Source organism: Methylobacterium sp. Leaf399 (genome assembly GCF_001424525.1).
Taxonomy (GTDB): domain Bacteria; phylum Pseudomonadota; class Alphaproteobacteria; order Rhizobiales; family Beijerinckiaceae; genus Methylobacterium.
On record NZ_LMQK01000033.1, the window covers coordinates 53,858 to 216,390 of the forward strand.

173 protein-coding genes, 1 tRNA gene and 5 pseudogenes are annotated in these 162,533 nt (G+C 69.4%); 111 read left to right on the top strand and 68 right to left on the bottom strand.

Features of this window, described 5'->3' with window-relative positions; genetic code table 11:
* Window positions 1-87: 87 nt before the first annotated feature.
* From ASG40_RS17635 to ASG40_RS17665, 7 genes are read right to left on the bottom strand one after another with little or no spacing between them, the layout of a single operon-like run.
* Window positions 88-480, bottom strand: a complete 393-nt coding sequence (locus tag ASG40_RS17635) for a helix-turn-helix domain-containing protein (protein ID WP_055888638.1) — start codon at window positions 478-480, stop codon at window positions 88-90.
* Between the two features lie 43 nt (window positions 481-523).
* Window positions 524-1,687, bottom strand: a complete 1,164-nt coding sequence (locus tag ASG40_RS17640) for an AAA family ATPase (protein ID WP_082494623.1) — start codon at window positions 1,685-1,687, stop codon at window positions 524-526.
* Window positions 1,573-2,547 carry a PD-(D/E)XK nuclease-like domain-containing protein gene (locus ASG40_RS17645; RefSeq protein ID WP_055888974.1) on the bottom strand — a complete coding sequence of 325 codons (975 nt, stop codon included), beginning with the start codon at window positions 2,545-2,547 and terminating at the stop codon, window positions 1,573-1,575. Before ASG40_RS17645 ends, ASG40_RS17640 begins: the two co-directional genes overlap by 115 nt.
* A gap of 5 nt (window positions 2,548-2,552) precedes the next feature.
* Window positions 2,553-2,855 (bottom strand): hypothetical protein, encoded by a 303-nt coding sequence (locus ASG40_RS17650; protein WP_055888641.1) that lies wholly within the window; start codon window positions 2,853-2,855, stop codon window positions 2,553-2,555.
* Window positions 2,852-3,085: a hypothetical protein gene (locus ASG40_RS17655; RefSeq protein ID WP_055888643.1), complete on the bottom strand. Its 234-nt coding sequence runs from the start codon at window positions 3,083-3,085 to the stop codon at window positions 2,852-2,854. Before ASG40_RS17655 ends, ASG40_RS17650 begins: the two co-directional genes overlap by 4 nt.
* Entirely contained in the window at window positions 3,085-3,273 is a 189-nt protein-coding gene (locus ASG40_RS17660) for a hypothetical protein (protein WP_055888645.1), read from the bottom strand. Before ASG40_RS17660 ends, ASG40_RS17655 begins: the two co-directional genes overlap by 1 nt.
* Window positions 3,273-3,638, bottom strand: coding sequence for a hypothetical protein (locus tag ASG40_RS17665; RefSeq protein WP_055888647.1), 366 nt, complete (start codon window positions 3,636-3,638; stop codon window positions 3,273-3,275). The genes ASG40_RS17660 and ASG40_RS17665 overlap by 1 nt, the downstream gene beginning before the upstream one ends.
* 196 nt (window positions 3,639-3,834) lie before the next feature.
* Here ASG40_RS17665 and ASG40_RS17670 point away from each other — a divergent pair, with 196 nt between their 5' ends.
* Window positions 3,835-4,086: a hypothetical protein gene (locus tag ASG40_RS17670; RefSeq protein ID WP_055888649.1), complete on the top strand. Its 252-nt coding sequence runs from the start codon at window positions 3,835-3,837 to the stop codon at window positions 4,084-4,086.
* On the opposite strand, the gene ASG40_RS20805 is transcribed toward ASG40_RS17670, so the two are convergent.
* Entirely contained in the window at window positions 4,081-4,860 is a 780-nt protein-coding gene (locus tag ASG40_RS20805; RefSeq protein ID WP_082494624.1) for an XRE family transcriptional regulator, read from the bottom strand. The two genes, ASG40_RS17670 and ASG40_RS20805, sit on opposite strands and share 6 nt — an antisense overlap.
* Window positions 4,861-4,922: 62 nt before the next feature.
* On the opposite strand from ASG40_RS20805, the gene ASG40_RS20810 reads away from it, so the two are divergent.
* Window positions 4,923-5,153 (top strand): transcriptional regulator, encoded by a 231-nt coding sequence (locus ASG40_RS20810; protein ID WP_082494625.1) that lies wholly within the window; start codon window positions 4,923-4,925, stop codon window positions 5,151-5,153.
* Here the strand turns inward: ASG40_RS20810 and ASG40_RS21545 are convergent.
* Window positions 5,099-5,260 (bottom strand): hypothetical protein, encoded by a 162-nt coding sequence (locus ASG40_RS21545; RefSeq protein ID WP_162240605.1) that lies wholly within the window; start codon window positions 5,258-5,260, stop codon window positions 5,099-5,101. The two genes, ASG40_RS20810 and ASG40_RS21545, sit on opposite strands and share 55 nt — an antisense overlap.
* Before the next feature lie 150 nt (window positions 5,261-5,410).
* On the opposite strand from ASG40_RS21545, the gene ASG40_RS17675 reads away from it, so the two are divergent.
* From ASG40_RS17675 to ASG40_RS20830, 25 genes are all read left to right on the top strand, one after another.
* Window positions 5,411-5,857 carry a hypothetical protein gene (locus ASG40_RS17675; protein WP_156387798.1) on the top strand — a complete coding sequence of 149 codons (447 nt, stop codon included), beginning with the start codon at window positions 5,411-5,413 and terminating at the stop codon, window positions 5,855-5,857.
* Between the two features lie 6 nt (window positions 5,858-5,863).
* Entirely contained in the window at window positions 5,864-6,157 is a 294-nt protein-coding gene (locus ASG40_RS22600; RefSeq protein WP_055888653.1) for a RusA family crossover junction endodeoxyribonuclease, read from the top strand.
* On the top strand, window positions 6,121-6,336 hold the full coding sequence (locus ASG40_RS20815) for a RusA family crossover junction endodeoxyribonuclease (RefSeq protein ID WP_082524133.1): 216 nt from the start codon (window positions 6,121-6,123) through the stop codon (window positions 6,334-6,336). Before ASG40_RS22600 ends, ASG40_RS20815 begins: the two co-directional genes overlap by 37 nt.
* Window positions 6,333-6,602, top strand: a complete 270-nt coding sequence (locus ASG40_RS17685; protein WP_055888655.1) for a hypothetical protein — start codon at window positions 6,333-6,335, stop codon at window positions 6,600-6,602. Before ASG40_RS20815 ends, ASG40_RS17685 begins: the two co-directional genes overlap by 4 nt.
* The gene (locus ASG40_RS17690; protein WP_244472442.1) at window positions 6,599-7,453 is read left to right on the top strand and encodes an MT-A70 family methyltransferase; all 855 of its coding nucleotides are present in this window, start codon (window positions 6,599-6,601) and stop codon (window positions 7,451-7,453) included. Before ASG40_RS17685 ends, ASG40_RS17690 begins: the two co-directional genes overlap by 4 nt.
* A gap of 4 nt (window positions 7,454-7,457) precedes the next feature.
* Window positions 7,458-7,769: a hypothetical protein gene (locus ASG40_RS17695; RefSeq protein ID WP_055888657.1), complete on the top strand. Its 312-nt coding sequence runs from the start codon at window positions 7,458-7,460 to the stop codon at window positions 7,767-7,769.
* Complete coding sequence (locus tag ASG40_RS17700) at window positions 7,766-8,863, top strand: ATP-dependent DNA helicase (RefSeq protein WP_055888664.1); 1,098 nt, start codon at window positions 7,766-7,768, stop codon at window positions 8,861-8,863. The genes ASG40_RS17695 and ASG40_RS17700 overlap by 4 nt, the downstream gene beginning before the upstream one ends.
* A complete protein-coding gene (locus ASG40_RS17705; protein WP_055888666.1) occupies window positions 8,860-9,441 on the top strand; it encodes a hypothetical protein in 582 nt (193 codons plus the stop codon). The genes ASG40_RS17700 and ASG40_RS17705 overlap by 4 nt, the downstream gene beginning before the upstream one ends.
* Complete coding sequence (locus tag ASG40_RS17710) at window positions 9,438-11,084, top strand: hypothetical protein (protein WP_055888668.1); 1,647 nt, start codon at window positions 9,438-9,440, stop codon at window positions 11,082-11,084. Before ASG40_RS17705 ends, ASG40_RS17710 begins: the two co-directional genes overlap by 4 nt.
* 163 nt (window positions 11,085-11,247) lie before the next feature.
* Window positions 11,248-11,703 carry a hypothetical protein gene (locus ASG40_RS17715; protein ID WP_200938242.1) on the top strand — a complete coding sequence of 152 codons (456 nt, stop codon included), beginning with the start codon at window positions 11,248-11,250 and terminating at the stop codon, window positions 11,701-11,703.
* A 16-nt stretch (window positions 11,704-11,719) separates the two neighbouring features.
* Window positions 11,720-12,406: a hypothetical protein gene (locus ASG40_RS21810; protein ID WP_055888672.1), complete on the top strand. Its 687-nt coding sequence runs from the start codon at window positions 11,720-11,722 to the stop codon at window positions 12,404-12,406.
* Between the two features lie 248 nt (window positions 12,407-12,654).
* The gene (locus tag ASG40_RS17725; protein ID WP_055888674.1) at window positions 12,655-12,837 is read left to right on the top strand and encodes a ribbon-helix-helix domain-containing protein; all 183 of its coding nucleotides are present in this window, start codon (window positions 12,655-12,657) and stop codon (window positions 12,835-12,837) included.
* A 55-nt stretch (window positions 12,838-12,892) separates the two neighbouring features.
* Window positions 12,893-14,923 carry a hybrid sensor histidine kinase/response regulator gene (locus ASG40_RS17730; protein WP_082494643.1) on the top strand — a complete coding sequence of 677 codons (2,031 nt, stop codon included), beginning with the start codon at window positions 12,893-12,895 and terminating at the stop codon, window positions 14,921-14,923.
* Between the two features lie 172 nt (window positions 14,924-15,095).
* Entirely contained in the window at window positions 15,096-15,308 is a 213-nt protein-coding gene (locus tag ASG40_RS20825) for a DUF4287 domain-containing protein (protein WP_082494627.1), read from the top strand.
* Between the two features lie 154 nt (window positions 15,309-15,462).
* Window positions 15,463-15,539: transfer RNA gene (locus ASG40_RS17735), tRNA-Arg, on the top strand.
* Window positions 15,540-15,625: 86 nt separating this feature from the next.
* On the top strand, window positions 15,626-15,910 hold the full coding sequence (locus ASG40_RS17740) for a hypothetical protein (RefSeq protein ID WP_055888675.1): 285 nt from the start codon (window positions 15,626-15,628) through the stop codon (window positions 15,908-15,910).
* A 153-nt stretch (window positions 15,911-16,063) separates the two neighbouring features.
* A complete protein-coding gene (locus ASG40_RS17745; protein WP_156387799.1) occupies window positions 16,064-17,002 on the top strand; it encodes a site-specific integrase in 939 nt (312 codons plus the stop codon).
* Window positions 17,002-17,211, top strand: coding sequence for a hypothetical protein (locus tag ASG40_RS17750; protein ID WP_055888680.1), 210 nt, complete (start codon window positions 17,002-17,004; stop codon window positions 17,209-17,211). Before ASG40_RS17745 ends, ASG40_RS17750 begins: the two co-directional genes overlap by 1 nt.
* Complete coding sequence (locus ASG40_RS21380) at window positions 17,208-17,441, top strand: hypothetical protein (protein WP_156387800.1); 234 nt, start codon at window positions 17,208-17,210, stop codon at window positions 17,439-17,441. The genes ASG40_RS17750 and ASG40_RS21380 overlap by 4 nt, the downstream gene beginning before the upstream one ends.
* Entirely contained in the window at window positions 17,441-17,653 is a 213-nt protein-coding gene (locus ASG40_RS17755; protein ID WP_055888682.1) for a hypothetical protein, read from the top strand. Before ASG40_RS21380 ends, ASG40_RS17755 begins: the two co-directional genes overlap by 1 nt.
* Before the next feature lie 17 nt (window positions 17,654-17,670).
* Window positions 17,671-17,949, top strand: coding sequence for a DUF5681 domain-containing protein (locus tag ASG40_RS17760; protein ID WP_055888684.1), 279 nt, complete (start codon window positions 17,671-17,673; stop codon window positions 17,947-17,949).
* On the top strand, window positions 17,949-19,262 hold the full coding sequence (locus ASG40_RS17765; protein WP_055888686.1) for a PBSX family phage terminase large subunit: 1,314 nt from the start codon (window positions 17,949-17,951) through the stop codon (window positions 19,260-19,262). Before ASG40_RS17760 ends, ASG40_RS17765 begins: the two co-directional genes overlap by 1 nt.
* Before the next feature lie 74 nt (window positions 19,263-19,336).
* The gene (locus ASG40_RS17770) at window positions 19,337-21,277 is read left to right on the top strand and encodes a portal protein (protein ID WP_055888688.1); all 1,941 of its coding nucleotides are present in this window, start codon (window positions 19,337-19,339) and stop codon (window positions 21,275-21,277) included.
* Between the two features lie 61 nt (window positions 21,278-21,338).
* Window positions 21,339-22,385 (top strand): hypothetical protein, encoded by a 1,047-nt coding sequence (locus ASG40_RS17775; RefSeq protein ID WP_055888690.1) that lies wholly within the window; start codon window positions 21,339-21,341, stop codon window positions 22,383-22,385.
* Between the two features lie 374 nt (window positions 22,386-22,759).
* Window positions 22,760-23,485 (top strand): sigma-70 family RNA polymerase sigma factor, encoded by a 726-nt coding sequence (locus ASG40_RS20830; RefSeq protein ID WP_082494628.1) that lies wholly within the window; start codon window positions 22,760-22,762, stop codon window positions 23,483-23,485.
* A 133-nt stretch (window positions 23,486-23,618) separates the two neighbouring features.
* On the opposite strand, the gene ASG40_RS20835 is transcribed toward ASG40_RS20830, so the two are convergent.
* The 4 genes from ASG40_RS20835 to ASG40_RS17790 all read right to left on the bottom strand — a co-directional run bounded on the left by ASG40_RS20835 (window position 23,619) and on the right by ASG40_RS17790 (window position 27,178).
* The gene (locus tag ASG40_RS20835) at window positions 23,619-24,680 is read right to left on the bottom strand and encodes an HD-GYP domain-containing protein (protein WP_082524134.1); all 1,062 of its coding nucleotides are present in this window, start codon (window positions 24,678-24,680) and stop codon (window positions 23,619-23,621) included.
* Between the two features lie 304 nt (window positions 24,681-24,984).
* Window positions 24,985-25,818 carry a Crp/Fnr family transcriptional regulator gene (locus ASG40_RS17780; RefSeq protein WP_244472443.1) on the bottom strand — a complete coding sequence of 278 codons (834 nt, stop codon included), beginning with the start codon at window positions 25,816-25,818 and terminating at the stop codon, window positions 24,985-24,987.
* A gap of 395 nt (window positions 25,819-26,213) precedes the next feature.
* Window positions 26,214-26,438 carry a hypothetical protein gene (locus ASG40_RS17785; protein ID WP_055888694.1) on the bottom strand — a complete coding sequence of 75 codons (225 nt, stop codon included), beginning with the start codon at window positions 26,436-26,438 and terminating at the stop codon, window positions 26,214-26,216.
* Window positions 26,435-27,178, bottom strand: a complete 744-nt coding sequence (locus tag ASG40_RS17790) for a Crp/Fnr family transcriptional regulator (RefSeq protein WP_055888696.1) — start codon at window positions 27,176-27,178, stop codon at window positions 26,435-26,437. The genes ASG40_RS17785 and ASG40_RS17790 overlap by 4 nt, the downstream gene beginning before the upstream one ends.
* 552 nt (window positions 27,179-27,730) lie before the next feature.
* Between ASG40_RS17790 and ASG40_RS17795 the strand changes: the two genes are divergently transcribed.
* The 10 genes from ASG40_RS17795 to ASG40_RS17840 all read left to right on the top strand — a co-directional run bounded on the left by ASG40_RS17795 (window position 27,731) and on the right by ASG40_RS17840 (window position 39,106).
* Window positions 27,731-28,828 (top strand): N4-gp56 family major capsid protein, encoded by a 1,098-nt coding sequence (locus ASG40_RS17795; protein WP_055888698.1) that lies wholly within the window; start codon window positions 27,731-27,733, stop codon window positions 28,826-28,828.
* A 138-nt stretch (window positions 28,829-28,966) separates the two neighbouring features.
* Window positions 28,967-29,305 (top strand): hypothetical protein, encoded by a 339-nt coding sequence (locus tag ASG40_RS17800; RefSeq protein ID WP_244475603.1) that lies wholly within the window; start codon window positions 28,967-28,969, stop codon window positions 29,303-29,305.
* Between the two features lie 79 nt (window positions 29,306-29,384).
* Window positions 29,385-30,026 (top strand): phage adaptor protein, encoded by a 642-nt coding sequence (locus ASG40_RS17805; RefSeq protein ID WP_055888703.1) that lies wholly within the window; start codon window positions 29,385-29,387, stop codon window positions 30,024-30,026.
* A 16-nt stretch (window positions 30,027-30,042) separates the two neighbouring features.
* Entirely contained in the window at window positions 30,043-30,711 is a 669-nt protein-coding gene (locus ASG40_RS17810; RefSeq protein ID WP_055888706.1) for a phage adaptor protein, read from the top strand.
* Between the two features lie 4 nt (window positions 30,712-30,715).
* Window positions 30,716-32,200, top strand: coding sequence for a hypothetical protein (locus ASG40_RS17815; protein WP_055888708.1), 1,485 nt, complete (start codon window positions 30,716-30,718; stop codon window positions 32,198-32,200).
* A complete protein-coding gene (locus ASG40_RS17820; RefSeq protein ID WP_055888710.1) occupies window positions 32,197-32,502 on the top strand; it encodes a hypothetical protein in 306 nt (101 codons plus the stop codon). Before ASG40_RS17815 ends, ASG40_RS17820 begins: the two co-directional genes overlap by 4 nt.
* Entirely contained in the window at window positions 32,502-32,918 is a 417-nt protein-coding gene (locus tag ASG40_RS17825) for a hypothetical protein (protein WP_055888712.1), read from the top strand. Before ASG40_RS17820 ends, ASG40_RS17825 begins: the two co-directional genes overlap by 1 nt.
* On the top strand, window positions 32,915-34,201 hold the full coding sequence (locus tag ASG40_RS17830; RefSeq protein WP_055888714.1) for a hypothetical protein: 1,287 nt from the start codon (window positions 32,915-32,917) through the stop codon (window positions 34,199-34,201). Before ASG40_RS17825 ends, ASG40_RS17830 begins: the two co-directional genes overlap by 4 nt.
* Window positions 34,202-34,217: 16 nt before the next feature.
* Window positions 34,218-35,855, top strand: coding sequence for a hypothetical protein (locus tag ASG40_RS17835; protein WP_055888716.1), 1,638 nt, complete (start codon window positions 34,218-34,220; stop codon window positions 35,853-35,855).
* Window positions 35,855-39,106 (top strand): hypothetical protein, encoded by a 3,252-nt coding sequence (locus ASG40_RS17840; RefSeq protein WP_055888724.1) that lies wholly within the window; start codon window positions 35,855-35,857, stop codon window positions 39,104-39,106. Before ASG40_RS17835 ends, ASG40_RS17840 begins: the two co-directional genes overlap by 1 nt.
* On the opposite strand, the gene ASG40_RS17845 is transcribed toward ASG40_RS17840, so the two are convergent.
* Together ASG40_RS17845 and ASG40_RS17850 are read right to left on the bottom strand one after the other, a co-directional pair.
* Complete coding sequence (locus ASG40_RS17845; protein ID WP_055888726.1) at window positions 39,089-39,322, bottom strand: hypothetical protein; 234 nt, start codon at window positions 39,320-39,322, stop codon at window positions 39,089-39,091. The two genes, ASG40_RS17840 and ASG40_RS17845, sit on opposite strands and share 18 nt — an antisense overlap.
* A gap of 194 nt (window positions 39,323-39,516) precedes the next feature.
* Window positions 39,517-40,980, bottom strand: coding sequence for a methyl-accepting chemotaxis protein (locus tag ASG40_RS17850; protein WP_082494630.1), 1,464 nt, complete (start codon window positions 40,978-40,980; stop codon window positions 39,517-39,519).
* A gap of 870 nt (window positions 40,981-41,850) precedes the next feature.
* On the opposite strand from ASG40_RS17850, the gene ASG40_RS17855 reads away from it, so the two are divergent.
* The 9 genes from ASG40_RS17855 to ASG40_RS20840 all read left to right on the top strand — a co-directional run bounded on the left by ASG40_RS17855 (window position 41,851) and on the right by ASG40_RS20840 (window position 51,257).
* Window positions 41,851-42,591, top strand: a complete 741-nt coding sequence (locus ASG40_RS17855; RefSeq protein WP_055888729.1) for a hypothetical protein — start codon at window positions 41,851-41,853, stop codon at window positions 42,589-42,591.
* 95 nt (window positions 42,592-42,686) lie between these two features.
* Entirely contained in the window at window positions 42,687-43,937 is a 1,251-nt protein-coding gene (locus ASG40_RS17860) for a phage tail protein (RefSeq protein WP_055888731.1), read from the top strand.
* Between the two features lie 45 nt (window positions 43,938-43,982).
* The gene (locus ASG40_RS17865) at window positions 43,983-46,826 is read left to right on the top strand and encodes a hypothetical protein (RefSeq protein WP_055888733.1); all 2,844 of its coding nucleotides are present in this window, start codon (window positions 43,983-43,985) and stop codon (window positions 46,824-46,826) included.
* A gap of 10 nt (window positions 46,827-46,836) precedes the next feature.
* Window positions 46,837-47,580 (top strand): hypothetical protein, encoded by a 744-nt coding sequence (locus tag ASG40_RS17870; protein WP_055888736.1) that lies wholly within the window; start codon window positions 46,837-46,839, stop codon window positions 47,578-47,580.
* Window positions 47,581-47,660: 80 nt separating this feature from the next.
* Window positions 47,661-48,527, top strand: a complete 867-nt coding sequence (locus tag ASG40_RS17875) for a glycoside hydrolase family 19 protein (protein WP_055888738.1) — start codon at window positions 47,661-47,663, stop codon at window positions 48,525-48,527.
* A gap of 3 nt (window positions 48,528-48,530) precedes the next feature.
* A complete protein-coding gene (locus tag ASG40_RS17880) occupies window positions 48,531-48,947 on the top strand; it encodes a 3TM-type holin (RefSeq protein ID WP_055888740.1) in 417 nt (138 codons plus the stop codon).
* Window positions 48,948-49,004: 57 nt separating this feature from the next.
* On the top strand, window positions 49,005-49,364 hold the full coding sequence (locus ASG40_RS17885; protein WP_055888742.1) for a hypothetical protein: 360 nt from the start codon (window positions 49,005-49,007) through the stop codon (window positions 49,362-49,364).
* Window positions 49,365-49,500: 136 nt separating this feature from the next.
* Window positions 49,501-49,653, top strand: a complete 153-nt coding sequence (locus ASG40_RS21385; protein ID WP_156387802.1) for a hypothetical protein — start codon at window positions 49,501-49,503, stop codon at window positions 49,651-49,653.
* An 80-nt stretch (window positions 49,654-49,733) separates the two neighbouring features.
* Window positions 49,734-51,257 carry a sensor domain-containing diguanylate cyclase gene (locus ASG40_RS20840; protein ID WP_082494631.1) on the top strand — a complete coding sequence of 508 codons (1,524 nt, stop codon included), beginning with the start codon at window positions 49,734-49,736 and terminating at the stop codon, window positions 51,255-51,257.
* Window positions 51,258-51,397: 140 nt separating this feature from the next.
* Here the strand turns inward: ASG40_RS20840 and ASG40_RS17890 are convergent, their stop codons facing one another.
* The gene (locus ASG40_RS17890) at window positions 51,398-51,652 is read right to left on the bottom strand and encodes a hypothetical protein (protein WP_055888744.1); all 255 of its coding nucleotides are present in this window, start codon (window positions 51,650-51,652) and stop codon (window positions 51,398-51,400) included.
* A gap of 122 nt (window positions 51,653-51,774) precedes the next feature.
* Between ASG40_RS17890 and ASG40_RS17895 the strand changes: the two genes are divergently transcribed.
* The 5 genes from ASG40_RS17895 (at window position 51,775) to ASG40_RS17915 (ending at window position 56,778) form a co-directional block, all read left to right on the top strand.
* The gene (locus ASG40_RS17895; RefSeq protein WP_055888746.1) at window positions 51,775-52,224 is read left to right on the top strand and encodes a LexA family protein; all 450 of its coding nucleotides are present in this window, start codon (window positions 51,775-51,777) and stop codon (window positions 52,222-52,224) included.
* Complete coding sequence (locus ASG40_RS17900; RefSeq protein ID WP_055888748.1) at window positions 52,221-53,513, top strand: Y-family DNA polymerase; 1,293 nt, start codon at window positions 52,221-52,223, stop codon at window positions 53,511-53,513. Before ASG40_RS17895 ends, ASG40_RS17900 begins: the two co-directional genes overlap by 4 nt.
* A gap of 455 nt (window positions 53,514-53,968) precedes the next feature.
* Window positions 53,969-55,228, top strand: coding sequence for a Hint domain-containing protein (locus ASG40_RS17905; protein ID WP_162240606.1), 1,260 nt, complete (start codon window positions 53,969-53,971; stop codon window positions 55,226-55,228).
* 607 nt (window positions 55,229-55,835) lie between these two features.
* Window positions 55,836-56,078, top strand: a complete 243-nt coding sequence (locus tag ASG40_RS17910; RefSeq protein WP_055888751.1) for a hypothetical protein — start codon at window positions 55,836-55,838, stop codon at window positions 56,076-56,078.
* Between the two features lie 334 nt (window positions 56,079-56,412).
* Entirely contained in the window at window positions 56,413-56,778 is a 366-nt protein-coding gene (locus ASG40_RS17915) for a c-type cytochrome (protein WP_055888753.1), read from the top strand.
* Between the two features lie 106 nt (window positions 56,779-56,884).
* Here ASG40_RS17915 and ASG40_RS17920 read toward each other — a convergent pair whose 3' ends face one another.
* On the bottom strand, window positions 56,885-57,079 hold the full coding sequence (locus tag ASG40_RS17920; RefSeq protein WP_244472445.1) for a hypothetical protein: 195 nt from the start codon (window positions 57,077-57,079) through the stop codon (window positions 56,885-56,887).
* A 29-nt stretch (window positions 57,080-57,108) separates the two neighbouring features.
* Complete coding sequence (locus tag ASG40_RS17925) at window positions 57,109-57,732, bottom strand: acyl-homoserine-lactone synthase (protein WP_055888756.1); 624 nt, start codon at window positions 57,730-57,732, stop codon at window positions 57,109-57,111.
* A 222-nt stretch (window positions 57,733-57,954) separates the two neighbouring features.
* Between ASG40_RS17925 and kdsA the strand changes: the two genes are divergently transcribed.
* From kdsA to ASG40_RS17955, 5 genes are all read left to right on the top strand, one after another.
* Complete coding sequence (gene kdsA, locus ASG40_RS17930; RefSeq protein ID WP_055888757.1) at window positions 57,955-58,785, top strand: 3-deoxy-8-phosphooctulonate synthase; 831 nt, start codon at window positions 57,955-57,957, stop codon at window positions 58,783-58,785.
* A gap of 432 nt (window positions 58,786-59,217) precedes the next feature.
* Window positions 59,218-59,979 carry a TerC family protein gene (locus ASG40_RS17940; protein WP_055888764.1) on the top strand — a complete coding sequence of 254 codons (762 nt, stop codon included), beginning with the start codon at window positions 59,218-59,220 and terminating at the stop codon, window positions 59,977-59,979.
* Window positions 59,980-60,208: 229 nt separating this feature from the next.
* Window positions 60,209-60,442, top strand: coding sequence for a hypothetical protein (locus tag ASG40_RS17945; protein ID WP_055888767.1), 234 nt, complete (start codon window positions 60,209-60,211; stop codon window positions 60,440-60,442).
* 148 nt (window positions 60,443-60,590) lie between these two features.
* Entirely contained in the window at window positions 60,591-60,866 is a 276-nt protein-coding gene (locus ASG40_RS17950; protein ID WP_055888769.1) for a hypothetical protein, read from the top strand.
* A 145-nt stretch (window positions 60,867-61,011) separates the two neighbouring features.
* The gene (locus tag ASG40_RS17955) at window positions 61,012-61,239 is read left to right on the top strand and encodes a hypothetical protein (RefSeq protein ID WP_055888771.1); all 228 of its coding nucleotides are present in this window, start codon (window positions 61,012-61,014) and stop codon (window positions 61,237-61,239) included.
* A 72-nt stretch (window positions 61,240-61,311) separates the two neighbouring features.
* On the opposite strand, the gene ASG40_RS17960 is transcribed toward ASG40_RS17955, so the two are convergent.
* The 7 genes from ASG40_RS17960 to ASG40_RS17990 all read right to left on the bottom strand — a co-directional run bounded on the left by ASG40_RS17960 (window position 61,312) and on the right by ASG40_RS17990 (window position 67,922).
* The gene (locus ASG40_RS17960; protein ID WP_055888773.1) at window positions 61,312-62,307 is read right to left on the bottom strand and encodes a tripartite tricarboxylate transporter substrate-binding protein; all 996 of its coding nucleotides are present in this window, start codon (window positions 62,305-62,307) and stop codon (window positions 61,312-61,314) included.
* A 146-nt stretch (window positions 62,308-62,453) separates the two neighbouring features.
* Window positions 62,454-63,959, bottom strand: a complete 1,506-nt coding sequence (locus ASG40_RS17965) for a tripartite tricarboxylate transporter permease (RefSeq protein ID WP_055888775.1) — start codon at window positions 63,957-63,959, stop codon at window positions 62,454-62,456.
* Window positions 63,960-63,967: 8 nt separating this feature from the next.
* Window positions 63,968-64,633 carry a tripartite tricarboxylate transporter TctB family protein gene (locus ASG40_RS17970; protein WP_055888985.1) on the bottom strand — a complete coding sequence of 222 codons (666 nt, stop codon included), beginning with the start codon at window positions 64,631-64,633 and terminating at the stop codon, window positions 63,968-63,970.
* A 188-nt stretch (window positions 64,634-64,821) separates the two neighbouring features.
* Window positions 64,822-65,811: a Bug family tripartite tricarboxylate transporter substrate binding protein gene (locus tag ASG40_RS17975; RefSeq protein WP_055888778.1), complete on the bottom strand. Its 990-nt coding sequence runs from the start codon at window positions 65,809-65,811 to the stop codon at window positions 64,822-64,824.
* 179 nt (window positions 65,812-65,990) lie between these two features.
* The gene (locus tag ASG40_RS17980; RefSeq protein ID WP_055888780.1) at window positions 65,991-66,305 is read right to left on the bottom strand and encodes a BrnA antitoxin family protein; all 315 of its coding nucleotides are present in this window, start codon (window positions 66,303-66,305) and stop codon (window positions 65,991-65,993) included.
* Window positions 66,292-66,591 carry a BrnT family toxin gene (locus tag ASG40_RS17985; protein ID WP_244480654.1) on the bottom strand — a complete coding sequence of 100 codons (300 nt, stop codon included), beginning with the start codon at window positions 66,589-66,591 and terminating at the stop codon, window positions 66,292-66,294. The genes ASG40_RS17980 and ASG40_RS17985 overlap by 14 nt, the downstream gene beginning before the upstream one ends.
* The gene (locus ASG40_RS17990) at window positions 66,585-67,922 is read right to left on the bottom strand and encodes an L-serine ammonia-lyase (protein ID WP_055888987.1); all 1,338 of its coding nucleotides are present in this window, start codon (window positions 67,920-67,922) and stop codon (window positions 66,585-66,587) included. The genes ASG40_RS17985 and ASG40_RS17990 overlap by 7 nt, the downstream gene beginning before the upstream one ends.
* Window positions 67,923-68,360: 438 nt before the next feature.
* Here ASG40_RS17990 and ASG40_RS17995 point away from each other — a divergent pair, with 438 nt between their 5' ends.
* Window positions 68,361-68,606: a hypothetical protein gene (locus tag ASG40_RS17995; protein WP_156387803.1), complete on the top strand. Its 246-nt coding sequence runs from the start codon at window positions 68,361-68,363 to the stop codon at window positions 68,604-68,606.
* A 66-nt stretch (window positions 68,607-68,672) separates the two neighbouring features.
* Here the strand turns inward: ASG40_RS17995 and ASG40_RS18000 are convergent, their stop codons facing one another.
* The 6 genes from ASG40_RS18000 to ASG40_RS18025 form a co-directional block, all read right to left on the bottom strand.
* Entirely contained in the window at window positions 68,673-69,560 is an 888-nt protein-coding gene (locus ASG40_RS18000; protein ID WP_055888786.1) for an ABC transporter permease, read from the bottom strand.
* A gap of 64 nt (window positions 69,561-69,624) precedes the next feature.
* A complete protein-coding gene (locus ASG40_RS18005) occupies window positions 69,625-70,566 on the bottom strand; it encodes an ABC transporter permease (protein WP_055888788.1) in 942 nt (313 codons plus the stop codon).
* A gap of 61 nt (window positions 70,567-70,627) precedes the next feature.
* Window positions 70,628-71,899, bottom strand: coding sequence for an ABC transporter substrate-binding protein (locus ASG40_RS18010; RefSeq protein ID WP_055888789.1), 1,272 nt, complete (start codon window positions 71,897-71,899; stop codon window positions 70,628-70,630).
* Between the two features lie 37 nt (window positions 71,900-71,936).
* The gene (locus ASG40_RS18015; RefSeq protein WP_055888792.1) at window positions 71,937-72,926 is read right to left on the bottom strand and encodes an ABC transporter ATP-binding protein; all 990 of its coding nucleotides are present in this window, start codon (window positions 72,924-72,926) and stop codon (window positions 71,937-71,939) included.
* Between the two features lie 85 nt (window positions 72,927-73,011).
* Complete coding sequence (gene hydA / locus ASG40_RS18020; protein WP_055888794.1) at window positions 73,012-74,436, bottom strand: dihydropyrimidinase; 1,425 nt, start codon at window positions 74,434-74,436, stop codon at window positions 73,012-73,014.
* Between the two features lie 5 nt (window positions 74,437-74,441).
* On the bottom strand, window positions 74,442-75,548 hold the full coding sequence (locus ASG40_RS18025; protein WP_055888796.1) for a ring-opening amidohydrolase: 1,107 nt from the start codon (window positions 75,546-75,548) through the stop codon (window positions 74,442-74,444).
* Between the two features lie 270 nt (window positions 75,549-75,818).
* Here ASG40_RS18025 and ASG40_RS18030 point away from each other — a divergent pair, with 270 nt between their 5' ends.
* A complete protein-coding gene (locus ASG40_RS18030) occupies window positions 75,819-77,135 on the top strand; it encodes a Zn-dependent hydrolase (protein WP_055888798.1) in 1,317 nt (438 codons plus the stop codon).
* On the opposite strand, the gene ASG40_RS18035 is transcribed toward ASG40_RS18030, so the two are convergent.
* Complete coding sequence (locus ASG40_RS18035) at window positions 77,069-77,551, bottom strand: ureidoglycolate lyase (protein WP_055888799.1); 483 nt, start codon at window positions 77,549-77,551, stop codon at window positions 77,069-77,071. The two genes, ASG40_RS18030 and ASG40_RS18035, sit on opposite strands and share 67 nt — an antisense overlap.
* Window positions 77,552-77,737: 186 nt before the next feature.
* On the opposite strand from ASG40_RS18035, the gene ASG40_RS18040 reads away from it, so the two are divergent.
* The 5 genes from ASG40_RS18040 to ASG40_RS18060 all read left to right on the top strand — a co-directional run bounded on the left by ASG40_RS18040 (window position 77,738) and on the right by ASG40_RS18060 (window position 83,464).
* Window positions 77,738-79,306 carry an ABC transporter substrate-binding protein gene (locus ASG40_RS18040; protein ID WP_055888990.1) on the top strand — a complete coding sequence of 523 codons (1,569 nt, stop codon included), beginning with the start codon at window positions 77,738-77,740 and terminating at the stop codon, window positions 79,304-79,306.
* A 198-nt stretch (window positions 79,307-79,504) separates the two neighbouring features.
* Window positions 79,505-80,458 (top strand): ABC transporter permease, encoded by a 954-nt coding sequence (locus ASG40_RS18045; RefSeq protein WP_055888800.1) that lies wholly within the window; start codon window positions 79,505-79,507, stop codon window positions 80,456-80,458.
* Window positions 80,458-81,381: an ABC transporter permease gene (locus ASG40_RS18050; protein ID WP_082524137.1), complete on the top strand. Its 924-nt coding sequence runs from the start codon at window positions 80,458-80,460 to the stop codon at window positions 81,379-81,381. The genes ASG40_RS18045 and ASG40_RS18050 overlap by 1 nt, the downstream gene beginning before the upstream one ends.
* Window positions 81,378-82,418, top strand: a complete 1,041-nt coding sequence (locus ASG40_RS18055; RefSeq protein ID WP_200944280.1) for an ABC transporter ATP-binding protein — start codon at window positions 81,378-81,380, stop codon at window positions 82,416-82,418. The genes ASG40_RS18050 and ASG40_RS18055 overlap by 4 nt, the downstream gene beginning before the upstream one ends.
* Window positions 82,415-83,464, top strand: coding sequence for an ABC transporter ATP-binding protein (locus ASG40_RS18060; RefSeq protein ID WP_055888801.1), 1,050 nt, complete (start codon window positions 82,415-82,417; stop codon window positions 83,462-83,464). The genes ASG40_RS18055 and ASG40_RS18060 overlap by 4 nt, the downstream gene beginning before the upstream one ends.
* Window positions 83,465-83,602: 138 nt before the next feature.
* On the opposite strand, the gene ASG40_RS18065 is transcribed toward ASG40_RS18060, so the two are convergent.
* Window positions 83,603-84,175, bottom strand: coding sequence for a polysaccharide biosynthesis/export family protein (locus tag ASG40_RS18065; protein ID WP_055888803.1), 573 nt, complete (start codon window positions 84,173-84,175; stop codon window positions 83,603-83,605).
* Between the two features lie 202 nt (window positions 84,176-84,377).
* On the opposite strand from ASG40_RS18065, the gene ASG40_RS21815 reads away from it, so the two are divergent.
* On the top strand, window positions 84,378-86,969 hold the full coding sequence (locus tag ASG40_RS21815; RefSeq protein ID WP_055888805.1) for an exopolysaccharide transport family protein: 2,592 nt from the start codon (window positions 84,378-84,380) through the stop codon (window positions 86,967-86,969).
* A gap of 12 nt (window positions 86,970-86,981) precedes the next feature.
* On the opposite strand, the gene ASG40_RS18075 is transcribed toward ASG40_RS21815, so the two are convergent.
* On the bottom strand, window positions 86,982-88,226 hold the full coding sequence (locus ASG40_RS18075) for a GNAT family N-acetyltransferase (RefSeq protein ID WP_055888808.1): 1,245 nt from the start codon (window positions 88,224-88,226) through the stop codon (window positions 86,982-86,984).
* Between the two features lie 263 nt (window positions 88,227-88,489).
* On the opposite strand from ASG40_RS18075, the gene ASG40_RS18080 reads away from it, so the two are divergent.
* On the top strand, window positions 88,490-89,548 hold the full coding sequence (locus ASG40_RS18080; RefSeq protein WP_055888809.1) for a polysaccharide deacetylase family protein: 1,059 nt from the start codon (window positions 88,490-88,492) through the stop codon (window positions 89,546-89,548).
* Window positions 89,549-89,558: 10 nt separating this feature from the next.
* On the opposite strand, the gene ASG40_RS18085 is transcribed toward ASG40_RS18080, so the two are convergent.
* Both ASG40_RS18085 and ASG40_RS18090 read right to left on the bottom strand, forming a co-directional pair.
* Complete coding sequence (locus ASG40_RS18085) at window positions 89,559-89,978, bottom strand: hypothetical protein (protein WP_055888812.1); 420 nt, start codon at window positions 89,976-89,978, stop codon at window positions 89,559-89,561.
* A 164-nt stretch (window positions 89,979-90,142) separates the two neighbouring features.
* Window positions 90,143-90,361 (bottom strand): DUF2842 domain-containing protein, encoded by a 219-nt coding sequence (locus tag ASG40_RS18090; RefSeq protein WP_055888814.1) that lies wholly within the window; start codon window positions 90,359-90,361, stop codon window positions 90,143-90,145.
* Between the two features lie 179 nt (window positions 90,362-90,540).
* Here ASG40_RS18090 and ASG40_RS18095 point away from each other — a divergent pair, with 179 nt between their 5' ends.
* The 3 genes from ASG40_RS18095 (at window position 90,541) to trhA (ending at window position 92,894) form a co-directional block, all read left to right on the top strand.
* A complete protein-coding gene (locus ASG40_RS18095) occupies window positions 90,541-91,662 on the top strand; it encodes a COX15/CtaA family protein (RefSeq protein ID WP_055888816.1) in 1,122 nt (373 codons plus the stop codon).
* Between the two features lie 179 nt (window positions 91,663-91,841).
* The gene (locus ASG40_RS21395; protein WP_156387804.1) at window positions 91,842-92,012 is read left to right on the top strand and encodes a hypothetical protein; all 171 of its coding nucleotides are present in this window, start codon (window positions 91,842-91,844) and stop codon (window positions 92,010-92,012) included.
* Between the two features lie 201 nt (window positions 92,013-92,213).
* Window positions 92,214-92,894, top strand: coding sequence for a PAQR family membrane homeostasis protein TrhA (gene trhA / locus ASG40_RS18100; protein ID WP_055888818.1), 681 nt, complete (start codon window positions 92,214-92,216; stop codon window positions 92,892-92,894).
* A 19-nt stretch (window positions 92,895-92,913) separates the two neighbouring features.
* Here trhA and pucL read toward each other — a convergent pair whose 3' ends face one another.
* Window positions 92,914-93,762, bottom strand: coding sequence for a factor-independent urate hydroxylase (gene pucL, locus ASG40_RS18105; protein ID WP_055888820.1), 849 nt, complete (start codon window positions 93,760-93,762; stop codon window positions 92,914-92,916).
* 47 nt (window positions 93,763-93,809) lie between these two features.
* On the opposite strand from pucL, the gene ASG40_RS22605 reads away from it, so the two are divergent.
* Window positions 93,810-94,334, top strand: coding sequence for a hypothetical protein (locus ASG40_RS22605; protein ID WP_055888822.1), 525 nt, complete (start codon window positions 93,810-93,812; stop codon window positions 94,332-94,334).
* A 160-nt stretch (window positions 94,335-94,494) separates the two neighbouring features.
* On the opposite strand, the gene ASG40_RS18115 is transcribed toward ASG40_RS22605, so the two are convergent.
* Entirely contained in the window at window positions 94,495-95,289 is a 795-nt protein-coding gene (locus ASG40_RS18115) for a calcium-binding protein (RefSeq protein WP_055888824.1), read from the bottom strand.
* Window positions 95,290-95,466: 177 nt separating this feature from the next.
* Here ASG40_RS18115 and uraD point away from each other — a divergent pair, with 177 nt between their 5' ends.
* Together uraD and ASG40_RS18125 are read left to right on the top strand one after the other, a co-directional pair.
* On the top strand, window positions 95,467-96,351 hold the full coding sequence (gene uraD, locus ASG40_RS18120; protein ID WP_055888825.1) for a 2-oxo-4-hydroxy-4-carboxy-5-ureidoimidazoline decarboxylase: 885 nt from the start codon (window positions 95,467-95,469) through the stop codon (window positions 96,349-96,351).
* Window positions 96,352-96,356: 5 nt separating this feature from the next.
* Complete coding sequence (locus tag ASG40_RS18125) at window positions 96,357-97,583, top strand: allantoate amidohydrolase (protein WP_055888827.1); 1,227 nt, start codon at window positions 96,357-96,359, stop codon at window positions 97,581-97,583.
* 147 nt (window positions 97,584-97,730) lie between these two features.
* Here ASG40_RS18125 and ASG40_RS18130 read toward each other — a convergent pair whose 3' ends face one another.
* Together ASG40_RS18130 and ASG40_RS18135 are read right to left on the bottom strand one after the other, a co-directional pair.
* Entirely contained in the window at window positions 97,731-99,095 is a 1,365-nt protein-coding gene (locus ASG40_RS18130; protein WP_055888828.1) for an 8-oxoguanine deaminase, read from the bottom strand.
* Window positions 99,096-99,151: 56 nt separating this feature from the next.
* The gene (locus tag ASG40_RS18135) at window positions 99,152-99,943 is read right to left on the bottom strand and encodes a hypothetical protein (RefSeq protein WP_244480655.1); all 792 of its coding nucleotides are present in this window, start codon (window positions 99,941-99,943) and stop codon (window positions 99,152-99,154) included.
* Window positions 99,944-100,430: 487 nt separating this feature from the next.
* On the opposite strand from ASG40_RS18135, the gene ASG40_RS18140 reads away from it, so the two are divergent.
* The 5 genes and pseudogenes from ASG40_RS18140 (at window position 100,431) to hpxZ (ending at window position 103,718) form a co-directional block, all read left to right on the top strand.
* On the top strand, window positions 100,431-101,153 hold the full coding sequence (locus tag ASG40_RS18140; RefSeq protein WP_055888832.1) for a GntR family transcriptional regulator: 723 nt from the start codon (window positions 100,431-100,433) through the stop codon (window positions 101,151-101,153).
* Between the two features lie 183 nt (window positions 101,154-101,336).
* Window positions 101,337-101,583, top strand: a pseudogene (locus ASG40_RS22290) (cysteine hydrolase); the annotation flags it as partial.
* A 91-nt stretch (window positions 101,584-101,674) separates the two neighbouring features.
* Window positions 101,675-101,866 carry a DUF4089 domain-containing protein gene (locus ASG40_RS18145; protein ID WP_055888834.1) on the top strand — a complete coding sequence of 64 codons (192 nt, stop codon included), beginning with the start codon at window positions 101,675-101,677 and terminating at the stop codon, window positions 101,864-101,866.
* Window positions 101,867-101,870: 4 nt separating this feature from the next.
* On the top strand, window positions 101,871-103,268 hold the full coding sequence (locus ASG40_RS18150; RefSeq protein ID WP_055888836.1) for an AtzE family amidohydrolase: 1,398 nt from the start codon (window positions 101,871-101,873) through the stop codon (window positions 103,266-103,268).
* A 66-nt stretch (window positions 103,269-103,334) separates the two neighbouring features.
* Complete coding sequence (hpxZ, locus tag ASG40_RS18155) at window positions 103,335-103,718, top strand: oxalurate catabolism protein HpxZ (RefSeq protein ID WP_055888838.1); 384 nt, start codon at window positions 103,335-103,337, stop codon at window positions 103,716-103,718.
* On the opposite strand, the gene ASG40_RS18160 is transcribed toward hpxZ, so the two are convergent.
* The 4 genes from ASG40_RS18160 to ASG40_RS18175 form a co-directional block, all read right to left on the bottom strand.
* Window positions 103,719-104,249, bottom strand: a complete 531-nt coding sequence (locus tag ASG40_RS18160; RefSeq protein WP_055888840.1) for a hypothetical protein — start codon at window positions 104,247-104,249, stop codon at window positions 103,719-103,721.
* Window positions 104,250-104,313: 64 nt separating this feature from the next.
* On the bottom strand, window positions 104,314-104,634 hold the full coding sequence (locus ASG40_RS18165) for a hypothetical protein (RefSeq protein ID WP_244472447.1): 321 nt from the start codon (window positions 104,632-104,634) through the stop codon (window positions 104,314-104,316).
* Window positions 104,631-104,993, bottom strand: a complete 363-nt coding sequence (locus tag ASG40_RS18170) for a helix-turn-helix domain-containing protein (RefSeq protein ID WP_055888842.1) — start codon at window positions 104,991-104,993, stop codon at window positions 104,631-104,633. The genes ASG40_RS18165 and ASG40_RS18170 overlap by 4 nt, the downstream gene beginning before the upstream one ends.
* Window positions 104,987-105,247, bottom strand: coding sequence for a BrnT family toxin (locus ASG40_RS18175; RefSeq protein WP_244480656.1), 261 nt, complete (start codon window positions 105,245-105,247; stop codon window positions 104,987-104,989). Before ASG40_RS18175 ends, ASG40_RS18170 begins: the two co-directional genes overlap by 7 nt.
* Before the next feature lie 175 nt (window positions 105,248-105,422).
* Here ASG40_RS18175 and argS point away from each other — a divergent pair, with 175 nt between their 5' ends.
* The 7 genes from argS to ASG40_RS18210 all read left to right on the top strand — a co-directional run bounded on the left by argS (window position 105,423) and on the right by ASG40_RS18210 (window position 113,381).
* Window positions 105,423-107,171 carry an arginine--tRNA ligase gene (argS, locus tag ASG40_RS18180; RefSeq protein ID WP_055889005.1) on the top strand — a complete coding sequence of 583 codons (1,749 nt, stop codon included), beginning with the start codon at window positions 105,423-105,425 and terminating at the stop codon, window positions 107,169-107,171.
* 29 nt (window positions 107,172-107,200) lie between these two features.
* Window positions 107,201-108,754 carry an SPOR domain-containing protein gene (locus ASG40_RS18185; RefSeq protein ID WP_055888844.1) on the top strand — a complete coding sequence of 518 codons (1,554 nt, stop codon included), beginning with the start codon at window positions 107,201-107,203 and terminating at the stop codon, window positions 108,752-108,754.
* A gap of 96 nt (window positions 108,755-108,850) precedes the next feature.
* Entirely contained in the window at window positions 108,851-109,855 is a 1,005-nt protein-coding gene (nagZ, locus tag ASG40_RS18190) for a beta-N-acetylhexosaminidase (RefSeq protein WP_055888845.1), read from the top strand.
* A gap of 150 nt (window positions 109,856-110,005) precedes the next feature.
* A complete protein-coding gene (locus ASG40_RS18195) occupies window positions 110,006-110,275 on the top strand; it encodes a twin-arginine translocase TatA/TatE family subunit (RefSeq protein WP_055888847.1) in 270 nt (89 codons plus the stop codon).
* Between the two features lie 108 nt (window positions 110,276-110,383).
* Complete coding sequence (gene tatB, locus ASG40_RS18200; protein WP_055888849.1) at window positions 110,384-110,866, top strand: Sec-independent protein translocase protein TatB; 483 nt, start codon at window positions 110,384-110,386, stop codon at window positions 110,864-110,866.
* Between the two features lie 2 nt (window positions 110,867-110,868).
* Window positions 110,869-111,669, top strand: coding sequence for a twin-arginine translocase subunit TatC (gene tatC / locus ASG40_RS18205; RefSeq protein ID WP_055888851.1), 801 nt, complete (start codon window positions 110,869-110,871; stop codon window positions 111,667-111,669).
* 80 nt (window positions 111,670-111,749) lie between these two features.
* Complete coding sequence (locus ASG40_RS18210) at window positions 111,750-113,381, top strand: acyl-CoA synthetase (protein ID WP_055888853.1); 1,632 nt, start codon at window positions 111,750-111,752, stop codon at window positions 113,379-113,381.
* A 640-nt stretch (window positions 113,382-114,021) separates the two neighbouring features.
* On the opposite strand, the gene ASG40_RS18220 is transcribed toward ASG40_RS18210, so the two are convergent.
* Complete coding sequence (locus ASG40_RS18220; RefSeq protein WP_055888857.1) at window positions 114,022-114,495, bottom strand: DUF2147 domain-containing protein; 474 nt, start codon at window positions 114,493-114,495, stop codon at window positions 114,022-114,024.
* Between the two features lie 236 nt (window positions 114,496-114,731).
* On the opposite strand from ASG40_RS18220, the gene ndk reads away from it, so the two are divergent.
* The 4 genes from ndk (at window position 114,732) to ASG40_RS18240 (ending at window position 117,818) form a co-directional block, all read left to right on the top strand.
* Complete coding sequence (ndk, locus tag ASG40_RS18225) at window positions 114,732-115,154, top strand: nucleoside-diphosphate kinase (RefSeq protein WP_055888859.1); 423 nt, start codon at window positions 114,732-114,734, stop codon at window positions 115,152-115,154.
* Window positions 115,155-115,273: 119 nt separating this feature from the next.
* Window positions 115,274-115,651 (top strand): hypothetical protein, encoded by a 378-nt coding sequence (locus tag ASG40_RS18230; RefSeq protein ID WP_055888863.1) that lies wholly within the window; start codon window positions 115,274-115,276, stop codon window positions 115,649-115,651.
* A 269-nt stretch (window positions 115,652-115,920) separates the two neighbouring features.
* Complete coding sequence (locus tag ASG40_RS18235; protein ID WP_055888864.1) at window positions 115,921-117,165, top strand: DUF3419 family protein; 1,245 nt, start codon at window positions 115,921-115,923, stop codon at window positions 117,163-117,165.
* Window positions 117,162-117,818, top strand: coding sequence for a class I SAM-dependent methyltransferase (locus tag ASG40_RS18240; protein WP_055888866.1), 657 nt, complete (start codon window positions 117,162-117,164; stop codon window positions 117,816-117,818). The genes ASG40_RS18235 and ASG40_RS18240 overlap by 4 nt, the downstream gene beginning before the upstream one ends.
* Window positions 117,819-117,828: 10 nt before the next feature.
* Here ASG40_RS18240 and ASG40_RS18245 read toward each other — a convergent pair whose 3' ends face one another.
* From ASG40_RS18245 to ASG40_RS18305, 13 genes are all read right to left on the bottom strand, one after another.
* Window positions 117,829-119,550, bottom strand: a complete 1,722-nt coding sequence (locus tag ASG40_RS18245; protein ID WP_055888868.1) for a patatin-like phospholipase family protein — start codon at window positions 119,548-119,550, stop codon at window positions 117,829-117,831.
* 114 nt (window positions 119,551-119,664) lie between these two features.
* Complete coding sequence (locus tag ASG40_RS18250) at window positions 119,665-120,900, bottom strand: cytochrome P450 (protein ID WP_055888870.1); 1,236 nt, start codon at window positions 120,898-120,900, stop codon at window positions 119,665-119,667.
* Entirely contained in the window at window positions 120,893-122,218 is a 1,326-nt protein-coding gene (locus tag ASG40_RS18255) for an NAD(P)/FAD-dependent oxidoreductase (protein WP_055888872.1), read from the bottom strand. The genes ASG40_RS18250 and ASG40_RS18255 overlap by 8 nt, the downstream gene beginning before the upstream one ends.
* The gene (locus ASG40_RS18260; RefSeq protein ID WP_055888874.1) at window positions 122,215-122,430 is read right to left on the bottom strand and encodes a ferredoxin; all 216 of its coding nucleotides are present in this window, start codon (window positions 122,428-122,430) and stop codon (window positions 122,215-122,217) included. The genes ASG40_RS18255 and ASG40_RS18260 overlap by 4 nt, the downstream gene beginning before the upstream one ends.
* 127 nt (window positions 122,431-122,557) lie before the next feature.
* Complete coding sequence (gene atzF / locus ASG40_RS18265; RefSeq protein ID WP_055888876.1) at window positions 122,558-124,357, bottom strand: allophanate hydrolase; 1,800 nt, start codon at window positions 124,355-124,357, stop codon at window positions 122,558-122,560.
* A gap of 5 nt (window positions 124,358-124,362) precedes the next feature.
* Window positions 124,363-127,950 (bottom strand): urea carboxylase, encoded by a 3,588-nt coding sequence (gene uca / locus ASG40_RS18270; protein WP_055888878.1) that lies wholly within the window; start codon window positions 127,948-127,950, stop codon window positions 124,363-124,365.
* Complete coding sequence (locus ASG40_RS18275) at window positions 127,950-128,585, bottom strand: urea amidolyase associated protein UAAP2 (protein ID WP_055888879.1); 636 nt, start codon at window positions 128,583-128,585, stop codon at window positions 127,950-127,952. Before ASG40_RS18275 ends, uca begins: the two co-directional genes overlap by 1 nt.
* Before the next feature lie 14 nt (window positions 128,586-128,599).
* Window positions 128,600-129,424 (bottom strand): urea amidolyase associated protein UAAP1, encoded by an 825-nt coding sequence (locus tag ASG40_RS18280; protein WP_055888881.1) that lies wholly within the window; start codon window positions 129,422-129,424, stop codon window positions 128,600-128,602.
* A 117-nt stretch (window positions 129,425-129,541) separates the two neighbouring features.
* Window positions 129,542-130,915 (bottom strand): type III glutamate--ammonia ligase, encoded by a 1,374-nt coding sequence (gene glnT, locus ASG40_RS18285; RefSeq protein ID WP_055888883.1) that lies wholly within the window; start codon window positions 130,913-130,915, stop codon window positions 129,542-129,544.
* 17 nt (window positions 130,916-130,932) lie between these two features.
* Complete coding sequence (locus tag ASG40_RS18290; RefSeq protein ID WP_055888885.1) at window positions 130,933-131,703, bottom strand: creatininase family protein; 771 nt, start codon at window positions 131,701-131,703, stop codon at window positions 130,933-130,935.
* A gap of 97 nt (window positions 131,704-131,800) precedes the next feature.
* Window positions 131,801-132,727, bottom strand: coding sequence for an ABC transporter ATP-binding protein (locus ASG40_RS18295; protein WP_055888888.1), 927 nt, complete (start codon window positions 132,725-132,727; stop codon window positions 131,801-131,803).
* A complete protein-coding gene (locus ASG40_RS18300) occupies window positions 132,724-133,761 on the bottom strand; it encodes an ABC transporter permease (protein WP_082524140.1) in 1,038 nt (345 codons plus the stop codon). The genes ASG40_RS18295 and ASG40_RS18300 overlap by 4 nt, the downstream gene beginning before the upstream one ends.
* On the bottom strand, window positions 133,758-134,756 hold the full coding sequence (locus ASG40_RS18305; RefSeq protein WP_055888889.1) for an ABC transporter substrate-binding protein: 999 nt from the start codon (window positions 134,754-134,756) through the stop codon (window positions 133,758-133,760). The genes ASG40_RS18300 and ASG40_RS18305 overlap by 4 nt, the downstream gene beginning before the upstream one ends.
* Window positions 134,757-134,866: 110 nt before the next feature.
* On the opposite strand from ASG40_RS18305, the gene nikR reads away from it, so the two are divergent.
* Entirely contained in the window at window positions 134,867-135,346 is a 480-nt protein-coding gene (nikR, locus tag ASG40_RS18310; RefSeq protein ID WP_055888891.1) for a nickel-responsive transcriptional regulator NikR, read from the top strand.
* A 105-nt stretch (window positions 135,347-135,451) separates the two neighbouring features.
* On the opposite strand, the gene ureG is transcribed toward nikR, so the two are convergent.
* The 8 genes from ureG to ASG40_RS18345 form a co-directional block, all read right to left on the bottom strand.
* Window positions 135,452-136,066, bottom strand: a complete 615-nt coding sequence (gene ureG, locus ASG40_RS18315) for an urease accessory protein UreG (RefSeq protein WP_055888893.1) — start codon at window positions 136,064-136,066, stop codon at window positions 135,452-135,454.
* Window positions 136,067-136,077: 11 nt separating this feature from the next.
* Window positions 136,078-136,752 carry an urease accessory protein UreF gene (locus ASG40_RS18320; protein ID WP_055888895.1) on the bottom strand — a complete coding sequence of 225 codons (675 nt, stop codon included), beginning with the start codon at window positions 136,750-136,752 and terminating at the stop codon, window positions 136,078-136,080.
* A 64-nt stretch (window positions 136,753-136,816) separates the two neighbouring features.
* Window positions 136,817-137,353 carry an urease accessory protein UreE gene (locus ASG40_RS18325; protein WP_055889010.1) on the bottom strand — a complete coding sequence of 179 codons (537 nt, stop codon included), beginning with the start codon at window positions 137,351-137,353 and terminating at the stop codon, window positions 136,817-136,819.
* A gap of 49 nt (window positions 137,354-137,402) precedes the next feature.
* The gene (locus tag ASG40_RS22610) at window positions 137,403-137,576 is read right to left on the bottom strand and encodes a DUF29 family protein (RefSeq protein ID WP_082524141.1); all 174 of its coding nucleotides are present in this window, start codon (window positions 137,574-137,576) and stop codon (window positions 137,403-137,405) included.
* Between the two features lie 81 nt (window positions 137,577-137,657).
* Entirely contained in the window at window positions 137,658-139,385 is a 1,728-nt protein-coding gene (ureC, locus tag ASG40_RS18330) for an urease subunit alpha (protein ID WP_055888897.1), read from the bottom strand.
* 16 nt (window positions 139,386-139,401) lie between these two features.
* Window positions 139,402-139,818 carry a PIN domain-containing protein gene (locus ASG40_RS18335; RefSeq protein WP_055888900.1) on the bottom strand — a complete coding sequence of 139 codons (417 nt, stop codon included), beginning with the start codon at window positions 139,816-139,818 and terminating at the stop codon, window positions 139,402-139,404.
* Entirely contained in the window at window positions 139,815-140,105 is a 291-nt protein-coding gene (locus ASG40_RS18340; protein WP_055888902.1) for an AbrB/MazE/SpoVT family DNA-binding domain-containing protein, read from the bottom strand. Before ASG40_RS18340 ends, ASG40_RS18335 begins: the two co-directional genes overlap by 4 nt.
* 50 nt (window positions 140,106-140,155) lie before the next feature.
* A complete protein-coding gene (locus ASG40_RS18345; RefSeq protein ID WP_082494637.1) occupies window positions 140,156-140,776 on the bottom strand; it encodes an urease subunit gamma in 621 nt (206 codons plus the stop codon).
* Between the two features lie 211 nt (window positions 140,777-140,987).
* On the opposite strand from ASG40_RS18345, the pseudogene puuE reads away from it, so the two are divergent.
* The 14 genes and pseudogenes from puuE to ASG40_RS21410 all read left to right on the top strand — a co-directional run.
* Window positions 140,988-141,878 (top strand): annotated as a pseudogene (gene puuE / locus ASG40_RS18350) (allantoinase PuuE); the annotation flags it as partial.
* A gap of 72 nt (window positions 141,879-141,950) precedes the next feature.
* Window positions 141,951-143,585 carry an HAL/PAL/TAL family ammonia-lyase gene (locus ASG40_RS18355; protein WP_055888906.1) on the top strand — a complete coding sequence of 545 codons (1,635 nt, stop codon included), beginning with the start codon at window positions 141,951-141,953 and terminating at the stop codon, window positions 143,583-143,585.
* 176 nt (window positions 143,586-143,761) lie between these two features.
* Window positions 143,762-145,564 carry a sensor histidine kinase gene (locus tag ASG40_RS18360; RefSeq protein ID WP_055888908.1) on the top strand — a complete coding sequence of 601 codons (1,803 nt, stop codon included), beginning with the start codon at window positions 143,762-143,764 and terminating at the stop codon, window positions 145,562-145,564.
* Window positions 145,565-145,679: 115 nt separating this feature from the next.
* Window positions 145,680-146,354: an HTH-type transcriptional regulator RutR gene (gene rutR / locus ASG40_RS18365; protein ID WP_443136634.1), complete on the top strand. Its 675-nt coding sequence runs from the start codon at window positions 145,680-145,682 to the stop codon at window positions 146,352-146,354.
* 336 nt (window positions 146,355-146,690) lie between these two features.
* Window positions 146,691-147,887 carry a hypothetical protein gene (locus ASG40_RS18370; protein ID WP_055888910.1) on the top strand — a complete coding sequence of 399 codons (1,197 nt, stop codon included), beginning with the start codon at window positions 146,691-146,693 and terminating at the stop codon, window positions 147,885-147,887.
* 295 nt (window positions 147,888-148,182) lie between these two features.
* On the top strand, window positions 148,183-149,283 hold the full coding sequence (gene rutA / locus ASG40_RS18375; RefSeq protein WP_055888912.1) for a pyrimidine utilization protein A: 1,101 nt from the start codon (window positions 148,183-148,185) through the stop codon (window positions 149,281-149,283).
* Entirely contained in the window at window positions 149,283-150,005 is a 723-nt protein-coding gene (rutB, locus tag ASG40_RS18380; RefSeq protein WP_055888914.1) for a pyrimidine utilization protein B, read from the top strand. The genes rutA and rutB overlap by 1 nt, the downstream gene beginning before the upstream one ends.
* A 48-nt stretch (window positions 150,006-150,053) precedes the next feature.
* Window positions 150,054-150,443, top strand: coding sequence for a pyrimidine utilization protein C (gene rutC / locus ASG40_RS18385; RefSeq protein WP_055888916.1), 390 nt, complete (start codon window positions 150,054-150,056; stop codon window positions 150,441-150,443).
* Between the two features lie 15 nt (window positions 150,444-150,458).
* Window positions 150,459-151,241: a pyrimidine utilization protein D gene (rutD, locus tag ASG40_RS18390; RefSeq protein ID WP_055888917.1), complete on the top strand. Its 783-nt coding sequence runs from the start codon at window positions 150,459-150,461 to the stop codon at window positions 151,239-151,241.
* 14 nt (window positions 151,242-151,255) lie between these two features.
* The gene (locus ASG40_RS18395; RefSeq protein ID WP_055888919.1) at window positions 151,256-151,804 is read left to right on the top strand and encodes a flavin reductase; all 549 of its coding nucleotides are present in this window, start codon (window positions 151,256-151,258) and stop codon (window positions 151,802-151,804) included.
* A gap of 79 nt (window positions 151,805-151,883) precedes the next feature.
* The gene (serS, locus tag ASG40_RS18400) at window positions 151,884-153,347 is read left to right on the top strand and encodes a serine--tRNA ligase (protein ID WP_055888921.1); all 1,464 of its coding nucleotides are present in this window, start codon (window positions 151,884-151,886) and stop codon (window positions 153,345-153,347) included.
* Window positions 153,347-154,111, top strand: a complete 765-nt coding sequence (gene surE, locus ASG40_RS18405) for a 5'/3'-nucleotidase SurE (protein WP_055888923.1) — start codon at window positions 153,347-153,349, stop codon at window positions 154,109-154,111. Before serS ends, surE begins: the two co-directional genes overlap by 1 nt.
* A gap of 19 nt (window positions 154,112-154,130) precedes the next feature.
* A complete protein-coding gene (locus ASG40_RS18410) occupies window positions 154,131-154,784 on the top strand; it encodes a protein-L-isoaspartate O-methyltransferase family protein (protein ID WP_055888925.1) in 654 nt (217 codons plus the stop codon).
* Window positions 154,785-155,058: 274 nt separating this feature from the next.
* Window positions 155,059-155,430 carry a hypothetical protein gene (locus ASG40_RS21410; RefSeq protein WP_156387806.1) on the top strand — a complete coding sequence of 124 codons (372 nt, stop codon included), beginning with the start codon at window positions 155,059-155,061 and terminating at the stop codon, window positions 155,428-155,430.
* A gap of 58 nt (window positions 155,431-155,488) precedes the next feature.
* Here ASG40_RS21410 and ASG40_RS18420 read toward each other — a convergent pair whose 3' ends face one another.
* Together ASG40_RS18420 and ASG40_RS18425 are read right to left on the bottom strand one after the other, a co-directional pair.
* Complete coding sequence (locus ASG40_RS18420; RefSeq protein WP_055888928.1) at window positions 155,489-156,301, bottom strand: hypothetical protein; 813 nt, start codon at window positions 156,299-156,301, stop codon at window positions 155,489-155,491.
* A gap of 43 nt (window positions 156,302-156,344) precedes the next feature.
* Window positions 156,345-157,751 (bottom strand): dihydroorotase, encoded by a 1,407-nt coding sequence (locus tag ASG40_RS18425; RefSeq protein WP_082524143.1) that lies wholly within the window; start codon window positions 157,749-157,751, stop codon window positions 156,345-156,347.
* An 88-nt stretch (window positions 157,752-157,839) separates the two neighbouring features.
* Between ASG40_RS18425 and ygfZ the strand changes: the two genes are divergently transcribed.
* The 9 genes and pseudogenes from ygfZ to ASG40_RS22615 form a co-directional block, all read left to right on the top strand.
* On the top strand, window positions 157,840-158,706 hold the full coding sequence (gene ygfZ / locus ASG40_RS18430; protein ID WP_055888930.1) for a CAF17-like 4Fe-4S cluster assembly/insertion protein YgfZ: 867 nt from the start codon (window positions 157,840-157,842) through the stop codon (window positions 158,704-158,706).
* A 55-nt stretch (window positions 158,707-158,761) separates the two neighbouring features.
* The gene (locus ASG40_RS18435) at window positions 158,762-159,061 is read left to right on the top strand and encodes a type II toxin-antitoxin system ParD family antitoxin (RefSeq protein WP_055888932.1); all 300 of its coding nucleotides are present in this window, start codon (window positions 158,762-158,764) and stop codon (window positions 159,059-159,061) included.
* A 5-nt stretch (window positions 159,062-159,066) separates the two neighbouring features.
* Window positions 159,067-159,375, top strand: a complete 309-nt coding sequence (locus ASG40_RS18440) for a type II toxin-antitoxin system RelE/ParE family toxin (RefSeq protein WP_055888935.1) — start codon at window positions 159,067-159,069, stop codon at window positions 159,373-159,375.
* Between the two features lie 46 nt (window positions 159,376-159,421).
* Window positions 159,422-160,036 carry a DNA-3-methyladenine glycosylase I gene (locus ASG40_RS18445; RefSeq protein WP_055888938.1) on the top strand — a complete coding sequence of 205 codons (615 nt, stop codon included), beginning with the start codon at window positions 159,422-159,424 and terminating at the stop codon, window positions 160,034-160,036.
* The gene (locus ASG40_RS18450) at window positions 160,033-160,641 is read left to right on the top strand and encodes an HD family hydrolase (protein WP_082494648.1); all 609 of its coding nucleotides are present in this window, start codon (window positions 160,033-160,035) and stop codon (window positions 160,639-160,641) included. The genes ASG40_RS18445 and ASG40_RS18450 overlap by 4 nt, the downstream gene beginning before the upstream one ends.
* Window positions 160,638-161,153: pseudogene (locus ASG40_RS18455) on the top strand (tyrosine phosphatase family protein); the annotation flags it as partial. The gene ASG40_RS18450 and the pseudogene ASG40_RS18455, both read left to right, overlap by 4 nt.
* A gap of 152 nt (window positions 161,154-161,305) precedes the next feature.
* Window positions 161,306-161,593, top strand: a complete 288-nt coding sequence (locus tag ASG40_RS18460) for an exodeoxyribonuclease VII small subunit (protein WP_055888942.1) — start codon at window positions 161,306-161,308, stop codon at window positions 161,591-161,593.
* A 266-nt stretch (window positions 161,594-161,859) separates the two neighbouring features.
* Window positions 161,860-162,275: pseudogene (locus ASG40_RS21415) on the top strand (1-deoxy-D-xylulose-5-phosphate synthase N-terminal domain-containing protein); the annotation flags it as partial.
* Between the two features lies 1 nt (window position 162,276).
* Window positions 162,277-162,533: pseudogene (locus ASG40_RS22615) on the top strand (1-deoxy-D-xylulose-5-phosphate synthase N-terminal domain-containing protein); the annotation flags it as partial.

Genomic DNA, 162,533 nt, shown 5'->3' on the forward strand with positions numbered 1-162,533 from the left:
AGAGACACCGGCCGAGCCGAGCGAGCGAGCCACCGAGGCTGTCGAACGAGCCCAGAAAGGGGAGGGATAGCGGGAGCGTCCCTTTCATCATGCGCTGATCGCTTTAGGTCCGTGCCCGAGGTGCACGGCGGTGCGGACGATGGCGAGCACGTTCCGGCGCAGGTCCACATCCTCGATCGCGGCGTAGGCCTTGAGTAGTTCGATGGCGCCTGCTTCGACCTTAAGGTCGAACATCTCGGACGTACCTTCCTCGCCGCCCTCGTCGAACAGGGCCGACACCGGCACTTCAAGGTGCTTGGCGATCTCGTGTAGGCGGCCGGCACCGACGCGGTTCAGGCCCTTCTCGTATTTCAGGACCTGCTGGAACGTCACGCTGATGGCGGCGCCCAAGGCCGATCGGCTGATGCCCTTGGCCTTGCGCAGTTTCATGATGCGCGTGCCGACGGTGCGATCGTCGTCAGTGGTGGCTCTCGCGGTCATGGGGTCGCTCCTCGTGGGGTGAGAATGGCGGCGGTGCACTGTGTCAGGCGGCCTCGCTGCGATCGCCGGGGAAGCTGTCGTTGGCGGCGTCGAAGTCGGATGCCCGACGCGTCAACTCGTCCAGGATCGGGAACAGTGCCGTATCGGCTCGGTCATCGAGGCCGCGGCGGAAGTCGGCGAGGGCCACGGCTCCTTGGTCTGCCGCCTCACGCGCGGCCACGTAGAGGCGTTCGCGGGCGGTCATCGGCGCTGCGCCGCCCTTCGCCCACGTTGCCAGGGCTCGGCCGACGCCCTCATCGATCCGCCTGTCCAAAGGCACGGCCGACCGATGCTGGTCTTGCAACTTGATCGGGATCGGCACGCCAGGGTTAGTCGGCGCCAGGACGAACGACGTCGTCAGCTCGTAGGGGAACCGCTTCTCGACGATGGGCACCCACCGCTCAGCGAGCGGCAGATCCTTGGCGGCGGTGATGACGGTCTTCTTGAAGGTCTTGCCGTTCCGGCCTTCCTCCCCGACCGTCTCCATGCGCATTTTCTCGTCGGCGCGCATGCAGATCACGAGATGCGCCCGGCATTGGATCAGGCGGGACACCAGGCGCTTGTGCCGAGTCTTGGGCTCCTTCCACGCGCCGATCGACGCCTTGTCGCGCGTCACGGCCTCGTCGAACCGCCATCCCTTCTCCTCGGCGGCCGCGCGGGACTTCACCACCGACTCGTCGACGATGACGTCGTGCATCTCCTGCAGGCCGCCGTCGCCGTCCCAGACGTGGGAGAAGCTGTCGACCAGGATCACCTCGAAGCCGGCGGCATCCGCGGCCGCGATCGCGTCGCGGTAGGCCTCGGGCGTGAACGGCGGGCGCAGGTCGCAGTGCTGAAAGCCGAAGACGGTCTCGGAAGGCTTCTCGCTCGGTGCCGGCGCGTAGTGCTTGCCGCGACCGCCCTCGGTGTCGACGAAGGCAATCTTGCTGTCGTCGCCGCCAGCGAGCCCGCGCGCGATCTTGAGGGCAGACAAGGTCTTGCCGCTGCCGGTCGGGCCAGCGAGACCGATGAGGAGGCCGACGCGATCGCGGACGGCCGGTGCAAAGGCGAAGGTCACGCCGCATCTCCATAGCCATAGGGACGGTGGGGGCTGGTGGCGGGGTCGTAATTCATGCTGGCGAGCTGCGGGTCGGAGACCTCGCGTTCGGTCCAGCGGTTGGCCGCCCACTCCGGGTATTCGACGCGGATGATCTCGGCCGGGTAGCCGGGCCAGACCTTCGTCTCGAGGCAGCCGTTCCAGGTCTGGATCGCGACGTCGACCTTGCGGGCGCCGATACCCATGCCGACCGCGTCGGCCTCGGCCACCGACAGGCCGTGCGGAACGTCGTTTTCGATGAAGGCCCACCGGAACCGCACGCGGCCGGCCAGGCGCGGGAGCAGCGTCTCCAAGGCCCGCACGTAGAAGGCGGCTTGTACCTCCATGCCCATCTGCTCGACGCGCCGGCCAAGGCCCTGCGGGGCGGCCGAGACGTTGCCGCTCTTCACGTCCCAGATCACCGCACCGTGGTCGTCGATCTCGACCTTGTCCATCATGATCCGAAGCCACGCGCCGGACCGGTCCCGCACCACCGCGACGACCTCGGCCTGCGCCTGGGCGAAGCCCTCGCAGCCGGGGATGAGCGCCATGCGGGTCTCGAAGCGGCCGGCCATGGCCTCGGCCTTGTCGATGTCCGGCTTCAGGATCGGCGCGTTGCCCGCGGCGTAGGCGGCGGCCCGGGCGGCCTTGGCGTCCTTCGTCCGGTAATCGTCGGCGTCGATGATGACGAGGTCCGCCCCCTGGCCGAGGATCAGCTTGTGGACCGCCGAACCGACCTCCATGACCCGGCTCGGGTCGACCTCGTCGTCGGGGGCCTTGCCCAGACGCGGGTGCTCGGCCCAAGCGTGCTCTGGACTGTGCGTCAGGAACAGCTTGGCGATCGACGACGACAGGCTCGGCTCGGGCGCCGGATCGGCGTGATAGACCTTGGCCGGCATCCGGTAGAGGCCCGGGCCGGGCACGCGGCCCTCGGTGTGCTCGATGATGTCCATGGTGTTCACTCCGCGGCGTCGGAGAGGGGGCCGGGCGAGGCCCGGCGGACGAAGGCGCGTGTCGTCCCGTGGACGGCGGCGAGATGGCGAGGATCGAGCGGTGCCTCGATGGGCGGCGCGGGGAAGCCGGCGGCGGCGTTGACGGCGGCGGCCATGAACTCGGCGAGCCACATGCGCACGGCCGGGTCGGCGAAGACGGGAAGCACTATGGCGACCGGGCGGCCCTGCGCGTCGACGATGACGGCCTCGGACGAGGACCGCACCACGTAGGGGCCGGGGAAGCCGGTGGCGGCGAGGAGGACGCTCACGGCCTAACCCTCCAGCCAAAGAGCATGGTAGCCGCCGCTAGCACCATGGCGGGGACGAGGGCGACGAGGCGGGCCACGTACCCGGCGATGGTGTGGAACGTCTCAACGGGGTCGGCCGGCGTGTCGGCACTGCCGACCATGCGGCTCGCGACGTCGACGAGGGCCCAGAGTGCGCCGAAGGTGAGTGGCGCGACTGAGAGAGCGAGGCAGGCGAGCTGGAGGTCAGTCATCACCGGCTGGCCTCCGCCTGGGCGAGCTTGGCGCGGCCGGTGTCGGTCAGGACGGGCTTGGATCGGGATCCATGGCCGATGACCCGGATCAGGGCGGATCGCTGGAACGCGGCATACTTCCTGGCAGGGGCTCGGCGTCCCTCCGCAATGGCGCGCAACGACGTGATCGTGTCGACATGGCCGATCATCACGCGGCCCTCGACAGTCCGATTTCGAACGCGTCAAGCCCGTGCTCGGCGTTGGAGTCGGCGACCGGCGCGTCCTTGGGGTCATACCGCTCCACGCCGTAGGCCTCACAAGCGGCCCAGAGGCAGCCGGGAAGGTCGGCGTTGTAGGCGTCGCGCCACCAATCGACGGCAGCATGAAGCGCGGCGCAGGTGACGTCGGCGATGGTGCCGGACACGAAGTCGACGCGATGGACTGATGCCAGCGGGAAGGGTGTTCCGTCGGCGACGCTGCGGACCGCCTGCGCGAAGCTCAGGCCGGCGCGGTCCTCCTGGTGGTACAGGCCGTCCGCCGCTTGGCAGGTGATGAGGTGAGAGACGAGAGGCACTGGCGGGACTCCATCACGAGCTGCGACGGAAATAAGCAAGCACAACTTAATTTTTCGAGCAAGCGCTTTCCATAAGTTTTGCTTACGTCAGTGGCCAAAAGAGAGAAAAAGGTCGCTGTTGATAACCTCGCCAGGGCTGGACTCGCGTTGGGATTGCCGCGATCAGAGGCATATTGAGAACAAAGAGTGAACATGAATGACTGGCGCGCGGCTCGACGGTATGGACGACCTCGTGGCTCTAGGCGTCGCCTGCGAGAATTGCGGCCGGAAGCGGAGGCTGGCCAAGTCGCACATCGTGCAGATGATCGGCACCGGCATTAACACCGTGGAGCAGCTTGGGCAGAAGCTTAAATGCCGGTCTTGCGCTGAGCGCGGCGTTATGAGCAAGAATATCACGATCACACCTTACTATCGGTGCGACATCGCCGCGAATGTAAAGGCTCTATGAAATTCCCAGCGCTTCTTCCCAAGGCACAACACGATGGAGTCGCACGGCCGCACGCTCGAACTCTATGTCCATCGGCGGGTTAAACTGTTCGACAATGACTTTTGTCGGGGTGCGTGACTTAAGGCGCTTCAGAAATGCCTTGCCAGGCTCGCCGCTGTCGTCAGGCAGCATCTCAACGACAACATCGTCGCCGATCTGCGGCGCTCGGTTTGGATTGATGTAGAAGGTAGCGTTGGGGCGCCAAGCCGGATACATGCTGTCGTTGCTTACCACGAGAGCGAAAAGCCCCTTGACGTTGGCGAGGCCCGGCGGGCGGATCGCGTAGTCGTTTTCCTGACCGTTCATCTGGAAATCGGCATCGTCTCCTCCGACCGCGATTCCGCGTACAGGCACGTCCCTGGCTAGACCTTGAAGGCTCGATATGGGCGGGGCCGACACGGCCTGCCGGACATTCTGCTCAGAAACGTCAAGGCCGTAAGCGTAGCGGTTCCGAAGCGTCTGTCCAGCTGCTGCGGCAACCTTCGGACCAGCAGCGCCGGACCTCTCTATCGCTTCCTTAAACGGCGGTTCGTTGAGGACGATGTCAAATACGTGAGCTACTCGAAGGAGATTTTCGGGCGACGGCGTAGTTGTTCCCGATTCCCACTGCGAGATCGCCGAGGGGCTGATGTCCAGCATCCGAGCCACACCGACCTTCTTCAGGCCTTTGGCCTCTCGCGCCTTGCGGAGTGCATCGCCTAGCTCGTTCGCCATGTGAAACTGAATAAGCGTCACTTACCAACTTTCAAGTTAATTCTCGCTTGTGCGCTATCGTAAGCCATGCTTATGATGAGAACATGAGTGAAGCAGCCCTTAAAAAAGCTATCGAGTTGGCGGGTGGCCATGCTGCTCTTGCCCGGTCGTTGGGCATCAGCTCCGCGGCAATCAGCCAGTGGCAATCGTGCCCACCTTTAAGGGTGCTGAAGGTCGAAGCTGCGTCTGGCGTTCCCCGCCACGAGCTTCGCCCCGATCTCTACCAGTCGCCCGCGTCAGGAATGGTCGGGCCCTCCGAAGTGAGCGTCGCGTAATGGCTGCTATTGCTGCCGTCACCGGCCTGCTCGCCATTGTCCTCCTCGACGGCATGCATCACGGGCTGAGTATCCGCGCTGCTGGTTGGCCTCGTCGTCATGCTCATCGGCCTCGTTGCGTTCTGCCGCTGGGCGTGGACGCTATGAGCGCCGGGCTCAGCCGGCCGATCGCCGCGACCGTACAACGACCCCTCGTTTCGACAGGCGGTTGCGGCGTCAAATCCCGAGATCACGCTCGTGGAAGGCGTCAGCCTCCGGTGCGTGAGCAAGCCGGCCGGACCCATCGCAATCTGACCCCGGCCGGCTCGTCCCTTTCCATGCGCCATCGGCTGATGCTCCCCAGCCCGCCCGATCGCGCCCTGTACCTGCGTTCCCTGCTGAACCTCCTGCATCTCCCTGCCCCCGCTGCCGTGCTCACCGTCGGGAACACCACGCGGGTTACCGAGCACGGCGTTGGCTCCGCGATCCTGGTCTTGGCCGAAGCGGGCGAGTTCTTTGGCGAGCGGTGGATCGCACGGCCGCAGCCGGACCAGACCAGCATGCTCGACAAGCAGAACGACGAAGATGGCGAGGAAGCAGGGTCCGGCGACGGTACACCCGCGCCGGTGGCGGAGGTTGATCGCGAGTTCGGCGGGGAGGGGCCGGCAGATGAGCCAGCCCCTAAGCGGCAGCGTCGCACTGCCCGCAAAACCGTAGCGGCTTGAACGGTCATGGCCTCGCCCATCATCATCCGCCTTTCGGGCCTCCCGGTCGGGAAGGGCCGACCTCGCTTCGCCAAGGCGACCGGTCACGCCTTTACCCCCGGCCGGACGCGCTCCTACGAGAGTGCGCTTCGGCTCGCAGGGCAGGATGTGATGGGCGAGGCCGCCCCGATCGACGGGCCTCTTGCCGTGTCCGTGGTCGCTGTCTTTCCCGTGCCGGTGAGCTGGCCGAAGAAGCGGCGTGCCGCAGCCCTCTCGGGTGATCTGTGGCCGACGATCATGCCGGACGCCGCAATCTGCTGAAGGTGCTCGACGCCCTGAACGAGGTCGTCTGGCGGGACGACAAGCAGATTGCCAAGGCGGCGATCGAGAAGCGGTACGGCGCCAAGCCCGAGCTGGTGATCCAGATCGAGGAGCTGGCGCCCGTCGCATCGTCGACCGTCCACTTCCCTGGCCTTGCCGCGCCTGGGATCGCAGTATGATCAGCTACACCCGCCCCTCCGACCTCCCCGAGCCTGCGCAGCGCGTGGTGGCCTGGTGCCTCGCCGGCTGGATGCTGGTGGCCGAGCCGGGCCCGCGCGGGCGCCGGTACCGCCTCGATCCGCCGCCGGCCCGCCGACCAGGCCAGGGGCCGGCGCCGCACAAGACGATCACGCCGAGCGCGGCCGAGACCGCGATTGCAAGCCGGTTCCTGGTCGGTCGCGGCGATGGGCTGTTCGGGGACGCGCAATCGTGGACCGCCGCATGAAGTCCGGCCCCGTCTTCCGACCCAGCCAGATTCACGCCATGGGCCTCGCCCTCCTCGAGAGCGAGCGCGCCGAGGCGCTGAAGCGTATGTCCGCCGGCGGCAAGGGCCGGAAAGTTTCCGGGCCTTCGGACGCCCGCGACCGCATCGCCCGGCACTTCGGGATCTCCGGACGCCAGCTCGAGAAGATCGGGGACATCTGCCGCGCCGCCACGGCCGAGCCCGAACTATTCGGACCGCTGCTCGCCGAGATGGACCGCACCGGCAAGGTTAACGGCCCGCATACCAAGCTCCTGCGTGCCAGGGACGAGGAGCGCATCCTCGGACTGCAGCCGGTCGCCGGCCGTTTCCGCACCCTCGTCGTCGACCCACCATGGGGCGAGGACAACATCTCGGACGCGGCCGGGCACGACTATGCCCTGATGCCGCTCGACGAGATCCGGGACATGCCCGTCGGCGAGTGGGCCGAGGACGACTGTCACCTGTACCTCTGGGCGACGAACAACACGCTCCAGGTCGCCTTCGGCCTCCTCGAGCCGTGGGGCTTCGCCCACAAGACGGTGCTGACCTGGACAAAGCCCGACATCGGCTTCGGCCGCTACTTTAGGAACCGGACAGAGCACGTCATCTTCGCCGTGCGCGGCACGCTGCGCACCCGGGCGCCGGCGCGCGCCACGCCTACCGATCACGATTGGCCCGTCGGCGAGAACAGCGAGAAGCCCGAAGGCTTCTACGACCTGGTTCGCGCCTGCAGCTTCCCTCCCTACGGCGAGGCCTTCCAGCGGTTCGCCCGGCCCGACTTCGTGAACCTCTACCAGCCGGCGCCCGCGCCGCTGCTCGTGGCGGCGGAGTAGCGCCATGGGCCAAGCCTCCCCCGACTGGATCGCAGACCGGCGCGCGGCCGAGCACGAGTTCCTGGAGCGGTTCGCCGACCTGGAGGCCGTGCTCCTCCGGGTCGACGGCTACATCCGCCGCGCCGACGAGGCCGCGGCCGCGCTGGCGAAACTGCCGAACGCCAACCCGGCCGACCGTCAGCGCGAGGCGGCAGACCTCCGGCAGATCGCGTCGATCACCGCCCATCATCTCGCCAATCTCGATCGCGTGCATCTCATCGAGGAGCCGTCGCGGATCGTGCGCTCGAACGGGCGGACTATGGGGGCCCGCCGATGACGTGGAGTCCGCAGCAGGACCAGGCGCTGAAGGCCGTCGAGGCCTGGCGCACGTCGGACGAGACGACGCCCTTCTACCTCGGGGGCTACGCCGGATCGGGCAAGACGACGCTCGCCAAGCGCCTGGCCGCCGGCGTCGACGGCGACGTGCTGTTCGCCGCCTTCACCGGCAAGGCGGCCCTCGTCCTGCAGTCGAAGGGCTGCGCGGACGCCTCGACGATCCACAGCCTGATCTACCGCGTCCGGAGCGGCCGGCGCGGCGGCCCGCCGACGTTCGAGCTAAACCACGACAGCCCGGTGGCGGAAGCCGACCTCGTGGTGATCGACGAGGTGTCGATGGTGGGCCCGGAGCTCGGGGCCGACCTGATGTCGTTCGGCGCCAAGGTGCTGGTGCTTGGCGATCCCGCACAGCTCCCGCCGGTCAATGGCGCCGGGTACTTCACCGGCCGCCACCCAAACTTCATGCTGACCGAGGTGCATCGGCAGGCCGCGGACAACCCGATCATCCGCATGTCGATGACGGTGCGCGAGGGCGGCCGGCTGTCGTGCGGAGCCTACGGCGAGAGCCGCGTAATCCGACGCGACGCGCTCGGCCAGTCGGCGGTGATCAAGGCCGACCAGGTCCTCGTCGGGCGCAACGCCACGCGCCAGTCCGTCAACGAGAAGGTCCGGGCGATTCAGGGGCGTGATCCGCGCGGGCCGGAGAAGGGCGACCGACTCGTCTGCCTCAAGAACAACCGGCAGCTCGGTCTCCTCAACGGCGGCCTCTGGACCGTCCGCGACGTCGTCGACCACGACCGGGACGCGATCCGGCTTACGGTGAAGCCGCAGGATGAGGCCGATGCCGAACCGCTCGGAGTCGCGGTGCGACCAGAGTTCTTCGCCGGCACTGAAGCGAGCCTCGAGGCCGACGATCGCCGCGGCTTCGACGAGTTCACTTATGGCTACGCCCTGACCGTCCACAAGGCGCAGGGATCGCAGTGGGACGACGTCGTGCTGTTCGACGAGGCCGGCGCCTTCCGCGAGCACTCCCGCCGCTGGCTCTACACCGGCCTGACCCGGGCGGCGACGCGCGTCACGGTGGTCCAGTCATGAGCCACCTGCGTCAGGTCGACCTCGACTGGTTCGTCGCGGGTGATGTCTCACCCTTCGCGCTGGCCGGCTATCTCGCCGATCCGCGCGAGACCCGGATCCCGTTCTCCGTGCCGTTCGATGCCCGCTTCACGGTCACCCGCGAGGCCGTGCGGTTCCTGCGCGGCCGGCGCTTTGTCAGGGCCGTGGACTGCCAGGGCGAGCCCGACGACCTCGTTGCCGCCTATCTGATCCCCGCCATCGAGGGCGGATGGCTCATCGACTGGATCGCCTGGCACCCGCGATCGGGCCGCCTCGCCACGCTCGAGGGGTGCGTCGGGTTGCTCGGCGGCGATGCGATCTGGCGCGCCAGCCGCGACGAGCCGCTGGTGCTCGCGGCCGACCCGCGCGCCTGGCTGGCAGGATGGCGGACCGGCGCCTGCATCGTCGACGAGACGATCGCGCGGCAGCAGCTGCTCGAAGTGCCGGCGATCCAGGCGCCGGATGTGGAGGTGGGCCGGAAGCTCAAGGCGATGCTCGAGGAGGTCCGTCTGCCCCGCATCGTGGTTCCCGTCTCGGCGATCGGCACGGTGGCAGCATGACGGACGTCATCCGGTTAGACGACGCCGAACGACAGCAGCGGCAACAGCGGCGCAGGAGCCGGCAGGAGATCGACCGCGCCTCGGACTCGAGCGAGGATCACGGCCTGCCCATCATTAAGGTGGTGGCGAGCGAGCTGCCACGCGTCGTCGACGAGGCGGAGCAGGTGCTCATCAACGCGGCCGAGCCGATCTTCTCGCGGGCGGGCAACCTCGTGCGCCCGATCACCGACGTGGTACCGACCGGCGGCGGCCGCCTGGTTCGCATCGCCCGGCTGCGGCCGCTCGGGGCCGATGCCCTCACCGACGTCCTGGCGCAGACCGCGAAGTTCCAACGGTACGACGAGCGCCGGCGCGCCTGGGGCAACATCGACCCGCCGGCGAAGGTCGCCGCGACGCTCCTGTCCCGCGAAGGCAAGTGGCGCGTGCCGCCGGTGGCCGGCATTATCACCACGCCGACGCTGCGGCCCGACGGCACCCTGCTCGACAAAGCCGGCTACGATCCGGCGACGCGTCTCTACCTGATGCTCGACGAGACGCTCGAGATGCCCGAGATCCTGGAGGCGCCGAGCCGCGAGGACGCCGTCGACGCGCTGACGCTGCTCAAGGAGCCCCTGGCGGGCTTCCCCTTCGTGAAGGCGGTCGATCAGGCCGTGGCGCTGTCGGGCATCCTCACCGCGGTGATCCGGCCCGCTCTGCCCGTAGCACCGCTGCACGGCATCCGGGCGAGCACGGCCGGGACGGGCAAGAGCTTCCTCGTCGACGTCCTGTCGACGATCGCGACCGGCCGGCCCTGCTCGGTCATGGCGGTGGGCAAAACCGAGGAGGAAACCGAGAAGCGCCTCGGGGCCCTGCTCCTCGACGGCGCGCCGGTCATCTCGATCGACAACGTCAACGGCGAGCTCGGCGGCGACATGCTCTGCCAGATGACCGAACGGCCGCTGGTGCGCGTGCGCATCCTTGGCAAAAGCGAGGTGCCGGAGATCGAGTGCCGGGCGACGGTTTTCGCCACCGGCAACAACCTCACCATGGTCGGCGACATGACGCGCCGCGCGGTGATGTGCACCCTCGACCCGCGCGTCGAGCGTCCCGAGCTGCGCCAGTTCGACTTCGATCCCATCGCCAGGATCCTCGACGACCGGGGCGCCTACATCGCGGCGGCGATCACCATCGTGCGCGCCTACCGCGCCGCCGGCTCGCCGCCGATGTGCGGGCCGATCGGCAGCTATAGGGCCTGGTCGGATTCGGTGCGGTCCGCGCTGATCTGGCTCGGCGAGGCCGACCCCGTCGCGAGCATGGACATCATGCGCGACGAGGACCCCGAGCTCGTCGTGATCAGCGAGCTGTTCGAAGCCTGGCGCGCGGCCCTCGTCGTCGGTGCGTCCTACACCTCGATCCAGATCGAGGAGGTGGCGTCCGAGCGCTTCATCGAGGGCGCGTACATGCACCCCGATTTCCGGGACATCCTCATGCGGCAGGCCAACGCCGGCCCCGTGATCTCCACCAAGCGCCTCGGCCGATGGCTCACGCGGATCAAGGGGCGCGTCGTCAACGGCTGGCGCCTGGAGATGCTTGCCGATGCCAAGCGCGGCAATCGCTACGTCCTGGTCCAGGTCGATCGCGACGTCCAGGAGACGATGCTGTGACCCCCAATCGCAGCCGCCTGACCTGGGGTTTGGGGTGTTTCAGGGGTCGTTTCCACGCGCACGCGCGAAACTCGCAACTGCATCTTTTTCCATTCCTACTGAGAACCACCCCAAAAACCATACAAACCCTCACACTAAGAGAGAGAAGGAGAGGTTTAGCCGGATGAGCACACGACAGGGTGGCGCCGATCCTCCCTTGTCTTCTCGGCGATGGACCTGCGCGGATGTCGAGCTGTGGCTGCTGGCGGCCTTCCGGGCCATGCCGACGACGGCGATCTACGCGCCGCGCGGCAACACCCTGATGGCGATCGGTCCCGACGTGCCGAGCGCCACCTTCGACATCGTCTCGTTCTCAGGCACCGTGCTCGGCGACAGATCCAACGAACGCCGGGCACTGCTGATCTGGGCGCGGTGCAAGGCGACGAAGGGCTTGGTCGGCGGATCGATCGCGCAGTTCTGCATCGAGACGGGATGGCGCCGGTCGACCTTCGAGGACCGCCGCCGCCGCGCCTGCCAGCGGATCGCCGACGCCAAGAACAGCGCGGATGCCGCAATCTCAGCCCGCGACAGCGACTTGACACCCGTAAAGTCGGCATCGGACGCCATGCTGACAGTTTGAGCACAGGGGCACCACCGTGACCGCGTCGGCCAATCCGTCGTCCAGCACCACCCGCACCGCCAAGAAGCGCATCGCCTCGGCCGCACGCCGGCAGGCACGCCTCGTCCTGCCGTTGCTGGCGCGGGACGTCGAGGTCGAGATGGGCGAAGGCCTGTTCCCGGATGCGGAACGGCCCGGCTGCTACCACTCAGCGCCGATCAACCGCCGCACCGACGTCCTGGCGGCCGAGCGCGCCTCGGGCCGCATCACGCAAGCCCAGCTCCTCGTGGGCCGGATGATCCAGGTCGTCTACGAGCGCGGCTCTGGCGCCCGCCTCGGATCGGCCGGCTGGGGGGAGGGCGGTTCGCGGGACCAGACCGTCGCGCACGAGCTGGCGATCATCCTGTCGATCGAGGACGCCCAGAAGGTCCGGAAGTTCACGGCCCGCATCGAACTTGCGATCGGCACGGTGGGGGCCCAGTTCCTGCGCCAGATCCTGGCCGAGCGCGTCACTTTCGCGGCCTACGCGGCCCAGCGCGGCAAGTCGGGCGACAAGGCCGTGGCCCAGGTCGCGGCGCACTTCCGGTTCCTGCTCGAAGGCCTGACCGAAGCCCAGCACACGGCGACAGCGCCGGCGGCGACGCTGATCCGGGACGAGTACGCGACCCAGGCTGCCGATGTCGGTGATCGCCTGAAAAGGTCGGCAGCAATGGCAGCGGCGTAGGAGGCGGAAGCCATCTAATGGTCGAAATCTGACCCTTGGTACCCACCGCCTAAGGCCCGCTTCCGACCTTTTGCGGACCCTCGGCAGGTCCGATTCGCATCAGCTTGATGGAGGATGACCTACGTCCGGGTATTTGGGAAGCGGACGTTCGGCATTGCGCCTAGACCCACAACCAGAAGCACTCAGAGCTGCGCCTGTGTATCCGTGACGTGCTTGTAAGAACAAACCTCATCAGGCATGGCTCGCCTATGTCCGTGCGCCGCACCGTTACCGTCTCGATCACTCCGGAACAGGACGCGCTCCTTCGCGCCTTCCTCGCCTCGGGCCGCTACCGCAGCATCAGCGAGGTTCTGCGCTCCGCGCTTCGCCTGCTGGAGCGGGACGAAGCGTCAACCCTCGCGGCGATTAGGAGCCCGGCTGCGCATGGCTAGGCGAACCGTGGCTAATTCGGTGGGCTGGGAGGCTGCGTTCCTAAATGGCGGTGAGATGGGCGCGCGGATGCGGGCTCATGATTGGTCCCGTTCCCCGTTAGGTCCTCTCGACGCCTGGCCTGCACCATTGCGTATGACGGCGAGCCTCATGCTGAACTCTGCATTCCCGATGTTTATCGCTTGGGGCCAGGAGCTCGGATTTATATATAATGATGCCTACGCAGAAATCCTTGGCAATAAACACCCGGCAGCGCTTGGCTGTCCATTTGAGGTAATTTGGTCTGAGATCTGGCCTGACATCAATCCGCTAATTCAGCGTGCCATGGCCGGTGAGGCCACGTTCTCAGCAGATCTACCTTTGCACATGATGCGTCGAGGGCAATATGAAGACACATGGTTCACGTTCTCCTACTCACCAATCCGCGACGAAGATGGCCGCGTAGCAGGAATGTTCTGCTGCTGCATGGAAACGACAGCAGGCGTTCAGTCACAAGCTGATCTCGCGGATCTGAATCTTGACCTCGAAAGGCAGGTGGCTGAACGATCTCGCGAACGGGATCGACTCTGGCGTAACACACAAGACATTCAGGTCATCATCAACGGTGCGGGCGTGTTTCAAGCCGTCAACCCTGCCTTTACCGCGATCCTCGGCTGGACACTTGAAGATGTGAACGGCAGGTCGGTGTTCGACTTTGTGCTTCCGGAAGATGAGGCGTTGACCAACCGTGCGCTAGAGCTTGCGCGTGTCGAGAACCTGCCGGTCGTTGAGAATCGCTACCGCCACAAAGACGGAGGCTTCCGTTGGATCTCGTGGGTTGCTGCCCCCGAGGCTGAACTGATCTACGCCAGCGGACGGCACATCACGGCGGAGAAGGAGCAGGCTGAGACCTTGAGCAGGACCGAGGAGGCCCTTCGTCAAGCGCAGAAGATGGAAGCCGTTGGGCAACTTACCGGTGGGCTGGCCCACGACTTCAACAACTTGCTCGCAGGCATCTCCGGCTCCCTGGAGCTGATGCAGACCCGGATACAGCAGGGCCGCCTTACCGATGTGGACCGCTACATGACGGCGGCTCAGGGGGCGGCGAAGCGCGCGGCTGCCCTGACGCATCGGCTGCTCGCGTTCTCGCGCCGCCAGACGCTCGACCCAAAACCGACAAATGTGAACCGGCTCGCGGCCGGCATGCAGGAGTTGATCCAGCGTACAGTTGGCCCGAACATACAGGTCGAGGTCGTTGGCGCGTCCGGGCTCTGGCCGGCTCTGGTCGATCCCTCGCAACTTGAGAACGCACTGTTGAACCTGTGCATCAATGCTCGTGACGCGTTGCCGGACGGCGGGCGCATCACCATTGAGACCGCCAACAAGTGGCTCGATGAGCAAGCGGCCATCAAGCAGGCCATTCCCGAGGGGCAGTACCTCTCGCTGTGTGTCACCGATACAGGCGTTGGGATGTCGCCCGAGGTGATCGCGCGAGCCTTCGAGCCGTTCTTCACCACCAAGCCGATCGGCGAGGGGACCGGCCTTGGGCTTTCGATGATCTACGGCTTTGCCCAGCAGTCGGGTGGGCAGGTCCGCATCTACTCGGAGGTTGGACAAGGCACCACGGTGTGCATCTACCTGCCTCGCCATTACGGAGAGGTCGCGGACGATGACGTCTCCATGAGAGCCTCCGACCTTCCGCGTTCCGAGCAGGGCGAGACGGTGCTGGTCGTGGACGATGAGCCAACTGTCCGCATGTTAGTGACCGACATCCTTGAAGACCTTGGCTACGCGGCAATCGAGGCGGGCGACAGTGCGACAGGCCTGAAGGTGCTGCAATCGGACGTGCGCATAGACCTCCTCGTGACTGATGTCGGGCTCCCCGGCGGTATGAACGGGCGGCAGATGACTGACGCCGCGCGGGTCCATCGACCCGACCTCAAGGTGCTGTTCATCACCGGCTACGCGGAGAACGCCATTCTCGGTAATGGGCAACTCGCGCCTGGCATGGCGGTGCTGACCAAGCCATTCGCCATCGACACGATGGCAGCGCGTATCCGCTCGATGATTGAGGCAGCGCGGGAGGCAGGGCTGCAACGTCGAGGCTGATGGTCCGCTATGGCTCCTAGGCGGAACGTCCGCTTCAGGCCGAAGGGTCAGGGTCCGCTTCCACCCTTAGCGAACTTCCGCTAGTCCTGGCGCACCGGCTTATGCGAACAAGTTGCAGCCTGCACTGCTTACAGCGAGGCTAACATCGTCAAACTCGCTCGAAAGGTGCCCCATGTTGACTGAGCCCACTAAGGGACCAACGTCGTACTTTCCTTCGATCGAGAAGAAGTACGGACGCCCAATTAGCGAATGGCAGCAGCTTGTCCGGGACCGACTACCCGCAAAGCACATGGATCTGGTGTCGATGCTGAAAAGTGAGCATGGGATGGGCCACGGTCATGCCAACGCCGTCGTCGCCTATGTGCTGTCTACGGGGAAGGGTTAGCTGCTTTTCTGCCGCAAAGGTGGCGCGGTCGCTTTCCACCCATCGCGAACGAGAGCCCTTCCTTGACCCGACGGGCGAACCATTGCAGAAAGACAGCGTCGCGAGACGTGGGGCCGCAGCCGAAGGGTTGACGGCCCTTCGCATGTCCGGACCTGGGGACGTAGCTCAGCTGGATAGAGTGTCTGGCTTCGAACCAGAAGGTCGCAGGTTCGACCCCTGCCGTCCCCGCCAGCTTTCAGCCAACTGCGAAACTGCTCAATCGCCAAGGCGTTGCGGCGGCTGACGCGCGCGGGCTTTTCTGCCAAGATCGGACCACGATGACGGATCGCGAGCGAGCCGAACAGGTCCACGACCTGCTCCGCCAGGCCGACCGGCTCCGGGTTCCGGGCCATCGGCATACCGTCGAGACGTTTCTCGGCGAGATCGGCGACCTGCGTCTTGGGTTGCGCCGCCTCTACCGCGATCTGACCGGCGCCGACCTTCCCCGCGAGGCGGTTCCGCGCCGTTCGGTCGCCGCATCCTTCCAGCCCGGCTCGATCCCCGGCACCCGCGCGACCGTCGCGTTCCGAGCCCGGCCGAAGGCGCTCGCCGCGCGGGCCTGATCCTCGCTCGAAACCACTCTCAACGCGGCTTTCGAGTGAGCTTCGTCGTTCGGCCCCGATCGGTCTCCGCCTACGATGAGCCTGGGCGCACGATAATCGCCCTTCTCGGGCCTCCAAACCGGGGTTTTCGGCATGTTGGAGGGCGCCCTTATCGTGCGTCCGACGACGGACGTCTCGACCTCGGCCGACGCCCTCGATGCCGCCGCCGCCGGATTTGCCGCGGCCTCGAAATCCGACGCTACCCGCCGGGCCTACGCCGCGGACTGGCGCGACTTCACCGGCTGGTGCGCCGACCAGGGCGCCGACACGCTCCCGGCTTCGGGCCGTACGGTCGGCCGCTACCTGACCCACCTCGCCGGGCTCGGCCGGTCCGTCTCGACGATCGACCGCCGGGCCGCCGCCATCGCTGCGGTCCACCGCGCCGCCGGCCACACCGCCCCGACGGCGCTCGAGGAGGTCCGGTCGATCCTGGCCGGCATCCGCAACACGCTCGGCCGCCGCCCTGTCAAGAAACAGGCGCTGACCGCCGATCTCGTCGCCAAGGTGGTGCGAAAGATCAGGCCAGACCTGGCCGGGCATCGCGACCGCGCGCTGATCCTGCTGTGCTTCGGCGCCGCGCTGCGCCGCTCCGAGCTCGTCGCGCTCGACGTCGTCGACGTGGAGACGCATCGCAAGGGACTGCTCGTCCGTATCGGACGGTCCAAGACCGACCAGCAGGGCAGGGGCCGCACGGTCGCTGTGCCCGACGGCAAGCTCAAGGTCCCGGCGGCGTTGGCCACGTGGCTCGCCGCCTCGGGCATCGCCGACGGCCCGATCTTCCGCGGCGCCGACCGCGGCCGCCTCTCGCACGACCGTCTTACGGCCGGCCAGTTCGCCCGCATCGTCAAGGCACGGTGCGCCGCCGTCGGCCTCGATCCGGAGGGCTTCAGCGGACACTCGGCCCGGCGCGGATTCGCGACGACGGCCGGGGATGTCGGCGCCGACCTCCGGCACATCGCCGGCCACATGCGGCACGCCAAGCTCGAGACCACCCTCGGCTACATCGAGGACGGCGAGCTGTTCCGCGACAACGCCGGCAAGGGGTTCCTGTGATGTCGCCCCCCGCCTTCATGCGCTGGCTCCGCGAGTTCGCGGTCCATGTCGCTGATGGTCGCCCCACCGCGGTGCAGTGGGTCCAGGTCCTGGCGACGCTGGCTAGCGTCCGCCGAAACATCGCCGACCCGCGCGACCTGCAGATCACCTTCCTTCGCGGCGGTGCGGTGCGCACCGACGAGTTCCGCCTCACAGGATGCGCGCTTTGACCGATCACGATGACGAAGCGGTCTACCGCTGCCCGGAGAGCGTTCTGCGGCCGGTCCCGGGCTCGGCGATCGTCGCCAGTCCAACGGCCAGGCGACGGATGCGCGTCAACGTCTTGGGCGGCGAGATCAGCGCCGGCGAGGACTCGCTCGGTGTCACGGGACCGGACCCCGCGAAGCTCTCGGCCGACGAGGCCCGCCGGTGCTTCGGCGTCGAACAGGGAGCTACGTGATGCAGCTCCTCGCCGTAATCCTGGTCTGTGCGTCAACGATCAGCCCGGCCGACTGCACGCGCGACACGGCGCTCGACGTCGTCATGCAGCCCGCCGCCCTGCCGATGGAATGCATCAAGGCGGGTGAGCTCGTCGGCGCCTCTGCCCTCGACGTGCGCCGCGAGGATCGCCGCTACGTCATGGTCCGCTGCGAGCGGCGCAAGCCCAGCTGAGATCAGGACCCCAAGCAATGCCTTTCCAGCCCGGCCAGAGCGGCAACCCCGGCGGCCGCCCGAAGGCCTCCGCACGCGTCCGTGACGCCGCGCGGGAGCACACCGAAGCTGCCTTGCAGGTCCTGATCGACATCGCGGTCGGCGGTACGAGCGAGGCCGCCAGGGTCTCGGCCGCCTCGGCGATCCTCGATCGTGGCTACGGCAAGCCCAGCCAGCCGGTCGACGGCGACGGCGAGGGCGGCGAGATCCCGGTCGGTCTGACCGTGAAGTTCATCCGGCCGCCCGCCATCCCCTGATGACGATCGAGTTCCCCGAGAAGCTCGCGTTCCTGTTCGAGCCGGCTCGGTACAAGATTGCCTACGGCGGCCGCGGCGGCGCCAAGTCCTGGGGCTTCGGGCGAGCCCTCCTGATCCTCGGGGCACAGCGTCCACTCCGCGTGCTGTGCGCCCGCGAGTTCCAGAACTCGATCGCGGAATCGGCTCACGCCCTCCTGGCGCAGCAGATCGACCTCCTCGGGCTCTCGCGCTTCTACGAGATCCAGGAAAAGCGCATCTACGGGACCACGGGGACCGAGTTCATCTTCAAGGGGCTCCGGCACAACGTGGCGTCGGTGAAGTCGACCGAAGGCGTCGACGTATGCTGGGTCGAGGAGGCCCGTACCGTCTCGAAATCGTCCTGGGACGTGCTGATCCCGACGATCCGCAAGCCCGGCTCGGAGATCTGGGTCAGCTTCAACACCGAGCTCGAGGGCGACGAGACCTATCAGCGGTTCGTGAAGCGCCCGCCGACTGGCGCGCAGGTCGTCAAGATCGGATGGGAGGACAATCCGTGGTTCCCGGAGGTCCTGCGTCAGGAAGCACTCGACCTGAAGGAACGCGACCCGATCGCCTACGAGACGGTCTGGGGTGGCAACTGCAAGCAGGTCCTCGACGGCGCGATCTACGCCAACGAGATCCTGGCGGCAACGCGGGTCGGGCGCTTCACGAAGGTCCATTACGACCCGTCGAAGCCCGTGCACACGTTCTGGGATCTGGGCCGGGCGGACAAGACCTCGATCTGGTTCGCCCAGATCGTCGGCTTCGAGTTCCGGCTGATCGATTACTACGAGAACCGCGGCCACGCGCTGACGCACTATCTCGACGTCCTGAAGGCTCGCTCCGAGCCGGAGGGTGAGGCTCCGGGCTACGTCTACGGGGAGCACTGGCTCCCGCACGACGCCCGGAACGAGTTGCTCGCCTCCGAGCGGACCATCGAGCAACAGATGTGGGCCGCCGGGCACAACGTCCGGATCACACCGAAGCTGCCGGTCGCCGCCGGCATCGATGCGGCGCGCCAGATCTTCGACCGCTGCTGGTTCGACGAGGACCGCTGTGCCGACGGCCTGCAGGCGCTGCGGAACTATCGCTACGAGGTTGACCCCGACACGCAGCGGTTCTCGAAGACCCCGCTCCACGATTGGGCCAGCCACGGCGCCGACGCCTTCCGCTACTTCGCGGTCGGGATCGCCGAGCCGCGCGAGGACGCCCCGCCGCCGTCCGGCCCCAACGACGTCTACGCCCGCCGCCGCCGCGAGCGCCACGAGCCGTCCGGGTCGGGATGGTCGACCTGACCCGTCTGACGGCACCCATGCACATCTCGGCCCGACCCCGTTCGGCTTTACCCCTCGCACATCACGGAACCGGCATGAACGACATCGACGACGATGCCGGCGCGCCCGGCGCCGACAAGCGCGAGGCCATGGACCGCGATGCCTTGGTCCGCAGGCTGAAGGCCTGGTACCGCATCGACCGGGACGCATCGGCGATCTGGCGCAAGGAGGCGCGCGAGGACTACGACATGGTCGCCGGTCGGCAGTGGTCGACCGAGGACGAGGCCGTGCTCAAGGAGCAGGGCCGGCCGCCGATCACGTTCAATCGCATGCTGCCGGTGATCAAGGCCGTGGCCGGCTCGGAGGTCAACAGCCGCCAGGACATCCAGTATCTGCCCCGCGAGATCGGCGACGCAGCCAAGAACGAGCTGCTGACCGAGGCCGGCCGCTACCTCGCCGACGAGGCGCAGGCCGAGGACGAGGAGAGCGACGCCTTCGTCGACTGCGCGATCACCGGGATGGGCTGGGTCGAGATGCGTCTCGACTACGAGACCAACCCGGACGGCGCCTACGTCGAGGACCGGGTCGACCCCCTCGAGATGATCTGGGACTCGAGCGCCCGCAAGCGCAACCTCGCCGACGGCCGCCGCCTGTTCCGGGCCAAGACGATGGACCGGGTCGAGGCCGAGGGGCTGTTCCCCGACGCAGAACCGACCGAGCTCGACGCGGCCTGGGCCGAGAACCGCGACGACGACGCCCACGACAAGATCGCACCGGGCGAGTCCCGCGCCGATCGCGGTCTCGATCGCGATGCCGGCTCGGGCAAGGTCACGATCGTCGAATGCCAGTGGTGGGAGCGCAAGCGCGTCGTGATGGTCATCGACCCGACGACGCGCGAGCCGACGGAGATGGACGAGGCCAAGGCCGCGACCCTGCTCTCCCGCGCCGCGACGGTCGGCATCACGATGCAGACGTACCGGGTGACCAAGCGCGTCTATCGCCGGGCCTTCATCGGCGCCACCGTCCTCGAAGTCGGGCCGGCCCCGGCCGGCGACCAGTTCTCCTACGCCTGCCTGACTGGCGACCGCGACCACAACAAGGGCACCTGGTTCGGCATCATCCGGGCCATGAAGGACCCGCAGCGGTACGCCAACAAATGGCTGTCGCAGACCCTCGACATGCTCAACCGCCAGGCCAAGGGCGGCATGATGATGGAGAAGGGTGCCGTTCCGGACCAAGCCGCGTTCGAGCGCAGCTACGCCAAGCCCGGCGGCATTTCCTGGGTCAACGACGGCGCCCTGATGGGCGGGCGCATGAAGGAAAAGCCCCTGCCGCAGCTCCCGGCCGGGCACTACCAGCTCATGGAGTTCGCGATCATGTCGATCCGCGATTCCTCGGGCGTGAACCTCGAGCTGCTCGGCCAGAAGCAGCAGGAGCAGGCCGGCGTGCTGGAGTACCAGCGCAAGCAGGCCGCGATGACGATCCTCGCCACCCTGTTCGATGCGCTCCGCCGCGCGCGCAAGCACATCGGCCGGGTCCGGCTCTACTTCATCCAGACCTACCTCTCGGACGGCCGCCTGGTGCGCATCGCCGGCGATGGCGCCAAGCGGGTTGTGCCGCTGCTGCGCGACAGCACCATGGGCGAGTACGACGTCATCATCGACGACGCGCCGGCGAGCCCGAACCAGAAGGAAGTGATCTGGTCGACGTTCACCAGCGTCTTCCCGGTCATCAAGGACATGATTACCCCGCAGGTCCTCTTCGAGATCCTGCCCTACTCGCCGTTCCCCGACAGCTTCGTCGCCAAGATGCGCGACCTGCTCTCCCAGGCCGGCGGGTCAACCCCGGAGGCGCAGGCACAGGCCGGCGTCGCGATGCAGACCGCGATGGCCAAGATCCAGGACCTGACCGCCGGCGCCAACCTGAAGAACGCCAAGGCCGCCCGTGAAGGCGCCGGGGCCGAGCGCGACGGCGTCGAGGCGGCGATCGCGCAGCTGACGATGCAGGCCGGCCCGCCGATGAGCGCGGCCGCCTGAACCCCTTCCGCCCGCCGGCGGCGCACGCCGGCATCCGTATCCTTCACGTCACGAGGACAGCATGGACGACCACGATCTCTCGTCGGGCGGCGACGCCTTCACGGCCGAAGAGCAGGCCGCCTTCGACGCCTATGCCGCCGACGATGGCGTTGACGCGGGCACAGGCGGCGTCGAGCCCCCCGCGGGCGAGGCGAGCACCGTTTCCGCCGCCCCGGCCGCTGCTGCGCCTGCTGGCGAACCTGCCGCACCGGGCGAGGTGGTAGATCCCGATGCTGCCGACGTCGACGATGCGGAGGCGAACAAGGGCCGGTTCGTACGCCATGGCGCGTTCCACCAGGAGCGCGAGCGCCGCAAGGCCGAGGCCGCCCGCGCCACCGCTGCGGAGGCCGCGCTCACCGAACTGCGCGAGAAGTTCGCGCGCGGTGACGAGCGCCTGAAGCTCCTGAGCGAGGCGATGCAGCGCCCAGCCGCGACGCCGGCCGCCGCCGAGCCGCCCAAGGTGATCGACCCGAACGAGGACATCTTCGGCGCCTACGAGCAGCTGAAGTCCGAGGTCGAGGCGCTGCGCACCAGCCAGACCCAGCTCACCGAGGCGCAGAAGGCCGAACGGGCGCAGGCGCAGGAGCGTGAAGAGCACGCCTCGGCGATGACGAGCTACGCCAGCGATGCGCAGCGCTACATGGCGACCGAGCCGGCCTTCGCGGACGCCTACAACCACCTGATCGGCTCGCGCGTCGCCGAGCTCAAGCTCTACGGCGTCGACGAAGCGACCGCGATGCGCGAGGTCGCGGCCGAGGAGGCCGGGCTGGTGAAGGCGGCGATCAAGGCGGGCAAGTCGCCGGCCGAGCACATCTACAAGATCGCCCAGGCGCGCGGCTTCATGCCGAAGGCGGCGGAACCGGCCAAGCCCGCCGCGCCCGCCGAGACCCAGGCCGAGAGGATGGCGCGCATCTCGGCCGGCCAGACCGCGGCGAAGTCGCTCTCGGCCGCCGGTGGCGCCCCGGCTAGCGAGGTCACCATGGATATGCTGGCCAGCATGAGCGAGGCCGAATTCGAGAAGTACGCGACCGCCAACCCGGCGCGGGTGCGCGCGCTGATGGGAGGCTAAACCAAGCCGCGCCAAATCCTAGGTTAAAGGCTTTGAAGCATATCTGAGGCGCGCGGAAGGGCGTCATTCGGAGCTGTGAGTGTCGGGATTTACCAGCCCAGTCGTGCTGTCGATGGCTACCTTCATGAGCAGTGAGACAACCAACGGCGGCGATACGGTTTTCCTTCGGTTGAACGCAGTCGACGGCAAAAAAGTTGTTCTGCTAATGCTTTAACACGCCAGCGTAGAATTTGCATCCTGTGCTTACAGGTTTGTTTCTGAGAACGTCGCAAACGTTTGTTAGCTCGCGTTCAGCATCTGTCCGTTTTAGGATCCCGCGCTGTTCTCCAGGCCGCTCTTAACTCAGCGGACGCGGGAGGAAGCAGGACAGGCACATGATTGAAGACAGCAGCTCCACTATGCCAGCACCTCTGCAGGCAGTAGTTCTAGCATCACTTCGCGCATTAAACTCCCAGGTTGAGCTGCCTTCAAATATCCGTGAACATCTCGGTTCTGAGATGCGAACATTTTACAACTATGTCTTGGCAGAGCGACCACCAACTCAACTGCTTGATCTCATAGCGCAGCTCGAATCCGTGTTGAGTTCGCGGGATAACTTTAGTGCTGAAACATTTCGAAATGATTTGCTGGCCGAGATTTCCGGATTACGAGCCTTTGCGATGTCGCTAGCCAACAGTTCGGCATTAGCTGACGATCTTGTACAGGAGACAATGGTTAAAGCCTGGGCGAACCAACATCGCTTTCAAGTTGGCACCAACTTTAAAGCCTGGCTTTACACGATCCTACGCAACCATTTTTATACCGAATGCCGGAAGCGCAGGCGTGAATTCGAGGACGTAGAGGGAGAGAAAGCAAACCAGATGACTGCGCTGGCAGACCAAGAGTACTGTGTCGATTTGCAGATAGTATGGAATTATATAGATAAGCTACCACCTCGTCAGCGTGAGGCCCTTGTTCTCGTGGCAGCTCAAGGCATGACTTACGAAGATGCAGCCAACCTTGTAGGCTGTCAGGTTGGTACAATGAAAAGCCGGGTCAGCCGGGCAAGAGATCTCTTGGCTCGGTCCTTAGGAATGGATGAGGAACGGCGCTCAGTATGAGCCAGCGCCTCTCGTTAAAAATACTGCCAACAGTCGACTGTATTTTGGCGAAATGGTATCGTTGGCGTGGCGGCTAAATAAGTCGCTGTTCCATTTCGCCAGGAATCATTACATAGGCAGTTCACTGGAGAGCCTAAGCTGCGGCGCACTCGGGCGAACTATGCTTCGGTAATAGAAGTGAAGCCTGCACTTGAGACCAGCGGCTCAGGAAAGCATTTACAACCGTCGGATCAAAATGTGTCCCTGCGTTAGCCACTAAATGTGCGTGAGCTCTTTCAGGCAACCAAGCCTGCTTATAGGGTCGCTCGGTCGTAAGTGCATCGAAAACGTCTGCTACAGCTACTATCCGCCCGGACAATGGTATAGCAATACCTTTTAAACCGTACGGGTATCCGTTGCCGTCCCACCGTTCGTGGTGGCTTGCAGCAATTTCGGCCGCGAGCTGCATAACAGGTGATGCACTCCCACCCAGAATGCGCTTACCTCTTTCAGCATGTTGTTCCATAAGCAGGCGCTCCTCAGGCGTAAGGGGCCCCGGTTTAAGTAGTATGGCATCTGGAAGAGCGATTTTACCAACATCATGCATAGCGGCAGACAGACTCAACAGCCGGCATTCATCAGAGGTAAAGCCTAGCGCCTGGGCAATCATCCCGGTGTACGCTGAGACCCTGGCGATATGATCGCCAGTCTCTGTATCCCGATTCTCCGCTGCACGCATCAGCGTTGAGATAATCTCACGCTCTCGCTCCTCAACCAAGGCTACAGCAGCGGCGACATCGCGAACGAGTTGAACGGCATGTTCTTGATGAACCCTAAGCGCGTTGGAAAGAGCAAGTAAATTCGTAACCCGAGCACGAATTTCGAACGGGTCCACAGGCTTGCCCAGGAAATCCGTCGCGCCTGCCTCCAGTGCTTCACGGCGTAGTCCGCGTTGATCAAATGCAGTAACCATGACAGCAGGAACGTTCGCAAGGCTGGGAATGCACCGAACCGCCTGGATGAACTCGATGCCATTCATGCCCGGCATCTCATAGTCGGTTATCACGATCCCAATATCGGCTGCATTCTCTTTTGCGAACGCGAGCGCTTCCATTGGTAAGGTAAAATCACGAGGCCAGCATTCCGCAAGTGGCTGCAAGGCCGCAACCATTAGGAGGTTATTCATTTCAGAATCGTCGAGTACCAGCGCCAACATTAGGATCTAGTTCCCGGCCTGTTCGGCCCTCATATGTGATCGGCCTCTTTAAAGGAGCCGCTCTACGTGGTCTAAAGTTATACGAGCCCTCGCTTTCTAAGCGCTGAATCTCAAATTTCTCTGAATGAATTGTAGCGATACCGCAAAATATGCCTACTGGAACTTTTGTTTAAATTTAGAGACACTTAATAATTCTTTTTTGCCGTATCCAGGCGGGAACTGTATAACCAAGCCCGGGTGGCGCTTGAGCGACGTCCAAATCCTCCTAGCAAAGCAATCAAGATCGGCGACAGAATGTGCAGGCTCACAACGCAATTCGCTTTCGCAGGTGCAGATAAGAAGCATCGAACTCTGCAGCCTGAAGAAGCTCGTCCCAGGCCTCGATGACCAGGGTGTTTTTGCGCAGGGTAATCATGCCTTTAGCGCGCATCTCCTGAATGACGCGGTTGACGTGCACATTTGACAGGCCGGTCGCATCGCCAAGGTCGAGCTGCGTGACCGGCAAGGGACAGCGATAGCTATCAGCAAGACCAACGGCTTCTTGCTTGAAGTACAGCTCGCAAAATAGGTGCGCCAAGTGATCGAAGGCCGAGCGACGGCCCATGCAGAGTATCCACTCGCGAAAGATGCCCGCCTCCACGAGGGTGTCCCGCCAGAACTTCGCTGCGATGTTGGGAAAGCGGGTCGTGAGATCGTGCATGGCCGCATGCGGGATGAAAGCGACGGTGGCGGCCGTGAGCGTGGCGAGGCTGTGATCCATGACCGGGATGTGCAAGCTCTGCAGGTCGGGGATATCGCCGGCAATGTGGAACGAAAAAATCTGGCGCTTGCCTGCGCTGATGATTTTGTATCTGCAGAGCCAGCCTTCGAGGACGAGGCAGCAGTGTGAGGGCTTGTCGCCTTCGCTTACGACGTCCTGGCGTGGCTGAAACGCCTGCATTCTAACAGGCAGGCTCTCGATGGCTGCCCGCTCCTCGTCCGAGATGGTGGTGATGCTCTCCAACTTGCGGATGAGCGGCAACAGGGGATGAGTGATGTTCGACGCCATGATGGCTTCGCCTTGTGTTGCAGGCGGAAGCGCGCGGCTCTCCCAGGCATCAGCACCTGTGACGGGACCGCTGACGATAAAAGCCGTCATAAAGCAGCTTTATGAAATATTCCTAATTTAAAATGTGATCGACCGAATATCTTTTTATATATAGCAATTATAGATTGCATCCAGCTTTTGAGTTAAGTCATTGCCGCCGCGCCTGACTCCCTTGACCCGACGGGCGAACCTCCTGCATTGACTACGCGTCGCGAGACGTGCGGGCCGGTCGGCCCCGTCCCCGCCCATCCGAGTTTTCCAGTTAGGCCGCCGGCGGTACCCCGGCTAGCGAGGTTACCCTCGATATGCTGGCCAGCATGAGCGAGGCCGAGTTCGAGCGGTACGCGACCGCCAACTCGGCGTGCGTGCTCTCATGGGAGGCTAAGACCGTGTTGGGGCCGATGATCACGGCCTAGATCGTCCACGACGCCAACGCGCCGCCAGCGCTATCCAATCTGTCCTTTGATCCAAGCCTGTGCTTCGTCAAGACTTTCGAACGTCGGTGGGTTGGGGTCGCCGACACGGCCGAAGCCCGCTTCCAGAGACCACCTTCCGGCCTCGTCTCCATGCGCGTCCGACAGGCGGACCAATACCGCAACGACACCGCCGTCGACGAACAGGATCTGGCGCTCCGTGTCGGAGAGGTGGATCGGCTGGAAATGCAGGCTCATTTCGCAATGCGCTTTCGCAGGTGTAGATAAGAAGCGTCGAATTCTGCAGCCTGGAGAAGCTCATCCCAGGCCTTGATGATCAGTGTGTTGCTTCGTAAGGTGATCATACCCATGCCGCGCATTGTCATCAGTACGCGATTGACATGTACGTTAGACAGGCCGGTTGCATCGGCGAGATCGACTTGCGTAATCGGTAAGGGGCAGCAATAGTCATCGGCAAGACCAATGGCTTCCTGCTTGAAGTACAGTTCACAGAATAGGTGCGCCAAGTGATCGAAGGCCGAGCGCCGGCCCATGCATACCAGCCACTCGCGGAAGATGGCCGCGTCCACGAGGGTGTCACGCCAGAACTTCGCAGCGATGCTTGGAAAGCGGGTCGTGAGGTCGTGCATGGCCGCGTGCGGGATGAAGGCGACGGTGGCGGCCGTCAGCGTGGCGAGGTTGTGGTCCATGACCGGGATGTGCAGGCTCTGCAGGTCAGGAATATCGCCGGCGATGTGGAACGAGAAGATCTGCCGTTTGCCTTCGCTGATGATCTTGTAGCGACAGAGCCACCCTTCGAGGATGAGGCAGCAATGAGAAGAAGCGTCGCCATCGCGCACGATGTCCCATTGTGCCCGCAGCGCTTGCACCTTGACGGGTAGACTTTCGATGGCAGCCCGCTCCTCGTCCGAGAGGGTGGTAAGGCTCTCCAACTTGCGGATGAGTGGCAGCAGGGGGTGCTCGACGTCTGATGCCATGATGGCTCCGCCTTGGATTACATGCCGAAGCGCGAGGCTCTCCCGGCAATCCGCACCTGTAACCGGAGCACTGCCGATATAATTATCGCAGATTAATTCGGCTCAGAGATCCTGCCGAAGAGAGTCTGAAGACGGGCCATTTTCCCCAGGTCATCCGAGCGGCACATTTCAAGCTTTATGCAGCTTGCGGTTCGCTTCCGAATTAAATCACTACTAGCTCGCGCTCCCCCTTGACCCGACGGGCCAACCTCCTGCATTGACTACGCGTCGCGAGACGTGCGGGCCGATCGGCCCCGTCCGCGCCCATCCCAGTCTTCCGGACCTGCTCGACACGCCATCCGCCTCCCGCGGTCCATGGCGCACCCGCGCATGTCCGTCCGCCTGATCGCCCGTCACGCGATCCGCGCAGCCGCGTCAGAGCCCTCGCCCGATCCCCGTCACGGATCCCGTCCGACCACCGTCCCCAACGGCACATGGGGCCCGGCTTCCGTCCGCCCGCGACGCACGCGGCACGAACCCTCCCCACGGAATCCCAAGCCCCAGAGGCACCCCATGTCCTACACCGCATATGGCGCCAACGATGCCATGGCCATCAAGCTGTGGTCGAAGAAGCTCGCGGTCGAAGCCAACAAATCCATCGATATCGATCCCCTGATCGGCGAGGGCGACGGCGCGATCATCCAGGAGAAGACCGAGACCAAGAAGGGCAACGGCGACCAGGTCACCTTCGGCCTGCGCATGCAGCTCGTCGGCGACGGCTTCAGCTCCTCGGATGTCGCCGAGGGCAACGGCGAGCAGCTCGGCACCAACTCCGACAAGGTCACCATCGACGAGCTCGGGCACGTCGTCGGCGTCAAGTCCGAGAACACGATCGACCAGCAGCGGGTGCCGTTCAACCTGCGCGAACAGGCCCGCGGCGGCCTCGCCGACTGGTTCCAGACCCGCAAGACGAAATCCTTCTTCGCCCACGTGTGCGGCTTCACCCCCGTGAACGCGCTCGGGACCAACGCGAAGAAGTACAGCGCCAACAACGCCGTCACCGCGCCCTCGGCCGGCCGCATCTTCCGCCCCAACGCCCGCGCCAACGACACGGCGCTGGTCACGGGCGACTTCATGACCCTGGACCTGATCGACAAGGCCGTCGAGCTGGCCAAGACCGGCGGCTCCACCGGCAAGATCATGATCCGCCCCATCGTGGTCGGCGGCCGCAAGGTCTACGTGATGTACCTGCATTCGACGCAGGTCACCTCGCTGCGCACCAACACCGCGTCCGGCCAGTGGCTCGACATCCAGAAGGCCGCCATGGCCGGCATGGAATCGAGCAAGTCCCCGATCTTCTCGGGCGCGCTCGGCGAGTACAACGGCGTCGTGCTCCGCGAGGCGCAGGACGTGACCCGGGGCGTGTCCGCCGACGGCAAGACCGCGGTGCCCAACACCCGCCGCGCCGTGCTGCTCGGTGCCCAGGCCGCGACCATCGCCTACGGCAAGGCCGGCGGCGAGACCCGCTACCGCTGGAACGAGGAGCTCCTCGACCACAAGCGCAACCTCGAGGTCTCGGCCTGGGCAATCTGGGGCCTGAAGAAGACGACCTTCAACGGCGACGACTTCGGCACGATCGTGGTGCCGACCTACGCCGCCCCGGTCGCCTGACGCGATCTGACCTGAACCTCCGCGCGGGGCCGAGCCGGTCCCGCGCTTCGTCCGTTCCTCATCCTGATCCTGAAAGGGCCCGACATGGCCACCAACGTCGCCCCCGTGCGGCCGTCGACTCGCGAAGTCCGTGAGCAGATGGCGCACACCGTCCGCCGGACCGTCACCTTCGCCGAGGGCGCCTTCGCCTTCACGGCCTCGCTCCCCGAGGGCAGTCTCATCGTCAGCACCCTGGTGCTGATCGAGACCGCCTTCTCGGCCGGCGCCACCCTGACCGTCGGCACCACGCCGGCCGGTACCGACCTCGTCGCCGCCGCGGATTCGGCTGCCACCGCCGCCGGCGCCAAGCGTCCGGATACCGCGACCCTCAAGGGCCGCCTCGCCGGCGACACCGTGCTCTACGGTAACATCACCGGCGGCCCGGTCGCCGGCGTCGCCACGATCGTCTTCCTCTACGTGCCCAATAACGACGGCTGATCCGTCGCACGACAGCGAGGGTCCGGAAACTTTCCGGGCCTTCGTCCCTGCCGATACGACGAGCCGAGGGCCCCGATCCATGCCGAACGCCCAAGGCGCGCCGACGCTCGGCGACCTCCTCAACGAGATCGAGGACGATATCGCGCGCGCCGACCTCTCGGCGCAGGTCGCGACGGCGGTCCAGCGCGCGATCCGCCATTTCGAGACCGAGCGGTTCTTCTTCAACGAGCGGATCCTGACGTTCCAGACCCTGCCGGGCGTCGACGTCTACGGGGCCGGCGACACGGCCGAGATCCCCGAGCTCATGGCGATCGACAGTGCCGTGCTCCTCGAGGGCGACCAGGTCACCACCCTCCAGCGCATCGCCGAGGCGCAGGTCGAAGCCTGGGACGATCCGGCCTCGGGCTCGCGCCCCTGCGCGTACTCCTACTTCGACCGCTCGCTGCGGCTGTGGCCGATCCCGTCCGGAGAATGGACGGTCCGCCTTTCCGCGCACATCCGCCTTCCGCCGCTGCAGGACCGCGACGCCACCAACGCCTGGGTCGACGAGGCCTCCGGGCTGATCGCGGCGCGCGCCAAGTGGCATCTCGCCCTCAACGCCCTGCGCGACCCGGCCTTCGCCACGATGCAGGCGAGCATCGTGACCGACGAGCGCAACGCGCTGCGCGGCCGGTCCAACGTCATCGCTTCCTCTGGCCAGGTCATGGCCTACACCGTCTGACCCGGAGCCCACCCCGATGGCCGACCTCGCCCCGATCACCGACTATCCCAGCCTGCTCGCCGCGCTCGAGGCCTATCTCGCCCGCGACGATCTTCAGGCTTTCGCGCCGCTGTTCGTTCAGCAGGCGGAGGGGCGGTTCAACACCGACCTCAAGGTCGTGGACATGCACGCCTCGGTCGGCCCGACCGTCCTGGACGCGAGCGGCGGCGTCGCCCTGCCGGCCGATTTCATCGACTGGATCTCGGTGCGCTGGTACCCGGTCGCTCCGTCGACCCAGCGACCGCTCTTCCTGAACTATCGCGAGCCCGATAGCCCCGAGTTCCGCCACCGCCACCGGCCGAACGGCGTCCCGTCCTTCTACACCCTGCTCGGGGGCAAGGTGCGGATCGCCGCGGCCGTGCCCGGGTCGCTCGAGGTGTTCTATTACGAGCGCATCCCGCCGCTGACGGTGGCCTCCCCGGTCAACTGGCTCATCACCAAGGCGCCGGAGGTCTACCTCTACGCCGCGCTCTGGGAGGCGATGCTCTTCCAGAAGGACGAGGTTCGGTCGGCGCAGTGGTCGGTCCTGCTGAACTCGCGTCTGGCCGCGATCTTCGGGCAGACCGATTCTCAGAAGGTCGGGACGCGCCAGGCCCGCGCGGCCAACGATGCCGCCGACATGGCCGCCGCCAAGAACATGACCTGATCCGATGGCGGCGCTGGTCAAGCTCGCTCCCTTCGCGCCCGACGTCGCGTCGGTGGACGCCTCGGTCTCGAGCGTCGCCACGAACGTGACGCCGCGCGCCGACGGCTATGGCCCGGTGCTCTCGCCTCTGCCGATCTCGCTGCCGCTCCCGGCCGACTGCCGGGGCGGCGTCCAGGTCAACAGCCCGGCGTTCGGGTTCCCGATCTACTTCGCCGCGACGCAGACCAAGCTCTACAAGTTCAACGGCGGCACCTCGGGCTGGGACGACGTGTCCAAGCCCGGCACGGTCTACTCCGTGCCGCCGGGCGACTATTGGTCGTTCGCGCTCTACGGCTCGCGCCTCGTCGCGGTCTGCCTCGGCACGCGGGCGCAGGCGATCGACGTCGATTCCGGGCGGGTATTCGCGGATCTCGGCGGCATGCCGCCCCGCGCCCGCCATTGCGGCGTGGTCGGCGAGTTCCTGGTGCTGGCCGGTCTCGCCTCCGACCCGAACGCCGTGCAGTGGTCGGACCTCGGCAACATCGATTCATGGCCGCTCGGCCTGAGCAACGGCCGCGAGGGCGACATACAGCCCTTCCCCGACGGCGGAGCGGTCACGGGCTTTGCCGGCGGCGAGTTCGGGATCGTGTTCCAGGAACGCACCATCCGGCGCATGGTCTTCGTGCCGGGTTCGGCCGAGGTCTTCGATTTCGACGTCTACGAGGAGAACCGCGGCGCGGTGGCGCCCTGGTCGCTGGCCAAGGTCGGCGCCAAGGTGTTCTTCCTCGACCGCGATGGCTTCTACGTCTTCGCCGGTGGCGGCTCGACGGCGATCGGCGCCGAGCGAGTCAACCGGTTCTTCGCCGAACGGGTCGACCCGAACGCGGTGGCCTCCGTCGTCGCGATCCGGGACGTGACCGGCCCACGGGTGATGTTCGCCTATCGCAGCAGGTCGGCTCCGACCACGGACCGAACCCTGCTCGACGAGGTCCTGCTCTACGACTGGCTCCTCGACCGGTGGTCGTTCCTGAAGCTGCCGATCCGCTTCGGTCTCGTGGCGGCGACGCCGGCGACGTCGATCGACAGCATCCCGGGCTCGCTCGACGATCCGGGCCAGATCTCGCTCGACGATCCCTCCTATGCCGGCGGCGCGCCCGCGTTCGGCCTCGTCACCGCCGACAACCGGCTGGCGCTGCTGAAGGGCCCGGCGCTCGAGGCGATCCTCGAAACGCCCGACGCCATGATCGCGCGGCCGGACAGGGCCTTCGTGCGCGGATTGCGGCTCGATACCGACGCCGACGACTGGCGCGTCGCGATCGGCGTGCGCGAGACGCTGCGCGCCGCCGACCCGGTCCGGTTCAAGCCCGAGACCGCGCCCACCGTCGAACGGTTCGCGCCCTGCCGCGCCTCGGCCCGGTATCACCGCGTCCGGGCCCGCATCCCGGCCGGTACCGCGTGGAGCTACGTGACCGGCGTCGAGCCGGATGCGACGCCGGAGGGCAGGCGATGATCGTCCCCGGCAAGAACGAGAGCAACCCGGAGAAGGTCGTCCAGGCCCTCTCCGACCTCGCCCGCGGCGGCACCAACGCACTCGGCGCCTCCCTCGTCGCCCTGGCTTCCGACGTGACCGAGACGACCGTCGCCGACTCGCTGTGCACCGAAGGCGCCCTCGTCGCGCCGATCCCGACGACCCAGAGCGCGGCCGACGCCCGCGTCTGGCTGAAGTCCACCGCGCGCGGGTCGTTCACCTGGGGGCACGACGCTTCGCCGGCGACCGACCGCCTGTTCCGCTACGAGATCCGGCGACCCTGATGCAGCTGCGCTCGATCGATCACGTCGACCTGGCTCCGGCCTGGGCGATCGCGGCCCCATGGCTCGCCCGCGCCTGCGCCCGGCCGGGCTGCGACCTCTCCCTGGCCGACCTGCGCGGCCTGGTCGACCGGGAGGAAGCCCTCCTGGTGCTGATCCTCGACGCCACCGGCGCGCCGATCGGCGCCGGCGTAACGCAGGTGCGCGAGCGCGCCGACGGCGGCCGATCCTGTTGCGTCCTGGCGGCCGGAGGGACGGGCGTTCGTCGCTGGCGAGAGATCATGCGGGAGATCGAGGCCGGCGCCGTGCGCGCAGGCTGCAGCCGCGTCGAGTTCGTCGGTCGTGTCGGCTGGGCGGCTCTGCTCCCCGACTACCGGGTCGACGCCTACTACGTGAAGCATCTTGAGGTGGCGGCATGAGCGGCGGCGGATCGAAGACGCAGACCACCACCTCGAACACCAAGACCGACCCCTACGCGCCGGCGGTTCCGGCGCTGCAGAAGATCGTTGACCGTGGAACCGCGGCCTTCGACTCCGGGGTGGGCTCGCAGGTCTACGGCGGCGATCGCGTCGCCGGGCTCGGCGACACGACGAAGGCCGGCCTCGATGCGATGAAGGCCACCGCAGGCGCCACCGCCGGCACGGCACAGGCAGGCGCGGGCTTCCTGTCGAACCTCCTCTCGAACGGTGGCTCCACCGTCGCGACGCAGGGCGCCCTCACAGGTCTCATGAAGGTCCCGGGCGTCGATACGTCCGGCGTGGCCTCGGCCGCGGCCCGTATGGGCGACCCCAACGGCGCGGCCGCCACGGTCGGCAAGGCGCTGACGGGCGGCGACTATGCCCTCGACGAGACCGGGTACCAGGGGCTGCTAGGCGACGTCGGCAGGACCACGCAGACCGAACGCTCGCTGCAGGACACCGCCGACGGCAAGTTCCTCGGCGGTTCGAATCCCTACCTCCAGGACATGATCGACCTGGCTACGGCCAAGGCGACCTCTTCGGTGGGCCAGAAGTTCGCGGCCTCGGGGCGGTACGGCTCGGGCCGGTTCGCAGGCGCGACGGCGGAGGCGGCCTCGAACGCCGAGCTCGACCTGCGCTACTCCGACTATGACGCCGAGCGCGCGCGCATCGCCAACGCGGCCACCTCCATCGATGCGGCGGGCAATGCGCTGACCGGCATCCGCTCCGGTCTCCTGGGCGAGATCAACGGCGTGCGCACCGGCAACGCGAACCAGGCCGTCACCGGCGCCGGGCTGGCCTCGGGCGCGGCTGCGGCGGCTCTCACCGGCGCGACGACGCTGGCGGGGCTCGAGGGCGACAACAACCGACAGATCCTTTCGCAGTTCGGCACCGCGCTCTCGACGGCGCAGGGCGACCGCGCCGCGGCGCAGACCGGCCTCGGCCAGATCGCCGGCGTCCAGGCCGACATCATGGCTCCGGGCCAGACCCTCGCCGGCATCGGCGCCGTCGAGGACGAGGAGCGGCAGAAAGAGATCGCGGCGGACCAGGACGTGTTCAACGAACAGCAGGCGGAGCCCTGGAACCAGGCCGGCCTCCTGGCGCAGCTCGCGCTCCCGGTCGCCGGCGCCGGCAGCACATCGACCGGCACGTCGCAGACGAAGATCCCGCAGCCCTCGCTCCTGCAGCAGCTGCTCGGCGGCGGCCTCGCCATCGCGGGGACCGCGTCGAAGTTCATGAAGTAGGCCTGAGGATCACCCGATGAGCGCAGGAATCCTGAACCGCTCCGGCGCGGTGCCGCAGGTCGACCCCAACGACCTGATGCGCCTGTTCGGCCGGATGCCCATGGGCGCGCCGCAAGGGTTCGCGGGCACGTCCGGCGCCGTCGTGGAAGCGCCGGTGGCGAGCGCCGAGCCCGTGCCGGACCCGGTCGCGCCTGCCGCGACGGCGCCGCCGGCGCCGATGAGCGTGCCGATGCCGCCGCGCCGCCCGCTCGGTCTCGGCTTGGGCGCGCCGGCCGCCGGCGCGATGCCAGCCCCGGCCATGACTCCGACACCCTCCACCGCACCGGGGGGAGGGGGCGGCGATCCGGCCGACAGCGGGTTCAACTTCGGGGATGCGTTTCAGCGCTTCACCGATCGCGGCGGCGGCGACCTCCTCGTCGGGATCGGGACCGGCCTGATGTCGACGCCGGGGTTCGGCGCCGGCCTCTCCGCCGGGCTGAAGAACGCGCAGGTCGCGGACGCCACGCGGGCGACCACGGATCTCGCCAAGACGAAGCTTGGGCTCGAGCGGGCGAAGCTCGCGAAGGAAGCGCAGGGCCAGAACGCGACGAAGGCCTGGCTCACCGGCAGGGGGCTCGACGAGAACCTGGCCACCGCTGCCATGTCGAGCCCGGCGGTCCTGCAGAGCGTCCTGAACCAGATGAAACAGGATGCGAGCCGGGTCACGATCGGCGGCAACATCTACGAGCTCAAGCCCGGAGAGAAGCCTGGGGCCGGCAACCTGCTGGGGCCGGCGAAGGACCCCAGCGAGGCGGAGCGGTACACCCTCACCGACCTGCCCGACGGCTCGAAGGCGGCGGTCAGCCGGACCGACCCGACCGACGTCAAGATCGTCGCGGCTGGTGTGCCCGTTCGTCCGGTCACTGCGCCGGAGCGGCTCGAATACGGCCTCGCCCCCAACGCGCCGGCAAAGATGACGGCCAAGGGCCCCGAGGCGATCGGCGGCGGCAACACGCAGGTCAACGTCGGCGCCCCCGAAAAGGCTCAGGACGTCGAAATTGGAAAAGCCTACGGAAAGCAATTTGTCGACTATCAGAGCGGCGGAAGAAGTGCGGGAGCGAGGCTTAATTCGCTTGCTCTGATGGAACAGGCAATGTCAGCGCCCGATTTTTACTCCGGCATTGGAGCGGAAAGCGTAAAACGCGCCAATCAATTCCTTGGTGCTCTAGGCGTCAAGGATGCAAAAGCGGCATCTGGTGCTGAAGTATTCTCGTCTCTCGGAAACCAAAATCTGCTCGATCAGCTCGGTGGATCGTTGGGTGCCGGTGTCTCGAATGCCGACTTGAGCTTCATCACCACCGTAGGTCCCGGCCTAGCGAAAAGCCCTGAGGGTAATAGGCAGCTCATCGGCATCTTTCGCTCGGCCGCCCAGCGGCAGCAGCAGATCGCGAAGATGTCTCGCGACTATGCCGCACGAAATGGCGGGCGGCTCGACGCTGGCTTTGACGATGAACTGGCGCAGTTTGCAGAGTCCAACCCATTGTTCCCTGCGGCACAGTCTGCTGCCTCGGCCTCTCCCCCGAAAGAGCCGCCGCAGGGCGCTCGGCAGGCTCCGGACGGCAACTGGTACTCGCCCGACCCCGCCCGGCCGGGCAAGTTCCTCATGGTGCGCTGATGAAGCTCGTCCCGGTCGATCACGACCCGTTCGCGGATGCTGCACCGGCCTCGGCTGGCCCGCGCCTGGTGCCCGTGGATCACGACCCGTTCGCCGATCCCGCGACGGTGAGCGATCTGCCGACGGCAGGGTTGCCCGGCGACGGCACGGCCGCGATCGGCCGCGGCATCATCAACGGCGTACCCGTCGCCGGGCCGTACCTGCTCGCCGGCGTGAACCGTGCGGCCGCCGCCGTGCGCGCGCTCAAGAACGACACGACGTTCTCGGATGAGCTGGGCAAGGTGGAGCGGTTCGGCGAGGCCACGGCCAAGGCCAACCCTTGGGCGACGACGGGCGGCGAGATCGCCGGCGGCGTGGCCGGGACGATCCCGCTCGTCATGGCCGCGCCAGCCGCGTTCGGGGCGGGCGCTGGCTCGTTGCTCGCCCGCACCGCAGCGTCGACGGCAAGCGGAGCTGTCCTCGGCGGTGCCGACGCGGCGGTGCGCAGCGATGCCGATGCCAATGCGACAGGGTGGGGGGCTGGTATGGGCGCCGGCCTGGGCGCGGCCGGCCCAGTCGCCGGTCGCCTAATCGGCAAGGCGATCACCGCGGTGCGCGGCGAGGCCCCCGGCATGGGGCTAGTGCGCGAGATGGCGCACGGCATGTCCGAGCAGGACCTCGTCTCGGCGCAGTTCCTGCGCGAGCAGGGCAGGGCGCTACCGGGCGGCGGGGCGGAGCTGTCCGTGGGCGAGGCCCTGAACGCCGCGACTGGCGGCAGGGCCACTCGCGCCTTGCAGCTCGAGCGCGTGGCCGCCAACTCGGGCGGGGAGGGCGGTCGCATCGCGGCCGAGTTCTATGCGGCGCGGCCGGCGGCGGTGGACAACGTCGCCCGCTCGGCATTCGACAGCATCGGACCGCAGAACCAGGCGCCCTCCGGCGTCGGCATTGACCTGCAGTCCGCGGCGCGCGCTGGCGTGAGGCAGACGCCCGAGGGCATCGCGCTGGCGCAGGCACGTGAGGCGGTCGGCCCGCGTCTCACGGCGGACCAGGCCGGCCGCGTGATCCAGCCCGAGATGCGCGGCGTCGCAGATGCACGCGAGGCCGCCCGCAAGGCGCAGGCCGATCCGGATTATGCGGCGGCGCGCGCGGCCCCGGAGAACATCGGGATCGAGCGCACCATCGCCGTCGAGCGCCCCGGCGAGCCGATCGTGACCCCGACGGCCTGGGAGCGTCCGCAGTTCACCCCCGACGCGCCTCGCCCCCTCGGCGGCATGAACGCGTCGGCCCCGTCCGCGGACGGTCCGGTCGAAAGCCTCGCCCGGTACATCGCGCGCAAGGGCGGTATCAACTTCGACGGCGGCGAGGCACGCGCCAACGACTTCCAGCGCTGGAACATCCCCGGCGTCGGCAATGTCGCCCGCGCGGACGGCAGGAGCATCGACAATTTCTGGCGCGAGGAGCTGATCGGCGCCGGCTACCTGAAGCCGGACATCGATGGCGGCGCGGCCCGGGACATCCGCGACGAGCTGTTGCGCAAGCTGACAAACGAACAGCGGGGCGTGCCGTCGTACCAGATCGGCAAGGAGCCCTCGGCCGCGCGGGTCCGGGCAACGCGCCAGGCCGACGAGTACCGCGGCAGCACGGAGGCGGCGGAAGGCTTCCTCGACCGCGACCTGATCAATGCCGGCATCCGGCCGGAGACCGTCCACCCCGACATTCGCTCGCGCGTCCTCGGCGAGATGATGCGCGACCCCCGCGCCGACTCGCTCGACGTCTACGAGAAGGTCGTGATGGCGATGCGCGATGCGCCGCCGCCCACGGTGAAGGGCACGACGATCCGCGAGGAGATCCCGGACGTCCGGTTCGGCCAGGTGAACCCGCAGGCGGCGCTCGACGCCATCGGCGCCCAGATGCGCACCGCCAAGGGCGACGTGAGGAATGCCCTCGCCCGGGCGCGCCGCGACCTTTACGGGCCGGACGGGCAGACCGACCTCTCCGTCGAAGGGCTGCTGCACGCCCGCGAGCGCCTGGACACCGGCATCAAGCTCGCGCTGCGGGATGGTGACGGCACCAAGGTCCGCGATCTCCAGACGGCGCGCTCGGCCCTCGATGGGCAGCTCAAGACGGTGCCGGAGGTGGCCACCGCCGACGCGAACTTCGCGGCGAACTCGCGCTCGCTGGAGCCGTTCGAGGGCAACTCTCCGCTCGCCCGCGTCGTCCAGCAAGATCCGGCCACCGGCCGCATGGCCACCCCGACCGAGCAGGTTCCGAGCCACCTGCAGGGCGCCAGCGCCGCGCGCGAGTTCCTGGCCAACGCCACCCCGGCCGCGCGGCAGGCCTACGAGGCCAACGTCGCCACCCGCATCCTCGACGCCGCCACCGACCGGCGCGGGAACGTGGATGCCGACAAGCTCAGTGCTCTCTTGCGCGAGAGCACCGACGTCCTGGAGAACATGCCGGACGTCTATCACCGGCTCGACGGCGTGGTCCGGACGCGCGACGCCCTCGCCAAGGTGGAGGCCTCCCCGCTCGGGCGAATCGCCGCCCGGCCCGACGTCGACGCCGCGATACAGGCCGTCTTCACGCCCAACCCGAAGCCCGGGAGCCACGCCGAGGTCTCGGCGGCGATGACGGCCCTGGCCCGCAACCGACCGGCGGCCGCACGTGATCTCGCCCGCATCCACCTCGAATCCGTCTTCAACGAAGCGACGCAGCAGTCGAAGGGCGTGGCGGCGCAGTACGGTGGTGCGGGGTTCGCGTCGGCGGTGCGGGGCAACAGCCAGCAGCGCCATAACCTCGAAGCCGCGATCCGGGCCCTACCGGAGGGCGACACCCTCTGGGGCGGGCTCGACCGTCTGATGACCACCCTCGAGGCGACCGGCTATCGCCCGCAGAAGGGGTCGGACACCGCCTTCAACGAGGCGATCAAAAAGCAGTTCGCGAGTGGCAGCACCCCGATCGGTCAGGCCGTCTCGGACGTCGCGACGGGCGCGGCGGCTGGGGCCACGGTCGGCGGGTTCGGCGGAGCGGCCGGCGGCGCCATCGTCGGCCTGAAGCGTGGGGCCGGGGACGCTGCGCTGCGCGTCCGCATGTTGGGCAACGGCGAGGCGATCGCGCGGTTGATGTTCGACCCGCGCGCCCTTCCGGACCTGCGAGCGCTTTCGCGCTCCCCTGCCGGGAGCAAGAACGCCGAGCTGTTCACCCGGCGCCTGCTCGCCCTGGCGAACGGTGGCGGTGGACCGGTCCGCGAGCCGTCAACGGAGCGTAGGTAGGCGCCGCATGCGGCCGGCGGCGTCGCGTGGCCAGTAGCCGAACACGGCGCAGGCCAGGATGACGGCCAGGAAGACCGCCCACGCACCGGTGCGGCCGATGCTGGCCACAGCCCAATCATGGGCGGGCGGCACGACGAGCTTCAGCACCCATCCGATCACCAGCATGACGACGGTGAAGGCGAGCCAAGCGAGGATGACGGTGGAGCGGTCGTGCATATGCGGAAGCTACATGGCGATCTGCCCCAGCGAAAGATGCGGTCGAGACACCTCCCGCAGTGGTCGTGTCTCAGTTTGAGATTTGCCGGCGGTCTGCTTCAGAAGCAGCAGTCCTTCCCGTAATCTCGCCTGCAACTTCGCGTTAATCCCGAACCTCCGAGGTCGCGGCACAACCTACCCGAAGTTGCCTTGGTCTAGGCGGCTTTCACGCCCTCCAGGAAGCGCGACACCTCCTGGGTCAGGTTCTCAGCATGGTGGGCAAGCTCCCTGGCCGCGCCAAGCACCTGTGTCGCCGCCGCGCTCGTCTGACCTGCCCCTTTACGCACATTGCTGATCGCGGACGTGACCGCGCCTGTCCCTTGCGCGGCGTGGGCCACGTTCCGCGCGATCTCCTGTGTCGTGGCGCCCTGCTCCTCCATCGCGGCTGCAATCCCGACGGACGTATTCGAGATCTCACCGATTACGCGTTCCATTTCTCGGATGTCCGAGACTGCCTGCAGCGTCGCAGCTTGGATCTCGGCGATCTGCTCACCGATCTCGCCCGTAGCCTTCGTGGTTTGACCAGCCAAGTTCTTTACCTCCGCGGCTACGATGGCAAAGCCCCGTCCAGCCTCTCCGGCCCGCGCCGCCTCGATTGTCGCGTTGAGCGCCAACAGATTGGTCTGCGACGCGATATCGGAGATCACTGATACGACTGAGCTTATGCGCTCGGCGCTGATTGCTAATTTCTGGACTGTGAGGTCCGTTTGCTTCGCCTTATCGGCGCCCTGCTGGGCGACCGCGGCTGACCGGCCGACCTGCTGGACAATCTCCTGCACGGATGCGGACATTTCCTCGCTGGCAGCGGCAACCGTTTGCACGTTGGCGGAGGTCTGGAGTGCCGAGTCCGCGGCGGTGACCGTTTGCTGTGTGGTCTCGGTAGCCGTAGCCGCCATGGTGTTCGCAGTGGCCTCCATCTTGGTGGCCGCGCCTGCGAGCCCTTGGACAAGTGCGGAGACGTTGAGCTCGAACTCCGACATCAATCCTGCCAGCGCGCCTGCCCTGTGCAATTTGAAATCGCTCTCAGCCGTCTGTTCGGCAGCAAGCTTCCGGGCGAGGTTGGCGCTACGAATGGCTTCCGCCGTCGCATCCTCGGAGGCGTTCATCGCCTTAACCAGTTGATGGGCCGCCAGCATAAGCGCACCAGCCTCGACGAGGAGGATCACGGCGTGGATCAGGACGCGGGTGTAGTCGGCACCGCCTGGGAACACAGCCGCCGGGTAGAGGACGTTCAGCGCGAGGTGGTGGACTGCGACGACGCCCGTCGCCACCAGGATCGAGGACCAGCAGCCCCAGCCCGCCACCAATGCGAGAGCGGCGAAGAAAAGCATGTGCATGTCGATCTGCAGGTCCGTGCCCGCGGCACTGAACACCACTAGGGCGACGAGGGACATGGCTGCTGCCGACGACATTTGACGCGTGATGGCAGCCGGCCCATTCACACGTGCAACCACTCCAATAATGATGATCAGAGCGCCTCCGAAAACGGCCACGCCTACAAGGTTGGCGCCTGCAGCCCACGCGGTAAGAACGGCAACAGCATACAGTAGACACAGGCTGCCGAGCAGTACGGGCATGAACGCGCGGCGCAGGTCCGAGAGGTTGCTGAGCGGTGTCATAGTTGGAGGGTCCCGGTTATGGACGGTTTGGCGGAAGCGCGGGGCAAGCAGCTACTCACTGCGTTGGCTGCAACAACCAGGGTTGCGCCCTCTTGGTAGAGCGCACGCACGAGGCCCGGCGGGGCGGAGTCGAGAATTAGGAGATGTCCCCGGGCCGACATCCACACGATCCGAGCATCGGCGTTCGCGACCGCTGTGGGCAGCAGTTCGATCGGTCTCAGTCGCAGGATCGCGACGGGCTCATCTTGCCGCGGGCTGAGCGACAGACCGACAGGGCCAAGCCCACACAAAACGATGAAGCAGAGGGCGAGGATGCGGTTCGTCGCCCGCGTCCTGAACCTTACCCCAAACAGATCAGAAATTGTAGAAGCTTCGGTCATTTCGCTCAATGAACCACCACTACAACCAAAACTTGTTTTTCTTTTATTACTGCTCTGTCATGTATCGCCACTCAGTCATGAAGGAATTCTTATGTTCTCCGGTTACGCGCATCGCAAATGAAGGAATACCACTCCCTTGGCTCGCATGCGGTATGGTGCGAGCGGCTGTGACGAAGCTGTATCGAAAGGGGGGCGTGACGGCGGTATCCGCTTTAATCGGGCGGCCATTCAGATGCAGTCCGTCACCAGTCCACCCGACGGTGCCATTCGTCTCGGCCATCCTGGCAGTCCGAAGCTGACGTTCTGAGCTTCCGCAAAGTGTCGATAACCGCCGCTTAAGCGGGGGCAGACTACAAACTGAAACACGCCTATGCCGTCTGCCGCTTGACCCGACGGGCGAACCGCCGCACAAGACCAACGTCCCGCGACGTGCGCCGGGACCTTCAGGGCCGCTCCGCAAGGGCGGCCTTTTGCATGTCCGGAGCACGCGATGACCGACGAGATGCGCGCGGCCATCCTCGCGACGGCCGGCCGGATCGGCGCCAGTCCGCTCGATCTCGGCACGACGATCTCCTACGAGACCGGCGGCACGTTCGATCCCTGGAAAAAGGGGCCGACGACGCAGTGGGGCGAGCACCGCGGCCTCATCCAATGGGGCGAGCCGCAGCGCCAGAAATACGGCGTGACCCAGGACATGCCGGTCGCGGCGCAGGTCGAGGCGGCCGGCAATTATCTCGTCGACGCCGGCTTCAAGCCCGGCATGGGGTTGATCGACCTCTACTCGGCCGTGAACGCCGGTCGGGTGGGGCGCTACAACGCCAGCGACGCGAACAACGGTGGCGCGCCCGGCACCGTGGCCGACAAGGTCAACAACCAGATGTCCGGCCATCAAGCGAAGGCCGCGGCCTTCCTCGGCGGCGAGTTCGTCGCTGCGATGCCCGACGCAGCCAAGGGCGGGATCGGGCGGGCGGGCTTCGGCCTTTCGGGGCCGGTGGCGTCCGACACGGCCATCGAGCCCTCGATGCCCGCGCTCGAGGCGGCCGCGCCGGCGCCGGAACGCCCCGATGACACGGACTATGCTGGCATCCTGAAGGGGCTGCTGGCGACGCAGGTCGGTGCCCCGGCGGCGCCGGCACAGGCCGCACCAGCACCCATCACCGCATCACCGCCGCGCCGCACCGCCTTCGACGCCTCGAAGTTCTTCGGCCTGCTGCCGACCGCCCGGCGCTGACGCCTTAACCGCACCACCATCGCCGTCGGCACGACCCGATCCGGACGCCCTGGCGTCATCGGAGCCGGAGGCCTGCGCGCTTCCGGAGCTCGCCCATGACCGGCCTGTGGGACTTCTCGATCGACGCAACCTCGAACGACCTGGCCGCGCCACCGATCAATTGGCAGGAAGGCCAGGCGGCCGGGTCCGTCAACGCCTCCGCGCGCGAGATGATGGGAGCTCTGGCGCGCTGGCATCTTGATACGGTCGGCGTCTCCGTCGCATTTCGTGGAGCGAACAACGCCTACGCGATGTCCACGTTTCAGGGCGCGACGGCCGCTTCCCTGCTCCGAGGCTTCACCCTCGCGTTCAGCGTCGACGTGCCCAACGACGGGCCCGCCACGCTCTCGATCGACGGCGTGGCCAAGCCCCTCAGGCGCCAGGGCGGCGTCGAGCTCGCGCCGGGCGATCTCGCTCCGAACATCATGTATCGGATCGCGCGCTCTCCGTACTCGGAGGCCTACTTCGTTCTCACGCCCGGTTTTGAGCCGTCGGGGCGCATCTCGCCCTTCGGGGCTTATGCCGCGATCCCGCTCGGGTGGATCATCTGCGACGGCGCGGCCCTGTCTCGCACCGCGTATGCGTCCCTGTTCGCCGTCATCGGCACGACCTACGGCGCCGGCGACGGTACGACGACGTTCAACGTCCCGAACCTCAACGGCCGGGCGATGTTCGGCCCCGGCCTTAGTGGGGCAGGCGGCCTCGGCGGCGCGGTCGGCAGCGCCGGCGGGTCGGAGACGGTCGCTCTGAGCGTGGCCCAACTGCCGAGCCATAATCACAACGGCTCCTCTACCACCGGAGCCGGCGGGCACGACCACGGCGGCGCAACACAAAGCGGCGGCGAGCACAATCACGGCGGGGCAACCCAAAACGCCGGAACGCACGACCATACCGCTTCGACGACCACCGATGGCGCGCATCCTCACACTGGAACGACCGGAGCGCCTGGGACTAGTCACGCCCACTCCGTCCCGGTTGAGGGCGTGAACTTCGCCCTTGGCAACGGGACCAATCTCACCTTCGGCGTCAGGGCCGGGGCTGGCTCCCAGTTTATCCCGACGAGCACCGACTCCCCCGCCCATGGGCATGACGTCACGATCGGAGCCTCGGGCGGACACGGTCACGGCGTACAGGTCAACAACGGCGGCGATCACGCCCACGGGATCCCCGGATCGGGCACGCATGCCCATGTAATCACGGCGGTCGGCGACCACGCGCACGGCGTGAACGTCGCCGCGGCTGGCGAGAACGCCGCCCACCCGAACATGCCCCCCGGCCTCGTCGTCGTCTTCGCGATCAAGGCCTGAGCGGCCCCGACCCCCCTTCGACAATCGAACTCTGGAGTACTGCCGATGGGTGTCCCCGGCTGGTCGCGCACGCCTGCGCAGAACGGTGCGATCGCGACCGCCATCGCGGCGTTGGACGGCGCATCCGCGCGCTCATTCCCGGGCACGACGCGCGAGGTCATGGCGGCCGTGCGCCGCCTGGCCGACGACCTGAGTGGTGTGCTCGTCACGTCGGGCACCCTTAACGCCTACGTGGTCCAGACGGGGAGCGGCCTGACGGAACTGCGCCGTGGCCTCCGCCTCATGATCCAGGTCGACCGCGACAACACCGCTGTCGCGACGCTCAACGTCGACGGGCTCGGACCGCTGCCGTGGGTCGATGCCGGCGGCGTGCCGCTCCAGCCCGGTCGGCTGATCAAGGGGCGGTACTACGACACCATCCTCGATACGCTCGCCGATGGGTCGACCGTCGCCTGGCGCGTCCAGGCCGGCGCATCGACCCTGGACGAGATCCCCGGGCTGATCGATCTGCGCCAGGATGTCGTCGAGGCCGCCGAGGTCACCCTCGACAAGACGGCCGCCGCGATCGCCGCTGCGACCTCGGCGCAGGCGCGGTCCGACGAAGCGACACTCGCCGCCGCCACGGCGACGACGAAGGCCGCGGATGCAGCCGCGCAAGCCGCCACTTCGGTGGCGCAGGCCGGGACCGCGGTTGCCGCCGCCGCCATCGCCACGACGAAAGCCGGCGATGCGACCGCGCGGGCCAACAGCGCCGCCGCGTCCGCCACGCAGGCCCAGAACGCCGTCGCGATCGGCCGAGTGACACGAGACACGCTCGTCGACGTTGACGGCGTCGTTGGCAGCGGGCTCGGCTCGTCGCTCAACTTCCCCGATGGCGCCGTCGGCGAAGTGATGTTCGGTCCGGACGCCGGATACTACGCGAAGACCGGAGCCTCGGGCGCCGGCGCGTGGGTCCTGAAGACGAAGGCGACGGTGCCGGGGCTCGACGAGCGGACAAAGGACGTCCTCCTCACCAAGTCGATCACCGACGACATCACTCGCTACATGCAGGGGATCCTCGGGCGCTTCAACGGCCTGCAGGGGTTTGTGTGGGCAGCGGCTCGGGACTCGCTCGGGCGCGTGCCGCTCGGCGTCACCAAGACCGGCGCCGTCGCGATCCGCCGCAACCTGGTCCGGGGCCTGGCCCTGTCGGATTACGTCGAGGTCTGGGGCGACCGCGCCGGCCGCATCGCACTCGGTATCAGCAAGCGGGGCGCCGTCACGATCCGCCGGAATTTCGTCCGCGGCCTCTCGATGACGAACTACATCGAGGTCTGGGGCGACCGCGCCGGCCGCGTCGCCCTCGGCATCACCAAACGCGGCGCCATCGCCTTCTCGCGCACCAACCTCCTGGTCTCGTCCCTGCTCTGGGAGCGGTACGGACTGCGCCATCTCTGGACGGTTGTCGACAAGAACGGCCGGGTCGGTCTCGCGATCAACTATCGCGGGCGCCTGCAGGCCCGCATCGACCCCCCGAGCTGGGTCGCGTCGCAGCGCGAGGCCACCCTCCCGGAGACCACCGTCATTGCCCTGGGTGCCGCCGGCACCGTTCAGGACGTGGTCAAGGACAAGGAGTTCTACCGCTACAAGTCCACGCCCGATGGCGTCACGATGCCCTACGTGATGCGGCCGGCGTACGCGGGTTCGCCGAGCCTGCTCGACACGACCTCGCGGCTGGCGATCCACATCAGCTACGGGCAGTCCTGGCGCACCGAGACCCTCACCGATGACATCCCGGCGGCCGTCGCCGATATCGGCGAGCCCCGCATGGCCATGTCGCTCGGTCGGATGGGCGGGTCGTCTCAGAAGATCGAGCCGATTCAGACCATCGGCACGGCGTTCCAGACCTCGGCAATCATCGACCTCGCTGGCCTAAGCATGTCGCGAGGGGCGAACATCGGCTATGCGGCGGCGCAGGCGCTCGCCCGGTTCCGCCGGCGCGACAACGCCCGGCAGATGCCGGTGCTGGAATACTGCCACGGCTATCCCGGCTACACCTGGGAGCAGCTCAAGCCCGGCACCGACCCCTGGGCCCAGGGCATCCTCATGCACGCGGCGGCCCGCATCCAGGCGGCCCGCTACGGCAAGACGCCGTTCTTCGAGGCTACGAGCTTCACCCACGGCGGCGCGGTCGATGGCGGCGGCGAGGACTATTTCCAGAGCCTGACCGAGATGGTCGCCGGCTACGACGCGCTCGCGCTCAACGGCGCCGGCGGCACGCCGCTGCACTTCTTCACCGATCAGACGGCGGCCAGCATCGGGCAGGGGCAGGCGCAGCTCTCCTACCTCGACCAGGTCCGGTTCGCCGTCACCAACGCGGCGCGCGTCCACCTGATCGGGCCGCGTTACCCGTACCCGTTCCGCGACAACATCCATCACACCGGGCTCGGCTACACGCGGATCGGCGAGCTCGAGGGGCTGGTCAAGCGCAAGGTGTTGGACCTCGGCGAAGCCTGGGACTGCGCCCGCATCAGCGCCATCGCGGTCGAGAACGGTGGCTTCACGCTGGCCGTGACCCGGCCGCCGGGCTTCGGTGATCTGGCCGTCGACACCGCCATGATCGAAGCCGCGCCCGACAAGGGCTTCGTGCTCAAGGTCAACGGCGTGATCGTGCCGATCGCCAGCGTCACCGTCAGCGCGAACCTCGTGCGGATCATCCCCGTCGCGATGCCGGCCTCCGGTGCGACGGTCGAGGTCTCCTACGCCTTCTACGGCCGCCTCGACATCCCGCCCGGCACCCATGCCGGCGCCTGGGGCAACATCAAGCGCGTCGGCCCGCCTTCCAGCTACTTCGCCGGCGAGACGGTCGATACTTGGCTGTGCGCTTACAAATCCACACTCGTCGTTTGAGGGTCGTCAGATGAACTACAATGAGATCGCCTTTGCTTTCGAGGACGCCGATGGCCTCGATCAGATCAAGGACTTCCAGTCCCTTCTCACGGGCCCCGAATGCGTGGGCTTCTGGCGCTTCGACAACCCGGCGGCGCTCAAGCTGACCGACGGCCGCGTCGAGGAGATCGCCAACTGGAAGGTCGGTGGCGTGCCGATGGTCCAGGCGGCGGCGGCGCGGCGCGCACCGGTCGTCTACGACGACGTGCTCAAGCGCAACGTCGGGCGCTTCGTCCGCGCCGACACGTCGTTCTACACGGCGTCGGGCTACGTCTTCAATCCGGCCGCGGTCTACTCCTGGGTGGCGGTCGTCTGGATCGACGACTTCGCCGCGTTCAACCAGGTCTGCGGTCAGTACATCAGCACGCCCAACCGCGTGCAGATGCAGACCGGCACCAACACGATGCGTCACCTCTACGGCGACGCCGCCGTCCAGGGACCGATCACCGCCGGCGCCTGGGTTCGCGTCATCGTCTCGCTGGGCGTCGACCTCAAGCCCAAGATCAGGATCGGCAACGCGGCACCCATCATCGGCGTCGCGCCGGCCAACGCGCCGGCTCCGGCGTCGATCAACCTGTTCCAGATGGGCGGCTCCGTCATCACGCTCGGGGGCAAGCTCGATCTTCTGGGCAAGTACAACATCGACCTTCTCGCAACCGGTAACGCGCCGATGCTCGCCAACCTCGACGAATATCTGACCCTGCGCAGCGTGTGATCGGATCGACCTGACGCCCGACCCGTTCGCCATCCGCGCCGCCTCCGGGCGGTTTTTTCATGCCCGCAAGGATCTCCGCCATGACCCCGTTGGACCCGGGCGCGTTCGCACGTCTCGACCGCGCCAAGTTCTTCGCCGCGATCCGCCCCCTGTTCGGCTCGCTCTCGGTGGCGCAGGTCGTCGGCATCGAGCGGCTGCTCGACGCCTTCCTCGCCTACGCCCTGCTCTTGGATCGTCGGCATCTCGCCTACATCCTGGCGACCTCGTTCCATGAGACCGGGAAGCGGATGCAGCCGGTCCGCGAAGGCTTCGCGCTCTCAGATGCCGCGGCCCGCCGCGCCGTGGCCTCGCTCTACGCCAAGGGCAGGATCAGTCGGAACTACGCGCTCCCGAACGCCCGCGGCCTGTCGTTCTACGGCCGCGGCGACGTCCAGCTCACGCACGAGGACAACTATCTGCGGATGGGCCGAATCCTCGGCATCGACCTGGCCGGCAACCCCGACCTCGCCCTCGACCCGGCGGTCTCGGGCCGCATACTCGTCGAGGGCGTGACGCGCGGCGTCTCGATCAAGGGCGACTTCACCGGCAAGGCGCTCGAGGACTATATCGCCGGAGACCGCTGCGATTACGTAGGGGCCCGCCGCACGGTGAACGGCACCGACAAGGCCGCGACCATCGCCGGCTATGCCGGGCGGTTCGAGGCCGCGCTCGTCGCCGGCGGCATGCCGCTACTCGGTGCGCGGATGCCCGGGGCGCTGGGCATGACTGCACCCGCTGATGCCCCCGTGTCAGCGGGTGATACCAAACCGCCGGTTCGTGACAATCCGCCGGCCACCAAGCCCGCCCCCACCGGCGGGCTTTCTTCTGCGCCCACGCCGGCGGCCGCGCCCGGTTTCTGGTCGCGCTTCCTCTCCACCATCCGCACCAACATGACGAAGGGAGCCTGAGCCATGGGCGCGCTGATCCCCCTCATTCCGATGCTCATGCAGTTCCTCGGCCCCGCCCTGGAGAGGGTCATTCCCGACGCCGGCCAGCGTGCGCAGGTCCAGGCCGACTTCCAGAAGGCGGTGCTCGAGAACCAGTCGGCCCTGAACCAGGCGATGGCCGAGGTCATGAAGGGCGACGCGGCCTCCGAGGGCTGGCTCACCCGCAACGCCCGGCCGATGGTCGTCGTGTGGGGCCTGTTCATGGTGACCTACGTCGGCGTGATCGCTCCGATGATCGGGCTGCAGAAAGAGGTGGTCGCCGCCCTGGCCGCGACTCCGGACAACCTCTGGAACCTGATCTCGATCGGGATCGGCGGCTTCATCCTCGCCCGCACCGTCGAGAAGGGCATCTCCGCGATTGCCCCCAAGGCCGGCCGGTAACGCTCCCCGCGCGTCTGGCCCCGCCGGCGCGCCACCATGCCCATGGGGGCTCGGATCATGGACACATCGTTTCTCGCACCTGGTCCGATCACCTGGGCAAGCCTCATCGGCTGCATGCTGGCCGTCGTGGCGATCGTGAAGGGGATCGACTGGCTCCAGGCCCGATCGAAGGCCGGCACCACGGCGGCCGTCTCGCCGCTCACCATCGACATGGCGGCGGTCAAGATCGAGGTCTCCAGCGTGAAGGACCAGCTCAACGCCTTCAAGATCGAGGTCGCGCGGACCTACGTTACCGGCGACGTGATCACGCGGCTGGAACGCCGGATCGACGAGATGATGCTGTCGGTGCGCGACGAGATGCGCGAGACCAGGGAGCAGATGCTCAAGGCGCTGATGAACCGACGGCTGGGCGACTGATCTCCGCAATCCACAGCGCACGTTGATCGCCCGGGGCTTCGGCCTCGGGCGCTTTTTTCGTTCGAGCCAGGCTCGTCAGCCACCCTGCAGACTTTCGGCACAGTCTTCCGGGATTTCGTTGAATTGGCCAAGGATCGTGACCGAACCGCTGATCAATGACCCGGATTTCTGGACACATCTTTCAAGCGTGTTCGATCTCTACTGCGTCGACCTGAAAGATCCTACTGACGGCACTTATCTTAAGCATGTGCCGGGCGGCTTCCTGCGGCCTGCTCAGGATGAGACGTAGTGTCTTGGTCGGAGCAGGGGCCTGTTAGGGATTGTCGTGGCAGTTGAAGCAAGAACAAAAGGCGCCTGTGGATAAATTCCGTGAACCTAGTAAGACGGTTTCCGCCTGTATTTCGGTCCGGCCGTACGTGGATTGGCCTAAGCATTATTGCGCCGATCGGGATGCTACTTGTCTCGACTTTCATGCTGCTAGACATGCGTCGCGATGCCTGGAATAAAGCCGAGATAACATCGCGCAACCTTTTGCAAGTAATCGAACGCGATATTGCTCGAAATGTTGAGATAATCGATCTTACACTTCAGTCTGTACAAGAGAATTTGAATGCTCCGGGGCTCGCACAGCTTGAGCCGGACATGCGCCGACTCGTCTTATTCGACCGCGTAGCTACTGCTCGCGATCTCGGTGTCATGTTCGTCCTCAATGAGAACGGTGATATTGCCGAGGATGCGGCCTCCTCCGTGCCACGCAAGGGCAATTACGTCGACCGTGACTACTATCAGGCACATAAGGCCAATCCTTACCTTGGATTGTACATCGGAAAGCCCATTATTTCGCGCCTCACCGGCGAGCGTATGGTCAACTTTAGCCGTAGGATTAACAAAGCCGACGGCTCCTTTGCTGGGTTGGTCCTGGGAAGCCTGAAGTTCTCCTACTTTGCACGCCTCTTCGACCAGATCGGGCTCGGGAGCGAGGGCGCGATAAATCTGTACCTGCGCGATGGCACGCGCATCACCCGGCATCCGTACCTGGAAGCGGACGTCGGAGTGAATATCGCTGGCTCGAAGACCTTCGAGGGCTTTGCGCGCGTAGGCACAGGCGCCTTCGTCGAGACCTCAGTCCGTGACGGAGTTAGACGACTCTACACATTTACTCGTGTCGGCGAGCTTCCATTAATAATAAATGTGGCACTTGCGGTTGATGAAATCGAGGCCGAGTGGCGTGGTAAGGCTATCGTGATCGGCACTATTGTGCTTATACTATCGGGACTGACTATCTTGTTGTTGCTCCTGTTTGGTCATGAGTTGCGTAAGCGTACTCGAATCCAGCTTGAGTTAGCCCGTCTTTCGCAAACGGACGCATTGACCGAGTTAGCGAACCGACGACAGTTCGAGGATGTTTACAAACGGACCTCCTTGGAGGCTGGCCGTTCTGGCAAGCCGCTTTCTCTTCTCGTGGTCGATGCCGATCACTTCAAGCGCTTCAACGACCGCTACGGCCACGCGGTCGGAGACGAAGTGCTGAAGGGTTTGGCGCGTTGCCTCCTGGCAAGCGTGCACCGACCATCAGACCTCGTATGCCGGGTAGGCGGCGAAGAGTTTGTTCTCCTGCTACCCGACACCGACGCGGCTGGAGCGGTCAAGGTTGCCGAGGAGGTGCATGCTCAAGTTGCGGCGTTGACGGTCGGATCGTCCGGGATCGGTGCGGGCAAGGTCACGGTGAGCATCGGGTCAGCCACAGGTATCACAGATGCCGGGGACCTCTACCAACGCGCTGATAGGGCGCTGTACGAGGCCAAGGCAGGTGGGCGGAACCAAACTCGCATCGCTTCCTCGCAGCGCGCTAATTACGTTGATAAACCTACCTTTCGAATCGTCGGTTCCTGAGCAGGAATCCCTGGAGGACTGCTCAATCCGACGCATCACCGGGCGCTCGGTGCTGGACCCGACGATGATGGCGCACGCGAGCTGCGTGGGTGAAAGGCTACGACGCGGCGGTTTTGATCAGCGCCGAGTTCTGATTTGCCTTACCCGCCCTGCAAGCTCTCGGCGAAATCCTCCGGGATCTCGCCGAAGCGGCCCAGGATCGTGACGCCTTCGAGTTCGCCGGTCTCGTCGTCGGCCATGACCTTGAGCGCTGCCGTGCCCGGCATCCGGCCCGCCATCGCCTCCGCCTTCTTCAGCGCGCCGCTCTCGGTCGGCGAGATCTCGCGGTCGCCCGGGACCAGGCGCTTGCGCTTGATTGTGAACGTCTGGACGAGGAAAGTGGTCTTGATCGTCATGGCCGGTCTCCGCTCCTGACAGCCCCGCGCTGTCCCCGTTATCCACAGGCGAGCGGGCCGCTTGACCCGGCTGGCCCCGCCTGTTTGTTCTCTTTCCGTTCTACCACGGATCGGAGCGCGATGTGGGCCTATATCGGATCGCGGACCTCGACCCGGCCGGGCTTATCCCCATCCCGATCATGGGACCTGCGCTATGCGCCGGCTTCCCTTCGCCGGCCGACGACTTCCTAGAAGGGGCATTGGAGCTGCCACGCTGGCTCGCCCCCAACCCGCCGGCCACCTTCGCCTGGAACATCTCGGGCGATTCGATGCGGGCTGCCGGCATCTTCGACCGGGACCTCGCGGTGGTGGACCGCAGCCTGAAGGCCGGCAACGGCAGCGTGGTCGTGGCGGCGATCGACGGTGAGATGTCGATCAAGCGTCTGCGCATCGAGGGGAACGTCGCGCGGCTGGCTTTCGACAACCCGGATCTCCCGGCTTTTGCGGTCCAAGAGGCGGCCGAGGGCGAAATCTGGGGGGTGGTCCGCTTCACCATCCGCTGGCACGTCGCGCGCGCTGGGCTGGTGCGATGAGCCGCGCCATCGCGCTGATCGACGGCAACAGCTTCTACTGCTCCTGCGAACGCGTATTCGACCCCAAGCTCGCCCGAGTGCCGGTGATCGTGCTGTCCAACAACGATGGCTGCGCCATCGCCCGGACGGCCGAGGCCAAGGCGCTCGGGATCAAGATGGGCGATCCGTTCTTCAAGATCCGCGAGCAGTGCCGGCGCGACGGGGTGCGCGTGTTCTCCTCGAACTACACCCTCTACGGCGACATGAGCGCCCGGACGAACGCGGTGTACCGCGACTTCGCGCCGGCGGTGGAGATCTACTCCATCGACGAGAGCTTCCTCGAGCTGTCCGACGTGCATCCCGACCGGCGCGTCGAGTTCGCCCGCGATCTGCGCGCGACCGTCCGGGCTTGGACCGGCATTCCGACGTGCGTCGGGATCGGACCGACGAAGACCCTGGCCAAGCTGGCCAACCACATCGCCAAGTCCATTCCCGACCTCGACGGCGTCTGCGACCTGTCCGACGAGGAAGAGCGCGCGGCCTGGCTCTGCCGCATCCACGTCGGCGAGGTCTGGGGCATCGGCCGGGCGTCGCTCGCCAAGCTCGAGGCCATGGGCGTCGACTCGGTGGCCGACCTACGCGACCTCGACCCCCGGCCGGTGCGCAAGGCGATGACGGTGGTGGGCGAGCGCATCATCCACGAGCTGCGCGGGCTGTCCTGCCTGCCGCTCGAACTGATGCCGGCCCAGCGAAAGGGCTGCGCGGTGACCCGCTCGTTCTCCCGCCGCGTCACCGAGCGCGCCGTGCTGGAGCAGGCGGTGGCGGCGCACGCGACCCGCCTCGGCGAGAAGCTCCGGCGCGGCGGCCTCGGCACGTCCCACGTCACCGTCTTCTACCACACCAGCACCCACGACCGCGGCGACCCGATGCGTTCCGTCTCCACCACCGTGACGCTGCCGGAGGCGACCAACGACACGCTCGCGCTGATCGCCGCGGCCCGGCACGGCGTCGATCGCACCTGGCGCGAGGCGCCGGAGGGCCGCCCCTGGCGCTACTCCAAGGCCGGCGTCGTCACCACCGACCTGATGCTACTCGACGCCAGCCCGCGGGCGCTGATCGGCCAGCTCGACCGCGAGCGCAGTGGTCCGCTGATGGCGGCCATGGACGCCTGCAATGCCCGCTTCGGCCGCGGGAGCGTCGTGCCGGCGCGGGCCGGGCTGGTGGAGAAGCGAAAGTGGTCGACGAAGTTCGAGATGCGGAGCCCGCGTTACACGACACAGGTGGCCGAATTGCCGACGGCGCATGCTTAGATCCTGTCTATAAGGCTTGGGCGATCCGTCCGTGGGTCCGGGGTGAGCGTCAGGCACCCTCCCAACACCCACGATTCTCACCGCTCACCCAATAGCTAAGCTGTTCCACCCGTTATGAAACGACGCCTCTGAGCGAGGAAAGATTTCCTGGGAAGATCACCTTAGTGATCGTCATCTTTCTTATTCATAAGTTGCATAAACACAACACTATTGGAAAAAGGCGCGGCTTGCCCCGTCCATCTGACCAAAACGCAAAGAAACGCATTTATGCTGGCCGCCACTGATTCGCGGCAATTACAGTGCTGCACCTTTAACTAATCAGAGAGGTTGAGGCGCATATGGCAGATTTTACTCGCACATATTCTCTAAGCTTCGCATCGGGTCGCCCAGGCGGAACGGGAACGGCCGATTTTACTGTTACAAGCGATGGGGACGGAGGCTCGACTGGAACCCCGGTGCTCTCGATCTCTGGCACGTATGACGGCTTGACAATCAAAAGCCTCAACCCAGACATACCAAGCACGGTTGGCTCTGGGCCCGGATTCAATAACGGTCTAGATACAAACGGCCTTTATATTATTTTATCAAACGACGAATACGTAGAAATCTATAATCGCGGTCAACCCGACGAATTTAACGTTGGCGACTCATTTACTAATACAGAAGCATCGGTGACGGATTACAGTGTTTGCTTTGTATCTGGAACGCTGATCAAAACCTCCCGCGGAAACATTTCAGTCGAGAATTTGGCAATCGCAGACCTCATCGTAACATCCTCTGGTGATCTGCGCCCCATCTGCTGGATTGGTCACCGGAAGGTGACCTGCCAGGGCCGCTCGGACCTCCTCCCAGTGCGCATCGCCGCGCATGCCTTCGGCGAGGGGCGCCCCGCCCGCGACCTCTACGTCTCGCCCGCCCATGCCATCGCCGTTGACGTGCTTGGCGAGGTACTGATCCCGGCTTGCAGGCTCATCAACGGCACTACGGTCACGCAGGTGGATCGGGAAGAGGTCACCTACTGGCATGTCGAACTCGACAGTCACGACATCCTCTTGGCCGAAGGCCTGCCGGCCGAGACCTACCTCGATTGTGGCAACCGCCGCTTCTTCGCCAACGCGGACGCCACCGACCTTGCGGCCGCGCCCGATACCCGGCCGGAAGGACCGCTACCGTTCTGCCGACCGTTCCACGAAGCCGGGCCTCTAGTCGATCTGGTGCGTGCCCGTCTGCAGGATAGGGCTGTAACGCTCGGCTGGCGCACGGTCGAGGAGACTTTCGCGGGAATGCACCTCGTCGCCGACGGAAAGATCTTCCGCCCAGACGTGGAGGGTCTCACCGCCCGCTTCGTCCTGCCGGCGGACGCCCGCGACTTGCACCTCGTGTCCGAGACGAGCGTGCCGGCCCATGTTGTGCCGGGTTCGACCGACAACCGACGGCTCGGGCTGCCTCTGGCCTCGCTGACAATCGACGACGGCCTCACTGGCGCCCGCACGGTCGCCCTGGACGATCCCCGCCTCGGCGAGGGTTTCCACGTCGTCAATCACGGCGCGCGTTGGACGGACGGCTCGGCGGTACTCCCAGCTGATTTGTGGGCAGGCTGCAAGAGTTTCTTCTTCCTGCGAGTGACGCTTGCCGGCCCGGCGCTGGCCCGGTGGATCGCACCGGGGGAGACGGCCGGCGTGGTCGATCTGGTTGAGGTCCGGCATCAGGCCTGAGCCCCCGTTTCATGACGGGTAAAACAGCTTAGCCATTGGATGAGCAGCAAGCATCGTGGGTGCTGGGAGGGTGTTTGACGCTCACCCCGCCCCCCCCGATGTGAATGCCCGCCGCCCGCGCCGAACGTGGCGAGAGCCTACTTGACGCGACCAGCCTCAGCGATGCCGAGTGGAGAGTGCTCGCGCCGCTGCTGCATGAACCGGAGTCCAGCCCCAAAATGACGAAAAGCCCTTTGCAAACTCGCTCTAAGCCATTGATTTATAATGGTCTCAAAACTTTACATTTTGCAGAATTATGCAGCAAATTCAACGAATTAGACTAGCTTGAGGTGCTAGTCCTGCAAGGGGTGGAGGTTCGAGTCCTCTTGGCCGCACCAACTCTTCTGTCCTCGACGACAGGGAGTTGGTGCAAGACGATCCGGTTGCCGGCGACCGTGGTCCGACGCCGCTCCGAACCGAGGAGCGGTCCGGTGTCCGAAGCCCGTGCCATCATCACGAGTAACCCGACGAGACGCTCCGTCGCCTGGATGGTGTACCTGGGCGCGAGCCGGTCGAACCGCGCGGCGACGGGTGGGTTGTCTTTTTGCATCCACAGCGAGGACGACCGATGATCCGCCTGTCCCATGCGGCCCTTCTGCTGATCGCGGTCGCGCTGCCGGCGAGCCTGCCGGTTCCGGCGATGGCCCAGAGTCCGGCCAAGGACTACCTGTTCCAGGAACAGCGCTTCAGCCGGGCCTGCCGGCCGCCGCTCAAATACGCGGCCGGGGCGTGCGTGCGCCGTTGTCCCGCAGGTTACGAGGACATGGGCCGCACCTGCCGGCAGCGCAGCATGAGAGGCGGCGGCTGGTAGCCGCGGCGCCCGCACCGGCCTCCGACAACGCCCGCGGAACGAGAGCCCCCGTCTCCCGGCGCAGCGTCCAGGCCGCTCGACCCTAGCCATCCCTCGTCGGCGATCCTGCTCGATCCGCTCTCGACGAACGACAGAACGGCGCCCCCTGCGGCGCCGTTTTGTCGTTCGCACGCCTGCGCGTCACACAGGGAACGGAAAACCTTCCCGCACGATGCCGATGCTATCCTTAATCCACCCAACAACTGCGGCAAGATGCCCCATATCGTGCCGGAGGACTGGGCGGCGGCGGGGAGAACCACAGGTAGAGCCGGGCCAACACGACAAGAGGAAACCCATGCGCCACCTGCTCCTCAACCTCGCCGTCCTGCTCGCGCTTCCCGTCGCCGCCCAGGCCCAGGATGCCGGAGACCCTGCCGCCGGCGAGAAGGCGTTCACCGCCTGCAAGGCCTGCCATCAGGTCGGCAAGAACGGCGTCGGTCCCAATCTCGTCGGCGTCGTCGGCCGCAAGGCCGCGAGCTACGACGGCTACACCTATTCGGCGGCGCTCAAGGCGGCCGACATCACCTGGGACGACGCCAACCTGCACGCATGGCTGAAGAACCCGAAGGCCAAGGTTCCCGGGACCAAGATGATCTTCGCGGGCTATCCCGACGACAAGAAGATCGACGACGTCATCGCCTACCTGAAGACGCTGAAGTGAGCGGCGGCCCGGACCGGGACAAGGCCGGCTCCCGGCCATAGCGACGGGAGGGGCGGGACGGATCGGCCGTCCCGCCGAGGCGCGACACGGGCCGGGCCCCGTCCGGTCACTCGCGGAGCTCGTTCACCAGCTCGAGACGGGTGCCTTTCGCCAGGGCCAGGCCGACCTCGTAGAGGAGGAGGTCGATGAGTTCGCGCATCGAGGCCGTCCCGGCCTCCTCGATCACCGCACGGGCGGCCATGCAGTGATCCGCGAGGATCTCGAGGGCGTCGTCGGACTGGATCATCTGGGTTGCGGCCATGGTGTGGAATTCCTCATCAGGGGCGGCGATCACGCCGCGAGATACTGGACGACGGGGGCGAGGACGGAGCCGGTGTCGCCGCGGACTCCGCGAAGGCGGGCCAGGGTGCGGGCGTCGAATTCGGCGGTGGCGGCCAGGATGTCCTCGCCGCTGATCCGTTGCGGCAAGCCCAGCGGACGTGCCCGGAAATGCAGCTGCACCACGTGCAGCAGGTAGAGGGTCGGCATCTGCAGCACGAGCTGGCGCACGCCGCTGGCCAGGCCCCATTCGACGATTCCCGTCAGGAGCGCGATGGAGACCGGGTTGACGGCCTTGCCCCGCGCCCGGTGCGAACGGGCGACCGCCTGCCGGGTCCACTCCCAGGTGTCGGTGCCGCAGGGGCGCTCGCCCTCGCAGAGTTGCGGCATCACGTCCGACAGGAGATGCGGCCGCGTCGTCGGCAAGAGCCGGCTATAGCCGATGACCCGTTCGTCCTCCATGGCCAGAAAATGCACGGCCTGCGGCGTATCGAACTGATCGATCTCGCGACAATCCGGCCTGGCAAGATCGGTCCACTTCTTTTCGACGACGAAGACCTCATGACGTAGACGCCATACCTGCTCCATCGCATCGGAATACTGATGTGCATTACCGGGCGTAACGATATGGATCATGTTCGAGCCTCCGCGTTCGAGGCTTGTCTCGCATGTTGCTTCAGCGGCGCGTACTACGGGAATCCGTAGGGCGGGGCCGAAGCGTGGCGGCGCGCCCCGCCCGGCTGTGCTATCCCTCGCGGCACGTTCGACTGCGCGCGTCCATACGGCTTCGAGCCCGGGCACGGGCGCGCCCCACCCCAGGTGACGCCGCCCCGCTGCGAGGCGGCACCGGAAGGCACCATGACCCAGACGAAAACCGTGATGGTCGGCGATGTCGCGATCGGGGGGCAGAGGCCCTTCGTCCTGATCAGCGGCCCCTGCCAGCTGGAGAGCCTCGAGCATGCCCGCATGATGGCCGAGGGGATCGCCGCGGCCTGCGCCCCGACGGGGACGCCCTTCATCTTCAAGGCGAGCTACGACAAGGCCAACCGGTCGTCGATCTCCACCGAGCGCGGCCTCGGCCTGGACGAGGGGCTGCGCATCCTCGACCGGATCGGCCGGGAATTCGGCTGCCCGGTCCTCACCGACGTGCACGACGCGGGACAATGCTCTGCCGCGGCCGAAGTCTGCCACGTGTTGCAGATCCCCGCCTTCCTGTGCCGGCAGACCGACCTTTTGCTCGCCGCGGGCCGGACCGGGCGCGCGGTCAACGTCAAGAAGGGGCAGTTCCTCGCGCCCTGGGACATGGGGAACGTGGCCGCCAAGATCGCCTCGACCGGCAACGAGAACATCCTCCTGTGCGAGCGGGGCACGTCGTTCGGCTACAACACCCTGGTCACCGATTTCCGGGGACTGCCGACCATGGAGCGCACCGGCTACCCGGTGGTGTTCGACGCCACCCATTCGGTGCAGCAGCCCGGCGGCCAGGGCACTACCTCCGGCGGACAGCGCGAGTTCGCTCCGGTCCTCGCCCGCGCCGCCGTGGCGGTCGGCGTCTCGGGCCTGTTCATCGAGACCCACCAGGACCCCGACAACGCCCCCAGCGACGGGCCCAACATGATTCCCCTCGACGAGATGCGAGGGTTGATCGACAGGCTGGCCGCTTACGACCGGCTGACGAAGGCCGCCTGACCGGTGGCGCCGACGGGGACGAACGGCCAAGGCCTCATGGTTTCGCCGTCTTGCAGGGGGAAGGGGAGGGGCGGCTCAGGGTCCGGGTGCCCGTCCGACACGAGGATTGCCAAGAAGGCCAAGCTTTCGGCCCGCATGACCGTCGAGCCTGGCTGAAGGAGCGCTGAATCGGCGATGCCCTCGAACAGACGCCACTTATCGAACGGACCCTGCATCATCCCGCTTGAAATACGCCGCCCGAACGGCTTTTTGGGGCTGGCGGAACCTCGCGATCTCCAGCGAGGGACCCCGACCACCCACGACGACGGGCATGCCCTCGCCGACGGCGGCATCCGCAATCCTCGCGGCCGGCATGCGCGACATTGCGTCGAGTCGCATCCGCCCTGCCGAACCTGAAGCTTTGTCGGTCCTGAAGAAGAGATTGTGCCCGCGATGGATTTCAGCAGCCCCACCTTCTACCTGTCGGTCCTCCAGATCATCTGGATCGACCTCCTGCTGTCAGGCGACAATGCGGTGGTGATCGCCCTCGCCGTGCGGGGCCTTCCGGCACACCAGCGCAAGGTCGGCATCTGGCTCGGCGCCGGGGCCGCCGTGCTTCTGCGCATGATCTTCGCCGGCCTGATCTCATACCTGCTCAACGTCCCCTTCCTGAAGGTGGTCGGCGCCCTGCTGCTTCTCTGGATCGCGATCAAGCTGGTGGTCGGCGAGGAGGAGGAGGAGACCGACATCGCGACGTCGGGCACGATGTGGAAGGCCGTCTGGACGATCGTCGTCGCCGACGCCGTCATGAGCCTTGACAACGTCATCGCCATCGCCGCCGCCGCCAAGGGGCACTACGAGCTCTTCATCTTCGGCCTGCTGCTGTCGGTTCCCCTGGTGGTGTTCGGAGCGACCCTGGTCTCGAACATCCTCAAGCGCTACCCGGCCATCGTCTGGGCCGGCGGCGCACTCCTCGGCTGGGTCGCCGGCGAGATGTTCATCGGCGACAACTTCCTGCTCACCTACCTGCAGCCGCACCTGCCGGCCTACATCGTGGCCAACCCCCATTCGGAGGGCTACCTCATGAGCATCGGCCTGCTGCACTACGGCGTCGCGGCCCTGGGCGTGCTGATCGTCCTCGCGGTCGGCCTCATCATCGTGAAGCGCAAGGGCGGGCACCATGGGTCGTCGGCCCTGTCGGAGACCGTCCGCTAAGCGGGTTCAAGCAATGTGGTGACGGGGGTTCCCGAAGAAGACCCGCGTCCGATCGTGAACCCGGGCGGACGATGTGTCGGCCTGCCAACGCGTGTCTGCCGAGGGTCCCTGGTCCGGGAGGACCGCAAAGCCCGATCGGGACTGCGGTGCGCCCCCGGCCCTTCGCGGCGACGGGGGTACGGTTTCTCAACCTCTTGCGGCCAGGATTCCAGCCGCGGAGGAGCCAGCCATGACCGAGACCTCGACCAACGATCGACCGGCACGGTCGGGCACCGGCCCGTCCCTGTCCCTGGTGGAGCCGGCCACCGTGCCGTCGGACCGCCGCGGCGCGGTGCGCCGCAAGCTCGTCATCGAGGTCTCGTCCGATCTTCACCAGCGCATCCTGTCGATCTGCGCCACGCGCCGCATCCCGGTGAACCAGGCGGTTCGCGAGGTGCTGGAGCGGTCCTTTCCAGGCAAGTGACTCCCAGGCAAGTGACGGCTAGGCAAGTGACGGTGACGGCCGGGCAAGTGACGGCCAGCGACGTGCCTGCGTCACATCCCCGTCCCCGGGAACGACGCGGATGACGGTCCGTTGACGGTCATTCTCGAGCCATGACCGGAACCGACGCATGTCCACCAAGACCTTCCTCGCCGCCGCTGCCGCCTGCGTTCTCCTCGCGGGACCCGCCCTCGCTCAGGACGTGCGGGACCGCATGCCGAACCAGACCGGGACGGTGGTGCAGCCGCTGCAGAACTCCACCGGAAACGACGGCGGCGTCGTGATCTCGCGCGGTGCGACCGGGGCCGATACGATCACCACCGATTCGGCCGCGGGCGGCAATGCCAGCCGGCCGGAGCAGGCCATCCCGAACGGCAGCGCCAACGGCGGCGGCGGCGGACGCTGACGGCTGCGAACGGACCGGAGGGCGGGAGGCAATCGACCGCGTTGCGGGAAGGCGCGCAGGCGCGCTTCTCTCGGCGCTTCCGACCGACATCGATGTCGGTGGTTTGTCATGAGCCCAGGTCGGGCCTCACCGCACACGGGGCAGCATGGCCAATATCGCGATCATGATCGGCACGCCCGGCGGCACCCGCCTCATGGCGGCGTCCTCGGAACGCAGCGCCGCCCTGATGGCCGAGGCGCTGCTCGTCACCCTCGGGCGCGACGCGCTTCCCGCGCCGCTCTGGGTGCAATGTGCCGACACCGGAATCGTCTCGCGGCTGACCGCCTATCTCGGCGATCTCCAGGCCGACATCCTCGGCGTCGAGGCGGAGTGACGGATGCGGCGGCCCGGTGCCGCCGCGTCCGTTCTTTCGATCCCGGGGCGCGCGATCCCGGGGCGCGACGGCCTACTGACCGCTGGCGTCGACGGCGGCGCGCAGGACGGGGGTCCAGCGGGCGACTTCGCTCTCCACGAGCGCCTGGAGGGCCTTGGGTCCCTGCTCGGCCGTCGACGGCACGGTGCCGCCCAGATCGAGGATGCGCTTCTTGGTGCCGGCGTCGGCCAACGCGCTGGCCAGCGCGTCCTGCAGCTTCTTGGCGACATCCTGCGGCAGGCCCTTGGGCGCGAAGACCGCGTTCCAGGCGCTGACCTCGTAGCCGGGAAGACCCGCTTCCTTGGTGGTCGGAACGTCCGGCAGCGCTGGGGACCGCTCGGCGGTGGCGATGGCGTAGGCCTTGATCGTGCCGCCGGTGATCTGCGTGGCGACGTTGACGATCTGGTCGGTCATGAAGTCGACCTGGTTGGCCATCAGGTCGTTCAGGGCCGGGCCGGTGCCGCGATAGACGACCAGGGTCGGCTTGGCGCCGATGATCGAATCGAACAGCACGCCGGTCGAGTGCGAGACCGAGCCGACGCCGGCATGGGCCTGGTTGACCTTGGGGCCGCCCGCCTTGACCGCCTCGACGAAGGCCTTGAGGTCGGCCGCCGGGAAGTCCTTCTTGGCGACGATGACGATCGGCGTACCGGCCGCCATCCCGATCGGGTCGAAGCTCTTGGCGGGGTCGTACTTGAGGCCCTTGAACAGGGCCGGCGCGGCGCCGTGGGTGCCCATGTGGCCCATCATGATGGTGTAGCCGTCGGGACTGGCCTGCGCGGCGCGGGTGATGCCGGTGGTGCCGCCGGCGCCCGACACGTTCTCGATCACCACCTGCTGGCCGAGGGAGCGCGACATCTGCTCGGCCACCAGGCGGGCGACGATGTCGGTGGGGCCGCCGGCGGCGAAGGGCACCACCATGGTGATCGGGCGCTGCGGAAAGGTCTCGGCGGCGGCCTGGCCGGCGAGGCCGACCGTGGCGGCGAGGCCGAGGGCGCCGAGCGCGCGGCGGGTGAACGTTGTCGTCATGGCGTCATCATCCCTTCGAGGTCGTGGATCCCATCCGACATCCGTCCGCTTGGCTTCGCCCTGCGGATGCCGGCTTCGCTCAGGCGCCGCGCGGGCTCGGTGATACGGTTTCCGCTCGAATCGAGCGAGAGGCGCATCCGTCGCGGTCAGGCTTCGGTGAAGACCTCGTCCCGGCTCTTTCGCAAGGCGGGCGTGAGGGCCGCCACGAGCATCACCACCGAAATCACGAGCAGCACGGCGGTGACCGGGCGCTCGAAGAACACCATCGGATCGCCCCGCGACAGGGTGAGCGACCGGCGCAGGTATTCCTCCATCAGGCGTCCGAGGACGAAGCCGAGCAGCATCGGCGCCGGCTCGAAACCGAGCTTGATCAGGCCGTAGCCGAGGAGGCCGAAGAAGGCGATCAGCATCACGTCGGTGGGCAGGGAATTGATGGAGTAGATGCCGATCGAGCAGAACATCAGGATCGCCGGGAACATCAGCCGGTAGGGGACCTTGAGCAGGCGCACCCAGAGGCCGACCAGCGGCAGGTTGATGATCAGCAGCATCAGGTTGCCGATCCACATCGAGGCGATCATGCCCCAGAACAGGTTCGGGTTCTTGGTCATCACGCCGGGGCCGGGGATGATGCCGTGGATGGTCATGGCGCCCACCATCAGCGCCATCACCGCGTTGGGCGGGATGCCCAGGGTCAGGAGCGGGATGAAGGAGGTCTGCGAGCCGGCGTTGTTGGCGCTCTCCGGCCCCGCGACACCCTCGATGGCGCCGCGGCCGAACCGGCTCGGGTCGCGGGCGATGCGCTTCTCGATGGCGTAGGAGGCGAAGGGGCCGAGCACGGCGCCGTTGCCCGGCAGGATGCCGAGGATCGAGCCGATGGCGGTCCCGCGCAGCACCGAGGGCGCGGCCTGCTTCAGGTCGGCCCGGCTGGGCAGCAGGCGGCCGATCTGCTGGCGCACCACGTCGCGGGTTTCGGTCTGGTCGAGGTTGCGCAGGATCTCGGCCACGCCGAACAGCCCCATGGCCAGCACCGAGAAGTCGACGCCGTCCGACAGGAAGGAGAGGCCGAAGGTCATCCGCTCCTGGCCGGTCTCGAGGTCGGTCCCCACCGACGCCAGCAGCACGCCCACCAGGATCATCGCCACCGCCTTGAGGACGGAGCCGCGCGCCAGCACCACGGCGAAGACGAGCCCCATCACCATCAGCGCGAAATACTCGGCCGGGCCGAACACCATGGCGAGACCCGTGAGCGGCGCGCCCAGGGCCGCGATCAGCAGCGTCGCCACCGTGCCGGCGAAGAACGAGCCCATCGCCGCGATGCCCAGCGCGATGCCGGCCCGGCCCTGGCGCGCCATCTGGTGACCGTCGAGGGTGGTCACCACCGAGGTCGCCTCGCCGGGAATGTTGACGAGGATCGCGGTGGTCGAGCCGCCGTACTGCGCCCCGTAGTAGATGCCCGCCAGCATGATCAGCGCACCCACCGGGTCGAGCCCGAAGGTGATCGGCAGCAGCATCGCGATGGTGGCGATCGGGCCGACGCCGGGCAGGACGCCGATCAGGGTGCCGACGAGGCAGCCCAGGAAGCACAGGCCGAGGTTCTGCAGGCTCAGCGCGACGCTGAAACCGAGCCCGAGATTGGCGAGGAGGTCGGTCATGATCGGGCTCAGGTCGTCAGGGAGTGGGTGGCGACGTCGACCGGCCGGCGCCGGGCGCCGCTGCGAAGCAACGCCACCATCCCGATACCGAGGAGGATCAGGACCCCGGCCGACAACCGCAGCAGGAGCCGCATGGAAATCGAGCCGGACAGGGCCTCGATGACGACGGTGGGAAACATCGGGATCGGCAGGTTCAGGAGATCGCCGAACAGCAGCATGCAACCCGCGGTGAGGAGGAGCGCCAGGCAGACGAGTTCGCCAAAGCGCGCCTCGGGGCTGGCGTAGCCGCCCACGATGATCGCGAGGGGACCGGCGACGATGAGGCCGAGGCCGGGCGTGGTGAAGGGCCCGATCGGGACCGGCCGGATCGTCACCGCGAAGGCGACGATCGCGAGCATGACGACGACGACGCCGCGCCAGGCCACGGGCGGCAGCGGCTCGCCGGTCTTCAGGAAGCCCGCCAGGACGAGGGCGACGCCGCAGGCGGCGACCCCGATGCCGAGCCAGCGCGGCATCAGGCCGGGCCCCATGGCGCCGAGCGTGCCCTGCGGCAGGTCGCTGCCCGCCCAGACCGCGAAGACGCCGAGCGCGATCAATCCGAGGCCGGCGGCGAGGCTCTGCGGCCCACGGATCGGGCCACCCGCGCGGGCGGAGCCGTCATCGGGCACGCTCATGGTCGATCCTCCGCTGTTGTCGTCGTCCGGCCTGTCCGCCTCTGCGGGCGGATCGAAATGGAGCGGCCGGAGCCAGTCCATTCCGAGCGTCTACAAGGGCCATTCGGCGGTGCCAAGCCTTGCCGGCACTGCATTTTCGATAAGACGTTCAGGATTACCAACACTAGGGCGCGCAATGACGCCGGCCGTCATTCGATCTGGACGCCGGCTTCCTTCACGACCGGGGTCCATTTGACGATCTCGGCCTTGACGTGGTCGGCCAGCTGCTCGGGCGTCGAGCTGACGACGGTGGCGCTGAAGGCCTTCATCCGCTCGATCACGGTGGGGTCGGCCAGGGCCTTGATCGCGGCGGCGTTAAGGGCGTCGATGATCGGGCGCGGGGTCTTGGGCGGGGCGAACAGGGCGTTCCAGGTGTAGGTCTCGTAGCCCGGCAGGCCGGCCTCGGCGACGGTGGGGATGTCCGGGAAGGACGGCGCGCGCTCCTTCGTGGTCACCGCCAGCCCGCGCAGGGAGCCCGCCTTGATGAACTCGGAGGCCGAGGGCAGGTTGTCGAACTGGATCGGCACCTGGCCCGCGACCACGTCGTTGAGGGCCGGACCCGAGCCGCGATAGGGGATGTGCTGCATGCTCACCCCCGCCATGCTCTTGAACAGCTCGCCCGAGAGGTGCAGCGGCGTGCCGAGGCCCGACGAGGCGTAATTGTACTTCTCCGGCGAGGCCTTGAGCAGGGCGATCAGCTCCTTCACCGAATTGGCCGGCAGCTTGGGGTTCACCACGAGGACGTTGGGGATGACCGCCAGGAGCGAGATCGGCGCGAAGTCGGTCACCGGGTCGTAGGGCTTGCGCTTGAGCATCAGCGGGTTGAGCGCATGGGTCGCCACCGTCCCCATGAGGATCGAGTAGCCGTCCGGCTCCGCCTTGGCGACGCGCGCCGCCCCGACGTTGCCGCCGGCCCCGACCACGTTCTCCACCACCACCTGCTGGCCGAGCACGTCCGACATCTTCTGGGCCACGAGGCGTCCGACCACGTCGGTGGACCCGCCCGCCGCGAAGGGCACGACGAGGGTGATCGGCCGGATCGGGTAGGGGGCCTGCGCCGAAGCGGGCAGGGACGCGGCGAGCGTGGCGGCGGCCAGGCCGAGCAGGAGCGATCGACGCGCCGGTGTCGGGAGGGTCATCGTGGCGTTTCCCTTCGTGATTGTTGGCGCCACCTTACACGGCACCGGGCACGAGGAAACGTGGTTGGAGGGTCTTGCACAGGATCGGATGGCGCGGCCCATCACGGATGCGGTGCTTCGCTTTGCAGGTTGCCGACCGCATCAGCCGTATCCCTTCGAAACTCCGTTCGTCCTTCGCCCTACCGAAGATCGGAGACCGCACGCGCCAGGACGTCGTTCATCCGTGTCTGCCAGCCAGGCCCCGTCGCCTTGAACGCGTCCACGACGTGCGGATCGAGGCGAATCGTGACCGGCACCTTGCGAAGGCTTGCCTTGGGTCGGCCACCGCGGTTGACCAAGGCGGCGAAGACCCCCGCAGGCAAACCCTCATGACCCGGCTTCAACTGCGCGATCTCGGCGTCCGTCAATTCCGGGTTGTCACAGACCTCGTCCCAATCCTCCTGGGTATAGGCTTCATTGGGCACGTAGCCGGCGGCGTGTTCACGCTTGGTCATAGGCGGCCCTTTCCGTGATGCTGGCGCGACGGACGCTGACGAGGGAGATGGCCTCGGAACCGAGCGGCGAGATGACGGCGGCAACGACGACCTCGGCCTTCCACAGCCCGATCAGCAAAAAGCGTCGACGGCCGTTTCGGCTCGGCCTGGCAGGCCGGGTCAGAAAGCGATCGATGCCGAAGGCGATCTCGAACTCGGCGAAATCAAAACCATGATTGGCGACGTTCGCTAGCCGCCTGGGTTCATCGGGCCCGGAGTCCGCAAAACCGTCGAAGACATTCAACACGCCGCGACGTTCACCGCCAATCCACCCAGCGAGGTCTCCTTGTACTTCGTCTGCATGTCGGCGCCGGTCTGGCGCATGGTCTCGATCACGGCGTCGAGGCTGACGTGGTGGATGCCGTCGCCGCGCAGCGCCAGGGAGGCGGCGACGATGGCCTTGTTGGCGCCGAAGGCGTTGCGCTCGATGCAGGGGATCTGGACGAGGCCGCCGATGGGGTCGCAGGTCATGCCGAGGTGGTGCTCCATCGCGATCTCGGCGGCGTTCTCGATCTGGAGGGTGTTGGCGCCGAGCAGCGCGGCCAGGCCCGCCGCGGCCATGGAGGCGGCCGAGCCGACCTCTCCCTGGCAGCCGACCTCCGCCCCCGAGATCGAGGCCCGGCGCTTGATCAGGCCGCCGACGGCGGCGGCGGTGAGCAGGAAGTCGCGTCCGCGCTCGGGCGACCAGTCCGGGCAGAAGTCGCGGGCATAGCGCAGCACCGCGGGCACGATGCCGGCCGCGCCGTTGGTGGGCGCGGTGACGACCCGCCCGCCGGCGGCGTTCTCCTCGTTGACGGCGATGGCGAACAGGCTGACCCAGTCGAGGACCTCGTGGGCGGCACGGCTGTTGGAATGGCGGCCGGCCTCCAACTGGTCGTGGATCGCCTTGGCGCGGCGGCGCACCCGCATGCCGCCGGGCAGCAGCCCGTCCATGCGCAGGCCGCGGTCGATGCAGGCGAACATCGCCTGCGCGATCCCGTCGAGGCGCGCCTCGATCTCGTGGAGCGGGCGCAGGCCGCATTCGTTGGCGAGTTGGACCTGGGCGACGGAGAGGCCCGTGCGTGCGCAGACCTCCAAGAGTTCGGCGCCGCTGAGGAAGGGATGGGTCGCGGTGGAGACCGGCAGGCTCGCCTCCGCCCCGGCGCCGACGACGAAGCCGCCCCCGATGGAATAGGAGACCTCCTCGGCCACGCACGTCCCCTGCGCGTCGAAGGCGCGAAAGCACATGCCGTTGGTGTGCACCGGCAGGAGCTCGGTGAGGTTGAGGATGAGGTCGGCGTCCGGGTCGAAGGCGATCCCGCGCCCGATCGACCGTTGGGCGCGCAAGGCGGCCATCAGGCCTGGGATCGCATCCGGATCGATCGTCTCGGGCGAGTGCCCGAGCAGCCCGAGGCAGATCGCCGTGTCGGTGGCGTGCCCACGCCCGGTCCAGGCCAGGGAGCCGTAGATCTCCACCTCCACCCGCGCCGTCTGGGGCCCGAGCCGGGCGCGGAACCCATCGGCCGCGATCATCGGGCCGACGGTGTGCGAACTCGACGGGCCGATGCCGATCTTGAACAGGTCGAAGACGCTGATCATGCCCGGCGCGATCGCCCGCGGCGTCTGGCCCGCGAGGGCCGTTTCAAGTGGCATGCATCGGCTCCCGGCCCGCTCGGGCGGCAGCATGTCCCGTACCAATGCTCCACGCCCGATCCGCCCGATGTAGGAATCGATCGTGACGCATACGTGGCATGCATCGCACGAATGAATATCTTTTGCCGGTGAAGATGTCGGACGCCCGGAGAGTGTCCGGCCACCGGCGGAGGTTAATCACGCTTCATCATTGTGGCGACGATGCGCAAGCGATTGCCTAAAAAAACGGACGCCTGATCTCGTCGCCTTCCATTTGAGCTTAAAAAAGCGCGTGAAGGTGCTCAAACGCACGTCCATTCGTCCGATTCATCGCCATATCGGGCTCACACCATAAGACGCGCCCCACCCCACCCTTCAGCGGGACGCGCCGGTATGAACGGACAGATGATGACCTCCCGAGTAGTTTCCGCCGCCTTCGCCTTCGTCCTGGCTTCGGCCGGTGCCACGGCGCTGGCCCAGAACTCCAGCGCGCCGAACCTGCGCCCGGTCGCCGAGAGCGGCAGCGGCCGCCTCGCACCCCGCTACCCGGCGCCGCCGTCCTATGGCACCGACGCGGTCGCCAGCCTGCGCGGCGACACCCTGACCACCGGCTCGATCGCCCAGCGCCAGCGCGAGACCCGCGCGCACTGAGCGCACGGCGGTTCGACGCGATCGTGAGCCGGTCCCGAAGGGGGCCGGCTTTTTTCGTGTCTCGCGTCAGCCCAGCAGCGCGCGGCGCGCCTTGCGCTTCTGCAGCCACAGGCCGGTGCCCAGCGCCAGGCCGATCACCAGCAGGGACATCGCCGTGGTGAGGGTGCCCAGCGCGTAGATCTCCGGGGTGGTCACGGTGGTCGTCAGCCCCTGCAGTTCGAGGGGCAGCGTGTTGCGGCCGCCGATCGCCTGGCTGGTGCGGGCGAGTTCGTCGAACGAGAGGGTGAAGCCGAACAGGGCGACGCCCACCAGCGAAGGCCCGAGGATCGGCACCACCACGTGGCGCAAAGTCTGGGCGCCGGTGGCGCCCAGATCGCGCGCCGCCTCCTCGTAGGCCGGGTCGAACCGGTTGAAGACCGCGAACATGATCAGCAGGCCGAAGGGGAGCGTCCAGGTGAGATGGGCGCCGAGCGCGGAGGTGTAGAGCCCCATCAGCGTGCCGTGCTCCTGCAGCCAGCCCCAGCCGGTGGCGGCGGCCGCCGCATTGACGAGGTCGTCGAGGAGCCGGAACTCGAGGCCGATGCCCAGCGACACCACGATGGAGGGTACGATCAGGCTCGCCACCGCGATGGTGAACAGCGCGCCCTCGCCGCGAAAGTGCTTGCGGAAGGCGAGGCCCGCGAAGAACGACAGCACGACGGTGAGCGCCATCACGACGAAGCCCAGGCGCAGCGAGCGCCACAGCGCCGCCCAGATGTCGACGACGCCCATCCCGGCCCAGAGCCGCGAAAACCAGTGCGTCGAGACGCCATTCAGCGGGAAGGTCAGCCCGCCCTGCGGCCCCTGGAAGCTCAGGACCAGGATCGTCAGGGTCGGCCCGTAGAGAAAGGCGACGAAAGCGGCAAAGAACAGCGCCAGCAGATAGAAGGCGGGACCGCGCGGCCTGTCGCTCATCGGCGATCCTCGGACGGTCGCACGACGATCCCGGAAGACCGATACTCGCTGTTCCGCCTCATGCTCAGAGCTCCCTGCGCAGATCGATGAGCCGGGTCATGGCCAGGATCATCACCATCACCGCGCCGAGCAGCACCACCGCGTTGGCGGCCGCCGCCGGGAACTGCAGCGAGGACATCTGCACCTGGATGACCTTGCCCACCGAGGCGATCTGCTGGCCGCCCATGATGCCCACCGTGACGAAGTCGCCCATCACCAGGGTGATCACGAAGATCGAGCCGATGGCGATGCCGGGCTTGGTGAGCGGCACCACCACGTTCCACAGGGTCTGCCAGCCGGTGGCGCCGGCGTCGTAGGCCGCCTCCAGCAGCGAACGGTCGATGCGGGCCATGGAGTTGAAGATCGGCACGATCATGAAGACCGTGTTGAGGTGGACGAAGGCCAGCACCACCGAGAAGTCGGAATAGAGCAGCCCCTCGATCGGCGTATCGATGAGGCCAACGCTGCGCAGGGTGTCGTTGACGAGGCCGTTGCGGCCGAGCAGCGGGATCCACGAGATCATGCGGATCACGTTCGAGGTCCAGAACGGGATCGTGCAGATCAGGAACAGCGCCATCTGGGTGCGGGCTGAGCGGACGTAAAAGGCCAGGAAGTAGGCCACCGTGAAGCCGATCAGGAGCGTGAAGGCCCAGGTGAGAAAGCAGAACTTCAGGGTCGAGAGGTAGGTGCGCAGGGTGGTGCAGGGGTCGGACGTCGAGAGGCAGCCCTCGAACACGTCGACGTAGTTCTGCACCGTGAAGGCGGGGATGATCTCGTACTCGTTGTACTCCCAGAAGCTGACCATCACGGTCAGGGCGAGCGGCACCAGGAAGAACACCAGGAAGACCAGCGCCAGGGGCGCGGCCTGGAGATAGGCGAGCCGCCGCGTCCGGCGGGCGGTCCTGGTCAGGCTCTGCGCCGTGGCGGCGGGCGCCTCGGCGGGGGCGGGCAGGGCGATGTCGGTCATGGCGATTCCCCTCCCCACGGGGGGGAGGGGAGCGCGTTCGGGATGCGAACGACGGTGGCCATCACGCCGCGATGAACTCGTTCCACTTGCGGACCATGTAGGTGTTCTCGTCCATCACCGCGTTCCAGCAGGCGACGCCGCCCATGCGCTGCTCGAAGGAGCCGCCGTCGCGCACCGCGCCGGCCTTTTCCAGCACCGAGCCGTCGGGGCCCTTGATGTCCTTCTCGGCGGGCTTGCCCTCCATCCAGAACGCCCATTCGTAGGGCTCCATCTGGGTCTTGGCCGTCTCCAGCACCGCGGAATAATAGCCCTGGCGGTTGAGGTAGGCCCCGGCCCAGCCCGACAGGAACCAGTTGACGAAGTCGTAGGCGGCATCGAGCTTCCTGCCCGACAAGGTCTTGGGTAGGCCGAACCCCGTCGCCCAGGCGCGATAGCCTTCCTTGAGCGGCTGGTAGGTGCAGGCGACGCCCTGGCTGCGCACCTTGGTGACGGCGGGCGACCACATCGACTGGATCACCGTCTCGCCCGAGGCCATCAGGTTCACGGATTCGTTGAAGTCCTGCCACAGGGCGCGGAACTGGCCGGCGCGCTTGGCCTCGATCAGCACCTTGATGGTGCGGTCGATCTCGGCCTTCGTCATGTTGCCCTTGTCGGGATAGGTGTACTCGCCCGAGGCCTCGATCACCATCGCCGCGTCCATGATGCCGATGGAGGGGATGTTGAGGATCGAGGCGCGGCCCTTGAACTCGGGGTTGAGCAGTTCCTTCCAGCTGGTGATCGGGCGCTTGATCAGGTCCGGCCGGATGCCGAGCGTATCGGCGTTGTAGGTGGTCGGGATCAGGGTGATCCACTCGGTGGGCGAGGTGGCGAAGGTCTTGGCGCTCTGGCCTTCCAGGTAGAAGACCTTCTTGGGCGCGGTGCCCTGGTCACCGATTTTCTTGCCGTTCAGTTCGCCCTTCGTGAACACGCTGGTGATGTTGTCGGCCTGTTTGATGCGCCGGGCGTCCATGCCCATCATGTTGCCCGAGGGGATCAGCTTCTTGAGGCTGAAGTATTCGGAATCGACGATGTCGAACGAGTTCGGCTGCGTCACGACGCGCTTGGAGACCTCGTCGGTGACCACCGGGATGTACTCGATGACGATACCGAGATCCTCCTTCACCTTGCGCGCGATGTCGGCGGACTGGTTCACGGCGGTGCCGAGGTAGCGCAGGGTCACCGGCTCGGCGGCGATGACGTTGGGAAAGCCGGTGATCGGCCCGGCCCCGAGGGTCAGCCCGGTGGCGCCGGCGCCCTGGAGCAGCGTGCGCCGGCTCAGCTTGATCGTGGTCATGGGTCGGTCCTCTGGTCGCGTCGAAGGGCAGGGGGGCTCAGGCCGTGAGGCGGTGGGCGGCCTCGGCGTCCCAGCCCACGGGGACGGTCTGGCCGAGGGCGAAGGGGCGGGCGGCGAATGTGTCGTCGGGCAGGATCGCGGTGAGCGCGGTGCCGTCCTCGGCCAGCCCCTTCGCCTCGAGGCCGACGTGGACGCTGCTGCCCTGGTACTCCACCGAGACGATGCGGGCGGGCACGGCCTCGGCACCGGCCCGGTCGCCCAGCCGCATGCGGTCGGCGCGCACCGCCACCGGGCGGTTGCCGGGCAGGACGATGACGTTGTGGCCGCCGATGAAGCGGGCGACGAAGGCGCTGGCCGGACGCTCGAACACCGTGCGCGGGTCGCCGGCCTGCTCGATGCGCCCGCCGTTCATCACCACCACGAGGTCGGACAGCGCCATGGCCTCCTCCTGGCTGTGGGTGACGTGGATGAAGGTGAGGCCGAGATCCTTCTGCAGCCGCTTCAGCTCGGTCCGCATCCGCACCCGCAGGAACGGGTCCAGCGCCGAGAGCGGCTCGTCGAGGAGCAGGACCTTGGGTCCGGTGACCAGCGCGCGGGCGAGCGCCACGCGCTGCTGCTGGCCACCGGAGAGCTGGGCCGGCAGGCGCTCGGACAGATGCGTCATCTGGACGAGGTCGAGCATGGCCATGGCCTTGGCCCGGCGCTCGGTCTTGCCGACCCCCCGCATCTTGAGGCTGAAGGCGACGTTGTCGCGACAGTTCAGGTGCGGGAACAGGGCGTAGCTCTGGAACATCATGGCGGTGCCGCGCTCGGACGGGGCGGCGTCGCCGACCGCGCGCGGACCGATCACCACGTCGCCGCTCGACACGGTCTCGTGGCCGCCGATCATGCGCAGGGTCGTGGTCTTGCCGCAGCCCGAGGGGCCGAGCAGGCAGCAATAGTCCCCCGACCGGATCCTGAGGTCGATGCCGTCCACGGCGGTGGTGGAGCCGTAGCGCTTGGTCAGGCGGATGAGCTCGACGTCCATGCGGTGCTCCCTCGCAAGGCGATCAGCAAAGGTCGGGCCAGAGCGCGATCGGCATTCCCTCCCCGCGAGGGGAAGGGAGGCCGCCTCACCGTCGCCGCGCCGCCGGCTCGACGGTCCGGTCGAGCACCCGCCCATGACCGACCGCCCCGGTCACCCGCCCGTCCTGCGCGATCACCTCGCCGCGCGCGATCGTCATCACCGGCCAGCCCGTCACCGCGAACCCCTCCCAGGGCGTGTAGTCGGCGCCGTGGTGGAGGTGCTCCTGGCGGATGGTCTCGCGGCGGTTCGGGTCCCACAGGGTGAGGTCGGCGTCGAAGCCGGGGCCGATCGAGCCCTTTCGCGGGTAGAGCCCGTAGAGCTTGGCGTGGTTGGTGGACGTGAGTTCCACGAAGCGGTTGAGCGAGATGCGGCCGGCCGAGACCCCCTCCGAGAACAGCACCGGCAGCCGGGTCTCGATGCCGGGGATGCCGTTGGGCACCCAGCGGAACGAGGTCTTTCCCTTCGGGTTCAGCTTGCCGGCGGGGTCGTCGTAGCGGAACGGACAGTGGTCGGAGGAGACCACGTCGAACAGCCCGGTCTGGAGCCCGCGCCAGATCGCGGCCTGGTTGGCGACGTCGCGCGGGGGCGGCGAGCACACGTATTTCGCCCCCGCCATCGGGTCGTCGGACCCCAGCCCCTTCATGTGATCGGCGGTGAGCGTCAGGTATTGCGGGCAGGTCTCGGCGCGGATGTCGAGGCCGCGCGAGCGGGCCCAGGCGATCTGCTCCATCGCCTCCGCGCCTGAGACGTGGACGATGACGATGGGCAGGTCGACGAGTTCGGCGTGGCTGATCGCGCGATGCGCCGCCTCGCGCTCCACGAGCTGGGGCCGGGACAGGGCGTGGCCGTAGGGGCCGGTCTGCCCCGCCCGTTCGAGCTTGTCGGTCATGTAGCGGATGGCGTCGTAGCCCTCCGCATGGACCATGACGCGCGCGCCCTCGCGCCGCGCCAGGTCGAACACGTCGAGGATCTGGCGGTCGTTCAGCACGAGGTCGTCGTAGGTCATGAAGACCTTGAACGAGGTGTAGCCCTCGGCGATCAGGCCGGGCAGCTCCTGGCCGAGCACCGCCGGCGTCGGGTCCGAGACGATGAGATGGATGGCCACATCGATGTGGCACTGCCCTTCCGCCAGCGCCCGGTAGGCATGGGTCGCCTCGCGCAGGGAGGCGCCGCGCGGCTGCAGGGCGAAGGGCATGACGCAGGTGTTGCCGCCGGCCGCCGCGGCGCGGGTGGCGGAGGCGAAATCGTCGGCCATGACGATGCCCGGGCCGGAGGCCTGCGCGATGTGGACGTGGCTGTCGATGCCGCCGGGCAGGACGAGGAGCCCGCCGGCGTCGATGGTGCGGGAGGCATCGGTGATCGCCTCCGCCACGGCGACGATGCGGCCGGCGCGGATGCCGATGTCGGCGCGCAGGGTGTCGGTGGCGGTCACCACCGTGCCGCCGCGCACGGCGAGGTCGAACTCGGGCATGGCGGTCAGCCCTCCCTGCGGGCGATGATCGCCACCGGGCCGCCGCCGTCCGGCCCCTGGTGCTCGGCGCCGCCCGAGACGAACAGGTCGGTGCGCCCGATGGCGGCGGCCGCGACCCCGCCCACCAGCGCGCGGGCGTGGCGGGTGGCGTTGATGTCGCTGTCGTCGTTCATGATGTGGCGGCGCCCGCGGATCAGCCCGTCGTGCGAAGGCTCGGCCTTGGCCAGGAGCGCGACGACCCGCTCGGACTCCTCCGGCGAGAGCTGGCCTCCGGTCGCAAAGCCGAGGTCCGACAGAACCTCCTGAATCGCGAAAAGATCGATGGCGTCGCGCATCACCCGGTGGGCGATCCGGCAGGGGCCGCTCCAGCCTTTCGCTTGCCCGAGTACGATGACCTCGTTGCGCATCAGCTCGATGCCCGCCGAGGCGCTGGCCCGGCCCGACCACAGGTCGCGGGACGAGCAGATCGCCGCGTCGCTCAAGGCCTCCCGCACGATCTCGCCCAGCGCCACGCCGATGCCCAGCGCCGAGGCACCGCGCGACAACCCCATGGAGGCGTAGGTGTCGTGGCTGACGACGCTCTGCCCGCGCGAGGCCGCCTCGAGGATGCGGGCGCTGGTGAGCAGCGGGCACTTCACCTGGACGAAGTGCACGTCCTCGGGGTCCTCGATCCCGGCCTGCGCCATGGCGGCCGCCACCGCCGTCGCGGTGGCCTCCACCTGCGCCATCCGGCCGATCTCCTCGGGCGCGAAGTCGGGGGTGAAGGCGGTGCCCACCGCCAGGGCCGGGCCGTCGGGGCCGGCCGCGGCCTCGCGCCGGGCTAAGACGAGGAGATGGGGCGAGAGCCCGCCCTCGGTGCCGCCCGACATGACGAGGGCGACGCGGGCCGCGACCTGCGCCCGCGTGCAGCCCAGCGCCTCGGCCAGGGCCCCCTCCAGCGCCATCACCGCGAGTTGCCGGGTGAAATCGTTGACGCAGCCGTTGCCCTCGGTCTTGCCGAAGATCGCCACGACCTCGTCGGGCCGGACCTGGCCGCTCTCGAACAGGGCGGTGAGCCCCGCGACGTCGGCCGGGTTTCGGGTGGGAACGCGCAGGACGAGGCATTCGGGCATCGGCGGGTCCGTGTCGGGGGCGGCGACGCGCGGTCGGCCGGGTCCGGTCTACCGCATGCACGGTGCGCCGGGCGAGTGCCGGTTGGTGTGCAGTGTGATGCCGAAAACAGCACGCTCGCGCGCGAGTTTGAGCAGCGCCCGAGGATGAAACCTCGCCGCCGGGCGTGGCCGCCGGCAGCCGGCCTGCCGAACTTGCCTGCGGCGCCCGGGAACGGCACGAGTCCCGCGTCCGCAGGGGCGGCCGACATCCGGTGACGAGGGCAAAGGCGCATGCACGACGCACGACATAACCTGAAGGTCGACGGCTCGCGCCTGTGGGCGACGATCCAGGAGACGGCGCGGTTCGGCGGCACTCCGGAGGGCGGCGTCGACCGGCTCACCCTGTCGGCCACGGACGGTCGGGTTCGCGACTGGTTCCGGGATGCCTGCGAGGCGGCCGGGCTGGAGGTGGCGGTCGACGAACTCGGCACCCAGTTCGCCCTGCGGCGCGGGCGCGACATGAGCTTGCCCCCGGTCGCCTGCGGCTCGCACCTCGACACCCAGCCCACCGGCGGGCGCTTCGACGGCATCCTCGGCGTGCTGGCGGGCCTCGAGGTGATGCGCACCCTCGACGACGCCGGCATCGAGACGCAGGCGCCGCTCATGGTGGTCAACTGGACCAACGAGGAGGGCTCGCGCTTCGCCCCCGCCACCATGGCCTCGGCCGCCTATGCGGGGCTGTTCACGGCGGCGGATATCCAGTCCCGGCGCGACGCCGCCGGGATCAGCGTCGGCGAAGCCCTGGACGCCATCGGCTATCGCGGGCCCGAGCCCACCGGCGCCAGGGCGATCGGCGCCTTCGTCGAGCTGCACATCGAGCAGGGGCCGATCCTCGACGCGGAGGGCGAGAGCATCGGAGTGGTCGACCGCTGCCAGGGGGTGGCCTGGTACGACGGCACCGTCACCGGTTTCGAGAGCCATGCCGGCACGACGCCGATGCCGCGCCGGCGCGACGCCATGGCGGGGCTGGCCGAGATCGCACTGGCGGCGGAGGCCGTCGCCATCGCGCACGGCCCCGCCGCGGTGGCGACGATGGGCGAGGCGACGATCGCCGCGCCGTCCCGCAACGTGGTGCCGGGGCGGATCGCCTTCACCCTCGACGTGCGCGACCCCGGACAGGCCACCCTCGACGCGATGGAGGCCGCCCTGCGTGAACGGATCGCCGAGATCGGCGCCCGCCGCACCCTCGCGATCACCCTCGACAAGATCTGGTCGCGGGCCCCGGTGGTCTTCCACCCGGAGGTGGTCGCGGCGGTGGAAGCCGCGACCCGCGGCCTCGGGCTGGCGCACCGGCGGATGGTCTCGGGCGCCCAGCACGACGCCTGCAACATCGCCGACACGGTCCCCACGGCGATGATCTTCGTGCCCTGCAAGGACGGCATCAGCCACAACCCGGCCGAATCGGCGACGCAGGAGGATTGCACCGCCGGGGCCGACGTTCTCCTACGGACCCTGGTGGCGCTGGCCGATGCGCCGCGATCTCAGAGCGCCAGCACCGTGTCGGGGATCGGCGCGAACACGCAATCGTCGGCCGAGCCGTCCTCGTAGACCAGCATCGCGAAGGTGCCCGGCGTCTCGCGGGTCATCATGTGGGCGTGCCAGGCGCCGGCCCGGTAGGTGATGCCGGTCTCGCCGGGAACCGAGAACGCCCTCAGGGTGGCGGGGTCGGGGGCGCCGTACCGGTCCTCGGCCACCACCACGAGGTAGCCGGAGACGGCGAGCGGCAGGAAGGTCTGGCTGGAGAACGGGTGCATCTCCAGCCGCTTGAGCGGCATCAGCCCGGCGGCGGGATCGCTGCGGATCAGGGCGAGGTTGGGCGGGACGCCGGGCCTCGCGTTCTCGATGGGGCTCGCCCGGTCCTGTCGCGGCGCCGGCTCGGGCCGTTCGAGGAGGCTGCCGAACGGCGCGAAGGCCTCGGCGGTGATCGGCCGGACGACGAGGCGGACGACGGGCGATGCGGTCACGGGACAGGCCGGGGCTGGGTCGAACCAAGGGGTATCGGCACAGGCAGGTTCCGCGCCGCGGACCAAGTGGCCGACCACTTGCATACACCCTGGCGTCACAGCGTACAGGAGGGTGTCATCAGCAGCTCGGCTCAGTTCACGAAGGCGAAGGCTCCTCTCACGGCCACGAAGGCCCTCGCCGCCGCCCTGCTCCTGTCGAGCCTCGCCCCCGCGGGTGCTCTGGCCCAGGGCACCCTTCGGATCGGCATGACCGCCTCCGACATCCCGCTGACCACCGGCCAGGCCGACAACGGCGGCGAGGGCATGCGGTTCACCGGCTACACGGTCTACGACGGGCTCATCAACTGGGACCTGTCGAGCGCGACGAAGCCCTCGGTGCTGGCCCCGGGCCTCGCCACCAGCTGGGAGGCGGACGCCACCGACAAGACCAAGTGGACCTTCAAGCTGCGCGAGGGCGTGACCTTCCACGACGGCTCGCCCTTCACCGCCGAGTCGGTGGTGTGGAACCTCGACAAGCTCCTCAAGACCGATTCCCCGCAGTTCGACCCGCGCCAGTCGGCGCAGGGGCGCTCGCGCATCCCGGCGGTGGCCAGCTACCGGGCGGTCGACCCGACCACGCTCGAGGTGATCACCAAGACCCCCGACGCGACGCTGCCCTACCAGATCGCCTGGATCATGATCTCCTCGCCGACGCAGTGGGAGAAGGTCGGCAAGAGCTGGGACGCCTTCGCCAAGACGCCGGCCGGGACCGGCCCGTGGAAGCTGACCCTGTTCGCCCCCCGCGAGCGCGCCGAGATGGCGCCCAACAAGGAGTATTGGGACAAGGCCCGGATCCCTAAGCTCGACAAGCTCGTGCTGGTGCCGCTGCCCGAGGCCAACGCCCGCGTCGCCGCCCTGCGCTCGGGCCAGGTCGACTGGATCGAGGCGCCGCCGCCGGACGCCGTCGCCTCGCTCAAGGGCGCCAAGTTCACCATCGTCACCAACGCCTATCCGCACAACTGGACCTGGCACCTGTCGCGGGCCGAGGGCTCGCCCTGGAACGACATCCGCATCCGCAAGGCCGCCAACCTCGCCGTCGACCGCGAGGGCATGAAGGAGCTCCTCGGCGGCCTGATGATCGCGGCCGAGGGCTTCATGCCGCCGGGCCACCAGTGGTTCGGCAAGCCGACCTTCAAGCCGACCTACGATCCGGAGGCCGCCAAGAAGCTCCTGGCGGAGGCCGGCTACGGCCCGGCCAAGCCCGTGACCACCAAGGTGCTGATCGCGCCCTCGGGCTCCGGGCAGATGCAGCCGCTGCCGATGAACGAGGTCATCCAGCAGAACCTCGCCGAGGTCGGGATCAAGATCGATTTCGAGGTGGTGGAGTGGAACACCCTCATCAACCTCTGGCGCGGCGGCTCCAAGGCCGAGATGTCGCGCAAGGCCACGGGGATGAACTTCTCCTACTTCATCCAGGACCCCTTCACCGGCTTCATCCGGCACCTGCAGTGCAACCTCGCCGCCCCCAACGGCACCAACTGGGGTCACTACTGCGACCCCGAGATGGACAAGCTGTTCGACCAGGTCCGCAACACCTTCGACACGGCCGAACAGGCCAAGGTGCTGGAGAAGGTCCACGAGAAATACGTGAACGACGCCCTGTTCCTGATGGTGGCCCACGACGTGAACCCGCGGGCGATGAGCCCAAAGGTGAAGGGCTTCGTCCAGGCGCAGAACTGGTTCCAGGACTTTTCGCCGATCACCGTGGAGAAGTGATCCTGGCCGGTCGGTCTTAGCTGGCGGGGCTCCCTCTCCCATGGGGAGAGGGCAGGGGTGAGGGGAGTGCCTTCTGCGAAGAGGTCACACACCTCACCCTATCCCTCTCCTTCCAGGAGAGGGGACCCGAGCCCGGCAGACCGGCGTCGTGGACGATGGCAGCACACCTGAACGGACGGACCTGAGCGGAATGCCACCATGCTGAGCTTCATTCTCCGGCGCCTCGTCGCCGTGACCCCGGTGGCGCTCGGCGTCAGCGTCGTGTGCTTCCTGCTGGTGCACCTGGCGCCGGGCGATCCCTTGAGCGCGGTGCTGCCGGTGGACGCCACCCAGGAGACCATCGACGCGATGCGCTCGGCCTACGGCTACGACAAGCCGCTGCCGGTGCAGTACTTCATCTGGCTCTGGCACGTGCTCCAGGGCGACCTCGGCACCTCGATCTCGAGCGGCCGGCCGGTGGTATCGGAAGTGGGCCGCGCCGTCGTCAACAGCCTGATCCTGGCCTCGGTGGCGACGCTGATCGGCTTCACCTTCGGCACCTTCTTCGGTTTCGTGGCCGGCTACTTTCGCGATTCCGCCCTCGACAAGGTGGCGTCCGCCATCTCGGTCTTCGGCGTGTCGGTGCCGCACTACTGGCTCGGCATGGTGATGGTGATCATCTTCTCGGCGACCCTGGGCTGGCTGCCGCCCACCGGCGCGGGGCCGGACGGGTCGGGCAACTGGAAGCCCGACCTCGAACACCTGCGCTACATGATCCTGCCGGCGATCACGATGTCGGTGATCCCCATGGGCGTCATCGCCCGCACCATCCGGGCGCTGGTCGGCGACATCCTCTCGCAGGACTTCGTCGGCGCCCTGCGGGCCAAGGGCCTCTCCGAGTTCGGCGTGTTCAAGCACGTCGTCAAGAACGCCGCCCCGACGGCGCTGGCCATCATGGGCCTGCAGCTCGGGTACCTGCTCGGCGGCTCGATCCTGATCGAGACGGTGTTCGCCTGGCCCGGCACCGGCTTCCTGCTCAACTCCGCGATCTTCCAACGCGACCTGCCGCTGCTGCAGGGCGCCATCCTGGTGCTGGCGATGTTCTTCGTCGCCCTCAACCTCATCGTCGACGTCGTGCAGACGGCGCTCGACCCACGCATCGAGAGGGGCTGATGGCCGGAACGACCACTCCCGCCACGGCCGGTATCGATCCGGCCATGGGAACGACCCAGCCCGCACCCGAGGCCTTCGTCGCCTCGGTGGGCTTCTGGGGCAGCGTCGGGCGCAAGCTCGTGCGCGACCCCGTGGCGATGACGGCCGCGGCCATCATCCTCGTCATCGTCGCGGTGGCGATCCTGGCACCCTGGATCACGCCGATGGACCCCTATCGCGGCTCGATGCTCCGGCGCCTCAAGCCGATCGGCGACGCCACCTACATCCTCGGCTCCGACGAACTCGGGCGCGACATGCTCAGCCGCCTGATGATGGGCGGGCGCCTGTCGCTGTTCATCGGCGTCACCCCGGTGATCCTCGCCTTCATCATCGGCTCGGGCATCGGCATCCTGGCCGGCTACGTCGGCGGCTGGCTCAACGTGGTGCTGATGCGCACCATCGACGTGTTCTTCGCCTTCCCCTCGGTGCTGCTGGCCATCGCCCTGTCCGGCGCATTGGGCGCGGGCGTTCTCAACTCCATCGTCTCGCTCACCTGCGTGTTCGTGCCCCAGATCGCCCGCGTCGCCGAGAGCGTGACGACCCAGATCCGCTCGCGCGACTACGTCGACGCCGCCAAGCTCTCGGGCGCCTCCACCTTCACCATCCTGCGGGTGCAGGTGCTCGGCAACGTGCTCGGGCCGATCTTCGTCTATTCGACGAGCCTCATCAGCGTCTCGATGATCCTGGCCTCGGGCCTGTCCTTCCTCGGCCTCGGCGTGAAGCCGCCGGAGCCCGAATGGGGCCTGATGCTCAACACCCTGCGCACCGCGATCTACGTCAACCCGATGGTCGCGGCGCTGCCGGGCCTGGCCATCTTCATCGTCTCGATCTCGTTCAACCTGTTCTCGGACGGGCTTCGCTCCGCCATGGAGGTCAAATCGTGACTACCGTCGCCGACATCCGCGATCGCGGCGGGCCGGCCCAGCCGCTGCTCACCGTCGACGGGCTCATCAAGCACTTCCCGATCAAGAAGGGCCTAGGGGGCAAGAAGGCGGTGGTGCGCGCCGTCGACGGGGTCGATTTCGAGATCCTGAAGGGCGAGACGCTGGGCATCGTCGGCGAATCCGGCTGCGGCAAGTCCACCACCGCCAAGCTGATCATGGGGCTGATCGAGCACGATTCCGGCAACCTGCTGTTCGACGGCGAGACCATCGGCAGCCGCGCCCTGCCGATGCGCCAGTTCCGCGCCCAGACCCAGATGGTGTTCCAGGACAGCTACTCCTCCCTCAACCCGCGCATGACCGTGGAGGCCTCGATCGCCTTCGGGCCGCAGGTCCACGGCATCCCGACCCGGCAGGCGATCGAGCGGGCGCGCTCGCTGCTCGCCCGCGTCGGGCTCGAACCGACCCGGTTCGCCGCGCGCTATCCGCACGAACTCTCCGGCGGTCAGCGCCAGCGCGTCAACATCGCCCGGGCGCTCGCCCTGGAGCCGCGCCTCGTGGTCCTCGACGAGGCGGTCTCCGCGCTCGACAAGTCGGTGGAGGCGCAGGTGCTCAACCTGCTCCTCGACCTCAAGCAGGACTTCAACCTCACCTACCTGTTCATCAGCCACGACCTCAACGTGGTTCGCTTCATCTGCGACCGGGTCGCGGTGATGTACCTCGGCCAGGTCGTCGAGATCGGCCCGGCCGACACGGTGCTGGCCTCGCCCTCGCACCCCTATACCGCCGCCCTCCTGTCCTCGATGCCGTCGCTGGACCCGGACAACCGCACGCAGGTGGCGCCGTTGGCCGGCGATCCGCCCAACCCCATCGACCCGCCCTCGGGCTGCCGCTTCCATCCGCGCTGCACCCTGGCCGAACCGGTCTGCTCCGCGAAGGTGCCGCCCCTCGACACCGTGGTCGACCTCCACCGGGTCGCCTGCCTCGCGCGCCAGCCGGGCTCCGGCCATTCGGCGGCCAACGCCCTGGTGGCGGCATGACCGTGCCGGTCCCTTCCGCGCCGCTCTCGCCCGCGAGCCCCACCGGCCCGGCGGTGGCGATCCGCAACCTCAGCGTCACCTTCGGCGGCCGGGTCAGGGCTGTCGACGGGGTCGACCTCGTGCTCGAGCGCGGCCAGGCGGTGGCCCTGATCGGCGAATCGGGCTCGGGCAAGAGCGTGACCCTGCGCGCGATCATGCGCCTCAACCCGGAGAACAAGACCAAGATCGAGGGCACCATCACGGTGGCCGGGCAGGACGTGATGTCCATGTCCAAGAAGGAACTGACCCGCCTGCGCGGGCGCGCGGTGGCGATGATCTTCCAGGAGCCGCTGCTGGCGCTGGACCCGGTCTACACGGTGGGACGCCAGATCACGGAGGCGATCCGCCGCCACGAGGGCCTGGGCGAGGGGGAGGCACGGGCCCGCGCCCTCGAACTGTTCGAACGCGTGCGCATCCCGAGCCCGCAGCGGCGCCTCGACGCCTATCCGCACGAGATGTCGGGCGGCATGCGCCAGCGCGCGATGATCGCCCTGGCGCTGGCCTGCCGGCCCAAGGTGCTGCTGGCCGACGAGCCGACCACGGCGCTCGACGCCACCGTGCAGATCCAGATCCTGCTGCTGCTGCGCGAACTGCAGGCGGAGCTCGGCCTCTCCACCATCTTCGTCACCCACGACCTCGGGGCCGCGGTGGAGGTCGCCGACCGCATCGCGGTGATGTACGCCGGGCGCATCGTCGAGGCGGGCACCGCGCGCCAGGTGGTGCTCAGCCCCAACCACCCCTACACCATCGGCCTGTTGAGCAGCCGGGCCGACGGCGCCCTGGTCAAGGGCTCGCGCCTCGAGACCATCCCCGGCAGCCCGCCCGACCTCGCCAACCGCAAGCCCGGCTGCCCGTTCGCGCCGCGCTGCTTCCTGGCGGTGGACAAGTGCCACAGGGAGGTGCCGCCCGCCCTCGAGGTGGCGCCGGGCCACGCGGTGGCCTGCTGGCGCTCGGACGACGCGGCGGCGGCGTTCCGCGAAAGGCTGGCCGCACCGGCGGCGGCCTGACAAAGAAGGACACCGGCTTTTCGTGAAAGCCCGTGTCCTTTTCACCAGGACATAGCCTTGACGGTGATTCCAGGGCTCTGCCCTGGACCCGCGAAAGGTCTCGACCTTTCGAAACCGAGATGACGTGGGTGTCCGGCTTTAGAAGAACCGTTCTTTCACGACGATGGTGTCGCCCGGGCGGACCGGATAGGTCATCGGCACGATCCCCGAGACCAGGCCCTTGGGGCCTTCGCGGGTGAGGACGGCGTAGTCGCGCGCCGCACGGGGGCCGAAGCCCTGCGCGATCGCCACCGCCGTCTCGACGGCCATGCCGTTGACGTAAGGGTACTGGCCAGAGGTGGTGACCTCGCCCAGGATGTAGAACGGCCGGTAGGAATCGACCTCCACCGTGACGTGCGGCTCGCGCACGAAGCCGGAGGAGAGCTTGGCCTCGATGGTCTTGGCCGCCTGGACCGTCGACTGGCCGCCCACCTTCACCGTCCCGATCAGCGGCATCGCGATCTGCCCGGCCCCGTCGACCGCGTAGATGTTCGAGAGGTTGTCCTGCCCGAACACGATCACGCGCAGGCGGTCGCCCGCAGAGAGCGTGTAGCGGGCTCCGATCGACCCCGTGCCGGTGGTGTCGAGGAGCTCGGTCCGGAAATCCGGACGCAGGCATCCGCCGAGCGCGAGGCTGGAGGAGAGAGCGAGAAGTAATGCGCGCCGGTTCATCAGCACTGCCGCCGTTGGGACTCGATACGATGAACGAGGCCTAACCGGGCATGGTTAAGGAACGATAAAGTCTCGTTTTCCCGTCCCACGACTTCGCGGCTCTTAACCTCCGGTCAACCCTAACGATGTCTGATGAGATCAAGGCCGATCGATCGGGTTCTCGCTCGCGATGGGTCATTTTTACCTTGCGTAAAGATCTCCCATGCCTCGCACCCGCCTGCATCCCGCCCCGTTACACGCCGCCCAGGGGCACGGCGACGGCCTCGGCCTGACGCAGGTGGGGGGCCTCCTGCGCCGATCCTGGGCCTGGATCGCCCTGCCGACCCTGGCGGCGGCGGCCGGCGCGATCGTCTTCGTGCAGGTGGTCCCGCCACGCTACACCGGCGAGGCCAAGATCCTCCTCGAGAACCGCGAGGCCGCCTTCAGCCGCTCGGGCACCGAGCGGGCCGAGGCGAGCCTGCCCATCGACGAACAGGCGGTGGCGAGCCAGGTCCAGGTGGTGATGTCGCGCGACCTCGCCCGCGAGGCGGTCCGCCGCCTCAAGCTCGCCGGCAACGCCGAGTTCGATCCGAGCGTCGACGGGGTCGGCGTGCTCCAGAGCATGCTGATCATGACCGGGCTCGCCAAGAACCCGCTCGATCGCACGCCCGAGGACCGGGTGCTGGAGACCTACTTCGAGCGGCTCTTGGTCTATTCCGCCGGCAAGTCGCGCATCCTCACCATCGAGTTCCGCTCGCGCGACGCCGAGCTCGCGGCCCGCGCCGCCAACACGGTGGCCGAACTCTACATCGCCTCGCTGGAGGCGGCCAAGGTCGACACCGCGCGCTACGCCTCGACCTGGCTCGGCGGCAACATCGAGTCCCTGCGCAAGCGCGTCGCCGAGGCCGAGGCCAAGGTCGAGACCTACCGCAGCCGCAACGGGCTGATCGCCACCGGCGGCACCTCGAACCAGCCGCTGGGCGCCCAGCAGCTCGGCGAGATCTCGACGCAGCTCTCGCAGGCCCGCACCGTCAAGGCGGATCTGGCCGGGCGCGCCAAGCTGATCAAGGAGATGATCAAGGACGGGCGCGTCTTCGAGATCCCGGACGTGGCCAACAACGAGGTCATCCGCCGGGCGGTCGAGCAGCGCATCACCCTCAAGGCGCAGCTCGCGCTCGAATCGCGCACCCTGCTGCCGGCCCATCCGCGCATCAAGGAACTGGTGGCGCAGGTCAACGACCTCGACGCCCAGATCAAGGCCACCGCCGACCGCGTCGTGCGCACCCTTGAGAACGACGCCCGCATCGCCGAGGCCCGGGTCGAGAGCCTCACGGCAGCGGTGGAGGCCCAGCGCGACGTCGTCGCCCAGGGCAACTCCAGCGAGGTCCAGCTGCGGGCCCTGGAGCGCGAGGCCAAGGCCGAGCGCGAACAGCTCGAATCCTACCTCTCGCGCTACCGCGAGGCGAGCGCCCGGGATGCCGAGAGCGCCACCCCGGCCGATGCCCGCGTGGTCTCCCGCGCGGTGGTGCCCGAGCTGCCGTCCTTCCCCAAGAAACTGCCGATCATCGCGCTGGCGACGCTGCTCGCCCTCATGTTCTCCATCGGTGCCATCCTCGCCCGCCACCTCCTGGCCAACCCGGAGGGCGTCGATGGCGCGCGCCGCCGCGACGAGGACGAGGATGCGGCCGAAAGGCAGCGCCCGTTCTCCCGCGAGCCCGGCCCGTTCGACTTCCCCGAGGCCTCCGCCGCCCTGTCCCGCTCGGGCGCCACCTACGCCGGCACGGCCTATGCCGCGCAGCCACCCGCCTGGGCCGCCTCCGTGGCGCGGGTCGAGGACGAGGACCGCCGGGAGGCCCCGGCCGCCGAACCGGACGGGCTCCATCGCGAGGAACCGTCGATCGCGATCCCGGCGCAGGTCGAGGACGTCCGCGATGCCGCCCGGGTCCGGGCGCCGGTGGTGCCGACTGAGGCCGAAGAGCTCCCGGTGATCCTGGCCGGTCCTCCGCTGGCCGGTCCTCCGTCCGACCTCGCCCAGATCCCCGCCCAGATCACCGCCACGACCCCCGCCATGGTCCCCGCCATGGTCCCTGCGGCGATCCCCCTGCCGCCGCCCGCTGCCGCACCCGAGGAGGCCCTCGCCGCGGCCGTGGACGAGCCCGCCGCCCCGCAGGCCGCCCCGGCCCGGTCCGACGCCGCCTTCCAGCTCGACCTGCTCGTCGCCCGCCTGCGGGAGGGCGGCGAAGGCCACACCGGTCCGCGCGTCGTCGTGGTCGAGACGGGGGAGGGCGGCGAGGAGAGCCTCGCCCAGACCCTGGCCGCGACCCTCTCGGCCTCCGGCAGCCGCACCCTGGTGGTCGATCTCAACGGGCCCGGCGACGACCTCGACGAACCCGGCGTCACCGACCTCGTGGCCGGCGAGGTCGCCTTCCACGATGCGATCCAGCCGATTCCCGGCTCGCGCCTCCACGTCATCGCCCGCGGCTCGATCCCGGCGGAGATCCTGATCGAGGAGCCCCTGGCCCTCACCATCACCCTCGACGCCCTGGACGAGGCCTATGCCTGGGTGGTCTGCCGGATCGACGCCGCCCGCGGCTGGCCCGCCCGCGAGATCATGGCCGCCTGCATCGGGCCGACGACGGCGGTGGTGATCGCCTCGAATGCCGAGGCGCACGATCCCGCCCTCGTCGATCTCTACGCCCGGGCCGAGGATGCCGGCGCCGCCCTCGTCGTGGTGGCGCAGGACCGCCCGGCGGTCCCCGCCGAGACCGACTCCGCCGAGAAGACGGACCTGGGCCTGCGCCTCTCGGCCGCCTGATCCGCCCGGCCGTCAGGCGGCGCGGTCGGTCGGCCGCCGCACCAGGCGGCCGAGGCGGCGGAAGATCCGAAAAAGGCGCGGGCTCGCCTTGATGCGCCGCTTGAGGCGGTTGCGCCCGACCGCCTGGGCGGTGACGAGCCGGCCGAGCAGGGTGATGGGGATCGCCACCTCGCGCAGTTCGATGGTCTCGTCGCAGATGCTGGCCTTGTAGCGCGCCTCTCCGACCCCGAGGTCGAAGGCCCGCCGTCCCCTCTCCGCCTGATACCGCACCAGGTGCTGGAGCAGGATGTCCCCGGGGCTGAAGCGGGCCAGGGCCGGGTCCTGGTCGAACGAGGTCATCATCCCGCTGTAGCGCCGGCCGTCCACGGCGCCCGCGAAGGTCGCCAGGATCCGGCCGTCGCCCCGTGCCACCAGGGCGCAGACCTCGATGGCCGTCCGGTCCTCCAGGCCCGGCACCGCCCCCACCGCCCGGGCGAGGAAGTGCCGGATGCCGGGAACCACGTAGGGATCGCAGACGCCGATGGTGGCGAGGCGGGCGGCCTTCTGCGCGTAGAACGCATCGAGGATGGCGCGGGCCTCGTCCGCCGTCGCGGCGACGCTGAAGCCGATCGGGCCGACCGCGTCCACGAGCTTCTTCTCCTTGCCGCGCAGCTTCTTGCGGGCGTCGGCACTGAAGACCCGCCGCACGGTGGCCTCGGCATCTGCGTCGGTCCCCAGACTCAGGCCGTAGGCGTTGCTGGGAGCCGGCTCGCTGCACTGGGCGAGGGGGTTGGCCACCCCGTCCCAGTGCCGGGGCTGATAGCCGAGCAGGTAGGCGTCGATGCCGGCCTGCGCCCCGGCCGCTCGCAGGGCCTCGACGACCTCGGGCCCGGCCAGGGCCGCCGCCTCGGGCGAGGCGAACAGCGGCATGTGGAAATTGGCATGGGCGGCGCCGACCACGCGGGCGATCACGGCGCCGTGCTCGCGCCGGCACCATAACGGCAGGATCATCCGCACGCGCCCGGCGCGGTCGCGCAGCACGACGATCCGCACGGCCCCGGCCCGATGCTCGGCATCCGCCGCCGAGGCGCCCGCACAGAAGGCCGCGACCCAGTCGAACCGCTGGTAGGGCGTCGCCAGGACCGCCGGGTCGCTTTCGACCCCGCGCCACAGGGCCTCGACCGCCGACAGGTCGCGATGGACCTCGAACCGCAGGGCCGACCGGATCGACGCGTGGATCATGTCTGCCTGGGCCAGATCATCGACAAGAGCCGCCATGACAACCACTCCCCCCCGATCATCCGGCACGATATCGCCGGATCGGGTCGTTCAGTCTCTAGGATGCCGAGCGTAAACCACGGTTGAAGGCGGCCGGAAGGCAATCCCCGATCGGCGCGCGTGGGTAACGAAACCTTGCCGCTTTTCCCGGCACTCTCGGGATCCACGCCGTCCCGGCCGAACGGGACGAGCCGAGCGCCGGTCCGCCGAGGGGACCGCGGCCGGCGGCATCGCCACGAACGCCGGCAGGGGGAGGATCACCGATGACCGCATCCCGCCACCGCCTGCTGGCGGCCGGCTTTCGCGCCATCGCCGCGACGGGCGCCGACCGCTGGCTGCGCCCGCTCGCCCGCGGCGCCGGCGTGATCCTGACCTTCCACCACGTCCGCCCCGAGCCGCCGGGGGCCTATGCACCCAACCGCCTCCTGACGATCACGCCGGACTTCCTCGACAGGGTGCTGGTGCGGCTGGAGGCGGAGGGGTTCGCCATCGTCGGCCTCGACGCGGTGCCGGAACGGCTCGCCGCCGGTGGCGGCCCCTTCGCGGTCCTGACCTTCGACGACGGTTATCGCGACACGCGCGATCACGCCGCCCCGGTGCTGGCACGCCACGGGGCGCCCTGGACCCTGTTCGTCACCAGCGACTTCGCGGACGGGCGGGGACGGCTGTGGTGGATCGAGCTCGAACGCGCCATCGCGCGCCTCGACCGGGTCCGGCTGGCCGGCGACGACCGGGACGCGACAGGCCTCGACCTGCCGGCACGGAACGCCGACGAGAAGACGGCCGCCTTCGAGGCGGTCTATCGCCGCCTGCGCGCGGGCCCCGAGGACAGGCTGCTCGACCGGATCGCGGCGCTCTGCGCCGAGGCGGGAATCGCGGCCGGTTCCGCGGCCGGCGACCTCTGCCTGTCCTGGCCCGAGCTGTCACGCCTGTCCGAGGACCCGGCGGTGACCGTCGGCGCGCATACGGTGAGCCACCCGATGCTGGCCAAGCACCCGGAGCGGCGCGCGGCCTTCGAGATCGGGGAGGGGCGCGACCGCATCGCGGCGCGGCTGGGAAGGCCGGTGCGACACCTCTCCTACCCGGTCGGCGACAGGACCTCGGCGGGAGGACGCGAGTTCGCCATCGCCCGCGACCTCGGCTTCGCCACCGCGGTGACGACCCGGCCGGGCCATCTGTTCGCGGGCCACGCCCGGCACCTGCACGCGCTGCCGCGGGTCTCGGTCAACGGCTGGCACCAGAACGAGGCGGCGTTGCAGGCCCTGCTCTCGGGCGTGCCTTTCCTGGCCTGGAACCGCGGCCGGCGCCTCGACGTGACGTGACGTGAGGGTTTCAGCGTCGGCGACGAAAGCGGCGATACGACCGGTTCTCGCCGCCGCCCACCGAGAAGGTCGCGCTCTGGCGTCCGCCCCGCGCATACGACCCGCGCCGGTGGCGCCGGCCACGCCGGGCCTCGGGCGCGGCCTCGTCGGCAGACGACCCCGCCGTGGCCACGGCGGGCGGCATCGCCGGTGGCATGGCGGTGATGGCCGTTCCGGTGGAGGCCGCCCCTTCGCTCGCCGCGGCGGCGCCTCCGGCCACGTTCCGGGCGGCCGGCCCGAACATCGACAGGCACTGGTTGTAGGCGAGGTCGTTCTTGAGCCGCTCGCAGTCGGAGGCCGAGCGCGGGCCGGCCTGCGCCGCGACCGGGTGATGGAGCACCGGCACGAGGACGAGGGCGAGGACGACGGGAAACGGGCTGAGACGAGGCATGAAGCGGTGGAGCGACCTTCGGGAACGACCCGGCGCGAGGGGATCGCGTCGCCACCGCGACGTCCCCGGCCGTGCGAGGTCCTGTTGCGAGACCGTCGGGCGCCCCCTCTGCCGGGGGAGTAAGGCGAAATCCCGGCGCGGCCCCGAGCCGGACCGTCGGCGTCCTACGGGCTCGGATCGGCGTCCGGGCGCTCCATCCAGCGGATCACCGGCATCAGCGGGAAGATCCAGGCGATGCCGAGGATGCAATAGAGCACCGTCTGCACCGGGGCCGGGGTCTGCGAGATGCGGCTGTCGGCCAGCGCCATGGCCAAAGGCGCATAGACGATCACGAACCCGAGGATCGCGACCGTGCCGATCAGGGTGCGGGTGCGGCGGCGCATCGGGCTGTTCCTACCGTCGGAATCGAGGACGGCTCCTGCCTAGAACCCGACGCGGGCAGTGGCAACGTCGCCCGCCGCCGCATCCCGGGTGCGGCACCGCCGGACGTTGCCGGCCGGACGCGGGCTCCTTAACTGGCGACCCATAGGCTCGGCCCCCCTGTCAGACGAGATCCCGCGCGATGATCCTGAGCGAGGCGTCCACCGCACACACGCCCGGCCGGTACCGGGGCGTGCGCGCCTGGCTCATCCTGCTGGCCGCCCTCGTGGTCTGCATGGTGGCCGTGGGCGGCGCCACGCGGATGACCGGATCGGGCCTCTCGATCACCGAGTGGCGGCCGGTGACCGGCGCGGTGCCCCCGCTCTCGGCGGAGGCCTGGGCGGCGGAATTCGACAAGTACAAGGGCACCCCCCAGTACCAGATCCTCAACCAGGGCATGGGCATCGCCGACTTCAAGGTGATCTATGCCTGGGAGTGGGGCCACCGCATGCTCGGCCGCGTCCTCGGCCTGGTCTTCTTCCTGCCGCTGGCCTGGTTCTGGTGGCGCGGCGCCCTCGACCGCCGCCTCGGCCTCGGCCTCCTCGCCCTGGGCGCGCTCGGCGGGCTGCAGGGTGCGATCGGCTGGATCATGGTCGCCTCCGGCCTCCAGCCCGGCATGACGGCGGTGGCGCCCCTGAAGCTCACCCTGCACCTGACCACGGCCAGCCTGATCCTGGCGGTGCTGGTCTGGCTCGCCACCGGCCTGCGGCAGCGGGCGCCGGAGCCGGCACCGGCGGGCCTGCGCAACGGCGCCTATGCGGTGGCCGCCCTGGTCCTGGTCCAGATCGCGCTCGGCGGCCTCGTGGCGGGCTCGCGCGCCGGCCTCGTCCACAACACCTGGCCGACCATGGACGGCCTGTTCGTTCCGCCGCTGTCCATGCTGTTCGCGGTGACGCCCTGGTTCGAGAACTTCGTCGACAACGTCACCCTCGTGCAGTTCGACCACCGCATCGCGGCCTATCTCCTCCTCGCCCTCGCCTTCCTCCATGCCATCGACGCGACGTGGCGCAGGCCCGGCACCGGCATCGCCCGCCGGGCCTGGGCCGTGGCCGGCCTCGTCCTCGCGCAGGCCGTCCTCGGCGTGACGACGCTGCTGTTGGCGGTGCCCCTCTGGGCGGGCCTGTCCCACCAGGTCTTTGCGATGGTGTTGCTGATCATGGCCGTCGTCCATGCCCGGCTCACCGTGGCCCAGGCGGCGAGGCCGGTCCCGACCGGTGCGGCGAGCCCCGCCTTCGGGTTCGAGTATCTCGGCGCCGCACGATAATGCAGATGATGAAGATCGCCGCCTAATCCTGCAGGATACCGCGGCTTTTCGGATCTTTCGGCGTCTCGACGAATCGTGAGTGCCGCAGCGCACACACTTATCGCAACGCGGCGAACCGACCGGACACGACGGCGTTCCTCCCCCACTCGGCCACAACCGGACCGGATGGAGAACAGCCTTTGAAGACCGTCGAACCGAACCGGGATACCGCCGCCGAGGGTCGCCACGTCCGCCCGACGAAGTCTCGCGAGCGGCTGTCGCGCCGCGCCGCGATCGCCCTGACGGGCATGCTCGGGGTCGCCTGGGCGGCCGTCATCCTCAGCCGCTATCCCACGCTCATCGCGGGCTAGGCTCGGCGCCGCCAGGCGGCGACATCTGCGCTCCGTAGGGCGCGCTTCACCATGACGCGGGTTTATCCGCCGGCTGTCCCGTCCCGCGTAGTCCGACGCCGGAACGGGGTCGCGCCCTCCACGGTTAAGCTCCTACCACGCGACGGCCGGGGGTTAAGCCTCGCCGTCGCGGATCGCGGTGGCGACAGGGAAGGCTCCACGATGTTCCTGGCGGAAGACGGTCGTCCCGCGGACCTGAAATGGAATTACACCCGCGGGGAGACCCTCGCGGACGGGGCGATCCACGTCATCGGCGTGACCCTGGGTCTGGCCGGAGCCATTGCCGTCGTGATGCTGGCGGCCATGGAGCCGCTGGGCTGGGCCGGGTGGGCCGCCGTGGTGGTCTATGCCGCCGCGCTGGTGTCGATGCTGGGGGTCTCGGCCACCTACAACATGTGGCCGGTGGGCCGGCGCAAGTGGATGCTACGCCGGGCCGACCATGCCCTGATCTACCTGATGATCGCGGGCACCTACACGCCCCTCGTCACCCTCGTGGGCACCGGTTCCTCGGCATGGGCGCTGCTCGCCGCGATCTGGCTGGTGGCGGGCGTCGGCATCGCCCTCAAGCTCCTGATGCCGGGGCGCTTCGACCGGGTCGCCATCGGCCTCTACCTGATGCTCGGCTGGAGCGGCGTGCTCGCCTACGACTCGATCATCGCGGTGCTCACCCCGGACGCCCTCCGGCTGCTCGCCGCCGGCGGACTGCTCTACTCCTTCGGGGTGGTGTTCCACGTCTGGCGCAGCCTGCCCTACCAGAACGCGATCTGGCACGCCTTCGTCCTGGCCGCCACCGCCTGCCACTACGGTACGGTGCTGCTCACCGTGGTCGACACGCGGGTCTGAAGCCCAAGTCACACGGCGCTCACACCTCGGTCGACCGCCCCACCGTCGCCTCGATTTGCCCGTGCGGCTCGTCGGTGGGCAGGAACACCCGCCCGTCGCTGGCGAGGCCGAAGGGCGAGAGGTCGATCGGGATGTAGTGCTTGTTGGGCATGGCGAACCGGATCTCGGCGATCTCGGGGATCGCCGCCAGCACCGCCTCGCCCATCCGGTACATGCTGTCCTGCACGCTCGGACTGTAGGTGGTGCCGAACACCGCGACGAGGATCGCGAGCACCCGCGCGTTGGTGGCGACGGTGTCGGCGGGGACGTCGGACCATGTCCAGGTCGCGTCCATGCTCGTGGCGGCGATGCGATCGCTCGTGTCGGCCAAGGTACGGTAGCCGTCGTCGACGAAGTCCGCCCAGCCCGACTGCGTGGTCTTCATGAAGGTGTAGCCGCGCAGGCCCGATTGCAGCACCGAGCCGGAGCGGTCGGCCACCAGCTTGACGTAGCCGACGCCGTTCCCGTCGAGGGTGAAGGTGTGGCCGTGCGGCGTGCCGGAAACGGCATGGCGCAGCCAGCGGGTCTCGCGCGCCTCCACCGAGATCTCGGAGACCTGCGGGTAGGTGTCCAGGAACACCTGCGCCACATGGCCGGCGAAGGCTTCCGCCTCGGCCTCCACGTGCTTGGCCGCCGTGACGTTGACGATGTTCTTGACGCTGTCGGTAGCGACGCAGGTGCGGTTGTCGCCGTCCGTCCAGGCGCGGTCGAAGGCGCCGGTCATGAGGACCTCGAGGGTGAGCTCGCGCGGGGTGTGGTGGTCGCCGTCGCGGGCGAGCCGCATCACCCGCACCCGTCCCTTGCCGTATCGCGACGCCGTCAGTGCCATCGTCGGTTCCTCGTTCGATCGGTCGGTCGCCCTCGGGCCTACGCGGCATGGACGACGCGGCATGGGCGACGTGGATCCGCTCCGCCCGGGCCGAGGCGGTGTCGCCCAGCCCGTCGAAGAACAGGGTGAGGACGTCGACGCAGATTGCGGCGAGCAGGATGCCGGATTCGAGCAGCGGATGCAGCATCCGCTTGAACAAGTTCGGCGCCACCAGCGGGATCGGGCCGAAGCCCACCGAAACCGCAACGATGAAGAGGTTGTTGCGGTTGGCCGCGATAATCCACCGCGCCGAGGATGCGCGCACGCCGGTGACCCCGACGAGGCCGATGTTCGGCGAGCCTGCTCGGGGGCGCCAGCCCCAACGCCCGCCCGACGATGAGCGGCTCCGCCACCGCGCCGGCATCCATCGCGAGCCCATGCTGCAGACCGAGGAGCCCGAGGGTGGCGGGGGGCACCTTCGTGATGGTGCCGGCGCCGGCGTCGGAGGGGTGAGCGCTCACGTGTCGGACCCTCCCGGCGACCCGGCCCTCCTCGCGGCGGTCGAGCAATCCCTATGCCAGGGATTCACATAACAAGCCTGGCCGCGGCGGAGCGATCCGCCGCGGCCAGGCCCTCACGCTGGCTTCCTCATCCCATTTCCGGTTGATCACTTCGTGATGCGGACATGGGCTTCGCTCAGGCGCCGCGCGGGCTCGGTGAGACGGGTCCCGCTTGATCCAAGCGGAAACCGTCTCACAGGATGAAGTCGCCCCGCGCGAGGTCGGTGGTGCCGCCCGCCAGGGTCACGTCGATCGCCATGTCGGCGGCGCCGCCGTCGACGTTGACGAAGACGGTCCAGTCGGTGCCCGAGCCGGTGGCCCAGACCGAGCCGGCGGCCGTGCTGGGACCGGTGGTCGAGAAGGTGAAGTCCTGGTTGTTGGCCCGGGTCAGGTCGGCATCCATGGCGTGGAGGTCGATCTTGTCGCCCTCGGTCCGGTTGAAGTCGAAGATCTCGTCGCGGGCGCCCGCGGCCGATTCGAGGTGGTTGAAGTAGATGAAGGTGTCCGCGCCCGAGCCACCGGTCATGTCGTCGGCGCCGCGCAGGCCGATGATGCGGTCGTTGCCGCTCCCGCCGGAGATGGTGTCGTTGCCGCCGGCCACGAAGATCAGCGAGTCGCCCACGAGGTAGTCGTTGCCCTGGCCGCCGTAGATCAGGTCGTTGCCGAGCCCGGCCTCGACGCTGTCGTCGTCGAAGCCGGCGTAGACGGTGTCGTTGCCCGAGCCGAGCTGGATGGTGTCGTTGCCGGTGCCGCCGTAGACGGTGTGGCCGGCTTGGGCCGCGCTCGAGGTGGAGCCGATGTCGATGATGTCGTTGCCCCCTTGCGCGTTGATGAAGAGCGAGCGGGTGGACGGCGCCAGGAACAGCACGTCGCGGTCTTCGTCGAGGTTCTGGAAGCCGGTCCGGTCCTGGTCGTCGAAGAAGCGCTGGATCAGGTTGAGCTGCGCGCCGGTGAGCTGGGTGGTGTAATCGCGGTTGAAGTCGAACATCGCGCTCTCCTCGTGTCGGCCGGTCGGTCGACCGGCATGAGGGGACCATGCCCGGCGATCGGCGCCCCTTCCGTGATCCGGATCACACAAGCCCGAACAGGCGCCCCGTGGCGCGGAGCCTGCTAAGGGCTGGCGTCGGCGGGCGCGGCCCGGCCGTCCTCGTCATGGCGGAGCCTCATGACCCTCTCGCTCGATGCCCTGAACCGGGCCAGCCTGCCCGATTTCGTGACCGCCCTCGGGGCGGTGTTCGAGCACGCCCCCTGGGTGGCCGAGGCCGCCGCCGCCGGCCGGCCCTACGCCACGGTGGAGGCGTTGTATTCCGGCATGCGCAGGGCGGTGGAGGCGGCGCCCGAGCCCTCGCGGCTGGCGCTCCTCAGCGGCCATCCCGAACTCGCCGGCCGGGCCGCGCGGGAGGGCGCCATCGCCGCCGATTCCATCGCCGAACAGGCCGCCGCCGGACTCGACCGGCTCTCGCCGACAGAATACGCCCGCTTCGAGGCCCTGAACGCCGCCTACCGCGAACAATTTGGGTTTCCCTTCATCCTCTGCGTCAGGCGCCACGGCCGCGCCTCGCTGCTGCGGTCGTTCGCGGCCCGGGTCGCCTCGGACGCGGCCACCGAACGCGCCACCGCGCTCACGGAGGTGTTGCGCATCGCCGCGATCCGGCTCGACGCGCTGGTGACGGGGGAGGGCCCCTTGCGGACCACCGGCCGGATCTCGACCCACGTCCTCGACACGGTGCGGGGCAGGCCCGCCGCCGGTGTCGCCGTCGACCTCCTCGAATGGGTCTCGGCCGAGGAGACGGTGCTGGTGGCGCGTGCGGTCACGAACGCGGACGGGCGCACCGACGCGCCCCTGATCGGCGGCCGGCCGGTGCCGATCGGCACCTACGAGCTGCGCTTCCACATCGGCGACCATTTTCGCAGGCTCGGCCTCGACACGGCCGAGCCGCCGTTCCTCGACGTCGTGCCCCTGCGCTTCGGGGTCGCCGAGCCGGAGGGGCATTACCACGTGCCCCTGGTGGCGACGCCCTGGAGCTACCAGACCTATCGCGGGAGCTGACACCGGTGGATTTCGCTCCCCGCATCCAGGCGCGCCTCGACGCGCTGGCCGCCATCAGCGCCGAGCCCGGCGCCATCACCCGCCTCTACCTCACCCCCGAACAGGCCCGCGCCAGCGCCCTCGTCATGGGCTGGATGCGCGAGGCCGGGATGAGCGCGCGCGTCGACGCCGCCGGCAACGTGATCGGCCGCCTGGAGGGCCCGGTGCCGGGGAGCCCCGCCGTGGTGATCGGGTCGCATCTCGACACGGTGCGCGATGCCGGGCGCTACGACGGCCCCCTCGGCGTGGTCACCGGCATCGCCTGCGTCGCGGCTTTGGTGGCATCGAGCACGCGCCTGCCCTTCGCGGTTGAGGTGGTGGGCTTCGCCGACGAGGAGGGCACCCGCTTCGACGCGACCCTGATCGGCAGCCGGGCCTTCGCCGGCACCTTCGACCCGGACAAGCTCGCCTGCCCGGACGGGCAGGGGATCACCATCGCGCAGGCGCTGCGGGCGGCCGGGTTCGACCCGGAGCGGTTCCACGAGGCCGCCCGCCGCCGATCCGAGATCCTCGCCTATCTCGAACTCCACATCGAGCAGGGTCCGGCCCTGGAACGGGCGGGCCTCGCCGTCGGGCTCGTCACCGCCATCAGCGGCGCCACCCGTCTGGCCGCGACCCTGGAGGGTGAGGCGGGGCACGCCGGCACCGTGGCGATGGACGGGCGGCGCGACGCGCTCGCCGGGGCCGCCGCCTGTATCCTGGCCGTCGAGGCGCGCTGCCGCGGCGAGGCCGGGCTGGTCGGCACGGTGGGGAGCCTCACCGCCAGCCCCGGCGCGGTCAACGTCATCCCCGGCCGGGTCGCCTTCAGCCTCGACCTGCGCGCGCCCGACGACGGCCAGCGTGCGGCCGCGCTCGCCGACATCGCGGCGGCCTGGCGGTCCATCGCGGCCGAGCGTGGCCTGGCCCTCGCCTGGCGCACGACCCATGACGCTCCGAGCGTGCCCTGCGACCCGGCCCTCGCCGAGCGGATCGCCGCGGCGATGGCGGCGGAGGGCCATCCGGTGTTCCGCCTGCCGAGCGGGGCGGGGCACGACGGCATGGCGGTGGGGGCGCTGGCGCCGGTGGCGATGGTCTTCGTGCGCTGCCGCGGCGGCATCAGCCACAACCCGGCCGAGTTCGCGAGCCTGCCCGACATCGAGGCGGGCGCCCGCGTCCTGCTGGCGACCCTGCGCGGGCTCGGCGCGGATGGGTGACGCCCCCCTTCCGTAGGTTCGAGGAGCCCATGGAGGACCTTCGTCGGCGTGGACTTGCCGGCCCCGTTCTCGTGGTCGACGGGTCGTTGGCGGCCAACAGCGGCACCGGTCCGTCGCGACCGGGCACCGGTGCCGCGGCCTCCACCCTCAGGCCGTGCCGAACAGGCTATGGGCGAGGCGGGTGTGGGCCTCGCGCAGCCGGCCCGTCTCGATGCCGAGCGGCTGGCCGTCGATCACCCGCCAGCGGCCGGCGACCATGACCCGGTCGGCCTTGTGGGCGCCGCACAGGACCAGCGCCGCCAGGGGATCGTGCGCGCCCGAGAACCGCAGCTCGTCGAGGGTGAAGAAGGCGAGATCCGCCTCGCGGCCCTCCTCGATCCGGCCGATGTCGGCGCGCCCGAGGCAGGCCGCCGACCCTTCCGTCGCCCAGCGCAGGGCGTCGAGATGGGTGACGCGTTCGGCCCCGTAGGTGAGGCGGTTGATCATCAGGGCGTGGCGCACGCCCTCCATCAGGTTGGAATTGTCGTTGGAGGCCGAGCCGTCGACGCCGAGCCCCACCGGGCTGCCGGCGGCCTCGAGCTCGCAGGTGCGGCACTGGCCCGACGCCAGCGTCATGTTCGAGGTCGGGCAGTGGCAGACCCCGACCCCGGCGCGCCCGAGGCGGGCGACCTCGGCGTCGTTGAAATGGATGCCGTGGGCGAGCCAGACGCGGTTCGTCATCCAGCCGACCTCCTCGAGATAGTCGACCGGGCGCTGGCCGAACGCCTCGAGGCAGTAGCGGTCCTCGTCGAGGGTCTCGCCGAGGTGGGTGTGCAGGCGGCAGTCGTGGCGCTCGGCGAGCGCCGCGCTCTCGCGCATCAGACGCTTGGTGACGTTGAAGGGCGAACACGGGGCGAGCCCGATCTGCACCATCGCCCCGGGCCTCGTGTCGTGGAACAGACGCAGCACGCGCTCGCTGTCCTCGAGAATGGTGTCGTCGCTTTGCGTCAGGCATTCGGGCGGCAGGCCGCCGTCCTTCACCGACAGGCTCATGGAGCCGCGGGTGACGACGGCGCGGATGCCCAGGCCGCGCGCCTCCTCGACCTGGATGTCGACGGAACTCTCCAGCCCCTTGGGGAACAGGTAGTGGTGGTCCCCGGCCGTGGTGCAGCCGGACATGAGCAGCTCGGTGTAGGCGAGCCGCGTCGCCAGGCGGAACGCCTCCGGGTCCATCTTGTCCCAGACCGTGTAGAGGGCCTGCAGCCAGGGAAACAGCGGCTTGTTGATCGCCACCGGATGGGCGCGGGTGAGCGTCTGGAAGAAGTGGTGGTGGGTGTTGACGAGGCCCGGGATCACCACGTGGCGGCCGGCCTCGACGGTCTCGTCCACCGGCGCGGCGGGGCTCGCGCCCGCGGCCACCCGCTCGACGATGCGGGTGCCCTCGACGACGATGCCGCCGCCGGCGTCCTCGGCGAGGATGGCGAGGGGGTTCCTGATCCAGGTGCGGCCCGACTTCATGCCGACGTCGTCCATCCCATCCCCCTCATGCCATCCGCGCGATGCCATCCGCGCGATGCCCTGCCGGCCCCTCAGAAGACGTGGAAGGACACGCCCGCCGGGGCGGTCGTCTCCTCGGAGTCGGGCACCCGCGCGGCGTCGTTGCCGAACTTGTTGCGCCAATACTGGAAGCCCACGAACACGTCGACCTTGTCGGGCTGGCCGTAGACGATTCCGAGCTCGGGCGTGGCGTCGAACTCGGTATCGCGGGCCGGCAGGGGCACGGTGCCGTTGCGGTTGAACTCCCTGGAGGCGTGGACCGCGAGGTCGCGGAGGCCCGCCGGCACGTCGAAGGCGACGTTCAGCCCGGCGACGACGAGGTGCTTCTCGGAACCGAAGCTGGTGTTCTTCGAGTTGAGATCGGTGCCGTAGGAGAGCGAGACGTCCTCGACGAAGCCGAGGAGGGCGAAGGCCTCGGGGCCGGTGAGCGCGTTGCCGCTCAGGGTGGCGCGGTGGAGACCGCAGGCTTCCGTCGCGCCGATGCCGGTCTGGATGTCGAGGTTCGGGAGCGCGTAGCCGCTCGGATGCTGCGAGCCGGACCGGGGAATGTCGAGGGAGACGACGTCGGTGCCGTAGGCCCAGGCGTTGGCATGGCCGATGGTGAGGACGGTCTTGGGAATGCTGCGCCCGTTGAGCGGGTTGTCCTTGGTCGCCGGGCCCGCGGGCGCGCGGGAATCCATCACCCGGCGGTCGCCGACCTGGGCGTCCGAGAACAGGAAGAACGAGGACGGGACCGACGGCGGCGCGAGATCGGACGCCAGGGCCGGAACCGTGAACGGCGCCATCGCGGTGGCCATCGGAAAGCGGGAAAATCGATGGGTCATCGGCCGTCCCCCGGGGGCTTGGTGGGGCCCTCTTGCCGGCACAGCAGCAACCGATATGCCAGCGGACGCGTCCGGCTCGCGGCCGGACCTCGCGCGGAACGCGCGATGCAAATCGGCGACAAGACCCCGATCCCGCCCGCGATCCTCACCGAGCCGCGACCCTCACCGAGCCGAGCCCGGACGGCAGGACCCGGCCGTCCGCTCGCCACGGGCCGACGAGCGTCTCGGAGACCGGTTCGCGCCATGCCTGAGCGTCGTCTGCCCAGGAAAGCGGATGTCTGCCTCCCGATGCGCGCCGATGCCGGAAAGGCTCCGGCGCGGTGCCCGAACGCGGGACGGCGCGGCCGGAACACCCGCCCACGTTGCGGCGGTGGCCGAAACACGGTCTAAGGGCCCCCGCGACACGCCCGCTTCCGGGGAACCGGCGCAGCGCTCCGAGAGCGGGTCGCGGCCGGATCGCGTTCCCGTCCTCCAGCCCGAGATCCCGGTGCCCGCGCCCCAGACCCGCGCCGAACGCCTGGCGGACGAGATCGCCGCCGCCATCCTCTCGGGCGACCTGCCCCCGGGGCTGCACCTCGACGAGCAGGTGCTGGCCAAGCGGTTCGGGGTGTCGCGGACCCCGGTGCGGGACGCCCTGCGCCTCCTCAGCGGCAGCGGCCTGATCGACCTGCGCCCGCGCACGGGCGCCACGGTCCGCACGATCACGGCGGAGGGGCTCGACATGCTGTTCGTCGCCACCGCCGAGATCGAGGCGACCTGCGCGCGCCTGGCCGCCCTCGGCATGACGGCCGCCGAGCGCAGCCGCCTGCGCGACCTCCACGAGGGCATGGCGCCCCTGGCCGCGGCCGGCGACCGCGACGGCTACATCACCGCCAACCGGGATTTCCACGCGCTCCTCTCCATGGGCACCCACAACAGCGTGGTGGAAGAGATCGCCCGGTCGCTGCAGCGGCGCCTGACACCGTTCCGCCGGGCGCAGTTCCAGGCCGAGGGCCGCCTCGCGCGGTCGCACAGCGAACACGGCGCCGTGGTGCGGGCGGTGCTGGCCCGGGATGCCGCCGCCGCCAACGCCGCCATGCTGGTCCACATGAGTATCGTCGAGGATGCGTTCGAGACCGTGGACGCAGCCCCCGCCGCGATCCGCGCCGTGGCCCGGGACCGCATCGTCCGTCCTCGCCGCGCGGAAGCGGTCGAGCGGGCGCGTCGCTGAACAGCCACCGGCGCCGACGCGATCTGCCACCGATCGATACTGGGCGGAATACGATGTGGGCGCCGCAATCGGGGCCCCTGCGGACATGATCGCGCACGGCCAGGCGATTCGCCCGGCTTCAGCCCCCGATGTGAAGGGCCCGCCAAGACCGTCACGCTCGCCGCGCAGCCCGCGCCTTCGGCCATCGATCCGGCCACCACGGCGCTGGTCGTCATCGACATGCGGCGCGACGTCATCGAGTCCGGCGGCTTCGGCGAGACGCCGGTCAACGACGTCTCGCTTCTCGAGGCGGCCATCGCGCCGCGCCGTGCTCGCGGCCGCGCGCGCCGCCGGGATGCTGGTGGCGCACACGCGGCAGGGCCATGCCCCCGACCTCTCCGATGCGCCCCCGGCCAAGCTCGAACGCGGTGACCGGGCATCGCCGTTCGGCTGCTGTCCTCACGCAACGGGGGTCGCTCGGCATTGATTTCGCTTGGGGCCGCTCCTGCGACGACAGCCGCCACAGCCGCCCCGGGACCCCGATGCCACCGACCCCCTCCGAGACGCGCGCCGCCTATGTCGAGGCCGCCGCCGGCCTGCTCGGGCTCCCCCTCGACCCGGCCTGGGCGGCGGGCGTCGCCGACAACCTCGCGGTGCTGAGCGCGGCGGCCGAGCGGGTGGCGGCGTTCCCGCTGCCCGACGAGGCCGAGGTGGCGCCGGTGTTCGAGGCCTGACGGGATGAGCGACGATCCGGCCCTGATGCACGGCCACGCCATCGCCGCCGCCGTGCGCGACCGGCGCACGAGCGCCACGGCGGCGGTCACCGCGGCCCTGGCCCGCATCGCGCGGGTGGACGGCACCGTCAACGCCTTCACCGACGTCGTGGCCGAGCGCGCCCTGGCCCGGGCCGGATCGATCGACGCGGCCATCGCCCGCGGCGAGGTTCCGGGGGCCCTCGCCGGCGTGCCCTTCGCGGTCAAGAACCTCATCGACGTCGCCGGCCTGCCGACGCGGGCGGGCTCGAAAATCAACCGCGCCCGCCCCCCGGCCGCCCGCGACGGCGCGACCCTGCGCCGGATGGAGGCGGCGGGCGCCATCCTGGTCGGCGCCCTCAACATGGGCGAATACGCCTACGACTTCACCGGCGAGAACGTCCACGACGGCGCCACGCGCAACCCGCACGACCTCGGCCACATGTCGGGGGGCTCGTCCGGCGGCTCGGGCGGGGCGGTGGGAGCCGGTCTCGTGCCGATCGCGCTCGGCTCGGACACCAACGGCTCGATCCGGGTGCCCTCCGCCTTCTGCGGCTGCTTCGGGTTGAAGCCCACCTATGGCCGGCTGACGCGGGCCGGCAGCTTCCCCTTCGTCGGCAGCCTCGACCATCTCGGGCCGATGGCCCGCAGCGTCACCGATCTGGCGCTCGCCTACGACGCGATGCAGGGCCCCGACCCCGAGGACGCTGCCACCACCGCCCGCGCGCCGGAGCCCGCGACGCCGGCGCTCGACGACGGGATCGCCGATCTGCGCATCGCCGTGGCAGGGGGCTATTTCGCTACCGGCGGCGACCCGGAGGCCTTCGCGGCGGTGGCGGCGATCGCGGGCGCGCTCAAGGTCACGCGCCGGGTCGAGATCCCGGAGGCCGCCCGCGCCAGGGCGGCGGCCTATCTCATCACCGCCGCCGAGGGCGCCGCCCTCCACCTCGACCGGCTGCGGACCCGGGCGGACGACTTCGACCCGGCGGTGCGCGACCGGCTCATCGCGGGCGCGATGATCCCCGCCCCCTGGGTCGAGGGCGCCCAGCGCTTCCGGCGCTGGTACCGCGCGGCGGTGGCCGAACTCTTCGCCGACGTCGACGTGATCCTGGCGCCGTCGACGCCGTGCCGGGCGCCGACATCGGGCCAGACCCATTTCGTCCTCGACGGCGTGACCCTGCCGGTGCGGGCCAACATCGGCGTGTTCACCCAGCCGATCTCCTTCATCGGCCTGCCGGTGGTGGCGGTGCCGGTGCGGGTGGACGACGGCCTGCCGCTCGGCGTCCAGGTCATCGCCGCCCCCTGGAGGGAAGGATCGGCGCTGCGGGTGGCACGCCACCTCGAACGCGAGGGAATCGTGAGCGCCCCCGCGGCGGACCTTTGACAACCGTCGTGATCCTCCCCTCCTGGACGCGAACGACGGCGTGACCGGCGAAACCACGAGACAGCCATGACGATCGACGACCCCGCCGTGAAGGCCGAAGTCGAGGCGGCGTTCGCGGCCTACGAGGCCGCGCTCGACGCGAACGACGTGGCGACCCTCGAGGACCTGTTTCGCGACGATCCGCGCACCATCCGCTACGGGATCGGGGAAAACCTCTACGGCATGGACGCGATCCGCGCCTTCCGCCGGGCCCGCTCGCCGCAGGGGCTGGCGCGCACGATCCACGACACCGTCATCACCACCTACGGGCGCGACACCGCCACCGCCATGACCCTGTTCCGGCGCGAGGGCGCCCCGGGCAAACTCGGCCGCCAGAGCCAGACCTGGGTGCGTTTCGAGGAGGGTTGGAAGGTGGTCGCCGCCCACGTCAGCCTGATCGAGGACGCCTGATCAGGTCTCGGCCGGGTCCTTGCGCGCCACGCGGCGCAGGCGCCCGTTGCGCTTCTCGTATTCGAACATCGCCGTCGTCGCCCGGTCGGCATCGGCGTCCACCGCCGCGGCCGGCACCGCGGGGGCAGGGGGCGTCCGCCGTTCCAGGGCGGCGCGGACCAGGGCGACGTCGCGGGCGATCAGGGCGGCGAGATCGGCCCGCACCGCGAGTTCGGCATCGGCACCGTCTTCGAAGGCGAGGCGCAGGAGCGTGGTGGGCGGCGTCGCCTCGAAGGCGCCGAGCCCGAACCCGACGGCGGAAGCGGCCACGCTCACGGGCTTGGGCAGGGCCTGCGCGCTGGCCAGCGCCCCCTGAAGGCCGCGCAGGAGATCGCCGCTCCAATGGGCGGGCGGTGCCGCGGGCTCCGGCAGGTCGAGGCTCGCCACGGTCTCGATGCCGCGCGAGGTCCCGTCGGGCATCGTGAAGAGCCCGTCCTCGTAGGCGCCCGCCCCGCTGCCGCAGGCGCCCCCTGCGATCCGGATGGCCGTCATCGTCTGTCGTCCTCGCATGACGCGCCCACGGTGACGCGCCGATGTGTCCGAAACGCGGCGCGGCTCACGACGCGCGTCGGGCACGCTCGGCGAAGAAGTTGCGCAGGGTCGCCGCCACGAGGTCGTCCACCTGCGCGGCGCTCTTGGGTTCGCGCAGGACGAGGCTCGTCACCGCGTCGGGGTGGTTGCGGCGTTGCTTCGGGGTCCGGGCGTGGTTGGAGACCCGCAGGGCGAGGTCGCAGCCGGCGGTCTTGAGATAGACGGAATCGCCGCGGGTGTTGCGGGCCGCCTCGGCGAAGCCCTGTTCGGACAGGCGTGCGAGCGCCCGCGCCATCGCGGCGGCCGGGTCGAGCGGGGGCGAGCCCCGCCGGTCCCCACCGGTCACGCGGCGATCGACGGCGCCCGCCCGAGGGCGCGCAGGGCCGCCTCCGGCTCGCGGTCGAGGATGTTGAAGAGCACCCGCACGTAGGGCGGCACCGAGGTGCGGCCCTGTTCCCAGTTCTTCAGGGTCGCGAGCGGCGCATCGATCAGCCGGGCGAATTCGACCTGCGTCAGCCCCAGGCGTTCGCGCACCATATGCGGCGGCCGGACGACGACGGCCCCCTCCAGGTAAGAGGGATCGTCGGGGTCGTAGCCGTCCTCGATCATGTGGCGCCGGATATCCTCCTCGGTGGTGGCATCGAGCTTGGCCTGGTCCACGTCGGCCGGCCGGGCGGCCAGTTCCGCCAATGTCACCCTCACCATTTCACGCGCTCCTTACGGTTCGAGAGCCAGGCCGTGATGATCCAGCGGACATCGCCGCGGTCCGTATAGACGACGGTGTAGAACCGGCCGTCATACTGGCCCACGGCCGTCATGCGGACCTCGCCGTAATCCCAACGCGTATCCTGCCAGGTCACCACTCGCCCAAGAAAGATCCTGGCCGCAGTCCCGAGCCCGAAGCCGCGAGCGGATTTCACGAGGTCGGATTTTGCCGGGTCCCAGTCGAATTCCATCATCCACTCATACGCTCACAGCGTCCTTCGCACCAGCGGCGTGTTGCAACGAAGCGGTGGTGAGCGTTGGGCGGCGACCGGCAAGGCGCGTGCCGTGACACCCCCGCCTACCCTTGCTATGCCGCGCCTGACACGATGACGGCGCGTCCGTCGCAACCGCATGCCCCGGCTCCATCCGATGAACATCTTCGCCACCTTCGAGGCGCGCGTCCGCGAGGCGTTGCAGGCGCTCACCCGCTCCGGCCACCTGCCCGAGGGGCTCGACCTGTCCCGCGTGGTGGTCGAACCGCCGCGCGATCCCGCACACGGCGATCTCGCCACCAACGCCGCCCTGGTGCTGGCCAAGGAGGCCAGGGCCAACCCGAAGGCGCTCGGCGAGGCTCTGGCGGCGGAACTCCGCACCGACCCGCGGGTGGTCGAGGCGAGCGTGGCGGGGCCGGGCTTCATCAACCTGCGGCTGGTGCCGGAGGTGTTCCACGAGGTGGCGCGCGCCGCCCTGACGGAGGGCGCCGGCTACGGCCGCGCCGCGATGGCCGGCGGCCCGGTCAACATCGAATACGTGTCGGCCAACCCCACCGGGCCGATGCACGTCGGCCACGGCCGCGGCGCGGTGTTCGGCGATGCGCTGGCCAACCTCCTCGCCTTCGCCGGCCGGGACGTGACGCGCGAGTACTACATCAACGACGCCGGCGCGCAGGTCGACGTCCTCGCCCGCTCCGCCCACCGGCGCTACCGCGAGGCGCTCGGACAGGACGTCGGCCCGGTGCCCGAGGGGCTCTATCCCGGCGACTACCTGGTTCCGGTGGGGCGGATGCTGGCCGACACCCATGGCCGCGCTCTCCTGGAGCAGTCCGAGGCCGAATGGCTGCCCGTGGTGCGGGCCTCGGCCATCGATGCGATGATGGCGCTGATCCGCGGGGACCTCGCGCGCCTCGGGATCCACCACGACGTGTTCTTCTCCGAGGCGACACTGAAGGAGGCCGTCCCCGTCCTCCTGGCGGAGCTGCGCGACAAGGGCCTCGTCTACGAGGGCCGGCTGCCGCCGCCCAAGGGCCAGCCGCCGGAGGATTGGGAGGACCGCGAGCAGACCCTGTTCCGCACCCGAGAGTTCGGCGACGACGTCGACCGGCCGCTCCTGAAGTCCGACGGCTCCTTCACCTATTTCGCCTCCGACATCGCCTACCACCGCGACAAGTGGCGGCGCGGCGCCACCGACCTCATCGACGTGCTCGGCGCCGACCACGGCGGCTACGTCAAGCGGATGCAGGCGGCGGTGAAGGCGGTGAGCGGGGGCGAGGCCACCCTCGACGTCAAGCTCTGCCAGCTCGTGCGGCTGCTGCGGGCGGGCGAGCCCGTGAAGATGTCCAAGCGCGCGGGCGAGTTCATCACCCTGGCCGAGGTCGTGGACGAGGTCGGGCGCGACGCCATCCGCTTCATGATGCTCTACCGCAAGAACGACGCGACCCTGGATTTCGACCTCGCCAAGGTGGTCGAGCAGTCCAAGGACAACCCGGTCTTCTACGTGCAATACGCCCACGCCCGCTGCGCCTCGGTGTTCCGGCAGGCGCGCGAGGCGATGCCCGGCGAGGATTTCTCGCGCGCCGCCCTCATGGCGCAGGCCGACCTGTCCCTCCTCGCCGACCCCGGCGAGGCCGAGATCCTGCGTCTCGTCGCCCAGTATCCGCGGGTGATCGAAGCGGCGGCGGCGGCGCACGAGCCGCACCGTGTGGCATTCTACCTCTACGAACTGGCCAGTTCCCTGCATGGTTTCTGGAACAAGGGCAAAGACTTGCCGCAATTACGGTTTGTTAATCCAACCGACAGAAACTCGACCCGGGCGAGATTGGCCCTCGTCGAGGCTTTGCGGGGCGTTCTCGCTTCGGGTCTCGGCGTCTTGGGCGTCACCGCGCCGGACGAGATGCGGTGAGGACACGCCGCGTGTAGAGGGATGCAGCCATGACGCCGAACGCCTCGCGAGCGCCTGTCGACTTCGATGCGTTCGAGCGCGAGCTGCAGCAGCCGGCGCCGCAATCGGCACAGGCTGCGGCCAAGGGCGATCCGTTGGCCGAGCTCGCCCGCATCGTCGGCCAGGACGATCCGTTCCGGGCGCTGCTGCAGGTCCGTGACGCCCGCGCCGCCAGCCACCAGCAGGCCCAGGGCGGCCGCATCGAGCCGACGTTCTACGAAGACGCTCGCTACGAAGACACCCGCAACGAGCACGCGCGCCACGAACACGCGCTCTACGACGACCGCCGGGCGGAAGGCTCCGGGGGCCATCCGCACCAGCCCCCGGCACACGCCCTGCAGGCGCAGGCCCCCGAGGGTCACGCCCCGCAGGACCCTGCGGCCGGCTACGGCCATGGCCAGCCCTACGACCCGGCCTACGGCCACCCGCCGGATCTGTCGCCGGCGGACGCCTTCAACCAGTACCTCGCCTCGGTCGAGCAGGGCGGCTACGACGCGCAGGGCAACCCGCGCAGCCATGGCGCAGACGACGCAGGCCACGCATTCGCCGACGACGGCGCCGCCCCGCGCAACGCCGCGGCCGAGAAGCCGCGCCAGCGCAGCCGCCTCGTCTCGGTGGGTGCCGGGCTCGCGGTCCTCGTCGTCTCCGTCACCGGCGCCCTGACCTGGCGCAGCCTGCACACGAGCGGCAACGGCGGCAGCGAAGGCGTGCCCACCATCATGGCCGACAAGGCCCCCCTCAAGATCGCGCCCAAGACCGCCGACGGCGTCGAGATCCCCGACCAGAACAAGCAGATCTACGACCGGACCGCCAAGGACGGCCAGATCCGCATCGTCAACCGCGAGGAGCAGCCGGTGGACGTGGCCCAGGCGGCCCGCGCCGCGCCGCGGCCCGCGGAATCCGCCGCCACGCCCGCCACCGCCACGCCGGGCACCCTCAACGAGTCGCTCGGCGAGCCGCGCCGGGTGCGCACGGTGTCGGTCAAGCCCGACACGCCGCCGCCGGCCCAGCAGCGCGACGTCCCCGCCCAGGCCGCCGATACCACCCCGGGGGCGGCGTCGACCTCGGTCATCCCGAGCATGGTGATGCCCGGCGCGGGCAACGACGGCACCGCGACCACCGCCTCCCTGCGCCCGCGCAGCCCTAAAATCCCGCCCGCGGTCCCGGCCCCCGAGGCCGGCACGACGACGACCGCCGAGGCCCAGCCGGCCCCGGCCCAGAAGCCGAAGCCGGCCCAGAAGGTCGCGGCCCTGCCGGCCGAGACCGCCCCGGCGGCCGCGGTCCCGGTCACTTCCGGCCCGGTCGGCGGCTTCTCCGTCCAGCTCGGCGTGCGCACGAGCCAGGCCGAGGCCCAGGCCGCCTTCCGGCAGATGCAGACCAAGTACAGCCAGCTCAACGGCCAGCCGCCCCTGATCCGGCAGGCCGAGGTCAACGGCAAGTCGATCTTCCGCGTCCGCGTCGGCCCCCTGGGCAAGGACGAGGCGAACAGCCTGTGCAGCCAGATCCAGGGCGCGGGCGGCCAGTGCTTCGTGGCCAAGAACTAAGTTCGAACGAGCCGACGAGCGAGCGCACCTGCGCGGCGGCGCGTTCCCGCCGCGCTGGTGTTCTTTCGTGACAGTCCCCGACGCGAGCCCCAGTCCATGACCACCCGCGCCCTGATCCTCGGCTGTGCCGGCCGGACCCTCTCGGCGGAGGAGACAGCGTTCTTCCGCGCGGTCCAGCCGTGGGGCTTCATCCTGTTCAAGCGCAACATCGGCACGCCGGACGAGGTCCGCGCCCTGACCGCGTCCCTGCGCGACATCGTCGGGCGTGCCGACGCGCCGATCCTCATCGACCAGGAGGGCGGCCGCGTGCAGCGCATGGGACCGCCGCACTGGCCGTCCTACCCGCCGGGCCGGATCTTCGGGCGGCTCGACGCCGCGGCCGCCACGGTGGCGCGCCTGGGTGCGCGCCTGATGGCCCACGACCTCGCCGACGTCGGCATCAACGTCGATTGCGCGCCCGTGCTCGACGTCCCGGTGGCCGGCGCCCACGACGTGATCGGCGACCGGGCCTACGGCGAGACCGTGGCGTCCGTCGTCGCCATCGGCCGCGCGGTGGCCGAGGGCCTGATGGCCGGCGGCGTCCTGCCGGTGATGAAGCACATCCCCGGGCACGGCCGCGCGGCCTGCGACAGCCACAAGGGCCTGCCGGTGGTGGAGGCCGACCGCGACAGCCTCGAGCCCCACGACTTCGCGCCCTTCCGGGCGCTGGCCGACCTGCCCATGGCGATGAGCGCCCACGTCGTCTACGCCGCGATCGACCCCGACCGGCCCGCCACCCAGTCGCCCCGCATGATCGCTGAAATCATCCGCGGCGCGATCGGCTTCCAGGGCCTCCTGATGACCGACGACCTCTCGATGCACGCGCTCAGCGGCACCTTCGCCGAGCGGACGCAGGCCGCCTTCGCGGCCGGGATCGACGTCGCCCTGCATTGCAACGGCGATCTGGCGGAGATGGCCGGCGTGGCCGAGGCGACGCCGGGGCTCGCCGGGCAGGCCCGCGTGCGTGCCGATGCGGCCCTGGCGCGCCTGCGCCCGGCCGCCGACCTCGACGTGGCGCAGGCCCGCGCCGCCTTCGCCGCCGCGCTGACCCGGGCCGCCTGAGGGAAGCACGGTCGTACCGCCATCCCGCGTCGATCGCTCCTGCGGCCTTTGCCGCTTCTTGTGTTCGTGGCGTCCGATCCTTAGGTTCGCCCCAATCCGATCGCACGAGACGCCGCCGCGCGGGTTCCGCCCGCGGCGCAGGAGGTTGCCATGGGCAGCATGAGTATCTGGCACTGGATCATCGTCGCCGGCATCGTGATGCTGCTGTTCGGCCGCGGCAAGATCTCGGACCTGATGGGCGACGTCGCCAAGGGCATCAAGGCCTTCAAGAAGGGCATGGCCGAGGACGAGACGCCCGCCGCCGTTCCCCCAGCCCAGCCGGTCACGCCCGTCAGCGCCACCGACCCGGTACGCACGCTCCCGCACCAGGGCGAGCCGGCCCCGGCCAACACCGTCGCCGCCGACCGCAAGGTCGGCTGACACTCGGGTTCGCACGCCCCACGATGGACGGAGTCGAGCGGCCGGCCGGGAGTCGCCGCCGGATCGTGAGGCGGGCCATGCCGAAGAGCCCACGGGACGATCGACGCCATGTTTGACATGAGTTGGGGCGAGGTGATGCTGATCGGCGGCATCGCCCTGATCGTCATCGGCCCGAAGGATCTGCCCAAGGCGCTGCGGACGGTGGGTCAGGTCACCGGCAAGATGCGGCGCATGGCCGGCGAGTTCCAGTACCAGTTCAAGGAAGCGGTGCGCGAGGCCGAGCTCGACGAGGTCCGCCGCGAGGTCGACGGCATCAAGCGGTCCGCCGGCACGATGGGGCCGGTGTTCGACCCGGTCCAGACCATCCGCAACGAGATCAAGGGCGCGGTCGAGGGCGGGCACGCCCAGTCGAGCACGCAGCCGCTCGCCAATGTCGCGGCCCAGCTGGCGGCGGCCGAGAGCGAGACCCTCAGGGCCGGCCCCGAGGCCGCGCAGGCCCCGACGACGGCCTCCGAGGAATCCGACGCCCCGGCTCCGGCCCCCACCGACCCGGTCGCGCCGCGGCCGACGTCTCCGACCCCGGGCGCGTGACGATGAGCACCACCACCGACGACGCGGACATCGAGGCGTCGCGCGCGCCCCTCATCGAGCATCTGATCGAGTTGCGCTCGCGGCTGATCAAGTCGCTGGCCGCCTTCATCGTGATGTTCTTCGTGTGCTTCTTCTTTTCGAAGCACATCTACAACATCCTGGTCTATCCCTACGTCAGCATCGTGGGTGCGGCCAACGCCAAGCTGATCGCGACGCACTTCCTCGAGCAGGTCTTCACCAACATCAAGCTCAGCGTCTTCGGCGCGGGCTTCCTCGCCTTTCCGGTGATCGCCACGCAGATCTACGCCTTCGTGGCGCCGGGCCTCTACAAGAACGAGCGCAAGGCGTTCCTGCCCTATCTCGTGGCCACCCCGATCTTCTTCTTCCTCGGCGCGCTGGTGGTGTTCTTCCTCGCCATGCCGCTGCTCATCCAGTTCTCGGTGAGCCTGCAGCAGATCGGCGAGCCGGGCGAGGCGACGATCTCGCTCCTGCCCAAGGTCGACGAGTACCTCTCGCTGATCATGACGCTGATCTTCGCGTTCGGGCTGGCCTTCCAGTTGCCGGTGATCCTGACCCTGCTCGGCCAGATCGGCGTCATCGACACCGCCTTTCTGCGCGAGAAGCGCCGCTATGCCATCGTGCTGGTCTTCGTCGCCGCCGCGATCCTGACCCCTCCGGACGTGATCTCGCAGCTCTCGCTGGCCCTGCCGATGCTGCTCCTCTACGAGGCCTCGATCTTCTCGGTGGCCCACGTGGAGCGGCGCCGTGCGGCCCAGCGCAAGGCCGAGGGGCTGGATCCGTAAGGGGGTCCGGCGGCGCCTCCCGATTGATCGGGCGGCGCCATGCGATAGTGTCGCGGCCAAAGACCGCCCGGGAGGGGTCCATGCGCCGCGAGACGATCTACGACCGGGACCTCGACAAGGTCCCGGCGAACTACCAGCCGTTGACGCCTCTGACCTACCTCGAACGGGCGGCGCGGGTGTTCCCCGACCGGATCGCCGTGATCCACGGCCCCCTGCGGCGGACCTATGCCGACCTCTACGCCCGCTCGCGCCGGCTCGCCTCGGCCCTGGAGCGGCGCGGCATCGGGCGGGGCGACACGGTGGCGGTGCTGCTCGCCAACACGCCGGCCATGATCGAGGCGCACTACGGGGTGCCGATGACCGGCGCGGTGCTCAACACCCTCAACACCCGCCTCGACGCCGCCGCCTTGGCGTTCTGCCTCGACCACGCCGAGGCCAGGGTCCTGGTCACCGACCGCGAGTTCGCTCGCGTGGCCGGGCCGGCCCTGGAAAAGGCCGGCGTCACCCCTCTGGTGATCGACTACGACGATCCCGAATACGACGGCCCCGGGGACCGCCTCGGCACCCTCGACTACGAGGCTCTGCTGGCGGAGGGCGACCCCGACCACGCGTGGGCGATGCCCGCCGACGAGTGGGACGCGATCTCGCTCAACTACACCTCCGGCACCACCGGCGACCCCAAGGGCGTGGTCTACCATCACCGCGGCGCGGCCCTGCTGTCGCTCGGCAACGTCGTCACGGGGGACCTCGGGCAGCACCCGGTCTATCTCTGGACCCTGCCGATGTTCCACTGCAACGGCTGGTGCTTCACCTGGACCCTCTCCATCGTGGCCGGCACCCATGTCTGCCTGCGCCAGGTCAGGGCGGGGGCGATGTACCGGCTGATGGCCGAGCACGGGGTCACGCACCTGTGCGGCGCGCCCATCGTGATGTCGCTCCTCGTCAACGCCCCGGCGGAGGAGCGCCGGCCGCTGCCGCACCGGGTGGCCTTCTTCACGGCCGCCGCCCCGCCGCCGGAGGCGGTGCTGGCCGGGATGCGGGAGGCCGGCTTTGCCGTCACCCATCTCTATGGCCTCACCGAGAGCTACGGCCCGGCGGTGGTCAACGCCTGGCACGCCGAATGGGACGACCTGCCCCCCGACGAGCAGGCCGCCAAGAAGGCGCGCCAGGGGGTGCGCTACCCGGTGCTCGAAGGCCTCGACGTGCGCGACCCCGACACCCTCGAACCGGTGCCCGCCGACGGCACCACCCTGGGCGAGGTCATGATGCGCGGCAACGTGGTGATGCGCGGCTACCTCAAGAACCCGGCCTCGACGCGGGCGGCCTTCGCCGGCGGCTGGTTCCACACCGGCGACCTCGGGGTGAAGCACGCCGACGGCTACGTCCAGCTCAAGGACCGTTCCAAGGACATCATCATCTCGGGCGGCGAGAACATCTCCTCCATCGAGGTGGAGGACGTCCTGTTCAAGCATCCGGCCATCGCCGCGGCCGCGGTGGTGGCGCGGCCCGACGAGAAATGGGGCGAGACGCCCTGCGCCTTCGTCGAACTCAAGGTCGGGAGCGAAGCCGGCGCCGACGAGATCATCGCCTGGTGCCGCGAGCGGCTCGCCCCCTACAAGCTGCCCCGCCACATCGTCTTCGGCGAATTGCCGAAGACCTCCACCGGCAAGGTGCAGAAATACCTGCTGCGCGAACGGGCGCAGGAGGGTTAGGCGCGGCGTCGTCACGGCCTCGGGACATCGAGAGGCTGGCGATGGTTGACGCCGCGATAGGCGCGCCAAGCCTCCACCGCTGCGATCCGGAGGGCCCGGCCAGGGCCGCCGCCAGCGCCATCGGGGGGATCGCCGCGCCGGCTGGTGCACCGGACAGGGGCTGGGCCGCCGCCGCGGCGAGACCGCCCAGGACGATGGCACCCTCGCTGCCGATGATCACGCGCCCGATCCGGGCGGGCAGGGCCACGCACAGGGCCGCGACCAGGATCGGGGCCGCCCGCTGCAGGCTGTTCTGGAAGGCGAAGGGCGAGCCGAGGCCGCTGCGGTAGACGAGGTCGAGGAAGGTGGCCGGCGAGTGCCCGAGGCCCGGCAGGAACAGGCTGAACAGGGCGAGACCGGCGGCGGCCGCTCCGATCGGGATCGCGAAGGCCTCGGCGCGGCAGGCGAGCCAGGCCCTGGCCTCGCGGGCCGGCGACAGGCGCGCCTCGGCAACGATCCCGTGGCAAGGGGCGGCGTCGGCAGCCACGTGATCCTCTCTCCTCGCGATGGCGGCGGGAGAGGCGTGAATTCCGTGCCAAGCCGGGGCGCAGGGCGCCCCGGGATCGGCTCGTTACGGCGTGGGGGGTTACGGCGTGGGCGGTTACGGCGTGGGCTTGGCGACGGCCGCCTGCTGGTTCACGTCCGGCACGCGGGTCCAGGTCTGCGAGCCGCACAGCACCTTGAGGAGGCAGCCGGAGACGCTGAGTTCGCTGCCGCTCTCGCGCTCGAGGCTGACCTGATAGGTCTTGCCTTCCTCGATGTTGTAGATGTCGCCCGAGAACTTGGCGTCGTCGGGCTTCAGGCCCTCCAGGAGCGGCAGGCCGAGCACCGGTCGGTTGCGCTTCTTAGGGTCGGGATTCTTGAGATCGGTGCGCGGGCTGCCCGTCTCGGTGGTCGGCACCTTGAGCCAGACGACCTTGCCGCAGACCTGGGCGGCGCCGGGGCCGCAGCGGTCGATCCGGATCTTGGCGCGGCCGTCGCCGGTAAGCCAGGTGCCCGACGGGTCCTGGGCGGGTGCCGCGGCGGCGGCACCGAGGCCGGAGAGGAGGAGGGCGGCTGTCACGGCGACACGCATGGCTCGGATCTCCTTTGGATGAGGGGCTAGCGCCGGACCACGGGAGGGGCCGGCGCCGTCATCCGCCAGGAAGCCATCGCTTTCGGGCGATTTTCCGGCGGTGTTGCGTTCCTGCCATGGTGAGCGCGATTCGGGCCTCGGCGCGATTCGGGCCTTGGGTTGAGGCACCGGGGCGTGCCGGCTATAAGCCCGGCGCCGAAGCCGTTTTCGGCTCACCGACCAGAACCGGACCGACCATGGCCACCGAGCGCACCTTCTCCATCCTCAAGCCCGACGCGACCAAGCGGAACCTCACCGGCGCCGTCAACGCGCTGATCGAGAAGGCGGGCCTGCGCATCGTCGGCCAGCGCCGCATCCAGATGACCAAGGCCCAGGCCGAAACGTTCTACGAGATCCACAAGGAGCGCCCGTTCTTCGGCGAACTCGTGGACTTCATGACCTCCGGCCCCGTGGTGGTTCAGGTGCTCGAAGGCGACAACGCGGTCGCCAAGTACCGCGAGATCATGGGCGCCACCAACCCGGCCCAGGCCGCCGAGGGCACCATCCGCAAGACCTTCTCCGAGTCGGTGGGCGAGAACACCGCCCACGGCTCCGACAGCGCCGAGAACGCGGCCATGGAGATCGCGCAGTTCTTCAAGGACGGCGACATCGTCGGCTGATCGCGCCCCACGGAGCGATTGCCCGGGAGGTGTGGCGGCGTCGCCCTTGCGCCGCCACGGCTCTGCGCGTGAAAGCGGAATCGTTCGACGATCCCGCTCCACCGACCCGGATATCCTCCATGCGCTACGCCCATCCGCGCACCGGCCGCCTTCTCCTGGCGGCCGGCCTGCTCTCCCTCGTCGCCGCCTGCAACTCCGCCAAGCCCGGCCCCACGGCGAGCCTCGAAGGCTTCACGCCCGACCCGGCGCTCAAGACCGCCTCGACGCGCAACCTCACCGGCCGCGTCAGCCGCGCCTGCGTCGTGACGCAGGGCCGCCTCCAGAGCGTGCCCGAGACCGCGCTCGCCCGCCCCTGCGGCTGCTACGCGCAGAAGACCCTGGCCTCCCTCGACCGGGGCGAGCTCGAATCCTACCGCACCTCCGGCTACTTCAACGATTCCGCCAAGGCCAAGGCGCTCGCGGCCCTCGACGCCTGCCAGCTGCCGCGTCCGGTCTGAGGGCGCTTCGTTACGCGCGTCGATGACGGTTTCGTCCATCTGTCGACGCGCGGTCTCCCTTTCCTGAACGGACAGGGCGCGCAGGCACGCCTCCCGCGATCGTTCGATCGACGGGATCGGAGCGATCGTGTCCTGTCCGGCCGGGTCCGGACAGGCAAAGCTCCCCGTTCCGGCGCGAGCCGGGGAAGACCGTCACCGCACGGTCACGGGGATGACGTACCGGCGCTCGGATCAGGCAGTCGCCTCACCCCGTGACCGAAGACCGCTCCATGACGCGTGCAGCACGTGCCATCCGCCGCGAGACCAGCCTGGGGCTGACGAGCGCGGTGCATCGCAACGCCGCCCTGTCGCGCGCCGGGCTCTCGGAACGGCTGTTCACCCTGGCCTTCAGCGGACTGGTCTACCCGCAGATCTGGGAGGACCCGGTGGTGGACATGGAGGCCCTGGCCCTCGGGCCTCGGGACCATGTGGTCGCCATCGCATCGGGCGGCTGCAACGTCCTGTCCTACCTCACCGCCGATCCGGCCCGGGTCAGCGCGGTGGACCTCAACGGCGCCCATGTGGCGCTCGGGCGCCTCAAGCTCGCCGGCCTGCAGGCGCTGCCGGACCACGGGGCGTTCTTCCGGTTCTTCGGCCGGGCCGACGCCGCCGAGAACGTCGCCGCCTACGACGCCCTGATCCGGCCACGGCTCGATCCGGTCTCGCGGGCCTATTGGGAGGCGAGGGGCCTCGACGGGCGCCGCCGCATCTCGGCCTTCGCCACCAACGTCTACCGCACCGGCCTGCTCGGGCGGTTCATCGGCGCGGGCCATCGCCTCGCCCGGCTCTACGGCCACGACCTCTCCGCGGTCCTGCGGGCCCGCACGCTTGCCGAGCAGCGCGCCGCCTTCGAGGCCGAGATCGCGCCGCTGTTCGAGAAGGCGTTCGTGCGCTGGCTGATCGGCAAGCCGGCCTCGCTCTACGGCCTCGGCATCCCGCCGGCGCAATACGGGGCGCTGGCGAACGACCTGCCCGGCGGCATGGTGGCGGTGCTGCGCCACCGGCTGGAACGGCTGGCCTGCGATGTCGCGGTCAAGGACAACTACTTCGCCTGGCAGGCCTTCGGGCGCGGCTACGACCCGGCCGCCGACGCCGCGTTGCCGCCCTACCTGCAGCCGGCCCGTTTCGCGGCGGTGCGCGCCCGCGCATCCCGGGTGCGCTACGAGCAGCAGTCGATGACCGCCTTCCTCGCCGCCAGCCCCGAAGGCAGCGCCGACGCCTACGTGCTGCTCGACGCCCAGGACTGGATGACCGACGCCGACCTCACCGCCCTGTGGACGCAGATCACCCGCACCGCGCGCGCCGGCGCCCGGGTGATCTTCCGCACGGCGGCCGACGAGCGCTGCCTGCCCGGCCGGGTGCCCGACGCGATCCTGGGCGCCTGGACCTACGAGGAGGCGACGAGCCGGGCGCTCTGCGCCCGCGACCGCTCCTCGATCTACGGCGGCTTCCACCTGTATCGGCTTCGCCCATGACGGCGGCCGCGGCGGCGATGGACCGGATGTACCGGCGCCAGCGCCACATCTACGACGCCAGCCGCAAGTTCTACCTCCTCGGCCGGGACGCCGCCATCGATGCCCTGAAGCCGCCGGCGGGGGGCAGCGTGCTGGAGATCGGCTGCGGCACCGGGCGCAACCTCGTGCGCATCGCGTCCACCTACCCGCAGGCCCGATGCTTCGGCCTCGACGTCTCGGCGGCGATGCTCGACACCGCCGCCCGGTCGGTGTCGCGGGCGGGATCCTCCGCGCGCATCCGGCTCGCCTGCGCCGACGCCACCGATTTCGATCCCCTGGCGCTGTTCGGCCGCCCCGCCTTCGACCGGATCGTCATCTCCTACGCCCTCTCGATGATCCCGCCCTGGGAGGCGGTGCTCGCCGAGAGCGCCGGATACCTCGCGCCGGGCGGCGAGCTCCACGTGGTCGACTTCGGCGGCCAGGAGGGTCTGCCGGGGCCGTTCCGGGCGGTGCTCAACCGCTGGCTGGCGGCTTTTTCGGTGACGCCGCGCATGACCTTGGCCGACGCGATGGCCGGGATCGCAGCGAGCCAGGGGTTCGTCTGCACGGTGCGCCAACGCTACCGCGGCTACTCGGTCCACGGGGTGCTGTCGCGGCGAGCCGGCCTCGACTGAACGCCTCGGTTCACCCCTCCTCGGCCCAGGGCGCCAGGGTGCCCGCCGCGATCTGATCGACCGCGTGGCGGTGGCCGATGGCGGCGGTGGTCGCGTGCGAGGACCACGCCCTGAGGTCGATGCCGGCGAGCGGCGGCCGCAGCACGGCGGCGGCGTGACGGGAGGTCAGCGCCGTCTGCGCGTCCGAGGAGACGGTGGCGGCCCGCAGCAGCAGTTGCGCGATGCCCGGCGTCTCCTGGGGCGCACGGAGCCATTGGCGCAGCATGCGTCCGCGCCAGGACCGCGCCGGGACGCTCTGGAAGGCGAGGTCGCTGGCGACGTCGACGCCGAGGACGGGGCCGCGCTGGCGGCTCGCCATCACGTCCACCGGCAGGTTGTTCATCATGCCCCCGTCCACCAGGATGCCCTCGGGCGTGCACACCGGCGGCAACAGGCCGGGGATGGCGATGCTGGCGCGCAGCGCCGTGACGAGGTCGCCCGCCTCGTGCACCATGGCGGTGCCGGTGGTGAGGTTGGAGGACAGGCAGAAGAACGGCAGCCACAGATCCTCGATCCGGGTGTCGGCGAAGGTGCGGGCGAGGCCCTCGTCGACCTTGGCGCCGCGGGTGAGGGCGAGGATCGGCAGGGTGTAGTCGTTCAGCGGGTTGCGCGACACGAAGGCGGCCACGGTCTGGTCGAGGATGCGCGCGCCGCTCCAGCCCATGGCGAGGCTCGCCGCCACGATGGCGCCCATGCTGGTGCCCCCCACCGCATCGATCGGCAGGCCCGCCTCCTCAAGGGCCCGGATGACGCCCAGATGCGCGAACCCACGCGCACCGCCGCCACCGAACACCACCGCCCTGGCGCAGCCGCTGGCGAGCCGCGCGAGGCGGCCGAGATCGTCGGCCCGGCCCGGCCTGACGTGGATGCGCAGGGAGACCGGCACGCCCGAGAACACCCGGTGGGCCGGGCGCGGCAGCACCGCGTCCGGGGCCTGGACCACGACGAGGTCGTGGCGGACCCAGTCCGAGGGCGTGCGGGCGGCGAAATCGGCGCAGGCGGGCTTGGGCGGCTGCCCGGCCGCGGCCAGGAGCAGGACGTGGTCGGACCGGCGCAGGCACAGGCGGGTCCAGGCGCTGCCGGGCTCGTCGGCGCGGTAGACGACGCGGTCGTGCCCGCTCTCGAAGCGGTGGAACCAGGTCTCGTCCGCCTCCTCCGGCCAGGCGTCGAGATAGCCGACCTGGCCCGGCAGCGCCCCGGCGAAGCCGTGGGCGAGGGCGCCCGCGTCGATGCCGGCGGTCACCGGCAGCACCGTGAAGGTGCGGGGCGCATTGTCCAGGGCCGGGGCCTCGTCGGCCCGGCGCAGGCGGTCGGCGAGGAGGCGCGTGAAGTAGAGCATCGTCGAGGGATGGCGCTCGACCAGATCCTCGAACGCCCGGCGGCTGAGGCGGTAGAGGTGCGAATCGCGCAGCGCCGTGGCGGTGGCCGAGCGCGGCCCCTCCGAGAGCAGGGCCATCTCGCCGACGGTGATCGGCGGGCGCAGGCGCGCGACCCGGCGGATGGCGCCGGTCCGGGGATCGCGCCGCGAGATGCCGATGGCGCCAGAGGCCAGGGTGTAGAGGGCGTCGGCCTCGTCGCCCTCGTGGAACAGCACCTGCCCGCCGGCCACCGCCACGGAGGCGAGCCGGTCGCGGATCGCCTGGGCGGCGTCCTCGTCGAGGTACCTCAGGAACGGGATATCCGGTTCGTCCACCCGCGCGCCCTCCGTCCGCCGGGCGCTACTCGGGCCGAGGCCACGGCGCGCCCTTGCGAGCCAGGATGCGCCGCGAAGGTTGCGCGGGGATAGGGTGGAGTGAGGACACCCGCCTCAGACGAGGCCGTCGATCGCCACCCGCAGGGTCTTGGGGCCGCGTAGGGACGCGCCGTCCCGGTAGGGCGGCGGATCGTCCAGGAGGAGAGGCGCTTTCAGGCGGCGGGCCAGGGTGACGAGGGCGATCTCGGCCTCGATCCGGGCGAGCGGCGCCCCGAGGCAGTAGTGCAGGCTGCCGCCGAAGCCGAAGTGCTGGTTGTCGGCGCGGTCGGGATCGAACCGGTCCGGATCGGTGAACCGGTCGGGATCGCGGTTGGCGGCGGCGAACAGCAGCGCCACCGCGGCGCCCTCGGGGATGACCGTGCCGGCCACCGGGATGTCGCAGAGCGCCTTGCGGGTCCGGAAATGCACCGGCGGCTCGTAGCGCAGGCATTCCTCGATCAGCCGGGGCGCCCGCTCGGGGTCGCGGCGCAGGCGCTCCAACTCGTCGGGGTGGCGCAGCAGGGTGAGCATGCCGTTGGCGATCAGGTTCACGGTGGTCTCGTGCCCGGCCACCAGGAGCAGGATCGCCGTGGCGATGAGGTCGAAGTCGCCCATCCGGCCGGCGGGGGTCTCGGCGGCCAGGCCGCTGAGCATGTCGTCCACGGGCCTGGCGCGCTTCTCCTTGATCAGGTCCTTCATGTAGGCCGAGATGGCGTCGAAGGTCGTGCGCGTCTGCTTCTGCGTCTCCTCGTCGTGGCGGGCATCGGGTTCGAGCGCCGTGGCGAGCTGCGTCGCCCAGCCCTGGAAGGTCGGCTCGTCCTCGGGCGGCACGCCCAGCATCTCGCAGATGACGGTGACGGGGAGGGGATAGGCGAGGTCCTCGACCACGCAGATCGCGTCGCCGCCGCGGCGGCGGTCGAGGAGTTCGTCCACCAGGCTCTGCGTGCGCGCCTTCATCCCGTGGACGCGCTCGGGCGTGAACTGGGTCATCACGATCCGCCGCAGGGCGTCGTGGTCGGGGGGATCGCGAAAAATCAGCGGCCGGTGGCGGGTGACGATCTCGTCCTTGATCGGCCGCAGGATCCAGTCCTTGAACGGGTTGCCGGTGGCCGGGCTGTGGGCCGGCGGCAGGTCGGCCGAACTGATGCGCGGGTCGAACAGCAGCGCCCGGATCGCCGCATGCGAACTCACGAGGTAGCTGTCGTCGTCCTGGCGCAGCACGGGGTGGCCGCGCAGGCGGGCGTAGAGCGGATAGGGGTCGGCCCGGTTGGCCGGGTCCTTGATCTGGGCGAACAGGGTCGGGTCAGCCACGGGCGGAAACCTCGGGAGGAGGGGTGGGCCAGGACGGGTCGAGCGTCCCGAGGCGCGAGGGCTGGTCGAGGGCGTTCGCGATCGGCGGGAACGGCGCCCGGGCGGCGATCGCCTCGGCATAGGCCGGCAGCCAGCGGGCGCAATCCACCGACAGGGCGGCGACGGTGCGCCCGGCCCGGCCGTAGACCGCCAGGAACCGCCTGTCCTTCAGCGAACCCTGCACGACGGCGAGGCTGTCGGCGCCCTCGGTCAGCCCGGCGAGCTTGATGGTGATCCCGAACTGGTTGGACCAGAACTCGGGCATCCCGGCGAAGGCCGGCCGGTCGCCGTCGCCGAGTGCCAGGGCCCGGCCGGCGTATTCGCCCTGCGCCACCGCGTTGCCCCAGTGTTCGAGGCGCACCATGCGGCCGTCGTAGAGGGGGTGCGGCCACAGGGCGACGTCGCCGGCCGCGCGGATCTCGGGGTGGAGGCCGCCATCCTGCGCCCGCACCCGGGCGTGCCCGTCGCAGACGAGGGCGCCGGATTCGAGCGCCAAGCCGGAGCCCTCGAGCCACCCGGTGTTGGGAACGGCCCCCAGCGCCACGACCACCACGTCGGCGGCGATGGTGCGGCCGTCGTCGAGGGTGGCGCCCACGACCCGGCCGTCGCGGCCGTCGAGGGAGCGCAGCCCCGTGTTCGAGCGGACCTCGACGCCCGCCGCAGCGATCCAGTCGCGCAGGAAGCCGGACACGGCCAGACCCAGCACCTTGGCCAGGGGCGCGGGCAGCGGATCGACCAGGGTCACGGGCAGTCCGAGGTCGCGGCAGACCGAGGCGACCTCGCAACCGATGAAGCCGCCGCCGACGATCAGCACGCGCTTGGGCGCAGCGGCCAGGGCGGCACGCAGGGCCGCCGCGTCGTCGCGCCCGCGCAGGGTGAACACCCCATCGAGGGCGCCCTCTGCCTCATCGTGCCAGGGCCGGGCCCGGGCACCGGTGGCGATCAGGAGGCGGTCGTAGGGCAGGCGCTCGCCGTCCGAGAGCACGATCGTGCGGCCCTGGCGGTCGAGGCCGGCGGCACCGGCTCCGAGCCGCCAGGCGGCGTCGAGATCGAGGCGATGGGGCAGGGTGGTGGCATCGGGCGCCATCTCGCCGGCGATGACGTGCTTCGACAGGGGCGGCCGGTCGTAGGGGAGATGCGGCTCGTCGCCGACGATGGTCAGCGGGCCGCGATGGCCGGCGAGCCGCAGGCTCTCCGCCCCGCGCAGGCCCGCCAGCGAGGCGCCGACCACGACGACGCGGGCGTCCTCATCGGCACGGGGGATCCGGGCGGAGGTCATCGGCCGGCGCCGGCGGCGGGCTCGTCGGCCTGAACGGTGATGGCGCGCACCGGGCAGGACTGGGCCGCACGCTCGATCCGGCCGCGGTGTTCGGCGCTCGGGGCGGGATCGTAGACCAGGATCTCGGCGCCGCGCAGTTCGAAGCTCTCGGGGGCGGCATAGCAGCATTGGGCATAGCCCTGGCAGCGGTTCAGATCGACGACGACGCGCATCTCACTCGTTTTCCGGCATGGGAACATCGGGCCGTCCGCGCATCCTCGCGAAACGAGGACCGGCGCCGGAGGTGGCCCGCGACCACGAGATGGGGCGGGGACGCCGGCGATCCAACCGCCTGTGCAATCATGCCGCCGCGAGATAGGCCCGCCACCCGCCGAACCGCGTGATCTCCTCCGCCCCCTCGACGGCATGGGCCTCGCACAGGAATCCGGACACGATGCGGCCGTCCGCCAGGACGACCTTGCCGATCCCGAGGGGGGCGGGGATCGCCGCCGTGAAGCGGCCGAAGGCGTCCGGCGACAGCCCCCAGACCTCGACCGCCAGCCCCGGCCCGGCAAAGCCGGGATCGCGCAGGAGCCCGGGCTTGGCGGGCCGGGTGCCGGGCAGGGCGTAGAGGCGGTAGTCGGGCGCGGTGCGTGCTTCGCCCATCAGCGTCGCCCCGAGGTCGACGAGCTGGTGGTTGAGGGCGAGCCCCGAGAGATGGGCGCCCACCACAACCAGGGGGATGGTGCCGGGCACGGGCGGAGCCACGCGGCTCGCCTCGGGCAGCGCCGCCGCGCGGTCGACGCCCATGCCAGGGGCGAGCGCCCGGTGCAGGGTGTCGGCGAGGTGCCCCAGGGCGTCGTCGCTGAAGCCCGGCCCCACCAGGGTGACGCCGCCGGGGATGCCGTCGGGCCGGAAGCCGGCGGGGATCGCGATGGCGGCGTAGCCCAGCAGGTTGGCGAAGTTGGTGTAATGCCCGAAGCGGCCGTTGAGGCGGAGCGGGTCGGCCAGCATCGCCTCCACCGTGTAGGTGGTGGGCGCGGTGGGCAGGAGCAGGATGTCGACCTGCGCGAAGGCCGCCTCGGCGCGGCGGCGCAGGGCCTGCAGGGCATAGAGGCCCTCGAAGGCGTCGACGGCGCTGTAGGCCCGCGCCGATTCGACGATGGCCCGCACGCTCGGATCGAAGGCGTCGGGGTGATCGGCGTGGAAGGCGGCCACCGCCGCCATCCGCTCGGCGACCCAAGGGCCCTGGTAGAGCAGTTCGGCGGTCTCGCGGAAGGGGGCGTAATCGAACGGCACCGCCACGGCGCCGGCCGCCTCCAGCCGGGCGACCATGCCGTCGTAGAGCGCCTCGGTGCCGCGATCGCCGTGGAACTCGCGCTCGGCCGGCGTCAGCACGCCGACGCGCAGGCCGGCGGCGGGGAGGGCATGGGGCGCGGCGGGCCGCGAATAGGCGTCGGCCGGGTCGAACCCTTCCGCGATCCGGCGCACGGCCAGGCCGTCGCCGACGGTGGCGGCGAAAAGACTGATGCAATCGAGGCTGCGGCAGGCGGGCACGAGGCCGGTGGTGCTGAGGAGGCCCGGCGTCGGCTTGATGCCAACGAGGTTGTTGAAGGCCGCCGGCACCCGGCCGGAGCCGGCGGTGTCGGTGCCGAGCGAGAAGCTCGCCAGCCCGGCGGCGACCGCCACCGCCGAGCCGGAGCTCGATCCCCCCGAGACGTAGGCCGCGTCGAACACGCTGCGCGGGGCACCGTAGGGGGAGCGGGTACCGTTCAGCCCGGTGGCGAACTGGTCGAGGTTGGTCTTGCCCGTCACGAGCGCGCCGGCCGCCTTGAGCCGGGCCACCACCGTCGCGTCGGTCGTCGGCCTGTAGGCGAAGGCCGGGCAGGCGGCGGTGGTGGGCAGGCCGGCGACGTCGATGTTGTCCTTGACCGCGAAGGGCACGCCCCACAGCGGCAGGGAGTTCGGCTCGGGGTGGCGTGCGACGAGGTCGCCCGCGGCGGCCACGAGGTCGGCCCGGCTCACGGGCGTGATGAACACCGCCGGGTCGGCTAAGGCCTCCATGCGGTCGGCGACCGCCTTTGCGAGATCCACCGGCGTGAGCCGGCCCGAGGCGTAGAGGTCGCGCAGGGTCGAGAGGTCGAGGATGGTCGGCAGCATGGGGGTCACACCTCTTCGATCACCGCCACGAGGTCGCCGCCCCGCAGCGTCTGTCCCGGGCGCACCCGGATCTCACGCACGATCCCTGCCGCAGGGGCCGCCACGGGCACTTCCATCTTCATCGATTCGAGGATCGCCACCGTCTCGCCGGCCGCGATCCTGTCGCCCGCCGCCTTTTCCACCCGCCAGACGTTGCCCGGCACGGTGGTCGCCACCCCGAGGCAGCCGGCGGGGACGGCGTCGGCCCCGGCTTCCGGCGCCGCCTCGTCGGGCACGAAGCTGTCGAGCCCCTGCTCCTTCCAGCGCCGGCGCTCGGCCTCGAAGGCGGTCTGCTGGCGCAGCTTGGCCGCGGCGATCTCGCCCGCGTTGGCGGCGAGTCCGGCCCGGTGGTCGGCATGGGAGAAGGTCCCGTCCTCGATCCGGATCGGGTAGGCGCCGTGCGGGAAGGCGGCGCGAGCCTCGGTGAGCTCGGCGTGGTCGACGGGGAAGAAGCGGATGCGGTCGAACGGCCGCAGCAGCCAGGGGTGGCCCGGCACGAAGTCGCGGGTCGTCCGCCAGGTGTTCCAGATCTGGATGGTGCGGCCGACGAGTTGGTACCCGCCCGGCCCCTCCATGCCGTAGATGCACATGTAGGCGCCGCCGATGCCGACTGCGTTCTCGGGCGTCCAGGTCCGGGCCGGGTTGTACTTGGTGGTGACGAGGCGGTGGCGCGGATCGACCGGCGTCGCCACCGGGGCGCCGAGGTAGACGTCGCCGAGCCCCATGACGAGGTAGCTGGCCTCGAAGACGATGCGCTTCACCTCCGCCTCCGAGTCGAGACCGTTGATGCGGCGGATGAAATCGATGTTGGAGGGGCACCAGGGCGCGTTGGGGCGTACCAGGTCCTGGTACTGGCGCATGGCGCGCTCGGCTTGCGGGTCGTTCCAGGACAGCGGCAGGTGGACGATGCGGCTGGGCACCGTGACGTCGTCGACGCAGCCCAGCCCGGCCTCGATCTCGCGCAGCAGGCCGAGGAGGCGGGAGCGCGCCAGGACCGTGCCGTCGTAGTGGATCTGGAGCGAGCGGATGCCGGGCGTCAGGTCGAGGAGGCCGGGAAGCTTCGCTTCCGCCACCGCCTGCGCCAGGAGGTGGACGCGCAGGCGGATGCCGATGTCCAGCGCCATCGGGCCGTATTCGACGAGCAGGTTGTCGTCGCCCTGGCGGCGGTAGACCACCTCGACTGGGCCTGAGACGTCGCGGGCGAGGATGGGGGAGCCTCGGACGGCAACCCCTGCCCCCAGCAGATCTCGGGCCTGCCCGAGATCTGCACTCCCCTGCGGAGGGGGGAGGAAACCCGCGCTCTCGCCGTCGACGTCACCGGGCTGCTCCACCGCCACGAACCGCACCCGGTCCCCCGGCCGCAGCTGGCCCATCTTCCACAATTCGTCGCGGGCGATGACGCCGGGGCAGACGAAGCCGCCTAGACTCGGCCCGTCCGGCCCGAGCAGGATCGGCATGTCGCCGGTGAAGTCGAGGGCGCCGACCGCGTAGGCGTTGTCGTGGAGGTTCGAGGGGTGCAGCCCGGCCTCGCCGCCGTCCTCCCGCGCCCAGCGCGGGGTCGGGCCGATCAGGCGCACGCCGGTGCGGGCGGAATTGAAATGCACCTCGTAAGCTGCCGAGAACAGGTCGGCGATGTCGGCGTCCCGGAAGAAATCCGGCGCCCCGTGCGGGCCGTAGACGAGGCCGATCTCCCAGTCCGCGGTGAGCGGCACCGGCTCGGGCGAGGCCGGTTCCACCGCGGCGACGGCGCCGAGATGGAGGGTGTCGCCGGCCTTGAGCACGCCGGTGGCGTGCCCGCCGAAGGCCCCGAGCGCGAAGGTCGCCCGCGAGCCGAGCACCACCGGCGCATCGAAGCCGCCGCGCACGCCGAGGTAGCTGCGCATCCCCGGCCCCGCGATGGCACCGATGGCGAGCGTGCCGCCCGCCGGCACCGCGAAGGCCTGCCCGTGGGGCTGCACGACGCCGTCGAGCCGGGCGGTCATGGCCGCTCCCGACAGCGCCACCACGGTGTCGGCATGGAAGCGCAGGGTCGGGCCGGACACGGTGAGTTCGAGGGCGCAGGTGTCGGGCGGGTTTCCCACCAGCGCATTGGCCACCGCGAAGGAGCGCGCATCCATCGGCCCGCTCGGGGGCACGCCGACATGCCAGAGCCCGAGGCGGCCGGGCAGTTCCTGCAGGCTCGACTGGGGGCCGGGCGCCAGCACCGCGACGCTGCGGGGCGTATACGCGACGTCGCGCAGGGCCGTGGTGGCGACACGCCCGCTCGCGAAGAGCTCCGAGGCCGCGATGGCGCGCAGGTAGCCGAGATTGGTCTCGATGCCGGCGACCACCGTCTCGTCGAGCGCCGCGCGCAGGGCGGCGATGGCCGCCGGCCGGTCCGCTCCGGTGACGATGATCTTGGCGAGCATCGGATCGTAGAACGGCGTCACCTCGGTGCCGGTGACGATCCAGCCGTCGACGCGGACGCCGTCCGGAAAGCGCACCTGCGTCAGCAGGCCGGCGCTGGGCGCGAAATCCGCATGCGGGATCTCGGCGTAGAGCCGCGCCTCGATGGCCGCTCCCTTCGGCGCCAGCGGCCCGGCGGTACCGATGGGGTCTTCGCCGGCGGCCTGGCGGATCATCCACTCCACGAGGTCGATGCCGAACACCGCCTCCGTCACCGGATGCTCGACCTGGAGCCGGGTGTTGACCTCGAGGAACGAGATATCCTGGCGGTCGGGATCGTAGATGAACTCCACCGTTCCGGCCGAGGCGTAGGACACGCTCGTCCCCAGGGCGACGGCCGCCGCGTGCAGCCGGGCGCGCACCGCGTCCGACAGGCCCGGCGCCGGCGTCTCCTCGACGACCTTCTGGTTGCGGCGCTGGAGCGAGCAGTCGCGCTCGCCGAGCGCCACGACGCGCCCCTGCCCGTCTCCGAAGATCTGCACCTCGACGTGGCGCGCGCGCGCCACGAAGCGTTCGAGGTAGACCCGCGCGTCGCCGAAGCTCGCCCGCGCGGTGCGCTCGACGCTGGCGTAATGCTCGGCGAGCTCGGCCGGCGAAGTGCACAGCCTCATGCCGATGCCGCCGCCCCCGGCGGTGCTCTTGAGCATCACCGGATAGCCGATCGCCTCGGCCGCACCGAGCGCCGTCGCGAGGTCGGGGAGGAGGTCGGTGCCCGGCAGGAGCGGCACGCCGCTGGCCTTCGCCAGTTCGCGCGCCGTGTGCTTGAGGCCGAAGGCGCGCAGGTGCTCGGGCCGCGGCCCGATGAAGACGATGCCCTCCGCGGCCAGGCGTTCGGCGAAGGCCACGTTCTCGGACAGGAAGCCGTAGCCGGGATGGACCGCCTGCGCCCCCGTCGCCTTGCAGGCGGCGATGACGGCGTCCACGTTCAGGTAGCTCTCGGAGGCGGGCGCCGGGCCGAGGCGAAAAACCTCGTCCGCCTCCAGCACGGCGGGGGTAAAGCGGTCGGCGTCGGAATGCACCGCCACCGAGGCGATCCCCATGCGCCTGCAGGTGCGCAGGATGCGCCGGGCGATCTCGCCGCGATTGGCGATCAGGATCTTTTGGAACATCACAGTCCGTCCCGGATGGTCGCTCGGTCCCGGATGGTCACCTGGATCGGCGTCGGGTTGAAGCCGTTGCAGGGGTTGTTGATCTGCGGGCAGTTCGAGATCACGCAGATCACGTCCATCTCGGCGGTGACCTCGACGTAGTCGCCGGGCGAGGAGACGCCGTCGACGATGGCGAGCTGCCCGTCCTGTTCGATCGGCACGTTCATGAAGAAGTTGACGTTGGGCGGGATGTCGCGCTTGGACAGCCCGTATTTGGCGACCTCCAGGGCGAAGTTCTCGCGGCAGGCGTGGAGGTACTTGGTGGCGTGGCCGAAGCGGACGGTGTTGGCCTCGCAGGAGCAGGCGCCCGCCGAAGTGTCGTGCCGCCCGCAGGAATCGGCCGTGACGACGGCCATCACCCGCCCCTCGTTGGAGACGAGCCGGGTGCCGGTGGTGACGTAGGCCGCCCCCTGCACCCGCAGGGTGTCCTGCGAGGAGTAGCGCTCGCCCATGTCGTCGGCGCGGTAGAACAGGGTGTCGACCGCCTGGCAGCCTTCGAGGTCGGTGATGCGCAGAATCTGGCCCTTTCGGACGAGGCCGGACCATGGCGCTTGCGCCGGCACGGTCGTGTCGAGGAGAGGGGTCTCTTCGGTCATGACGTATCCTCCCCTCAAAAGCCGATGGCGGCGTTGTTGGAAAAGCCGCGCACGGCCTCGATGGTGGCGGTGCGGCAGAGGTCGTCCGGGCCTGGATGCGGTGCCCGGAAGCGCGTCGCCGTCACGGGGTTGGGGGCGTAGTCGGGGGCCGGATCGAGGGGGTGGGGGCAGTTGGAGAGGGTGACGACCAGGTCCATCTCGGCGCGCAGGTCGACGAAGTCGCCCGCCCGGCGCCCGGCCTCGTTCCAGGTGAAGCGCCCTTCGGCGCCGACGCTCACGGGGGCGAAGAAGGTGATCAGCGCGGGGATGTCGCGCCGGTCGAGCCCGGCCTTGAGGGCGGCGAGCACGAGGTTGTCGCGGGTGTTGCGGTGGGGGCCGTTCGCGTAGCGCGCGGCGTTGGAGGCGGCGTTGGAGCCGCCCGTCAGCGCGTCGTGGGCGCAGCAGGAATCCTCGATCAGCGAGAGCATCACCCGGCCCATGTCGGAGAACAGCACCCGGCCCTTCCGAAGGGCGGCGCTCCATTGCACCTTGACGGTGTCGGCGTAGTTCAGGCGCTCGGAGGTGTCGGCGGCGTTCCAGGCCACCAGGGCGACGCTCGACGGGCCGTGGTCGAGGGCGAGCCGCAGCGCGTCGCCGGCATGGAGTTCCGTGGTCCAATACCAGCCGCCGGGGATGGTCTCGGTGTGCAGGATCTCCGCCTCGTCCAGCGGCAGGCCGCGCACCGAGGGCGGCGGCAGGGCGCGCGGCGCGTGCTCCTGCCCTTGCGCCTTCAGCGCCTCGTAGCGGCGCCGGTTCTCGGCGATGGTCTGTTGGATGGTGGTCGTCTCAGGTGTGGTCATGCCCGTTCCTCACGTTCTCCGACGGGTCGTCCCGGCCGATGTCGCGCCCTGATCGCGAGGCCGGGTCGTCCCGGCCTTTTTCCTCCCCCGCTCGAGGGGGAGGGTTGGGGCGTCGCGCTAGAACATGTGGCTGTAGCGCTCGGTCTCCCAGGCGCTCACGGTGAGGTGGTACTCCTGCCATTCGGCGCGCTTGTAGCGGACGAACTCGTCGCGCAGCGCCGTGCCGAGGGTCCGCTCCACCAGCGGGTCGGCCGCGAAGGCGTCCACCGCCTCGGCCAGCGTCTGGGGCAGGAAGTCGATGCCGCGCTCGGCCCGCGCGGCGTCGGTGAGGTCGTAGAGGTTGTCCTCGTTGGGCGCGCCGGGATCGATCCGCTCGCGGACGCCTTCGAGGCCCGCCGCCAGCACCAGGGCGGCGGCGAGGTAGGGGTTGACGGCGCCGTCCGCGTTGCGGCTCTCGCAGCGCCCGCCACCGGCCGGCACGCGCACCGAATTGGTGCGGTTGTTCGAGCCGTAGGAGTTGAACACCGGCGCCCAGGAGAAGCCCGCCATGGCGCCCTGGCGCACCAGGCGCTTGTAACTGTTGACCGTGGGGGCGAAGGCCGCGCACAGCGCCCGCCCGTGGCGCAGGACGCCGCCGATGAAATGGTAGCCGGTCTCGGTGAGCCCGAGGCCGCGCGGATCGGCCGACGGATCGCAGGCGAAGACGTTCCTGCCGGTCTCCTTGTCGGAGAGCGACATGTTGAAATGCGCGCCGTTGCCGGTGCGGTCGGCGAAGGGCTTGGGCATCATCGTGGCGAGGAGGCCTTCCTCCTTGGCGTAGTGCTTGGCCATCATCCGGAAGAAGGTCAGCCGGTCACACATGGTCAGCGCGTCGGCGTAGTTGAAATCGAACTCGAACTGGCCGCAGGCGTCCTCGTGGTCGAAGGAATAGAGGTCCCAGCCGAGGGCGTCGATCGTGGTGGCGACCTTGTCGAGCCAGGAGAAGTTGTCGACGAACCCGCGCACGTCGTAGCAGGGTTTTTGCAATTTATCGTCGGCGACCGGCGTGTGCAGGGACCCATCGGCGGCCTGTCTCAGGAGAAAAATCTCGCACTCGATGCCGAGGTTGAAGCCGAAGCCCATGTCCTCCGCCTCGCCGATGACGGTCTTCAGGGCGACCCGGGTGGAGAGCGGATAGGGCTGGCCCTGGAAGGTGAGGTCGGCCGGGCACCAGGCGAGTTTGGGCTCCCACGGCAGCTGGACGACCCGGGAGAGGTCGGGGACCGAGGCGAGTTCGTCCTCGTTGGGGGCCTGGCCGAGGCCGTCGAGCGCGTAGCCGGTATAGCGTTCGGAGCCGGCCGCCATCTGCGGCAGGTGGCCGATGGGCACCACCTTGGCCTTCTGGACGCCGTGGATGTCGACATAGGCGCCGATGACGTATTTCACGCCCTTGGCGCGCAGGTCGTCCTGCACGGCCTTGACGGCGGGGTCGATCTCGCTCGCATGAGCCATCGGCTCGCTCCTTTTCGTTACACGGACACGTCGTAGGGGTGGGGGAGGGGCGGGGTCTCGGTCAGCCCCCGCATCACGAGGGCGGTGAGGTCCTCGACCATCCAGGCGAACAGGCGCCCGCCCTCGGTCGCGGTCGCCTGCGAAGGGCGTCCGGTGACGCCGTTGCGGCTGGTGCGGTTGACCGGGTGGGCGAAGACGAGACCCTGCGTCCGGTCGGGATCGTCGGCATCGGCGACCCGGTCGGGCCGCACGAGGCGCGGGGCCAGCGCCATCATCAGGGCGGTCTCGGCGGCGTTGGCGTGCCAATCGTCGGCATCGGCGACATGGGCGGCGCGGACCCGCTCGCTCACCGTGGCCGAATTGACCAGCGCCACCATGAGGTCGTCGTGGGCGGCGCGCAGCATCTCCAGCGCGCAGCGCAGGGGCGCGGCGTTGGTGACGTGCGCGTTGACGAGGAACAGCCGGCGCACGCCGGACCGGTGGGCGCCGGTCCCCACCTGCACGACGAGCTGCGTCATCACGAGCGGATCGAGGGTGATCGTGCCCGGCCAGCGCCGGCTGTGGCCGAGCGAGCAGCCGTAGGGAAGGGTCGGCAGCACCGGCACGCGGGTGGCCGCCGAGACCGCATGCGCCAGCATCTCGGCCAGCACGAAATCCATGCCGGTGCCCAGATGCGGCCCGTGCTGCTCGGTGGCGCCGACGGGCAGGATCGCGGCCCCGCCCACCGCGGCGAGGTCGCCGGGGAGCTCGTCCCAGGTGCGCTCTGCCCAGAGGAGGGGGGCGGTCATGCGGGTTCGCTCCGCTCGGCGAGACGGGCGCCATCCCCTCTCCCCGCAAGCTGGGAACGGCGAGGGCGCGCGGGGGCGATCGGTGCTGGACGCGCCATCATTCCACCTCGTCCCCGGCGGACGTCATCCGCGTCACCACGTCGGGGGCCACCGCCTCCTCGGCCTCGTCCTTGGGCGGGTGGATCAGCGCGTCGAGGCGCGCGCGGGTGGCACGGAACTCGGGCCCGAGGGCCTGGTCGTGGCTGCGGGGGCGGGGCACCGGCACCTCGATGAGTTCGGCGACCTCGCCCGGATGGGCGCTGAGCACCAGGATGCGGTCGGCCAGATGCACGGCCTCGTCGAGATCGTGGGTGATGAAGACGATGGTGATGTCGATCTTCTTCCAGATCTCGATGAGGTAGGCCTGCATCCGGGCGCGCGACTGGGTGTCGAGGGCCGAGAACGGCTCGTCCATGAGCAGGATGCGCGGCCGGGTGGCGAGCGCCCGTGCGATCGCGACGCGCTGCTTCATGCCGCCCGAGAGCTGGTGCGGGTAGGAGGCCGCGAAGGCCTCGAGCCCGATCAGCGCCAGCCATTGCCGCGCCTCGCGCTCGGCCTCGCGCCGGGGCGTGCCGTTCTCCTCGAGCCCGAAGGCGACGTTGCGTAGCACGCTGAGCCAGGGAAACAGGGTGTAGCCCTGGAACACCATGCCCCGGTCGGCGCCGGGCCCAGAGACCGGCACGCCCTCGACGCTGACCACGCCGGAAGTCGCGGTCTCGAGGCCGGCGAGGATGCGCACGAAGGTGGACTTGCCGCAGCCCGACGGGCCGACGACGCACAGGAACTCGCGCCGGTGGGTGACGAGGTCGATGTCCTTGAGGGCCACGGTCACGCCGCCGTCGGCGGTGCGGAAGGTCTTCGTTAGCTTCTCGACCCTGAGCGCGACCTCGCGGCCCTTGAGCTTGGAAAAGCGCGCGCGGACCGGCTCGCCTTGCGTGCGGTAGTCGCAGCCGGCGGTCGGCGGGACGACGGGCCCGGCGCTCACGCTTCGCTCCTGTCGTAGGGAAAGAGCCGGCGGCCGATGACGGCGAGCACGATGTCGGTGATCGAGCCGACGAGGCCGATGATCAGGATCGCGGCGTAGACGTTCTCGAAGTGCTGGTAGCGGGCCTGCTGGGTGATGAAGAAGGTGATGCCCGAGGAGGTGCCGATGAGCTCGGCCACGATCAGGTAGGTCCAGGCCCAGCCGAGCAGGATGCGCTGGTCGCGGTAGAGCTGCGGCAGCATCGCCGGCACGATCACCCGGCGGATCAGGCGCAGGTTGCGTGCGCCCAGCGTCAGGGCCGCCTCGATCAGCAGCGGGTCGATGCGCCGCGTGGTGTTGGCGATCACCAGCACCTGCTGGAAGAAGGTGCCGATGACGATGATCGCGATCTTCGGGCCATCGTAGATGCCGAGGATCGCCACCATCAGCGCCCCGAAGGCGGGGGCGGGCATGTAGCGCACGAACTCGATGACCGGCTCGGTGATGCGCGCCAGCGTCGCTTGCGCCCCGCACAGGATGCCGAGCGGCACGCCGACGATCGACGACAGCAGGAACCCCCAAAAGATGATCTGGATCGAATGCCACAGGCTCCAGGGCAGCCGGATCGCGTCGCGCTGGGTCGGCGCCGCGGTGAGCGAGGTCCAGAGCGCGATGGCGACCTCGTGCGGGGCCGGCAGGTAGACCGGGTTGGCGGGCGTGCCCACCGGGGGCGCGGTGTTGGCGGCGCGGGCCGATTCCACCTCCTCGGCGAAGGCCGCCGCGGGCAGGCGCATGCCGGGCTGGATCCAGGCGACGTCGCCCGGATCGGAGACCTCCACCAGGGGATGCCACAGGAACGGCAGGTAGGAGACCGCCGACCAGGCGAGGATCGGCAGCAGGAACGACAGGATCGTCAGGACGATGCGCCGGCGCGGCGCCAGGGGGCGGACGACGCCGACCCAGGAGCGGCGGCGGGGCGGCGGCGGACCTTTCCCTTCCCCCTCGACGGGGGAGGGTGGCCCACCCGCCAGGCCCTGGCGCATCTCCGCGCTCATTTGCCGTCGGTGAGCGCGGGGTCGATGGCGGCCTTCACGTCCTGGGCGGTCTTGTAGACATCGACCTTCACGTTGAAGGCGTCGGCGAAGCGGGTCGAGCCGTAGAGGGAGCCGAAGCCGTCGGCGTCCTTCATGACCTTGCGGCCCTCGGCCAGGGTCATGAGCTTGGTGCCCTTGAGGAAGCGGGTGAAGGTGGGCACGTCGATGCCGACCTTGGCCGCCATGATCGCCACCGCGTCGGGTTGGGTCTTAGGGTCCTCGATGTAGGCGACGACCTTGTCCCAGACGCCGACGAACTTGATCCACTCGGCTCGGCGCGAGGCGAGGCTGGCGGGCGAGACCGTGACCACGTCGTAGATCAGCCCTGGCACGTCGGCGGAGGTGTAGAGGGGCTTGGCGCCGGCCGCCGCCTTCATCGCCTGGCCGGCGATGGGCTGCCAGGCGCCGACGGCCGCCACGTCGCCGGAGGCCAGCACCTGCGGCGTCTCGTTGGTCTTGGCGTTGACCAGCGTCACGTCGGTCTCCTTGAGGCCGATCTTGGTGAGCCCGTGGATGAGCAGAAGGTGCTCGACGAGGCCGACCTCGAGGCCGACCTTCTTGCCCTTGAGGTCGGCCAGCGTCTTCACGCCCGGCTTGCCGACGATCATGTCGTTGCCGTTCGAATAGTCGGTGAGCATGATCATGACGTTCTTGGCGCCGTTGCCGGCCATGACCAGGGCGTCGCCGTTGGTGCAGGTGACGGCGTCGAGCTTGCCCGCCGAGAACGCGTCCATCGAGGCCGAATAGTCGAACCACTCGAACTTGGCGTCGACGCCGGCCTCCTTCAGCCAGCCCTTCTCGATGGCGACCTGCCAGGCGACCCAGCCCGGCCAGTCGCTGTAGCCGATGCGCAGGGGCTCGGCCGCGTGAGCGACCGGGGCGGCGACGAGGCCCAGGGCCAACAGGCCGGCGGCGACCCCCTTGCGGGCGGCGGAAGCGATCGTGGACAGGCGCATCTGATATCTCCGAGGCGCGTAGTACGATTCGATGAAATCGTAATACCGACGGCTTTTCAGGCATACAAGAGGCGTGCCAGATTCACATCGCAGCGAGGGAGCGGACGACCATGGCGGATGCGAACACGGACGAGGGCGGCGCGGGGCGGCGCCGGCCAGTGAGCCGGATCAGCCTGTCCTTGTCCGAGGACCTGCTCGGCGAGCTCGACGCCATGGTGAGCGAGCGCGGGTTCGCCAGCCGCTCGCAGGCGGTGGCCACCGTCCTGCACCGGTCGCTGGTGGAGCACCGCCACGAGGTCGGCGACCGGGTGATGGTGGGCACGATCACCCTGTTTTACGACCACCTCGCCCACGGCCTGCAGCAGCGGCTGGCGGACCTGCAGCGGCGTCACATCGCCGAGGTGATCGCGTCGCTCCACGTCCACCTGATGCACAACCAGACGCTGGAGGTGGTGCTGGTGCAGGGCCCGGCCACCACCTTGCAGACCATCGCCGACGCGATGATCACCGAGCGCGGCGTGATCTCGGGGCGCCTCGAGCTGGTGGCGGCGCTGATCCCGCAGCTGCACCCGTTCCAGGGGGAGGGGTGATACGGGGTTCGCTCGGATCAAGCGGGACCCGTATCACGAAGCCCGTGCGGCGCCTGAGCGACGCCGACATCCGCATGACGAAGCCATCGAACGGATGTCGTATGATCACCCCAATCCCCCAGCCCGCTCCACGAAACGGGCGACCGCGTCGGCCCCGTCACCCTTGCGCAGCGAGGTGAAGACGTAGGGGCGGGTGCCGCGCATCCGCCTCGTGTCGGCCTCCATCACGGCGAGGTCCGCGCCGACGAAGGGCGCCAGATCGGTCTTGTTGACGATGAGCAGGTCCGAGCGGGTGATGCCCGGCCCCCCTTTGCGCGGGATCTTCTCGCCGCCGGCGACGTCGATCACGTAGAGGGTGATGTCGGCCAGTTCCGGCGAGAAGGTCGCGGCGAGGTTGTCGCCGCCCGATTCGATCAGGATCAGGTCGAGCCTGGGGAAGCGCCGGCGCATCTCGGCCACCGCCGCGAGGTTGATCGAGGCGTCCTCGCGGATGGCGGTGTGCGGGCAGCCGCCGGTCTCGACGCCCATGATCCGCTCCTCGGGCAGGGCGCCGGCCACGGTGAGGATGCGCGCATCCTCCTTGGTGTAGATGTCGTTGGTGATCGCGCAGATCTCGAAGCGATCGCGGAACCGCTTGCAGAGCTGTTCCATCAGCGCGGTCTTGCCAGAGCCGACCGGACCGCCGATGCCGACGCGCAGGGGGCCGTTGAGGGATGTCATCGCAAAGGTCCTCACGAGCGGAAGATGCGGGAGTACTGGGTCTCGTGCCGGAGGGACCCCAGATCGAGCCGAAGGGTGGCGCCCCCGACGTCGTCGAGGGTGAGCCCGGGGATCGTCTCCGCCAGCGCCGCCACGCAGGGCGCCAGACCGGCGATCGCCCGCGTGCCGGCGGTCTGGCCGACCGGGGCGAGGCGCAGGGCCGCCGAGACGAGGTTCTGCACGAAGGCGAGGCCGAAGGCGGCGAGCGTGGGCACCGGCGCGAGGCCATGCGCGCCCGCCGCCAGGCCCACCGCCACGGGGTAGGCCACGGGGCCGGGCAGGGTTTCGGCGAGGCGCACGAGGGCTGGCGTGGCCCAGGCCGCCAGGGTCGCGTCGAGGAAGCTGCGGCCCTGCTGGGCGGTCTCCAGGTGGAGTTCGCGGGACGGGGCCAGGGCGAGGGCGAGGGCGTTGACGGTCTCCAGGGCAGCGGCATCGGCGCCCGAGGCGGCGCGGTGGGCGTGGGCGGCCAGGATCATGTCGCTGCGCCCGGCGCCGCGCGCCACGACGTCGTGGAGCCATGCCGCGAGGGAGGCCTCGTCGGACACGTCGCCGGCCTCCACCGCCCATTCGAGCCCGTGCGAATAGGCATAGCTCCCCACCGGATAGGTCGGCGACAGCCACGCCATCAGCCGCAGGGCGTCGGTCATCGGGGGGCGATCCCGCTTCGCCGCCCCCCTCCGGGGAAGGGCGCGGGCACCGGGACCGCAGCGGTCATCGGGACGCCGCTCCGTGGGGGTGCGGATGCGGGTGGTCATGGTCGTGGTCGTAATCGTGAGGCCCGTGATCGTGCCCGTGGTGATGATGCCCGGCGGCCTCGCCGGCATAGGCGCCGCCCTCCGGCCGGAACGGGCGATCCACCGGCTCGGCCGAGCCGCCCAGCCCCCGCACCATCTCGGCGAGCACGTGGTCGAACCCGATGTAGATGGCGTCCTCGGCGATCTCGGCCGGGATGTGGCGGTTGCCGATGTGCCAGATCAAACGCTTGAGGGCGCGGTCGTCGGGCGCGCGGATCGCGAGCAGGCGCTCATGCGCCGCCTCGACCCAGACGAGGCGCCCGTCCTGCAGCACCAGGGCATCGCCGTCGTCGAGCACCGTCGGCTCGGGCAGGTCGAGCAGGAAGTCGAGCCCGCCGATTCCGCGCATCGCCATGCGCCGACGATGCCGGTCGCCGTGGTCGAGCACGACGCGGTCGACGATCTCGCCGGCCCGGAGCGCATCGCGGCGGATGAGGCGTGTGGCGCGGATCATGACCATGCCACCCGGACCCGACCCGACGACACGCGAGGGAACGCCCTCATCAGGCGACGTCCGGTTCGGCGGGACCGGGATGGAAGTCCTCGTCGAGAACCTGTGCCAGCGTGCACGGGCAGGTAGCCGGAAACAGGCGTTCCGCCATTCCGGTCTCGCCCGCCGCGCGGACACGACCCAGTCGATAGGCTTTGTCCAGGACGGCTTCGGGCCACGATCCCAGGCTCGGACTCTTGCGCCCCGGGTTGGCTCAAGGCGGCATTGGACATGGCAAGCCTCCCCTCGCGTTCACCGTCATCCTACCTCAAAACAAAAAGTACCGCTGCGCCATCGGCAGCACCTCGGCGGGCTCGCAGACCAGCAGTTCGCCGTCGGCGCGGACGTCGTAGGTTTCCGCGTCGATCTCGATGGTCGGAGTGGCGTCGTTGAGGATCATGCTCTTCTTCGAGATGCCGCCGCGCACGTTCTCCACGGCGACGAACCGCTTCTGGCATCCGAGCCGGTCGCGCAGCCCGTCGTCCATCGCCGCCTTCGAGACGAAGGTGAGGGCGGTGGACCACGGCGAGCGGCCGATGGCCCCGAACATCGGGCGGTAGTGCACCGGCTGGGGCGTGGGGATCGAGGCGTTGGGGTCGCCCATCGGTGCGGTGGCGATCATGCCGCCCTTGATCACGAGGTCGGGCTTCACGCCGAAGAAGGCAGGCGTCCACAGCACGAGGTCGGCGAGCTTGCCCGCCTCCACCGAGCCGACATGGGCCGAGACGCCGTGCGCGATGGCCGGGTTGATCGTATATTTGGCGATGTAGCGGCGTGCCCGCAGGTTGTCGTTGCCGCTCGTGTCGCCGGGCAGGGCGCCGCGCTGGCGCTTCATCTTGTCGGCCGTCTGCCAGGTGCGGATGACGACCTCGCCGACCCGGCCCATGGCCTGGCTGTCCGACGACATCATCGAGAGCGCGCCGATGTCGTGCAGGATGTCCTCGGCCGCGATGGTCTCCTTGCGGATGCGGCTCTCGGCGAAGGCGAGATCCTCGGGGATCGACGGGTCGAGGTGGTGGCAGACCATGAGCATGTCGAGATGCTCGTCGATGGTGTTCTTCGTATAGGGCCGCGTCGGATTGGTGGACGAGGGCAGCACGTTGGCGAGCCCGGCCACCTTCATGATGTCGGGGGCATGCCCGCCGCCCGCACCCTCGGTGTGGAAGGCGTGGATGGTGCGCCCGGCGAACGCCCGGATCGTATCCTCGACGAACCCCGATTCGTTGAGCGTGTCGGAGTGGATCATCACCTGCACGTCGTGCAGGTCGGCCACCGTGAGGCAGGTGTCGATCGCCTGGGGCGTGGTGCCCCAATCCTCGTGGAGCTTGAGGGCGCAGGCGCCCGCGCGCACCATCTCGACGAGGCTCTCCGGGCGCGAGGCGTTGCCCTTGCCGGCGAACGCCAGGTTCATCGGAAACGAATCCGCCGCCTCGATCATCCGGGCGAGGTGCCACGGGCCCGGCGTGCAGGTGGTGGCGAAGGTGCCGTGCGCCGGGCCGGTGCCGCCGCCGAGCATCGTGGTGACGCCCGAGCACAACGCCTCCTCGATCTGCTGCGGGCAGATGTAGTGGATGTGGCTGTCGAACCCGCCCGCCGTGAGGATTTTTCCTTCCCCCGCGATGACTTCCGTCCCCGGTCCGACGACGATGTCGACGCCGGGCTGGATGTCCGGGTTGCCGGCCTTGCCGAGCCTGACGATGCGGCCCTTCACGATGCCGACGTCGCATTTCACCACGCCCCAATGGTCCAGCACCACCGCGTTGGTGATGACGGTGTCGACAGCCCCGTCGGCGTTCGTCACCTGGGACTGCCCCATGCCATCGCGAATCACCTTGCCGCCGCCGAACTTCACCTCTTCGCCGTAGGTGGTGTGGTCGCGCTCCACCTCGATGACGAGGCAGGTGTCGGCGAGCCGGATGCGGTCGCCGGTGGTGGGCCCGAACATGTCGGCATAGGCGGCGCGGGGGAGGGAGGCGGGGCGGGGGGTGTTCGACATAGGGGCTTCCAGCGGATCAGGATGTCGGACCGAGCCGCGTGAAATCCGCGGCCTGGACGGCTTTCCGGTCGAACGTCAGCGTCGTGTCGCATCCTCCGTGCCGGTTGATCGCACCGATCAGGTGATCGCTGAAGCCACCACCGCCCGCCGCGAAGCGCGCGATGGCGTCGGCCGCCGCGTCGCGCCGTTCGATCTCGACATTCGAAGCCTCGATCAACCGCCGCAACAGATCGACGAGCACGGATTTGCGCTGCTGCAACGGCTTGTTCAGGACCCAGACCACCTCGGCCAGTACCACCGTGTTGACGAAGAAGCGCTCATTCGGATCCGACAGGATGCGCGTGGCGTCGGCGACCTGCTCGGGATTGTCCACGGGCCAGACGGTCTCATCGACCAGCCAGCGCAGCAGCACGTTGGTATCGAGGCCGATCATCGGTCCTTGGCGCTTTCGTCCTCGCCGGAGGAATCGCCGCCACCCCAACGGGCTGCACGGCTCTCCTCGATCCAACGCGTGATCTGGTCGGTCGTAACCGCCCCGGAGCCGCCGCGGACGATGCCACGCAGGTCCGCGAACGTGGCGACCTGGGCTTCGAGCCGATACCCGCCGGCATCCTCTACGAAGACGAGCGTATCGCCCGGCTTGAGATGCATGGCGGTGCGCAGGCGTGCAGGAACGGTAATCTGCCCCTTCGACGTCACCTTGGCCTCGAACCGTCCCATCGCAGCGACTCCTTACCTTTGCAGCAAAATGTAAGGACCACCGCCCGGAGTCAAAGCTTCCCCATCACATCCCCCCGGAACCCGTACACCTCCCGCGCGCCGAGCAACGGCACCAGCGACACCTCCCGCGTGGCGCCGGGCTCGAACCGCACGGCGGTGCCCGGCGCGATGTCGAGGCGCTGGCCACGGGCCTTGTCGCGGTCGAAGGTCAGGCCGGCGTTGACCTCGTAGAAATGGTAGTGCGAGCCGACCTGGATCGGCCGGTCGCCGACGTTGGCCACGGCGATCACGGTGCGCGGAGCGCCGTCGTTGAAGACGATGTCGCCCGGCTGCGTCGTCACCGTGCCCGGCACGTCGGCCGAGGCCGCCCCGCGGATCGGGTGGTGGACGGTCACGAGCTTGGTGCCGTCGGGGAACGTCGCCTCCACCTGGATGTCGTGGATCATCTCGGCGATCCCCTCCATCACCTGGTCGGCGGTGAGCACATGGGCGCCGGCCTGCATCAGGTCGGCGACCGAGCGGCCGTCGCGGGCGCCCTCGACCACGGCGTCGGTGATGAGCGCGATCGCCTCCGGGTAGTTGAGCTTGACGCCCCGGGCGAGCCGGTTGCGGGCGACCTGGGCGGCCATGGCGACGAGGAGCTTGTCTTTTTCACGCGGGGTCAGGAGCACGGAGCGAACCTCGGGTGCTGGGCACGATGGGCGGGCGATGCAGGCAAGGACCGTGCACGGGTCCGGTCACTTCATGGAACCAGTCGCGCGGCCGCTGCGCAAGGCCGGTCCGGACCTTGCGCAGCCCGGCCGCGATTTGCCAGAAGTCCGACGGATCGGGCATGGCACGGACGGCGCTCGCCCATTCCCCACACCCCCTACGGCAGGCCCCGTGACCTATCCCCGCGACCTCGTCGGCTACGGCCGCAATCCGCCCCATCCGCGCTGGCCGAACGGGGCGCGGATCGCGGTGCAGTTTGTCCTCAACTACGAGGAGGGGGCTGAGAACTGCATCCTGCACGGGGACCCGGCCTCGGAGGCGTTCCTGTCCGAGCTGGTCGGCGCGCAGCCCTGGCCGGGCCAGCGCCACATGAGCATGGAATCGCTGTTCGAATACGGTTCGCGCGCCGGGTTCTGGCGGCTGTGGCGGCTGTTCCGGGCGAAGGGCGTCCCCGTCACCGTGTTCGCGGTCGCCACGGCGCTCGCCCGCCATCCCGACGTCGCCGCGGCGATGAAGGAGGCGGAATGGGAGATCGCCTGCCACGGCCTCAAGTGGATCGATTATCGCGATTTCACCCGCGCCGAGGAGAAGGCGCACCTGGAGGAGGCGATCCGCATCCACACCGCCATCACGGGGGAGCGCCCGCGCGGCTGGTACACCGGGCGCTCCTCGCCCCACACCCTCGACCTCGGGATCGAGGCCGGGATGACGTATCTGGCCGATTCCTACGCCGACGACCTGCCGTACTGGATCGAGGAGCCGAGCGGGCGCGGCCTCGTGGTGCCCTACACGCTGGACGCCAACGACATGAAATGCGCGGCGATCCAGGGCTTCAACACCGGCGAGCACGTCTTCACCTACCTGCGCGACACCTTCGACGTGCTCTACGCCGAGGGCGAGACCGCCCCGAAGATGATGTCGGTGGGCCTGCATTGCCGCCTGATCGGCCGTCCGGGCCGGATCGGCGCGCTCATCCGCTTCCTCGACCACGTCGCCGCCCACCGGGACGTGTGGGTCGCCCGGCGCATCGACATCGCCGAGCATTGGATCGCGCATCATCCGCCGGGCGGATAGACGCCGGCCTCCGGCCCGATTCCTGCTCGCCCACGGCACGCTTCCCCTCGGAGAGACACGATGACGACACTCACCATCGACGGCCGCACGGTCCAGCCCGCGGACGTCCTGGCCGTGGTGCGTCCCGATGCGAACGGCACCCGCGCCGAGGTCGCGCTCGAGGCCGGCGCCCGCGAGCGGCTGACCGCCGCGCGGGACTACATCGACGCGAACTTCATGACCGACGATGCGCCGCTGATGTATTCGTTCAACACCGGCGTGGGCCTGTTCAAGGACCAGCGGGTGCGCATGGCCGACATGCAGGAGTACCAGCGCCGCACGGTCTATGCGCATGCCACCGGGGTCGGCGAGCCGTTCGACCCGGAGGTGGTGCGCGCCACCATGCTGTTGCGCGCCAACGCCTTCGCCTCGAACTATTCGGGGCCCCGCGTGGCCGTGGTCGAGCGCCTGCTCGCCTGCCTCAATGCCGGCCTCGTGCCGGTGATCCCGCAGAAGGGGTCGGTGGGCGCCTCGGGCGACCTCGCCCCGCTCGCCCATCTGGCGGGCGCGATCTGCGGTTTTTCCGAAGCCGAGATGATGGTCGACGGGCGCCGGATGCCGGCGCGGGAGGCGCTGGCGCAGGCCGGGCTCGCACCGGAGTTTCCCCTGGAGGCCAAGGACGCCTCGGCGCTCATCAACGGCTCCACCGTCTCCCTGGCGCTCGGCGTGCTGGCGCTGGAAGACGCCAAGGCGCTCCTCAAGCACGCCGACATCGCCCTGTCCCTGAGTCTCGAATGCATGCGCTGCGAGACCAAGGCGTTCGATCCGCGCCTGCACGCCGCCCGCCCGCACCAGGGCCAGGCCGCCACCGCCCGCAACGTGCTCCGCCTGCTGGAGGGTTCGCTGCGCTGCACGGAATCGGCCCGGCACACGATCTTCCCCGACGAGGCGCGCGCCCCCGGCACCGCCCCGGCCCCGCGGGTGCAGGACGTCTATTCCCTGCGCTGCGCCCCCCAGGTCCACGGCCCAGTGCGCGAGGCCCTGGCCTACATCGGCGGCATCATCGGCACCGAGATCAACTCGGCCACCGACAACCCGCTGATCTTCGACGACGAACAGGGCGGCTACGCCTGCATCTCGGGCGGGCACTTCCACGGGCAGTACGTCGCCCAGGCGATGGACCTCCTGTCCATCGCGGTCACCGACCTCGGCTCGATCTCCGAGCGGCGCCTGTTCCGGCTCATCGATCCGACGCTGAGCTACGGCCTGCCGCGCAACCTGCTCGCCGGCAAGAAGGGGCTCAACACCGGGTTCGCCACCGTGCAATGCACGCTCTCGGCGCTGGTGATGGAGAACCGCAGCCTGTCGAGCCCCGGCTCGGTGGATTCGATCCCCGGCAAGTCCAACGCCGAGGACCACGTCTCGAACTCGACCTGGTGCGGGCGCAAGGCGCGCACCATCGTCGAGAACGCCGAGCAGATCGTGGCCGGCGAGCTGCTGATGGCCGCCCAGGCCCTGTCGCTCGTGGCCGACGTCGCCAGGGACCACCCCATCGGCAAGGGCACGCAGGCGGCGCTGGCCGCGATCCGCGAGGTCCTCCCGCCGGCCCTCGACGGCGACCGCTGGTACCACACCGAGATGGTGGACGCCCTGGCGCTGCTGCGCTCGGGCGCGGTGGTGAAGGCGGTGGAGGCAGCCATCGGCGACCTCGAATAGGGCGCTTGGCCAGGACCATTGGCTAGAACGCTTGGCTGGGGCGCTTGGCTAGGGCGCTTGGCGCACCCGACTCTTCCGTCGCGGCAACGGTTACGCTAGGAAGCGAATCGACGACTGTCTCCCGATTTCATCCGCCCCCTCACACCGCGGCGCAAGGCCGGAGGAGGACGCCGGTCATGCGTCTCGAACGCCGCCCGATCGGCCCCGGCGACGGCTCTGCCGCCATCGCGGGGTTTCGGGGGACCGCAACGGGCGCCCGGGCGCGCCTTCCCACCCCGTCGCTGCGCCTCGTCCTCGCCCTCGTTCTCGGCGTGCTCGGCCTCGCCTCGACCCTCGTGCTGACAGCGCTGGTCACCCGCGAGGCGAGCGCGCGGTTGCAGGTGGAGATCGCCGCCCAGCTCAAGGAACTGGCCGGGCACATGGCCCGGACCCTCGACGAGGGCATGTTCGAGCGCCAGCGCGACATCGAGGTGGTGGCCGCCAACGGCTCCCTGCGCGATCCCGAGGCGCCCCTCGCCGTCCGGCGGACGATGCTGCAGGTGCTCCAGCGAACCTATCCGCTCTATTCGATCGTGGGCCTGATCGACCCCGAGGGGCGCGTGCTGGCCACGAGCCGCGGCATCCTCGAAGGCGCCGACGTGTCCCGGCGCGACTATTTCCTGCGCGGGCGCGAGGGCGTGTTCATCGGCGACGTCCACGATGCGGCCCTGCTCCGGAAGGCCCTGTCGCGCCCCGCCGACGAGCCGCTGCGCCTCGTGGACATCGCCGCCCCGGTCCACGGCCCCGACGGCGGCCTCGTCGGCGTGGTCGCCGCCCACCTCGACTGGACCTGGGCGCGGGAGGTGGCGGCCTCGTTCACGCGCTCGCTCACCGGCCGGCGCGCAGGGGCGCAGATCCTGGTGGTGTCGCGCGACGGCACCGTCCTGATCGGACCGCCCTCGCTGGAGGGCAAGGCGCCGGGCCCGGCCATGGCCGCCCTCCTGGCCTCGGCGAAGGAGCATGACGGCAGCGTCGTGACCGACTGGCAGGACGGGGGCACCTACGTCACCGCCGTGGTCGAGACGAAGGGATTTCGCGGCTACCGCGGCCTCGGCTGGAGCGTGGTGGCCCGCCACGAGGTCGACCGGGCGCTCGCCTCCGTCACCGACCTCAGGCGGATGCTCCTGATCTTCGGCAGCCTCGTCGCCCTGGCGGGCGCGGGGCTGGCCTGGCTCCTGGCGGGACGCATCGCCAGGCCCCTGTCGGACCTCGCCGGCGCGGCGGCGGCACTCGGCCGGGACGAGCCGCTGCCGGCCCTCTCGCCGCCGCTGGTGCGGGAGGGCCGCGCGGTGGCCGACGCCCTGGTGCGCGCCTCGGCCGAGCTGCGCCGGCGGGAGGTGGCGCGCCGGCTCCTGGTCGACGAGCTCAACCACCGGGTCAAGAACACCCTGGCCACCGTCCAATCCCTGGCCCGCCAGAGCCTGAGGGCGGCGACCGGGGAGGCCGCGCTGGAGGGGAGGGCGACCTTCGAGGCGAGGCTGTTCGCCCTCGCCAGCGCCCACGACGTCCTCACCCGCGAGAGCTGGGCCAGCGTCGACCTCGCCGACGTGGTGGCCGCGGTGATCCGGCCCTATCGCGGCGGCCCGGCATCGCGGTTCGCCCTGACCGGCCCGGAGGTGCGCCTGTCGCCGCGCACCGCCCTGGCGCTGAGCATGGCGATCCACGAGCTGTGCACCAACGCCGCGAAATACGGCGCCCTCTCCACCGAGACCGGGACCGTGGGCATCGCCTGGCGGGTGGAGCCGGGCGGCGAGGGGCAGGAGCTGCACCTGACCTGGCGGGAGGAGGGCGGCCCGCCGGTGAGCCTGCCCGACCGGCGCGGCTTCGGCTCGCGCCTCATCGAGCGCGGGCTCGCCGCGGAGCTGCGCGGGGCCACCGAGATCCGCTTCGAACCCACCGGCGTCGTCTGCGCCTTGAGCGCCACCCTCACCCCGGCCTGACCGATGGAGCGGCAGGGCGAGCGGGCATCGCCCGATGGCCGGTAGTTTGGACAGGGCGCTGCTGCGATAGAGGCCACGCGAGAACGACGACGCGCGAGAATGGGGGCCGCCAGCCGTGCCGACAGGGACTTCCGGGTCGACAGGACCTTTCGGGCCACCGATCTCCGGGCCACCTCTGCGCCGCCGCCGCAGGGACGGCGCGGCGCGGCGCGAGGCGATCCTCGACGCGGCGCTGGCGGTGTTCTCCGGCGTCGGCCTGCACGGGGCGAGCGTCGAACAGCTCGCCGAGCGGGCCGGGCTCTCGAAGACCAACCTGCTGTATTACTTCCCCTCCAAGGAGGACCTCTACCTGGCGGTGCTGCGCCGGGTCCTCGAGGTCTGGCTCGATCCGCTCCAGGCCCTCGACGCGGACGGCGAGCCGGCCGACGCCCTGCGCGCCTACATCCGCGCCAAGCTCACGCTCTCGCGCGACGCGCCGCAGGCCTCGCGGCTGTTCTGCCTGGAGATCGTCCAAGGCGCGCCGCTGCTGCGGGCCGAACTCGAAGGCCCCCTGCGCGCCCTCGTCGACGCCAAGGCCGCCGTGCTCTCGGGCTGGATCGCGCAAGGACGCATCGGCGCCCACGACCCCCGCCACCTCATCGTCTCGATCTGGGCGATCACGCAGCACTACGCCGACTTCGCCGTGCAGGTGGACGCCATCACCGGCCGCGGCCTCGACGACCCGGCGTTCTTCGAGGGGGTCGTCGCCAGCACGCAGGCCCTGATCCTTGGCGGCCTCGGCCTGCGGTAGGGCAGGCGTCGACCGGGCGGGCCGCTGAGCTCACACGATGTCTGGGTCTGGCGCAGGTTCCCTCTCCTTGAAGGAGAGGGACAGGGTGAGGTGCGTGACTTCTTCGGAGAAGGCATTCCCCTCACCCCTTCCCTCTCCCGATGGGAGAGGGGGCACCGACGCGACCGTGCCGACCGAGGCGATCCATCCGGCAGCATTGTCCCGTGACGGTGCACACCATCGGCCCGGAAACATCTCTTCGCTTCAGGATTGAAAAACGTTTCACAGTGCACGTTTTGCCGTGACTAACGCCCTCGAAGGTGCCCGGAAACGATGCGTTCCAGATCGTACGTTCTCATGGCGGGGCTCGCGTCGCTCGTCGCCCTTGCGGGCATCGCTTTCCGTGGTGGTGCCGGCGGGGAGACCCTGAACCCCTTCACTCAGGTCGGACGGTTCAAAACCGAGACGGTCTATTTTCGTCTCGTGGTGGACCTGACCTTCGACAAGGCGCCCGTCACGGTCGATGTCGTGGTGGCCTGCGGCCAGCACAGGACGCAGTCGCGGGCCCATGGGGGTACGAACGAGACGCTGGGGATGTCCGCCTTCGTCTACGCGGTCCGGCTGCCGGGCGACCATGCCGTCAAGGTGCGCACGGTCGGCGTGCCCGGCGCACCCAACCCCTGCTCCGGCGACACCACCGCCAATGGCCGCGTCCCGAAGAACTGGCTCCCGCTGGTCGTCTGGTACGAGCGGGCCGACGAACTGGCCCATGGTCTCGGCTACGCCGACCAAGACGCCTACGCCAGCCCGATCGCACGGCTCGGCTTTCGCGGCGCCAGGGTGGAGACGGCGAATGCGGAGGACTTCGAGCGGTTCCTGCAGACCGGGCCGAAGAACCTCGTGCCGCCGTACCTGTCGCAGGGGATGTGCTGCCAGGGCATTCCTTTCCTGAGTCAGGGCGAGCCGGTGCCGCCCGAATATCTCGCGCGTCCGGAGAAGGCGTGGAGGTTCGCAGGGACCCCCGAATGCCGCGGCGTCCGCCGCGTCAGGTTGTCGGAAAGCCAGCGCGAGACGATACGGGCCCTGTGGCCGAAGGAACGGCCGGACCGCTGGCAGCCGCCCGCCGAGGGCGAGTACGACCTCATGCAGTCGATTTCTCAGAATACGCCTCGGGGGGGGCGGCCGGAGACCTACGATCCCGAGCGTGGATCGTCAGAACCCTCTTCCGACGACACCGTGTTCCCGGTCCTGGCGAACGACGCCCTGCAGGGCCTGGAACGCGACCCGGGCCGCGCCGAAGCCTATGCCCACCATGCGCTCGTCGACGAAACACCCTCGCTGCGCGGCTTCGTCTTCTGCGACAGCGATGCGCCGCGCGTCCTCGTCGAGGCGTTCCTGAAGCGCCCCCCCGATAGCTACGGCAGCGAAGGCCGGCGGACATGCCGCCTCGGTGGCATGGATGTACGTGTCAGGAGCGGAGGATGCAGTGAGTCCTGGATCGTCTTCGAGCGCGACGAGTACGCTTTCTTTCATTATTATTCATCCGGAGCTTGAGATCGGACGCCCGCCGGCACCCGAGAGACCCGCCGGCGGCGGTCGGGTCGGCCACCGATCGACCGAACGGACCGGCGCCCGCTCACCCAGCGGGCAGGGACGGTCCAGCCGGGAGGCAGACCGACCGGAGTTTATGCAAACCTCGAAAAAACCCCGCCTCGGAGTTTGACCGTTTGGTCCGAATGATCTTGGATCGTCCCATCTGCGGGTGAGGAACGGACTTGGTGCCGGTCCGATCGGGCCCCGGGCTTGCGTCCGGTCGTGCCGGAAAAGTCGTCCTGTCAGCGAGGTTGCCATGAACGTCGGCGTCTTCATCCCGATCGGAAACAACGGCTGGCTCCTGTCGGAGAACGCGCCGCAGTACAGACCGAGCTTCGAGTTGAACAAGCAGGTCGTGCTCAGGGCCGAGCACTACGGGTTCGACTTCGCCCTCTCGATGATCAAGCTGCGGGGCTTCGGCGGCAAGACCGAGTTCTGGGACCACAACCTCGAATCCTTCACGCTGATGGCGGGGCTGGCCGCCGTCACCAGCCGGATCAAGCTGTTCGCCACCGCCGCGACCCTGTGCATGCCCCCCGCCATCACCGCGCGGATGGCCTCGACCATCGATTCGATCTCGAACGGGCGTTTCGGCCTCAACCTCGTCACCGGCTGGCAGCGGCCGGAATATTCGCAGATGGGCCTGTGGCCCGGGGACGAGTACTTTTCGCGCCGCTACGAGTACCTCTCCGAATACGCCCAGGTGCTGCGCGACCTGTGGGAGACGGGGACGTGCGACCGCAAGGGCGAATTCTTCCAGATGGACGACTGCCGCCTCTCGCCCCGGCCGCAGGCCGACATGAAGATCATCTGCGCCGGGCAATCCTCGGCCGGGATGGCGTTCACGGCCAAGTACGCCGACTACAACTTCTGCTTCGGCAAGGGCGTGAACACCCCCACCGCCTTCGCCCCCACGGTGGAGCGGCTGGAGGCCGCCAAGGCCGAGACCGGCCGCGACGTCTCCTCCTACGTCCTGTTCATGATCATCGGTGACGAGACCGCGGAAGCCGCCCGCGCCACCTGGGAGCACTACAAGGCCGGCGCCGACGAGGAGGCGATCGCCTGGTTGGGGGTGCAGGGGGCGGCCGACACCAAGTCGGGGGCCGACACCAACGTGCGCCAGATGGTCGATCCGACCTCGGCCGTGAACATCAACATGGGCACCCTGGTGGGCTCCTACGCCGAGGTCGCCGCCATGCTCGACGAGATCGCCACGGTGCCCGGCACCGAGGGGGTGCTGCTGGTGTTCGACGACTTCCTCAAAGGCATCGAGGATTTCGGCACCCGCATCCAGCCCCTGATGCAGTCGCGCCGGCACGTCTCCGTGGAGGGTGCGGCCATGGCGAAGGTGGCGTGATGGTCGCCGGCTACCACGACCCGCACGGCCGCCACGGGGCGATCACGCTGCCCGCACGGCCCGAACCGATCGCCTTCGACGCCGCCGCCACCGCCCTCGTCGTGGTCGACATGCAGAACGCCTATGCCACGAAGGGCGGCTATCTCGATCTCGCCGGCTTCGACGTCTCGGCCACCGGGCCGGTGATCGCCGCCGTCGCGCGGGCCGTGGCGGCGGCCCGCGCCGCCGGCATCCGGGTGGTCTGGTTCCAGAACGGCTGGGACCCGGACTACGTCGAGGCCGGCGGGCCGGGCTCGCCGAACTGGCACAAGTCGAACGCCCTCAAGACCATGCGCGCCCGCCCCGAGATGACGGAGCGGCTGCTCGCCAGGGGCACCTGGGACTACGCGCTGGTCGATGCGCTCCGACCGGAGCCCGGCGACATCGTGCTGCCCAAACCCCGCTACAGCGGGTTCTACCACACGGCCCTCGACAGCCTGCTGCGGGCGCGCGGCATCCGCACCCTGGTGTTCACCGGCATCGCCACCAACGTCTGCGTGGAATCGACCGTGCGCGACGGCTTCTTCCTCGAATACTTCGGCATCGTGCTCGCCGACGCCACCCACCAGGCCGGACCCGAGAGCCTGCAGGCGGGGGCGCTTTCCAACATCGAGACCTTCTTCGGCTGGGTCTCGGACGTGGCGGCCTTCGAGGCGGCGGTGGGCGCGCCGAGGCCGGCGTAAGGCGCACCTCTCCCTTCCCTGCAGAACTCACGGGAGCACCCCAAAACCATGCCCAAGACCGTGATCGTCCCCCCCGGCACCGGCAAGCCGCTGGCGCCCTACGTCCCCGGCACGCTGGCCGACGGCGTGCTCTACGTCTCGGGCACGCTGCCCCTCGACGCGCACGCCGACGTCGTCCACGTCGGCGACGCCACGGCCCAGACCCGGCACGTCCTCGAGACCATCAAGGGCGTGGTCGAGGCCGCCGGCGGCACCATGGAGGACGTGACCTTCAACCACGTCTTCCTGAAGGACTGGACCGATTACGCCGCCATCAACGCGGTCTACGCCAGCTACTTCCCCGGCGAGAAGCCGGCGCGCTACTGCATCCAATGCGGCCTCGTGAAGCCCGACGCCCTCGTCGAGATCGCGTCCGTCGCCCATGTCGGCAAGTCCTGAGGAAGGGCCCGAGGCATGGCGGCGCCGATCCATCACGAGGTCCACGGGGCCGGCGAGCGCGTGGTTCTGCTGTCGCCGGGGCTCGGCGGCTCGGCGGGCTATTTCGCGCCCCAGATCCCGGCGCTGGCCGAACACGCCCGCGTGGTGGCCTACGACCACCGCGGCACCGGCCGCTCGCCGGACGTGCTGGAGCCCGGCCACGACATCGCCGCCATGGCCCGCGACGCGTTGCGTGTCCTCGACGCCTGCGGCGTCGCCACCTGCGACGTGGTCGGCCATGCGCTGGGCGGCCTGATCGGCCTGCAGATGGCGCTCCTCGCGCCCGAGCGGGTCGGGCGCCTCGTCGTCGTCAACGGCTGGGCCAGGACCGACACGGCGACCCAACGCTGCTTTGCCGCGCGAAAAGCGCTCCTCACCCACGTGGGCGCGGAGGCCTACGTGCGGGCGCAAGCCATCTTCCTCTATCCCGCCCCCTGGCTGTCGCAGAACGCCGAGCGGGTGGCGGCCGACGAGGCCCATGCCCTGGCGCATTTCCCAGGGGCCGCCAACACCCTGGCGCGGATCGCCGCGATCGAGGGGTTCGACCTCTGCGGCCGTCTCGCCGCGATCGCGGCGCCGACCCTGTTGATGGCGGCGCAGGACGACGTGCTGGTGCCCTGGACCTGCTCGCGCGATCTCGCCGCGGGGCTGCCCGAGGCCCGGCTCGAGCTTGCGCCCTCGGGCGGCCACGCCCACAGCGTCACGCAGAGCGAGGCCTTCAACGCCGGCCTGCTCGCCTTCCTGGCCCTGCGCCGCTGACCTCCGAGGCCGCGATGACATCGAATTCCAGCGCCGCATCGGTCGAGGCCGCGCCCTATCGCGATGCGATGGCGCTCCTCGCCAGTGCCGTCCACCTCGTGACGACGGACGGGCCGGGCGGGCGGGCCGGCTTCACCGCCACCGCCGTGTGCAGCGTCAGCGACGCGCCGCCGACCCTGCTGGTCTGCCTCAACCGCGCCTCCTCGGCCTACGCGGCCTTCAGCGGCAACGACGTGCTGTGCGTCAACACGCTGAGCGCCGAACAGGTGGCGGTGTCGGGCGCCTTCGGCGGCAGGACGCCCATGGACGACCGCTTCGCCGCCGCCGCCTGGGGCCGCCTCGCCACCGGCGCCCCGGTGCTGGCGGGCGCGCTCACCGCCTTCGACTGCCGCATCGTCGGCCGCACCCGCGTCGCCAGCCACGACGTGCTGATCTGCGCCGTCGTCGCCCTGGCCGCCCCCGGCGGCGGGGAGGGGCTGGTCTATGCCGGCCGCGGCTACCATGCGGTGCCGCGGCTCCCGGAGCCGTCCGAGACGCCGGCGCCGCTGCGGCGACTGGGATGAAGCGCGGGGATCCCCTCGCCCTTGTCGCGCCTGGGCCGATGCTGCAAAGCGGTCCGGCCTCACGCGAACCGAGCCGCCCATGCACGACATCCGCGCCATCCGCGAGAACCCGGACGCCTTCGACGGCGCGCTCAGGCGGCGCGGTCTCGCGCCCCTCGCGGCCGAACTGATCGCGCTCGACGACGCGCGCAAGGGCGCGGTCTCGGCGGCGCAGGCCAATCAGGAGCGGCGCAACGCGCTCTCCAAGGAGGTCGGCGCGGCCAAGAAGGCCAAGGACGAGGCGCGGGCGGCCGAACTGATGGCCGAGGTGGCCCGCTTGAAGGACGAGGCGCCCAGCCTGGAGACGGCGCAGGCCGAGGCGGGCCGGATGCTCGACGACAAACTCGCCGCGATCCCCAACAGCCCCAAGCCCGAGGTGCCCGAGGGCGCCGACGAGCACGGCAACGTCGCATACCGGACCTTCGAGGCCAACCGCCCGCATCTGGCCACCGGCCAACAGCACTTCGAGCTCGGCGAAGCCTCGGGCCTGATGGACTTCGAGGCGGCCTCGCGGATGTCGGGGGCGCGCTTCGTGGTGCTGAAAGGCCAGCTCGCCCGGCTGGAGCGGGCGCTCGGCCAGTTCATGCTCGACCTGCACACTGGCGAGCACGGCTACACCGAGGTGGCGCCGCCGATCCTGGTGCGCGACGAGGCGATGTTCGGCACGGCGCAGCTGCCGAAGTTTCGGGACGATCAGTTTTTCGTAGGGAACGGCGATGCGATTCAGCACCTTCAGCGCCAGATGGTTGATTATGCAAACAAGGGCAAGCAAGAATCTTTGGGTGAAATGTTTGATGCGCGGTCCGAGTATCAAAAGCTCATAGAGGAATATACTTCTGCCTCAACTAAGCTGTTATCGCTCGAAATGACACGTAGCTGGCTCATCCCCACCGCCGAAGTCCCCCTCACCAACCTCGTGCGCGAATCCATCCTGACGGAAGACGAGCTCCCGCTCCGCTTCACCGCGCTCACCCCGTGCTTTCGCGCCGAGGCCGGCTCGGCGGGGCGCGACACCCGCGGCATGCTGCGCCAGCACCAGTTCAACAAGGTCGAGCTCGTCTCGATCACCACGCCCGACCAGTCGGCCCAGGAACACGAGCGCATGCTCGGCTCGGCCGAAGCCGTGCTGAAGAAGCTTGACCTGCCGTTCCGGGTGATGACGCTGTGCACCGGCGACATGGGCTTCGCATCCCAGAAAACCTACGACATCGAGGTCTGGATGCCGGGGCAGGGGACCTTTCGCGAGATCTCGTCCTGCTCGGTCTGCGGCGAATTCCAGGCGCGACGGATGAACGCGCGCTACCGCCCCAAGGAGGGCAAGGGCGCCGCCTTCGTCCATACCCTCAACGGGTCGGGCGTGGCGGTGGGCCGTGCCCTCATCGCGGTGATGGAGAACTACCAGAACCCGGACGGCAGCGTCACGGTGCCGTCGGTGCTCAAACCCTATATGGGCGGCATCGAGCGAATCGCAGGATCCGAGCGAACCGAAGGACACAAGGCCTGATGCGAATCCTGGTCACCAACGACGACGGCATCCACGCCCCCGGGCTCGCCACCCTGGAGGGCATCGCCAAGTCGCTGTCCGACGACGTCTGGGTGGTGGCGCCCGAGAGCGACCAGTCGGGCGTGTCGCACTCGCTGTCGCTCAACGATCCCCTGCGACTGCGCGAGGTCTCCGAGAAGCGCTTCGCCGTGAAGGGCACGCCCTCCGATTGCGTGATCATGGGCGTGCGCCACATCCTGAAGGACCACGGGCCGGACCTGGTGCTGTCGGGGGTCAACCGCGGCCAGAACGTCGCCGAGGACGTGACCTATTCGGGCACCATCGCGGCGGCGATGGAGGGCACCATCCTCAACGTGCGGTCGATCGCGCTGAGCCAGGCCTATGGCGCGGGCGGGCGCGGGGCGATCAAGTGGGGGTGCGCGGCCGCCCACGGCCCGGCCGTGGTCAGGAAGATCCTGGAGACGGGGATCGAGCCCGGCATCGTCGTCAACGTCAACTTCCCCGATTGCGAGCCCGAGGAGGTCCAAGGCGTCGCGGTGGCCGCGCAGGGCTTTCGCAACCAGGCGCTGCTCGCCATCGACGCCCGGCAGGACGGGCGCGGCAACCCGTATTTCTGGCTGGCCTTCAACAAGGCGCGGTTCGAGCCGGGCCACGGCACCGACCTCAAGGCCATCGCCGAGAACCGCATCTCGGTGACGCCGCTGCGCCTCGACCTCACCGACGAGCCGACGCTGACCCGCTTCGCCCTCGCCTTCGAGGACTGACCTGAGCGGCGGCGCGGCCATGGACCACGAGGCCGGCGCCATCGAGGACGCCGCCTTCGTGCTCGCCATGCGCGGGCACGGGGTGCGCGACACCGCCGTGCTGCGGGCGATGGAGCGGGTCCCGCGCGAGCGGTTCGCGCCCGAGCGTCACCGCCACCTCGCCCGCCGCGACATCGCCCTGCCGCTGGCCTGCGGCCAGACCATGACCGCCCCCACGGCGATCGCCGCCATGCTGACGGCCCTGTCGGTGCAGCCCGGGGCGCGGGTGCTGGAGATCGGCACCGGCTCGGGCTACGTCACCGCGCTGCTGGTCAACCTCGGCGCCGCCCATGTCCGCAGCATCGAACGCTATGCCAGCCTCGGCCGGGATGCGCGCGAGCGCCTCGAGGCGGACGGCCTCGACGAGGCGGTGGTGGAGATCGGCGACGGGCTGGCACACCGCCCCGGCGACGGCCCGTTCGACCGCATCCTCGTCAGCGGCATCTGTCCGGCGCTGCCGGCGCATCTGGCCGAATCCCTCGCCCCCGGCGGCCGCCTGGTGACGGCGGTCGGGCGCCCGGAGGCCGGACGCCTGCTGCGCGTCGAGCGCGGCCCCGACGGCGCCCTCGTCCACCGCGTCGGCACCGGCCTCAGGATCGCCCCGCTCACGCCGGGCCGGGCGGCGATGGTCTAGCCGATCGGTCCGGCAGCCGAGGGCCTCAACCGTGAGGTGCCGGACCGATGCGGGGAGGCCGCGGACAGCGCGCAGGGTTCCGGACGCCTCCGTCAAGGCCGTGGACGGGAGACCGGAGGCGTTCTCGAGGATCGCGGCCGGGTCAAGGCGACATCTCGAAGTGCTCCGAAGGATACCCGCGAAAACTACGTAGTCCGCCGATGAAGCTTGGCCAAAGGAGCCGCGCTTGGTTAAGTCAAGCGCGAACGGTTTTTAAGACAAGGAATCGATGATCATGAAATCCATCACTGCCGTCTCTGCCGCGTTGATCGCAGCGGTGTCTTTCATGGGGACGTCGGATGCGGCGAATGCCGGCTGTCGCTCGTGCGGTCCTGTCTCCCCCGTCTACAAGTACAGGACCGTCAACAAGGTCTCGCACATGACGCAGTATCGTGACGTCCGGCGCACGAACTACGTCCACAAGACCCGCCACATCTACAACGTCACCCGCGTCCGCCCGATCGTGCAGGTCCATACGGTGACCCGCGTCCACCACCATTCCGTCCCGGTGATCCACAACGTGAGCGTGTCCAGCGTGCAGCGCCTGCCGACGCAATACGTCCACAGCAACAGCGTCCGGAACGTCTATCACGGCTGCGGCTGCTAGTAGGCGAAACGGCCGGATGCGGCCGCGCACCGCCGCATCCAGCCGGTGACGGGCTCGGTCAATCGCGACTGGCCGTCTTCGGCACGGCCAGGCACGCCTTCGGGCAGACGGGCGCCCGCCCCAGGAGCCGTTCGAGGGCGGCCTGCGGACCCCGCCCGCACAGCTTGGCGAGGAACATCCGGTCCTCGGTGCCGAGATCGGGAATCCGGCAGGAGGCCACCATCGTGCGCTCCGCCTGCCCCCAAAGCGCCGAGATGGCGGCCTTGGTGTCCGGACGCTTCAACGCGGCCCAGGCGACCGGGTCGGCCTCGGCCGCTTCGACGTAGAGCGCGACGAAGCTCATCAGCGCGGACAGACCGTCGCGGTGGGACGGCCGGCGGTCGGGCGTGCGCAGGTCGTCGAGGGCCAGCGCCGTGTCGAGGTCGTGGGTGTAGGCGTTCAGTTCGTCGAGCAGGTACCGGAAATCGGTCGCCGAGGTCGCGCCGCCTGCACGCAGGTAGGTGGTCACGAACAGGCCCGGCCGGAATTGCCGCGCGATCCTGGCAGGCGCGAACAGGGCGGTACCTTCGGGCGGGCGCCCGACCGCGCCGCCCCCCACCAGCGGATAGGCATCGCCATCGGCGGTCAGCATGTGCACCGATTCGTGCACGGCCGTCGGCAAGGCGTATTGGGCGTCCTCGCAATCGATCCAGGTGCGAAAGAAGGCCTTGTCCGCGATCGCCCGGAAGACCGAATAGCCGTTCGGCGATGCCGCCTTCAGGACGTCGACGGCCCTGGCGCTGCAATCGCCGGCGACGGCCGGCCCGGCGCCCACCACCGCAGCGACCTGGAGCAAGAGCCCGAAGAGGGCTGTTCGCACGGTCTTACGCATGGGCCCGCATCCTCGCGAAAAGCGGATGCTGGCGCCGATAGGGTTAAGGAATGGCTTTGGACCCCGCAGGCCCCTGCGGGGAAAGCCCATCCGCCGAGAAATCCACACTCTCGGGTGCGGCCGCCAGCGTCTCCTCGAACACCACCGCCTCGCCCCGGCCCGGCGCGAGCAGCTCGCCCTGCCACATCACGCAGGCGCCGCGCACCAATGTCCCCACCGGCCAGCCGGTGACGGTGACGCCGTCGTAGGGCGTCCAGCCGCATGTGGAGGCGATCCAGCCGTTGCGGATGGTCTCGCGGCGCTTGAGGTCGACCACCGTCACGTCGCCGTCGTAGCCTACCGCGAGGCGTCCCTTGCGGGCGATGCCGAACAGGCGCTTGGGGCCGGCACTCGTCATGTCGACGAAGCGGGCGAGGGACAGCCGGCCGGCGGCGACGTGGTCGAGCATGACCGGCACCAGGGTCTGCACGCCGGTCATGCCCGAGGGCGACTCGGGGTAGGGCCTGGCCTTTTCCTCCAGGAGATGCGGGGCGTGGTCCGAGCCGAGGATGTCGGCGACGCCCTGCGAGAGCCCGTGCCAGATCCCGTCACGATGGGACGCATCGCGCACGGGCGGGTTCATCTGCACCAGGGTGCCGAGCCGCGCGTAGGCTTCCGTGCCGTCGAGGGTGAGGTGGTGCGGCGTCACCTCGCAGCTCGCCACGTCCTTGTGGTCGGCGAGATAGGCCATCTCCTCCTTGGTGGAGATGTGGAGGATGTGGATGCGCGCGCCCGTCCGCCGCGCGATGCGTACGAGGCGCTGCGTCGCCTTCAGGGCGGCCTCGGGCGAACGCCAGACCGGATGCGAGGACGGATCGCCCGGCACCCGCAGCCCCTTGCGCGCGCGCAACATCGGCTCGTCCTCGGCGTGGAAGGCGGCGCGGCGGCGGGTGCGCCGGAGGATCTCGGTGACGCCGGCATCGTCCTCCACCAGCAGCGCCCCGGTGGAGGAACCCACGAACACCTTGATCCCGGCCGCCCCCGGCAGGCGTTCGAGCGCGGCGACCTCATGCGCGTTCTCGTGGGTGCCGCCGACCCAGAACGCGAAGTCGCAATGCATGCGGTGATGGGCGCGGGCGACCTTGTCGGCGAGCGTGCCGGCGCTGGTGGTGAGCGGGTCGGTGTTGGGCATCTCGAACACCGCCGTCACCCCGCCCATGACGGCGGCGCGCGAGCCCGATTCGAGATCCTCCTTGTGGTCGAGCCCCGGCTCGCGGAAATGCACCTGGGTGTCGATGACGCCCGGCAGCAGGTGCAGGCCGGTGCAGTCGCGCCGCTCGGCGGTCGACGCCGCGGAGAGGTCGCCGATGGCCGCGATGCGCCCGTCCCTCAGGCCGAGATCGGCCCGGTGCTCGCCGTCCTGGTTCACGATGGTGCCGCCGGCCAGGACGAGATCGAAGGGCTGGTCCATCGGTGTCGCTCCGGGTCGGCGTTGAGACGGGGATGGCGGCGGCTTATGTCAGCGATGCGCGGCGCGCAACGCCGCTTCAGGAACCGCCATGCCGATCGCCCTGCTGCCGGACCGTGCCGTCGTCACCCTCACCGGCGAGGATGCGCAGAGCTTCCTCCAAGGCGTGGTCACCTGCAACGTCGAGACCCTCCAACCGGGCGAGGCCCGGCTCGGGGCGCTCCTGAGCCCGCAGGGCAAGATCCTGTTCGACTTCCTGGTCTCGCGCCGGGGCGACGGCTTTGCCCTCGACGCGCCGGCCGAGCGGGCCGGCGACCTCGTCAAGCGCCTCGGCCTCTACAAGCTGCGCGCCAAGGTCGCCGTCGCCCTCGACCCGACGCTGGGCGTCGCCGCCGCCTGGGACGGGGCGACGACCGCGGCAGAGGTCACCCGGGCTGGGGTCACCCGGGCCGAGGACGCGCGCCTGCCGGCGCTGGGGGCGCGGCTGTACTTCTCGCAAGGCGCCTTCTCGGCCGACGCCACGGAAGAGGATTACCACGCCCACCGCATCGGCCTCGGCATACCCGAGGGCGGGCGCGACTTTCCCTACGGCGACGCCTTCCCGCACGAGGCGCTGATGGACCAGATCGGCGGCGTCGACTTCAGGAAGGGCTGCTACGTCGGCCAGGAGGTGGTCTCGCGCATGCAGCACCGGGGCAGCGCCCGCACCCGCGTGGTGCCGGTGGTCTTCGTCTCGGGCGAGGCGCCGGCACCCGGAACCGAGGTCACCGCGGGCCAGAAGACCCTCGGGGTGACCGGCAGCCGGGCCGGGACCCGCGGACTTGCCATGATCCGCCTCGACCGCCTGGCCGACGCCCTGGCGCTGGGCGAGCCGCTGCGGGCGGGCGGCACGGTCCTCGGCGTCGAGAAGCCGGCGTTCGCGACCTTCGCGTTTCCCGAGGTCGGCGTTGCGGGGTAGACAGCCCGGACGGCCCGCTTTGACAATCGCGGCCGGACGCCTTCCTGTCGCAGACATGATCACCGTCGCAGGGATGATGACGATGCCGGACGTAGACCTGGGCCAGCACTTCGACGGCTTTATCCAGCGTCAGGTCGAGAGTGGGCGATTTGAAAGCGCCAGCGACGTCGTCCGCGCGGCACTGCGCCTTCTCGAAGATCATGAAGCCTCGCTCGGCGAGCATCGCGCCGCACTCAAGCGCAGCATCGACGCGGCCTTCGATGATCCCAGGCCGAGCCTTCCGGCCGGTCAGGTTTTCGCGAGCCTTCGGGCTTATCATGCCGAGGCGATGAAAGCCGAAGGGCAGGGGGGTTAAGCGGCATGGCGGCCGAACTCGTCTTCCGCGAAGCCGCGCAAACCGATCTCTTCAGTCTCTATCACTATATCGCCGAGCAGTCGGGCCGAGCCAGGGCCGGTGCCTATATCGACCGCCTCGAAGCGGCCTGCTTTCGGCTTCGGGATTTTCCCGAGCGCGGCACGCGCCGCGATGACTTGCGGCCAGGATTGCGCACCATCGGATTCGAGCGTCGGGTCACCATCGTGTTCAGCGTGGACGAGGAATTCATCGTGATCGGTCGCATCCTCTATGGCGGTCGCGACCTCGATACGCTGCTGGGCGAACCCGGTTAGCGGACGCCGGTTGGTCTTTCCCGATCCGTATCGCTAAACCGCCGCCATGCCCCCCGACGCCACCGGCCTGATCCACCATGCCGACGGCCGCGCCCGCTGCTGGTGGGCCGGCACGGACGCGACCTATGTCGCCTACCACGACACCGAATGGGGCATGCCCGAGCACGACGGCCGCGCCCTGTACGAGAAACTGATCCTCGACGGGTTCCAGGCCGGCTTGTCCTGGATCACCATCCTGCGCCGGCGCGACGCTTTTCGACGCGCCTTCGCGGGCTTCGACCCGGAGGCCATCGCCCGGTTCGACGAGACGGATGTCGAGCGGCTGATGGGGGACACAGGCATCATCCGCAACCGGGCCAAGATCGTCGGCACCGTCGCGGGCGCCCGGGCCTTCCTCCGGATCGAGGAGAGCGGCCCCGGTTTTTCGCGCTTTCTCTGGGATTTCGTGGAGGGTTCTCCGATCCAGGGTGAAGCGACCAGCCGCACCGAGATCCTGACCGAGACCGAGGTCTCGCGCCGGATGGCCAAAGCGCTCAAGGCCGAAGGCTTCAGCTTCTGCGGGCCGGTCATCGTCCATGCCTTCATGCAGGCGGTGGGGATGGTCAACGACCACCTCGTGGGCTGCCATCGCCACGCCCCGTGCGCGGCCCTCTCCCGATGAGCGCGGCCGCGCCCCGCGCCTGGCAGCGGATGCTGTCGGGTCGCCGCCTCGACCTCCTCGATCCCTCGCCCGCCGACATCGAGATCGCCGACATCGCCCACGGGCTCGCCCGGGTCGCGCGCTGGAACGGCCAGACCCACGGACCGCACGTGTTCTCGGTGGCCCAGCACGCCCTCCTGGTGGAGGCGATCGGCCGCCACCTCGAGCCCGGGACCACCCCGGCGGACCGCCTCGAACTCCTGCTGCACGATGCCCCGGAATACGTGGTCGGCGACCTGATCTCGCCCTTCAAGGCGGCGATCGGCCAGTCCTACAAGGCGGTGGAGATCCGCCTGCTGGCGGCGATCCGGCTGCGGTTCGGCCTGGCGCCCCCGTCCGCGGCCGTCCGCGCCCTGGTCAAGCGGTCGGACGCCGTCGCGGCCCGCCACGAGGCGACCCGTCTGGCCGGTTTCGACGTGGCGGAGGCCGGGCGCATCTTCGGCGAGGCGTTGCCGCTGCCGGATCCGGTGGCGGCCCTGCTCGACCCCTGGCCGACGGCGCAGGCACAAGCCCGCTTCCTGACGCGCTTCGGCGACCTGTGCACCTCCACCGGGACGACACCATGACCGGGACGGCCGCTCTCTACGTCTGCCCCCTGTCGCGGCTCGACGAGACCATCGCGGCCACGGGCGCCCGCGACGTGATCACGCTGGCCACCGTCGGCACCCCGGTGGTGCGGCCGGAGGGGATCGCGCCCGGGCGCCATTGCGTGATCGGCGTCAGCGACATCGCCGTGCCTTTGGAGGGTCACGTCCTTCCCGCCGAGGCGCATGTCCGCGCCCTGCTGGCCGTGGCCGAGGGCTGGGACCGGGTAAGCCCCCTGGTGATCCATTGCTATGCCGGCATCGGCCGCTCGACGGCCGCCGCCTTCGTCGTGGCCTGCGCCCTCGATCCCGGCCGGGACGAGGCGGCCATCGCCGAGACGCTGCGGGCGGCCGCCCCGAGCGCGACCCCGAACCCGCGCCTCGTCGCCGTGGCCGATGCGATGCTCGGGCGCGAGGGTCGGATGGCGGCGGCCATCGCTGCCATCGGACGCGGCGCCGAGGCCTTCGAGGGAACGCCGTTTCGCCTCGATCTGCCGGCTCCGGCGCTTCGTGAACCACGCGACGAGTGTGGCGCAAACGACGCCACGAACGGCGATTTCTCCCCGTCCGACGACCCTGCGTAGCCGGCAGGCTTGCCGGGTGAGGCCGCTCGGGCCTAAACCGGCACCGAGGATGGACCCGAGGAATGACCGCAGCCCGACCCGCCACGGCGTCGCCCCCGCAGACCGGCTCCGTGCCGGCGGTGGAGGCCGACCTGCCCTTCGAATCCGCCATCGCGCAGCTCGAGGACATCGTGCGGCGCCTGGAGAAGGGCGACGTGCCGCTCGACGAATCCGTGGCGATCTACGAGCGCGGCGAGGGCCTCAAGCGCCATTGCGAGGCGTTGTTGCAGCGGGCCGAGGCGCGCATCCAGACCATCACCCACGATCCCGCCGGGCGCGCCACCGGGACCGCGCCCCTCGACGTGGAATGACCCCGCCATGACCGTGGGCAAGAACTCGGCGGGCAAGAACCCGGTGGGCAAGAACCCGACCGGTGAGAACCCGATTTGTCGAACGGTCGCAGAACGTTGCGGCCGTCTCTTTCCTCCGGACGTGAGGTCCTCTCTGTGTCACGGATAGAAGCCGAACCCTCGATTCTGGACGGTCTTGTCGAGACGTCGTCGCTGCGGGCCCTGCCCGAGGGCGAGTTGCAGGCTGTGGCCGATGCGGTGCGGCGGGAGATGATCGACGCGGTCTNCCTCGATTCTGGACGGTCTTGTCGAGACGTCGTCGCTGCGGGCCCTGCCCGAGGGCGAGTTGCAGGCTGTGGCCGATGCGGTGCGGCGGGAGATGATCGACGCGGTCTCGGTGACCGGCGGGCATCTCGGCTCGGGGCTCGGCGTGGTCGAGCTGACGGTGGCGCTGCACTACGTGTTCGACACSCCCGACGACMGGATCGTGTGGGACGTCGGCCACCAGGCCTATCCGCACAAGATCCTCACCGGGCGGCGCGACCGCATSCGCACCCTGCGCCAGGGCGGCGGCCTCTCGGGCTTCACCAAGCGCTCGGAGAGCGAATACGACCCCTTCGGCGCGGCCCATTCCTCGACCTCGATCTCGGCCGCACTCGGCATGGCGGTGGCCCGCGACCTCGACGTCGCCGCGGCCAAGGCCNCTCGGGCTTCACCAAGCGCTCGGAGAGCGAATACGACCCCTTCGGCGCGGCCCATTCCTCGACCTCGATCTCGGCCGCACTCGGCATGGCGGTGGCCCGCGACCTCGACGTCGCCGCGGCCAAGGCCCGGGCGGGAGAGAAGGGGGAGCCCGGACCGGACGCGGACCGGCTCCCGCGACGCAACTGCGTGGCGGTGATCGGCGACGGCTCGATGTCGGCGGGCATGGCCTACGAGGCCCTCAACAACGCCGGCGCGC

Bases quoted from the DNA above. Each gene is read 5' to 3' on its own strand.
- ASG40_RS18280 (WP_055888881.1), bottom strand. From the start codon at position 129,424: ATGACCACACCTGAGACGACCACCATCCAACAGACCATCGCCGAGAAC.
- ASG40_RS17690 (WP_244472442.1), top strand. From the start codon at position 6,599: ATGAAGTCCGGCCCCGTCTTCCGACCCAGCCAGATTCACGCCATGGGC.
- ASG40_RS17835 (WP_055888716.1), top strand. From the start codon at position 34,218: ATGAGCGCAGGAATCCTGAACCGCTCCGGCGCGGTGCCGCAGGTCGAC.
- kdsA (WP_055888757.1), top strand. From the start codon at position 57,955: ATGACCCAGACGAAAACCGTGATGGTCGGCGATGTCGCGATCGGGGGG.
- ureG (WP_055888893.1), bottom strand. From the start codon at position 136,066: ATGACATCCCTCAACGGCCCCCTGCGCGTCGGCATCGGCGGTCCGGTC.
- ASG40_RS17810 (WP_055888706.1), top strand. From the start codon at position 30,043: ATGGCCGACCTCGCCCCGATCACCGACTATCCCAGCCTGCTCGCCGCG.
- ASG40_RS17635 (WP_055888638.1), bottom strand. From the start codon at position 480: ATGACCGCGAGAGCCACCACTGACGACGATCGCACCGTCGGCACGCGC.
- ASG40_RS17700 (WP_055888664.1), top strand. From the start codon at position 7,766: ATGACGTGGAGTCCGCAGCAGGACCAGGCGCTGAAGGCCGTCGAGGCC.
- ASG40_RS18000 (WP_055888786.1), bottom strand. From the start codon at position 69,560: ATGAGCGACAGGCCGCGCGGTCCCGCCTTCTATCTGCTGGCGCTGTTC.
- ASG40_RS17845 (WP_055888726.1), bottom strand. From the start codon at position 39,322: ATGCACGACCGCTCCACCGTCATCCTCGCTTGGCTCGCCTTCACCGTC.
- serS (WP_055888921.1), top strand. From the start codon at position 151,884: ATGCACGACATCCGCGCCATCCGCGAGAACCCGGACGCCTTCGACGGC.
- ASG40_RS17785 (WP_055888694.1), bottom strand. From the start codon at position 26,438: ATGAGCCTGCATTTCCAGCCGATCCACCTCTCCGACACGGAGCGCCAG.
- ASG40_RS18340 (WP_055888902.1), bottom strand. From the start codon at position 140,105: ATGGGACGGTTCGAGGCCAAGGTGACGTCGAAGGGGCAGATTACCGTT.
- ASG40_RS18395 (WP_055888919.1), top strand. From the start codon at position 151,256: ATGACATCGAATTCCAGCGCCGCATCGGTCGAGGCCGCGCCCTATCGC.
- ASG40_RS21545 (WP_162240605.1), bottom strand. From the start codon at position 5,260: ATGAGCATGACGACGAGGCCAACCAGCAGCGCGGATACTCAGCCCGTG.
- ASG40_RS17655 (WP_055888643.1), bottom strand. From the start codon at position 3,085: ATGACTGACCTCCAGCTCGCCTGCCTCGCTCTCTCAGTCGCGCCACTC.
- ASG40_RS18300 (WP_082524140.1), bottom strand. From the start codon at position 133,761: ATGAGCGCGGAGATGCGCCAGGGCCTGGCGGGTGGGCCACCCTCCCCC.
- ASG40_RS18210 (WP_055888853.1), top strand. From the start codon at position 111,750: ATGCGCCGCGAGACGATCTACGACCGGGACCTCGACAAGGTCCCGGCG.
- ASG40_RS17965 (WP_055888775.1), bottom strand. From the start codon at position 63,959: ATGACCGACCTCCTCGCCAATCTCGGGCTCGGTTTCAGCGTCGCGCTG.
- ASG40_RS17860 (WP_055888731.1), top strand. From the start codon at position 42,687: ATGACCGGCCTGTGGGACTTCTCGATCGACGCAACCTCGAACGACCTG.
- ASG40_RS17705 (WP_055888666.1), top strand. From the start codon at position 8,860: ATGAGCCACCTGCGTCAGGTCGACCTCGACTGGTTCGTCGCGGGTGAT.
- ASG40_RS18090 (WP_055888814.1), bottom strand. From the start codon at position 90,361: ATGCGCCGCCGCACCCGCACCCTGATCGGCACGGTCGCGATCCTCGGG.
- ASG40_RS18045 (WP_055888800.1), top strand. From the start codon at position 79,505: ATGCTGAGCTTCATTCTCCGGCGCCTCGTCGCCGTGACCCCGGTGGCG.
- ASG40_RS17775 (WP_055888690.1), top strand. From the start codon at position 21,339: ATGGACGACCACGATCTCTCGTCGGGCGGCGACGCCTTCACGGCCGAA.
- ASG40_RS17710 (WP_055888668.1), top strand. From the start codon at position 9,438: ATGACGGACGTCATCCGGTTAGACGACGCCGAACGACAGCAGCGGCAA.
- ureC (WP_055888897.1), bottom strand. From the start codon at position 139,385: ATGTCGAACACCCCCCGCCCCGCCTCCCTCCCCCGCGCCGCCTATGCC.
- ASG40_RS18175 (WP_244480656.1), bottom strand. From the start codon at position 105,247: ATGATGGAATTCGACTGGGACCCGGCAAAATCCGACCTCGTGAAATCC.
- ASG40_RS18445 (WP_055888938.1), top strand. From the start codon at position 159,422: ATGCCCCCCGACGCCACCGGCCTGATCCACCATGCCGACGGCCGCGCC.
- rutB (WP_055888914.1), top strand. From the start codon at position 149,283: ATGGTCGCCGGCTACCACGACCCGCACGGCCGCCACGGGGCGATCACG.
- ASG40_RS20825 (WP_082494627.1), top strand. From the start codon at position 15,096: ATGTTGACTGAGCCCACTAAGGGACCAACGTCGTACTTTCCTTCGATC.
- ASG40_RS17880 (WP_055888740.1), top strand. From the start codon at position 48,531: ATGGGCGCGCTGATCCCCCTCATTCCGATGCTCATGCAGTTCCTCGGC.
- ASG40_RS18065 (WP_055888803.1), bottom strand. From the start codon at position 84,175: ATGAACCGGCGCGCATTACTTCTCGCTCTCTCCTCCAGCCTCGCGCTC.
- rutC (WP_055888916.1), top strand. From the start codon at position 150,054: ATGCCCAAGACCGTGATCGTCCCCCCCGGCACCGGCAAGCCGCTGGCG.
- ASG40_RS18425 (WP_082524143.1), bottom strand. From the start codon at position 157,751: ATGGACCAGCCCTTCGATCTCGTCCTGGCCGGCGGCACCATCGTGAAC.
- ASG40_RS18060 (WP_055888801.1), top strand. From the start codon at position 82,415: ATGACCGTGCCGGTCCCTTCCGCGCCGCTCTCGCCCGCGAGCCCCACC.
- ASG40_RS18435 (WP_055888932.1), top strand. From the start codon at position 158,762: ATGATCACCGTCGCAGGGATGATGACGATGCCGGACGTAGACCTGGGC.
- trhA (WP_055888818.1), top strand. From the start codon at position 92,214: ATGTTCCTGGCGGAAGACGGTCGTCCCGCGGACCTGAAATGGAATTAC.
- ASG40_RS17800 (WP_244475603.1), top strand. From the start codon at position 28,967: ATGGCGCACACCGTCCGCCGGACCGTCACCTTCGCCGAGGGCGCCTTC.
- ASG40_RS17990 (WP_055888987.1), bottom strand. From the start codon at position 67,922: ATGATCAGCGTCTTCGACCTGTTCAAGATCGGCATCGGCCCGTCGAGT.
- ASG40_RS18355 (WP_055888906.1), top strand. From the start codon at position 141,951: ATGACGACACTCACCATCGACGGCCGCACGGTCCAGCCCGCGGACGTC.
- ASG40_RS18325 (WP_055889010.1), bottom strand. From the start codon at position 137,353: ATGATCCGCGCCACACGCCTCATCCGCCGCGATGCGCTCCGGGCCGGC.
- ASG40_RS17980 (WP_055888780.1), bottom strand. From the start codon at position 66,305: ATGACCAAGCGTGAACACGCCGCCGGCTACGTGCCCAATGAAGCCTAT.
- ASG40_RS18360 (WP_055888908.1), top strand. From the start codon at position 143,762: ATGCGTCTCGAACGCCGCCCGATCGGCCCCGGCGACGGCTCTGCCGCC.
- ASG40_RS17945 (WP_055888767.1), top strand. From the start codon at position 60,209: ATGACCGAGACCTCGACCAACGATCGACCGGCACGGTCGGGCACCGGC.
- ASG40_RS17885 (WP_055888742.1), top strand. From the start codon at position 49,005: ATGGACACATCGTTTCTCGCACCTGGTCCGATCACCTGGGCAAGCCTC.
- ASG40_RS17660 (WP_055888645.1), bottom strand. From the start codon at position 3,273: ATGATCGGCCATGTCGACACGATCACGTCGTTGCGCGCCATTGCGGAG.
- ASG40_RS17825 (WP_055888712.1), top strand. From the start codon at position 32,502: ATGCAGCTGCGCTCGATCGATCACGTCGACCTGGCTCCGGCCTGGGCG.
- ASG40_RS18075 (WP_055888808.1), bottom strand. From the start codon at position 88,226: ATGGCGGCTCTTGTCGATGATCTGGCCCAGGCAGACATGATCCACGCG.
- ASG40_RS17815 (WP_055888708.1), top strand. From the start codon at position 30,716: ATGGCGGCGCTGGTCAAGCTCGCTCCCTTCGCGCCCGACGTCGCGTCG.
- surE (WP_055888923.1), top strand. From the start codon at position 153,347: ATGCGAATCCTGGTCACCAACGACGACGGCATCCACGCCCCCGGGCTC.
- ASG40_RS18260 (WP_055888874.1), bottom strand. From the start codon at position 122,430: ATGCGCGTCGTCGTCGATCTGAACCGCTGCCAGGGCTATGCCCAATGC.
- ASG40_RS18015 (WP_055888792.1), bottom strand. From the start codon at position 72,926: ATGGACGTCGAGCTCATCCGCCTGACCAAGCGCTACGGCTCCACCACC.
- ASG40_RS17870 (WP_055888736.1), top strand. From the start codon at position 46,837: ATGAACTACAATGAGATCGCCTTTGCTTTCGAGGACGCCGATGGCCTC.
- ASG40_RS17940 (WP_055888764.1), top strand. From the start codon at position 59,218: ATGGATTTCAGCAGCCCCACCTTCTACCTGTCGGTCCTCCAGATCATC.
- ASG40_RS17950 (WP_055888769.1), top strand. From the start codon at position 60,591: ATGTCCACCAAGACCTTCCTCGCCGCCGCTGCCGCCTGCGTTCTCCTC.
- ASG40_RS18220 (WP_055888857.1), bottom strand. From the start codon at position 114,495: ATGCGTGTCGCCGTGACAGCCGCCCTCCTCCTCTCCGGCCTCGGTGCC.
- ASG40_RS17645 (WP_055888974.1), bottom strand. From the start codon at position 2,547: ATGGACATCATCGAGCACACCGAGGGCCGCGTGCCCGGCCCGGGCCTC.
- ASG40_RS18420 (WP_055888928.1), bottom strand. From the start codon at position 156,301: ATGCGTAAGACCGTGCGAACAGCCCTCTTCGGGCTCTTGCTCCAGGTC.
- ASG40_RS17890 (WP_055888744.1), bottom strand. From the start codon at position 51,652: ATGACGATCAAGACCACTTTCCTCGTCCAGACGTTCACAATCAAGCGC.
- ASG40_RS17725 (WP_055888674.1), top strand. From the start codon at position 12,655: ATGTCCGTGCGCCGCACCGTTACCGTCTCGATCACTCCGGAACAGGAC.
- ASG40_RS17765 (WP_055888686.1), top strand. From the start codon at position 17,949: ATGACGATCGAGTTCCCCGAGAAGCTCGCGTTCCTGTTCGAGCCGGCT.
- ygfZ (WP_055888930.1), top strand. From the start codon at position 157,840: ATGCCGATCGCCCTGCTGCCGGACCGTGCCGTCGTCACCCTCACCGGC.
- ASG40_RS17805 (WP_055888703.1), top strand. From the start codon at position 29,385: ATGCCGAACGCCCAAGGCGCGCCGACGCTCGGCGACCTCCTCAACGAG.
- ASG40_RS18030 (WP_055888798.1), top strand. From the start codon at position 75,819: ATGCACGACGCACGACATAACCTGAAGGTCGACGGCTCGCGCCTGTGG.
- ASG40_RS18115 (WP_055888824.1), bottom strand. From the start codon at position 95,289: ATGTTCGACTTCAACCGCGATTACACCACCCAGCTCACCGGCGCGCAG.
- tatC (WP_055888851.1), top strand. From the start codon at position 110,869: ATGAGCACCACCACCGACGACGCGGACATCGAGGCGTCGCGCGCGCCC.
- ASG40_RS18080 (WP_055888809.1), top strand. From the start codon at position 88,490: ATGACCGCATCCCGCCACCGCCTGCTGGCGGCCGGCTTTCGCGCCATC.
- ASG40_RS18145 (WP_055888834.1), top strand. From the start codon at position 101,675: ATGCCACCGACCCCCTCCGAGACGCGCGCCGCCTATGTCGAGGCCGCC.
- atzF (WP_055888876.1), bottom strand. From the start codon at position 124,357: ATGCTGCCGACCATCCTCGACCTCTCGACCCTGCGCGACCTCTACGCC.
- uraD (WP_055888825.1), top strand. From the start codon at position 95,467: ATGACCCTCTCGCTCGATGCCCTGAACCGGGCCAGCCTGCCCGATTTC.
- ASG40_RS18275 (WP_055888879.1), bottom strand. From the start codon at position 128,585: ATGACCGAAGAGACCCCTCTCCTCGACACGACCGTGCCGGCGCAAGCG.
- ASG40_RS17740 (WP_055888675.1), top strand. From the start codon at position 15,626: ATGACGGATCGCGAGCGAGCCGAACAGGTCCACGACCTGCTCCGCCAG.
- ASG40_RS18085 (WP_055888812.1), bottom strand. From the start codon at position 89,978: ATGCCTCGTCTCAGCCCGTTTCCCGTCGTCCTCGCCCTCGTCCTCGTG.
- nagZ (WP_055888845.1), top strand. From the start codon at position 108,851: ATGACCACCCGCGCCCTGATCCTCGGCTGTGCCGGCCGGACCCTCTCG.
- ASG40_RS18450 (WP_082494648.1), top strand. From the start codon at position 160,033: ATGAGCGCGGCCGCGCCCCGCGCCTGGCAGCGGATGCTGTCGGGTCGC.
- ASG40_RS18460 (WP_055888942.1), top strand. From the start codon at position 161,306: ATGACCGCAGCCCGACCCGCCACGGCGTCGCCCCCGCAGACCGGCTCC.
- ASG40_RS18185 (WP_055888844.1), top strand. From the start codon at position 107,201: ATGACGCCGAACGCCTCGCGAGCGCCTGTCGACTTCGATGCGTTCGAG.
- ASG40_RS18240 (WP_055888866.1), top strand. From the start codon at position 117,162: ATGACGGCGGCCGCGGCGGCGATGGACCGGATGTACCGGCGCCAGCGC.
- ASG40_RS20835 (WP_082524134.1), bottom strand. From the start codon at position 24,680: ATGTTGGCGCTGGTACTCGACGATTCTGAAATGAATAACCTCCTAATG.
- argS (WP_055889005.1), top strand. From the start codon at position 105,423: ATGAACATCTTCGCCACCTTCGAGGCGCGCGTCCGCGAGGCGTTGCAG.
- ASG40_RS17830 (WP_055888714.1), top strand. From the start codon at position 32,915: ATGAGCGGCGGCGGATCGAAGACGCAGACCACCACCTCGAACACCAAG.
- pucL (WP_055888820.1), bottom strand. From the start codon at position 93,762: ATGGCACTGACGGCGTCGCGATACGGCAAGGGACGGGTGCGGGTGATG.
- ASG40_RS17975 (WP_055888778.1), bottom strand. From the start codon at position 65,811: ATGACCCTCCCGACACCGGCGCGTCGATCGCTCCTGCTCGGCCTGGCC.
- ASG40_RS17750 (WP_055888680.1), top strand. From the start codon at position 17,002: ATGTCGCCCCCCGCCTTCATGCGCTGGCTCCGCGAGTTCGCGGTCCAT.
- ASG40_RS17770 (WP_055888688.1), top strand. From the start codon at position 19,337: ATGAACGACATCGACGACGATGCCGGCGCGCCCGGCGCCGACAAGCGC.
- ASG40_RS17910 (WP_055888751.1), top strand. From the start codon at position 55,836: ATGATCCGCCTGTCCCATGCGGCCCTTCTGCTGATCGCGGTCGCGCTG.
- ASG40_RS18440 (WP_055888935.1), top strand. From the start codon at position 159,067: ATGGCGGCCGAACTCGTCTTCCGCGAAGCCGCGCAAACCGATCTCTTC.
- ASG40_RS18005 (WP_055888788.1), bottom strand. From the start codon at position 70,566: ATGACCGACATCGCCCTGCCCGCCCCCGCCGAGGCGCCCGCCGCCACG.
- nikR (WP_055888891.1), top strand. From the start codon at position 134,867: ATGGCGGATGCGAACACGGACGAGGGCGGCGCGGGGCGGCGCCGGCCA.
- ASG40_RS18130 (WP_055888828.1), bottom strand. From the start codon at position 99,095: ATGGACGACGTCGGCATGAAGTCGGGCCGCACCTGGATCAGGAACCCC.
- hydA (WP_055888794.1), bottom strand. From the start codon at position 74,436: ATGCCCGAGTTCGACCTCGCCGTGCGCGGCGGCACGGTGGTGACCGCC.
- ASG40_RS17920 (WP_244472445.1), bottom strand. From the start codon at position 57,079: ATGGCCGCAACCCAGATGATCCAGTCCGACGACGCCCTCGAGATCCTC.
- ASG40_RS18135 (WP_244480655.1), bottom strand. From the start codon at position 99,943: ATGACCCATCGATTTTCCCGCTTTCCGATGGCCACCGCGATGGCGCCG.
- ASG40_RS17915 (WP_055888753.1), top strand. From the start codon at position 56,413: ATGCGCCACCTGCTCCTCAACCTCGCCGTCCTGCTCGCGCTTCCCGTC.
- ASG40_RS21815 (WP_055888805.1), top strand. From the start codon at position 84,378: ATGCCTCGCACCCGCCTGCATCCCGCCCCGTTACACGCCGCCCAGGGG.
- ASG40_RS17790 (WP_055888696.1), bottom strand. From the start codon at position 27,178: ATGGCATCAGACGTCGAGCACCCCCTGCTGCCACTCATCCGCAAGTTG.
- ASG40_RS18305 (WP_055888889.1), bottom strand. From the start codon at position 134,756: ATGCGCCTGTCCACGATCGCTTCCGCCGCCCGCAAGGGGGTCGCCGCC.
- ASG40_RS17995 (WP_156387803.1), top strand. From the start codon at position 68,361: ATGATGACCTCCCGAGTAGTTTCCGCCGCCTTCGCCTTCGTCCTGGCT.
- ASG40_RS17925 (WP_055888756.1), bottom strand. From the start codon at position 57,732: ATGATCCATATCGTTACGCCCGGTAATGCACATCAGTATTCCGATGCG.
- ASG40_RS17955 (WP_055888771.1), top strand. From the start codon at position 61,012: ATGGCCAATATCGCGATCATGATCGGCACGCCCGGCGGCACCCGCCTC.
- ASG40_RS17795 (WP_055888698.1), top strand. From the start codon at position 27,731: ATGTCCTACACCGCATATGGCGCCAACGATGCCATGGCCATCAAGCTG.
- ASG40_RS18010 (WP_055888789.1), bottom strand. From the start codon at position 71,899: ATGACCACGATCAAGCTGAGCCGGCGCACGCTGCTCCAGGGCGCCGGC.
- ASG40_RS17900 (WP_055888748.1), top strand. From the start codon at position 52,221: ATGAGCCGCGCCATCGCGCTGATCGACGGCAACAGCTTCTACTGCTCC.
- ASG40_RS18410 (WP_055888925.1), top strand. From the start codon at position 154,131: ATGGACCACGAGGCCGGCGCCATCGAGGACGCCGCCTTCGTGCTCGCC.
- ndk (WP_055888859.1), top strand. From the start codon at position 114,732: ATGGCCACCGAGCGCACCTTCTCCATCCTCAAGCCCGACGCGACCAAG.
- ASG40_RS17855 (WP_055888729.1), top strand. From the start codon at position 41,851: ATGACCGACGAGATGCGCGCGGCCATCCTCGCGACGGCCGGCCGGATC.
- ASG40_RS18335 (WP_055888900.1), bottom strand. From the start codon at position 139,818: ATGATCGGCCTCGATACCAACGTGCTGCTGCGCTGGCTGGTCGATGAG.
- ASG40_RS17730 (WP_082494643.1), top strand. From the start codon at position 12,893: ATGGGCGCGCGGATGCGGGCTCATGATTGGTCCCGTTCCCCGTTAGGT.
- uca (WP_055888878.1), bottom strand. From the start codon at position 127,950: ATGTTCCAAAAGATCCTGATCGCCAATCGCGGCGAGATCGCCCGGCGC.
- ASG40_RS18095 (WP_055888816.1), top strand. From the start codon at position 90,541: ATGATCCTGAGCGAGGCGTCCACCGCACACACGCCCGGCCGGTACCGG.
- ASG40_RS17820 (WP_055888710.1), top strand. From the start codon at position 32,197: ATGATCGTCCCCGGCAAGAACGAGAGCAACCCGGAGAAGGTCGTCCAG.
- ASG40_RS22605 (WP_055888822.1), top strand. From the start codon at position 93,810: ATGGACGACGCGGCATGGGCGACGTGGATCCGCTCCGCCCGGGCCGAG.
- ASG40_RS17755 (WP_055888682.1), top strand. From the start codon at position 17,441: ATGCAGCTCCTCGCCGTAATCCTGGTCTGTGCGTCAACGATCAGCCCG.
- ASG40_RS20830 (WP_082494628.1), top strand. From the start codon at position 22,760: ATGATTGAAGACAGCAGCTCCACTATGCCAGCACCTCTGCAGGCAGTA.
- ASG40_RS17685 (WP_055888655.1), top strand. From the start codon at position 6,333: ATGATCAGCTACACCCGCCCCTCCGACCTCCCCGAGCCTGCGCAGCGC.
- ASG40_RS17875 (WP_055888738.1), top strand. From the start codon at position 47,661: ATGACCCCGTTGGACCCGGGCGCGTTCGCACGTCTCGACCGCGCCAAG.
- ASG40_RS17840 (WP_055888724.1), top strand. From the start codon at position 35,855: ATGAAGCTCGTCCCGGTCGATCACGACCCGTTCGCGGATGCTGCACCG.
- tatB (WP_055888849.1), top strand. From the start codon at position 110,384: ATGTTTGACATGAGTTGGGGCGAGGTGATGCTGATCGGCGGCATCGCC.
- rutD (WP_055888917.1), top strand. From the start codon at position 150,459: ATGGCGGCGCCGATCCATCACGAGGTCCACGGGGCCGGCGAGCGCGTG.
- ASG40_RS18370 (WP_055888910.1), top strand. From the start codon at position 146,691: ATGGCGGGGCTCGCGTCGCTCGTCGCCCTTGCGGGCATCGCTTTCCGT.
- ASG40_RS17715 (WP_200938242.1), top strand. From the start codon at position 11,248: ATGAGCACACGACAGGGTGGCGCCGATCCTCCCTTGTCTTCTCGGCGA.
- ASG40_RS18195 (WP_055888847.1), top strand. From the start codon at position 110,006: ATGGGCAGCATGAGTATCTGGCACTGGATCATCGTCGCCGGCATCGTG.
- ASG40_RS18050 (WP_082524137.1), top strand. From the start codon at position 80,458: ATGGCCGGAACGACCACTCCCGCCACGGCCGGTATCGATCCGGCCATG.
- ASG40_RS17780 (WP_244472443.1), bottom strand. From the start codon at position 25,818: ATGACGGCTTTTATCGTCAGCGGTCCCGTCACAGGTGCTGATGCCTGG.
- ASG40_RS20810 (WP_082494625.1), top strand. From the start codon at position 4,923: ATGAGTGAAGCAGCCCTTAAAAAAGCTATCGAGTTGGCGGGTGGCCAT.
- hpxZ (WP_055888838.1), top strand. From the start codon at position 103,335: ATGACGATCGACGACCCCGCCGTGAAGGCCGAAGTCGAGGCGGCGTTC.
- ASG40_RS18255 (WP_055888872.1), bottom strand. From the start codon at position 122,218: ATGACCTCCGCCCGGATCCCCCGTGCCGATGAGGACGCCCGCGTCGTC.
- ASG40_RS22600 (WP_055888653.1), top strand. From the start codon at position 5,864: ATGGCCTCGCCCATCATCATCCGCCTTTCGGGCCTCCCGGTCGGGAAG.
- ASG40_RS17960 (WP_055888773.1), bottom strand. From the start codon at position 62,307: ATGACGACAACGTTCACCCGCCGCGCGCTCGGCGCCCTCGGCCTCGCC.
- ASG40_RS17970 (WP_055888985.1), bottom strand. From the start codon at position 64,633: ATGAGCGTGCCCGATGACGGCTCCGCCCGCGCGGGTGGCCCGATCCGT.
- glnT (WP_055888883.1), bottom strand. From the start codon at position 130,915: ATGGCTCATGCGAGCGAGATCGACCCCGCCGTCAAGGCCGTGCAGGAC.
- ASG40_RS18235 (WP_055888864.1), top strand. From the start codon at position 115,921: ATGACGCGTGCAGCACGTGCCATCCGCCGCGAGACCAGCCTGGGGCTG.
- ASG40_RS17850 (WP_082494630.1), bottom strand. From the start codon at position 40,980: ATGACACCGCTCAGCAACCTCTCGGACCTGCGCCGCGCGTTCATGCCC.
- rutA (WP_055888912.1), top strand. From the start codon at position 148,183: ATGAACGTCGGCGTCTTCATCCCGATCGGAAACAACGGCTGGCTCCTG.
- ASG40_RS18170 (WP_055888842.1), bottom strand. From the start codon at position 104,993: ATGGTGAGGGTGACATTGGCGGAACTGGCCGCCCGGCCGGCCGACGTG.
- ASG40_RS17760 (WP_055888684.1), top strand. From the start codon at position 17,671: ATGCCTTTCCAGCCCGGCCAGAGCGGCAACCCCGGCGGCCGCCCGAAG.
- ASG40_RS18320 (WP_055888895.1), bottom strand. From the start codon at position 136,752: ATGACCGACGCCCTGCGGCTGATGGCGTGGCTGTCGCCGACCTATCCG.
- ASG40_RS17865 (WP_055888733.1), top strand. From the start codon at position 43,983: ATGGGTGTCCCCGGCTGGTCGCGCACGCCTGCGCAGAACGGTGCGATC.
- ASG40_RS18160 (WP_055888840.1), bottom strand. From the start codon at position 104,249: ATGACGGCCATCCGGATCGCAGGGGGCGCCTGCGGCAGCGGGGCGGGC.
- ASG40_RS17670 (WP_055888649.1), top strand. From the start codon at position 3,835: ATGACTGGCGCGCGGCTCGACGGTATGGACGACCTCGTGGCTCTAGGC.
- ASG40_RS18230 (WP_055888863.1), top strand. From the start codon at position 115,274: ATGCGCTACGCCCATCCGCGCACCGGCCGCCTTCTCCTGGCGGCCGGC.
- ASG40_RS17695 (WP_055888657.1), top strand. From the start codon at position 7,458: ATGGGCCAAGCCTCCCCCGACTGGATCGCAGACCGGCGCGCGGCCGAG.
- ASG40_RS18290 (WP_055888885.1), bottom strand. From the start codon at position 131,703: ATGACCGCCCCCCTCCTCTGGGCAGAGCGCACCTGGGACGAGCTCCCC.
- ASG40_RS21410 (WP_156387806.1), top strand. From the start codon at position 155,059: ATGAAATCCATCACTGCCGTCTCTGCCGCGTTGATCGCAGCGGTGTCT.
- ASG40_RS18025 (WP_055888796.1), bottom strand. From the start codon at position 75,548: ATGCCCGAATGCCTCGTCCTGCGCGTTCCCACCCGAAACCCGGCCGAC.
- ASG40_RS18150 (WP_055888836.1), top strand. From the start codon at position 101,871: ATGAGCGACGATCCGGCCCTGATGCACGGCCACGCCATCGCCGCCGCC.